Source organism: Acinetobacter sp. 231_lipA (genome assembly GCF_058243005.1).
The window spans coordinates 1556436-1787121 of sequence record NZ_JBZAYU010000001.1 but is presented as its reverse complement, the minus strand read 5'-3'; the positions used below and the strand labels follow the sequence as shown (position 1 = coordinate 1787121).

Below are 230686 nucleotides of genomic sequence, written 5' to 3'. Positions count from 1 at the left end.
AGGCGTAGACTATTTCACCATTCATGCGGGTGTCTTATTACGTTATGTTCCAATGACGGCGAATCGCCTCACCGGTATCGTGTCTCGTGGTGGTTCGATCATGGCGCAGTGGTGTTTGGCCCATCATCAAGAAAACTTCCTCTATACACATTTCGATGAAATCTGCGACATCATGAAAGCCTATGATGTGTCATTCAGCCTCGGCGATGGCCTGCGTCCGGGGTGTATCCAAGATGCCAATGACGAAGCACAGTTCTCTGAATTACGCACTTTAGGGGAGCTGACCCATCGTGCATGGAAACATGATGTACAAGTCATGATCGAAGGGCCGGGGCATGTCCCAATGCATATGATCAAAGAAAATATGGATCTACAACTTGAAGTCTGCCAAGAAGCGCCCTTCTACACTTTAGGGCCATTGACCACCGATATTGCCCCAGGTTATGACCATATTACTTCTGCGATTGGTGCGGCGATGATTGGTTGGTATGGGACTGCCATGCTGTGTTATGTCACCCCTAAAGAACACTTGGGCCTGCCGAACAAGAAAGACGTCAAAGATGGCATCATCACCTATAAAATTGCAGCACATGCAGCAGATTTGGCCAAAGGTCATCCGGGTGCGCAAGTCCGTGATAATGCCCTATCTAAAGCACGTTTTGAATTCCGCTGGGAAGATCAGTTTAATCTCAGTCTTGATCCAGACACGGCGCGTAGCATGCATGATGAAACCATGCCGAAGGAAGCGCACAAATCTGCGCACTTCTGTTCAATGTGTGGTCCCAAGTTTTGCTCGATGAAAATCACCCAAAACGTGCGTGATTATGCACAAAATCAGCAAAACGCTACACTGAATAAAATTCAGCAAGAAGAGGTTGAAAACGGTCTCGATAGCATGAAAAAACAATTCCATGCAACCGGAAAAAACTTGTACCAAAAAGTGTAAGTTGATAAAAAACCTTTTGTAATCATGTGATTCTCAGTTAGGATGAAATGATAAATTTCATCCTTATTGCGCTTTATGAACATAATTAAGCAAGCTACATATCACCGTGAAGATGTCCAAATTGTAGACAGAGCCTTTGTTTTTCAGGGTTTTGTTCAAGTAGAAAAAGTAAATTTACGTCATCGCCTGTTTAATCAAACTGAGTACACCGCTGTGATTTCACGTGAGCTCATTCAGCGCCCTGAAGCTGCAGGTGTCTTGATTTATGATGATGCACAACAAAAATTTGCCTTGATTGAACAATTTCGTATTGGTGCTATGGATGACCAAGATTCAGCTTGGCAGCTGGAGATTATTGCGGGAGTACTCGATGGTGATGAATCACCTGAAAGCTGTATTCGCCGTGAAGCATTAGAAGAATCAGGCTGTCAGATTGAACACTTACAACATCTGTTTAGCTTTTATCCTTCAGCAGGTGCTTGTGCGGAACTGTTTCATCTGTATAGTGCTGCGGCCGATTTACCCGAACAAGGTGGTGTATTTGGTATGCCCGATGAAGGTGAAAATATTTTATTACACCTGATTGATTATGCGCAGATCGATACATTACTTTCCAATGGTCGGCTCAGAAATGCGCCTGTCATAATGGCCTTGCAATGGCTACAACAACAGATTAAAACGACAAGGAATGTCTAAGGGGTCAGGCATGACTTTAAATAATGAGAAAAATTGGACCATTATCCAAATTTCAGATACGCACTTGATGGATCAAGATCATCTGGAGTTTGTACGTATGAATCCAGAACAAAGCTTTCATCATGTAATACAACACATTGTGGAACGTCATCCACAAATTGATGCCTTCGTCCATACGGGCGACTTGGCACAAGTACCTGTGCCTCGAACCTATCAACGCTATTTAGACTTTATGCAGAGTTTAAATACGCCGTTTTATCAGGTTCCGGGCAATCATGACAATGCCGAGCACTTCCCTTTTCCTCAGCAGCAAAACAAAGTTCATGTGATTCACTTTGGCCCTTGGAGCGTGGTTTTACTCAATAGTGCCGTCAAAGGTAAAATCGATGGCTGGGTCGATGAAGCACAATTGAACCAACTGGAACAAATCCTACAAGAATTTGCACAGCAACACATTGTGATTGCCTGTCATCATCATCCTTTTGAAATGCAGTCAAAATGGATTGATCAACATAAACTCAAGAACACCCAAGACCTCACTGCGGTTCTTGCGAAATACCACAATGTCAAAATTGTGCTATCTGGACATGTCCATCAAGAATCATGGCGTGAGTGGCATGGTATTCAGTTTTACTCGACGCCGTCTACCAGTGTCCAATTTAAGCCTTTAAGCGATCATTTCGCCTTAGATGAGCAAGCACCAGGTTATCGTATTTTACAATTAAACGCAGATGGCAGCCATGAAACCCACGTAGAACGTGTCTTACACGCACAGCAAAAAATAAATGTTGAAATTTCAGGTTATTAACTTTTCATTTTTATCGTTTTCAATTACCTTAGTTGCTCTTACGAAAAAGTGATCAATTTAATCCAAACATCAAAGACTATCAAAATACTTAAAAAGTCTATATGATGACGACCCCCGAGGGTGAATCTCCTCGAGGGTGGATAAAAACACTTGCATATCACCATATTTTTTGCGTATTAAAGATACGTATATGATGAGGATTGCCCTAAATGGCGAATGACAACCAAAATACTGTCTTAGACGAACAAACTGATGTTGTAGATGAAAAATCTACAAAACGTGTGCGCAAAACTAAGCCTAAAGCGACTGACGGTGGTTCTACTGCAAGCTTATTTGGTATTGAACCTTATCAGCCGAAAAAAAATGAAGAATACATGTCTGAAGGTCAGCTTGAACACTTCCGCCAAATTTTGTTGGCATGGAAAGCAGAGTTGATGTCAGAAGTTGACCGCACACTCAACACCATGCAAGACGAAAACACCGCTTTGCCTGATGTGAATGACCGCGCGACACAAGAAGAAGAGTTTGCAATTGAACTACGTACACGTGACCGTGAACGTAAACTCATCCGCAAAATCGAACAATCAATTGAAGCGATTAAAAACGATGACTATGGTTTCTGTGAAACCTGTGGCATCGAAATTGGTCTGCGCCGTTTAGAGGCTCGTCCAACTGCGACTTTATGTATTGACTGCAAAACACTGGCAGAAATCAAAGAGAAGCAAAATAACGGTTAACTGTGACTGTTGATAACTCTCCAGCCAAGCATCGCTTGGCTCTTGCGCAGCGGCGAAACGATGTTTCGCTGACTCGCTACTCAGGTCGGTTTGCGCCATCGCCAACCGGCCCTTTGCATTTTGGTTCACTTATCACAGCCGTTGCCAGTTATTGCGAAGCTAAAGCACATCAAGGTACATGGTTGGTTCGTATCGAAGATACCGATATCCCGCGTATTTACCCCGGCAGTGAAAGCCATATCTTGCGTTGTATTGAGGCTTTCGGCTTTCAGCCCGATGCGGAGATCATTTTCCAAAAAGATCGTCTCGACCTATATGAAGACGTGATTCAAAAACTATATCAACTCAAACTGGTCTATGCCTGTCAGTGCACCCGCAAAATGCTCGGTTCTAACCACATTTATGCAGGCACCTGCCGTGACCTTGCTCTGCCTTTTGAGCAACAAGCCATTCGCGTCAAAGTGGAAGATGTCGAGATTTGTTTTGATGATGCCCTACAAGGCAGACACTGCTCACAACTGGCACACGAACTCGGTGACTTTGTACTGAAACGCCGCGATGGCATTATCAACTATCAATTAGCGGTCGTGGTGGATGACTACCTACAAGGCATCACCCATGTGGTTCGTGGTGCAGATCTATTGGATAATACCGAGCGCCAAATTTATTTAGGTCAGCTCTTAGATTACCCGAGCCTTAGCTATATGCACCTGCCTTTGGCCATGAATGATCAAGGGCAAAAGTTATCTAAACAAAATATGGCACAGGCATTGGATCTTAACCAAGCACCCACACTACTCGCTCAAGCGATACACGCTTTAAATCAGCCAGCTGTCGAGCTAGACACCCCTGAACAAATGTTGCAACAAGCCATTGCACAATGGGATGTTTCGCTGATTCCACACCGTACTACCCTGCATGGTACCTATTTATAGCAAAACCATCGCGGCAGAAATTCAACGCGAGGTATAGCGCTCAACATTTGCAATTGAGGCAAATTCAAAAAATTTAGACCATTACAGTCACATTCATCATGAAAGAATGATGGATAGATGTGCTGATAAGAAACACAATTTAGAAAGGACTCAAACGCTATCCGCATAAAACGAAAAGTGAGTTTCGTCTGCGGAAAGCGTGATGAAAGAACAACCTGCTTAGAAGCTGGATTCTTCTTTGGTTGGATTGGCACTTTGTGTTGTTGCATCTATTTTTAAAATCAAACTGATCATCACTGCACACATAATCAGGGATGAACCTCCATAACTAATGAAAGGTAGTGTCAAACCTTTGGTTGGCAGCATCCCCATATTCATACCTGCGTTTACCAAAATTTGCAGTAAGAAAATAATCGACACCCCATAAGCCAAATAACCCGCACGCAAGTACTGATTTTTCAGGGCACGATGACCCACTTTGATACAGCACAGCAACATGGTAAAGGACAGAATTAAGACCGTAGTGATGCCGAAAAAGCCAAACTCTTCACCTAAAATAGCCAACATGAAGTCGGTATGGGCTTCAGGCAAGTAGGCCATTTTCTGTACACTGTGGCCAAGTCCTACACCAAACCATTCACCACGGCCAAAAGCCATCAAGGCATTGGAAAGCTGGTAACCAGTGCCTAGCGGATCTTCCCAAGGGTTTGAGAAAGACATTAGACGTTCAAAACGGTAAGGCTCAAATACAATCAGAAAGACAAATGCCGCAAAAATTGCACCAAAAGCCATACCAAACTGAATCAACGGCGCGCCAGCAAGGAAGAAGATACCAAGCATCATCAAACTAATCACCACGGTTGCACCCAAGTCGGGCTCCGCGATAATCAAACCCACCGTTAACAGCATAATAATACCGAGACGGATCAAACCTTTGATGTTATTTCTTACTTCTTCGGCACGGCGTACCACATAGTCCGCTGTGAAAATCGCCATCATCACTTTGGCGACCTCAGAAGCCTGTAACGTAAAGCCCGCAACACGAATCCAGCGGGTTGAACCATTGACCTCCGTACCGACGACCAACACAGCGGCCAGCAGTAAAATGGTCAAAATCCACAACGGAAAGGTGTTATTGAACCAAACATTGAGCGGAACTCGGTATACCGCATAGGCCAAAACGCCAGCCACCGCAATTGAAATCCCGTGACGAAGGACATAGTGAAATGAATTCTCATGAAGGCGTTCAGCATAAGGCATCGACGCAGATGCGACCATGATCGAACCTAAACACAACAACGAAATGACGCAGAAGATCAACACATTACGTGGTGTCACTTCGCTGGGTACACGCGGCGCCCAACGGCTATAAAACTGATTCATTTTATTGATCGTTGTCTGAGCAAACTCAGCCATCTCAATTTCCTTATTATTTTTAGTGGAGTTCTTGCACACAAGCGACAAACTGATGTCCGCGCTGTGGGTAACCACTGAACATATCAAAACTTGCACATGCAGGTGACAATAACACGACATCATGGGCTTGGGTATTGGCTTGGCAAAGTGCAACCGCCTGCTCTAGCGTCTCAGCATGTAGTAAGGTCGTTGTTCCTGCCACAGCTTTTTCAATTAATACTGCATCTTCACCAATCAATACCGCCACTTTCACGTATTTGCTCAAAGCCTCACGTAAAGCGCTAAAGTCTTGCCCTTTGCCTTGACCACCTAAAATGATCGCGACCTTACCACCTTGGGCTTCAATCGCAGCACCTAAGCCATCAATTGCAGCTAGTGTTGCACCTACGTTGGTGCCCTTAGAGTCATTATAGTAACGGACACCCTCAACTTCTTTCACAAACTCACAGCGATGCTCTAAGCCTTTAAAGCTTTTCAGTGTTTCCAACATCGACTCAAGCGGAAGATTGATTGCCTCACCTAAAGCCAAACAGGCCAACGCATTGGCCACATTGTGTGTGCCTTGAATATACATCTCTGCACTGTTCAATAAACGTGTGCGACCACGGGCCAACCAAATCGTACCATCGTCATCTCTTAATACACCATATTGATTCATATCAGGTGCATTTAAACCAAAGCTTTGCATTGGCGTAGCATCAGGTACTAAAGGACGAGTCAGCGAGTCATCACGGTTATGAACGACTTTTTTCACGCCTTGGAAAATGCGATGCTTCGCGGTGTGATAGCCCATCATATCGCCATGACGGTCAAGATGGTCTTCACTCATATTCAGCACCACCGCAACCTCAGCTTGTAAATTTGAAGTGGTTTCTAACTGAAAGCTGGATAGTTCTAAAATGTATAAATCTGGCTGATCTTTGGTTAAATCCAACGCTGGGCGACCAAGGTTACCGCCTACCGCGACTTTTACACCTGCATGTTCAGCCATTAGCCCAATCAAGGTCGTCACGGTACTTTTTGCATTCGACCCAGTAATGGCCATGATCGGCTTGTCGGTTGCACGGCGTAAAATCTGAATTTCACTCACCACGGGAATACCTTTGGCAATCGCAGCTTGAATTTCAGGTAGTTTCGGATCGAGCCCAGGGCTAATAACGATTTCTTCAGCAGACAACAACAGTTCTGCGTCAAACTGACCAAAACTGGTTTGTACCTCTGCTGGAATTTGGTCATGACCGGGCGGGGTCGACCGAGAGTCCGTTACTGCAACGCGGTAGCCTTGGTTATGTAAAAAATTGACCGCTGCAACACCAGAAATGCCGAGCCCTGCAACGACCTTAAGTCCACCACGTTGTATTAACATTTTCGCCCCATGCTTGGTCTGAGATTTATCTGCGGAAATGTTAGCACTTTGCTGTTTTGAATGCTTTTTCTGTTTTGACTTTCCTGCACTTTTTTTGTGTCAGTGCGTAAAAAAGCCGCCCCTCTTGGACGGCTTTTTTATTTGTGAGCAAAAATCGTTTTTATTTCCACTTCACCGCTTGGACTTCAGGCTTTTTCGCATTGCTGTCTTCCGTTGCTGGACAAGCACAGTTTCCGCCACAACCACCAGCCATTGACGGTTTTAACCACGTTGCTAAACGCGTCCAACCTCGAGCCTCACACAGCGTGGACAAGGACATGAAAACTGAACCCGATGTCTTAGGAAATACTTTCTTAAATACCACCACGGCACTCCAGATCACCAGAGCAGCAACAATTAGAATTTCAATCATCTCAATCTCCTCGCCTATTTACGCCAATTAGCCCAAATAGTGCGTTGCAATTTGATAGGTCAGGAATGACATTAAATAAGCCAAACCAAACAAGTAAATGGTCATAAAACTCACGGTTTTCCATGAACCTGTTTCACGTTTGACCGTCGCCAAAGTCGCCAAACAGTGCGGCGCATAAATAAACCACACCAATAAAGACAGACCAGTCGCCACCGACCAGCCGAGCTCACCGCCACTACTGATCAGTGAAGCCAAACCTTGTGACATTGCATCTTCATCGACAGCGGATAAGGCATATACCGTACCTAAAGCTGCCACTACGACTTCACGAGCGGCCATGGCTGGAATCAAGGCAATACAAATCTGCCAGTTGAAGCCCAGCGGTGCAAAAATCGGTTGTAGTAAATGACCGAGCATACCGGCAAATGAATAATCAATTTCTGGTAAAGTCGCACCTTCAGGGGCTTGCGGGAAAGTACACAAGAACCACAGCAAAATAGACAACGCGAAAATGATGCCACCCACACGACGCAAGAAGATCTTGGCGCGGTCAAGTAAACCAATCCAAATATTCTTTAAGTCAGGGAAACGATAGCTTGGCAACTCCATCATCAACATATGTTGTGACTTATCTTTCTGGAAGAACTTCAGAACGAAAGATACACACAGTGCACTCGCAATCCCGGCCATATATAATGCAAACAACACCAAACCTTGCAGATTGAATAGGCCCCAAACGGTTTGTTCAGGAATAAAAGCGGCAATTAACAAGGCATATACAGGTAAACGTGCAGAACACGTCATCAGCGGTGCAACAAAAATCGTGGTCAAACGGTCACGCGGATCACCAATGGTACGCGATGCCATGATGCCCGGAATTGCGCAGGCAAAGCTTGATAACAATGGAATAAAGGCACGCCCAGAAAGACCTGCTTTAAACATCAGTTTATCCAGCAAAAACGCGGCACGCGGTAAATAACCCGACTCTTCCAACACCAAGATAAAGAAGAACAAAATTAAAATCTGCGGTAAGAACACCACCACACCACCCGCACCCGCAATAACTCCGTCCACCACCAAGCTATTAAGCAAAGGTTGGCTAATCACGCCACCAGCAGTTTCACCGAGCCAACCGAAGAAAGTTTCAATCCCATCCATAAACGGCGCAGCCCAAGCAAAAACGGCTTGGAAGACAATAAACATCATGACGGCAAGGCTAACTAAACCCAAAACTGGATGTAGGAAAATCTTATCTAGAAAATCAGTTCGCTTGTCTTCTTCATCGACGTACTGCACAGCGTCATGTAATAAATTTTCTACTTTCTCATGTGCAGTGTCGCCTTTTAAACCCGTCAGCTCGGTATAAGGCACGGCATATTTGCCCTGCTCTAAAGCGCTAAGCAGGCTTTCAATACCCGAGTTACGCACCGCAACCGTTTCAACGATCGGCACACCCAAGCGCTCAGAAAGCTTTTGGGTATTGATTTGCATGCCACGGCGACGTGCTTCATCCATCATGTTTAAAACGATTAACATTGGACGGCCCAATGCAATCAGTTCAATCACTAAACCAAGGTGAAGTTTGAGGTTGGTTGCATCAACCACACATAAGAAAGCATCTTGCTGATCTTCGTCTGCAATTTTCCCCATCACCACATCGCGGGTAATCATTTCATCAGGGCTGGTCGCATCTAAGCTATACGTCCCTGGCAAATCCAGAACGCGAACCGCTTGACCAGAAGGAAGAGTAAATTGACCAACTTTACGCTCAACCGTTACACCCGCATAGTTACCTACTTTTTGGCGTGTTCCAGTGAGATGGTTAAATAACGAAGTTTTACCGCAGTTTGGATTACCTACAAGGGCAACACGCAAGGCATCACTCATCTAGGTGCTCCTTCGACTTGAATTTCAATTTTTTCAGCTTCAACTTTTCTTAAGGCGAAACGTGTAAAACCCACTTGGATTAAAATTGGATCGCCACCAAAAACACCTTTGGTAATCACCTGTACTTTTGTACCTGCGACAAAGCCTAATGTTTCAAGACGACTAGCCACCAAATCAGTCTGAGCTTCGCCATCCAAAGTATGATTCACTTTGTTAATGATGGCAGTTTGTTTGACTTTTAAATCAGATAAACGCACCGCATCCAACCCTTTAATATTTTGAACAGTATACAAACAAATGAGAATAATTACCAAATCAGATTCGATAATGATTCGCATCTGTTATAACACATCGACAAGCGAGAATGATTACACTACATTGAATAAAACCCCTATTCCTTGTTTTTGTCTTTCCGTGATGATGTGCTTGAGAGTTTTATGTTAAATAAAAAACCGCGTGTGCCTGCGCCTGTTCAAATCCCAACTCAGCTCAGTTTTTTACATGGCTTTAAAGATTATCTCATTGCACAAACCGTCAGCCCGCACACCCGAAATGCTTATCTCTCTGACTTATTGCAGTGCAGCGAGTGTAGTCTGGTGAGCATGCCCGAATGGAGCAGTGACGATGTCGCCGATGTTCTGCTGACCCTCACAAAGCAAGGTAAAAGCCCGCGCTCCATTGCGCGCTGTCTGTCTGCTCTGCGTTCTTTTTTTAAGTTTCTACGGGAACAAAAACTGCGTTCAGACAACCCTGTCGCGCTGCATAAAACACCCAAAATTGGCCGTGCACTGCCTAAAGACTTGTCTGAGCAAGACGTGGATGCCTTAATTCAAGCCCCCGATATTGAAACCGCTCTTGGACTCCGTGATCGTGCCATGTTTGAAGTGTTATATGCCTGTGGTTTACGTGTATCTGAGCTACTGAACCTACGCCTAGACTTAATCAATTTAAAACAAGGCTATTTAAGAATTACGGGTAAGGGCAATAAAGAGAGACTGGTGCCTTTAGGGCAAATAGCCGTGGAATGGGTCGAAAAATACTTAATTGAGTCCCGTCCGCAATTATATAAATCTGCAACTGACTATCTATTTTTAACTCAACATGGCGGCATTATGAGTCGGCAAAACTTTTGGTATGCCATTAAACGCTATGCCTTACAAGCAGGGATTCAGGCTGAACTGTCTCCACACACCTTACGACATGCTTTTGCAACGCATTTACTCAATCACGGTGCGGACTTGCGTGTGGTACAAATGTTATTGGGACATAGTGATCTGTCCACGACGCAAATTTATACCCATGTCGCACAAGTGCGTATGCAACAACTGCATGCCAGCCATCACCCTAGGGCTTAAGGTCTTGATCATCCATAACTTAAGGCTGTTTTTAGCACGAAGACTACGAAGTATTACCGAGTCCTGTACTTTTTTTGCTATGCTTGGCGCTCTGTTTTTATAAAGTCAAAAGAAAAAGGGTTATCTATGTTATTTACCCGTAAACCATTGTTCATTGCCTGTGCCATTGCTTCAAGTGTTCTATTTACAGCATGTTCAAATAACACCGAAGAAAAAAAACAAGACTCTTTAACGGCAAGCGCGCCAGCCACAGGTGAAGCGTCAACTTTGACTGAACGTAATGCAAAGCAACGTTTAATTGACACTCTTCAAAAGCATTTCAAAACAGCCAATATCAATGCCAAAATCATCGATATCAAAACCACTGAAGTGCCAAACTTATTTTGGGTCAATCTTGAAGGGATGAGCTCGGTTTATACCACGGCAGATGGTAAATATATTATCCAAGGTGATGTGATTCGCTTGGGCGATAAAACCCTCCACAACGTCAGCGACAACCTGCAAGCTGAAGCCAACAAAAAACTTCTAGCTGGACTCAAAACTGAAGATCTGCTGGTTTATAAAGCCAAAGGCAAGACCAAACATGTGGTTTATGTCTTTACCGATGCCAGCTGCCCTTACTGCCATAAACTGCACGAACACATCCCTGAAATCACAGCTCAAGGCATTGAAGTGCGTTACATTGCATGGCCGCGTGGCGAACAGTTCATGCCAGCCATGGAAAGTGTGTGGTGTAGCGCAGACCGTCAAGCTGCCTTTGATCAAGCGATTTCAGGTGCTCAACTTCCACCGGCGACCTGTAAAAACCCAGTGCGAGATCAATACCAGTTGGGTCTGAACATGGGCGTAAATGGGACACCTGCGATCTACAATGAAGATGGTGAATATCTCGGTGGCTATTTGGCCCCAAGTGAATTATTAAATCGCCTTAAATAACTAATTTTTATTTGTTATTTAACTAATATTTATAGTTGAACATAAAATGATTTCTTTCCTAGAGTCTCACAGTTTTTTTAGCTATGATCTAGGCTTGGTTCAATATATATAAGTAAATTGGAGTGTGACGTGAAACCAGTTCGTCTGGCAATCCTCGGTCTTGGTACTGTGGGTGGTGGTGCCCTTAAACTACTAAAAGAAAATGCTGCTGAGATTAAACGTCGCACCGGTCGTGAAATTCAAATTACCTATGTCGGCACACGCCGCCCTCGTCCAGACTTAGATTTAGGCGATGAGGTCAAGCAAAGTGCTGACTTACTCGACATTGTGCGTCAGCCTGATGTCGATGTTGTGGTTGAAGTGATGGGTGGCATCCATCCTGCATATGAAGTGATTAAAGAAGCCATTTTGCATGGCAAACAAGTCGTCACCGCGAACAAAGCTTTACTTGCTGAACATGGTAATGAGCTGTTCAAACTGGCGGATGACAATGCCGTGCAAATCGCCTATGAAGCTGCGGTTGCAGGGGGCATTCCCATCATTAAAGTGATGCGCGAAGGTCTAGCGGCAAACAAGATTAATTGGTTAGCGGGTATCATCAATGGTACAGGCAACTTTATTCTGACTGAAATGCGTGAAAAAGGTCGTGCCTTTGCCGACGTATTAAAAGAAGCACAAGAACTGGGTTATGCCGAAGCTGATCCAACTTTTGATGTCGAAGGCATTGATGCTGCACATAAACTCACGATTTTAGCATCGTGTGCTTTTGGTATTCCGCTACAGTTTGACAAAGTCTATACCGAAGGCATCAGTAAAATCACAGCACAAGATGTGAAGTATGCTGAAGAGCTGGGTTTCCGTATTAAGCACTTGGGGATTGCGCGTCGCGCAGCGAATGGCATCGAACTTCGTGTTCACCCAACCTTGATCCCTGCGGAAGAACTGATTGCCAATGTCAACGGTGTTAAAAATGCCGTCTTGGTACAAGCTCATGCTGTCGGCCCAACCTTGTATTACGGTGCGGGTGCAGGCGCAGGTCCAACGGCGTCTGCGGTCGTTGCAGATGTCATTGATATCGTCCGTGATATATCTTATACCGAAGATGGCGCTGGAACAATTCCACAATTGGCCTTCGAAGCACTGACCAATGTGCCAATTTTAAGCCGTGAAGAAATGACCACCGGTTATTACATCCGGATTAATGCAGAAGATCAAACTGGCGTCTTGGCGGATGTGACCACGATTCTCAGTCGTGCAGGCATCAGTATCGATGCCATCATGCAACAACCACGCTTAAAAGACCTTATTCCAATCGTGATTTTGACTGATCCAGTCGTTGAATCAAAAATGGACGAGGCACTTGCTCAAATTCAAGCCTTACCCGTCATTCATGGCGAAATCGTGCGAATTCGTTTAGAATCGCTTGATAATTAATCGGGTTGAGGAAAAGAACGCTCTTCTCTTCCTCACCAAGCTCTACACACAATTGGAACATCATCATGTCGAATGCCAATCGTTATACTGGTTTAGTTGACCGTTATCGCGACCGTTTACCAGTGTCTGCAACTACTCGCGCTATTTCTTTAGGTGAAGGTAATACGCCACTGATTAAACTCGAGAACATTCCACGTTTAATTGGCAAAAATGTTGAAATTTATGTGAAGTACGAGGGCTTAAACCCGACTGGTTCATTTAAAGACCGTGGTATGACCATGGCGGTTACTAAAGCCGTTGAAGAAGGCTCAAAAGCGATTATCTGTGCCTCTACAGGTAATACCTCAGCTGCGGCTGCGGCTTATGCAGCACGCGCAGGCATCAAAGCGTTTGTGTTAATCCCAGAAGGCAAAATTGCCATGGGTAAAATGGCGCAGGCGATGATGTATGGTGCCATCACCATGCAAATCCGCGGTAACTTCGATGACGGTATGCGTCTGGTCAAAGAAATTGCCGACAAAGCCCCTGTAACCATCGTAAACTCAATCAACCCATACCGTTTGCAGGGTCAAAAAACCATTGCTTACGAAATCGTAGATGAGTTAGGCCGTGCACCAGATTACCACTGCTTACCCGTGGGTAACGCAGGGAACATTACTGCACACTGGATGGGTTATACCGAAGCCGTTGCCAACCAACCTGCAGATCAATTTGAGCAAGTGATTTACGACTCTGAAACAGATCAGTTCACAGGTCCAAAGCCTGAAGGTTTACCAACCATGGTTGGTTACCAAGCAGCAGGTGCTGCGCCATTCTTACGTGGTGCACCAGTTGAAAACCCTGAAACAGTTGCAACGGCTATCCGCATTGGTAATCCACAAAGCTGGAACCATGCTAAAGCGGTGGTTCGTGATTCTCAAGGTTGGTTCGATGAGCTAACTGATGCTGAAATTCTAGAAGCACAGCGTTTGCTTTCAATGTATGAAGGTGTCTTTGTAGAACCTGCTTCTGCAGCGTCGATCGGCGGTGCAATCCGTGACATCAAAGCAGGTAAAATTGCGGAAGGTTCTGTGATTGTCTGTACGGTGACAGGTAATGGTCTAAAAGACCCTGATACTGCGATCAAACAGTGTTCTGATGCGGTCATGCTGTCAATCGATGCAACTTTAGAACAAGTTCGCGATTCAATTCTTTCAAACATGTAATTGAGAGAAGACAAAAAAAGCCCTGCATATGCAGGGCTTTTTTATGACTCAATTTTTGTTGTTGAGTGAACAAAAACAAAGTCGGGTTAAATACGTTTTGGTAATTGGCTTGCCCAGTTCATTAGGCGCGTTGCATCATTGGTACGTGCTGCAGAGGAGTCCGCGCCCAATAACACCACTACTGCTGGACGGTTATTTAAAGTGGTATGCATCACCACACAACGACCGGCTTCATTAATGAAACCTGTTTTTGAAATATTAATATTCCAGCCACCGTTACGAACTAAGGCATTGGTATTATTTGATTTTAATACACGATAACCCAAGTTAAAATCATAGCTTGCTGTGGTTGAGAACTGACGAATCAGACCATATTGTGATGCGGCATTGACTAAAATACCCAAGTCACGTGCTGAAGCGATATTACCTGGATGTAAACCTGTAGATTCCATATAATGGGTTGAAGTCATACCCAAGGATTTTGCTTTGGCATTCATCGCCGAAACAAAGGCTGAGCGACCACCCGGATACGTCCGTGCAAGCGCTGATGCTGCTGGGTTTTCTGACTTCATTAATGCAAATAACAATGCTTCTGCACGGTTCATACTGTCCCCTGCACGCAGTGACGAGCTTGAACTTTTACAACCCGAACAGGAAAAGTCCGCTTGCTGTAAAGTAATGTTTTCAGACATATTTAAACGCGCATCTGAAATCACCACCGCCGTCATCAGCTTAGTAATCGAAGCAATTGGCAGCGCGGTATTACTGTTTTTACTGTACAGCACTTCACCTGTATTGCCATCCATCACCAATGCTGCACGAGCATTGACACTGGGTTGGTTTGAATATTTAGAGGTATCGAAAATTTGTACCGTTTTTGAGGTGCTGTTGTTCGTCACCACACCATTGGAACTGCGAATACTGGTGGTGACTTTTGTTGAACCCTGAGGAGCGTACTCTTCAGGATCTTCCATTAGATCATCATTCAGAAGCTGTTCTGCATCTGCAGCAGACCAGCTCATGCTTGCTTGGCTAGGCCCCGAGCTCGGGTTCATCACCAAGTCTGCAAAGCTATGGGTACTGACCGTCATTGCAATCGACCATCCCAATAGATGCATTAAAAATTTATTTGATTTTTTCACTTTTCTTCACTCAACTTCATAACCCATAAGATACATTTGCGTATTCACGCCAATATGCCTTACATTTGTACACAATGCGAACAGCATTGCCGTCGACAGCGTGCATATCTTTTCAAATAAGCCTAAGAATAGGATTGCTAATTTTGTCGTTTCATTGCAAGCTTATTTTGCTTTATGTAACAAAAAATATGGTTTTTATAGTGAGGAAGAGCTAGGTGATCACAGTTTTAGTGGTAGATGACCATGAGTTAGTACGTACAGGGATTTGTCGAATGCTCGAGGACCATGCCGATGTTCAAGTTATTGGCCAAGCTGAATCTGGTGAAGAAGCAATTAATCTCGTCCGTCAACATCACCCAAATGTGGTTCTGTTAGATGTCAACATGCCAGGTATTGGTGGAGTTGAAACCACACGCCGCTTACTGCAAACCGCACCCGAGACCAAAGTACTGGCAGTCAGTGGTCTAGCTGAAGAACCTTATCCTTCCCTGTTACTCAAAGCTGGCGCCAAAGGCTACATTACAAAGGGTGCACCTGTGACCGAAATGGTACGTGCCATTAATAAAGTGATGCAAGGCGGCAAATATTTCAGCGCTGATATTGCTGAACAACTGGCCAGTTCTTATCTATCGGATACACAAACCTCGCCTTTTGATGCTCTGTCTGAACGTGAAATGCAGGTGGCGATGATGGTCGTGAATTGCATTAGTGCACAGGAAATTTCTGACAAGCTTTTTGTGAGCGTAAAAACGGTCAATACTTACCGTTACCGAATTTTTGAAAAGCTCAACATCGACAGTGATGTGAAGCTGACTCACCTTGCTATTCGTTATGGCTTAATCAAACCCTGATGCAAGCTGACTAACACCCGCATGCTGCAATACTCAACCAATATTCAGTTAAATCAATACCGTCTAGGTGTTTGGTATGCGTCTTATCGACTGTTTATTGGCTGTTGTTTGTTGCTGGTTTATCTGCTGACCTATGAGCAGTTGTTTTCAAATTATCAATATCCAGTATTGTATCGTTCTGTCCTGATTGGCTTTATTTTTATCAGTGCCTTTCAGCTATTGAGCCTCAAGCATGTGCGCAAGCGCATATCACTTCAGCTCACCTTGTTGTTTATTGTCGATGTCATTAGTCTCAGTTTACTCACTTTCGCCACCGATGGTCCAAACTTACAGTTAAGCTTATTGTTTGTGATCACGATCTTTGCCGCTTGTGTATTGGTCGATAAACAAAAAGCGCTCATCATTACCTTGATTGCTGTGATTACACTGGTTTATCAACACTTTATTGGAACGCTATTTTCAATTAGTTCATTGAATACCATTGGCAACAGTGCCGTGCTCGCCTTTTTGTTCTTTGTGGTTTATGGGTCTGGACAAATTGCAGTACGACGTTTTCAAGTCCTTGAAAATTTAAACTTCTATCAGTCCCAAGAACTGGACCAACTGCAAAACATTAACCGTTATATTTTAGAGCAAACCGAGCTCGGCTATTTGGTTCTCGATGAAAACTGCCACATGGTGCTGAGTAATCCTGCAGCCTGTGCATTATTGGGTATCTCCCCGATTTATGCTCACGATAAATATCCTTTGTACAAAGCACAGCCTGATTTATTTGAACTCCTCAAATTCGACCAACTGAAGAATGGAGAAAAATTCCAATTTACATCCCAGCTGAGTCGCTTTCAAATTCAGATCGAAATTCAAAAACTACAAGTACCGAATCAGACACTCACCTTATTCGTCCTGCAAGATGCACAAAAAATTAATCAACGTGTACAACAACTCAAACTGGCTGCACTGGGTCAACTTTCTGCCAGCATTGCACATGAAATCCGCAATCCACTGGCAGCCATCACGCAAGCCAATGAATTAATGCAACTTAACGACCCACAACAAGAACTGTTGCATAACATGATTGCCAAACAAGCCTCACGGATTGATAAAATTATTGGCGATACACTGAACATGGCACGCAGTAAAGAAACCTATCCGACCTTGATTGATGTCGCCGCTTTTTTAGAACGTTTTATCGTTGAAGATTTGCCCGATGTCAAAGATCAAATTGATTACCGCATTTCCGATCAAGCTCAGATTCAGTTTGATGAACAACAACTGAGGCAAGTGCTGATCAACCTGATTCGAAACGCCATTCGGCATAATGCAGCTGAAGCTGAGCACATTCAAATTCGTGTCTATAGCTACAAAAACCTCGTCCATATTGAGGTCTGCGATTTTGGTGAAGGGGTCGCCACTCAGGATCAAACCGCCCTGTTTCAACCGTTTTTTAGTACCTCAATCAATGGAACTGGGTTAGGATTATATTTATCCCATAGTTTCTGCGAAGCCAACCAAGCTAAGCTATACTATGTAGAACAAAAAATAGGGGCATGCTTTCGGATTGAATGCCCCCGTATAAACAATGACGTGTAATTTTTGGGGTTAAACGTGGAAAAAAAACCACTTGTTTTATTGGTGGATGACGAACAAGACTTATGTACACTGATGCAAATGTCTTTAAGTCGGATGGGGATTGATACACATATTGCCTATCGCTTACAAGAGGCGGTTCAAGCCCTGAAAACGCATCAATATGATGCCTGTCTAACCGATCTGAATTTACCCGATGGTAATGGTCTGAGCTTGGTCGATTTTATTGCTCAAAATTATCCTAATTTGCCTGTTGCAGTGCTGACTGCTTACGGCAATATGGATATTGCGATTGCAGCACTTAAAGCTGGTGCTTTTGATTTTGTCAGTAAACCAATCAACCAAAAACATTTAGAGCAACTTTTACAAAAAGCCTTTAATCAGCCCATCAGTCAGCTGCATATCCAAGAAGATACGCTTGAACATCGTCTGCTGATTGGTCAGTCCCTTCCTATTCAACAGCTACGCATAACCTTAAAGAAAATTGCACGCTCGCAAGCCCCTGTCTGTATTACGGGTGAATCAGGCACTGGCAAAGAAGTGGTGGCTAATCTGGTACATCGCCTGAGCAATCGCAATGAAGGGCCATTTATTGCCATTAACTGCGGTGCCATACCGACCGAACTGATGGAAAGTGAATTGTTTGGACACCGTAAAGGCAGCTTCACAGGGGCCACTCAAGACAAACAAGGGCTGATTCTCTCTGCACATGGCGGCAGTTTATTTTTAGATGAAATTGCCGAGTTACCGCTCACTATGCAGGTGAAACTGCTGCGCGCGGTACAAGAAAAACGGGTGGTGTTTCAAAAAGTATGCTGGCATTAAACGAATCCATTATTGATATAAAAGAACACTAAATCAAAGGCTTTGAAATGATTTTCAAGCTTTTTGGAGAAGTTGCAGCTTCTCCTAAAGCCTCGCCTGATTCGATGCCGTAATCGACAATTATTGCCTTCTATACCCACAGTGAAAAATTTACCAATCAACTGTTTGCATTCTTTAAAGGTCGTAACAAAGCTATCCCAATGGTCACTTGATATACATGTATAGCTTACACCTAACTGCTTCAATTTTAATTTAAGTCGTTTTGCAGTGGCTAAATCTCGGTTACCCCATACATAAGCAACAATTTCACCTGTTTCTCGATGATAGGCATAAATTAGCCATTGTTTATTTTGCTTATGACCAACAAAAGTCCAAAACTCATCTACTTCAAGGGTTTCATAATGACTTTGCTGTGCTCGAAGTTGATATTTTGATTGGCTAAGTGTCCGTAGAACTTTACCGATACTTACTCTTTCAATTTCTGCTATATCCCTGACACCACTGCCTCGCACCATGAGGTGTAATATTTTGGTTTTGATACCTGAGTGACAGCCTTGATAACTGAGAGCATGATCACCAATAAATTGACGTCTGCATATTTTACATTGGTAATTTTGCTTACCATCTACTTTTGTGCCATTTTTCTTTATACTGTCACTTAGGCAGGCTGGACACTTGATTTCTAGAGTTATTCGCATTTCTCTATTTTATCAAAATCCAACCTGCTTTTTTTCAGCATACTTTTTGAAACACCACCGAAAAACGCATTCGCCCAATTGGGAGTGACACGGAAATTGATGTCGATTTTCGTGTGATTAGTGCCAGCCATCAAGACCTAGAAGCACTGGTACAACAAGGCAAGTTCCGTCAGGATTTGTACTTCCGCATCCATGTCATGGACATTGTGCTGCCAGCCCTACGTGAGCGTGGCAATGACATTATTCTTTTAGCACAACATTTCATTCAGAAAATCTGCCAAGAATGGGACATCCCAGTCAAAGCATTGAGTGAACGTGCACGTGAATTTTTATTGGCCCAATATTATCCAGGCAATGTGCGTGAATTACGCAATATGATGGAACGTGCCATCACTTTAAGTGATGAAAGCAGTATCGACTTACCACACTTGCAAACAGCCCCACTGCGACCAATTGCTCAGACCAACTATGCCAATGCCACGCAACAAGGTACTGTTGGCAATGATCAACTCAGTCATATGCCTTCGCGTAAATTGCCCGAAGAGGGTTTAGAGCTGTATTTAGAAAAAATTGAAAAAGAAATTTTGATGAATGCGCTCAATCTTACCCACTGGAACCGAACACTGGCGGCTAAAAAGCTCGGCATGTCTTTCCGTTCTTTACGTTATCGCTTGAAGAAATTCGGGCTAGATGGCGAAGACGATTCCGTTTAAAGACTTAACGACGGTTAATTAGAATCTCTGCCACATGTTCAACATAGCTTTCGTCTTTGAGTTCATGTGGCATTGGATATACCTGATTTGGCGCAATTCCTACTCCTTCAATCATCCGACCACTTGGGGTGTAATAATGCGATACCGTCATTTGCAAAGCTGCACCATTCGATAACGGAAATAGTTTCTGTACCACGCCCTTACCATAACTTTTTTCACCAATCACCCACGCCCGTCCATGCTCCTTCAGCGCAGCGGTAAACACCTCCGCGGCCGATGCAGAGCGATCATTAATCAGAATCCCCACTTTTAAGTTTTGAAACTCTAGGCTTGGTAAAGCTTGGAACTGTTGATCCCCTTCAGAACGGCTTTGGGTTGAAACAATCACCCCTTGATTTAAGAATAAATCAGCAGATTCAACTGCGGCAGACAACAGCCCCCCGGGATTATTTCTGAGGTCAATCAAGACCGCTTTTAAACGCGAAGACTGATGTTCTTCAATCAGTTGCTGAATTTCATTGGCCGTATCCTGTTGAAACACCCGCACCTTGAGCACCAAAACTTGGTTATTCAACAGTTGCGCCTGAATATCGGTTTCAACCTTTTTGGTTCGGACTAAATTGATCGGCGTTGAATTGGCTTTTAACTGTAGGCTGATGGTACTACCAATTGCCCCACTGAGTAATTCATTGACTTGAGCATGGTTGAGCTTGCGTAGCTCTTGATCATCCACTTTAAAAACGGAGATCCCATTTTTTAAGCCCAGTTTGCTGGAATCTGAGTCAGGTTTTAATCCACGAATCAGCCATTGTTGTAAGCGAGAATCAAACTCTAAACTGAAGTCAACTGAAGCCAAATCCCCTTCGGTATATTGCACCAGTTGTTTATATTCTTGAGGAGATAAATAGCGAGAATAACGGTCTAAGCCACTGACTAAACCTTTAATGGCCTGTTGAAACAATGCTTCATCACTACGTTCAGCCACATAATTGTCTTTGACTAAACCGTAGATTTGCACAAATTGTTGAATTGATTCAATCGGAACCTCAACATAACCTTGTTCCAATTCATCATCAAAAGCGGGTGCTGCCGCAGTTTTTGCAACAGCCCCCATCGGGTGGATCAGACTCAGACCTAAAGCAATCACTACACCTATTGAAGTCCACGATGCTTTTGCCATTTACCCACCCAAATTGATTTATACGTCTAATGTAATTAAGTTACGACCTTGCATGTCTGCTGGAACAGGAAGATGCATCAAGCTTAACAAGGTTGGCGCGACATCGGCCAATACACCACCCTCCGCAATGGTTGCTTGGGTTGGGCCGACATAGATAAAAGGCACCAATTCTGTCGTATGCTGAGTATGCACCTGACCACTGTGATAATCCTGCATTTGTTCAACATTACCATGGTCAGCCGTAATTAACATATGGCCTTTTTGTGCCATCACCGCCTCATAGACACGGCCTAAGCATAAATCAACAGCTTCCACTGCTTTCACTGCAGCATTAAACACGCCCGTATGACCCACCATATCGCCGTTGGCATAGTTCACCACCAATAGATCAAACTCACCAGAGTTAATCGCAGCCACCAATTCATCGGTCACTTCATAGGCGCTCATTTCTGGCTTGAGGTCATAAGTAGCCACATTCGGTGACGGAATCAAAATACGTTTTTCACCTGGATATTCATCTTCACGACCACCACTGAAGAAGAATGTCACATGTGCATATTTCTCAGTTTCAGCAATACGTAATTGGGTTTTACCAAGGTCTGAAAGATATTCACCAATCGAGTTTTTTAATGCTTCAGGCATATACGCCACAGGTGCATCAATACTGGCTTGGTAGCGTGTCAACATCACAAACTTAGATAGGTTTGGTACGACTTTACGCGCAAAGCCTGCAAAATCTTTTTCAACAAACGCTTTGGTAATTTCACGCGCACGATCCGCACGGAAATTCATAAAGACGATGCTGTCACCGTCTTCAACTTTCACAGTATCGCCAATGCGTGTTGCTTTGACAAATTCATCAGATTCATCTGCGGCATAAGCCAATGCTAAACCTTCAACAGCTGTAGCTGCAGTACGTGTTGCTTCAGACTCTGTAAGTAAACGATAGGCTTGTTCCACACGGTCCCAACGGTTATCTCGATCCATCGCAAAATAACGACCAATCAGACTCACAATACGACCTTGATTTGGATATTGAGCAAACAATGCATCTAATTTTTCTAAAGAAGGCTGTGCACTACGTGGCGGGGTATCACGACCATCTAAGAAGGCATGGAGATACACGGTTGCACCGCGTTTTAACGCAAGTTCAGCCATGGCAACAATGTGGTCTTCGTGTGAATGCACCCCACCTTCAGACAATAGCCCCATGATGTGCAACGCACCACCCGCTGCTTTGGCTTTCTCAACAGCATCAACCAAAACTTCATGCTCGAAAAAAGCACCCGTACGAATGTCTTTGGTGATTCGGGTAAAGTCTTGATAGAGCACACGCCCTGCGCCCAAGTTCATATGACCCACTTCAGAGTTGCCCATTTGGCCATCTGGCAGACCCACATCTTCACCAGAACCTGAAATTAAGCTATGCGGATGCTTTGCTTCAATCGCTGTTAAATTCGGTCGATTCGCTGCTAAAAATGCATTGTCTTCGATCGCTTCACGGTGTCCCACACCATCCATAATGACCAGTACGTGAGGGATTTTGCCAGCAGTTGCATCCGCCATAATAAGCACTCTTTTTTTGTCTACAAATTCATCGCTCTATCTTACCGAATTTTCGGTCAAGACTCTATGCAGGCATGATGGTTTAACACCATCATCCGCATTGTTTTCTTCAATATCGTACAGTTATCGCGCACGTTGTAATAAATAACCACCTGCGACAAACATCAGTAAAATCGGCACAAAAACAAACCATGCGGGTGAAGGTGAATAAACCAAACTTGCATAACCCAAGAAGTCTTGCAGGTAAAAGAAACCTAAGCCTGTAAACAGTGCAATGACTAAACGAAAGCCCATCGATTGTTGGCGCAGTGGGCCAAAAATAAAGGAACAAGCAATCAACACCAAAGCAATTAAGGCAAATGGAGACGCCACTTTTTGCCAAAAAGCCAACTGATAAGTTTTAGGCACTTGGCTGTATTCATGCATATAGCTCATGAAACTAACCAATTGACTTGGTGAAAGGTCTTCAGGGTCAATCGTCACCATGTGTACATATTTCGGCTGCAGTGCCAATGCCAAAGGCGTTTCAGCGGCCTTTTGTGCCGTGGCGTTACCTGTCGGTAGTAAATCAACTTGGGCCGTATTTTCTAAGATCCAATGACCATCTTGCACAAACTGACCTTGCTCAGCATTTAAAACGCCTTTTAAACGAGCATTATTGTCAAAGTCGACCACTTGCACATTTTTCAGCTGACCTTGAGAGTTGGCATAATCGACATAAATAAAACGCTGCCCTTCTCGTGTCCAGTAACCACGTACTTCACCGAGCTCAGCCGCTGTTCGATGGCTTTTCACACCTTTGGCTTGCTCATTGGTATATGGAATCACCCATTCACTTAAAGCGAATGACAGTACCACCAAAATTAAAGCCGAACGAATCACCCAACCAACAATCCGCCAGAGACTCACCCCCACCGAGCGCATCACAATCAGCTCACTGTTTGAAGCCAAAGTGCCGAGGCCCAGTACCGAGCCAATTAACGCGGCAATCGGTAGAATCTCATAGAGATATTGCGGTGCTCCCCACAGTACATAACGTAAAGCATCCCAAGCACCATAACCTTCTTTAAGGGAGCCTAGCTCACCCAAATAGGTAAACAAAATTTGTAAGACTGATAAAATAGCGGTAGCACCCAGCATCGCCATCGCGGTGGTTTTGGTCACATGTTTTGCGACTATACGACGTGCGAACATGATTAAGACCCCGCTCGTTGTAATGTTTTCTTAATTTTCGGGGCCAGCTTTTGTTTACGCGAAAACAAAGCCGCTGCTATCGCATAGATCACCAAGATCAATGGATAAGCCCAAATCCCCATTTCTTCTTTACTGACTCGGGTTTTAATGGCCATCAAAGCCACGATTAAACTGGCAAAAATAAGCAATGCAGGGAACAGCTTTAAGTAACGGCCTTGGCGTGGACTCACTTCAGATAACGCCACAGCGAGGAGCAACGCCACTACAATGGCAAACGGTACAAAAATACGCCAGCCCAACTCACTCGCCACAACAGGATCATTACGATTATCCCAAAGTTTCATGGTGGACAATGCTTCAACATCAGCACTTTCAAACTTCGCTTCTTTATCATTTTCTAAACGTAGGCGATAAGACTGAAACTCGGCTTGGCTATAACGTGGCTGTCCCGGATAAATTTCATAACGGCGACCTTGCACCAAATCCACCACATTGGCAGGATCATTTTCAATTTCAACCCGCGTGGCTTCTTTGGCCAAAATCATGACATCGGGCTTACCTTCTGCTTCAGCGCGTTGATAGAAGAAGATGTCTTTGAGGTTCTTACGGTCTTCGGATAAGTCACCCGCATAAATGGTATAAGGCCCCGATGAAATAAACTCTTTGGGTCGAACCAAATCAAAACCAGTACGCACCGCCTGACTGGTGGTGAGCTGCTCAAACTGACGAACACCCCACGGCGCCATCCAAAGCATCAGCACGGCTTGAACGGCAAGAAACACCACGGTCATAGGAATCAGCAGTCGCCCCAATTGGTTACGACTGACGCCACTACCATTGAGTACTGCCATTTCATGATCGACATACAGACGACCAAAAACCAGCATCAGCCCAATAAAAAAGCCTAGAGGAAGAATCAGCGTTAAAAATTCAGGCAAACGATAGCCAATAATGCTAAATAAAATACCTGCATCTAAGCGACCCTGCGCGGCTACGCCAAAATACTTGATCAAACGACCGCCCATCATGATCAAGGTCAATAAGGCGATCACAACCAAGGATGTCGACACCACTTGTTTGACCAGATAACGCCGAATAATCAAATTAATTCTTCCAAAAATAGGTGAATAAAAACTAGCGCTAGTTTACCCGAATAGTGAAAATATAAAACCTGTACTCTTGTTGCACTTTGCAACTCTATTCATGTTAATGTTTCAGTGGTTTAATCATTTTCAAACTTTATAAGGCTTAAATAAAACTTATGAAACTCTCTATTAATACGTCATTCACAGAGAATACGTCTAGCCAATTTTTGTTGATATTAGTAGATTCTGAAAACACGCAACACCTTGCAAATGCTTATCAAATTAATGATTTAAACAACTTAATTGAAGCGACTCAGTTTAAAGCCGCGTTCAATGAAACCTTGAGCCTCATTGGTCAAATTCCAACAAGCCCCAATGCAGCCTTGGTGGGTGTCGGGAAAGCAGCTGAATTACAAGCAGCAAAGCTGGTGAAAATTGCTCAAACCATTATCAAAGCTTCACAAAAAAAATTCAAACACATCAGCCTTGACCTTTCAGCCCTTCCAGCTGAACTCCATTATTTATTTGCCCTCAGTTTGACGCAAGCCGCATATGCTTTTGATGAATTCAAATCGAAAAAAGCAGACAACGTGCTTGAACAGATCAGCCTGATTGCTGCTGAGTCGCCGCTGAATGCTGCGCAACTTAAATTGATTGAAGCCGTGCAATCTGGTCAAAGCTTTGCTCGTGACTTAGGCAACCGTCCAGGCAATATCTGCTTCCCTGAATATTTGGCAGAGCAAGCCTTAGAACTGGCAGCCCAATATCCTGACCTACTCCGTGTTAATGTCCTTGATGAGCAGCAAATGGCTGATCTGGGCATGCATTCCTTCCTTGCGGTGAGCAAAGGTTCAGACCGCCCAGGCCGTATTATTACCCTTGAGTATCAAGCTGAACGTTCTGAAGCCCCAGTGGTCTTGGTCGGTAAAGGAATCACCTTTGATACAGGTGGCATTTCATTGAAACCGGGCGCTGGTATGGATGAAATGAAATATGACATGTGTGGTGCAGCATCGGTTCTAGGGACACTCCGTGCTCTATGTGAATCACGTTTAGCCATTCATGTCGTAGGTACGATTGCTGCAGCTGAAAATATGCCGTCAGGCAAAGCTACACGTCCGGGTGACATCGTGAGCACCATGAGCGGTCAAACCGTTGAAATTTTAAATACCGATGCAGAAGGTCGTTTGGTGCTGTGCGATACATTGACCTATGTAAAACGCTTTAACCCTGAACTGGTCATTGATATTGCAACCTTAACAGGTGCCTGTGTCGTGGCACTCGGTTCAGTCTTAACGGGTATGTTTACCCCAGATGACAAACTGGCGGCCGAACTGTCTGAAGCAGGTCAAAATAGCTTTGACCGCGTCTGGCGCATGCCTGTGATTGATGACTATCAAGAACAGTTAGACTCTCCATTTGCAGATATTGCCAACATTGGCGGGCCTAAAGCTGGTGCCGTAACTGCAGCGTGCTTCTTGCAACGTTTCACCCGTGATTACCGCTGGGCGCATTTGGACATCGCAGGTACAGCATGGAACTCGGGTGCCAATAAAGGGGCAACCGGTCGCCCAGTACCCTTATTGATGCAATTCTTAGCTCATCGTGCGCAGTCTAATGGCTAATATTAGCTTTTATCTGTTTGAACAAAGTCCTGAACGACAAGTCGAAAGTGCTTGTCGTTTATGTCGTAAAATCTTGCGTCAGCCAGAGCGAATCTGGTTGTATGCAAGCGACACTGAACTACAACAGCAACTAGATGAACGTTTGTGGAGTTTTGATGACACGAGCTTTATTCCGCATGGCATTGATCAAATCGATGCGCGTATTTGTATCTCAGCCCAACTGCCTGAGCAATCTGACTGGATTGTGTTCAATTTTAACGATCAAGCTCTTGAACAGTTCGAAAAATTTAGCCACATTATAGAAATTATTGAAAATAACGAATCGGCCAAACAACAAGGTCGTGAAAAATTTAAACAATATAGACGTCTCGGAGTTGAAGCTCGAACCTTCAAGCTTTAAATGATTCCCCGTCTAAATAAGGAGATGCGTAGTGGCATTGAATGTTGGTCCAGATTTTAAACAGCGCTGGTTAAATGTACCTGATGCTGTTCGTCAGGCCTTTATTGATGACCTGAGTCGCGTCTGCGATGTACTCAAACCTGAAACAGGTTTGCACAGTTGGATTGAACAAGATCAACGTGCTCAAGCTGTCTCGACCCAACGAATTGAACAAGCGTATGCTGATCTGAAAGCACAGCTGATTGAAGAAGCGCGGATTCGTAAACAACAAGCATTAGAAAAATCACTGGCAGACAAACGCGCAGCACAGGAAGCTTATGCGGAGAGCCTCAAAAAAGATGAAATCCGTCAGTTCAATGAGCAAACCCAAGCTTTAAATGTGATGCGTCAAAGTGTCGATCAGGAAATTTCGAGTTACACCGCACGCTATGAGAAAACGCCTGAACAAGCTCTGGACTATGCCAAAGGTAAATTTGGTATTGATGACTCACAAATTTTGTCTGAGTTAGAAAGTGTCCGTTTACGTTTAGAGCTTGAAGCGGAAACCTTAATTGAAGAGTCCGTCGCCAGCTACCGCAGTAAGCTGCAAGCCGCGGCTCAAGAAGAAATTGACTATATTTTGAAAAATTCAGACTTTTCTGATGAAGTGGTATCCAACTCTGCCTAACTGGCCTTGGCTTCCACTTAAACTCACTTCGGTGAGTTTTTTTATGCACCCTTGTTTTGCTCGGCTGATGTGGTCTGTGATCTCAAACCAACACATCAACCATAAACGATAAGGTATTGCCCACACCATAACCAATCGCCAACAAACTACCAATCCAAATCAGGCCACCGGTCACGTTGTACCACATAAAAGTCGCCAAGCTCATATGCCCTGCGCCCGCAGCAAAAGGCGCGAAAGAACGTACAAAAGGAATAAAACGTGCCACTAAAATGGTTTTACCACCATGCTTTAAGAAATATTGATTGGTCTTCATCATATATTCGGGTTTCAGCCAACGCGAATGCTGATGGGCAAATTTAAAGCCCAGCTTCTGACCGGTATAATAATTGACGATATAACCCAATACCGCAGCAATCATCATCAAAATACCCATGGTGTGGATATGGATTAAATCCGAGCTAGAACATAGGGCACCAATGGCAATCAGTAAACTGTCACCCGGCAAAAAGAACATAAAAACGAAACCGGTTTCTGCAAAAATAATCAGAAAAAGAATCGCATAAATCCAAAGGCCGTATTCTGCAAGCAGTACGGGCAATAATTGTTCTAGATGGAGAAAAAAATCAATCATTGTCACCGATCCGTGCAATGAACTGCGTACTATCTTTCATCATACTCAATTGCTTACCTATTCATTTCAAAAGAAAAACTCCCTCATTTTGGGCAAATAGGGAGCTCATCTTTTGTCTATTCTTGCTGCAATCTAAACGATTTTTCTATTTCAAGAAACCATTTTGTGCCAAAAAGTCTAAACTAATTTTAGATTGTGGGGGAGTTTCCGCAGCTTTGTCACCCATCATCAGACGTTCAATGTAGCGTGCTAACACATCCACTTCAAGGTTCACTTGACTGCCTGCCTTCCACGTTCCAATGTTGGTTCGTTCAGCCGTATGCGGAATTAAATTGAGGCTTAAAATACGCCCACGCAAATGATTAATGGTTAAACTGATCCCATCGACCGTGATCGAGCCTTTTTCTGCCAAGTAACGTGCAATCTCGGCTGGCGCAGTCACTTCAAAATAAAGCGAGCGTGCATCTTCACGCACAACGGTGATTTCACCCACAGCATCGACATGACCTGACACAATGTGTCCACCAAAACGTGTAGTGGGCAACATCGCCTTTTCCACATTGACACGTTGGCCAACTTTCCAGTGGGTCAGTGTGGTTCGGTTCAAACTTTCACGTGAGACATCGGCAGCATACCAGTGCTCACCCCAGTCAATCACTGTGAGGCAAATGCCATTGGTGGCAATCGAGTCACCCAAATGTACATCTGACATATCAAGATCCGTACCAATGCGCAACCGCACATCGCCACCGACATTTTGTACGCTTTCAACTGTGCCTAGACTTTCAATGATCCCTGTAAACATGTCTTATTTCTACCTCTATATTTTTACCACAGCGCCAACTGTGTCGTGACCCCAGATGTATCGACTCCACCCAATTCGGCATAATGGTACAACTGCCCCAGTAGCTGACGAATTGGCGGACCTGACTTGGCATGGGTATCGGTGATCACAATAAACTCTAACACACGCGCACGCTCAGACTGACGCTGTTTACTCACGCGATAACGCGGTACATCCTGCGTTAATAAAGTCACGCGACCTCGCTCCAAATTGGCTTTGAGCAAGTCCCCTGCTTCAATATTACCATCGGTTGAATAACTGGTCAGAATGTAACGTGCATTGATGGTAGAAAGTAATTTTTCATATGCCTCTTTGGCATACTTTGACGAGTTATAAGGACTCGGACGCTCTTTACGCCACGCACGGTCAATTCCGCTTTTAAAACCTTTGGTGTCTGGTGTCGGCAAATCCACCTGATCCCATAAGGTTAAAGCATTTAAGACATGATAATTACTACTGTAAGCATGCTGGTTATAGGGTGGATCTAGATAGGCTACATCGACCTCAAAACTACTCATTTGGTTTGCCAAATGCTGCGCATCGACACACCACATTTCAGCCATCGGGTTCTTTTGCTTATTATCACCCACTTCACTAAAGCGACTTGGGGTCAACCACAGCAAGGATTCAATCCGTTCTAACGCTGTTTGGGTTTTACCCCCCCAGCCGTGGTGGAAGCTCTTAAAGACGCCGGAAGTATTGCTGACAAAACTGGCTGAATACAGCAGCGGTGCCAATAAAGCAGACATCTCCACATCATCGATTGCCCCTTGTGCCTGCCATGTGGCAATTTGCTGACGAATCGCATCGATACGCATGCCGTTGCGACGTTTGAAGAACAAACGATCTCGGCTTGGATCATAGATCTCATCATTTCGCGGACACAAATTATGTGTCACCCAGCCCTTAACTTCAGGCAAGCGGTTTAAATAATCAATGGCTTTTTGATAACCACCCAACTCTTTAAATGCAGGCGCTTCGGTACAAGCCAAGATGGCATGGTTCAACGCATGGCTATACGGTTCCCAGTCATTGGCAATCACGCGATAACCATTTTGACGCGCCAAACGCGAGACCACGCCCGAACCTGCAAAGAAGTCAGCAAAAATAGGCGCACGACCATCTGCACGGTTTAAAGTCCCTGTACTCTCGAGTGCCTCTAAAATCAGATGCAACAGACGGCGCTTATTCCCCAAATAAGGAACAAGTTGATGAAATAGATATTCATCGGTGGTACGTGCCGCGTGACGACGTTTATGATAAACCGTAGACTCTGAACTCATAATGACTCTTGAGAAGGGATAAGCGTTAAGCGCACATCATCACCCAATTGTGTGACATCCATGAGCTTAAAGCGGAGTTGCTCTGCCATCTGAGAAAACTCAGCATTGAACATTGCACGTGCAGACTGACCCAATAAGGTCGGTGCTACATAACTAATCATTTCATCGACCAACTTCTCTTGTAAAAAAGCCGTCGATAACGTTGCACCTGCTTCAACCATGACATCGTAAATTTGATGCGATTGAACCAACTGCTTTAATAACTGATCTAAAGACTGTACAGCAAACTGTAGCACGCCTAAATCAGCCAATGCTTGACGATAAGGCCCCATCACCATCACGGTGTCAGGCTGCTGTAAAATTTGAGCCGTCAGAGGCAATCGGCCTTGACGGTCTAACACCAGACGTTTTGGTTGTACAACTGTTGTCAGATCCGTAACACGCTGAAGCTGTCTGACATTGAGCTGAGGATCATCGGCCAGTATAGTTTCAATCCCAGTGATCACGACGCCAGAAATGGCACGAAAATGCTGAACATCTAAACGTGCGTCTGAGCCTGTAATCCATTTTGACTCACCCGAAGCCATCGCCGTTCGACCATCTAAACTAGAAGCAACTTTTAAACGCACATAAGGCATACCTGTAGCCATGGCTTTTAAAAAGCCCGCATTCAACTGATGCGCTTCGGCTTGGCAAATACCAACATCGACCTCAATGCCTGCTTCTTTTAAAATTTGTACCCCTTTACCAGCCACCAAGGGGTTGGGGTCTGGACAGGCAATCACAACACGTGCCACACCTGCCTCGACCAAACCTTTGGCACACGGCGGTGTACGCCCATAATGCGCACAAGGTTCTAAAGTGACATAAGCCGTTGCGCCTTGGGTCTGTTCGCCCGCTTCGCGCATCGCAAAAACTTCTGCATGGGGCTGACCCGCTTTAGGGTGATAACCCGTCCCTAGCAACTGCCCATCTTTGACAATGACACAGCCTACATTTGGATTTGGCTTGGTGCTGTATTGACCTTGTAGTGCTAAAGCAATCGCTTGTTTCATCCAAGCTTGGTCGGCGTGTAAAGCACTAGACTGTAATTCAGACATGGATGCCAACTCGCTTAATGTTCACGTTGTTGCATTTGTTCAATTTGGTGGCGAAAGGCATCCACATCCTGAAAGTCTTGATAGACCGATGCAAAACGTACATACGCAACATGATCCAACGAAAATAAAGATTGCATAACAATTTCACCAATGGTGCGTGATTTCACATCACGCTCACCTAAACGGCGGATTTGCAGCTGAATATCGCTCAAGACAGTTTCAATTTGCTCTTGCGTCACGGGACGTTTTTGTAAAGCATGCATCAAGGAACGACGCAATTTTGCTTCATCAAAAGGTTCACTTTTTCCATCCGACTTGATCACACGAGGCATGACCACTTCATAACTTTCAAAGGTTGTGAATCGTTCACCACAACTAATACATTCACGACGACGACGAATTTGACAACCTTCAGCGGCCAAACGTGAGTCGATCACTTTACTGTCTTCAGCGTTGCAAAATGGACAATGCATAGTGGTTAAATTGAACAAATTTGAATGGTTTTAGAGTGTAGCAAAAATTCGGTGTTTTGTAGAGCTTTACGCTAGATATAGAAAAAAAACAGCCCTTTCGGGCTGTTTCACACAATATATTGATTATACTGTTTATTTATTATTCTATTGATTAGTCCACACGTTCGCCATGTTGACTCAAGTCTAGACCCATACGTTCATCATCAGATTCAACGCGAATTCCAATCACTAGATCAATCACTTTTAAGATAATGAAGGTTAATACTGCTGAGTATGCGATCGTTGCCAATACCCCTTCAACTTGAACCCAAAGTTGATGCATCACATCACTTGGCGCTTTGTCGCCCATGATGAAATCGCTGGCAAAGAATGCCGTTAAGATTGCACCGACAATACCACCCACACCATGTAAACCAAACGCATCTAAAGAGTCGTCGGCTTTTAAGGCACGTTTCAATGCACTGATACCCCAGAAGCACACCACACCACCGATTAAACCCATCGCCAGTGCACCGCCGACAGTCACAAAGCCTGCTGCTGGTGTAATCACTACCAGACCAGCAACCGCACCAGATGCAGCACCGAGTACTGAACCTTTACCACGTGCAACTTTTTCAGTAATTAACCAAGAGATTGCCGCTGCTGCTGCTGCTACTTGCGTCACGAGCAATGCATAACCTGCTGAGCCGTTTGCGCCCAATGCAGAACCACCGTTGAAACCAAACCAACCAACCCACAGTAAGCTTGCACCCACAACGGTTAATGCCAAGTTGTGTGGAGCCATTGATTCACGGCCTAAGCCCATACGTTTGCCCAGCATATATGCAGCAACCAAACCTGCCACACCTGAGTTGATGTGTACAACGGTACCGCCAGCAAAGTCGAGTGCACCATCATTTGCTAACCAGCCACCGCCCCATACCCAGTGAGTAATTGGTGCATAAACCACGACTACCCAAATCGAGATGAAAGCGATAAATGCGCCGAATTTCATCCGTTCTGCAATTGAACCACTAATAATGGCAACCGTAATGATGGCAAAGGTCATTTGGAAAATAACGAATAGAACTTCAGGAATCGTCCCTGTGAGTGCATCTGTGGTAATCCCAGTCAGCATAAACTTATCTAAGCCACCGATAAAGGCATTGCCCTCACCAAAGGCCAATGTATAACCAATGATGACCCATGCAATACTCACCACTGCCGCAGCAACAAAGCTATGTGCCATGGTGCTTAAGACATTTTTCTTACGAACCATACCGCCGTAGAATAACGCTAAACCTGGAATGGTCATTAATAAAACCAGTGCTGTGGAGACTAAAATCCACGCCGTATCACCTGTATCTAATGTTGGTTCTTCTTCTGCAGGTGCGGGTGCTTCTACTGGAGCAGCAACGGCTTCAACCGCTTGTACCGCTGGAGCAGCCACATCCGTTGTTTCAACCACTGTGACTTGTTCTGATGGAGTTGGCGCTGTTGCTGCTTCTTCAGCCCAAGCAACAGAACCACCTAAAAGTGCGCCAGATAAGCTCAGCGCGAATAGCATCTTTTTCATTCGTATCCCCCAACCTAATTTGTGCGAGTTATGTGTTACTCAGCAAACTTCATGCCAAATTAAACGGCATCGGCACCTGTTTCACCTGTACGGATACGGATGACTTGCTCTAAATTTGTGACGAAAATTTTACCGTCGCCAATTTTTCCTGTACTAGCCACACGTGTGATTGACTCAATCACCGCGTCGACCATTTCATCACTGATCGCGATTTCGATTTTTACTTTTGGTAAGAAATCAACAACATATTCAGCGCCACGATAAAGTTCAGTATGACCTTTTTGACGACCAAAGCCTTTGACTTCAGTTACCGTGATCCCTTGAACACCAATTTCAGACAGTGCTTCACGCACATCATCCAATTTAAACGGTTTTACAATTGCAGTTACGAGCTTCATGTTTGTTTTCCTTCGGCTTATTTCACCAGTAAGGTTTTATGTTCAAATTTCATGCCAAAAATTCTTAGGTTGGGGGGAAAAGAAAGTCTGACATGAGTTTTCTTTATACCCTATTCTATACATTTAAATGCGTTTTGAGCTTCAAAATTCAGGTTTTTTAGTCGAAGATTTATGATTTTTTTACAATCGATGAAATCATATTTCATCTGAAAGGCTATAGAGTCAGAAGCAGCAATGGTACACTGCTGTCACTTCTCCAACTGTTGGATATAGAAATGATTGAAACTTTATTACAAGCCATACTGGAACAAGTCGAACAACCTAAACAAGACTTAGAACATAATTTACGCGCACTGCTGAATGAAGCGGTGACCAAGATGGATTTGGTTTCCAAAGATGAAATTGAGCGTCAACGTACTGCACTGAATAATGCCAATTTGCGTTTAAATGACTTATTGAAACAAGTGGAAGCTTTAGAGTTACGCATTCAGAACAAAAAATGAGCACCTGTTTGGTGCAACAAAAGACGCATAACGAATTAAAATAATGCACTATAATGGAACAAAAGATGTCTTTTGCCAAAATTTACACTCGAGCTTTGCTCGGTTTACACGCACCTTCGGTTGAAGTTGAAGTTCATCTGAGCCAAGGACTACCCTCTTTAACCATTGTGGGGCTTCCTGAAGCAGCCGTTCGGGAAAGTAAAGATCGGGTACGCTCCGCCATTATCAATAGTGGCTTTCAGTTTCCGACTAAACGCCTCACTATCAACCTTGCGCCCGCAGATCTGCCCAAAGACAGCTCACGACTGGATTTGCCTATTGCACTGGGTATTTTAATTGCCTCTGGTCAGCTCCCTGAGCAAGGGACTGACAATTTTGAATTTATAGGTGAGTTGGCACTTGATGGGCAACTGCGACCAATTTCAGGTACTTTAAGTATTGCGATTGCCTGCCAGCAAGCTGGACATCAACTGATTTTACCTGAGGCCAATGCGCAAGAAGCCTCTCAACTGCCCAATTTTCAAGTATTTGCAGCGCAACATTTAAAACAAGTCTGTGAGCATCTGTCGCAAAACCATCTCATCCAACAGTTTCAACCCACGGCGCTAAAAGCCTCCCAACATTACAAATTTGATTTGGCCGATGTTAAAGGTCAACTACGTCCGAGACGTGCCTTAGAGATTGCGGCAGCAGGTGGTCATTCTTTGCTATTTAAAGGACCGCCAGGAACAGGGAAAACCCTATTGGCTTCACGTTTAGCCAGTATTTTACCGCCCTTGAACACGCAAGAGAATTTGGAAGTGGCGAGTATTTACTCGGTGGCCAATCATCAACATCCTTTTGGACAGCGGCCATTTCGTGCACCGCACCATACAGCTTCTGCAGTTGCCCTAGTCGGTGGCGGGTCACAACCCAAACCCGGTGAAATTACTTTGGCACATAAAGGCGTGCTGTTTTTAGATGAGCCTCAAGTTTCCCTAAATTAGAATTATCATCAAAATATAAAAAAGCTATTTTAATGAAAAACTTAATTACATATCTACACTTTTAATTGAATAAGATATGATCAAAAATAGCAATATGTAAAGATCAATTCGTTGAGGGTAAGAATGTTAAGTCTTAAATTTGATCATTACTCCTTGGAGCATGTCTTATCTGATGAGATAAAACAGATAATTGATCTTAGTTTAGGTACAACATATAAAAGAAAAACATATTACTTTTCAGACCTATTAGCTATTTTTATAGAAATTAAGTATAAAAAGCCTATTAAGGATTTTAACTTTAAGCCATTGAATAATGAAAATTTAGAAAATCACTATAAATCATTTATCTGTTTTATTTATAAAGAATTAGACACGAGTATTCGGGTTAAATACCTATATTCTTTTTTAGCCTATAAATTTTTCTCTAAACTAGCTGAATTGAAAAAACTTGAGCTTAGTAAAGTCAAAGTTAGCAATGATTCGATAAGTTCAGATGTACAAGATCTAATAAAATCCTATTTAGCATATGATCCTAACGAAAGACTCTTATTCTATTCAGGTTGGCCTATTAGAAGTAGTGACCAGGAAATCATCTATTTAAACTTAGCAAACTGCTACACACTTTATGGCGAAGAATTCACAAGAAAAATTCATAATGCCATGATTAATATAGGGTTGAGAAAAAATAAAGTCACTTTAGAAAGGGATGTAGGTAATTTAACATTATTATTAAATAGGCTAACTCTAGCATTCAAAAATTTAGAAGAATTAATGTATTACATGAATAGCCAAAATGCTTTCGAAACCATGTATAGGATATTAAATATATGTATTTTAGAAATTCAACAGAAAAGACTATCACATCAATCCTTTTTAAAAAGATGGAGTGCTGTTGTATGCTTATATAACGATCTAATTGAAGAAAAAATATTTCCTCCTACCTATTACCCAATACTAGCCCCAGTATTTAAAAAATCGAATCTTAGAGACTATACACACTTAAAAAATGAAGCAGAAGAAGTCTTTACTGACAAACTTATTACAAGAGTACCTATTTCTTATTCCACAAAAGAAGCTAAAGAAAAAATTTTCGAAGAAATTGTTAAAGATATTCAGCATGTTGTCTCTTGTTGTGAACAACATATTAAACAAATTATGGATATATATAAAAATTTTAATGAGTTTGCTGACAAAGGAAGAATTAAAAAACCAGAAGAAACAGTAGTTTTAAGAGGTAGAGGAAGTAAAAATCCTACATCAGTTGGACTAAATAATATAGAAAATGTTTGCGCTACTTATAGGGAATACCCTTTTACCTATCCTAATGTATCTCATTATCAGTCATTTTTAGGATTAATTAGAAAAACAAAATTGATAAGAAATTATATACCTGAAATTGATTTTAAAACAATTTATCCATTTTTAATTTTGTTGATTTATGAACATCCTGCAATAACAGAAGCATGGTTAACAGAATGGAAACTTTATGAAAATGGAGTCAGAACAGGATATGAAGAGATCAACGGGCAATGGTGTATTACATCTTATAAAAGCAGAAAAGGTTATAAAAATGCAAGGCAGACTATTATTTTAAATGAGAAATCAAAATATATAGTGGAATGCTTGATTAAAATAACCAAGATAGGGAGAGAGCACTTAAAACAAAACGATGATAAAAATTATGAATATATGCTTTTAACTTCTAGTAGTGTTTTTACTCCACCCTCACGAAGCAAAAAAATTCCAAATCCTACAACCAAACCCAATGGAGAGTATTATAAAGAAATATTTATCAAAAATTCTTATGACCAAGAAAATAATCTTATAAGAAATGAAATACAAGCAAAGAATATTTTAGACAATCTTTCATTGACCCGTTTTAGAGCATCGAATGCTGTAAAAATCTATATCGAAACTGCATCAATATATGCAATGAGCACTGCCTTGGGTCATGAATATTGCCAGCCTAGGCTAATAAAAAAATATCTTCCCCAACCCTTATGGAACTATTTTAGTAATAGGTGGATAAGAATTTTTCAAAATGCAATTGTATATGAAGCCATGAAAACAAGTGAGCATTTATATAAAGCGGTAGATTTTACACCAGAAGAATTAGATTTATTCCTGAAAAATCATAGCTTAGAAAGTATTCCACAATTTTTAGAAAAAGGAAAAATTCGACCATATAGTAAAAATAATATTGATAAAGAAAATACTATTGGTGTTTTTCCCCTCTCTGTTGGCTTACTCCAATGGTTAATAGCAATCATTAATTTCTTTGATAAAAAAGAAAATATAGTTGAGTTAAATACAATAATAAGTAAATGGCATCAAAGTGCACACTTCATAATTTCACAGTTAGAATTTGCTTTAAAAAACAGGAATCAAGCCTTATATATAGATGATGATGTTTTAGCCATTTATCAAGAGGCTAAGAAAAGCCCTCTGCCAGAAAGAACAGTATTTAAGGCAATAGAAGGAGTTAAGTAATGGATGCTAAAACACTTAATTTAATAGACAAAATTGAAAAAAATAAAAAAGATTTAACAAACTTAAACAATGAAGAAATTAATGTTTTAAAAAAAATCATATTGGATAAAGAGCAATATAATCACAAAGTCGAAAAAGCTATTGAAAAAGCATTATCTCCACTGATAAATGCTTATAAATTTAGCCATGAAAAGCCTTATTGGTTTTCAGAAGAGACAACCTATACTGATAATATTTGGATATTAAACCTAACAAAACAACCACAAGTAATTAATTTTGAGAAAATTATAATAAATGATGAATCAAAATTAATTGACCATAAAAATTTATTAAATTTTTTCAAAGACTGGATTATATATTGTGGTAACCCAAAATACTACAATGGCAATAATCCAAGCAAGGTAACAATCAATAGAGCCATAAGACAAGTATATATATTAATTGATAGCATAATATTAAATTCAGAAAAAATTAAGTTAAAACAAAGACAATTAAATGCATTAGATAAACCTTTTTTCATAGACATTTTAGTAAAATTAGGAAAATATGGATGTGAAGAAGGCATATATGAATACTCTAAAAGAGTACAAAACTTTCTTCTAGATAAAATTGAGCATATAGATCTAGAAGAATATAGGGATTTTTTAGAAAAGTATCCTTATTCAGAGCCAGAAAATCAAAATATACATTTAAATCTAGATGAAGATCAAATTAACAAGTGTCGATTTTGGTTATATAAAAATAATGCTTATAAAAAGCATCCTCATAGAAAGGGAATAAGTTTAAGAACAAATTACTTTGATTTTTTATATAAGAACTGTATTTCTATATATGAAATTAAATTTCCAATTATTGAAGAATTTAACCTTGTCGAAGATTGTTGTGATAGCAAGGAATATAAAGCAGTACCAGTAAGAAATGAGGAGTCTGAATCTTTAAGTTTTAAAGCTATGTCTTTTTACCTTAGCAAGATTGCACTAGCCTCACAAATAATAAATAAAAAAAATTATTTAACTAGCTGCAATATAGTATCAAATATAGGAGAAATTAATTTAAAGGATATTAACAATCAAGTTGAACTTACCCCTTTAGGAAGATTCGTAACATTGCCTTCTGATATAGTTTTTGTATCTATAAAGCATGCCTTTGAATTCCTTATTGAGTATATGGATGAAATCCTAACATCAATAGAAAGAGTTTTTATATATATTAAAAATCAAAAATTAATTCAAAAAAATGAAATTAAAAATATTAATATTGATTTATTTTTAACTACTAAATTACGAAATATTGGTGTACAGCAATGGAATATTAAGCCCGAGGCAGAAAATAGAATTAATAAAATCAGGAATAATGAAGGTCTTTTTAACTTATTTGATGTTCTAATTTCGAGCTTACAAGTTCTAATAGGAGCAACAATGGCTCGAAGACAAGCAGAAATCATTGAAATGAAAAATGAATATTGTTTACTACCTAAAAATTTAGATCCACTGGAGAATAATGACATTGATTTTGATATCTTATTTGAAAATAGAAAAAGTGGATTCTCTTTCGAAGATAGGTATAGAGAAATATTATCCAAACCAATTTTAAGATCAATAGCGGGTTTTATATACAAACTTCAAAAATTTAATAATTTTTTAATTAAAAATAATTTTTGTAGCAATGACACTTCCCTCTTAATAGGTATAAGTCCAAAAGATTTAAAAATTTCTAATTTAAATATAGCCAAATATAATAAAAATTTAGATCTTTTCTGTGATTATTTCTCTTCAAAAGTGATTGAGTATAAAAAGAACGACTTTAGAAGATTTTATATTAGACAACATCAATTAAGGCGATTTTTTGCAATGTTGTTTTTTTGGTCTAAAAGTTATGAAGGTTTAGATGCATTAAGGGACTTCTTAGGTCATACCGATACTGAACATTTATATCACTATATTACTGAAAATATTAATGGAGAAACTTTAGCTGGAATAAAAGCAAGATCAATTATAGAAGAATTTCAAAATATTGACAGGGAAAAGCATATAGAAAATATTGAAAAACTATTCCCTTTACTTTTAGAACATTATCAAGTAAGTGAGTTTTCTTTTCTATCAGAAGTAGAAACATTTGAACAATACAAACATATGGAATGTGTTTATTATTTAAAAGATGTAATTGATGCCGAGAATAAAATATCACAACTCATTGAAACTAATATAATTGACTTAAAGCCTGAGTTTTTTACAAAACTAACAGAGGATGGTAGAAAGATTAGAGATTTCAAACTAATTTTAACCATTGCTGGTGAATAACATGTTTAATTCTGAAATTTTAAAAAAATCTTTTGAAAATGAAATTTCGCTATTAAAAGATATTATCGAAAATCCAAATAAATATAATAATGGACATTATAGAAATATCCTTAGGTCAAAAATCAATTTTGCAAAATTTGAAGATCAAAATTTAAATATAGTTTCTCTATCTATTAACACCCATGTAAATAAAGCTAACAAACTAATTAATGGAGGTTATTTAGAGTTAAATAATTATAGACTTAATGCGAAGAGATCAATTGAAAATATCAAAAAAAATAATAATTCTAGAAAAAATGAGCAAACAGTTATTTATAATCTGCAAGTTAAAAACTTACAACTTTCCGAATTAGTAATAATACTAATGTCTAAACTTCATGATTATGCTTACAAAAGTGGAAATTCTGAACTAATTGAAGATTTTAAAATCAAAAATAAAGAAATTGAAATCTTACTTGGTTACACCCAAGGAGATCCGCATGAATAACTCAATACAACTGATTGATAATTTTATACTTTTTAATTATTACTCTATAATTGATGAGGAGCTTAAGTTCTTTAAAAAAGGCTCTATTCCTATGATTTACTATCCTAATGGGATACCTTGTTTTGAGGCTAATTGCTACATGCTCGAACAAGTTAAATTAAGTAAATCGCAAAAGCATCGTGGAGGATCATTAAGAACATATGCTAACAATATATATCATTTAGTTAAATTCTGCTTCTATAATAAAAAGACTATACCTTCTTTCTCTAGCCTTAATGATAATCTATTTAAAGAATTTATTAATTCTTTAATTATTGAAGTTGATCCTAAAACCAATCAAAGAAAGCGGGAAAATAATCAAGTTATAAAGATTGGGAGAGAATGTATAAAATTCCTTTTTTTTATACAAAAAATATATAAACTCCAATACTTTATAGGTACAGATAGCTTTAATGCTATATATGTTTTTGAAAAAAAATCAAATTATGCTAATTTAAGAACTAAACATAAGAACAAGACTTATGACCACCTATCTTTTCCTTATAAAAGTCCCCTAAAGAGAAGATTTCCTATCTCCGATTCAAAAATAGAAACATTAAAAGAATTTATTGGAAATCATAATGATAAAGCATTAAGAATTCGTAACTTATGTTTAATTGAAACCTTAGAACAAACTGGAGCACGCAGATCAGAAGTACTACTATTAAAAGTCAGTGACGTAAAAAATGCTTTAAAAAGCACGGATATCTCACCAAGTCTTAAAATCTTTAATTTGAAGAAGCTATTTGATAATACTTATCGTTATATTCCTGTTCCTAGAATTTTTCTATTAAATTTAAATTCATATATAAGAAAATATAGAACATCTATAATAAAAAAATTAAATATAGAAGATCATGATTATGTTTTCATTAATCATAAAAATGGCAAGCCATTATCACCTGATACATTAACAACTTATATTAATTCCTGGAAAAAAAATTCAGGAGTTACTGGAGATGCTATGGCTCATATGTTTAGACATAGATTTATTACTGAGCAGCTAAAATGCATAATAAATGATTATTCTAATAAAAATCCAGAAGTCCTTAATGAACTACTAACTAATACTGAACTTCTTACTCTAGAACTATTAGAATGGACTGGACATTCATCTATTGAATCAGTTAAACCTTATGTTCATTTAGCCCTTTCAGACTTTATTCGTAAGCATAATATTTCTGACTTATTTACCAAAAAAGCTTCTTTAAAGTTAATTATTGAAAAACTAAAAGCTTTAAGTAAAGAGTCTTCACAACCAGATATTTCGAATGAATTAAATTTAATTATTGAGTTAATTAAAATTTATGAAAATTTAAATGATTAAGCTAATTAATTTTATAGTATATTTACTCGATATTTAGTACCTCTAAGAGTTAAAAGTGATCAACTTAGCAGAAAGAAAAAAGCAGATTCAAGATCTTGTTAATAAATTTGATGGGCTTTGTTGCACAAAGATTTCATAACTATATGATTTTAAAAGTTTTGATTATTTTTTGATCTAAAATTAAATTTATTTAAATCAGATGCTTACATATTTATGCAACAAAGCCCTTATAGGTGTTGTTCAAATTTACGGAGCCATCTCTATACAATATAAAAGGAGTTGCTAACTTATAAATAAATCATTATAAAATTTGACCAAGAGAACCCTTAGCTAAATAACTACCCAAATTCTAAATATAGATAGCTATAGAAATTTAATTGCATACTTTATTAATATTAGTTTCCTCTAAAACTTTTACTAGAAAATCCATAGCCAACTCAATTTCCAAAGCAACCGAGGCATAAGATTTATCAAGAACAGTCTTCGGAAGTGCCCAATCCCACTTTTCGCTTTCAAGGTTTTTAACCTCTTTCAATAATTGAGCAGGCGTTATAATCCCGTTAGAAAGTAATTTCTTGACAGTAGCATGTAGTATAGATTTTTTTGAATTTGAAATGCAGATATGTACACCTTCATTTGAAGCATCTAGCCCTAATGATCCTAGCATCAATACTAGCGTATTATTCACCCTATCCCCTTGCCATGTAAACAGAAGAGTACTTCCACCCATTTCCCTTATAAAGGTATTCTCTAAATTAGATACTCGAAAATATTCCCTAGCTTCTGCCAGCATTTTTTGTGCTGTGGCATCCAAAAATGGAATCTCTTGACTATGTAAGAGTATTTCTTTCATCCTTTGTCGAATTCTACTATGTACCATAGCTGTACCAGTGTTTTCAAAATAAGGAATAGCTCCCCCTTTGTCCGGCATCACCATTATTATTTTGGCTTCTGAATTAATTTCTAGTACACGCCACCTACGTCCTGCAAAAATTAACCCCATATTAGGAGTCAACGGATTTTTAAGTGAAATCGAACCAAGGGACTTTCCGTTGGACTCTATTCGATATTCTTCATTGGAAATAAAAGCACTGTAAAACTCATAGTGATTTACTAACTTTTCTCCTAATTCACCATGCAACAATAGTCCAGAGCTTTCTTGAGTGATCAGCTTTTTTTGACCTAAATATCGAAGCAATATTATAAAATCATGCTTTTCTATATTTGAGAAGGGTCCAGTTTCAACCAAAATACTCCATAAATCATTAGCACTCGCACCACCCTTTTCAGCGATGACTGACAGTATTTGCTGAACTAGTGTTGAAGCGTGAAGCCCTTTAGCTTGAGGAGGCTCAAACCAATTTTCTATCAAAAGAACAATCATCGCTATAGTTTGTAATAACCCTTCATGAATACAATCAGAAAAACCAGACTTATCTGTAATTTCAGGCTCAATACAATAATTTCTTAATATAGCAGCTTCACCTTTTCTTCTACCCGAGCGACCTAGCCGCTGACGAAGACTCGCAACTGAAGGTGGAGAGCCAATTTGAGCAATGCTTTGGACTGCACCAATATCAATACCCAACTCAAGAGTGGTAGTGCAAATCGCTGTTGCTGGACGTGACTTGTCTTTTAAAGCTTTTTCGGTTTCCTCTCTTATTTCCTTTGATAAATTGCCGTGATGAGGCCAAAAAACATTCGGAGTTTTATCTAATTCACACAAATGACGAAGATAATCAGAGTATTTTTCTACTTCTTGACGTGAGTTTGGGAAAATCAAATTACTTGTATTTCTTAATGAGGCATAAAGATGTTTAGCGATAGCTTGTGTAGAACCTATTTGAAATGATGCATCTATTGAGGATTTAGAATCATCTTTTTCATTTACAGACACGGTATTGATATAACCTTTGACAAGAACTTTGAGTGTCTGACCCTGATTTCTTGATACAATAATTTTGACTCTTTCAGGGTTCTTATTCCTAAGAAATTCAGCCGCCAAACTCATGTCACCGAGAGTTGCTGACAACTCTACTCGTGACACAACTTTCTGTGAAGCTAATTCAGCTCTGTGCATTAATGCTTGAAGTTGCTTTCCCCTTTCCACACCTATGAAGGCATGCAATTCATCTACTACTATATATTTTAGATTAGTAAAAAGACCTGCAACAGAAGTTCCACGATTAACAAATAAGGCCTCTAGAGATTCAGGAGTGATCAATAATATTCCATGGGGTTTTTTCAAAAATTTTTGCTTCTTGGATTGCGCGATGTCTCCATGCCAGCCAATAACTGGTATATCCAATGTTTCACAAAGGTCTGAAAGGCGATCCCATTGATCATTAATAAGAGCTTTCAATGGACTGATATACAGTACCACTCCTTTATTATTATCTTCATTCAACAAGTGCGTTAAAATTGGAAAGAAAGCAGCCTCTGTTTTACCAGAGGCTGTAGCAGCAGCAATAATCACATCCTGATTAGCACTAATCAATGCTGGAATTGCTTGGTTTTGAGCATCTCTTAGACTTGACCAACCTTCTGACCAAATCCATTGTTGGATACGTCTATCAAGTAATTCAAATCCAGATTGTTCATAGTTGGAAGCTGGCAAATTCATCATCACCCTCTACAGCATGTTCAAAAACTCCGCCATGGTCTACCTCAATTTGTAACTCACCTATAAGCTCTTTCCAATCAATTCCGGGGTTTTGCTCAAGAACAGACAACAAGTTAATAAAGGCAGTAATGGTTGTCCGAGGAGTGCGGAAATAAGCATCTCCTAGACGAGTGGCACAATGAGCCATAAATGCAGGAATAGCTTCGTCTGGTAAACCATATTTTTGTTGATCACCCAATGCATATACATGACGAATCTTTTGCATCAGCACATATAAATCTTCAGGAGTAAGACTGGATAACCTTAAAACTGGTCCAGAATAATCAACTAAGCCTGAACGTACAAAGGAGTTTTCTGCAAGACGAGATTGCAAAGCAGCATAACTGTAAAGCCCACGACGTGTATCTAATAGGAATTCTGGGGTTCCACCTAAAATAAAGCCTAACCCCTCTACAGTACCTTGTAATGAATCATTGAGGATTCGTAAGATCTGCTCATAATTCGCATTACGTGCCTGTGTATTTGAAAGCTTGTACAAATTAACCAACTCATCAAGACAAACTAGTAAACCACTGTATCCAGCTAAGCGAACAAAACGGGAAAGTAATTTAATTTGATCATATATTGATGCATCATCAACAATTGTTCGTACGCCTAATGCTGCTCTAGCATCAGTTTTAGTGGAAAACTCTCCACGCAACCAACGTATTGCATCAGCTTTGAGTTGTTCATTTCCCTCGTCAAAACCTTTGCAATATGCTGCAATTACTTCTGCAAAATCATAACCATTAACCATTTCTGTTAATTCAACAAGATGTGCATGAATAACTTCTTCATTAGTCCTTCCGGAAGACTTAGCTTCTGATTTAGCCTGAGCAATAAACTTCTCAACAATCCCTTGCAATGCTCCACCATCAGGTTTTGTTCGTGTGGACATATTCTTAGTTAGTTCAGCATATAAAGAGCGTGCTTGACCTCCTGAAGCATAAAGCCTTCTGTCTGGATTTAAATCTGCATGCATAGTGACTAACTTTTTTTCCATGCCTATTGCTCGAATAAGATTTAGAAAAAAGGTTTTCCCTGCACCATATTCACCAATAACAACCTTAAATGTCGCTCCACCCTCAGCAATACGATCAATGTTTTGAATAAGAGCTTCAATTTCCTTCACACGACCAACTTGAATAAGATGTTGCCCTATCCGAGGTACAACTCCTGCACGTAGTGATTGGATAACAGCATCTCTATCTTTTGCTTTTATCGTACTCATATTTCTATTTTCTCTAATAAACTCTGGTTAACTTCTAAAAGATCATCCCCCTCAATAATCTGTTCACCCAGATTATCAAGTGCTGACTCATTAATATTTTCAAGGGCTCCATCTAACATCAAATCAAAATCAGCTGCTAAATTTAATAATTCATCTCGACTCCACTGAGGACGGGTGATCAATCGATGTAGGAATGCTGAATGATCAATATCTAATCCTAATAAACTATGATTATTCTGTTGTTCATCAACTTCTGACTCAATTGCTATCTCTGTCTCTGCTTGTATTGCTTCATCTACAAAAACATTTGCCAACAAATTAGAAACAAGTGCAGTTTCTTTTTGTAGACTAGCAATACGTTCAACATCCAATTTGAATTTGGTTGCATTATCAGATGTAGTAAAAACATTTCTCGTTGGCTGAAGTTGTATGTTCGTAGATGAAACATGCAAATCTTTATAAACTTGTTGTTTCTCTAATTGTAGAACCACATAGATTCGCTCCAAAAGTTTCACTTCAGCAGGTTCAACCACCCCATCCACTTGAGCCAATTGAACCAGAATTTGAGCTATAGATCTTCTATTTTCACCTGATAATAATTCTAATTTTTTCTTTAAACTCATCAAAGAACTAGGTTGTTTAATCTTAAGTTGTAAAAATGCTTTTAAACGCTCGTGTTGCTCAGGACTTAAATGCACCCAAGATTCTATTATACGCTTTAGTAATTCAAGCTCTATTTCAGAAATCTTTCCATCGGCTAAAGCCACAGCACTTGCCAAGTCCAAAGTTACATTCGCCACATGATAAGCTGGTTCAGTCCTAAAATTAACATTGGTATTTCTTATTTTAAACAATACTATCAACTCATCGGGCTTTAGTGCTTTTGACCCAATAAATATATCGGGCTCAATCCCTAATCCTATATTTTCTAGGTTACGTACCAGTTCAACAAATTGATTACGAGATAACAGCACATTACAGCCCAACTTCATCAAAAAGGTTTTCAACTCAATAGCTAATGGATTCTGCGAGGTTTTTTCCTTAAACTCTTCAATCACAGCTATTAACTTTTCAGGCCAAAGATTTATTGGTAAAAACAAAATAACATCAGATGTACTCACAGAATCTGGATTTCGCCCAAGATAACGACTATAAGGTTCTAACTGTTCTGTAGTCTGATCAACTAATGCCTGTAACTTTTTAATATGCTTTGATACTGCAGATACATCAGGAAGATCATCGATATTTTTTGATAAGTTTCTTGAAATAGCAGATGATGCGGGGAAATAGGTAAGCTTAAGCTTAGTGCGATTGGGAGAAAGTACAAAACCATTACCATAAGTAGCCTGATAGTTTTGTTTGAATAAAGCTGCAAAATAATCAGCACAACGTGTTACTGGTGTTCGTTTACTAATATTACGGTCTATTAAAACCCAAGCAAGTGCCCAATCTACCGGTAATGGATATTTATCAACTACCAGTTGTCCTAATGCTATACGATAACTTAATGGAAGTTCATATGGAGTATTCAATATTTCAGAAGGTTGTTTCAAATAGTGAACCGTACCGGGTTTGTCGGAGAGTCAATATTCTGAGAGACTATCCCGATGACAAAATTAAAATATACCCCTGAAATCAGAGAAAGAGCGATTCAATTATTGATTGAATCTGAAAAAGATTATCCTTCTACTTGGGCTGCAATCACAGCAATTGCACCTAAGATTGGCTGTACTCCTGAAACACTACGTTCCTGGCATCAGAAGTATTTGAATCAACAGAATCCAATCAAAGTACAGCAGCTTTCAGACCAAGAACGCATTAAACAACTTGAACGCGAAAATAAAGAACTGCAACGAGCCAATGAAATTCTACGCAAAGCAGCCGCTTTTTTCGCCCAGGCGGAGCTCGACCGCCCACACAAATAATGGTGGATTTTATCCATAATAATAAAGAGCTGTACGGAGTCGAGGCGATTTGTAGAATTTTACCTATCGCACCTTCAACCTATTACCGGACTTTAGATCTCGCGGACAATCCAGAACATCGAGCGAAACGAGATTTACATGACTTGCATCATGCTGAACAAATTAAACGAATTTGGAAGGAAAGTTCAGGTCGATATGGTGTACGTAAAGTTTGGCAAAAACTGAAACGTGAAGGCTATATTATTGCGCGCTGTACAGTTGCTCGATTGATGCAAAAACTAGGTATACAAGGTGTTTGGCGTGGTAAGAATAAACAAACTACCCGTAGCCGAGATGATCAAAAACGAGCAGATGACTTGGTGAAACGCAATTTTAGTGCTGATCATCCAAACCAACTATGGGTGGGTGACTTTACCTATATTCAAACTCATTCAGGCTGGGTATATACCGCATTTGTTATTGATGTGTTCTCACGAGCAATTGTTGGATGGAAAGTATCTACACGGATGAATACAGATATGGTGCTCGATGCATTGGAGCAAGCATTGCACGATCGAGGCATGCCAAAGAATGTGATTCATCATTCCGATAGAGGTGTTCAATATCTTTCTATTCGCTATACCAATCGTTTAGAAGCTGCAAATTTACGAGCATCAGTCGGTACGACTGGTGATTCATACGATAATGCTCTGGCTGAAACGGTGAATGGCTTATACAAAACAGAGGTGATTGAATATTTAAAAGCAGATTGGCAAGGTTTAGCAGATGTACAACTTGCGACACTAAACTGGGTAGATTGGTTCAATAAAAAGCGTGTACACAGTGCACTGGGTTATGTATCGCCTTTTGAGTTTGAAGCAATGTACTATGATAAGATTAACCCGTTAGGTCAGGTGGCCTAACTTAAATAAAAAAGTCTCCGACAAACCCGGTACGGTTCATAGCTTTGTGCAACAACCGTATCAAAAGACACATAATCTATAAATCTTAAAGCATAACCTTTAAATGAACCATTACTTCCATAGATGGATAATAACCTGGTTACTTCCTTAATAATATCGGGTATTTCTTGTTTAGCTTGTAAATCTGTTTGTGCATCTACTAGAGCACGTCGTTCTAACCCATAAAAAAATAGAAAAACATAACCAATATCAGCTATTGGATTAGATCGTCCACCTGCCAACCAATCCAAATATGCACGCCTTGCTTTAGGAGAGATATGAGTATAACTAGGCCAATATCCTATTAAACGTTCGGCTATATCTACTTTACGACTTGAAATTGATAATGATACATCAATAAAAGAAGGTTCAGTGTTGAAAGAAATGTATTGCCTTTTAGTTCCTAGATAAAACATTCCACCATGTATAGTGAATCCATTTATTTCGACATTCTTGTCTGAAGAAACCCATACTGGATCTATTTGCTGATATATCTCTGGTGCAGATGGTATGATTTTTTCATTTATATGATTTTCAGATTCTAATTGGAATGTCACAAAATTTTCTTCATCTCCAATCTGATTTAATTCTGGCTGGCTTACGCTAGCATTTGACTCTAAATTCTTTGAAGATTGCTCAGGCTCATGGGAAGAAAGAATCGAATGAGATACTTTGGGAATAAGTGAGATGATTGTTTCATTGAAATCATTTTTAGGTTCTAATTGGAATGTCACAAAATTTTCTTCATCTCCAATCTGACTTGAGTCTGACTGTGAGATATTTTGTTCTGATTCGAAGTTCTTTTGATATGATTCAACCTCCAAAGAAGTTTTGTGTTCCTTAAGTAAATCTTGAACTGGGGTATTAGTCTGTATTAATTGCAATCTTTGCGTTGCTTCAAATGCTCTCTGCTGTGTTAAACATAATAAAGCTAACTTCAATGTAGAGATTAAACTTTGTTTTTCTTCAAATAATTTCTGCTGTTTTAACAATAACAAATCTATTTTCAATGTAGAGATTAATCTTTGTCTTTCTTCAAATACTTTCCGTTGTTTTAATAATAAAACCGTCTTCAGTGCAGAGATTAATCTTTGTCTTTCTTCAAATGTTTCTCTTTTTTTTAACACTTCCTCTTGTTTAGAGCCCCCTTGGACAGAAGACTCCAACTGTTTTTGTTGAGTAATAAAGATATGTTCATAATCAACAACTTCAGATGTAGAAGACACAATTTTCCATTCGGATTGATTAGCTGTCTGAGCTAGAAGTACTGATGTAGACTCTGTTTCAATAGGAATATCGTTTGGAGAAGTAAGCTTTGTGAATTGTTCTTCACTTCTATTTATTGAACATAGTTCTGAAAGGCTAGATGGATAGATTACTGGTAAGTTTGGCGGTACAACCTTTCTTATAACTTTTATATTATTTTTCTCTTTAGAACTATAAATACATAATAAGATTTGAATTGTCATTCCTAAAAAAAAACCTAATAGGCTGGAACTTGAATCACCTTCTGATTGGAACATGCCTATTAATACAAGCAGTGCAAATAGATAAAGAATCCAATAACCAATAATCTGCAGTCGACCAACTGATTGTCTCTTGAGAGTAAACATGAAGGTAGCTGGTTTGATCAGATAAAAAATTATACTAAAAAAAGCTATTATGAACATCCCCATCACTAAGCTAGCAATAAATACCATCCTCAAATACTCCTTAGTAATTTAACTATCTAAAGAGGTGGTCCCACATGTTTGAACAACTAAAAGCTTATTTATAAGTGATACTCTGCTCTAGTTAAGCTACCTTATTTTGTTGTGGTAGCTGGTCATAGTAAAACTCATCTGGAGTCATTTTGTCCAGACTCGAATGAGGTCGTTTCAAATTATAAAATTCAAAATATGCGTTTAATTGCTTCTTCGCATCCAAAACATTGCTGTAGGCTTTGAGATACACCTCTTCATATTTAACGCTCCGCCATAATCGTTCAACCATCACATTATCAACCCATCGACCTTTACCATCCATGCTGATTTGGATGTCATTTGATTTCAATACATCAATAAATGCATCACTGGTAAACTGACTGCCTTGGTCTGTATTAAATATTTCAGGTCGACCATATTTTTCAATAGCTTCATTTAATGTTTCTATGCAAAATGTAACCTCCATACTAATCGATACTCTATGCGCAAGTACCTTGCGGCTATGCCAATCAATCACAGCACATAAATAAACAAAGCCTTTTGCCATAGGGATATACGTTATATCCGTAGACCACACTTGATTACTGCGCTGAATAGCCAATCCTTTGAGCAGATATGGATATTTGCGGTGAGCTTGATTAGCCTGGCTTAAATTTGGTTTGCAATATAACGCATTAATGCCCATTTTCTTCATTAAAGTACGTGTATGACGTCGTCCTATATGATGTCCTTGACGATTCAACAAATCACGCATCATACGGCTACCTGCAAAAGGGTATTGCATATGTAATTCATCAATACAGCGCATCAGCTTCAGATCTGATGCACTCACAGGTTTTGGGCGATAGTAATAACAACCACGGGAGACTTTCAGCAGCTGAGCTTGCTTAGATACTGAAATCTGAAGTGAGTCATCGATTAACTTTTGTGGTTGAAGCGGCCCAGTTTCTTCAACACACCTTCTAAAAAATCAATTTCTAATGCCTGCTCACCGATTTTTGCATGTAGTTTTTTTAGATCGATGGGTGGTTCTGTTGGAGCTTTTGATTGATCGAAAGCTTGCGAGGAAGCTGAAATCAGTTGATTTTTCCAGTCGATAATTTGGTTTTGATGAACATCAAATTCAGCACTCAATTCAGCAAGTGTTTTTTCTGCTTTAATCGCAGCAAGTGCTACCTTAGCTTTAAAATCATTTGAATGATTTCTTCTTGGTCTACGTGCCATAAAATACTCCATATATTGATGTTTATAACATCATTTGGGGAGCAAAATATCACTTATAAGTGTTGTTCAAATTTCCTGATCCACCTCTCCCCAAGCGAGTTTATCAACATCTTTATCGGCTAAATATGCACGTTTTTCATTTAAAAACCCTTGTAATAAGCCTGTGATATCACCTTTTTTATAAGTATATTTTGTAGTTAACGCTGGAAGTTCAGAAGATCTAGAACTTACATACTCTAAAGCAGTTTTAAGATTATGATGTTTATCTAATTCAAAATTGTATCTAACCTGAGGCAACCGAACCCACGATGTTCCTAAAAGAGCCGTGTAATCTACGCTTTCAGTAGCAGTTTCTAAGTTACCCATTAAGGAAACTGTTTGTCCTAATAACCAATTATCATAATCAATATACGCATGACGTATTCTTAGTTTCCCGTCTCCAGAACTCCCATCCCAAAAATCAACTTCCAACTTAGCATTCAAATTTTTATTATCAATGTGTTTTTTTAAATCAACACCTAATCTAGATGCAGTTAAATTAAATTCAGAACGATTCCCATTTGTACCATCTAAAGGTACTGAATTAAGTTTCCCAAATGTCCCTCCATTTGAAGCGTCGAAATCAATTGCACCATCTAACCGTAATTGTCCATAAAATTTCAGATCATGTCCTGAAACTTGTAATTTCGGCATATCCTGTTTTTGTTGATCTTCTTGTACTAACTGCTGTTGAGTTATAAAATTTTGCTGAACTTTACGATCATCTTCCATTTGTTGCTTTAATAACAAAATCTGATTTTCCAGTTCTACAATCTTCGTTTCAACCTGATTAGCATAGGCTGGGGATACCATAATCCCCAAAAGACAAACAACGAGTTTTTTATTCATTACATATCCCTTAATGTTTTCTATCCATTTTTATGTCTTGCATAGACAAACATAAGATCAGATAAATACCGGTCGACTGTCTAATATTGTTTAGATATCATCTAAATATTAATTTAGTATTTGTTTTTTTAATATGTCAGTATATTTTAATGGATTTAATCAAAATCTCACCTAAGAGGTAATCTAGCAACATCTAATGATTGAATGCTAATGTATTTTAAAAGATGAAATAATCCAGCTTAATAGTCCACATGCTGTGAAAAGGCAGACTCCACTATTAAGAAGAATTGAATATATTGATCGGCAGAGTGGCAATCATTTACGTTTCTGAGCAATAACTTGCTTTTAGGTTTGATGTCGTAACTCAACTGATGGCTCTAGTCCTCCTATTTTTCAAGTCAATTTCTTATCCGTGATTCGGGTTAAGTTATAGAAATTACTAGATGTTTCTTTAATTCTGTTCTTTTCTATTCATTCGACACATAAGATCACGAATTACGTAAACCCTATATAAATTTATTTTTTAAACACTCGGATGTCTTATTTCATACATTAATTTACAGCGATTTCTTGGCGCATAAGGCTATAATAAAAGTGTTTTTTATTTTTGGCAGCCTTGATACGAGTCTGTTTAATGTTGAACTAGAGAGAGGAAATCCGCATGCGTGCTCTTACCTATCATGGTGCTCGGGATGTACGAGTTGAATCCGTTCCAGATCCAGTGATTCAGGAACCAGATGACGTCATTTTAAGGGTGACAGCGACTGCCATCTGTGGCTCAGATCTGCACCTATACCGGGGTAAAATTCCGGCCACTGAAGATGGCGATATTTTCGGCCATGAATTTATGGGAATTGTAGAAGAAGTCGGCCCTGAAGTCACCGAAGTCAAAAAAGGCGACCGGGTCATTATTCCTTTCGTGATTGCATGTGGTCACTGTTTTTTCTGTGAACATGAACTCATGGCTTCCTGTGAAAATACCAATACCGGCCGTGGTGCAATTCTCAATAAAAAACAGATTCCACCAGGGGCAGCTTTATTTGGCTTTAGCCATCTATATGGTGGTATACCGGGTGGTCAAGCTGAATATGTGCGGATCCCCAAGGGCAATGTCGGACCATTTAAAGTGCCAGGCTCCCTGCCTGATGAAAAAGTATTATTCCTGACCGATATTCTACCAACCGCCTGGCAAGCAGTGAACAATGCCCAAGTTGGTCGAGGTTCCAGTGTGGCGATTTATGGTGCTGGCCCAGTTGGTCTGCTGGCTGCTGCCTGTGCGCGGATGCTCGGTGCCGAGCAGATTTTTATGGTCGATCACCATCCTTATCGTCTGAGTTTCGCACATCAAACCTATGGGGTGATTCCGGTCAATTTTGATGAAGTCGATGCCGCTGAATTTATCATTCAAAATACCACGGGTTATCGTGGAGTCGATGCCGTCATTGATGCGGTCGGTTTTGAAGCCAAAGGCAGCATGCTGGAAACCGTAATGACTAACCTGAAATTAGAAGGTTCGAGTGGTTCAGCGTTAAGACAATGTATTGCAGCGGTCCGCCGCGGCGGTGTGGTGAGTGTACCTGGAATTTATGCCGGTCCAATTCACGGCTTCCTGTTTGGTGATGCCTTTGACAAAGGTTTAACCTTTAAAATGGGACAAACTCATGTGCATAATTACTTGCCGCAGTTGCTAGAACATATTGAAAATGGAGATCTGTCTCCAGATCTGATTATTACCCATCGCATGAAACTGGAAGATGCTGCGGAAGGTTACCGTATTTTTGATAAAAAAGAAGAAGACTGTCGTAAAGTGATTCTGACGCCATAAATATGATTAAAGGAAAGCGCCATCAGGCGCTTTTTTATTTTTTATCATCATTTTATCAATCCTCTTTTTCTTGTTTTTAAGGGCTTTGTTGCACAAAGATTTGAAATGCAAAGCGCCCCTAATTGAGCCAAATTTAAGGCGTAACTTGGGTAAGTGGTCGACCTAATTCCGTAAATCTGTTAAGGACTGCTACACGTGCATGGATCTCATTCACTTGGCTATCAAAACTCCTTGCACTGAGTTTATCTCCTAATAATTTAATGCAGTGCATCTTAGTTTCAACCAAACTTCGCCGATGATAGCCTGACCATTTTTTCCATAGTGTCCTGCCTAAACGTTTAACTGTTCGAAGTAATTCATTTCGCTCTAGCGAGCTACTCTTTGTATCTTTCCATGGTTTCGCATTTTTTCTAGGTGGAATCACCGTATGCGCTTGCCGATCTGCAATGACCTGACGGCATTGCTTGGTGTCATAAGCTCCATCGGTATAAACAGAGTCAATCTGCTCATCTTGTGGAATCTGATTAAGTAAATCACCAAGCACCTGTGAATCACTGACATTATTGGTTGTAAGCTGAACTGCTCGTATTTGCAGGGTTTTGGCATCTATACCAATATGTAGTTTACGCCATTGGCGACGATATTCAGGTCCATGTTTCTTGCGTTTCCATTTGCCCTCACCTAGAAACTTCATGCCTGTAGAGTCCATGAGTAGATGCAGCCCATCGCTACTTTTTTGGTAGCTGATTACAATATCAATATGCTTTTGTCTTCTACAAAGCGTGGTGTAATCTGGAGCTATCCAATTTAATCCGCAAAGTTTAATCAGACTTTGCACAAAGCCAGTGACCATACGTAAAGACAGACGGAATAAGGATTTAATCATTAAGCAGCATTGGATGGCTGCGTCGGAGTAGGTTTGATTTCGCCCTTGTTTGCCTTTTGATGGCGCATACCATTGCGTAGCAGGATCAAACCAAATGGCAATATTTCCGCGACTCATGAGTGCTCGGTTATATGCGGGCCAATTGGTTGTGCGGTAGATTTTGTGTGTAGGCTTCTTCATTTGAAAATTATATCGCTGAAAAACCCTTTACAGATAGGTTTGTGCAACAAAGCCCTTAGTTGAAAAAAATTTTAGATTTCATGCTCACACACCACCTAAAACAAAAAAATATCTGATTGATTTTACAGGATTTTAATTTAAGTCTTTATTCTACTCACTCGCAATATCAACGTTTAGTATCACGACTCACTAACTCATTAACTAAATATGGAGCAGTACGGCTATCTTGATTTTCTGTTATTTGTTTTGGTGTTCCTGCCACAACAATATTCCCACCAGCATTTCCAGCACCTGGTCCCACATCAATCACCCAATCTGCTTGTGCAACGGCACGCATATCATGCTCAATCATAACCACGGTATTACCCGCATCGACTAATCGCTGCAATTGAACTAACAATCGATCTACATCTGATGGATGCAAACCTGTAGTTGGCTCATCAAGTATATACAGTGTATTTCCACGCTGATTGCGTTGCAGCTCGGTCGCCAATTTAATACGTTGCGCTTCTCCACCAGATAGTTCAGTCGCTGGTTGCCCTAAACGTAAATAACCAAGGCCAATTTCCTTTAATAATTGTAGTGAACGAGCAATCGAGACCTCTCCATCAAAAAAATCACGTGCTTCATTGACGGTCATTCCTAATACTTCAGCAATATTACGTCCATTCCAGCGAATTTTCAGAGTGTCATCATTATATCGAGCACCATGACATGTCGGACAAGGGGCATATACACTTGGCATAAACAATAATTCTACACTGACAAAGCCTTCACCTTCACAAGTTTCACATCGCCCTTTAGCCACATTAAACGAAAAACGTCCAGCATCATAATGAGCTTGGCGAGCTTCAGGAGTCCCAGCAAATAACTTTCTAACATGATCAAATAAACCCGTATAAGTTGCCAGATTAGAACGTGGAGTACGGCCAATTGGTTTTTGATCAACCTGTACCAGACGCTGTATAGCCTCCACATCACCAGCCAGAGAACCCTGTGTAACCTCGGTAACCAACATTCCTTCATTTAAAGGATTATTTTCATTATTGTTTTCAGTTTCAGATTCATTGCCTAAATATGAAAGTACTAACTCGGGTAAAGCTTGAGAAACGAGACTAGATTTACCTGAACCTGAAATACCTGTAACTGCTGTAAGTACACCAAGAGGTATACGAGCATCAACATTATGCAGGTTATGTCGGTAAATATTGTTAAGTTCAAGCCAACCAGAGGGTGTACGTCCATAACTTTGAGTAACTGGGATTTTATTAAATAAATAACTTGCAGTACGTGAAGCTGAAATCTCACTTAAACCCTGAGGTACTCCACTATATAAAATATTACCACCTTGCTCTCCTGCATCTGGTCCAACATCCACTAACCATTGAGCACGACGCATGAGCTCTAAATCATGCTCTACAACAAATACGGAGTTTCCAGCGTCTCTTAATTTATCGAGAGAATCATATAATGACTGACTATCTGAAGGATGTAATCCAGCAGACGGTTCATCCAGTACATAAACTACACCAAATAGCATAGAACTTAATTGTGTTGCTAAACGCAAACGTTGTAACTCTCCCGCTGAAAGAGTCGGTGTGGCTCTATCTAATGTTAGATAACCAAGACCTAACTGGCGTAATTGATTTAAACGCCCCACCACACCATTTGCTAAACGCTGGGCAGCAATTTTCTTTTCATCTGAAAGTGCTGACGTACGTCTTACATCTGGAGATACAGAATGCACAGCTCTACCTGTTGTTGCTCGTTCAGATCTATCAAGTTGGGTTACTTTATTATTAGTCTTTTCTCCAGCATCATGAGCGTCGAAATTGCCAAGAACAATGGGCTCAAGCAGGCAAGTTAACTTATCCAAAGAAAGTTGCATAAACTCACCAATATCTACTCCAGCAAAGGTAATAGATAAGGCTTCTGGTTTAAGGCGTTTACCATGACAGGAAGGGCATATTTTTCCTTCCATAAAACGTGAAACACGTTTTTTCATCAACGTACTTTGGGTATTAGCAAAAGTATGAAGGACATAGCGACGAGCACCAGTGAAAGTGCCCATATAGCTGGATTCTAGTTTACGTTTAAGTGCAGATTGAGTCTCAGCGGGGCTTAAACCAGCATAGACAGGAACTGTTGGGGTTTCTTCAGTAAATAAAATCCAGTCTCTATCCGATTGCGGTAAATCTTTCCATGGTCGATCAACATCATACCCTAGGGTTACTAGGATATCGCGTAAGTTTTGCCCGTGCCAAGCAGGTGGCCATGATGCGATAGCTCTCTCACGAATACTGAGTGTTGGGTCAGGAACCATTGTCGATTCTGTAACTTCATAAATGTGACCTAAACCATGACAGGTAGGACAAGCACCTTGAGGAGTGTTCGGTGAAAAGTCCTCGGCATATAACATTGGCTGATCGGCAGGATATGCACCCGCACGCGAATAAATCATTCGCACGAGACTTGATAAAGTTGTTACACTTCCAACAGAAGAACGGGTATTACTTGCACCACGTTGTTGTTGCAATGCTACTGCTGGTGGTAGACCATCAATAGCATCAACATCTGGTACTCCTGCCTGATCTATTAAGCGTCTTGCATAAGGTGCAACAGATTCGAAATATCTTCTTTGTGCTTCAGCAAAAATAGTCCCAAAAGCAAGTGATGATTTTCCCGAACCCGATACACCTGAGAAAACAACAAGTGCATTTCTTGGGATAGAAACATCTACATCCTTAAGGTTATGCTCACGCGCACCTCGAACTTCAATACAATTATTAGATAAAGTAATGTTATTGGGTTCACCAAAAGAATGTGTTTTCATGTTTCTACCCTCTATCGCTTAAAAAGTCGTAAGCTAATAATTATTAAAATATTTTCTATTAATTCCTAAAATTAAAGTTAGCTTAATTCTTAGGAATAGATTTACTAATATCTTCTTTTCTTACATTTGTGATAAGTCTTGAACCACGATAACCCACACTATGATTCCACAACCAACTTAAGGCAACGTTTAAACGACTTTGCACACCAATCAAAAAGTAAATATGTATAAGTTTCCAAAACCACCAAGCGAGTACTCCTTGTAGTTGAAATTTACCCATATCAACAACTGCGCGACTACGTCCAATTGTTGCTAGATTACCTTGATGATGATATTTAAATGGCTCTTTTATATCTTTGCCTTTTAATCGATTATCAATGGTTTTCGCAACATATTTTCCTTGTTGTTTGGCGGCTGGTGCTATACCTGGTACTAACTTACCATCTTCCATAGTAACTGCCGCGGTATCACCAATGACGAAAATTTCAGGATGCCCTGTCACAGTTAGATTTGAATCAACCAACACACGCCCTGCACGATCAGATTCAACATTTAACCAACGAGCTGCTGGAGATGCTTGTACGCCAGCAGCCCAAATAATTGTTTTTGCAGGTAGCTGTTTTCCATCATAAACAACACCATCTTCTGAACAACTTGTCACTGGTGTTCCAAGTACAACCTCAACACCAAGTTGTTCAAGTGCCTGACGGGTATAGCTAGACAACTTTTCAGGGAAAACTGATAATAAACGTGGACCGGCTTCAATCAATACCACTCGAGATTCACGAGGATCTATCAAACGAAAATCTCGAGATAACGTATCTTTTGCCAGTTCTGCAATAGTTCCTGATAGCTCAACTCCCGTCGGACCACCTCCAATGATCACAAATGTTTGTAAAGCCTTTCTTAAGATTGGATCTTTGGTACGTTCAGCTTCTTCAAAGGCAGCCAGAATTCGTTCTCGAATATTTGTTGCATCCCCCAAGGTTTTTAAACCTGGTGCAAATCGCTCCCATTCATCATGACCAAAATAAGCATGAGTAGCACCTGTCGCAATAACTAAAGTGTCATAATGCAACTTTTCGCCATCATCAAGAACAACTAGTCGGCTACCCACTTCAATGCCCTGCACCTCTCCCATTAAGGTACGGACTTCAGGACGGTTTCGAAAAATATATCGAATAGGCCAAGCGATTTCAGATGTTGATAAAGATGAGCCTGCGACTTGATACAATAATGGTTGAAATAGATGGTGATTTCTTCTGTCGATAATAGTTATATCGACATTGACACCAGCGAGACTATTTGCAGCCTCTATCCCTCCAAAACCAGCTCCAATAATAACAACACGATGACGTCCTGTAGACTTTACCATGAGTTTATCTCCCTATTTCCTAGCACTTAAGAGCTAAAGCATGATGCACAATATGTGCACGAATAAAGCTCGCAATGAAGTAATAACTATGGTCGTAACCTTCTCTTAGGTTTAAAACTAAAGGGTGATCCATTTCAGTACATACTTTTCGTAGTCTTTCTGGTTGAAGTTGGCTATCAAGAAATTCATCCCCTAAGCCTTGATCAACTAATAATGGAATTTTATGAATTGAATTCTTAACTAATTCAACAGTATCGTATTGTTTCCATGATTCCTGATCAGCTCCTAAATAAGCATTGAAAGCTTTTTGTCCCCAAGGAACTATGGATGGATTAACAATAGGCGAAAAAGCTGATACGCTCAGATATAATTCGGGATTACGTAAGGCAATCGTTAATGCCCCATGTCCTCCCATTGAATGACCACTAATACCGCGTTTTTGTGACGCAGGGAAATGAGCCTCAATTAGCGCTGGAAGTTCATGCACAATATAATCATACATTTGAAAATGTGCAGCCCAAGGATCTTGAGTGGCATTCAGATAAAATCCAGCACCTTGACCGAGATCATATGCAGGATCGTCAGCTACATTTTCTCCACGAGGGCTAGTATCTGGTGCAACAATAATAATTCCATGTTCAGCCGCATATTGTTGCGCTGCAGACTTCGTAATAAAATTTTGTTCTGTGCAGGTAAGACCACTGAGCCAGTACAGTACTGGTAATTTATCTTGATGCACCTGAGGAGGCAGATAAATAGCAAATTTCATCATGCATCCGAGTACTTCAGATTTATGTTGATAAACGTCTTGCCAACCACCAAACATTGCATGATGTTCAACACGATCCATATCGTTTTCCTTATTACAAAAAAGTTGTGATCTCCCTTTATTTTTAGAGAGGTCTTGTTTGTCGTTAAAATGATTATTTTTCTGGTATTACATCACTATGCTTTTGTCTAATCTTTCGCATTGTCCACCAAATAGAAAACATCACTAACGGTACTAATATCGCAATTGTGAATTCAGGCGCTGCTATATCATGAACTGAAGGTATACCTTTCACTAAATATGCAAGTAAACTAACAACATAATAAGAAATCGCAGCAACGGATAAACCTTCTACCGTTTGTTGAAGGTGTAATTGTTGTCTAGCACGATTATTCATTGATGTGAGCAAATCTCGATTTTGACGCTCTAACTCAACATCGATCCATGAACGCAAAAGAGAAATAGCACGTGTTAATTTTTCAGAAAGAGTAGCTTGGCGTTCTTTAACAGATTGACATGTCCTCATCGCTGGAGCGATACGACGCTCAAGAAAGTCGTGCCATGTGCAATATCCAGATATAGACTTTTCTGAAAGTCTATTCAAACGTTCTTCAACGAGTTCATAATAAGCACGACTGGCGCCAAATCGGTAAAGATTCGCTGCCACATTGGCTTCTAGTTCAGTTGCAAGCGTCGTAAGTTCAAATAGCAGTACATCATTATCACGTCTTAATTCTGTTCCTTTATTCATTTCATCAGTGATCGCGGCAAGCCGTAGCTCCATCTGACGTAGTTCAAAGGTCATTGTTCGAATTAATGGCAAAGCAAGTAATGCCAATGTTCGATATGTTTCAATCTCTAATAAACTTTGAGCAAGTGCGCCTGCACGAGCCTCTGTCAAACCACGATCAAGAATAAGAATCCGGGTCAGACCGTCATTATCTTGTCTGAAATCAGTCAAAATAGCTGCTGTTTCATTTTCTACTAGTGAATAGCACAAACTGACTGTATCAAAACGATTTACCAATTTTTCAGATTCAGTAGCCCATGGCAATACTTGCAAGCAGATACCTGAGATAATTTCACCTGGTGGAACAAAGCCATTTTTAAATGGATCTTCACCTTTAGGCAATCCCGTTGGTACATCTAGTTCTGCACACCAAAGATATGTGGAAAATTCTGTGTGTTTTTCACAATGCAAATTTCCTTCATCCCAAGTCAAACCATGAAGTGGTGATTCTTCTTTTTGAGTTTTTTTCAAGCCAAAGCGATCTGATAGTTCATCCAGCGCAATTTGGTCCTTGCTTGGATCTCCCTCTGTCAAGAAAGCTAACTGCAATAAGTTTCGTGGAGCTTGTATTAATAAAGGTGGACGGGCATGTACCTCTCCCACAGCCCTCACTCGATCTGCATGTGCTGGCATACCATATACAAATGCAGTCGAGGAAGTTTGTGGGGTCGTTTTGATAGCGGGTTCTTCTTTCATCACGACCTCAGTTTTTCAAGTTTAATAAAGAGAATTAAGCTTCTTTATACGTTCCTTTCTGCTTAGCTGAATGTGTAGCTAAAGCATCCATTAAGCCCGGTGACAAACAATCATAAGGTTCAAGTTTAAGTTCACGTAAACGATTGCGGATAGCATCCATATTTGATGGAGGAGTTCCACTTTCAATCACAGACGAAACAAAAGCTGCAAAACCAGGAGCAGACCATCCTTCTTGTGGAGAAAGCTCCGTATGAACAAAGTCTAAACCGTAGAATGCATGATCTTTATTTTCGATACGACCAAAAAGGTGCGCTCCACATTCACGACATGCGTGACGTTGAATTGCAGCATTCTCATCAACAATATGAAGCTTTTGTGGATTTGCTACAACGCTTACTTTGTCACGTGGTACAACTGCAATTACAGCGAACGTAGCACCTTCTGGTTTCCAGCATTTAGTACATCCACAAGCATGGTTATGCAATGTTTGAGCACCAACCTCAACTTGAACTTTATCCGTTGAGCATAGACATTCTAAGATTCCACCGTCGAAGTTTTCTTGGCTTGGACGGATCCCATGATCAAGAGAAGGGTGTATATGAATTTCGCTCATTTTACTTTCCTTAAGATGAATTGATCGACATGGTGTGAAATTCACACCATGGATTTTTAATATGAGATTAGTTAATTAGTACTTAATAACCGTACGGATTGACTTGCCTTCATGCATAAGATCAAAGGCTTTATTAATATCATCAAGGCCCATTGTATGGGTAACGAAAGGAGCAAGATCAATCTCACCTTTCATCGCATCTTCCACCATTCCTGGAAGTTGTGTACGACCTTTAACACCACCAAAAGCCGAGCCTTTCCATGTACGACCAGTCACCAACTGGAATGGACGAGTTGAAATTTCCTTGCCTGCACCAGCTACACCGATAATGATCGATTGTCCCCAACCACGATGAGCCGCTTCTAATGCTGAACGCATAACATTCACGTTACCAATACATTCGAATGTATGATCAACACCCCATCCAGTCATTTCAATTAAAACTTCATGAATTGGTTTGTCATAATCTTTTGGATTAAGACATTCAGTTGCACCAAATTGACGTGCCAAGTCAAATTTAGCAGGATTAGTATCAATTGCTATGATACGACCAGCTTTTGCCTGACGTGCACCTTGAAGAGCAGCTAGACCAATACCACCAAGACCAAAGATTGCTACCGAATCACCAGGCTGAACTTTTGCAGTATTATGAACAGCGCCAATGCCAGTAGTTACACCACATCCCAATAAACAAACATGTTCTGGGTTTGCATCTGGATTAATTTTTGCAACAGAAACCTCAGCAACCACGGTATATTCACTGAAAGTTGAACATCCCATGTAATGATAAAGAGGCTGACCATTGTATGAGAAACGTGTTGTCCCATCTGGCATTAACCCTTTACCTTGGGTAGCACGAACAGCAACACAAAGGTTAGTTTTACCAGATTTACAGAATAGGCATTCACCACATTCAGCTGTATAAAGCGGAATAACATGGTCACCTGGCTTAACGCTGGTTACACCCTCCCCAACCTCTATAACAATGCCTGCACCTTCGTGCCCAAGTACAACTGGAAATAATCCTTCTGGATCGTCACCAGATAAAGTAAAGGCATCAGTATGGCAAACACCTGTATCCGTAATTTTAATTAGAACCTCTCCCTTACGAGGCGGTTCAACGTCAATCTCAACAATTTGTAGGGGTTTCCCCGGCTCAAAAGCAACTGCTGCACGTGATTTCATGATGTCGTTTCCTTAGACCAAATGTAGTTTTTGGCACCGAACATCAAGTCGGTGCTGATTAACGAAGATACGATCTAACGATAGAAATAGTTTCGTCAATTGACTTTCTTTGAGAGTTAGTTCTAGTTTCATTATCTGGAAATTCTTCTCGCAAATAACTTTCTAGTACAACCGCCATTAAACCATTTACAGCCCCACGGACTGCGGCTAGCTGATGAAGAATTACACCACACTCAGTACCTTCATCAAGTGCCTGCTCAAGAGCAGCGACTTGTCCTTTGATACGTCTAACACGAGTAAGCGCTTGTTTCTTCTCACGATCATTGTATGGCATATATTCAACCTTCTCTCATTTAGATTTAGTCATCATACTATACTCTCTTATCGTTAAACTCATAATACTATACCCCCCCATCGTATAAAAGGGGTAAATTAAAAATAATTAATATTTTTTGAAGAAAATTATCTTTTAGTTATACTATTGCTTTGCATAATTAATTTAATATTATTAAAAATAAGTAATTTAGTAAAAAAATATTAAAAATATATTTTTTAAAAAAAAGAAAATTTATATTAAATATTCTTATATTAACACTTCTGTATATCAAATTATCTTTTAGCAAAAACACGCTTAAAAAATAAATAAATTAAATCAATAATTTATGTTAAAGTAAAAAAAACCTAGTAATCAAACCGATTGTTAGAAAAGAATATTTCAATTGTTTAAATTAAAATCAATTAAAATAAAACCATGATACAAATTAATCTATCGAATTTACTTAATCATTTTCTTTTTAACTAGTATGCATTCAACTTGAATAATTCTTCATAAACAAATTAAAATCCATGACTTGCTGCTGCTCTAACACTTCTTGCTCAAGAAGAGACTTTTGTGCAACTGATTCAAAAAATTGTTTACGCTCATCCGTCAAAACCTGTTTCGAAAAGTTATTCAAATGTTGCTGGCATTGATGTAAAGCGAAGTCATTAAAACCTATATTATGTTGAAACATATATGTTAAGACCTTAGAGGATGGCGTTAAGAATGAATTCTCAATTTTAGCCTGTTGAGCATATATAGCTTCTTTATGTTTATTAATATCATTTGCATGATCGAGTAAATTAGCTAGAGGTCTAATATTAGCCAACAACTCTTGAGCCCAATCATACATAGCAATTGAACTATCTCCATTTTGGAGTTCTAAATTTGGCTTTCGCCCCTTTTCAGCCACAAGGTGAAAGTTATTATTCGCCTGATTAAGGCTATCTTGACTTAATGATGGGCTTTTATATAAAGCACAAAATAATAAAAATGCATCCAAAAAGTAAGCTTGCTCTAAATCAATTCCTAACGAAGAAAAAGGATTAATGTCCAAACAACGTATCTCGACATACTGTACCCCACGTGCATTTAATGCATGAAGCACACGCTCACCAGAATATGGAACTCGTTTTGGTCTAATATTTGAATAATATTCATTTTCTATTTGCAAAATATTAGTATTAAGTTGCACCCATTCGTTATTTTTATGGGTACCAATATTCGTATACAAGGGGTAAGGTGTTTCTAAAGCCTCTTTTATACTATGAATGTATGAATTGAGACTATCAAAACAAGGAGAGATAGTAGATTGTGCACTACTTTGATAACCAATCTTACTCATTCGAAGACTAGTCGCATAAGGCAAGTAGTAAGTGTCATTATCAAATTTTTTAAATTGATCTAAGTTTTTTTTTAAAAAATTTGAATTAACCGCTGGGGATGCTCCGAATAGATAATGTGGTTCCGTTAATTAGACCACTCAATTCAGTTTTATAAGTGATAAATCCGCTCTAAATATTTAAATTATGCTGCCATTACTTTTAGTAAATGTTGATCATAAAATTCATCCGGTGTTGCCTTATTCAAACTTGAATGAGGACGTATCATGTTATAAAAATCCAAATATTCAGCAATTGATTGTTTCGCTTGTTTAACCGTATCGTAAGCCTTCAAATAGACTTCCTCATGCTTCACGCTGCGCCATAAACGCTCAATCATTACATTATCCATCCATCGTCCTTTCCCATCCATACTGATACGGATATTTCGCAATTTTAACTCATTCAAAAATGCCTCGCTTGTGAATTGACTGCCTTGGTCTGTATTAAACACCTCAGGACAACCATATTTCACAATTGCTTCTTGCAACGCATCTATGCAAAAGTCTGTTTCCATACTGATCGATACTCGATGAGCCAGTACTTTACGACTATGCCAATCTATAATTGCACACAGATAGACAAAGCCTTTAGCCATAGGAATGTACGTTATATCTGTACACCAGACTTGATTAGAGTGATCGATGACCATGTTTTTCAACAGATATGGGAAAATACGGTGTGCAAGATTAGGCTTACTGGTATTGGGTTTTGGATACAAGGCATGTATTCCCATCAAGCGCATTAAACGTCGGACTTTACGCCGACCTATTTGATGTCCTTGACGCTGTAGCATATCTCGTATCATTCGACTGCCCATAAATGGGTAGTCGAGATGAATTTCATCGATTAGACGCATCCAACTCAAATCAGTTGATGAAATCTCTTTGGGCTTGTAATACAACGTACTGCGATTGATTTGAATCAATTGCGATTGTTGTCGTACCGAAAGTTGATGGGTCTTATCGATCATTTTTTGCCGCTCAGCTGCCCTATTTTTCTGAGCGCACCTTCTAAAAAATCAATTTGCAATGCCTGATGTCCTATCTTGGCATGTAGAGCTTTGAGGTCAATCTCTGGTTCTTGTTGTGCTGTTGGTCGTGAAAAAATATTGACTGATTGCTCAAGCAGTTGATTTTTCCAATCGATGATTTGGTTTTGATGTAAATCGAATTGAGTAGAAAGTTCAGCGAGTGTGTGGTCGCCTTTAATTGCTGCGAGAGCAACTTTAACTTTAAACTCTGCTGAATGATTACGACGTTTTCTTCGTGTCATGGTTGACTCCAAAAACAAGCATTTCCCATGCTTATTGGGGAGTAGATTATCACTTATAGGCGTGGTCTAAAATCCTAGAACCACATCACTAAAAAAACCATTTTTCTTATCTAACACAATACCTTAAAAAATATTTAAGTGTATAATTTGATGAAATGAAATCGCTACATTAGTTAAAGTCAACTGGTGGCAGTCCACATTTTAATGCTTCTAATTATGTTCGGCTTTGTATGCGGCTTCTTTACCGGTATTCATAATTCATGCAACCTATTTGACAGAAAGTAATATAGTTCCGTTACTTAGACCACTCAATTCACTTTTATAAGTGATAAATCCGCTCTAAATATTTAAATTATGCTGCCATTACTTTTAGTAAATATTGATCATAAAATTCATTTGGTGTTGCCTTATTCAAACTTGAATGAGGACGTATCATGTTATAAAAATCCAAATATTCAGCAATTGATTGTTTCGCTTGTTTAATCGTATCGTATGCTTTCAAATAGACTTCCTCATGCTTCACGCTGCACCATAAACGCTCAATCATCACATTATCTATCCACCGTCCTTTCCCATCCATACTGATACGGATTTTTCGCAATTTTAACTCATTCAAAAATGCCTCGCTTTTGAATTGACTGCCTTGGTCTGTATTAAACACCTCAGGACAACCATATTTCACAATTGCTTCTTGCAACGCATCTATGCAAAAGTCTGTTTCCATACTGATCGATACTCGATGAGCCAGTACTTTACGACTATGCCAATCTATAATTGCACACAGATAGACAAAGCCTTTAGCCATAGGAATGTACGTGATATCTGTACACCAGACTTGATTAGAGTGATCGATGACCATGTTTTTCAACAGATATGGGAAAATACGGTGTGCAAGATTAGGCTTACTGGTATTGGGTTTTGGATACAAGGCATGTATTCCCATCAAGCGCATTAAACGTCGGACTTTACGCCGACCTATTTGATGTCCTTGACGCTGTAGCATATCTCGTATCATTCGACTGCCCATAAATGGGTAGTCGAGATGAATTTCATCGATTAGACGCATCCAACTCAAATCAGTTGATGAAATCTCTTTGGGCTTGTAATACAACGTACTGCGATTGATTTGAATCAATTGCGATTGTTGTCGTACCGAAAGTTGATGGGTCTTATCGATCATTTTTTGCCGCTCAGCTGCCCTATTTTTCTGAGCGCACCTTCTAAAAAATCAATTTGCAATGCCTGATGTCCTATCTTGGCATGTAGAGCTTTGAGGTCAATCTCTGGTTCTTGTTGTGCTGTTGGTCGTGAAAAAATATTGACTGATTGCTCAAGCAGTTGATTTTTCCAATCGATGATTTGGTTTTGATGTAAATCGAATTGAGTAGAAAGTTCAGCGAGTGTGTGGTCGCCTTTAATTGCTGCGAGAGCAACTTTAACTTTAAACTCTGCTGAATGATTACGACGTTTTCTTCGTGTCATCGTTGACTCCAAAAACAAGCATTTCCCATGCTTGTTTTTGGAGTAGGTTATCACTTATAGGCGTGGTCTAAAATCCTAGACCCACATCAGGTAAACTCAAACCAACCACCCCACACCAACTACAAGATATGTTGGTACTAAAATAGTCAACCAGCTAAGGAAGGTAAAATTAAGATAGTGGTTATAGGCTGCAATAGAACAACACCTTGAAAACTCATTTTCAGAAATTGACACTGGTTGTGTCGTTTTCAGCGAAAAATGACATCTGTCATGTCGTTGAAAGGTGTCATCAAATGTCGTTAAGCTTACTAAAGTATTGATTAATCGTTTATGAAAATGACAACTGATGTGTCGTTCAACGCAAAAGTCTATTCAAAAAACTTCACAGCCATGTTATCTAATCTCTCTTTCACCACCTCCCAATCAGGCATAACTTGATTCAATAGTTGGTAGAAACGCTCACTATGATTATGTTCAACCAAATGACAAAGTTCATGCAGAATCACATAATCAATGCAAATTGTAGGCGCTTTAACTAGATGTGGATTGAGCGTAAGTACACCTGATGGGGAGCAATTTCCCCACTGTGTTCGCATGGTCATCAAACGAATATCAGGGTAATTTTCAACCCATAAAGCTTGTTCTAGAATATGTTGCAAACGTGCTTCGAATATGACTTTTGCTCGGGTTCTATACCATTCATTTAAATAAGATTTAATACTTTCAAGACTCATATCCAAGGTGTTTACTTCCAATCTTCCTCTTAAAAGTTTTACACCTTTTGGCTTGGTATCATCATGAATCACTTTTAATTGATACTGTTTACCCAAATAAAAGTGGCTTTCACCACTTTTATATTGGCGAGGTGTGATAAATCTACTTTGCTCACGGAACTCTCGTAATTGTTTATAGATCCAACGACTACGCTGCTTTACAGCCTCAATGATTATTTTATCATCTGCATTTAACGGTGCCGATACAACTACCCGACAATCAGCATAGACTTTAATCAGTATCTTTTCAGTACGGCTAGGACTTTCAAGCACATCAAAATCAATAACTTCATCACCATAAATGATGCTTAACTTTTTCTCATCTAGCATATTCATCCTAGAGCCCATTTAAACCGACCCGAGTAATTTGTACGATCATTTCCACAATTTTTTTGGCTTGATCCATACCACTACCAATGGATTTACATTCACGGAACATCTGCGGTAATAGTTTTTTACGGATATCTGCTTCAATATTTTGTGGATTAATTGAGTTTTCAGCTACAGAGCTCATGACAGAACGATCAACCTCGAAAGCGAGTTCAATCCACTTATCTTGATTCTGTTGATCTGTTATCGAGAATGCTTCAGGTAATAGTTTCTTGAATACACCATAATAAGCTTGAGCATGCTTATTACCACTGAACACATCAGGAATTTCATCTAAACGACGAGCCTCAACTTGCTCTTCAAACTCTTTAAACAGCATGTGTTGCTTCAATGGATGATCAAATTCTTTCTCTGCTTCTTCAATGACTTGACGTAACAGTTTAGAAAAAGCCTCCTGAGCATAGGGATCATCACGCAATTGCTGTTCAATCATCTTCGTTACACGAGTTTTGATGATATCCGTTTCATTACGTGTTTTCTCTTCACTCCAATCTTCAGGTTGCGCCACTTTGCCCATCTTGCCGACTTCATAGACTCCATCAGGGTCTTTTACCTCAATACCCACAACATGTTTATCAAGAAGTTTTTTGACTTGCTCAGCATACTGATCATAGTCAATAGTCTCTCCAGCATCTCGTTTCACAATCTGACGCAAGCTTGTAAATAGTTTGACTGTTTCTTTGTAGTGCTGACGATCTGCATCAGAAAAGCTTTTATCTTCAAAGAAGGTTGCTGACTGCAACGCAACTTTTAAACAACTGGCAAATTCTGTAAGTGCTTCATAAAAATCATCACGTACTTTCAAGTGAATATCAACCAACTCACCCTCACGTTCTTCAATGCGTGGGACTAAAACTTGGCGCAACTGCTCTGGATCATTTTTATTTTTTACACCATCAAAAATCGCCCATAGCGCTTTATACAAACGAGGTAAACGTTTGTATTCAGAGCTCATTTGTGTATACAAGCCTGTAAGATCATTAATATCATAGCCACCTTGGGTACGGGCAGCGAGATCTTGATAATCAAGAATTGTGGCATCCAATTCTTTTAAAATACCTCGATAATCGATCAATAAACCAAACTTTTTCATTGGATGAAGTCGGTTTACACGCGCAATTGCTTGGATCAGATTGTGCTGTTTTAAATTTTTATCAATATAAAGAACAGCATTTTTAGGTTCATCAAAACCTGTTAAGAGCTTATCCACCACTATCAGCAATTTAAGCGAATCATCTTTTTCAAAACGCTCAATCACTTGTTTGGTATAAGTTTGCTCATCCTGAGTGCCGACATTGTCTTTCCACCATTGGGTCACTTCAGGGGTAGTCGATTCATCAACATCAGTATTTCCTTCACGACTATCAGGTGGGCTCATCACCACAGCAGACTCAAACAAGCCTGCTTCATCCAAGTACTTTTTATACTTAATCGCTGAAGCCTTGCTATCGCAAGCAAGCTGTCCTTTTAAACCATCATCAATATTTTTCACAAAGTGATTGGCAATATCTAACGCAATCAGGCGAATACGATCATCCGCAGTATAAATTTCACCTTTTCTCGCAAATTTACGTTTTAAATCTGCTTTTTGCTGATCATTTAAACCTTCTGTTATCCGTTCAAACCACGTATCAATCGCTCGTTCATTGACATCTAAATCAGGAATTCGTTCTTCATAGAGCAAAGGCGTTACGGTTTTATCTTCTACCGCTCTTTGCATCGTATACGCATGAACAATAGGACCAAACTTGTTAACGGTCTTTTCATCTTTAAGCAATGGTGTACCTGTAAATGCCACGAATGCCGCATTTGGAAGTGCGAGTTTCATACGCACATGGTTTTCACCACCTTGGCTTCGATGCCCTTCATCAATCAAGACAATGAAGTCTGAACTTGTATTGACACATTCAGGAAGTTTGGTTGCTGAGTTAAATTTCTGAATCAAAGAAAACATGATTCGCTCTGTGCCTTTGCCAATTTGTTCAGCCAAGCGTTTACCTGAAGTCGCCATGGCGTTTTGCTTGTCTCTTTTCCCTGACAGTTCGCCACCAGAAACAAAGGTTTTACTGAGTTGATCTTCTAAATCAACACGGTCAGTAACAACCAAGATACGGCATTGTTTTAAAGCCTCATGCAAGATCAAAGCTTTACTAAGAAAGACCATGGTAAAAGATTTACCTGAGCCCGTTGTATGCCAAATCACACCACCTTCACGACCACCCTTGCTATTCTTAGTACTAATACGCTCAATGAGTCGTTTAATACCAAAAATTTGCTGATATCGAGCAACAATTTTTCCTGCTTTCTTATCGAAAAGCGTATAGAGGCGAACCATTTCGAGTAGTCGTTCAGGCTTTAACAGACTAATCAGCAGTTGATCTTGACCTGTAACAGCTAAGTCTCCACCTGCAATTAGGTTTTCATACCAATTTAAGTCATCGACTGGACGATAAGAAAATAGGCTCTGTTTTTGTGAAACAGTTAATTTCTTATTTTTAAGCGCATACATCTCTGCATCAGAAATATCTTCTTCTCGCCACGCTGCCCAAAACTTAGCAGGGGTATTACATGTGCCGTAACGCCCTTCATGTCCATTTATAGAAAGTAGTAGTTGGCTATATGCAAACAGATGTGGAATTTCATCAGGTCGCTGATTACGAAGCGTCTGAGAAATGCCTTCATTAATCGTTGGACCTTTTTTAGCCTGACTATCAGGGCGTTTTGCTTCAATTACCCCTAAAGGAATACCATTTACAAAGCAAATGATATCGGGTCTTCGTGTATCTACACCACCTGAGCGTGTGACAGCAAATTCTTCAGTATATGAAAAGTCGTTGTTATGAATGTTATGCCAATCAATCAATGGAATCGTAGGGCTAACTTTTTTCCCGTTTACAAATTCAGTTACAGGAATGCCGTAGAACAAATGGTCATACATTTTTTCGTTGGCGGTCAGTAGCCCTTCATTCAAAGCAGGGCTACATATTTCAGCAATTAAGTTATCAACTGATTTTGGCGATAGTGGATATTCTTTGCCTGCGAATGGAAAAGTACGCTTAGAGAGCTCTTTACGTAAAATTTGGCGTAATACCACTTGGTCTTGTTTTCCATCACGGGCAGTGAGAGCCTGTGATGGGGATAAGAATGACCACCCCAAATTCATTAACAATGTTAATGCGGGGATCTTAGCACTGTATTCTTCTTGAAACTTAATTGAGAGACCGTTCATACCTAACCAAATTTTTTAAAATAAAACTGCGAAACATGCACTAAGATTTGCTTTATAAATAAAGCAAATAGCCATAACGATTACTACAATCAAGAATACATAACAGCTCAGAGGTACTTTATCCCGAAAAAAATTAAATTTTTTTTGCTCATCAACCCATTCAATTTGATGTTGCCAAAAGAATTTATAGTGTGCACACCAATCACTGAACAACATTTGTTTACCTAAACCAACTGAACAATACCGATTCTCTAGTTGGCGATACTCTTCAATTAAAAATGTTAAATCATCACTATTACTTTTACCTTGGACTGAATAATATAATGTTCTCAACTGATTATAAATTTTTGTCAACTCATCTCCTGCTGTCTTATATTCATTTTTTTTAGCATCATACATTATGACATACAGTCCAATTACGCCAACCAATGTAAATGTTGCCGATAGGAACTTAGTTGAAAGTGCATCAAAGACCAAAGAGTAAATACCAAAAGCGATTGAAACAAAGCTTATCCAGCCAGGTAATTTCTCCACTAAATCATAAGTCGCTAGATTCTTCTTTGCCCCAAAACCTACGTTATAACCAGTTTCCGCAATACATTTAAGTAAATCATCTCGTTTCATATTTATTCCTCAATTGGTACATAAATGCGATCACGAGCTACAACTACACCGTTTTGAACGATGTAACATTCCACTATATGTTCACCATTAAAATCAGCGGTTTCAGTTTTTTGATTCTGCCCTAGATCCGCAACAATTTGCCCTCTAATACAATCTCGACTTTTTGCAGCCTCTCCACGATTCAAAACTTTCCATAAAACAGAATATTTTTGCTCTGGCAAACTGGAGGGCGTCCCATTTTTATCGATATAGAATCTAAGACTTCTTCCGCTATTTAATTTTTTACGATTTCTTTTAAAATGTCTTAAGAAATCTATGAATGCACCATGTTTAGTAATTTCACATTCTATTTTTAACGGATAACGTATATCTATTGGGTATTTATTCTCAATAAACTCTTCAGTATGTCTATAGCGTAACTCACCTAATGTCATTGATTTAACGATAGTAGTTGCTGCTTTAGGGAAAGAGTTTCCATATACTTTTCGCCAATAATCATTAGCCGAACTCTTTCCTGCATTTTCAATAGCTTTAAGCGAATTCTCATATGCTTTTTTAGCTTTTCTTTGAAATTTACTTTTAACTTTGACATCCTGATTACTACCTAAAGCTTGATAGTGATCTTGATCGGGTTGTTCGGATAAATACTTAAAAAAATCTCTACTTAAACAATCATATGAACTATAACTCTTGTCATCATAATTCGTAGTCGATTTCATAAAATTGTAGGCGAGTGTGTCTATTAATAGGCCTCCTATGCCCACTCCATGCTTATTTTTCCAAGCTCTAGCCATCTTACATAAACGACGCAAGTTTTTATTTTTTGCCTCATTCATGCTTTTCATTTCATCAATTTCGGCTTGAGGCTTAGTAATTTTCCAACTGCCACCATTCTTTGTATCTGGATACTTATACGAACCATCCTCTTGCTCAAAAACAGGCTGTACCTCGACATGAAAATTTGTGTATTGGACACATACAACTAATCGATCTACAAATACGGTAGTTCGAGGATAACGTGCAAGAATTGCATCTTTTGTATCCTTTAATAACTTTGATTGACCGCCATTTTTATAATCATCCCATTTTGAAGGTGGCATGATATACAACATGTCTAAATCTGAAATACCTTTAATCGCAGTCCATCTACCATACGAACCAACTTGTAATTGATTTGATGTTTTTGATTCGGTATCACGAAATTTTTTGTTTAATGCACCTGTTATCTCTTGATAACGCAACGTGATTTGTTCTTCATTCGCAACCTTGATATTGCTTAAAAAGTCTTGAAACATTTGGGAAATTGACATTACAGCCCTCAAATTTTAATTGTTGATAAAGTATTAAAAACATCCTTGTTTCTAATGATCCATTTAATATTTAGTGACGCCAAATAAGATTAATCAGCGTCAATTTTTACTCTAGCATTAGCTTTTATTCAGCTTAAAACTCAACTGATAACGATAAAATTTAATATTCTGAGCCACACTCAAAGCACGACGAATTCTTAAGTCATCTTCTAAAGCAATGATTACACCTTTAACCTGCTGATCAGCCTCAGCCAACTCATCTTTGACATAGCCCATATAGCGTTGAATTTGCCCGACAACACGATCACTTGCACGACCACGTTTAAGCTCAACTACAAGCAAAGTCTTTTTATCCTTACTGATCGCTAAAATATCGATTGGACCTGTATCTGAAGGATATTGCTGACCAACTAACTGACCATCTTCGGTATAGATATCATAAGTCATACCCAACTCGGTCTTAGACCAATTTTCAACTAGAAAATGCTCAAGATGTTTTTCCAAAGCAAAAGCCGCTGGGTCTTCTACAATTTCATCTGGTTCTAAACCTTCAACTGGTTCTTTGCCTTGTATTAAGACTTTAAGCTCTTCGGCATATTTAGTGATATTACTCACAGTACCAACTGATCCCGACGAGTTCTTTAACTCTTGAGACATCAATTCTCTTGGCAAAGTTTGTTCAAACCATTCGACTTTTCTTCTATGGGTTAATTCACCTGAAGGCACATAGTAATAGTCTGAAATGACCTCACCCACCAAGTAATTGCCATCTCCACGAGGTGTTAAGATGATATCTCCTCGCTTAATCCCTTTGCAGATGGTATGTAGCATGCCACACGCCAAGCCTGCTGAAATCTTACTTTTTTCAGGTAAGGCTTCAAGATAGACAGGAATAAAACGATGATTAAACTCACGCCAATCGTCAGGCAGATCAGGGGTTAAGTCTTGGTCAATGTTCCAGTTGGCGGCAATAAAGCCGCCCTCTAGAAACTCTTGAGCAAATACAGACTTCGCACCCGCCATAATGCGGTAATAGCTAGGCATCATTTGCATCATTAGGCAGCCACCTTGACACGTTTTTTACCTGTCAAAAGTTGTTGCATGAGTGCTTTTTTCTCTTGCTTTAAGCAATCAAGTTTTTTCTGTATGGTCTCAATTTCTTGATCAGCAACAAACAGAACTTCTGCAATTCTTCGTTGCTCTTCAATTATTGGTAAAGGAATCTGCAACTCTTTTAATGCAGCAATATTTAGAACCTTTTGAGCATTGCCGGTAGCTGTATTTAGTAACCATTCTTGAATCATCGATGAATTTAAGTATTGATAAATAAACCTCGTATCGATTAGCTTACAGTCTGCTCCAATTACTGCAAAAGCACGTGTTATGTTTGCACCATTCAATTCTTTAGGAATAACAAATACTTTTCCTAAAGTTCCAACGATTGATATAATTAAATCATTAGTATTTAAAATAGTACGACGAAACTCATAGTGCAGTTCATCTGTAATCCGAATAACCTTTCGAATATCTATAAATCCTCGATCATCAATGTCTTGTATTCGAATCAAAGGATGACCATCAAGAACATCTTCACCAGGTTTCAATACCCCATAACATAGTGGTCGATAAACCAAGGATTCTAAATTTTTAGTAGCCCATTCATTAGAAAATTTAACCCCATTCTCATCAAGCAAACGCTTTTTACCCGTTAGCAACTGTTGCATCAACGCTTTTTTCTGCTCTTGGCTATTTTCAAGCAGTTTTTCAGTAACCGAAATCGCTTGATCCCAAGTTGAAAGGATTTGGGCGATTTTATTCTGTTCTTTACGCGGTGCTAATGGAATTTTAAGGTCTTTAATGACTTTTAAGCTAACGGTCTTATGTGACGACCCATCTACTGTTTTTTCAACTTGTCGTCTAATCCCTTCACTTTTTAAGACATTAAAGATATATATTGGATTAGCTTGATCATTTGATTCAGCAATTACTGTATTTTGACCTAAGCAAAACTCTTGATCAGTATGAATGAATGAACTAATCCCATAACTGCCCACACGACTAAAAAGAATATCATTTCGTTTAGGTTTATACTTTTTTGTATACTCTAAAAAAACTTCTTTTGAGACACGAACCGCATTAGATAAATCTAAATTTTTACCTTTAATATCTGTAACCCGAACCATACGGTATTCTCCATCCTTCGAAAAAGATGGCGTTTGGTGCAGAGAATCAATGACTCGATATATAGAGTCTAGATTTTTTACTACCCAACCATTAGGCACCATAACCCAACTCCTCTAGATACTTCGCCATTTTCACTTCAAGCTCAGCAAGTTGAGTCTTTAACTGCTCACGCTCAGCACGTACAGCAACCAAATCAATCTCAGCTTCCTCTTCGAACGTATCCACATAACGAGGAATATTTAGGTTGTAATCGTTGTCTTTCACTTCCTGCAAAGTCGCTAAATACGCATACTTATCTACACTTTCACGAGCACGATAGGTTGCAATAATCTTGGCAATATTGTCTTCAGTTAAATTGTTTTGATTTTTACCTGACTTAAACTCACGGCTTGCATCAATAAACAAAACCGAATCATCAGACTTTTGCTTTTTGAAAATTAAAATCGCAGCAGGAATACCCGTACCGTAGAAGAGCTTTTCAGGTAAACCAATCACCGCATCTAACAAGTTTTCGTTTATCAACTTCTCACGAATCTTCCCTTCAGACGAACCACGGAATAACACACCATGTGGAACCACAACACCCATACGACCCGTAACAGGTTTTAGCGTTTCAATCATGTGTGAGATAAACGCATAATCACCTTTGGTCTTTGGTGGTAAACCACGACGGAAACGATCAAACTTATCATTTTCAGCTTGCTCATAACCCCACTTGTCTAATGAGAATGGTGGGTTTGCGGTCACGATATCAAACAGCATCAAGTCGCCATTTTTATCCAATAATTTTGGATTACGAATGGTATCTCCCCACTCAATTTTATGATTATCTTCACCATGCAAGAACATGTTCATCTTCGCCAATGACCAAGTTGAACCAATCGCTTCTTGCCCATAAAGTGCATATTCTTTGCTATCGTGATTCGCTACAACTTTACGACCACATTTCATTAATAGTGAGCCAGAACCACAGGCAGGGTCACAAATGCTGTCGCCTTTTTGTGGGTCAAGTAACTCTGCAATTAAGTCCGATACTTCAGGTGGTGTATAGAATTCACCTGCTTTTTGACCACCACTCGCGGCGAAATTTTTAATCAAAAACTCATAACCGTTGCCAATCACATCAAGTAAACCTACACGGCTTGGTTTGAGATCCAACTCAGGCACAGCAAACACTTCTAAAAGATCTTTTAGAATGGTATTTTTTTGCTTTTCTTCACCCAATTTATCGGTATTAAAAGAGATATCTTGGAAAACACTTTTACCTACATCTTTGAGCTTTGTACCATTTGCTTCTTCAAGTGCATGTAAAGCCATATCAATACGTTCACCATTGCCGGGTTCAAAGCGACGCTCATGCAAAGTATAGAAATTAGATTCACGAGGCAGTACGAAACGCTCGTTTTTCATCATTTCTTCAATCAGTTCAGGTTCATCACCATACTCATTTTTATAATTGTCGTAGTGATCTTGCCATACATCAGAGATGTACTTTAAGAACAACATGGTTAAAATATAGTCTTTGTAGGTATCTGCACTCACTGTGCCACGGAATACATCACATGCCGACCACAATGCTTTATTGACGGTATCTTGATTAATTTGAGTAACCATTATTTGTTTCCTTGGAGCAGTTGTTTAAACATGCCCATCATCATTTGTTCACGATTTTTAAGTAATTGTTGGGTCAAGATCTGCTCTTGCTCCCAAATACGGTTTAATTCGATTATGCGTTGCTGAATATCCAAGCTAGGGACCTCAACTTCGAACTGGCTAACTGTTGATACGCTCAGCATTGGCATCTTAGAACCCTGACTTTCTTTGCGTAGCTCGTATTGCACATGAGGTTGATTCAAGTACCAGCATAAGTATTCAGGTAGTACATTTTTATTTGGCATCAAAATCAAAAATTGACTACTCACAATGAGTGGTAATGCTTTTGATTGATCTTGATGGCCTAAAAAATAATGTGCTTTGAGATACTCTCCACGACAGGGCAACAAGACAGAGTCAGGCGATACGATGGCATTATCTTTACCTTGCCAATCAATTTGCGGTAAATCATCAGCAAAAAGCGTATAACCACAGGTATCCGTTGCAATGTGACGAATATCTTTGATCTGTAATACGTGCGCATTACCAGAATCAACTTCTTCAACCTTTTCACGGAATGTAAAACCTGTGCGAATCTCTGCGAGGTCACTCAGTTTTACGAATCTATTTAACTTTGACATAAATATTTACTCTGAAAGAAAGTGAGTCATCCTTGGCTCAATCCCATTAAGATGCATTACCAATATATTTCTTTAGCCAGTCCGTTGTAACCTTATCTTTATCGTCATCTAATTTTCGCCAAGCCGCTTCTGGATTCAGCCTAGTTACTAACAGACCATCATCATTGTCCATGACTTGACTCAAGTCATCCCGAATCTGTGCTGCCGTTTTTTTTGAAACAATTAGCCAGCAAGATTTTAAAGGTCTTCGCCAAGTTCCATAAGCTTTAATTTTTTTATAAAGCTCTTCATAGTTACGTTGTTTACGCAGGTCATAATTGATCTGATATACTTTCATTTGTTCTTAACTCCTAATGTTTAGTCGCGTTATTGGTTTTGAATTTGATGACAGGCGGCCACCTGTCATCACAAATTTAATACAGTAGGTAGACTATGCAACTCCTGTTACATCAGGATAATGGGGTGCTTTTTATTCAATGTCAATTGTTTTTTTTGCAGTAGCATGTCTACTAAACTAAAAACCCCCTAAACAAATACTGCCATTTTCAATGCAAAATATTGTTTCTAAACATAATTTTTATTAAAACTAAGCTAAATATATTTCTATTCAAAAAAATTAATGATTTGAATATCTAAGGCTTTTGATATTTCATAAAGCTTGAGCACAGTAATGTTAACCTCACCTCTCTCTATCCGCCCCATATAACTACGATCTAAACCACACATAAGGGCTAACTTTTCTTGAGAAAGGCCTTTTTCTTTTCTAGCCTTACGTATTTTTTGACCTAGTAAACTTGCTAATTCTGTCATTTGATTTAAATGCTCAAAAAACAGAACTATCATCATTTACGGATTAAACATCCACGGATTATAATCCTCTTTTTAACAAGTGAAAATTGATCAGTTATGGCAAGAAATACTCATTTACCACTGTATGATGATTTTTTAGACTTATTCATAAATCACGAAGTCAATAATTGGCAAGCTAAAGATTTCTGGGAGAAAATGCTGACATCTAGACCAAACATGCCAAAAACTGCTAAAAGACGTATGTACTCAGGCCTAAAAATCCTTTTAAATTTTGAATATTTGGAAGTCAGTCCCACTACATCTTCAAAAAAATGCTTTCGTTATAAAGAAACACCTAGACTGAATAATTTAAGAAATCAGTATAAAAAACAAAAGCTTCAAGATATTTTTATGTCAAAAAAAAGTGATTTATTGATAGAACTGGAGGAAAAAGAGAATAATATCGAATTCTTAAATACTTTATTATCTAATGATGCGACGCTAGAAAAATATTTCATTACCCATAAACATGAGATTGAGAAAAAAATAAATTCTAATATCAAATTAATGGAAGATATATTAAGTTAGATAAAAAATTGATCATAAAATCATCATTTCAATAAAAATAAAACATGAAGTGACATTACAATAAAGGCATAACTATTATTTACACCCTCCAGATCAGCCTAATCTCTTGTGGGTTGCTGACTTAACATATATTCAAACCAATTCTGGTTGGGTTTATGCAGCAGTGAATCACACAATTTATAACTTGTAGTTCTCCCTCTTTAAAATGATTCAAGTTGATCATTTTCAATATCATTGAAAATATTCACTATAAAACTATTCTTGTCTTCTAATTCCTTTAACTCTTTAGATATAACATTTTCATATTTGTCAAAAAAACTTTGTAGATCTGGGTTTTTAGTAATGATATTTTCAATGAAAACTTTCTCGGTTTTACGTCGTTCGAGTACATTTTCCAAACTCTTTTTTTCCTCAATTAATGCATCTTTGACCTTTTTTACTTTCTCAACATTTCGATAGGATTTTAAATAAGAGGTTTCGCTGTATCTAAAAATATTACGGTTATCCTCGTCTCTCACTGTTAAAAGAAAATTGCATTTTACTAGTATATTTAATCCTCTATAAATACTTTGCTTTTCAGAGGGTTTAACAAATTGTCTATCATTAAAAATAGCCTTTATAAAGTCATTCGCTCGCCATTCGATGATTTCATGATTCAGTAAAATGTGAAAAAAATCACTATAAAAAGGTAGAGTATATTTTGACATGGATAAGCACAATTAAAGCAAAAGAGAGTTGATGACCTTAGTGTTGAACTGTATATAGAATCATAACTGTAACAATTGGTAGAGGATCAAAAATAGGCGCTTGAGATCAATGCAGATCTGGCAAGCTTGTTCAAAAGTTACCATCGAGCAATGCAAGGTAGACTTCTTGATTTCACAATACTAAGGAATCCTTAGTAATAACTCAAGTTGAAACTAAGAAAATCTTAGTTTTAAGGTGGGTGCTTATGTTTAATGCCAACACATAATTTAAATGTTTTTGCCTTACGTCTTCGTATAGCGCGCAAAGCAAAAAAACTTTCACAAGAGCGCTTAGGGATCTTGGCTGGAATTGATGAATCTTCTGCTAGTGCACGTATGAATCAGTATGAACGTGGAAAACATGTTCCTGATTTTTTAATGGCTTCCAAGATTGCAGAAATTTTAGATTTACCAACAGCATATTTTTATGTAGAAAACGATTTATTGGCAGAAATAATACAAGTTAGTCATACTTTAAGTAATGAGCAGAGGTTAGAAGTTCTACGATTTATTAAAGACTTACAAAAGTTTTGAATCTTATATCTTTCTTCTTGGATAAGATGAGTATAGTTCATGATCTAACTTTGACTTCGGTCTGGCGGAGGCAAAATGCTAGCTCATCTTGCCTGCTTCCTACGATTTAATCTCTGTTGTACTTTATTTTTAGATTTAAGTAATCAAAAAAGCAGAATAATATTACTTTAATTTGTTAGCTAAATGGATAACTTCATATATTAAACTTCCGTCATAAATCAAAAAACGTACAATTTATTTGATCTTAAATTAATCAGCAAAATTATTTAATTCAAGAGATAATCCTTGGATGAAATTCAAAGATATTCAAAAATTATCAAACGTTAAGTTTCGTAGGCTTACCGGTGTTAGTTGGGCTACATTTAACCTCATGTTGGCCGAGCTAAATAAGCATTTACCTCGTCATATTGGTAAAGGACGACCGCATAAATTACCGTTGGAAGATCGTTTGCTCTTATGTATAGAATATTGGAGAGAATATCGAACATTTTTCCATCTTGGTATGAGTTACGGTGTATCTGAAACGAGTGCAATTCGTATCACACGTGTTATTGAAGATACCTTAATCCGTTCTGGAAAATTTAACTTGCCAAAACAACTTCCTAATCGAGATGAAGTGGATTGGGAAGTTGTTGTGATTGATGCAACTGAAATATTAGTTCAACGTCCAAAAAAAACAGAAGAAATGGTATAGCGGTAAAAAAAAGCGACATACCTTTAAATTTCAGCTATCTATGCACTATACAACAGGTGAAATACTGAGTGTATGTGGAAGTCATGGAAGCATGCATGATTTTAAAATATTTAAAAAAAGTATGAGGAAATTAAAATTTAAGCCCTTTTTTATCGTTGATAAGGGATATTTAGGGATAAAAAAATTGGGTTTTGGATGCCTCATGCCATCTAAAGCAAAGAAAACTGAAAAATTAGATTCTGAATTAAAAAAGTTAAATAGAGAGATTGGTCGTAGACGAATTTGATATACGCTGAATTATCAGGAGACTTTCCCTTGGGAGATTCTAGGCAGCCAACTTATAAAAGTCTTCGGCCATTTGATTTGGTGTCTTAAAACCCAAACCCTTTTGAATTCTTCGATGATTATAAAATAATTCAATGTATTTTATAATATCTGCTTTGGCTTCTTCTCTGGTTTGATAGTTGTAATGATGCACTAACTCATTTTTCAGTATTCCCCAAAAGCTTTCAATCGGTGCATTATCGTAACAGTCTCCGCGCTTGCTCATTGAACCTTGAAAACCATATTGCTCAAGTATATTTCGATATTCATGGCTGCAATATTGACTTCCTCTGTCTGAATGCACAATCAGTTCTTTGGTTGGTTTTTGATTGTGAATAGCCATATTTAGCGCATTACAAACAAGCTGTGCTGTCATGCGCTCATTTAAGCTATAGCCAACCACTTGCTTCGTGTAAAGGTCTTTTACCGCTGCTAAGTACAGCCATCCTTCAACAGTCCATATGTACGTAATATCACTTGACCATGCTTGATTTGGTCTAGTCATTGAGAATTGTTGCTCCAGCAGGTTTTCATAGATCGCTCGATTATGGTCACTATTCGTAGTCCTTTTAAAACGCTTGTGTCGCTTACAATACAGGTGGTTCAGCGCTTTTATCTGACGTACAGCGTACATACTCATTTTTATGCCCTGAGCTTGTAAGTATTTGGTTAATCGAATATAACCATAGCTCTGCTTTGTCTCCTCATGGGCTATTTTCACCAATATCGTCTGTTGATTTCGTTGAATCGTTCTTTTGCTCACGCCTCTCTTGAACCAATCATAAAAACATGAAACTGAAACATGAAGTAATCGAGCCATTAAGGTAATTGGAAAAGAATATCTTTTTTGTTTCATATAGGCGTACCTTACTGACTTTCTTTGGCAAAGTACGCTGCTGCCTTTTTTAAAAATTCACGTTCCATTTCAGCTATTTTGAGCTGTTGTTTGAGTTTTTTATTTTCTTCGAGTAGAGCGTTTAGATCAGGTGAATACTGTTTTGTACCTGCTAAAGTTCCAGCCTTTGCTTTGGTATTCCAATTTGAAAGAGTTTGCATTGAAATGCTAAGTTGTCTGGCTGTTTCCGAGACATTGCCTTGATTGGCTTCAATTAATTTGATGGCTTCAGCTTTAAATTCTGTGGTGTAAGTCTTGTGTTTCTTGCTCATGGTAAACTCCTGATGAGTGTGTTTAGTTTACCAAGTTAAAACCTCCTGTTTTTTCAGCACACATCAAGTTAATTGGGAGGAAATTTCAAGAAATTATATTTTATGCAGTAGCTTCACAATATTTATCTTGAAAGTTTTGGAAATTCTATGAAGTTCGAAGAGATTTCTTATGAAAACTTATTTGATCTTTTTGATTACATAATTATCAATTTAGGGAAATACCAGAGTTTGACCGCAAGGTGTTGGAGGTTTTAAGACAGCCGATTGAAGCCAAAGAGATTGTGATTTCGCGTGCTTCACGGCAGATCACCTTTCCAGCCAATTTCCAACTGATTGCCGCAATGAACCCGTGTCCCTGTGGTTATGCTTTTAATCAAGATAGCCGTTGCCAGTGCTCAGCCGAGGCGATTAAACGCTACCAAAACCGCATTTCAGGGCCTTTGCTGGATCGGATTGATTTACATATTGATGTACCACCCTTGCATGCTTCTGAATTGCAAGACACACAAGCCGTGGAAGACTCGGCAACTGTACGTGAGCGCGTGATTCAAGCTTATGAATGGCAAATGCAGCGCCAAGCTTGTCTCAATATGGCTTTATCACCCAAACAACTCGAACAATTCGCACCGCTAGATGGACAAGCGGCTTTAATCTTTGAAAAAGCACAACAGCGTTTAAATTTGTCTGCTCGGGGTTATCATCGGATTTTAAGAGTGGCCAGAACCATTGCGGATTTGGCCCAGTCAGAGCACATCCAAACAGGACATTTGACTGAAGCTCTCTCCTACCGACAGCAAAATGCCTAAAATTGCTAAATTCCACATAGAAAAACCCCTCCAGTCCTATGACTAGAGGGGTTTTGAAGATGCTAAAACTTAGAAAGTTTTAGTTAAGGTAAACACAGCACCTGTTTCTACACCACGTGCTGTCACATGATCCAGATTATCAGTATCAATATTGGTTCCTACTGCTGCCAATTCTGCTGTTGCACCAGGAATAGACTGGAATGCATAGGTCACACCTACTTTCCAATCGACATAATTGTCATCATCACCAAATGAATATTTATCTTCATCACTGACCACGGTATAACCCACATTCGCAACGCCACCAAAGCCCGTTGAACCAAATGGAATTGCATAACCAGCATTGATGTTCCAACTGTCTGTATCTGCTGCAACATAGTCATTGGTATAGTTTACATTGGTCAGTAGGCTGTCCCCTTCAGTAAAGACACTCGCAAAGGTTAATTTGCCATAAAACTCTAACCAGTTCAGATCATCTGCACTTGGATAGTTGTAGTACACCATACCCACATCAAGCACTGGCTTGCTGGCAAAGCTTTCTAATGTTGTTGCAAAACCAATCGATGGATCGAGTTCTAAACTCGGTGAACCTTCGCCAAAATCAACATTTGACCCCCAAAGACCCAAATACAAGCCTGAGTCATGTGCCAAAGTAAAGCCCGCTTGTACCGCTGGATCATTTTGGGTTTGAGTTAAACCACGGAAACGATAGTCGGTTGTTACAGCAGCACTTCCGCTAAAAGAGAAACCAAACGGTAATGCTGGCTCGTCATCTGCGAAAGTGAATGTAGAAGCTGAAGCCACCACAGCTAAAGATAATGCTTTAAGTGCAAATTTCATTGTTTGATTCCCCCACATCGTATCCGACGTTTTTTGGTTATTTCGATAAACTCATGTAGGTAGTAGCAATAGCTATGCCACATTCAATTCAAAACCAGACCCGTTTTTCAAAAAGTCATATTAAGAATTTGTTTTTATTCAATTTATATGAAATATAAAAAAATTAACTCGCACTCAACTTGATCGTAAAATATCTTCGCGGTGAATTGAAGCCAAGCTGATCAAGCAAACATAATTGTTTACAATATGCGCTATTTTGAGACTCATCTTTGGAACGTACGTTTTTAAGTGCATAAAAAAAGTGCATCTCCAACCGATCAGGATGCACTCTTCATATTTGTAACATTTAGAAGTTGTAAGTTAAACCCAGCACCAGATGGTCCTCTAAATCCTCTCCCATACGATTATGTACACCATAAATATAATCCGCAGACATCTCGATCCCTGTCTCTGCAAAGGGTCTACTCAGGCCTAAGCGAACTTCATTAACAGTAAAGTTCTTCTCTGTAGTGAGTATGGCATCATCATGCTGACGATAAATCGATGCACCAATTGAACTATTGAGTTGAAAGTTTTGTGGAAGTGCATAATGATGTGCAAGGCTTAAATAGGTATCGCCTGCATTGGCATAGCTTACATCGGCTAAAGCCACCGTGACGCCTACATCAAAGTCTTTATAGCTCAGACTATTTACAAACTCCGCTCCAGTCGTACTTCGGCGTTCTGTGCGATCTTCACTATAGACCGAGCCGCCATCATTATATAAATAAGTCACAATATGTGAGCGGTAGCTTAAATCTGGGCTGAGTGTGCCTGCATACCCCATATAAAAATCATGCTCAACACCGTGATCTTTACTGATATCCGCTGCATCATAATTCAGTGTTGAAGCCCAATAACCAGCATATAGACCAGATGCATGTTCATATTCAAGCCCTGCTTGTAGGGTCGGCTGATCATTTTCAATACCCCCACGATAAATATACTGACTGAGCACAGCAAGGCTTCCACTGAGTCCACCTTCTGAACTTTGTTGCTGTGGCTCACTTGCGTTGACCAACATACTGCCAGTGGAAAAAATTAAAAATAGTGCAATTTTATGTGAATTTTTATGCATTTAAGCTCTCAAAATCTCTTTAGACATGAATCATTTACTGATTCCATACCTATAAATTTTAAAGCTATTTTTTAACAATGGGTCCATTTTATCTAGGCAACTGCTGTGTAATTCATCATTTGCCAATCTGGGTATGGGTTATTCTGAACCGATTCCAGACGACTAGAAATGACTGAACACTTTGATTCATAAGCTAAAATGACCTAACAGTCTATATATTATATTCTGCGATACATAGCAAAAAACAGAATTAAGAAGAGAAAAATAATTCGATGTTTTATAAAGATTTATTTTAGTAAACTGAATATTTTAACTAAAATTAAAATATTTCAAACATATCGCTTACAAAAAAATGCATTACTTTAGTTGAATATGTTAAATAAAAATGACAATTTTTCAGCGATTACTTATACAATTGCTGTTCTCTTTCCATCCAATTTGTATAAGGTTCGCTCCCCAATGCAAAACACAAAAAAATTAGCATTAGCAGTTTTAGTACAAACTGCACTTATATCAACAGCTTTTGCGAGTGAGCAAAGTGAATCTAAAGGTTTCGTTGAGGACGCTGAAGGATCAGTGTTATTTCGTACTGGTTATTTAAGTCGTGACAAGAAAAATGGTGTAGCTGATACAAGTTCAGCAGCTCAAAGCGCAATAGTTAAAATTGAGTCTGGTTATACCAAAGGTATCGTTGGGTTTGGTTTAGGCGTAGTTGGTGATGGTTCGTTCAAATTAGGCGAAAATAACCATGCTGGCAACCAAATGATTCCATTGCACAACAATGGTGCAAAAGATTCAAATGGCCATGTTGATGCTTATGACCACTGGGCTCGTGGTGGCGGTATCGTCAAAGCGCGTATTTCAAATACTGAAGTGCGTTATGGTACTCAAGTACTCGATTTACCTGTTCTTGCAAGTAATACTGGACGTATGGTTCCTGAATATTTTACAGGTACTTTATTAACTAGCCACGAAATCAAGAATCTTGAAATTGTTGCTGGTAAATTTACTAAGAACCAAATGTCTGATCAAATCAAAACCGATGCTGACGTCAATGGCAATGGTCTTGATCGTGCAATTGTTTGGGGAGCTAAGTACAAATTTGATGACAATTTAAATGCATCTTATTATGGCTTAGACAGCAAAAATGCTCTTGAACGTCATTATGTAAATGTGAACTTTAAACAGCCTTTAGCGAATGACAGTTCATTAACTTACGATTTAAGTGCTTATCATACTAAGTTTGATGAAGCAGCAAATACTTATTCACAAACCACTGATAACTTATCAGATCGTAAGAATGATATTTGGGCTCTTTCTACAGCTTATAATACTGGCGCACATAACATCATGGTTGCATACCAACAAAACAGTGGTAATGTTGGTTATGACTATGGTCAAAATGCTGATGGCTTCCAAAGTATATACCTTCCAAACTCATACCTTTCTGACTTTATTGGTAACGATGAAAAATCTGCCCAAATCCAGTACAGTCTTGATTTTGGTAAATTAGGTATATTACCAGGTCTAAACTGGACAACTGCATTTGTATACGGTTGGGATATCAAAGTCAAAGATATGACGAATGATGCGCAAGAGCATGAATTCTTTAACCAAGTGAAATATACAGTTCAATCTGGTTTTGCTAAAGATGCGAGCTTACGTTTACGTCATTCGTACTACCGTGCAAGTGATGAATATCAAACAAATGCATACATTGGTGACACCAACGAATGGCGTGTTTGGTTAGACATTCCTGTGAAATTCTTCTAATTTCTATGGAAAAGCTAATCTAATAAAAAACCTGCACATTGTGCAGGTTTTTTATTGAAGCCTACAATCAAACACAGTTCAATCGAGGCTTCATAGACAGAATTATTTTGCTGCTTCGATTGCTTTAAGCACTTCTTGCTTAGCAACTTCAGAACCTTCCCAACCTGTTAATTTAACCCACTTCCCTGGCTCTAAGTCTTTATAGTGCGCGAAGAAGTGTTCAACTTGTTGAATCAGTAAAGGTGGAAGATCGGTATATTCTTTCACGTCTTTATAAATTGGCGTTAACTTGTCGTGTGGAACTGCGATTAATTTCGCATCGATACCACCGTCATCTTCCATGTTCAATTTACCCACAGGACGGCAACGAATTACTGAGCCTGGTTCAACTGGATGCGGCGTTACAACAAGTACATCTAATGGGTCACCATCTTCAGACAAGGTGTTTGGTACATAACCATAGTTCGCTGGGTAGAACATTGCTGTACCCATGAAACGATCTACAAAAAGCGCATCCGAATCTTTATCAATTTCATATTTGATTGGTGCTGCATTTGCAGGAATTTCGATGATCACGTAGATATCGTTCGGTGCATCTTTACCCGCAGGGATATTGCTGTAGCTCATAACATCACTCTTTAACAAGTTAAATCTTTTAAAAACCGCATCGATTATAACGGTTTTTGAGAAAAAAATATTTCTGCGATTATACATCCACTGGGTGAAAATATGTATGTTTCGCACTTAGCCCATTGTCAGTCGAATGACCAACAATAATAAACAAATTGGGCAAAGCAGTGACAACAGCCAAACGATCGATCGAAGCGTCGACCAGTTAGCCAAATAACAAATGCCATACACCACACGAAAGACAAGATAGGCAATACCAAACGTCATAGTGACCACTTGCGGAATCACCATATATTCAGCCATTAAGATGGCGGCAATAAATAACGGTAAACTCTCAAAACTATTTTGCTGTGCCGCATTGGCACGTGCAGCCAGACCAGTCGTTTTGGCGAGAAATTCACGCGGATGTTGATTATCTTTGGCGCGAAATCCTGCTGTTTTTTTAGCAATGATTGTAAATACGTAAGGCAGTAAACAAGCAATTAAAATGAGATAAATAATCCCGCTAATGCTTTGCATTGGTTTTTTCTCATCAAGATCATTTCGACGGCTATCATAGCATGGCATTCCGAGGATAAATTTGGTTAAATTATAGTGTTTTTATAATTTCCCGATGAGACTCCAGCATGGCTAGCCCTGATCAAAAAGAAATGTTCGACGTGCTCGAAATTCAGCGTCAACATCAACGCCACGTGGATCGTGTTTTAAAGATTGTGCTTCCCGTTACTGCATTTTTATTGGCGGTCATTTGTGCCAATATGAATATTGGTTCGACTCTTGGCACACTGGTCATGCTGATCATTGCATTTTGGATGGTCGGGATTAAACGTCAAAACCTATGGTCTTGGTTGCTTGCAGTGACCGTCTATTGTCTGATCGATAATGTCCTGAGCTTTGGTAGTTTTGCTTTCCCAGCCTTTAGTCGTCAGTGCGGTACGATGCTGACCTTTGTTGGCATCTTGGGCATTGGCCGTCCCTATATCGACCGCTGGTTAATGAAAAATTAAATGCGAACATGAAAAAAAAGCGCCTGATGGCGCTTTTTTTTATTTGAACTTAAGCTGTTTTACGTAAATCTTTACGTAGGATTTTACCTACGTTTGATTTCGGTAACTCATCCAAGAATTCAACATAACGCGGACGTTTGTAACCGGTTAAGTTCTCTTTCGCGAATGCCAATACTTCTTCTGTGGTTAAAGATGGATCTTTCTTCACCACAAACAGTTTTGGTACTTCACCTGATTTTTCATCAGGTACACCAATGGCAGCGACTTCCAATACTTTAGGATGCTTTGAAACCACTTCTTCAATTTCTGAAGGGTAAACGTTAAAGCCTGACACCAAAATCATGTCTTTCTTACGGTCTACAATTTTCACATAGCCGCGAGGGTCCATGACACCAATGTCACCTGTACGGAAGAAACCATCTTCAGTCATCACTTTAGCCGTTTCATCTGGACGGTTCCAATAGCCACGCATCACTTGGGGACCACGGATTGAAATCTCACCTTGTTCACCCAGTGCAACTTCCTTCCCATCATCATCCAAAATTGCAACTTCAGTTAATGGCAATGGAATACCAATTGTGCCGCTAAATTCTTCTGACGCTGGCGGATTTGCCGTTGCCACAGGTGAAGTTTCAGATAGGCCGTAACCTTCAATGATGTTGGTTCCAGTAATTCGCTTCCACGCTTCTGCTGTAGAAGGAAGCACAGCCATACCACCGCCCATCGCCATTTTCAATTTGCTGTGGTCGAGTTGCTTAAACTCTTCATTGTTCACTAAAGCATTGAATAGTGTATTCACTGCTGGGAAGAATGACGGTTGATATTTACGTAATTCTTTCATCACCGCAGGTAAATCACGCGGGTTTGGAATCAAAACGTTGGCTTGGCCTTTGTACATGCCGTACATCGCACACACCATGAACGCAAAAATATGATATAGCGGTAAGGCACAGAAAATGCGGTCATCAGGTTGACCATCTTGTGCACCAAATTTACTTTGGAAAATACCGTCACACTGCAACATGTTCGCCACAAGGTTGCGATGCGTCAGTTCTGCACCTTTTGATACCCCTGTAGTGCCGCCAGTGTACTGAAGCACTGCTGTGTCACTTAACGTTAAGTTCGGGCGCTTATAGTTACTCGCACTAACTTTCGACATTGCCGCATTAAAGCGAATATGGCCAGGAATATTCCATGCTGGAATTTGCTTACGCACTGAACGTAATACAAAGTTCACCAGTGTGCCTTTTAATGCACCCAACATGTCACCTACAGAGGCAATCACAACATGTTTAACTGGGGTTTTACCATTAATCGCTTGATAAACAGAGGCAAAGTTTTCGATGATCACTAAAACTTCTGAACCCGAGTCATTTAACTGATGTTCAAGTTCACGCGCGGTATACAGTGGATTGACGTTAACCAGTACTAAACCTGCACGGAATACACCCAAAGCAACGATAGGATACTGAAGAACGTTCGGCATCATCACAGCGACACGTGAGCCTTTTGCTAGACCCAAACTTTGTAAATACGTTGCAAATTTACGGCTTGCTTCTTCTAACTCACTAAAAGTGAGTACTTTATCCATAAAGATAAAAGCATCACGAGAGCCAAATTTTTGGAAATTTCGTTCAAAAACATCTACTAATGACGTGTTTTCTGGTGGCAATTCTACAGTCTCTGGAATCCCCATTTTTTGGTATTCTGCGAACCAAATTTTTTCCATATCGCCCGATTCTCCTATCAGTAATCCTTAAATTTCAACTATTGTTCTCAATATTAAGCGCTCTTTATTTAACTTCTGTTGCTTAATACTGCATCCATTTCCCGCATACATATCATATATAACGTATTTTGATCAATGGATGCTAGTTTTATCTCTGAACTAACAGTTTATTTGCTTTTTGATAACCACGTGGTAATAACTGCCCTTTTGATGCTCTTTTGCCTATGTATTTTTGCAAGTCATCACCCTTCAATTTTAGTTGCTGCTGTCCTGCAACGACTTGCAGTATTTCATCTAGCGTTAATCTTGTCATGAATACAATTTGATCTTTCTCTTCAAGTTGTATCAATTTATTACCTTTACCTTTATTCAAAATAGGTAACTCTGACAACTCTAAAATCAACAAACGACCCGTTGAGGTCAATAATGCCAAATGGGTGGCCTGATCAACACTGGTTAACGGCATGACTGTGGCTTTTTCAGGTAAAGTTAAGAAGGCTTTCCCTGCTTTTGCATTGGTATCTAACTGTTTTGCCTGTGTTTTAAACCCATATCCTTTACTACTTAGCGCTATGACTTCGGCTTCATCATCAGCAATAAAGACTTGTTTAAAACCAATACCACTGGCTGGGGACAATTTTGAACTCAACGGTTCGCCCAGACCACGCGCGGACGGTAGGCTATTAATGGCTAGGGCATAACTACGTCCTGACTCATCCAGCACATACACGCGCTGATTAGATTTACCTTGCGCATGACTGAGGTATTGATCGCCTGCACGGAAGTTCAAGTTTTCAGCATCAACTTCATGACCTTTGGCTGAACGAATCCATCCTGCCTCAGACAACACCACAGTCACAGGATCAGCAGGCATGAAATCTTGCTCACTCATCGCCGTCGCTTCTGCACGATGCACGATTGGTGAACGACGGTCATCGCCATATTTTTTCGCATCATCTTTGAGTTCATTGATGATTAAAGTCTTTAAAGACTCAGGATTGGCCAACTGTTCACGAATCAGTGCAGCTTTGGCCTCTAACTCTTCTTGCTCACGGCGCATTTCCATTTCTTCAAGTCGGGCCAAATGACGCAACTTGAGTTCTAAAATGGCTTCGGCCTGAATGTCATCAATATTAAAACGTGACATCAACTCCGCTTTGGGCTGTTCTTCTTCACGAATAATACGAATCACTTCATCAATATTTAAATAGGCAATAATCAAACCGCCCAAAATATGTAAACGTTTTTCAATTTTATTCAGGTGATATTGCAGACGACGGGTAACAGTTTCCTTTCGAATTTCAATCCACTCCAGCAAAATACGACGAATCGATTTCACTTGTGGACGGCCATCCGCACCAATCATGTTCATATTGACCCGATAGCTCGACTCAAGATCGGTGGTGGCAAAAAGGTGACTCATCACCGCTTCAGCATCAATCCGATTTGAGCGCAGTACGATTACCAAACGGGTTGGGTTTTGATGATCTGATTCATCTCGAATATCACTGACCAAAGGCAGTTTTTTCGCCTGCATTTGATCTGCAATTTGTGAAATGACCTTCGAGCCTGACACTTGATAAGGCAAGTCCGTGATCACAATTTCATTTTTTTCGATGCGATACACCGAACGCATACGGTAACTGCCCCGACCTGTGCTTTGTATTTTTAACAGCTCTTCAGGTGGCGTAATAATTTCTGCTTTGGTCGGCAAATCGGGTGCAGGAATATATTCTGCAACTTTTTCATCGCTTAAATTTGGATTACGAATTAAGGCAATGGTGCCTTTCACGACTTCACGCAGGTTGTGTGGCGGAATGTCCGTAGCCATACCAACTGCAATGCCTGTGGTGCCATTTAACAATATATTCGGAATACGTGCAGGTAAAGTCACGGGCTCTTTCATCGAACCATCAAAGTTATCCTGCCAGTCACAAGTCCCCTGTCCCAGTTCAGACAAAAGCACTTCACTATACTGAGATAATTTGGCTTCGGTATAACGCATCGCAGCGAATGATTTCGGATCATCGGGAGAACCCCAGTTACCTTGACCTTCAATAAACGGATAACGATAACTAAAAGGCTGCGCCATCAGCACCATCGCTTCATAGCAGGCCGAATCACCATGCGGGTGATACTTACCGAGTACATCGCCAACGGTACGCGCAGATTTTTTGGGTTTACCGCTGTGTTTCAGCCCCAATTCACTCATGGCATACACAATACGGCGTTGTACAGGTTTTAAGCCATCGCTGATATGCGGTAAGGCACGATCCATGATCACGTACATGGCGTAATTGAGATATGCTTGTTCAGTAAATTCTGCTACGGAACGGTTTTCTGTCGCTTGATGCGCAAGGTTCGTCATAACAACCTGTCATCCTAATTAATCGTTTTTTGTTTAAGTTCTTATGCTATGTCGCAGGCTCTGCCTATACAAGTGAAAGCGTACACCACTACGACAAATTGCGTCTTTAGATGTTCCTAGTGTCGTAAAATTATCCATTTTTTTTAAAATGAGCAACTAATTATTTTGAAGTTCAGTTCCTGTGTTCATCTCTGCTCATCAATGAAAATGGTTAAGCAACTTCAGTCTTCTCAACTTGATCGATACGATCGACAAAAAGTTGGGGCATCCTCGCCCAAAATACGACACAACCAATTGGATAGATTGCATCAATCAAGTCGCAGCTATTTAAATAGCCTCATCATGCACGGGGCTAACTTTTATCAAAATGCAGCTTTGAGAAGCCACATTTCAGCCGAGCAGATTGAATTTTTTATTGCTGAGTTGGATCTAGTTCTCGGCTATTTTCAGATCGATCATCTAGATTTTATGTTGAAGTGTATTGAAGACTGAGAGTCTCAGCACATCTGACTCTCAATCTTCAGCGCGGACTAAATTACAGTCCAATTTCTTCCAATGTTTTGCCTTTGGTCTCTTCACCCAAAATCAAAATTACCGCTGCCACCGCAAGCAATACCGCGGTAAACATCATGAAAATCGCACTAAATCCATTGCTCTGTACCATCATATGCGTCACCACCATCGGTGCGACAATGCCGCCCATACGACCAATGGCCGATGCCCAGCCCGAACCAAAAGCCCGGATATTGGTTGGATATTGCTCTGGGGTATAGGTATACAACACGCCCCATGCACCGAGGTTAAAGAATGACATCAAACAACCCCAGAACATGATCATGCTCACAGTATCAGCTTGACCAAAGAAATACGCGGAAACTGCACACATGCCAATAAAACCAGCCAAGGTTGCTTTACGTCCCAGCTTTTCGACCAGCCATGCTGCGGCCACATAGCCTGGCAGCTGTGCCAAAATCATCACCAAGACATATTCAAAAGACTGAACAATGCTATACCCCTGCTTCACCAGCAAACTCGGTAACCATGTAAAAATGCCATAATACGAGTAGACAATACCAAACCAAATCAACCATAACATCAAGGTTCTACGCGCAAATGCCCCCGACCAGAGCTGGGTAAAAGACACGGTCTTTTTCTCTGCCACCGGTTTAACGATGATATGTTCAACGACTTCCACACCGCATTGACGTTCAATCTGCTGCACCAAAGCATGCGCTTCCACAATGCGACCACGGTTGATGAGATAAGGAATTGACTCAGGCACCTTGAACCAAATCACAATGGCGTACAGTGCAGGAATCCCACCGATTAAGAAAGCCATATGCCAGTCAAATTTTGGAATCACAAAATACGCCACCAATGCAGCGCAAAGCCAACCTAGACCCCAAAAACTTTCTAGCAGCACGATAAAACGCCCACGCACCTGCGCAGGAATGTATTCACTGACCAAGGTCACCGCTACTGGCAACTGTCCACCTAAGCCTAAACCCACAATAAAACGAAACGCCAACAACCACGTTAAGTTCGGGGCAAAAGCACAGGCCGCCGTCGCTAAACTGTAAATCACTAGGGTCGCGGCAAAAACTGTTTTACGTCCAATGCGGTCGGCCAAGCCCCCTGAACACACTGCACCAATCGCCATTCCAACAAAGCCAATGGAGACCACCCAACCTTTTTCGGTTGGGCTCATGTGCCAGTCTTCGGCCATTTTTGCCAAAATGAAAGAAATCAGCCCCGTATCCATGGCATCGAACATCCAGCCCAAGCCAATGACCCACAATAAGGTGTAGTGAAATTTACCGATCGGTAAGCGTTGTATGCGAGAAACTAAATCCATAGCTCGGCCTCTAAAGCGGGAAAAGATAGCGGGCTGCTTTCTCAACAGGCTTTATCATTATGTGCTTTTTTTATACAAATAAGGCAGTCAAATCACTGCTATTTTAGCTGGCATCTTTCGAGGAAGCAGATTGCTCATCATCGTCTTGATAAATGAATTTCGGCATTTCTAAGCCAAAGTAAATCGCGATTAGACGTAAGCTAAAACCAAAGATCAAAGTCGAAATCACGGTCAGCTCAAGTGATAAACCGAGCTGAATGCAGCCCCAATAGAAAATCACCGCGACAAAAGAAATACTGGCATACAGTTCACGGCGGAAGACCAAAGGGACGTCATTACACAAAATATCACGTAAGATACCGCCTGATACCCCTGTCAGAACTCCAGCAACCGCAGACACCACAAAACCATGTCCCATTTCTAAGGCAATTTGACAGCCAATGATGGTAAAACCGATCAGGCCAAGAGCATCGAGCACCAAGAAAATGTTGCGTAAATGGCGCATCCACTTAGCAATCAAAATCGTCATAAAAGCGGCAAAACAGGTCAGCATCAAATATTCAGGATGCTTGACCCAAGTCAGCGGATAATGTCCCAACAACACATCGCGGACAGAACCACCACCCAGTGCTGTGACACAGGCAATAATCACCACACCAAACCAATCCATACTACGCCGACCCGCCGACAGTGCACCTGTCATTGCCTCTGCTGTGATCGCTATAATATAAATAATAGTGAGTAACATCGCCTGGATTCCATATAGGCTAATTGATGCGCGCTATTCTAAGCCAAATTTGCTTAAAATTATAAAAATTGTGCACAACATTGTTTAAATTTTTTCCCTGAACCGCAGATGCACGCTTGTTTCATGGTGATATGCATTTCAGTGGTTGGATCTAAAAAATACCATGCCTCTGCATGTTTCACAAAATGTGAAATTTCATGATATATCTGTGGCGATGTACCATCATGATAATAGGCTTTGAACTCGACCATGGCATGGTTTTTATCGAGTTTTTCATTGGCCTGCACGACGTCTAACTTCAACCATTGATTGCTTCGACTCCACTCTGCAATTGCTGCAACATCTAGAGCCTGTTGCTGCCCCAACGCTGTGGTTTGTACAATGTAATCAATTTGTTGTTTAGCAAAAGCACTATAACGTGAGCGCATAAGTTGAGCCACGCTCTGCGCATGACTTTGTCCCAAGTGCAAAGGCTGACAGCACTGCTTATATTCACCCTGTCCACACGGACACTCAACATTACTCATGATTTTTCCATAAAAATAGCTCGACAGTGCGAGCTATTTTAACCTGTTCAAACCAGATTAAGGTTTGTTTTAAGATGATTCCTTGTGCAGATCTGACTTTGGAATCACATGCACTTTTTCAATTTTGTGCCCATCCATCGTCACCACTTCAAAAATACAGCCATCTGCTTCAAGGCTAGAGCCATTTTCGGGTAAACGACCTAAATGAAAGAGGATATAGCCTGACAAGGTTGAGTACTGATCAGACTCATCGACCAAATCACGATCCAACAATAACGACACATGGCGAATATCAGTGGAACCATCGAGCATCAAACTGCCATCTTCCAAACTTTCAGCCACATTGTCTTCAGCATCTTCATCGGGGAACTCCCCTGCAATCGCTTCCAATACGTCAATCGGCGTGGCAATCCCTTCAATCGAGCCATATTCATTCAAGACCAAAGCCATTTGTAACGGCGCTTGACGCAATTGTTCCATCACCATCAGGACTTGCGCATTTTCATGCACAATCACAGGTTCACGTAAATGTTTATCAAAATCGAGTACACCGGTTTCGATATATTCATTCAAAACTTTATGGGTCAGCACCACACCAGCGATGTTGTCTAACTCGCCCCGTGCCACGATTAAACGTGAATGCGTAATACTGAGTAGTTGTGATTTGATTGAAGCTTCTTCATCCTCTAAATCAATCCACTCCAACTCTGGACGTGGGGTCATCACGGACTTCACAGGACGCTCGGACAAACCCAGCACCCCTTGCACCAAGACACTATGATAGACCCCATTTTCAGGATCAAATACTTCATCCGCATAGGCGCGAGTTGCCAGTACATCTTCAGGCTCAGAGGCATGATCACTACTTTTACCGCCCAACATTCGCAGCACCGCAGATGCAGTTTTATAGCGAAGATCTGTGGTGGTGACCATTTTTTCTTGATTACGGCGCATGGTTTGGTTGATGAATTCAACAATCACCGAGAAACCAATCGCGGCATATAAGTAACCTTTTGGAATATGGAAACCAAAGCCTTCTACAATCAATGAGAAACCGATCATCATCAAGAAGCCGAGACACAAAATCACCACGGTTGGATGTTTGTTGACGAACTCCATCAAAGCCTTGGATGCCCACAGCATAATGCCCACGGCGATAACCACCGCAATCATCATCACAGACAGGTGTTTAACCATACCGACTGCGGTAATCACCGAGTCTAAGGAAAATACAGCATCCAACACCACAATCTGAACGATCACCATCCAAAACACAGCATTGGCTGGACTTTCTTCTTTTTGAACCACTTTGGCGTCAATACGCTCATGCAGTTCCATGGTGCCTTTAAACAGTAAAAACACCCCACCAAACAGAAGAATCAAATCCCGTCCTGAGAAAGGATGGTCGAAGATATGGAACAGCGGCTCGGTCAGTGTCACCACCCAAGCAATTGAGGCCAACAGCACCAAACGCATTAAGAGTGCAAGGATCAAACCAACAACACGGGCCGTATTGCGTTGTTCTGGTGGAAGTTTCTCCGCCAAAATCGCAATAAAAACCAAGTTATCAATCCCCAGCACGATTTCCAGCACCACTAAGGTGAGTAACCCCACCCACGCAGAAGGATCAGACATCCATTCAAATATCATGTGATCTGCTCCTGTCGAGGGGAAATATACGGTGCATAACGCAACTTAAGCGGATGAAAAGGAAGATTCAGCCCCAATGGCTGTAATTTTTTTCGGAAAACTGAAGATGTCTTGAGCGACAACTACCACTACCCATGTTCGTTCTTGTGTTGTAAAACAGGAAATAAGTATAGGCAAGATCTACATGAAATTCATCTTTTTTTCAAAAGCGCACTGTTTTAAAGTATTTAACAAATTATTACCCGATTGTTAGATTAAATACAGCTTGCCGTCACATTTCTTGCTTAAACTAAGAGAGAAAAAGTAGATAAAGCAAAAGGTAAAAACATACGCCATGAATAGTGAATTAAAAATATCCTCTCTCAACACTGAAGTAAATGTTCAAACCACTCAACCTCTGATCGCACTTTACTGCGGTTCTCGTTCAGGCAATAAACCGATTTATCAAGAAAAAGCGATTGCACTGGCACAAGGTTTAGCTAAACAGGGTTTTGGTCTGGTTTATGGGGGGGCCAGCATTGGCCTCATGGGACAAGTGGCCGATGCCATGATTAGCCACGGCGGTGAAGCAGTCGGCGTCATTCCAGAATTTATGCTGGATTATGAAATTGCGCATCACCAACTGACCGAATTACATGTTGTACAAACCATGCATGAGCGCAAAGCCTTAATGGCCGAACGTGCAAGCGCCTTTGTCGCACTACCCGGTGGTTTAGGCACTTTTGAAGAAATTTTAGAGGTGGCAACCTGGGGACAACTGAACCAACACCAAAAACCGATGATGATTTATAACGTCAATGGTTTCTATGACGCACTGATTGCCCAGTTGGATCATGCAGTAGAAGAAGGTTTTCTACCGCCACAGCACCGCGCAAAAGTAATTGTATGCAACCACGCTGAACAGATTTATTCAGCCATTGCCAACCTCGGCAGTCCAGCACACTTTGCCATTTAAACCCTGTTCTTAATGCCATAAAAAAGCGAGCCTAGTGCTCGCTTTTTTAACATGTGCGGTTATTGCCCATAATGGGTGACAAAATTATAGAACCACGGCAGTGTGGTCGCCAAAATCACGGACATGGCTAAGCCAAACATCAATTTCATCGCATCTTTACTGACGTTACGCGAAGTGCGGTGTTTGTTCACTTCATCAAAAATCATCGACATTGCAAACTCACGACCTGCAAGTAAACCTAAGAATACCCATGTGGTACTCATTGGAATATTGCTCCACTCTTTGAACACCAACAAAATCAGGGCATACATAAAGTCAATAATAGTCGCTGCACGAATATCAGTAACACCTGTTTTGGTATCGACAATCTTCTGAATCGCACCACCACGTTGGTACAAAATCACCGCCAACAACACCACAAAGACCGTGATGGCAAACAGTAAAAATGAAAACGGCACTTGACGGGGTACATAGACGAAAATATTGGCCAAATCTTGAATCAGCCACTGACTCCACAGAAAAGCCGTAGAGACCCACTGTAGTCCGATCCAAATATGCGACGGTTCTTGATTACGGGTTTTCGCAAAATACTTTGCGACTTGGCGCATCACAAAACGATAGACAATAATCGCAACCACAAAGGCCACCGCATAGCCCATCATCGATTTCACCATCATCGAGCCTAAACTTGCAGGCGAGAAAATGGTTAAAACCAAGAAAGTGGTACTGACGGGAATTCCGTATTTGGTTAAAAATAACAGTAAAATCGGTGGCACAATATAGAGCCACGTGACCCCACCCTCAGGAAAAGGAATCGTTTCTAAACGGCCATATGATGCATCACCCACACCGGATGCATACCAACCATAAATCAACACCACCACCAAAATGCTGCTGATAAAGAGCCAAAGCACCCACCATGGACGATGTGCATTGGATGAAATAAACGTACCTAATGTCTGTGGCACATCATTTCCGACGATAGAATAAGCGGCTAAACAGAAGCCTATCACCATCAAAATTTCGATTGTCATAAAACCAACCTTTTGAATAATTTATTCCAAGACAATGCCCTTGGACGTTTGCCAAAGATTATGACGGTTTTATTTCATTTTCATGACATCCCTGTCATATATTTTTTGTAGCGCCATAAAAAAGAGCACCGTAGTGCTCTTTTTTCAAATTCAAAACTCAGTTTTTTAATTGAGTTTGACTTCATAAACCGCTGTACTACCACTGACTTCATTTCCGACCACCAATAGCGGGTGACCATTGGGTGAATTCTTCGCCGCGATGAAAATCAAACCTTCTGGGCCTAAGTCACCTTGCTTCGTGACTTCTGTTTCATTGGTATTGCGATGGTTCAGATACTGAACAAATTTAGCCTGATTCGGGTTGCTAATGTCATACACCATGATGCCACTGGCACGCTCAAGTCCAATAAAGGCAAAGGTCTTTGCACCAATTTTACCCAACGTCACGCCTTCAGGTTCAGGGCCTTTATTATCACTACGGTCATCAAATTTAAATGCTTCATGATTGCTATTAAATTGATGTGGAAACAACTCCGCAATTTTTCGCTCAAACTCACTCCCCGAGTCCCACACAATCTGCTTGGTTTCAGGGTCGACAATACTCACCGAACGGCCACCATAAGCATATAATTTGTCATAAGTCAGACGACCATTTTCATCTAGCTTCGGTAGACCTGTTAGTGGATCTTTTTGATAACCTTACGTCCAACTAATGGTCAAACGTCCAATTTGTGAATCTTTAATTAAATTATCCGCGCAGACTTCTATTGCGTCAGCCGTTTGACAAGGTTTAAACACCTCGGGGTTTAATTTCGCCCCTTTTACGCCCGGTGCAAGCTGACGTAAATGCGCGGCATAATCGCCTTTGGCATCAAAACCTGCTTTTTTAAACAAATGTTTAATGCGTATCTCTTCTGCATAACCAGCATTTAAGTCCCCGCCTTCAAAGTATTTGGCTTCATCCCTTAGCCATTCACGGGCATCCCCTTCATTGGCTGTGACCAAATAGGTTTTACCGTTGGCTTGGTATGATGCAATGGCATCGGGCATATACATGCCATATAGCCCTGGCCAAGAACTAATATTAATCATGCCTGCATCTTTTGCACATTCTGTAATACTACGTCCCAAAGAGTCTTGACCAATAGCACAGTCACGGTCACTTCCATCCAAGGCATTTTCAGGCAAACTATGGTCCTTGTAGCCCATCGGGAAAAGGTCAACAAATTGATTTTTTGCTAGGTCTAAAACCCCAATGGCATTGTTTTCCTGCAAACTGACCCATGCTTTTTTACCATCAGTACTGACTGCGATGTACTCAGGCTCTAGGTCTTGTGCAACGGTAGTCGTTTGAATACCTGCGGTCGCTACATTTGGGTATTGACTGATGTCTGGGCCAAAAATACGAATGCCTGCATCTAATAAGTCTTGTTTACGGTCATTCCATGCGCGGAAGCCCGCAATGATTGCTGTTGGTTTTTGAATATCTGAAATATCAATAATGCTGACGGAACCTTCGGGATCGACTTGATACCCTTCATTCGGTTCCGCTTCATTCGCTACCAGTACTTTTCGACCATCAGGCGTGAAGGTCAACATATCTGGCAAAGCTCCCACGTTGACTTGGCTGATAAAGGAAAGATCCTGTGCTTTAAAAAAAGCCACAATACCGGTTTGGGTTTTATCCTCAGCCTGAACCGCAAGCGCCACAATGCCATTATGCACCGCGACACTATTCACCTCGGAATTGGCTAAATAAGTTTTGGCATCCAAAGATTGGATATATGTCGGTTGCGCTGGTTGGGAGAAATCTAAAACATCGACCATACCTTTTTGTGCATTCACCACGAACAGACGCTTACTCGCAGCATCATAGGCAGGGATTTCAGCTGCACTTTGTCCAAATATCCCCGATTCATAACTTGCAAGATGAACCAGTTCAATACTATTCGGCGTGGCTTCCTCTACCACAGGCGGTGATGTGATAGTTTGCGCATCATCACTGTCATTACACCCCGCTAAGCCCAACCCCATGCATGCTAAAAAGACAGCACTATATGTTTTATTCATCATGATCTAAATATCGGTTCAAATTTGACCAATGTATGATGCACGCGTTGCAAACACATGACGTAGAGATGTCAATTTAATGGCATGTGATGAATGTACATTCGCAACAACAGTCCAACTTAAATTAAGCTAAACTGTTTAAAAATTTCACTTTGTTGTATCTATGAACCAAACGCCGACCCATCAAGCACTCGCTCCTGAGTACCGTCTTTTGGTACTTCTGGTTTCGATTGGCTTTTTTATGCAAGGCTTAGATACCACCATTGTGAATACCGCTCTACCGGCTATGGCAGCCAGTCTGAATGAAGACCCGCTGCAAATGCATAGCGTGGTAGTGGCCTATGTGCTTGCCGTTGCTGCCTGTATTCCCTTGAGTGGCTGGCTCGCCGACCGTTTTGGAGTGCGCAATACCTATTTCAGTGCCATTATCATTTTTACCCTTGCCTCGCTGGGCTGTGGCTTTTCTGAAAGTTTAAATGAATTATTGTTCTATCGCGTGCTACAAGGCATCGGTGGTGCATTATTGCTCCCTGTTGGCCGTTTAGCCATGCTCAAGGTCATTCCGCGGACGCAGTTCTTATCGGCCATGAGTTTGATGAGTCTCGCGGGACTGATTGGCCCACTGATCGGTCCAACACTCGGGGGCTGGTTGGTCGAAGTCAGTACATGGCATTGGATTTTCCTGATTAACCTCCCCATGGGACTGTTAGGGGTTCTGATTAGCTTTAAAGCCATGCCGAATGTCACCGAGCAGAATGTGCAGCGTTTTGACTTTTGGGGTTTTATCCTGTTGGTGATCACCATGGCAGGACTATCTTTAGGGATTGAAAATTTTGCCAGTCCGCACCTGACTTTATGGTGGAGTATTGGGCTGATTGTACTGAGCTTGGCGACTGCGCTTTGGTATGCCTATCATGCACATACACATCAAAATGCGCTATTTCGCAGTAAACTGTTTCGTAACCGCATTTATGCCGTGGGTATTTTAGGTAACTTCTTTGCTCGCCTCGGTGGCAATGCCATGCCCTTTTTAATGCCACTCATGCTCCAAGTGGCTTTCGGCTTTGAACCTTTTGTGACGGGACTCTTGATGATTCCGACCGTGTTGGGTTCACTGGCCTCCAAACCCATCATTCGTCACTTGATTCAGCGCTTTGGTTATCGCCATGTGCTTTTGGTTAACACCTTATTGGTCGGTGTATGTATCGCCAGTTTTGCCCTCAATACCGCAGACACCCCAACCTGGTTGCGCGCGCTGCATTTCTTTGTTTTTGGTATGCTGAACTCACTGCAATTTGTATCTATGAATACCCTCACGCTGAAAGATCTGCCACAACAAGATGCCAGCAGTGGCAACAGTTTCTTGTCGATGATCATGATGGTGTCGATGAGTATTGGTGTGGCTCTGGCAGGTACTTTGGTTAATGTCTTTACGGCATATTGGGGCACAGATCACATCGTCATGGCATTCCATAACACCTTAATTGTTTTGGGCTGTATTAACCTAATTACCGCAGCCATTTTCTGGTACATCCCTAAAGATACCGTGGATGAATAACAGATACAAAGTACCGCTATTCACTGACCATAATCATCATGGTCAGTTCCGCAAATTCGAGCTATGATGATGAGCTAAAAACCAATACCTGCAAAAGCATGTCCGCAAGAAAAAAAGTTTCCACGCCGTCAAAAACCTCATATCCCTATTACATACTTGCCTGTGTAGTGATGCTATGTGTCGGACTGGGGATCACCTATTTTTTCTTACAGAACAATGTCGCATCTGCCCAAGAGTATCCAGTAAAAGGCTTTGATGTGTCTCATCATCAGGGCGACATCCAATGGCAATCTATTTCTCCCCAAGAGTTTAAATTCGTTTATTTAAAAGCCACTGAAGGGGGCGATTTCAAAGACCGTAAATTTCAGGACAATTGGCTCAAAGCCCGTGAACAAGGCTTTTTGGTCGGAGCCTATCATTTTTATCGTTTATGCCGTGATGGCCAGATTCAGGCCCAGAACTTTATCGAAACTGTACCGAAGAAAACCGATAGTTTGCCGCCTGTGATTGATTTGGAATATGACAGCACCTGTATCAACACCTACACCAGAGAACAGCTACTCAAAGAAATTCAGGTCATGCACGACCAACTGTATCAACACTATGGTTTGCAACCCATTTTTTATACTTCTAAAGCATTTTATAATATTGTTTTAGTCGATGAATTTAAACAAACTCCCCTTTGGATTCGTGAATATCAAGGCCAGCCTGAGCTCAAAGGCAATCCGAAATGGATCTTTTGGCAACACACCAGCCAAGGTCAAATTAAAGGCATACCAACCTTGGTGGATCTCAATGTATTTCAGGGTTCAGAACAAGATTGGATCAGCTTTTTAGAGCGCCAAGGACTTTATCAACTGCCACAAAACTTACCAATCAAGTAAGCAGTTCCAAGCTCATCATTGAAGTTCAAATACAAAAAACACCAAGTCAAACTCTGTCGCTTATGCCACATACAGGACTACGCAATCGATCTGAATAGTGCAATACTGGTTTAGGTTTCAATATTAAAATTCAGCATGCGAAAAATCATTCACATCGACATGGATGCCTTCTATGCCTCGGTGGAGTTACTTGATCGTCCCGACTTAAAGCATTTACCTGTGGTGATTTCTTCACACCACCCTCGTGCCGTCATTGCAGCTGCATCCTACCCTGCACGTCGCTACGGACTCCGCTCTGCCATGTCGATGACTCAAGCCAAAAAACGCTGCCCTCAAGTGGTGGTGATTGAACCTAATTTCTCTAAATATCGTGCGGTCTCAGCGCAAATTCATACAATTTTTCAGCGTTATACCACACTCATTGAACCGCTTTCCTTAGATGAAGCTTATTTAGATGTGACGGAAAATTTACAACAACTGGCCAGCGCCACAGAAGTTGCTGAACGCATCCGTGCTGATATTTTTCAGAGCACAGGACTGACCGCCTCTGCGGGTGTTGCACCGAATAAGTTTTTAGCCAAAGTTGCATCGGACTGGAATAAACCGAATGGTATCTGTGTAATTAAACCCTCACAAGTTCAGCAGTTTATTCAGCACTTGCCGCTTAAAAAAATCCCTGGAGTGGGTAAAGTCATGCAAGAAAAATTACATGCACTCAAACTTGAAACTTTAGGTGATTTACAGCATGTGGATGAAAATATCCTGATTCATCATTTTGGCAAGTATGGCAAACAGCTCTATCTCTATGCACAAGGGATTGATGAGCGTCCTGTACAAGCGGAACGAGAACGTCAGCAAATTTCAAAAGAAACCACTTTTGATGATGATTTAACTATTGAACAGTGTCTCCCATTTTGGCCCAAGTTGATTGCACAAGTCTGGCAAAGCTTAGAGAAAAAGCAACTGTATGCCCGCGGTGTCACTGTCAAATTGAAACTGAAAAGCTTTCAAACCCTACAGCACAGTAAAAGCTTCAAAACACCATTAAAGCATCAAACTGAACTGCAAATGACCTTAGATATCTTACTCAAAGAAATGCAAATCACACCGGATCAACAATTTCGTCTGATCGGTGTTGGGGTCTATGCACTTTCGACTCAAGAGCCTCCACCCCAGCTCTCTTTATGGTCGAACTGAATGCTCAATCAGTCACTTTTTAATCAAAAGAACAAAAATAATGCAATTTAGCATTCACAAACTGTTTTTTTAGAGTAATCTAATGACGCGCTGCATTTATCCATGTAACCGCTGAGATGCTAAAACTTACCTTTACTTTTAGCATACGTCCTGTGATTGGCGTGACGATCAAATCCGAAGATTACAGGACATCTCTGATATTTATATGGTATTCCCGCCTCTATATTACAGAGCAGTGCTCTAGCATCAGAATAATCCAATATTTTTAAATATACTGTTATAAAGCCCGCATAAGATTTACCTATTAATCGCGTTGCTTCATTTTCTGTAATTCCCACGTCAAGATATTGAACCCATCCTCTGTTCACATGTACTTACAGCAAGAGATAGAATCCTTCACGCTGTAAAATTCTGCACCTGATTGAAAGCCAACATCATAGCCATCTGTCATACATGAGTTTGTGGTAGGCTATTGAACTACTTTTTATGTTCTATTTTTATACTCATCACACAGGATGCATACATCATGACGGTTCAACGTTTGCATGTCTCAAATCGTTTTTCTGAAGTTGCGATTGCTGGCAACCTCGTTCATTTGGCAGGTCAACTGGCGTCTGACTTTGATCTCGATATTAAAGGTCAAACCCAACAAACATTCGACATGATTGACCAATTTTTAGCTGATGCAGGCACAGATAAAAGCCATATTTTATCTGTGACGATTTATTTAAAAGACATTGAAAAAGACTATGCCGCTTTCAACGAAGTTTGGGATGCTTGGGTTGCAGACATTGATGCCTTACCCCGTACCTGTGTTGAAGCTAAACTTTATGATCCACGAGTATTGGTAGAGTTAACCGTTGTTGCAGTGAAACCTACATAAAAAATACACGCATCATAAAAAGCATAAATCTTCATGTTTTTTATGATGAACGCTGAGATTCAGTTAGCCGATCAGACGTAATTTTCGAGTTTGTGCTGCATTATAGTAATCATATTTTTTGGTCGCATGCTTATCTTTAGTCAAACGCGATGAGGCATAGAGATCGCCATAAAAATCTTCACGTAACTGATGATAGTCAGGCACTTCTTCATAACGAATCACTTTATAGCCAGCCATATCGAGGATCGCATCCTGAAACTGTGCCTTTTGTGGACGTTTCAGTGAAAGCGGATCTTCTAAAGCAACCACTGCCAAAACTTGTTGTGCACTATCCACAATGACAAAATCAGCCACCAAATTGCGGTATTTATTTCGTGTACGCGAAAATTTTGTAGTGAGTAAGGCATCATAAGATACATGTGCCAGCACAGTATGATGCGGTAAAATTTCTTTCAAACGAGTATAAGTCAGTTGTTCATGCATACTAAAAATAGCACGTTGTCTTAATGCACTATCTTGCTGCTTGGTCTTAGGGATCAACGCTTTACTCGCTAAAATCATGACCAGTATCAACAACACGCTACCAATTACCATATAAGTTGTCATATTTGTATCCTTTTCATCTTTATTATAATTTTCGGTATCACACCGATTTTTATCCGATCAGTATAACCTATTTTATCCGATCAGTATAACCTACTGACCATTTACCCAAACCACGCAATAAAAAAACTAAAGCTAAAATCAAACAAACGCTGATAAAACTAAACAATTTTTTGCAATGTCATCCGTTGTAACACGTTTTGTTTTAATCCGAATGAAATTTTGGCTCTGTAGCCTATCTACACTGTAATAGAGTGATTCATTCACGTGCAATATGATTCTTCGGATTGACCCAATTTTCCCGACGGATGGCAAAAAAGCCAATCTCTAAGCTATTTTTCTAACGCAATAAAAAAGATTGATCCTAAAAAAGGATGCCGTAGCATCCTTTTTTATATTCAATTGCCATTAAGCACGTGACTTAGACTTCGGTTTTGACTTGGAATGTCCAAATGGCTTCTTGGCGTCACCTGTTTCGCGCGGTGGTAAACCTGTATGTTGCGTTAAAATCTGACCACGTTCAGGACGCTTCTTGGTATTTGATGGACGAGATTGATTTTTCGCTTGTTGGTTACGGCTATCACCATTACGTTTTTGCGAATCACCATCCACGGTTGAGTTTTTCTTACGAGCAGACTGATACTGACCTTCTGTCCCTTGCGGTTGATAGGTTGGAATCAAATGCTGTTTCGAGTTACCAATCAAGTCTTGGCGGCCCATCTCCTTTAAAGCTTCACGTAATAATGGCCAGTTGTTTGGATCATGATAACGCAAGAAGGCTTTATGCAGACGACGACGCTTCTCACCTTTCACAATATCAACATCTTCAGTATATCGCGCCACTTTAGCTAATGGGTTTTTACCCGTGTGATACATGGTGGTCGCGGTTGCCATTGGTGATGGATAGAAAGTCTGTACCTGATCGGCACGGAAACCATTTTTCTTCAACCAAATCGCCAAATTCATCATGTCATATTCGGTCGTACCCGGATGCGCTGCGATAAAGTACGGAATTAAATATTGCTCTTTACCTGCTTCCTTACTGAAACGATCAAACATTTGCTTGAAACGATCATAGGTTCCGATGCCCGGTTTCATCATCTTAGACAATGGACCTTTTTCGGTATGTTCAGGCGCAATTTTTAAATAACCACCGACATGATGCTGAACCAATTCTTTGACATATTCAGGGTTTAACACCGCTAAATCATAGCGTAAGCCTGAACCAATCAGGATCTTTTTGATGCCTTTGAGTTCACGTGCTTTACGATATAACTGTGTTAATGGTGCATGATCTGTATGTAAGTTTTGACAAACACCTGGATAAACACAGGATGGTTTACGACAGTTCTTTTCAATCTCAGGGTCTTTACAATGCAAACGGTACATATTTGCAGTTGGTCCACCCAAGTCAGAAATGATGCCGGTAAAACCCGGTGCAGTATCACGAATCTTTTCAACTTCACGTAAAATCGATTCTTCAGAACGGTTTTGAATGATACGACCTTCATGTTCCGTAATAGAACAGAACGTACAACCGCCAAAACAGCCACGCATGATATTTACAGAGAACTTGATCATATCAAATGCAGGAAAACGCGCCTCCCCATAGACAGGATGCGGTAGACGTGCATAAGGTAAATCAAATACATAGTCCATTTCTTCCGTCGTTAACGGAATCGGTGGAGCATTTAACCAGACATCACGCTCGCCATGCTTTTGTACCAATGCACGAGCATTTCCTGGATTGGTTTCAAGGTGCAAAATACGGTTGGCATGTGCATATAAAACGGGATCATCTGCCACTGCTTCAAATGCAGGCAAACGAATCACAGCCAGTTCACGCGGCGGTAATTTATGTTTAATTGCCTTTGAAGACGGCTGTAATTGCACAATTTGTGTATCAGGATCAAGTTGATCCCCTTCACGAACAATTTGATTCGTCACAATTTCTTTTTGGAAATTTTGGTATTGGGTTAAAGAATTACCCTTATCTTTTTCAATTTCACAGCCATCTAAATCTTCAGTCATTACATAAGGATTGATAATCGGATCAACACGGCCAATGGTATCCACATCATTCGATGCGATTTCCACAAACTTGGCTTTAGATGGACGGTTTAATTTATTCACGATAAATGCCGTGCCACGAACATCTGTAATTTCGTGAATCTTTTCGCCTTTGGCTAAGCGATGCATCACTTCAGTAATTGAACGCTCACCATTACCATACATCAAAAGATCGGCTTTTGAGTCCATCAACACTGAACGACGAACTTTGTCTGACCAATAGTCATAATGTGCAATACGACGTAAAGATGCTTCAATTCCACCTAACAATACAGGTACATCTGGAAATGCTTCGCGTACACGTTGGCAATATACGGTTGCTGCACGGTCTGGACGTTTATTGGGTAAATTATCTGGTGAATAGGCATCATCAGAACGAATTTTACGATCAGCCGTATAACGGTTGATCATCGAATCCATGTTCCCAGCAGTCACACCCCAAGCGATATTTGGCTTACCCAAAACGCGGAATGCTTCAACATTAGTCCAATCAGGTTGTGCAATAATCCCGACACGGAAACCTTGTGCTTCTAACGTACGGCCAATAATGCCCGAACAAAATGATGGATGGTCGATATACGCATCACCACAGACCAAAATAAAGTCACAACTATCCCAACCGAGTTGGTCCATTTCCTCGCGCGACATCGGCAAAAATGGCGCAGGTTCAAAACATGACGCCCAATATTTGTCGTAATCAAACAACGCTTTAGGCGCGGTCTGCATAGTATAAGCAGTAGACATGGCTAGCAATTCTCGGCTGGCAGATGAAAGATCTCAAATAAAGATCAAAGATGAAAGCCGATCATTTTACCATGAATTACATTCAGCTTGCTTGGTTAAAAAAGCATCATATACAGCATGTTATCATTTATTTTTTTATGCAAACGTAATTTCGAAGTTTTTATTTAAAAAGAAACAATTCGACAGTGAAGAGACAAAAGCTGACCCTTCATTCCTTAAAGAATAAAGACTAAGGTCCAATCACTTAGGACAGTAGAGACAATGCACCGAAACCCAACAGATTCAGGTGAATTAGGCAGCAAAGAATGAAAAATTAACATCAACTATAGCTATGCCGATCTCTCAGAACATCCCTCACTTGATATAGTTTTTATTTAAGAGCTCATCCATTTTCTTATAAGATTCTAATATTTAGATTAATGAAAGATGCTGCTAAAAATAAACACCATCTCTCATGATGTAAAAACTCAAATCAGTTGAGTTCTTTCATACCAACTTTATTATTTTTGAGCGGTCGATAAATCCATAATCAACTTTGTCGCTAAATATAAACGCGGCACAATACTTTCGACCAGAATATATTCAGCATTATTCGAATGTGCACCATCACCAGATAAGCCCATGCCTTCTAAAATCGCTGCTTTCGAATTTAAGCCAGCAAATGCGGCATCTGTACCACCACCTGTTGCTTCAGCTAAGACCTTCATTGGTAAGTTAAAATCATTTTTGTAAATAAGCTGTGCTTGTTCAGCCAATTTTTTTGCCTGTGGATTTGCCATTAAAGGTGGGCGACGCATTTCAAACTTTAACTTAACTTCACTATCAGCTAACTTTTTACGTTTAATCCTTTCCTGTAATACACGTTCCACTTGCTGAAAATCTTTAACTTGCAAAGCACGAACATCTGCTTGTGCAGTCGCAAGGTCTGGAATCACGTTACGCACTTTACCTGCACTCGCTACAGTCCAGTTTAATTTCAAGCCTGTTTTAGGATTCGATAAGTCTTGTAACTGTAAGATTTGATGTGATAATTCTGTCAGTGCATTTATGCCTGCTTCAGGCTTAACCCCTGCATGTGCAGATTTCCCGTGAACCTCTAAATATGCTGCACCAATCCCACTGGTGGCTAATCGTAAACTACCATCTTTACCACCACCTTCAAATGACAAAACTACATCTTGGTCTTGTGCAGTTTCAGTAATCAGTTTGCGTGAACCTGGCGAACTGATCTCCTCATCGGAGTTAAGTAAGACTGTAATCATGCCATAATCTTGATAATTCAACTTTTTCAAAAGATCAAGCGTATGAATAATCGCAGCAACCCCCTGTTTATCATCTAAAATTCCGAGACCAAAAACTTTATCCCCTTCCATTTTAAAAGGTTGGTCTTTCAACATCCCTGTTAAATACACCGTATCCATATGAGCAATTAGCATAATTTTACTGCTGCCTTTACCCTTTAAAACAGCTTTTACCATTGGACCAGTCTGTTGGGGTGTATCATCCATACGATATATATCTTTAGCTTCTACAATACTGACCTCAGCACCTGTCGTTTTTAATTGTTCGGCGACATATTTAGCGATCTTACTCACGCCGACAAGATCTTTACTCCCCGACTCAATATTGACTAAAGCCTCTAGAGTATTTAAATAATTCTTTTTTTCTGATTCAACCAGTTGTTTGACCTGATCATTAGACACAGCATGTACTTGCCCAAAAGCCAAACAGCTTAACAACGCACATGAGATTAAAGGAAGTTTTTTCAGTTGAAATTGAATTTTATTAGACATACTCATTATTCCATTTAAAGATATTGCTAACAAACTATGAAAATTTGATCGACTATCCAATATTTTTAAAAATCTAAAAATAAAAATGTTAGATAGATTAAATGTCATGATCGATAAATAAGTTAATCAGTATGTAGAAACCAATCCTAAATCTCAATTAGACGATTGATTCCTTTATTATTTAACCTTCCTTGCATAAAAAAATCCCCCTCAGCGATTAGCGGAGGGGGATTTAGAATTAATGAGCTGGCGATGACTTACTCTCACATGGATAACTCCACACTACCATCAGCGCTAAGAGGTTTCACTTCTGAGTTCGGGAAGGGATCAGGTGGTTCACTCTTGCTATTGTCGCCAGCACAACTGTTTATGACTATTCGTTGGGTCTTATTTACACATTGTGTATGCCTAACTTTCATCAAATGAGTTATTAACAGGTATATTTGAGTTGGATATTTTATCTAGCTTTATAACTAAATCAAGTTGTTTGCAGTGATTTGAACCACAACACCAACTGTTTGGGTGTTGTATAGTCAAGCCTCACGAGCAATTAGTATTGGTCAGCTTCACATATCACTATGCTTCCACATCCAACCTATCAACGTCGTAGTCTTCAACGGCTCTTTAGAGGACATAAAGTCCTAGGGAAATCTTATCTTGAGGTAGGCTTCCCGCTTAGATGCTTTCAGCGGTTATCCCTTCCGAACATAGCTACCCGGCGATGCGACTGGCGTCACAACCGGTACACCAGAGGTTCGTCCACTCTGGTCCTCTCGTACTAGGAGCAGATCCTCTCAAATTTCCAACGCCCACGGTAGATAGGGACCGAACTGTCTCACGACGTTCTAAACCCAGCTCGCGTACCTCTTTAAATGGCGAACAGCCATACCCTTGGGACCTGCTTCAGCCCCAGGATGAGATGAGCCGACATCGAGGTGCCAAACACCGCCGTCGATATGAACTCTTGGGCGGTATCAGCCTGTTATCCCCAGAGTACCTTTTATCCGTTGAGCGATGGCCCTTCCATACAGAACCACCGGATCACTAAGACCTACTTTCGTACCTGCTCGACTTGTGGGTCTCGCAGTTAAGCGCGCTTTTGCCTTTATACTCTACGCGTGATTTCCGACCACGCTGAGCGCACCTTCGTACTCCTCCGTTACTCTTTAGGAGGAGACCGCCCCAGTCAAACTACCCACCAGACATGGTCCTCGTCCCGGATAACGGGACAGAGTTAGAACCTCAATATTACCAGGGTGGTATTTCAAGATTGGCTCCACCGAAACTAGCGTCTCGGTTTCAAAGCCTCCCACCTATCCTACACAAGTAAGATCAAAGTTCAATGTCAAGCTGCAGTAAAGGTTCACGGGGTCTTTCCGTCTAGCCGCGGGTACACCGCATCTTCACGGCGAATTCGATTTCACTGAGTCTCTGCTGGAGACAGCGCCCCCATCATTATGCCATTCGTGCAGGTCGGAACTTACCCGACAAGGAATTTCGCTACCTTAGGACCGTTATAGTTACGGCCGCCGTTTACTGGGGCTTCGATCAAGAGCTTCGCTTACGCTAACCCCATCAATTAACCTTCCAGCACCGGGCAGGCATCACACCCTATACGTCCACTTTCGTGTTTGCAGAGTGCTATGTTTTTAATAAACAGTTGCAGGGGCCTGGTTTCTGTGGCTGCCAATAGCTCAAGGAGTAAATCCTATCACCGTCGGCAGCGTACCTTCTCCCGAAGTTACGGTACCATTTTGCCTAGTTCCTTCAGCAGAGTTCTCTCAAGCGCTTTGGTCTACTCGACCTGACCACCTGTGTCGGTTTCGGGTACGATTCCTATGTAACTGAAGCTTAGAGACTTTTCCTGGAAGCATGGTATCAGCCACTTCACTGTACAAGTACAGCTTGCTATCAGTTCTCAGCATACAGTACCCCGGATTTGCCTAAGATACATGCCTACAACCTTCCACCTGGACAACCAACGCCAGGCTGACTTAACCTTCTCCGTCCTCTCATCGCATTACATAGAAGTATTGGAATATTAACCAATTTCCCATCGACTACGCCTCTCGGCCTCGCCTTAGGGGTCGACTCACCCAGCCCCGATTAACGTTGGACTGGAACCCTTGGTCTTTCAGCGTGCGAGTTTTTCACTCGCATTGTCGTTACTCACGTCAGCATTCGCACTTCTGATACCTCCAGCATACTTCTCAATACACCTTCATCGGCTTACAGAACGCTCCCCTACCACTTGCAATAAATTGCAAATCCGCAGCTTCGGCATATAGTTTTAGCCCCGTTACATCTTCCGCGCAGGCCGACTCGACTAGTGAGCTATTACGCTTTCTTTAAAGGGTGGCTGCTTCTAAGCCAACCTCCTAGCTGTCTATGCCTTCCCACATCGTTTCCCACTTAACTATAATTTTGGGGCCTTAGCTGGCGGTCTGGATTGTTTTCCTCTTGACTACGGACGTTAGCACCCGCAGTCTGTCTCCCGGATAGTACTCATTGGTATTCGGAGTTTGCATCGGTTTGGTAAGTCGGGATGACCCCCTAGCCGAAACAGTGCTCTACCCCCAATGGTATTCGTCCGAGGCGCTACCTAAATAGCTTTCGGGGAGAACCAGCTATCACCGAGTTTGATTAGCCTTTCACCCCTATCCACAAGTCATCCCCTGGCTTTTCAACGACAGTGGGTTCGGTCCTCCAGTTAGTGTTACCCAACCTTCAACCTGCTCATGGATAGATCACCCGGTTTCGGGTCTACACCCAGCAACTAAACGCCCTATTAAGACTCGATTTCTCTACGGCTCCCCTATGCGGTTAACCTCGCTACTGAATGTAAGTCGCTGACCCATTATACAAAAGGTACGCAGTCACCGAACAAGTCGGCTCCCACTGCTTGTATGCATGCGGTTTCAGGATCTATTTCACTCCCCTCACAGGGGTTCTTTTCGCCTTTCCCTCACGGTACTGGTTCACTATCGGTCAGTCAGGAGTATTTAGCCTTGGAGGATGGTCCCCCCATATTCAGACAAGGTTTCACGTGCCCCGCCCTACTCGACATCATCATATCAGCCCTTTCGTGTACAGGACTATCACCCACTATGGTTGCACTTCCCAGAGCATTCCACTAAAACTGATATGACTTAATGGGCTTTTCCCCGTTCGCTCGCCGCTACTGAGGGAATCTCAATTGATTTCTTTTCCTAAGGGTACTGAGATGTTTCACTTCCCCTCGTTCGCCTCGTATGACTATGTATTCATCATACGATACCTGCCTTATGACAGGTGGGTTTCCCCATTCAGAAATCTCCGGATCACAGGATATTTGCCGCCTCCCCGGAGCTTATCGCAGGCTATTACGTCTTTCATCGCCTCTGACTGCCAAGGCATCCACCACATGCACTTAATTACTTGACTATACAACCCCAAACAGTCGTTAATCCCTACAAGTAGGATTAAGACAGTCTATGATGATTTCTCATCACTTCCTTACAGTTTGTTGCTCTGTGCACTTAAACACTGTACAGCTTCAATTCAATTCACATACCAAAACGCTTGATTCAGTTAATTTCGCTAGTAACTCATTTCATTCAACGTTAACAATTGCTTGTTAAGTTAACTAAAACGAGTATGAACAAATTATTTCAACTCAAATATATTCTGTTAATGATTTTTCCAGCCTTCGTCAGGTCAGGAAACTGTGATAAATCACAGAAGTTAATAAGCTTCAACTTACTAAATTCTATAATCCAACCTATCTGCGCGAAGCATAGCTTCTTGCTTAAATTTCAAGGAAAAGCCTTAAAGCAGTGCTTTAAGTTTTCTTGTCTTGAAATTTGGTGGAGACTAGGAGAGTCGAACTCCTGACCTCCTGCGTGCAAAGCAGGCGCTCTACCAACTAAGCTAAGTCCCCAGCTTATCAATAAGTCAATGTCTCTGTTTTTCTGTATTCAGCATTTAACAATGCTTGTTAGTCAGATTTGGTGGGTCTGACAAGACTTGAACTTGTGACCCCACGCTTATCAAGCGTGTGCTCTAACCAACTGAGCTACAGACCCTCAGATACATCGTCATGAAGAACAACTTGTTGTGGATTCTTACCAATCGTCAATCTTTCGTTAAGGAGGTGATCCAGCCGCAGGTTCCCCTACGGCTACCTTGTTACGACTTCACCCCAGTCATCGGCCACACCGTGGTAAGCGTCCTCCTTGCGGTTAGACTACCTACTTCTGGTGCAACAAATTCCCATGGTGTGACGGGCGGTGTGTACAAGGCCCGGGAACGTATTCACCGCGGCATTCTGATCCGCGATTACTAGCGATTCCGACTTCATGGAGTCGAGTTGCAGACTCCAATCCGGACTACGATCGGCTTTTTGAGATTAGCATCCTATCGCTAGGTAGCAACCCTTTGTACCGACCATTGTAGCACGTGTGTAGCCCTGGTCGTAAGGGCCATGATGACTTGACGTCGTCCCCGCCTTCCTCCAGTTTGTCACTGGCAGTATCCTTAAAGTTCCCGGCTTAACCCGCTGGCAAATAAGGAAAAGGGTTGCGCTCGTTGCGGGACTTAACCCAACATCTCACGACACGAGCTGACGACAGCCATGCAGCACCTGTATGTAAGTTCCCGAAGGCACCAATCCATCTCTGGAAAGTTCTTACTATGTCAAGACCAGGTAAGGTTCTTCGCGTTGCATCGAATTAAACCACATGCTCCACCGCTTGTGCGGGCCCCCGTCAATTCATTTGAGTTTTAGTCTTGCGACCGTACTCCCCAGGCGGTCTACTTATCGCGTTAGCTGCGCCACTAAAGCCTCAAAGGCCCCAACGGCTAGTAGACATCGTTTACGGCATGGACTACCAGGGTATCTAATCCTGTTTGCTCCCCATGCTTTCGTACCTCAGCGTCAGTATTAGGCCAGATGGCTGCCTTCGCCATCGGTATTCCTCCAGATCTCTACGCATTTCACCGCTACACCTGGAATTCTACCATCCTCTCCCATACTCTAGCTTCCCAGTATCGAATGCAATTCCTAAGTTAAGCTCAGGGATTTCACATCCGACTTAAAAAGCCGCCTACGCACGCTTTACGCCCAGTAAATCCGATTAACGCTCGCACCCTCTGTATTACCGCGGCTGCTGGCACAGAGTTAGCCGGTGCTTATTCTGCGAGTAACGTCCACTATCCTAGAGTATTAATCTAAGTAGCCTCCTCCTCGCTTAAAGTGCTTTACAACCAAAAGGCCTTCTTCACACACGCGGCATGGCTGGATCAGGCTTTCGCCCATTGTCCAATATTCCCCACTGCTGCCTCCCGTAGGAGTCTGGGCCGTGTCTCAGTCCCAGTGTGGCGGATCATCCTCTCAGACCCGCTACAGATCGTCGCCTTGGTAGGCCTTTACCCCACCAACTAGCTAATCTGACTTAGGCTCATCTATTAGCGCAAGGTCCGAAGATCCCCTGCTTTCCCCCGTAGGGCGTATGCGGTATTAGCATTCCTTTCGGAATGTTGTCCCCCACTAATAGGCAGATTCCTAAGCATTACTCACCCGTCCGCCGCTAGGTCAGGTAGCAAGCTACCTTTCCCCGCTCGACTTGCATGTGTTAAGCCTGCCGCCAGCGTTCAATCTGAGCCATGATCAAACTCTTCAGTTAAAAATCATTAGTAGCTTATGGCTACAAATCTTGGCTCATCAATTTTCTGACAAATATTTCTCAAATAAACTTCGAGTAATTTTTACCATCAATCAATGAAATATTTTCGATCGATCAATCAGTAAAAATCCACACAAGTTGTTCTTCATAATCTCTTAATGATCTTCTTACTAATTCGTCATCAGCAAGCTAGGTCGGCTATACTACTCTCTTTCAAGAAGAAGTCAACTGGTTTTGTTAATTATTTTTAAACTTATTCAAGACTTTTAGATTCTACCGCTTGGGCTAAATCCTTGTTTCTCAACAAGTTTTAATCAACATCACCGCCGATGGATGTGCATTCTACAGCATTTCTAATCCCTTGCAACACCTTTTCTCAATAAATATTTTCGCATGTTTATTTTTCAAACTCATAAAAACATAAGTAACTGTTATTTATGTAAAATATTTTTTAATAAATTTATCTACTTCCTAGTTAGCGCCTTAAACCGCACCATCACATTCGCATAAATTAAACTTAATATATTGTTTTTATTAACTTAAATAAAAATAAATAGAAATGATATTTAAATATTTCATTTAAATCGCTGTTTCTTTCTACTTTTTATGGTGAATATCCACTCATAATGCTGTTTTCTCCTTCAATTTATATCTTAGAACCCAAAACAGCCATTCTATTTCTAGAATGGCTGTTTCCGATCATTACAATATATTTAGAACTTCATACTGATACGCGCCCAATAATTACGTCCAATATTATTGAAATGTTCAGTTGCAGCATAACCAAAACCTGAACTTCCAAGTTTATTCAAATGCTCGGCATAGTTTTTATTCAGTATATTATCTATTCCGACTGAAAGGTCTAGATCTTTTTGGATATTATAAGTCCCATTTAAAGACAGAGTCCCAAAACCTTTACTGTCTTCTAAATCATATCCAATGATATTGCCTTCTCGATAGCTGGTACGATCTTGTGCTGCCACCACACGCCATAACAAACCAAGATTATATTTCTCTTGCACATAGCGTAGATTGAAACGTCCTTCTAATGGTGCAATTTGCGGTAACGCGGTGTGATCCGTTGTATTTTCACCCCATGCATACATGGCACTGATGTCCGTTTGAATTTGATCCGTCAACTGGTAAGCCACACCTGCTTCAGCACCTGCAATGGTTGCATCGACATTTCGACTCTGAGCTTCATATTTCGTTTTACCCATAGAAGTCACGGGTACATATTTAACTAAAATATAATCTTGAATCAAACCTGCATAAACTGAAGCCCATGATTTAAATGCACCCTGCTCATATTGATAACCTGCATCAAACTGCGCGGTTTTTTCATTCTCTAGATCAGCAAAGGTCGTACCTGCACTTTGATGATATTTGGTACTAAACAATTCCCAATAATCAGGCACACGCTCTACATAACCTAATCCTGCGTAAGTTTTAACATGTTCCGCAAGTTCACTTTCAATTCGAATAAAACCACTTGGCAAGGTTTCTTTACGCTCTGTATCTATTGCTAAGTTATCGATCTTCGCTTGATCGACGCGTGCACCTGTCACTAGTTTATGCTGATCATTGAATACATAACTCAGTTCACCGAAAGCCCCATAAGACTCAAATTCCATATCTCCGACACGAGCTTTATTTTGATAAGGAGACATTAAGCTGCCACTACGTTTAGTATGCTCATTTTTTTGACTATCAATACCTGAAATAAGTTGCAATTTCCCCCAGTCCTGCGTCATAGCAACCCGTGCATTTAAAGTCCTACGAGCAACATTTGAAGCCATCGGCATTGACATACCATCTGCGGGATTAAATTTTCGCAAACTAAAATTATCCATAACATGATCGTTATAGCTATAGTCAACTTGCGCTTCGACTTTCTTGATCACCTCACTAATGTTTTTCTTTTCAACATGTAAACCTAGACTTTCACGAGCAAACTTAGAGCCATCCATGCTACGTCCAGCATAGACTGCCTCACCATCACTCTTCCCACCTTTCAGCTCTACCCATGTGTCCTCATTCGGAGTCCAACCCAGCGCGAGATCAGTATTCCACTTTTCCCAATCGGACGGAACCGTATTGCCTGCTCCATCTTGATAGCTATCTGCAATCGAACGGTTGGCATTTAAACGTGCGTATTTCGTTTCATCACCAACAGCGGCTTCAACATTCTGATCCAAACGACCGTAAGAACCAAGCATGACAGTGGCTTGCCCGCGATAAGGTTTCGCGGAAGTGAGCTGCTCCGGCTCACGTTCAAAAATAACAGTTGCAGCTGAACCGGTATGCGCATACTGAACAGTTTGTGGCCCTTTTACGACCGTGATTTTGTCGTAGCTTTCAGGAGAAACATAAGAAGCAGGATTATCCATACGGCTTGGGCATGCACCTAAATTTTCCGTACCATCTGTGAGGATTTTAATACGTGAGCCAAACATACCGCGGAAGGTGACGTCACCATTCGCGCCGCCATTTTTGATTTGGTTAAAACCCACAATACTTTGTAGGTAGGCTGCACCATCAACCGCAGGAATTGGCTGCGTGGGTTGTTTAGGGTCGGCATGTACAATCAGACCATGGGCATCATTGCCCTGCTGAGCCGTCACCACGATAGGTGCTAAAATGTGCGCACTGTCTGCGTCAGCGGCAAATACGACACTTGAAAAACAAGCAACAGAGATCGCAGCCGCAAGAGGCTGTAAAAAGAATGTAGGCTGAGCCATTTTATTCTCACTGAATCTATAAATACAACTAGGCTAGAGTCCGTTAAGACCCGAAAAATATATGTCTAGGTTTATACAAACAGTGGCGGTGCTCGCCCTTGAGGTAGTAAAAAGAGTTGTTGCAGTGCAAACCAAACATGCGCAAAGGCTTTTTGGAATGCAATTAAACGGACTTGAATACGGTCCAGTACCGCTTTTAACTCTAAATCAGGCGGTAACACAAGATTGCCATATACCGTACAGTATTGGCATTGATGACTTGCATCATGATGATTGTGTTCGGTAGGTTGTGAACTGAGTTCATGCTGAGCCTGCATTTCATGATGATGTGTGGAATGCTTTTCAGCATGAGAACTGAGATGTTCAACTGGTTTGAGTAAAAGCGCACGCGAAATAGTTTCACAGACCGGCGCAATTTGATATTGCGTAGGGAGTAAAGGCTGTAAAAAAACAGCAATCTGTAAAAACACGGCTACACAAGACAGTAGCAACGCAGCTCTAAAAAACAATCCATTCCATCCGAATTGAGAACGCGGCCAGTATAACAAAGCCCAATTAAAATTGGGCTCACTTTAAAGATGCTTTTTAAGCAAAAAACTTAACCGCGTTTTACAGCCACTTTGTCTTTTTGGCGCTGACGGGTCAATTTTTCCACTTTCTCACGTGCACGTTGGCGCTTTAGTGGTGACAAATAGTCGACGAACAATTTGCCATTTAAGTGATCCATTTCATGTTGAATGCAAACAGCGAGAAGTTCGTCAGCTTCGATCTCAAATGCTTGACCTTCAAGGTTAATTGCTTCGATCTTTACGCGTGACGGGCGCTCAACTTTGTCGTATATTTGGGGAACTGATAGGCAGCCTTCTTCATAGGGCTGCGTTTCTTCAGTCAATGGGGTAACTTTGGGGTTAATGAATACCAAAGGTTGATCTTTATGTTCAGATAAGTCCATGACAATCAACTGAATATGGCGATCAACTTGTGTCGCGGCAAGTCCAATGCCTGGCGCTTCATACATGGTTTCAAACATATCTGCAGCCAGCTGACGAATTTCATCAGTAACTTCTTCGACGGGTTCTGCAATGGTACGAAGACGGGGATCAGGAAAACTTAAAATAGGTAATAAGGCCATACTGCGTCCTCAATTATGCCATTGATCAAAAAACCAAATGAAGGGAATGCTTGATCAAAAAAATGTGTGTAATATCGTTATTATAACGCAACTACATACATAATTTTAGGAATTATGATAATGAAAAAGGTTTTTATGGGCATGCCATCTTTTAGTGCCTTGGGGTTTAAGCAACACATGTTAGCACTTGCGGTTTGCGTAAGTGTTGGCGCAGGCGTCATTTCAACAGCTCAAGCGGCGCCTACACGAAATTACAATCCACCTGCTTTAAAAGCCAATGCACCGAATGTTTATGTGGTGAAAAAAGGCGATACCCTGTGGGATATTTCTAAACGTTTCCTAAACAATCCTGTGCGTTGGCCTGAAATTTGGGCCAGCAATAGACACGTCAAAAATCCGCATTGGATTTTCCCAGGTGACCGTTTATTGATGTGTACCTATGAAGGTCGTCCAATTATTGGTAAAGACGAAGGTGATGGCTGTGAAGGGATCATTCGTCGTTATACAGGCGGCACTAAACTTCAACCTCAAGCACGCGTTGAGTCTTTAAACAATGCCATTCCTGTCATTCCACTGGAATACATTAAAAACTGGCTTGAACACAGCACTATTCTTTCAGAGGAATCTTTGGAAGGTACACCGTATATCGTTGGTGCTGCCGATCAGCGTGTGATTGCAGGTAAAGGTCAAACCGTTTATGCACGTGGCCAAGGCATTGAAGTCGGTCAACGCTACGCGATTTACCGTGAAGGCGAACCATACATTGTGACGGATGCAGAGGGCAAAAAACAAAATCTAGGTCTAGAATTGACTCAGGTTGCTTCAGCCATTGCCATTCGTGGTGAAAATGACATGTCCACTTTAGAAATCACAGATTCGTATAATTCTGAAGTACGTCGTGGTTATCGCGTACTGCCTGAATACGACGCCATGCTTCCAACCTTGTTCTACCCAACACATGCACAAGATGTGACTGGGGGTGGACAAGTGATTCGTGTTCAAGGTTCGATTGGTCTAGCTGCGAAGCATTCAGTTGTAACCATTGACCGTGGCACAGTGGATGGCGTTCAATCGGGTTATGTGTTCTCGGTTAGTCAAAAAGGTCAAGAAATTCGTGATCCGAAAACCAATGAAAAACTTACCCTTCCAACGGAACGTATCGGCAACATCATGGTGTTTAAAACCTTTGACCGTGTCAGCTATGCTTATGTGCTCGACAGCGAACTGCCAATGAACTTGGGCGCGAAACTTTCTCCATCTGTTGTGGATGAATAATCCGTTGTCTTAAGGTGTATACATGCTGAACTCTTTATCACATGAACAGATTGCAACAATCACCCTGTGGTATTTAGTTCAGCATTCTTTATCGAGCTTTCAAAAACTACAACAACATTTTGGCACAAGCACAAAAGCCGTTGCTGCTTCCAATCTTCAGATCTGGCCAAATCTCGGCTTACACAAAAGTCATCTACAACGTGTCGTAGAAATTCAAACACCTGCTGGACAAACCAAATTACAAACTTTATTGCATGACGTCCAAGCCAGTTGTGATTTTATTTTGCTTGATACTGAAAGTCATTATCCTTCGCAACTGCTGCCCTATTCTGACCGGCCACCGATTTTATTTGGTCAGGGTAATCCACAAAGCCTATTACAACCTCAAGTTGCTATCGTTGGCAGTCGAAAACCCAGTCCACACGGCAAACAAGTGGCTTATGACTTTGCCTATTACCTCGCCGAAAAGGGCTTTTATATTTGCAGTGGTTTGGCTGAAGGCATTGATGCAGCGGCACATCAGGGCGGCTTAAAATATCAACGTACCATTGCAGTGATGGGCACGGGCTTAGATCTCACTTACCCGTCCCAACATCAAGCCCTGCGTACGCAAATATTAGAAAATAATGGCTGTATCATTACTGAATTTTTACCACATACACCGCCTTTACAGCATAATTTTCCACGGCGCAACCGCATCGTCAGTGCATTGAGTTTAGGGGTTGTGGTTGCAGAAGCCGCACTCAAAAGTGGCTCTCTTGGCACAGCCAAATCTGCTGCTGAACAAGGGAAAACCATTTTTGCGATCCCCGGTCATATTTACAGTGAACACCATCAAGGCTGTCATCAACTGATCCGAGAAGGGGCGATTTTGGTCGATCATCCTGAGCAAATCATTGAAGACTTGGCACTCCCCACTCAATGGTATAGCCAATCCCAGTCACAAGAAACCACCCCAAGCGCTAGTATTGAGATCCCATCTGATTTACTCGAACTTTATAATCAACTGGATTGGGTGGGACAAAATATGGATCAACTTAATTTCAAACTTAACACCGATATTGCCACACTCACCAGCCAGTTAATGGAACTGGAAATTTTGGGGCTTGCACAACAACAAGCTGGCAATTATCTGCGTTGCCGTTCCAGCCAATAAGGTTCACAATAACCCTTTATGAATCAATAAAAGGTACAAAGTGTAATGATTACCACCTCTGTGACTGAAGCGGCGCAATGTTTAAAACAAGGTCAAGTTTTAGCATATCCAACAGAAGCAGTATGGGGTTTAGGCTGTGATCCGTATAACGAACAGGCCTTTCTAGATATTTTACAGATTAAGCAGCGCCCGATTGAAAAAGGGGTGATTTTACTGGCTGGGCAAATTGCTCAAGTTGAACCGCTTTTAGAACATTTAGATCCTCGCATCCGTCAGCAAGTGATCGACAGCTGGAGCGATCGTAGCCCATCAGAACGCGCAACCACGTGGTTACTACCGGCAAATGAACTCATTCCGACATGGATTAAAGGCAATCATCCTAAAGTTGCTGTACGGGTAACTACGCATCCGATTTGTGTAGCGCTTTGCAATGCTTTTCAAGGCTTTATTGTCTCCACCAGTGCCAACCCCGCTGGATTGCCACCTGCCCGTTCACTACAAGATGCCAACCACTACTTTGCGCAACAGGTCAATTATCTGAATGGTGACCTAGGCTTGAGCCAAGAACCGAGTCGCATACTCGATGCCGAAACTGGCGCAGTGGTTCGTGCCTAAAAGCATGCTCTTTCTCAGGATTTTTACTGAAAAATAGACAAAAAAAAGCTCAGCCATATAGGGATGGCTGAGCATAAAAAAGGATGTGTAATCACATCCAGAGGGTCTGAAAACTGATGAGCAAACACTTAATACCCGTTTTGACATTGGCCTAAGTTTGCAGTGGGCGTATTATGTAGCAAATTGCTTTTCTAAACAAATAGATTTTTTATATTAAAAACAGCGTTAAAACGCTGATTAATGGAGATAATTAAATTATAATTCAAATTATCTACCTATTTTTAATCAGCTTTTGCATACATTAAATACATAAGCCATCTGAAATAGCATTAATAAATTAACTTATTAATGAATTATCCTATTAAAAAAACAACTCAAATGATCGTTTTTTAACCAAAATCAATCCATCGAGTTTGCTAAAGGTGCCGTTTTTAACGCTGTTTTACGCTGTGCCAGTAAAATACCACAGATAATGACCACACCACCGACTGTATGATAAACCGTCCACGCCTCTTTCAACCAGACATAGGCAATCACTGCGGTAAACACAGGCATCAAGTTCATGAAAATACTGGTTCGATTCGGCCCTAAATGGGTAATGGCCAACATCCACAGTAAAGGGGCAACTAAGGAAGGGAAAATGCTGGCATACATGACACTTGCCGCATTTTGACTATTGATTGAATCGAGACCGAAATAGGCAATAAAAGGTAAATGGTAAAGCAGTGCAAAAAAGATCTGCACATAGAGGCTCAACATTAAGGGAATTTGCAATTGCCACTTTTTCAAAAACACCCCATAAAAGGCATAGAAGAATACCGCAACCACCATCAGGACGTCACCCAAATGCCCACCCGATTGAACTAAGCCTGCAAGATTGCCCTGCCCAATGATATAAACCAAACCTGCAAAAGATAAAATACTACCAATCATCGCAAAACGATTTGGAATATCTTTTAAAATCAGCAGTGAAACAAAAATGGTGAAGATCGGAATAAAGGCATTAATCAATCCCATATTGGTCGCAGTCGTATAGTGCGCTGCGGTGTAGGCTAAGCCCTGATACAACACCAGACCAAATGCACTTAGCACTGCCAACTGACCCAAATGCACTCGAATTAATGCCCACTGCCGACATAAAGGTCGCACGACAAAAGGTGTTAACAGAATGAAGGCAAAGAACCACCGATAAAAACTAATACTGACTGGCGAAATGAAATCAGCTACATAACGCGTAACGACAATATTGATCGACCAAATGAGTACGGCAATGATAGGGAGACTCAAAGCCCAATACATACGTTGTGTTGTGGTACTCATTCTTTTTCCCGTTTAGCTTTTGTTTGCAAAATTTAAATGAATGGTAAAACATTTTTATGATTTATTCGAATATCATTTGGGTATCACACATAATTGATACATTTATCTTAAAATATAAAATTCATAAAAAACATAATATTAAGACAATGTAAAACTATACACTTCAATAAATTGATGCATTTCAGCAGCTTCACTCTACAAAAACACCATAGAACAATGTCAACGATCTCTGCATCGTATTGATGCTGTTCTAGCGAACGTATTTTTTAATTGATTGGTCATTGCTCTTATAGACTTTGGCCTACAAAAACATATTTCCCGATAGAAGGATGTCGTTATGAAAAAGTTACTTTTAACCACAGTTTGTATGGCCACACTTACTTTGGCTGCGTGCGAAAAAAAAGGAACTGAGCCAGCCGTTGAACAAACGACGTCTGCATCTGAAGCGACCTCAACCGAAGCAACCACTATCGTTGCTAATCATAGCAATAACAATATTGCCGATATTCAAGCCGATTTGTTAGCCGTACAAACGCTATCGAATGCCAAAGCTCAAGAAGCCGCCGCGTTTCAAAAAGAAGTGAGTGCAACCTTAGAGAAAAAGGATCCCGCTCAAATTAAAGCCATGGTTGAAAAAACAGAAACCTATGTGAAGCAATTTAATGATGAATTAGATGCCTTAACCTTAAAAAGTGCTGAAGTAGATGCTTTACGTGAAAAAATGCAGGACGCCAATGATCTGGGTGTCGAGCTCACCAAAGAAAGTACAAAAACAACGCCAGATAGCGCGAAAATCACCGAACTTCAAAACAAAGCCACTGAATTGCAGAAATCGATCATTGCTGACGTAACGGCTTTGGAAGCGAAAGTCAAAGCGGCTCCAGCATCTTAATGACCTCCCTACCCTTTAAAGCAAGCCTTGGCTTGCTTTTTTGTTGCGATCAATCAGCAAATGGGCGTGACTTTGTCGAACGCTTCCAACACAATAAAATGCACATCGTATAAGGACACGCAAATGAGCACTTCGATTTATAATATTCCTGTCAAAACCATTCAAGGCAATGACACCACCTTGAACTCGTATCAAGGCAAAGTTTTACTGATTGTCAATACCGCTTCAAAATGTGGCCTAACGCCTCAGTACGAAGGTTTAGAGAAACTGTATACTGAAAAAAAAGAGCAAGGTCTTGAAATTTTAGGCTTTCCTGCGAACAATTTTCTAGCGCAGGAACCTGGTTCCGATGATGAAATTCAAGCATTTTGCTCACTTAATTACCAAATCAATTTTCCGCTATTTTCTAAAATTTCCGTTGCGGGTGAAGACAAACATCCACTGTATCAATCTTTAACCCAAGCTATTCCAGTTCGTACTGGCGAAGGTCCATGGTGGAAAGATTTAGTCGATTATGGCTTAACCCCTAACGAGCCACCCGAAGTATTGTGGAATTTCGAAAAATTTTTAGTCAATAAAAATGGTGAAGTGGTTGCTCGTTTTGCACCAGATATTACTGCAGATGATGCACGAATTGTAGATGCAATTAATGCAGAGCTCCTAAAATAAAATTGCGAGGGATGTAAGTCTATAGCATTTTCTGTAACACAAAATGATAGGCTTACATTCGCTTCGTTGAAAAAACAGACCAAAATCCATGTTTCATTTCATTTTTTTGTTATGACTTTGAAATCATCTATTTTAACTCCACATTTAAGCCCCATATTCTTCATATTGCTGATACAAAGTTAGAAAATGTCATGAAAAAGTTCGTCCAAGGTGCTGTCCTTCCTTTCACCCTTTTTGCTTCTTCCTTATTGATCTTGGGCTGTGATTCCACTGCTCAAAATTCAGCGGAAAAGGACATAAATGAATCTCAAACTGTTAGTGTTTCAAATGATGATTCTGCTTCAGAACAACAAACGGCTAAACCCGAGATTGAATTAAAATCTGGGAATGTTTTCTACATTGCACGTGATGTTGCCGATGTTCAACTCAAAGCAGGTGATTACATTGCACAACTACAGCAATCTCAGGAAAATTTACAACAAGCCCTAGAAGCCAAGGATATTCAACAGCTTGAAACTACAGTTACAGCGCTGAAATCTCAATTAACAGGCTTTAACCAAGCACTTGAGCAACTCAATTTAAAAAGTAGTGAAATCGATGACATTCGTCAAAACATTCAAACTGCAAATGAACAAGCACTTAAATCACCACTAATGAATGGAGAGGTTGATTTCAGTCAGGTTAATTTGCAAAAGATTGAACAACAACTTGGTTCTGTACAAAGTGAAATGTTAAAACTTGCAGCAATGTTGATTCCAACATCAAATAGCGAATCAGACAGTAAAAGTTAATTTTATTGAGCTAAAAAGTGAGCCCCACTCAATCGATGGGGCTAACACTGCCTTTATGAATAGACACTTTATAAATAATCACTGTACGAATATAGTGATAAATAATGAGTCTAATTAAAGTCGCATATCAACCACAATACGCCCATCGATTTTGCCATGCTCCATCCGACTAAAAATATCATTAATATTTTCAATTGGTTCAACACTGATATGTGCTTTAACTTTTCCTTTCGCAGCAATATCTAGGGCTTCTTTTAAGTCTAAACGTGTCCCTACAATCGAACCGCGAACAGTAATGCCATCGAGCACCATATCAAAAATTGACAGATCAAATTTACCTGGTGGTAAACCATTCAGGACCATCGTTCCACCACGTCTAACAATCGCCACAGCTTGCTCAAATGCTTTTGGAGACACTGCTGTAACAAGCACGCCATGACAGCCTTCACCTGTAGCAGCAAGTACAGCTTCTTTTACATCCACTTTTAAGGCATTGATACCAACATCAGCACCCAAACTCTTTGCAAGTTCTAACTTAGAATCATCTACATCAATGGCAACGACATTAAAACCCATAGTTTTCGCATATTGAACTGCAACATGGCCTAAACCACCAATGCCTGAAATAGCAACCCAATTGCCTGTTTTCGCTTCAGTCATCTTCAAGCCTTTGTAAACAGTGACACCTGCACAAAGGATTGGCGCAATTGCCAATAAATCTACGCCTTCTGGAATCACACCAACGTATTCACCATCGGCTAAACAATATTCAGCAAAGCTACCATTCACAGAATAGCCTGAATTTTGTTGCAATTTACACAGTGTTTCCCAGCCTGCATAACAATGATCACAATGTCCACAAGCAGAATATAACCAAGGAATACCAACCACATCACCTACTTTTAAGTGATCAATTCCAGCACCTATTTCTACTACTTCGCCCACGCCTTCATGCCCAGGAATAAAAGGAAGTGTCGGTTTGATTGGCCAATCACCTTGCATTGCATGTAAATCAGTATGACAAATACCTGTTGCAATAATTTTGACCAATACCTTCCCCGCAGTCACTTCTGGGATAGGCATTTCTTTAATTTCTAATGGCTTATTAAATGCTGTGACAACTGCCGCTTTCATCATTTTTGGCATTAAACTAACTCCTTATAGTGTTGGCTGAGCTTTTTTAAGAATCATACTCAGTAAATTACACAATAAAAGTTATAAGGTTGGTTTTAGGTAGGTTTAAGCCAATCATAATGACAAAAAAGCTTATATTCTTAAAAATACTATTTATAAAACAATGGATTATATTAAAAATATATTTTAAATTTTATTTTTATCATCTTCCTTTGTAGTATCAGTACTACAAATTGACGATTTTCATTATTATTTTATATTCTAAATTAAGAATGAGCCTGAAGATTACATTGCTTATCATTACCTAGAACTCTTTTTATATCTTGCTTAAAACGCATCTTTGCAAATTTATAATCTTTAGGTAAATATAAGGTAAATCGTGTTTGATTATCACCTATGCTTTCTAGTGTCGCTTTATATAAATACACACCTCCTTTTGAACGAGCAAAAAGCGTTGCCATCGCTAAATTCGGTTCAAACTTGTTATCTGTGTAAACAAAATTCTTTTCACTGGTAAAAGCCATACAGCGACCATAGGCTATTCTCAAATTTTGGTGGTGTATCAAAAAGTATGCTAAAAAAAAGCAGGTTGAATTTTGATAAAATAGAGAAATGCAAATAACTCTAGAAATCAAATGTCCAACCTGCCTCAGTGACAGTATAAAGAAAAATGGCATCAAAGTAGATGGGAAACAAAACTACCAATGCAAAGACTGCAAACGTCAGTTTATTGGTGACCATGCTCTGAGCTATCTAGGATGTAATTCTGGCATTACTCGTAAAATATTACAGTTAATGGTCAGAGGCAGCGGTATACGAGATATCGCTGAAGTTGAGCGCATTAGTATCGGTAAAGTCTTACGGACTTTAACTGAATCGGCCTATCAAATTCAGCCTAAACAAAGTCATTATGAATCTCTCGAAGTAGATGAATTCTGGACTTTTGTTGGAAATAAAAATAATAAACAATGGCTTATTTACGCCTACCATCGAAAAACAGGTGAGATTGTTGCTTATGTTTGGGGTAAGAGAGATTTAGCTACAGTCCAAAGGTTGAAGACAAAGCTTAAACAATTAGGTATTCACTACACCCGAATTGCAAGTGATCATTGGGACAGTTTCATCACTGCTTTTAAAAACTGCAAGCAAAGTATTGGTAAGTTGTTTACTGTAGGAATTGAAGGTAATAATTGCAAAATAAGGCATCGAATAAGGCGTGGTTTTAGAAGAAGTTGCAATTTCTCCAAAAAGCTTGAAAACCATTTTAAAGCCTTCGACTTAACCTTCTTTTACATCAATAATGGCTTCATTTAATGTCAGCATACTTTTTAAAACACCACCAATTTTTCATCTGCCATCTACGATAAGCATTGAGCAGAATTATAGCGCATGTTTAAATGATTCATTCTTTTCAAATCGTATCACCTTTTATGCAATTGATTATTTTCACAGGTGTTCAAGCTTCTGGTAAATCTAGTTTTTATCTTTTAAATTTATACCATAGCCACTTACGTATCAATTTAGATATGCTAAAAACAAGGCATCGTGAAAATATGATTTTTGAAGCCTGTTTAGCCTCCAAAACCAAAACTGTGATTGATAATACCAACCCGACCAAAACAGACCGTGCACGTTATATTCAACGAGCTAAAGATGCTGGCTTTGAAGTGATTTCTTATTATTTTGAAACCGATTTAAACAGTGCTTTAGAACGTAATAGCCATCGCGAAGGCAAAGCCAATATTCCTGAAGTCGGTATTCGTGCGACTTATAAGAAACTTGAAGTGCCAAGTTTGGATGAAGGCTTTGATGAGATATTTAAAGTGAAAATTGTCGGGAATGGGGAGTTTCAAATTCAATCTTCAAATATTGTTTAATGTTTAAAAATATATACATTCAAGCATTTAATACGAGCTTTCTAAAAATTAAAAGCGGGAATAAAATCTTATCTCGAAATTTTAAATTTCCTAAAAAAACGCAATAATGTTTGTAAATTATGCACTTTTAAAAAATATCTAGGGTCTACTATCACTTTATAAGTAAAAAAGAAAAGATGAAAAAATAAAAAAAGGAATTTAAAAGCTTCGAGATTGTTGTTATTTAAATTTTCTGAAAATTGAAAACAACAAAATAAAATACTCATAACTAAAAATATGCATAGCAAAAATTTGCGAAAATTTGTTTTTAAAAGAACTTCATTACGAGCTTTAGTTCTTGTTTTTATTATATTGTCTTTTTCTTTAAGAAAACTAATCATCATCTGTAATTTATAAATTGAAACATTTAACTGATTAAAGCTCAAAAATTAAGTATTTTATATTTTCTTTATGTAAAAATAAAAAAACCACCCTTTCGGGTGGTTTTTCAATCTCGAACCGTGTTTTATTGAGCGCGGTTTTTGATTTTTCGGATCGTTTCTAACTGAGCAACAGTTTCTGCCAACACAGCAAGTGCTGCAGCTGTGTCCAAATCGCTTTTTTGGTTTGCAAGCAAAGCTTCAGCATTTTTACGTGCCTCAAGAATTGCAGCTTCATCCAAGTTTTCAGCACGAACTGCAGTATCTGCAAGAATCGTGATGACATGCGGTTGAACTTCTAGAACACCACCAGATACATAGATCAACTCTTCTGTACCATTTTCCAACAGAACGCGAATTGCACCCGGTTGAAGCAAAGTTACAAGTGGCGCATGACCAGGCATAATACCTAGCTCACCGCCTGCACCTTTTGCAATTAGCATCGTTACAGTGCCTGAGTACAAAGACTCGTTTACACTTACAACATCACACTGCATAGTCGCCATGAGAATCTCCTAAATTAGAGTCGCTAATTAAAGTTTCTCGGCTTTAGCAATCACTTCGTCAATACCACCCACCATGTAGAACGCTTGTTCTGGGATGTGATCGTATTCACCAGCTAAAAGACCTTTAAAGCCACGAATTGTTTCTTTAAGCGGTACAAGTTTACCAGGAGCACCAGTAAACACTTCAGCTACGTGGAACGGTTGAGAGAAGAAACGTTGGATTTTACGCGCACGGTAAACAACCAATTTATCTTCTTCAGCCAATTCGTCCATACCCAAAATTGCGATGATGTCTTTAAGCTCTTTATAACGTTGCAAGATGTTCTGTACAGAACGTGCAATTTCATAATGCTCAGCACCAACAACTAAAGGATCTAGCTGACGTGACGTTGAATCTAGTGGATCGATCGCTGGGTAAATACCAGAAGATGCGATGTCACGGCTCAATACTACAGTTGCATCTAAGTGAGCAAACGTAGTTGCAGGCGATGGATCTGTTAAGTCATCGGCAGGTACGTATACCGCTTGGATTGACGTAATAGAACCAGACTTAGTCGATGTAATACGTTCTTGAAGAACACCCATCTCTTCTGCAAGTGTCGGTTGGTAACCTACTGCAGATGGCATACGACCTAGAAGTGCTGATACTTCAGTACCTGCTAGTGTATAACGGTAGATGTTGTCTACGAACAATAGTACGTCACGGCCTTTGCCGTTTTCGTCTTTCTCGTCACGGAAGTACTCAGCCATGGTCAAACCAGTCAACGCTACGCGTAAACGGTTACCCGGTGGCTCGTTCATCTGACCGTAGACCATTGCTACTTTGTCTAGGACGTTTGAGTCTTTCATCTCGTGATAGAAGTCGTTACCTTCACGAGTACGCTCACCAACACCAGCGAACACAGATAAACCTGAGTGCGCTTTAGCGATGTTGTTGATCAACTCCATCATGTTTACAGTTTTACCAACACCAGCACCACCGAACAGACCAACTTTACCACCTTTAGCAAACGGGCATAGTAAGTCGATGACTTTAATACCAGTTTCTAAAAGGTCAGTAGAAGCTGCTTGTTCAGCATAAGAAGGTGCTTGACGGTGAATCGGCAAACGCGCTTCAGTCGCAACTGGACCAGCTTCGTCGATAGGGCGACCAAGAACGTCCATGATACGACCCAAAGTCGCTGTACCCACTGGTACAGAGATTGGTGCGTTAGTATTCGTTACGTTCAAACCACGCTTAAGGCCTTCAGTAGAACCCATTGCAATAGTACGAACTACGCCATCACCAAGTTGTTGCTGAACTTCTAATGTAGTTTCAGTGCCATCAACGTGGAGAGCGTCATAGATCTTAGGAACGCTGTTACGTTCAAACTCGACGTCGATAACCGCGCCGATGATCTGAATGATACGACCGCTACTCATTGCTGTCTCCTCAATTCAAAATAATGTTAAACGGCAGCGGCACCACCAACGATCTCAGAAATTTCCTGAGTAATCGCGGCTTGACGCAGCTTGTTATAAATAAGTTGTAGGCTCTTGATCAAATCACCTGCGTTGTCCGTTGCAGCTTTCATTGCAACCATACGAGCTGACTGCTCACACGCGATGTTTTCGATCACGCCTTGATATACCACAGACTCGATATAACGAACCAATAAGCCATTTAAAAGCTGTTCAGCTTCAGGCTCATAGATATAATCCCAACCGTATTGACGGTTAAGGGTCTTGTTTTCTTCAGCAGTTGCTAAAGGAACAAGTTGTTCGATTTTTTGATTTTGAGTCATGGCATTGACAAAGCCGTTTGACACGAGATAAATACGATCTAACTCGCCTTTATCAAATGCGTCTAACATCACCTGTACAGAACCAGATAACTGTTCAAGGCTTGGTGTATCACCGACATTTGTCGTAGCACCCAGCACTTTACCGCCGTAGTTTTTAAAAAACGAAACCGCTTTTTGACCAATTAAAGCAAATTGAACTTCAATTGACTGCTCTTGTTGCTGTTGTACGTGTTTAACCACTTTTTTGAACAAGTTAATGTTCAAACCACCAGCAAGGCCGCGATCTGAAGACACAATGATATAGCCAACGCGCTTTACAGGGCGTTCAACCATATAACGGTGTTTGTATTCAGGATTCGCTTGAACCAAGTGAGCAATTACACGGTGCATATTTTCGGCATACGGACGGCCTTGAGCCATGCGCTCTTGCGCACGACGCATCTTAGAAGCTGCTACCATCTGCATCGCGCGAGTAATTTTCTGCGTGCTTTTGATACTAGCTACTTTGGCGCGAATTTCTTTTAAATTTGCCATACGCTTAACCTAGTATTCGAAGGCCCTTTCGAGCCCTCGAAGGTTGATTCCGTGAACCAAACCAAAACTAAATCCAACTGAAGTTGAAATTAGTAAGTTTGAGTCGCTTTAAAGCTTTCAATACCTGCTTTGATTGCAGCTTCGATGTCTTTGTTGTAATCACCAGTTTCATCGATGTTTTGCATTAACGCAGCATTTTCTGAACGGAAGTAAGAGATTAACGCAGCATCAAAGTCTACGATTTTCTTCACTTCAACGTCAGCCATATAGCCTTCGTTAGATGCATAAATTGAAACAGCTTGGTCAGCAATTGAATATGGAGCATATTGTTTTTGCTTCATTAATTCAGTTACACGTTGACCATGTTCAAGTTGCTTACGAGTTGCTTCATCAAGGTCAGAAGCGAACTGAGCAAACGCTGCCAATTCACGGTATTGCGCCAAAGCAGTACGGATACCACCAGACAATTTTTTGATGATCTTAGTCTGCGCTGAACCACCAACACGAGATACAGAGATACCCGCGTTCACAGCAGGACGAATACCTGCGTTGAATAATGATGTTTCAAGGAAGATCTGACCGTCAGTGATCGAAATTACGTTCGTTGGTACGAATGCAGATACGTCACCCGCTTGAGTTTCAATGATTGGTAATGCAGTTAATGAACCAGTTTGGCCTTTAACTTCACCATTCGTGAATTTCTCAACGTAGTCAGCAGAAACGCGCGAAGCACGCTCAAGAAGACGAGAGTGAAGATAGAATACGTCACCTGGATACGCTTCACGACCTGGTGGACGACGTAATAACAATGAAATTTGACGGTAAGCAACAGCTTGCTTAGACAAATCATCATAAATGATTAGTGCATCTTCACCGCGGTCACGGAAGTATTCACCCATTGTACAGCCAGAGTATGGAGCCAAGTACAACATTGCTGCTGGATCGGCTGCAGCTGCTGCTACAACAGTGGTATACGCCATAGCGCCAGTTTCTTCTAGCTTGCGCACAACGTTAGCAATAGTCGATTGTTTTTGACCAATAGCTACGTATACACATTTAATGCCAGAGTTTTTCTGCGCGATGATCGCATCGATCGCCATAGCTGTTTTACCAGTTTGACGGTCACCAATGATCAACTCACGCTGACCACGGCCTACAGGGATCATTGTATCTACTGATTTATAACCAGTTTGTACAGGTTGATCCACTGATTGACGCCAAATTACGCCTGGTGCTACTTTTTCAACAGCATCAGTTAATTTTGCATCAATTGGGCCTTTACCATCAATTGGGTTACCCAAAGCATCTACGACACGGCCTAAAAGTTCTGGACCAACCGGAACTTCTAATACACGACCTGTGCAACGCGCTTTTTGACCTTCTTGAAGGCTTAAGTAGTTACCTAAAACAACGACGCCCACTGAATCCTGTTCTAGGTTCAGTGCCATACCGTATAAGCCGCCGTCGAATTCGATCATTTCACCGTACATTGCATCAGCAAGGCCGTGAATACGCACAATACCGTCGGAAACCATAACAATGGTCCCTTCGTTTTTAGCGGTCGCGCTGGTGTCCAGATCGCCGATACGCTGTTTAATGAGCGCACTGATCTCGGATGGATTCAGTTGTTGCATTGCGCTATACCTCAATCTTTTTAAAGTTCAGTCTTCATATGCAATTAAGCAAGAAGACGAGTCCGCATTTTTTCTAGCTTGTTAAGCGCAGAATCATCTATCACTTGGTCGCCTGCACGAATAACAACACCAGCAATAAGCTCTGGTTTAACTTCTACAGAAACATTTACTGCAGCTTCAAATTTTTTCTCTAAAGCATGTGCAAGTAATTGTTCTTGTACAGAAGTCAATGGGAATGCAGATTCAATCACTACATCCACAGTATTGTTATTCTGTGATTTGAGCTGCTCGTATTCAGCAGAAATTTCAGGAAGAAGCGCCAAACGGTTGTTTTCAGCAAGCAATGTCAAAAAGTTTGACACTGCTGCAGTTTGGTCTTCGCCTAATACTTTTGCAAAAAGACTTACCTGCTCAGCAGGAGTAAGCTCAGGGCGAGTTAAGAAAGCTGAAAATGCTTCGTCTTGCACCGCAGCACTGAGCAAGTTCAATGCAGATGACCAAGAGTCAGTTGCATTTTGCTCAGAAGCGTAAGCAAATGCTGCTTTAGCGTACGGGCGTGCCAACGTCAAGAGTTCAGCCATAATCCGCCTCTCTTAAAGTTTAGCAGCCAGCTGAGTCAGCATGGCATTGTGAGCTTCAGCATCAACTTTTTGGCTAAGAATTTTCTCAGCACCTGTTACTGCAAGATCAGCAACTTGTTGACGTAATTCTTCACGAGCAGAATTGATTTCTGTATCAACAGCTTCTTTTGCTTGTTGACGAATACGCTCACCTTCAGCTGACGCTTGAGTACGAGCTTCTTCTACCAATTGTGCACCGCGACGGTTCGCTTGTTCGATCAATTGAGCCGCTTGCGCTTTCGCTGCATCTAATTCAGCTTTCACTTGAGCTTGCGCATCCGCAAGATCAGCTTTTGCTTTTTCAGCAGCGTTTAAGCCATCAGCGATTTTACGCTGACGCTCACTAATCGCATTGATTAGTGGTGGCCATACAAATTTCATGCAGAATGCGACAAACATCGCAAATGCAATCGCTTGGCCAATCAATGTGAGGTTGATATTCATTGCTATTCCTCAATAGTTTAATTTAGGAATTAAGCTGATTAACCTACAAATGGATTAGCAAAGATGAAGAACAAGCCAATACCAACACCGATCATAGGCACAGCATCAAGAAGACCCGCGATTAAGAACATACGAGTTTGAAGTTGTGGAGCCAATTCTGGTTGACGTGCAACAGCTTCAAGGAAGCGACCGCCTAAAAGACCAAAACCAATCGCAGTACCTAAAGCACCAAAAGCGATCAAGATAGCAGATGCAATTGCAACTAGACCTAAAGTGAGTTCCATGATAATTCCTCAGAGGTTAGGTTTATACCAAATTAAATTAAAAAATTGTGCACCCAACCATCCAGTGATAGTTGGGCATTACCATTAATGCTTTTCGCTTGCCATGCTCAAGTATACGATAGTCAGCATCATAAAGATGAATGCCTGTAGCGTGATAACAAGAATGTGGAAGATCGCCCAAGGCACAGACAACGCCCATTGGATCCAGAACGGTAATAATGCGATAAGGATGAAGATTAACTCACCTGCATACATGTTACCGAAAAGTCGCAGAGCCAATGAAACTGGACGTGCAAGGAATGTTACTAATTCAAGAATTAAGTTCACTGGAATCAATAACGCTTTTGCAACTGGGTTACTTGGGTTAAATGGGTTAAGTGCTAATTCGCCAACGAAACCACCAATCCCCTTTTCGCGAATACTGTAGAACAAGATCAGTACAAATACAGATAAAGACATACCTAGGGTAATGTTTGGATCTGTAGAAGGTACAACCTTGAAGTAAACGTGATGAGGATCCATACCAAATACACTTGCACCAATCAGTTGAGCTGTATATGGAATAAAGTCAACTGGGATTAAGTCCATTGCGTTCATGAGGAAAATCCACACGAAAATGGTCAATGCAAGTGGCGCAATTAAGCGTGATTTGCCATGGAAAGTGTCGCGAACACTTGAGTCCACAAACTCAATGATCATTTCAATTGCAGACTGGAACTTGGTTGGAACACCAGAGTTTGCAGCTTTCGCTACGCACCAGAACAACAAACAGAAAATCACACCAAGAGTGATAGACCAACCCATTGAATCCAAGTGAATAGCAGTGAACCCCATCTGTTGAGCTTCTTCAGCAGTCTCAGCCAACTTCCATGAACCGTCTGGCATTTTGCCATAAGTCATATTCGTCAAGTGATGCTTGATATACTCGGTCGAAGTAAGGGCATGTTCTTCAGCAGCCATAAATCACACCTGGTCAATGTCAAATACAAATAGAGAGAACGAACATCGCGTGCTGCTTGATATCTCGTTCATCTCCTAAAAAACTTTTCAATTTTTTGTAGTGCTTATTAAACTCGTTTTTGTTGACGCGACACCCAAAATGGAGCAACCCACGTCATGGTTTGAACGAGCATAAAACCACAAAACAACGCCACCGCTGACAACGGTTTGACATTGCTTAAAATTAAAATGAAACCAACAATCACAATTGCAAACTTACCCATCATGCCTTTATACATGTTCGCAAGAACTTGTTTAGAAGCGCGAGCTCCTGCTGCTCGAAACGACTGCCATGAAAAATAGCAAGTCGCAAGCCAACACACGAGCGCACCTAATGCTGCACTCAGGGCTGCGGTTGAGTCTTTCACGACCCAGCCGATCAAGGCTGAAACAGGAATCATACATGCTTGTAAGAGGACTAAAGCTTTCGCTAATCGTCGGTCAATCAAGCGACTAGTTCGGCTCATTATTTATTCACTCACAACAATCATGCTTGACAAGTTTAGCTGATGATTATTTTTAATCGCAGGCATTATAGAGTTACACCCCTGAACATGCAATCTTTTCCCGACCTAAGTCGAGTTTTTTTCTATGTTTAAATTGCTTTTAAACTAATCAATTATTGTTTAATTTTTGCGTTACTTTCGCGCATTTAGCACACATTTATGCACATGATCGGCCAATTGCTTCCATGCGCTGACAAAATTCCCTGCCCCAGTCATGCTTTCGTCAACCGCTTGGAAAACCAATGGGTTCAACTTTTGATATTGTGCTTGACTTGCATGCACTTCGGCCAAAAGGCACATCTTTGAATAAGGGCGGCTGTCATTTAAGTATTTGATTTGCGCAACCGTAGGGGCAATATGTGGGTCATCTGTCAATGCACCTGCAAAGCGTAAGTTTAAAGGTCGCTCAATGTATTGATAGGCATCATGAAAAGACCAATACGGGCGAGCTTGGGTACTTTGACTATATATAGCTGAGGCTTGCAACATTTTCTGAGCAAAGATTTTGGCATTGTTCCAGTAGCGCTCCTTATACTCAGGCATCTGCTGTGAACGCAGGCCTGCAATAAAGAAACCGATACGTACCGCATTGTTTGGGTCAAGCCAAACATGGGTATCGATGGTATTTTTTAAGGCATCACCACGGGTATTTCGTAGTGGTAAGGCATTGATAATGCCTGAATCTAAAATAGAAACTGCTTTATCATTGGGGGTCAGGAGTTTATCCAGCGGTGCTTCATGTGCTCGTCCCAGCCAAACAACCAAGCCTGCATCCTGAATGATTTTACGATGCATTGGGGTCAAACTTACATCATGTCCAGATTGATCTGCCAACAATAAGGTTGGTTTTTCAATGCCTTTCGTCACTTCCTGTGCAATCAAGTAAATCGGCTGTGTAGAGACAACCAAGCCTTGCGTCCAAGCAACACTACTAAACAGCGCAAACGCAAAAAAAGCCAAGAAACGGGACATGGGGAGCAATCACTAGAAATACAATTAGTGTTATAATATAACAAATCAACAAAAATACCTATGCCTAATCGAAACTCTCTGCGCTTCATGTTAAGATTTAATGTCGTTTTTCTTTTATAAATTTTGCACTTGAGGTTTGTTATGAGCGCTTGTTCTCACGAACACCACCATGCTTTACATGATGTGCATGGTCATCACAACGTTGAGACGCGTTTGGCTGAAGCAGAAGTCTTGTGCGCAACAACTGGTGCGCGCCTAACCCCCTTAAGAAAAGAAGTCTTGGCATTGATCCTGAATGCGACAGGCCCGATGGGTGCGTATGATTTGTTGGCTAAAATTAAAAGCAATGCCGACCGCCCTGCTGCCCCACCGACGGTGTACCGTACTTTAGAATTTCTATTGGAAAAAGGTTTGATTCACCGACTCACCTCGATTAATGCCTATATTCCGTGTTGCCATCCCCGTGAAGGCCATCAAGCAGCCTTTCTCATTTGCACTGATTGCAAATCAGTGACAGAGGCCTCTGCACAAGGATTATTACAACAACTCGATGCGCTTTCCGCAGCCGATGGCTTTACCGCACAACATAGTATTATCGAAATTTCAGGAATTTGTCAGCAGTGTCGCCACAAGTAAGCCTCGATCCTGTTCTGGTCGAACTCTCCCAAATTAGTGTTCGTATCGATGAACGCGACATTTTAAAGCATGTCGATTTTGTCTTACATGAACGGGAAATTGTGACCCTGATTGGGCCAAATGGTGCGGGTAAATCCACGCTCATTAAAGTGCTATTGGGTATTGTGCACCCTAATATTGGTGAAATTAAAACAACAAAGCCACTCAAGTTTTCTTATGTACCCCAAAAATTTAATCCCTCACATAGCCTACCACTTAGGGTGAAAGACCTCTTAGCTTTGGAAAAATGTGATCCTGTAATTAAGCAAGAAATTATCCACGATACTGGGATCAGCAAACTTGAAAATTCTAAAGTACAGCAGCTTTCAGGTGGAGAGCGTCAACGCGTTTTACTGGCTCGTGCACTGTTACGTCAACCCGATATTTTGGTTCTCGATGAACCGATGCAGGGCTTAGACATTCAGTCTGAGGCTGAGCTGTACGACTATGTGCGCAGTTTACCCGCCAAATATGGTTGTGCTGTGCTCATGGTTTCACATGATTTGCAGTGGGTCATGCAAGGAACTCATCGTGTGGTGTGTTTGAATAAACACATTTGTTGTAGTGGCCTGCCTGAAAGTGTGCAACAACACCCTGAGTATCAAGCCATTTTTGGTACTAACCGCGTGTTCTATCAACATCATCATGATCACTGCGCACATGGTGATAGTGCAACGCCTTGTCAGCATGACGCTCGCCCACACATTCACCCTGAACCGGAAGCTTAACTCATGATGGAATGGTTACAACTGCTGTTGCCTGCATGGATTATGGGCACGCTTCTGGTCTTTTTAACTGCGCCACTGGGCTGTTTGATGCTATGGCGCCGCATGTCTTTCTTTGCCGACACCATGGCACATGGCACGTTACTGGGTGTCGCGATTGCAGGAGCAATGGCGTTGCCCCTGTGGATGGGTGTGGCTTTTATTGCGGGCTTGTTGGTGGCGATCCTTTGGGTGTTGCATGATCCACGGTTACCGAATGACGCCTTACTCGCACTCTGTTCTGCGACCTTGCTCTGCTCGGGTCTGATGTTTATTCAACATATTCCAAGTTTAAGACCTGAGTTACTCAGCTATTTATTTGGTGATTTGCTCACGATCACATGGGTAGACCTGCCCGTTTTTGCCACTGTTATTGTTGTTGGATTGGCAGTGCTTTATAAAAGTTGGCAAGCTCAAATTCAAATCGCGATCGATCCTGATATGGCCGTCAGTGAAGGTGTCAGTGCGAAATGGCAACGTTTGATTTTTATGTTGCTACTGGCTTTATTTACCATTTTGGCGCTTCGTGCAGTGGGTTCTTTACTGATGGGTGCTTTGCTTGTCATTCCAGCACTTACCGCTCGACTGCTTGCCCACTCTCCAAAACAAATGGTGATTTGGGCCTTTGTGATTGCGCAAATTGGGGTGACAGTTGGTTTATGGTCCAGCGCAGGGCTGAATACCTCTACAGGACTCAGCATTGTTTTAACCATGTCGATTCTGTTTGCGTTGATTTTTATCGCGCAGAAGTTTAAAAAACTGACATAACTAAATGATCCATCAACGTTATTTTATCAGCGCATGTCTACTCGGACAAAAAGTCCGTTATGACGGCAAAGACTGCTTAGTCTCTCAGTTAGTTGAAGCCTTGCTCGATAAAAATTATGTCAGCTTATGCCCTGAAGTCAGTGCAGGACTTCCAACCCCGCGTCCCGCAGCAGAAATTCGCCACGGGTCAGGTGCTGATGTTTTATTAGGCCACGCACAGGTTTTTTCCTCAGATGGTCAGCAGATTAGCGATGTCTTTATTCAAGGTGCCTACAAAGCTTTAACATTAGCGCAAGCCAATCACGTCACGCATGCCGTGCTCAAAGCCAATAGCCCATCCTGTGGCAGCGATGGTATTTATGATGGCTCATTTACTGGACAAAAAATTGCAGGGGAAGGAATCACTGCCGCCCTATTTCGTCAGCACGGTATACATGTGGTTACCGAACAACAGTTTTTAGCAGAACTGACGCAGACTAAACTTACTGATGAACCAAACTAAGTAATCCCGCCGCACAACTGAACAACACTGCGAAAGTACGATTGAGATATTTTTGCTGTCGCGGTGATGTTAAGAGTTTTAAAACTTTCGCTGCTAACCCCGTATATCCCGCCATCACAATCAAATCAATCGTGACCATCGTGACGGCCATCACCGCATATTGACTCCACTGTGGTTTAGACAAATCCAAAAATTGCGGTAAAACTGCCAATAAAAATACGATTGCTTTGGGATTACTCATATTGATCAAAAATCCATACATCACCAATTTAGAGCGCGATTTAGTCGGTTGTTCTTGTTGAATTTCAATCGATTGAATGGGTGCTATCCATTGTAAATAAGCCAAATACAATAAATAAGCCACACCAAACCACTTCACGGCCCAAAATGCCCAAAGCGTTGTGGCAAAAAGTACCCCTACCCCAGCGGCTACAATACCGATTTGCACCAATAAGGCGAGTTGTAGGCCCAGTGCATTCCAATAACCATGCCGAAAACCGTAGTTGAGGCCACTCGACATTGACGCAATGGCCCCTGCCCCTGGAGAAATACTAATGATCCAACATGCGAGTACAAAGCCCAGCCAAATTTGAAATGACATAAAAGACATTGAGAGAAAATGACCACTCAATTATATGATCTTTCATGCTTTTAGGGTTTATTATTCATCAATGAATTTATCACTTAAAGCTATGAAGCTGAAACTGCATAAGGCACAATAAGTGCAGCCAATAGAAATAACAATTTTTTTAGGAGCCATGAATGACCGCCCAATCTGTAATTCTACCATTACCTTCAGATCATGCCCGTTTTATTGTTTTACGTTTAAAAGATTTAAGTATTGATGAACTTAAAGAAAAATTAGAAGATTTATTTTCAACTCGTGATCGTCTTATTACCCAGCATCCACATGCGCAGATTAAAACAGCTGTTGCTTTTGGCCCTGAACTTTGGGCACAACTTCATCCTACAGCGCCTGCAGGGTTTAAACAGCTAGAGCCCATTTATGGCTCTTTCAATATGCCTGTTTCACCTGCGGATGTTTTAATTCATATTGCGGCTCAGCGTACCGATATTTGTTTTGCCCTTAGTCAATCGTTCTTTGAAGGTATCCAAGATAAAGTTGATGTTTTAGATGAACGGGTCTGTTTCCGCAATTTTGATGGTCGAGATTTGACTGGTTTTATTGATGGTACTGAAAACCCGCAGTTTCCCGATGATCGTGCTGCAACGACATTATTAAGTGAAGATGCAGGAGTATTCGCAGATGGTTCTTTTATCTTTGCACAGCGCTATTGCCATGATTTGGAAAAGTGGAAAAAGCTAAAGGTTGATGCTCAAGAGCAAGTCTTTGGACGGACAAAACTTGAAAGTATTGAACTAGATGATGACGTTAAGCCTGAAAATTCTCACGTTGCACGTGTCGTGGTTGAAGATGATGAAGGCGAGGAAATGGAAATCCTACGTCACTCTCTTCCTTATGGCGATGGTAAAGGTGAGCAAGGTTTATTTTTTATTGCCTATACGAAAGATTTAAACATTATTGATGCGATGTTACTGCGTATGTTCGGCACCAGTGGTGATGGAATCCATGACCGTATGCTTCATTTTGTGACTCCTGTGGACGGTGCTTATTATTTTGCGCCGAGTGAAGAGTTGTTGGAAGAAGTGTTGGAAGGGTGATTTTTAAAGCCTGTATCTAAAGTTGAAAATTTTTCCTCAAAAACTTAATCTTACTATTACCCACATTTTTACATAATAAGTAAGATTAAGTTTTAGCTACATTACTAAGCACAACCTTCCATTAAAGTTAAGTTGCTATTTCCAACCTTAATACCGACAACAACACCATTTTCAACATCATAACGTGTTCCTAATTTTTTAGCGCTATCATTCCAATGAATAAGCGAATAGTCTTTTTTAGGATCACCATAGGGATTTTTTCTCTTATCTAAATTCTTTCCTGTATATTTTTCCTCTGTACACGACAAATTTCACAGAACCCTTATCCTATCAGGGTTCTGCCTTCTTAAAATTGCCAAAATTTCCTTAAACTCTTCTTTTTTCCCAAAACCAATTAAACGCTGAATCGCCATTTGAACATAGTCTAAACCATAGCGAAATAAACTCATTGAGAGTCGTCCATGCTTCTTTATTTTTATCACTTTTTTTTGATCATGTTGCCATTCACCCGTTAAGTAACACCAACAGAAGCTTATAGCTAACACCGCAATCAATTTTTTCACTCGTCTAGGGTCTGTCAAGCGCGTATTTTCAAGATTAAACCCGCGTCATGAACCGTACCGGGTTTGTCGGAGACTTTTTTATTTAAGTTAGGCCACCTGACCTAACGGGTTAATCTTATCATAGTACATTGCTTCAAACTCAAAAGGCGATACATAACCCAGTGCACTGTGTACACGCTTTTTATTGAACCAATCTACCCAGTTTAGTGTCGCAAGTTGTACATCTGCTAAACCTTGCCAATATGCTTTTAAATATTCAATCACCTCTGTTTTGTATAAGCCATTCACCGTTTCAGCCAAAGCATTATCGTATGAGTCACCCGTTGTACCGACTGAAGCTCGTAAATTTGCTGCTTCTAAACGATTGGTATAGCGAATGGAAAGATACTGTACGCCTCTGTCACTATGATGAATCACGTTCTTTGGCATGCCTCGATCATGCAATGCTTGCTCCAATGCATCCAGGACCATGTCTGTATTCATGCGTGTTGATACTTTCCATCCAACAATTGCTCGTGAGAAGACATCAATAATAAAGGCGGTATAGACCCAACCTGAATTGGTTTGAATATACGGGTGAGTAGACCAAGGGAATTTCACCCTTAGCCCCTCGCAGAACCGGACATGAACCTCTCAGCTCATCCGGCTCCCATTATCCAACCGATGGTAAACATCCCATTTTCCAGTGCACAAAGGCATTTGGAAAATCACGCGCAAGTCGCCCTAAGGCATATCTAGCCCGTCTTTTATGACGGGCCAAGTTTTTATACTTACGCCTCATCCAGCGTATAAGATAAGCATTCATGTGTTGCCAGATCGCTGACATTGCTGAACCATGGAATCGACCATAGTATTGCTGCCAACCTTGAAGAATTGGATTGAATATTGCAGATAAATCACTTAATTCGCGATTACACATCAGATGTAGATGCCATTTCCGAATAGTCTGTCGCATTGCTTTAAGTGCATCACGACTGACTGCAGGAGAGAAATTTACATAAACTCTTTTATACTTGTCCACAGCCTTACGGGGCCTAAACGTGTACCCGAGAAAAGTAAATTGAACATCGGGATATGCTTTACGACGATTAATATCTTGGCAATAAACAATCTTTGTCTTGTCTGGATGCAATTCGAGACCACATTCACGAAATCGTGCATCGATCTTTTGTAAAACAAGTTTGGCTTGAGATAAACTCCGACAATGAATTACGCCATCATCTGCATAACGGCAGAACCGTACACTTTGAAGATGTTTCGTAATCCACATATCAAAAGCATAATGCATAAATAAATTCGCCAATAAAGGACTCACAACACCACCTTGTGGTGTGCCGCGATTCCTTTCTAAAAGATGGCCATTTATGTGTTGCATTGGTGCTTTTAACCAACGTTGCACATATAAAAGAATCCATGGAATTTCACAGTGTTTCTTGAGTGCACGCATGAGTAAATCATGGTCGATGTTATCAAAGAGACCTTTGATATCAAATTCCACAACCCAGTCATAATCCCAACTTCGTCTCCTCACTATCGCAATTGCATCATGGGCAGAACGCCCCGGACGATATCCATATGAGTTTGGATGAAATAATGGATCAATTTTCGGCTCTAATAAGAGCTTAACTGCTGTTTGCGCGACTCGATCTGCAACTGTTGGAATACCTAGTATACGCACGCCACCTGACTTCTTTGGAATCGGAACAGCCTTAACTGGCGGTGGAAAATAACTGCCAGAACAAAGTCGATTCCATAGTTTGTATAGGTTGTTCTTTAAATGCTTTTCGAATTGCTCAATAGATTCATGATCAACGCCTGGAGCGCCACCATTCTCTTTGACTTTTTTAAATGCCTCCCAAATTAACGCTTTAGGAATGTTAAATGGTTTGGTCATAAAGTTTTGCTCCTCCTGCTTGCACAGTTGACAAATCCGTAGACCTGGATAATGCAACCCCTTCGCTCCATTACCATTACAATAACTTCAACACTACTACGAGTTGCTCCGCCCCTTGGTGACGCATTGCTATTATCAGCCTTGCCTTTTGAGCTTGTGCCTTTCGCTTGACATCGCCACCGAAGGTTCCCGCAGTTCAACGTAAGAGCCTGAATTAGGATCGCGCTGCCTCTACGCCGGACACCGAATGGCCCGTAAGCAGGTAACGGCCAAACTAATCGCGGGGTAACTTCCATCCCCGGTTTTGATGTCATTTGAGTACTTTCGACACTTGAACGGCAGTTCACTGTTGTTCGCCTTCCTAATTCTTACCTGACATCTCTACGATGCCTTTTCCATAACGCTCACGACCGGGACTTTTGATCCAAGCCGCTTATGGTGGTTTGCTACCTGCTCCTGCAAGCCGATAGCGAGGGGCCATACCCTCATCTCTTACGCCGCTTGCTGCGGCACACTGAAGTCAGCGACCCACAGGTGGTCAGGTTGATCAGCACTAAAATTCCGTTTCACTAAATCATCTGCTCGTTTTTGATCATCTCTGCTACGGGTAGTTTGTTTATTCTTCCCACGCCAAACACCTTGTATACCTAGCTTTTGCATCAATCGAGCAACTGTACAGCGTGCAATAATATAGCCTTCACGTTTCAGTTTTTGCCAAACTTTACGTACACCATATCGACCTGAACTTTCCTTCCAAATTCGTTTAATTTGTTCAGCATGATGCAAGTCATGTAAATCTCGTTTCGCTCGATGTTCTGGATTGTCCGCGAGATCTAAAGTCCGGTAATAGGTCGAAGGGGCGATCGGTAAAATCCTACAAATCGCCTCAACACCGTATAACGCTTTATTGTTATGGATAAAATCCACCATTATTTGTGTGGGCGGTCGAGCTCCGCCTGGGCGAAAAAAGCGGCTGCTTTGCGTAGAATTTCATTGGCTCGCTGCAGTTCTTTATTTTCGCGTTCAAGTTGTTTAATGCGTTCTTGGTCTGAAAGCTGCTGTACTTTGATTGGATTCTGTTGATTCAAATGCTTCTGATGCCAGGAACGTAGTGTTTCAGGAGTACAGCCAATCTTGGGAGCAATTGCTGTGATTGCAGCCCAAGTAGAAGGATAATCTTTTTCGGATTCAATCAATAATTGAACCGATCTTTCTCTGATTTCAGGGGTATATTTTAATTTTGTCATCGGGATAGTCTCTCAGAATATTGACTCTCCGACAAACCCGGTACGGTTCATCCTTTGAGACAACTGAATAAGGTTTCAATTTCCCAGCGTAATGCATAATCCTGAATAGCATTGGCATTAAACTGAGGAGAAACGACGAGTAAAAGCTCTCCATTTTCTAACTGTAGTGCACTTATATATAGTTTCACCCGACCAACCAAAATCCGTCGTTTACGACATTCAATTTGACCAACTTTAAGATGGCGAAATAAATCACTAATTTTATGATTCTTTCCTAAATGATTGGTGACAATGAAGTTTTTTTAACACGAATGCAGAAGTTGATGTCTTGTTCAATTAACCATGTAAACCACTGCTCACCGATAAACTCTCTGTCTGCGAACACATTCACAATACGGTCTTTACCAAAAATGGCTATAAAGCGTTGAATCAAAGCAATGCGCTCTTTCGTATCTGAATTTCCACGTTTATTAAGCAATGTCCAAAGGATAGGTATCGCTATTCCACGATAAACGATTGCGAGCATCAGGATATTAATATTTCGTTTTCCCCATTTCCAATTGGTTCTATCTAAAGTCAGTTGCACTTGGTCGAATGAAAACATATTGAAAATCAACTGAGAAATTTGACGATAATCAAAATACTGACCTGCAAAGAAGCGCTGCATACGTCGATAAAATGATTGTGGTAAGCACTTGATGGGCAAGGCTTTAGATGCAGAAGAAAGATTACATGTTTGCTTTAAAATAATCACAAGCATGATGAGCGCAAAGCACTTTAAATGTGACTTGTTCCATTTTAGATATTTGTTTAAGATAAGATATAACTCATTGAGATGTGTCATAGTATTCGTCGTTAGAAAACAATTATTATGACATTATTTCAATGAGTTATCTATTTTTGTCGTGTACAGAGATATTTTTCATATATCTCTTTTTCTGGCGCACCTACCTTTATGCCATTATAGGATCTTCTATTACTGTCTATAGAGGAAATAATTGAAATCCTATTATTCATGATTTGAAATTCTATATCCTCGTTCTTATTATCCTTTGCAATAAAACAATCACCTACACGACTACCATCAACCTCTGTCAAATTTTGACCATTATCTCCAATTTTAAAATTCTCAAATCCATCTTCACTAAAACCACTTAAAGAATTTCCATTTTTATCAAAAGTATTACATGCAGATAATAAAAAACAGAAACACACTATTTTTAAAAGTCTATCTTCTTTTATATATCTCATTAAAAACATTATATATCCTCTAAATTTGGATTAAAATTATGCAGGTGAACATGGTTATTATGTCCACTCCAACTCTTGGAATGTGGTAACAATTTATTTTCTTTAATTTTAACAGGATTAGAACCAAATAGTTTATATCCAAATTTATATAATGCATTTAAGAAACCAACATTTTTATCCCAATCAAAATGTTTATGGCTTGTATAAGTTAGTTCATTCATATGTCTATTATTAATAGCAATATACCTAAAGTCTCCATTTTCACCATTTAAGTGAGAGACACTATCTCCCGGTGACCCATCTTTACAGCTAAACCCTGAACCTGTATATTCAGCATACCCAAGGCTACACATAGCACCTAATACTGCAGAAAGAGCAGCTCCAGAAAGATAATATCTTCCATCTCCACTGTCTATTCTCCATAAATAGCCTATATTCCCATTTTTGTACTGTTTATGCTTTCTTTGATCAATCAAATATACCGAGCCTACCCCTTTAACTTTTTTAGAGCTCCATCTATTAGCTACATTAAAATTTGATTTTCCTAAATTATGAATTCCACCATTCTGATCATAATAAATAAATTCAGCAAAGCCTGTTGCTGCTTTATTCTCCCTTTTGATGACTCCACTATAATAAATATGATATCGAGTAGTATCACTTGTTACTGATGATTGACTGCTTACTGCAGTTAATGGCTTTCCTCCATTTTCAGTGTACGTATCGTTTTGCTTTGCTTGATTTTTCTTATCAGGGCAGAGTAAAACTTGAAGTGCGACATAAAACCACCTAATTAATTTAAAGGGTTTATGGAGTATATAAAATTGTCATACCATCATCTTAACTTTGAAGATCGTACTGCATTAATGCTTGAGTCAAGAAAAGAAGGCTTTTCAGCCAGAAAATTTGCTGAACTCATTAAAAGACATCCTAGTACGATCTATCGTGAGCTTAAAAGAAATAGCATCAATGACGTTTATCAAGCTCAATATGCTTCTGATAACACCTTCGCTAGACGTAGACGTGGTCACATAAAACTCAAAATCGATTCAATCCTCTGGAAATTTATTGTTGAAGCGATCCGTTGTTTATGGTCTCCTCAGCAAATAGCAAAGCGTTTAAAGAGATTTCCTGATTTGGATCAAACAATGAATGTAAGCCATACAACGATTTATTCAACGATACGAGCATTACCAAAGGGTGAGCTGAAAAAAGACTTACTATCCTGTCTGCGACATGAAAATAAAAAGCGAAAAGCTAACGGTGAACCTAAAAAAGATTCTATATTACAGGATATTAAAACTATTCATGAGCGCCCAACCGAAGTTCAAGAAAGAAAAATACCGGGTCATTGGGAAGCCGATTTAATTAAAGGTAAAGACAATAAAAGTTCGATAGCAACACTTATTGAACGAAATACACGGCTCTGTATCTTGGCAACATTACCTGATGCAAAGGCAGAATCAGTGCGCAAGGCTTTAACTGAAGCTCTGAAATATTTACCCGCAGAACTGCGTAAAACATTGACCTATGACCGTGGACGTGAGATGTCAGAACATAAAATCCTCGAAGAAGATTTAGGCATAGATGTATATTTCTGTGACCCACATTCGCCATGGCAGAAAGGCACATGCGAAAATATGAATGGTTTAATTAGGCAATATTTACCTAAAGGGATTGATTTAAACCAGGCAGATCAGCATTATTTAAATCAAGTTGCCATGTCACTGAATACTCGTCCTAGAAAAGCGTTAGATTGGCTTACACCATTAGAGAAATTTGCTCAGCTTGTTGATTATCATAAGGCTTTTGAAACTGTCGCACCTCATGTTTGAATTCGCCCAGTCTCACTCTTAGCACTTTCTGCTTTTTCTTTCGCTTTCTTTTCTTGATCTTCTTTTTGTTTTTGCTGGTTTTTTAAATCTTCTACTTGCTTGAATTTTGCATCCGCAATTTCATACATTTTTGATGCTTGTATAGCATCATTATTAACTGTAAAATTTTGTATCTTAATTGATTTTTCAACCCGGCTTAAAACTAGACTTTTCCCTTTGACTCCAAAACCAAAAACAAAACCTGTTAACATTCGAATATTGATAATGCCAAGGCTATTTGTTCGTTTAGGAATTTCACGCCCCCTATAAAAAATACTAAATAGTGTATTTGGAATAGCATTACCATCATGTATAACTGAAACCTTAAAAGTATGTACGGGCAATTTTACTTTAATCGTTTGATTTTTTAATGCAGCACTGACTCTAAAGTGATGTATGACCTGTTTTTTCCCACTTCCTTCGACAGAAACCTCAATATCACGTCCTTCTTCTGCAATAATCCCTTGTTTAACGCCAGTACCATCAGCTGTATGCTTTTTAATATTACCCTTATAAGTAAGATAAAAATTCATATTTGAAATTGGCTTAGCAGAGTCACCTTCGACAATTTGAATATTAAAACTAACATTTTTTTGTATCGAATTTTTATCAGTTTCATCTTTAGAGGTAGAAGACTGTGCTTGTTCATTTCTTACTTCTTGAGGTGTTTTATTAGTCTGAGGCCTTGGGTGAGGGGTATTATTTTCTTCTAGAACAGTAGGGTAACTAGCAACTTTAAAATCATTTAAAATTGCCTTTTGCTTCTCATTTGCTTTTTGAATAATGCTATTTGACTCTTTTCCGTCAGCGACAATTTTTATTGCAGTGTCAGGATTTCTAACAATAACTGGCAAGTTACCATTTTCATCACTATTAACTCTAACTCTTGTTTCCCCCGAAATATATTTACCATTATTTTGAGAGACGATGGTCACTTTTTTATTTTTCAGCTCTAAACCAGAGCTATCTTTTAAAGTAATATAGATTTTTCTTTTGCAACAATTTTCTAAGTCAAAACCTCCAAACATCGATATATATGAGGAAATATGCGTACCATTTGCATCAGATACAGCAGATTTTTGCTTAAATTGAGGTGAACCAAGAAAAGTAGCCAACCCTCCTTCTCCCATCAAGTGTGCACCAGCAATTGCTCCCGACTCTGTTACCTCAACCCCATTAATAATTTGTCCATAATATTGGTTAAAATCTAACATCCTCATACGTTTACACAAATGATTAATCCAATCATTTACTGCCATTAATTGTAATTCAGGTTTTGTAAGAAAATCATTAAGTGAATAGATTCCATTTTTACCAGACCACTCTCCTTTCCAGTCATTTTTACCAAAAGTTGATCTAATAGTATTTATTTTCCCCCGCTCTTTTTCTGGGTTTAACTTTCTAAAATCTACACCTAGATCCCCTAAGTAATATCCTGTTTCAAATAATGCAGATTCACCCATTTGAAAAAATCCACGGTGCCCCCCTGCACTTTTTTTAGCTGAAGCTATTATATTTATCTTATGATTTGGACTTAACTTTAAATCAGCACTAGACTCTTTATAACTAACAGCTTGTATAAAACCATTTCTATTCAAATTAAAATCTTGCACCGTACCATCTTTAAATCTTATTATTTTATTCATCACTTAAACCTATCATACATTTTATATTTTAAAATATTACTAATAGATGTTTCTTTAAATATATAACCATTTAGAACTGATGCAATTTTTATATCATCACCTATTTTTCCGCAAGATAAATTCACATCAACCTGATCTTCTTTTCTAAATCCATTTTTAATATTTTTTTGGTCTATCTTCCTTGAATAAGCAAATGAATTACCCTCATTATAAATCATAATAAGATCAGTTCTATCATCCTTCATATCAGCCCAGTAAATATAGTAATCTTTATTTTTATATTGGATATGATTACATATCCCTGTAGACACCCAATTTTTATCTTTGAGATTAAAACCAATTTTTCTTGCTACTTTTTTATTCTCATTACTAAAACCTTCTTCCCAGATATCGAAACATTGCACATCTGGTAGAACACGTATTTGTACAGCTGGCTCACTCCAATATTTCATACACTCGTTAACGTTTTCCGCATATAAATTCATGCTATTCAATAGAATATATGAACCTAGCACTATCTTTAACGTCTTCATTTTAACTTAATCCTTGAGCCCAAAATTTTCAAAATCTAATTTCAAATCATCATCTTCATTTAACTCTTCAGCAATCTGCCTATTGTTATGATCATGTTCATCATCACCGCCACAACAGGTTTCATCCGGAAACTTACTTTGGTCTTCTGTAATTTTCTCCTCTATAAGCTGTAATTTATCGGAGCTATTATTACTCTTACCAAGTAGAAGAATTTCAACGTTATCCGGATTATCACTAAAGATCCTTTCTGTCCTTGCAAACTGATCAAGAAAACCGATGTATTCTGTTTTCTTTGCATGATTAATAACTTTATATTTGAACCCGTCTTTCAACAGATCATTATTAATCAACTCACTGAAATCAAAGCGTCGACTAAAGATTCCACTCTCAGGCATTTTAGGTAATTCAGCATTTACTATGGCCCCCCCCACAAAACTATGCTGCCCCGCCTTACTTTCAAACTTTCCACCTGTTGTCGTAAAAATCCCATCCCCATTAATTTTGAGCTGTGAACCACCAGCAGTCAGTACAATTTCTTTCGGACTGGTTATTTCTATTTTATCTTCTGTTGAAATTAACTTAATCACCTTACGCGCAATCGCCTCTATCGCATCATCTTGTGCCTGTAATTCAACTTTTCCTTTTGCAGCAAATGCTTTTAGCCCTTTTTGTGCAGCAAATAAGCTCACTTTATCCTGTGCATGCGCAATAATATTCTTCTGAGCACTTAAGTTGATGGACCCCTGTGCACTTTCAGCGATGTCTTGAGAGGCCTGTAAAACAATATCTTCAGGTGTAGTTAAGGCAATACCATTGGGGGAAGCCAGCAGCATTAAAGCCTGACGAAAGATCTTCGCTTGAGCTTGATTCTGAGTATCCTGCGTTTGCTCTGCCTCTTGAGCATATGTCTCCATAAAGCCTTGCATGGAGCCTAATGCCTGCATGGGATTAACATCCAATTTGCTGCCTTTATTAAAGCTTCCGCAAGCACTGGTCAGGTCAAAGTCTCTCATATCAACATTCGCAATCACTTTACCAACATCTTTTAAAGCGCCGAGTGGATCCGCATTCAATTTGTCTTTAACGCCTTGCAACTGACTTTTCAAAGCATCTGTGCCATGTTCTTCGAGGTTATCGATAAAGGCTTTTAAATTGCCTATTGAAGCCTCTGCATCCCGAAAATAGTCTTTAAATTCATTGATCAAATTGTCCGTATCTTGACCAAATTTTTGAATATCCTCAAGAAAACCACCGCACGTTTTTAATGCCGAAATCGGATCCTGACTAACTGCGGTTTTAAATAAACCAACGGTTGCTTGGAGTGCTTGATTAGCGCCTTTTAACTCTACAGACTGAATCAATTTAGGCAGACGATTGACCACATTCAATGCATCAGTCTGTTGTTTAACAGCCAAAGTACTTAGCATGTGCATACTGTCATGACCTTGCTGCAAGATGGACTGGGCTTCTGATGCAGCCAAATGATCCGCAACCGCTTGATCCTGTGCATAGGTACTAATCAAGAGACCTTTGCCTGCGCGCATGGCTCCCCATTGATCCGTTCTTAACTCAAAACCCTCACCACGCCCATCACTGTTCTCAGTTTCTTTTGGATGACTGAGATTGCCAAGGTTGAGCTGACTGGCTCCATGACTGCTGTGTAGCTGCACACTAATTTGCCCTGTCGTATCATCAAAACGCAGTTGGTTAAAGCCTTGCCCTGCAACCTCTTGTGAACGAATCCCACTGAGTTTTTTTGTCGCAGGTAATGCCCCCTTCACATCAAACATGGTTTGATGGCGCTCGGCCTCATGAATACGCCCTACGACAAAGGGTCGATCAACATCTCCCTCAAAGAAGTCTATGACCACAATTTCTCCGACACGCGGATGAAAACGTGCGCCATATCCCTCACCCGCCCATGGAGTCAATACATCGACCCATGCCGAGTCCGTGTCATTATCATTTGCACCCGCGCCACCATCATGGGCATGGTCATCACTACGCGTAAACATGAAACGAACTTTAATTCGCCCCCATGCATCCACATAAATTTCTTCTCCCACAGGTCCGACGACTTTGGCCCGTAAAGGATAAGCTAGTGGACGGTGTATCCACGCTTGATATTCAGGAACAATTTTGACCTCACGGCGCACGACAAAGAGTTCATTGGCTTGTCGTTCCTCGCTCAGACCCTGCCAGCGACTTGCTTTTAGTAACAGATTGATTTGCTGTAGCAACTCTTTGGGTAAATTATTTTGGTTATAAAAGACTTTGCCTAAAATGAGAAATTCACGCTCTGTGGACACATGCTGGTCTATTTCAGGATGATCCACCATTTCAAACCAATAACCCACTTGTGCATCTCGAACGCTACTTTTTGCTGTGAAATATTTGGCCTGAAGCTCGTGATATTGGTTCAGTTGTTGGTTGAGACGATCTAGTTGACTGCTATTGGCAGACGTGACTTGACCTTGTAAATCAGCCGTCCATGCTGGACTGACACACCAGACTTGTTCCAAACCCAAACTTTCATTGTCCTGTTGATCACTGTGCTGATGCGCACTCAATACAGCCTGACTCTGATCTTGAGCTAAATGTTGCGCTTGCCAACGCTGCGTCTGTACTGTGGTGGACTGTAAGTGACGTTCAGCAATAAAACTGGTGATGCTATCAAAAGGCTCAGTAGCATGGCTGCGGTGGAAACGAATCTTTCGGCGGCCCAATGCTGTAAAAGCTTGATTATCATCAATCAAACGAAGTTGCTGTGCCTGAATCGGTTCGGACGAACTGAGCACCATTGGAGCTTGTTCATCGATCAACCAATTGATACCTTCACTCCGCCATAGTCGAGTGAGAAACTCAGCGTCGGTTTCATTAGACTGCATGACAAAGGGGCGTACATCATAATCACGACTCAAACCGTCTAAGTTTAGGCTTAAGCTGGCTGCAAATAATGTACTGTGACTTTGCCACTCGCTAAACAGAGTTTCAGTAATTTCACGAACACTTTTACTCATAAACACGCGACTGTTTCTGCGCTTATGCCACAACGCTGTTGCATCTTCAATCGTGAGTTTATAAACGGTTAGCGCACCATCACTTTGACCCTGACTGGCACTGGTAATCACTCCCGTCAGACGCGACAGCTGCCCCACATCCGTGACCTGATCAACCGCGACACGTCCACCAATGAACTGTTTTAAAGGCAGATAAGCATTGGTCGATAGACATAGAATTTCAGCTTTTAAGCCTTGATTGATTCGGTGTTCGCCCTCAATGCGCTGAATAAACACCTGTGTGTTCAAAGCCAGATTAGAAAAATGAATATGCACAGCACGTTTTTGCGAGCCAAACCCAAAGGATTCCAGCATTTTATAAATAGAATTGAACATGATCATTGTTAAGTTATTGGTTTTTATACTTGTGCGCGGAGTGTACAAAATGTCTTTTTTTTAATCTAGTAAAATAATGTTAATGAAGATGCAGCTCTCAAAAAACAAAGGGTAAGCGGATTAAATGGTTGATCTTACCTTTGCATGAGAGTGAGACAGACCGGCATCTCATCGGATTATCTGGTTGATGCTTCACCTACTGCTGGTGCATGTTTCCTTCGCTAATTCCAGCAAGAACCCCACACGCCTTAACTTCCCGGTCATCGTTGCAACGCGCTCTTAGTGAAACGAGTTGTTTCTCAAGCGCCTGTAGAGCGGTTATCTGCGAGCGCACATGAGAGATGTGATCATCGAGCAAGGCATTGACAGCGGTACAGGACTGATGAGGGTCGTCCTGATAGCGCTTTAGTTCGTGAATTTCTGCCAGTGACAGATCCAGGATGCGGCAGCGACGAATAAAGGCCAGCCGCTCAACGTGTTTCTCGGTATAGACACGGTAACCGTTCTCCTGCCGACCAGGCGGCGGCAACAAGCCCTGCCGTTCGTAGAAGCGGATCGTCTGTGTATCTACCCCTACTGACTGTGCCAACTGACCAATACGCATCGGGTTCCTCCGCAACGGATTCTCTACGCTATTGACATTATAGCTACTATATAGTTTTAAATGAAAACCCGATCACATTCAAGTGGAGTCATATCATGAGTAAAAACTGCGGAGGCCCCTGTGGCGACCATGCAAGGCCTGCGGCGGATACCGATATGCAGGCCTCCTCCGATGCGTCGGGGGAATGGGTCAGTGTTTATGCCGTGCCGAAGATGGACTGTCCATCAGAAGAGCGCATGATTCGCCTAGCCCTGAACGGCGTTGAGGGGATTCGGGCACTGTCCTTCGACTTGTCGAACCGCCGGCTGAAGGTCGTGCATGACGGTGAGGTCGAGCCCGTCACCTCGAAACTGAAGACCTTGGGGCTAGGCGCCTCGCTTCAGGAAACCGTCGCTGCAAATCCGGAGACCATCAAGGCCGCCGAGTTTTCGGCAGCTTCTGCTAAGCAAGAATCCGGGACCCTGCGCTGGTTGCTCGGCATCAATGCACTTCTGTTCGTGGTGGAAATGACTGCCGGTCTGATCGCCCGGTCCACCGGCCTGATTGGAGAATCCCTGGACAATTTTGCCGATGCGGCGGTGTACGGGCTTGCCCTTTATGCGGTTGGACATAGCGTGAAAATGCAGGTACGTGCCGCGCATCTTGCTGGTGTACTGCAACTGATCTTGGCTGTGGGCGTACTCATAGAGGTGGTGAGACGCTTTGTATTCGGTAGTGAGCCTGAATCGCTGGTGATGATGGCTATCGCATTCGTCGCATTGATTGCCAATACCAGTTGTCTGCTGCTCATATCCAAACATCGGGAGGGCGGGGCGCACATGAAGGCAAGCTGGATATTCTCGGCCAACGACGTGGTGATCAACCTGGGGGTCATCACCGCCGGCGCTCTGGTCGCGTGGACCGGGTCCAATTATCCGGATCTGATTATCGGCACCATCGCGGGGGGCATTGTACTTAACGGTGCCAGACGCATTTTGGCGTTGAAGGGTTAAATAATGCTCATTATTGGCAAAAAGCTCTCGCCGTATGCCCTATTGTCCATATCGGGCCTGCTGGCAGCGTCTGATCAGGCTGTAAAGTGGCTGGTGCAGCAATCAATGGCCTATGGCGAGTCTATTTCAGTGACCCCGTTCTTTAACTGGGTGCACCTATGGAACACCGGTGCCGCATTCAGTCTTTTTGCGAATGGTGGAGGCTGGCAGCGCTACTTTTTTATCGGAATCGCGGTAGTGGTCTCGATTTTTCTGATCAAGCTGATCCTTGAAAATCGTCATAAAGGAGAAGCCATCGCTTACAGTCTTATCCTCGGTGGCGCCATGGGCAACCTGATTGACCGGGTCTTTCGCGGCTATGTTGTGGATTCCTTTGATTTCTATTGGCGAGACTGGCATTGGCCGGCCTTCAACCTGGCTGATATTGCAATTGTCCTCGGTGCCTTACTTTTCGTTTCCAGCAGCTTGTTGGGTAAAAAAGCAAACACCAATGCCGAGTCGGATGGATCTGACTGACACCTACGCCTATACAACACCATGACCGAACTTCCCGACAACATCCTTCACCTGCCGCAATACCAAGTACTGGGCTGCAAATCAACCGACGACGAAATGCACTTCCAGGTGGACGTGCCCGATCCCATTGCCTGCGAGGAATGCGGCGTGCAGGGTGAGTTCGTACGGTTCGGCAAGCGTGACGTTCCCTATCGTGATCTGCCCATCCACGGCAAGCGGGTCACTCTCTGGGTGGTCCGCCGCCGATACACCTGCCGGGCCTGCAAGACAACATTCAGGCCCCAGCTACCGGAGATGGTGGACGGATTCCGTATGACACTGCGGCTGCATGAGTACGTGGAGAAGGAATCCTTCAACCACCCCTACACCTTTGTGGCGGCACAGACCGGCCTGGACGAGAAGACGGTGCGCGACATCTTCAACGCCCGCGCCGAGTTCCTGGGGCGCTGGCACCGCTTCGAGACGCCCCGCATCCTGGGCATTGACGAGCTATACCTGAACAAGCGCTACCGCTGCATTCTGACCAACATTGAGGAGCGAACCCTGCTCGACCTGCTGGCCACCCGCCGCCAGGACGTGGTGACCAACTACCTGATGAAGCTGAAAGACCGGCAGAAGGTCGAGATCGTCAGCATGGACATGTGGAACCCCTACCGGGCAGCGGTCAAGGCTGTGCTGCCCCAGGCCCGTATCGTGGTCGATAAGTTCCATGTGGTGCGCATGGCCAACGATGCCCTAGAGAGAGTGCGCAAGGGCCTCAGAAAGGAGCTGAAACCGTCCCAGAGCCGGACTCTCAAGGGAGACCGGAAAATCCTGCTGAAACGCGCTCACGAAGTCTCAGACCGGGAGCGCCTCATCATGGAGACCTGGACAGGCGCGTTCCCGCAACTGCTGGCCGCCTACGAGCACAAGGAGCGCTTCTACGGCATCTGGGACGCCACCACACGGCTCCAGGCAGAAGCCGCCCTGGACGAGTGGATAGCCACCATCCCGAAGGGCCAAAAGGAAGTCTGGAGCGATCTGGTCAGGGCAGTGGGAAACTGGCGCGAAGAGACCATGACCTACTTCGAGACGGACATGCCCGTCACCAACGCTTACACGGAGTCCATCAACCGACTGGCCAAGGACAAGAACCGTGAAGGGCGCGGTTACTCCTTCGAGGTGATGCGGGTACGAATGCTCTACACCACGAAGCACAAGAAGAAGGCACCGACTGCGAAGGTCTCTCCTTTCTACAAGAAAACCATCGGTTACGGACTGCCGGACTTCGCAGAGGAACTCAACTACGGAGTCGATCTATCAACCATCTGAGGGTGGTATCAGATTGATGGTAAGCGTCCGCTGAACACACCTTATGAATTCGTCCTATAAGCCTTAATTTAGTCCTGACTTAAAAACAAGTGGGAACTTAAATTTATGACTACAAATAACCAGACATCCATCGCATCTCTTACGATAAAACGAAGAACATATAGTGCTGAATTTAAACAGCAGATCGTTCAGGCGTGTAAAGCATCGGAGGTTTCAATTGCTTCGGTCGCTTTGCAACATGGATTGAATACAAATCTTGTATCCAAATGGATTCGCTTAATTGATGCTAAGCCAGGGAATGATCGCTCACTACTACCGAATAAACCTGCATTTATTACCTTATCTTGCTCCGCACCATTAGATCCTATCCCTACTGGCATGTTAACGGTTCAAATTACTTTACCCCACTCAAAAGCAGAAATTGGCTTGAAATGGCAAGTATCAGAAATATCTGCTTTAGCAGAATTACTCAAGGCACTTACAACATGATCCGTATCGATGAAATCTGGTTGTCTACTCAGCCCATGGACATGCGTGCAGGTATGGATACGGCCATGGCTCAGGTGGTGAGAGCCTTTGGCTACATCAAACCGCATTGTGCTTACCTGTTCTGTAATAAACGTGGCCATCGCATGAAAGTGCTGGTACATGATGGACTGGGCATCTGGCTGTGTGCCCGGCGGTTGGAACAGGGAAAATTCCACTGGGCTAAAGTTCACCAGGGTGAAAACGTAGCTCTCAGTCCAGAACAGTTACAGGCACTAATTCAGGGTTTGCCTTGGCAGCGCATTGGACGACAGCAAGTGGTAACAATGCTCTAAACTAGGCTGCTACATTCTGCTATTCTCCAAACGTTCTATTTCCTCTGCGTCATGACCTCAGGCATACTGCGGTCATGAAAATGCTGCCTGATTTAAGCCAACTGACCCATGAACAACTGCTGGAATTTACCCGGCAGTTGGCGATGCAGCATCAGTCTCTGGCACAATCAAATCAAGAATTAGAAAAATCAAACCAGCAATTGGATGCCAAAGTTCAACATCTTTCCATTCTCACGCAAAAATACGAGCATGAGCTCGCACTATTTAAACAGCACAAATTTGGCAGTAAAAACGAACATCTCACCGCAAAACAAATCCATCTGTGGGATGAAGCGGTCGAAGAAGATATTGCCGCTGTTGATCTGGAACTGGAACGGCTGAATGCAGATAAAACTGATGCAGCGACACACAAAGCCACAGTCAACAAACCTAAACGTCGACTGCTGCCCGATCATCTACACACCATCCGTATCGAGCATGAACCAACATCAACCCAATGTGCTTGTGGCTGCACCTTGCGTCGTATCGGCGAAGATATCAGTGAAAAACTACATTTCAGACCGGCACAGTTCTATAAGGAACAGCATGTGCGTGGCAAATGGGTCTGTGATCAGTGTGACACCCTGACTCAGCAAGCGATGCCTGCCTATGTGATTGATAAAGGCATTGTTTCACCTGAACTGCTCAGCCATGTGCTGGTATCGAAGTATGCCGATCATTTACCGCTGTACCGTCAACGTCTGATCTATCAGCGGGCGGGAATCGAGCTTTCTAGATCAACGTTATCTGACTGGATAGGTCGCTGCGGTGTGGAACTGGAACCTCTGGCCAATGCCTTAAAACAGGTGGTGCTGCAACAGCGGGTGATCCATGCCGATGAAACGCCGGTCACCATCATGCGGATGGGTGATGATGAGAAAAAACCGAAGAAAGGTTATGTCTGGGCCTATGCCACTACACAGTACAATCCAGTTCAAGCGGTGATCTATGACTTTCAGGATAGCCGTTCAGGTCAGCATGCAGAAGAGTTCCTGAATGGCTGGCAGGGCCATCTGGTCTGTGATGATTACAGTGGTTATAAAGCACGCTTTAAATCAGGCGATGTCATAGAGGTGGGCTGCATGGCGCATGCACGTCGTAAATTCCATGAGCTACATGTGACCGGGAAAAGTCAGATCGCTGAACAGGCATTACTGATGATTCAGAAACTGTATGCGATAGAAGCAGAACTCAGGAAAAAGACCGATGGTACAGCAGAACACCGCCGCGAATACCGACAACAGCACAGCCAACCGGTGATGCAACAACTGTGTGAATGGCTCAACCAACATTATCTGACGGTGCCATCGAGTTCTCCAACCGCCAAGGCCATCAATTACAGTCTGAAGCGTTGGCCAGCCTTAAGCCGCTATCTGGATGATGGCAATCTACCCATTGACAATAACTGGGCAGAGAACTCAATGCGTCCCTGGGCATTGGGCCGTAAGAACTGGTTGTTTGCAGGTTCGCTGCGCAGTGGACAGCGAGCGGCAAATATCATGACTTTAATCCAGTCAGCAAAGCTGAATGGGTTGGATCCGTATGCCTATCTCAGTGATGTGCTGAAAAGGCTGCCGACGCATAAAGCGACCCAAATAGAAGAATTACTACCACATCGCTGGAAATCCAACTCAAATTAAAAAATAGGCATGGGGTTCAGCGGACGCTTACGATTGATGGGGTGAAGGTGCCCCATCAACCATTAAATCCGTATACCCAAAACAAAAAGGAGCAGCATGCTCCTTTTTGTTCGTCTCATTTTCAGCTTTAGAAGGCGACACGTTTATAGTGACGATACTCTGGCTTCCAGAAGTTCTTCTCAATCGCGTGTTGCAATTGCTCATCACTAATAATCGGGGCTACACCTGCATCCATTGCTGCTTTGGCCACTTTAAAGGCTATCAGCTTAGAGACTTTCTGAATTTCATCAATCTCAGGCAATAAATCTGCTGTAGGGTTCACGAGCATCGGTGAGCAATCTGCCAAAGCATTACTCGATGCAATTAACATCGAATCGGTCACACGGGTTGCATTGGCCGCAATCACACCTAACCCGATGCCTGGGAAGATGTATGAGTTATTACATTGCGAAATATTATAAATTTTGCCTTGATAGTTTACAGGAGCAAAAGGACTGCCCGTCGCAATCAAAGCCTTGCCATCCGTCCAGTGAATAATATCTGCTGGCACTGCTTCAACACGCGACGTTGGATTAGACAGTGGCAGCACAATCGGACGATCACAGTTCGAAGCCAAAGTACGAATCACTTCTTCAGTGAATAAGCCAGGCTGACCCGATACCCCAATCAACACGGTAGGTTTGGCATTTTTCACGACATCAAGCAGTGAAATCACCTCTTCAGCATTGCCCCATTGCGCAATCACGTCTGGCTTTTGCGCCAATTTACGTTGGAAATCAAGTAAGTTAGGCTGATTTTCAGTGATTAAACCAAAACGATCGACCATATATACGCGTGCACGCGCTTCGGCATCAGTTAAACCCTCAACTTTCATCTGTGCAACAATTTGCTCAGCAATCCCACAGCCTGCTGAACCTGCACCTAAGAAGGCAACGGTTTGATCTTTGAGCTGTTTACCTGCCGCACGTGATGCAGCAATCAAACTGCCTACAGAAACGGCTGCGGTACCTTGAATATCATCATTAAAACAACAGATTTCATCACGGTACTTATTCAATAACGGCATGGCATTATTTTGTGCGAAGTCTTCAAATTGAATCAACGCTTTCGGCCAACGACGCTTGATCGCAGCAATCACTTCATCAACAAAAGCATAGTACTCATCACCACTGATACGCGGTTGATTCCAACCCATATAAATTGGGTCATTCAGTAACTGCTGATTATTGGTCCCGACATCGAGGGTAATTGGTAACGTATAAGCTGGGCTAATACCCCCACACGCGGTATAGAGCGACAACTTTCCAATCGGAATACCCATACCACCAATGCCTTGGTCGCCCAAGCCTAAAATACGCTCGCCGTCGGTAATCACAATAACTTTGACATTTTTCTTGTTGATGTTATGCAAGATGTCATCAATATGCGCACGGTCTGGATAGGAAATAAATGTACCACGATGGCGACGATAAATATCCGAAAAACGCTGACAGGCCTCACCCACCGTTGGAGTATAGATAATTGGCATCATCTCACTTAAATGGTTTTCAATGAGGTGATAGAACAAGGTTTCGTTGGTGTCTTGAATATTACGCAAGTAAATGTGCTTATTGATCGCATCATTAAAAGCACAGTACTGTTGATAAGAACGCTGACTTTGTTCTTCAATGCTTTCTTCAACATGCGGAATTAAACCATGCAAGTTGAAGCGAGTGCGCTCTTCTTCCGTAAATGCCGATCCTTTATTTAACAGCGGCAACTCAAGCAAGGTATTGCCCGCATAAGGGATGTATAAGGGTTGTTTTGTCTTTAAATATTCTGTCGTCATTACCTATCTCGTTATACATAGATTTAGATGAACCTATGGGGAGAATCTATGCATCTAATTCGGCTACTAGCTTAGCGCCATTTGCTCGTCTTTTGATATTTATAAGCGTGATGCAATTATCAAAGCGATTTAGTCTGAAAATAAAAATCAAACCAACTCAACGTAAAAAGGACGTTTACGACAGTCTTTCGGTCAAATAACGCATGGATAAAATTTGAACTTAAATAAAGCTCAAGCTAAGCTAACGCTTTTATTTCTTCTTTATATTAAAAATGATCATCAAAAAATTGAGGTTGTTGAGCCTCGCATGTCTTTACCTCACACAAATGACAGCATGCCAATCCATTTCTACAGCGCAGACTACAGTGAGTGATAAAATTACAGGACTATTTGGTCATAACGAAAAACTGCCTGAAATCGATCCCAAAGGCATTGTCGATATCAGTAAAGCCACCATCGAGCAATATGAGCAACTCAGTGCAAATTTACCGTTATTTAAAACCTACTTAAACCTACTTACGTGGGTTTAATGTTTAATTCCTACTTCATCATCAAGAACCAATTGCTATTGCGCTTGGGATTACCTCAATTCCATAGGCTGTCACGGTGTAACTCACCGCCATTGGTGGCTTATGTAGCCACCAATTCTTTATCTGCATGTTTTAGAATATTGATGGCAGCATTAATATCCCTGTGATGCAGGGTGTTACATGAACATCGCCACTCACGCATTGCAAGTGTCAGGTTTTGGTTTAATTCACCACAATTCGAACACATCTTGCTGCTTGGAAAGAATCGTCCAACAGAAAGTATTGATTTGCCATGCTGTTTAGCCTTGTAAATCAACTGTCGCTTGAACTCATAAAAGCCCATATCCGATATGGCTCTTGAGAGCTTACGGTTTTGTACCATACCTTTCACATTTAAATCCTCAATCGCAATCAGATCGAATCGCTTAACTAAATCAGATGTGACTTGATGAAGATTGTTTTTTCTCAAGCATGATATTTTGTAGTGCAAACGAGAGAGCTTGGTTTTCGCTTTTTCTCTGTTTTGACTACCTTTCTTTTTACGGCTAAAAGACTTAGCAAGTCGTCTTAACTTGGCAAGCTGTTTCTTTAGTGGCGCACTTGATGGAACAACCTCGCCATTAGATAAAGTGGCAAGACTGGAAACACCTAAATCAATACCAACAGATAAACCTGTTTTGGGGTGAAGTTTCTCAGGCTGATTTAATTCAACAGCAATCGAAGCAAACCACTTACCACCCTGTTTAAATATTTTCGCTGATAATATTTTTCCTTGATAACGCAAATCCTCAGTCATTTTTACCCAACCCAAGTTTGGGATACTAATTTTTCTATCTTTAATGCTGAATTGGTCATTTGATAATGAGAAGCGATCATCTACGCCTTTTTTTCTAGGCTTTGGATATTTGGATTGACCATTAAAAAAACGATCAAATGAACTACCCAATTGCTTAATCGCAAGTTGTGGCGCACATTTGGTCACTTTAAGCATGAAAGGGTATTTCTCACGCTTGAACGAGTTTAAGTGCTTTCTTATTTTAGCTTCGGATGGTTTATTTAGAAGTTTTTTATCCACCTGAACGCCATAATAGTCACACTGATCTCTATATTCCTTATCTGCTTTATATTGACGTTGCCATTCTTTTAAAGCCCAATTATACGACAAACGAGCAACACCACTCGCTTGAGCGAAATGACTTGCTTGCTTATTATTTGGCAGTAATTGGATTACATGCCCTCGTATGAATCGGCTCATAGTGCGTCTTTGACTGCCTGTATTAACTTTTGGTTTTTCTTACTACGACTACCATATAATCTTGCCGAAAACACTGTAATGATTTCCAAAACATCTTGAGCAAGTTCTTCCTCAAAAGACAAATTTTCACCCTTATTAAGAATGACGATCTCCACGCTTTTAGCTTCACATAAGGCAAAAACCAACTCAGCACCAAACCGCAATAAGCGATCTTTATGCGTTAAAACCAAACGTCCGATTTCATCATTCATGATTGCTTCTAGCAGCTTATTTAAGCCTTTTTTTCTATAGTTCATACCCGAACCAAGATCGGAGATTAATTCAAACGTCCAACCTTGATTTGCACAGTACATTTCAAGAACTTGTTGCTGTCGAATTAAATCTTCTTTTTGGTCATGACTCGATACCCTTGCGTATGCAATGGTTTTCCTTTGAAGTTGACTATCGGGCTTGTGTATTTGCTCAGGCGTGATCTTACTCAGATCATATCGTCTATGATTTTTAGGGGTTCGATCTGCAACCAAAGTGCCTTCTTCATCCCAACGCCTTAATGTTTGAATGGAAACACCTAATGTTTTAGCTGCAACGCTAATGCTTACATATTTACTCATGTTGTATATAATAGTATAGAAATAAGTAGATTTCAATTAGCAGTTACAAACCCTTGAACCAATGGGTCTATTTGGAGAATGAAAAACAAGGGATTTATCAGCTACAAAACAAATCGACCGAAAGCTTTGTGCTCTCACTACGTCTGAATTGTAAAATCAGCAGTCATCCGCCTACATTTGAGCTTCAAGATGCGCAAGGCAAACGTATCTTATATGGCTATGATAAAGAAGCAGGACAGATTCAGTTTTTACTCGACAACAAAAACTACGGCAATCCCTTTGATCCATTTCAACGCCAAAGCCTGAGTCGTTTTCAACAACAACTTGCCAGTGCCAAAGTGATTAAGCTCTTTCATGCAGGCAAACTGTATCGTTTTCAAAACCAAAATGCGGAACTCCTAAGCAAACCTGTCTCATGCCGTGAAAATAGCTAAAATGCAGGTTATTTGGGTGGGTTCAAATGTGACATATCAACAAACACACCGGTCAAACGGCGCACAATCGGTAGCACAATGAGCACTACAGGATAGGCCACCACCCAAGACATCATCCATGCGGACAACCAAACCTGTAGGAAATTGTCCACCCAACCCAAATTGCGCCAAAGATTGATCATCGAGATAATGCCACTCATAAAAAATGAGATAAAAAACGGCAAAATAAACATGGCATATTTTGCTGGTAACTTGGGAATATTGCCGATGATCATCGGTCGCTGTTCAGACACGTTTTATCCTTAAAAGTATGCGTTTTGGTTCTCATCATACTGCGCTTTTCATATTTATTGCAGCGCAATCGTTAGCAGTTTTTGAACATTTTTTATTCTATAAAAATGGATTCACCTAAAGACGCGGAAATTTGCTATATTTAGCGTTTTTCTGCGACATTAAATTTTCGACTGAATATGAACACGGCAATCCAAGCAGCTCTCGAGCACGCAGTGCAAAACCTTCAAGCTGAAGGCGTCCTTCCAGCAGACTGGAATAACAGCAGTACTTTGACGCGTACCAAAGACCGAAGCCACGGGGATTTCGCGTCCAATATCGCCATGATTGCCTCTAAAGCTGCGGGGATGAAGCCACGTGATTTAGCCGAAAAAATTCTTGCTGCACTGCCTGAAGTGGCGGACATCAGCAAAGCAGAAATCGCAGGTCCTGGCTTTATTAACTTCTTTTTAAATGCTGACCAACGTTTTGCTGTACTTGATCAAATTCAAGCGCAAGGCAAGCAATTTGGTCGCACTCAAGCCAATGCTGCGAAGAAAATCCAAGTAGAATTCGTTTCTGCCAACCCAACGTCTAGCTTGCACGTTGGTCATGGTCGTGGCGCAGCCTATGGGATGACCGTTGCAACCTTGCTTGAAGCAACAGGTGCAACCGTAGACCGTGAATATTATGTGAATGATGCAGGCCGTCAAATGGACATCCTGGCAACATCTACCTATTTACGCTACCTCGAATTAACAGGCCAAGAACTGGTTTTCCCTAAAAATGCCTATCAAGGCGACTATGTTAAAGAAATCGCGCAAAGTATTATTGATGCTGATGGCGATGCTTACGTTCGCCCTGTAGCAGACGTGTATAAAGATGTTCCTGAAGATGTGCAATATGCAGAAAAACTCGATGCTGAAGGCAATAAAGTTGTCCTTTCAGGCGACAAAGAAAAGCACATCGATGGTTTAATCCATAATTCACAAAGCTTAATCGGTGAAGCTTACCGCGTATTCCACCAAGCAGCGCTGAATGCGATCTTAGATGACATCAAAGATGACTTGGGCGAGTTTGGTGTAACCTTTAACCAATGGTTCAGTGAAGCTTCATTGACAGACAAAATTGATGAAGCTTTAGAAACTTTAGAACAACGTGGTTTCTTATATGAAAAAGACGGCAACATTTGGTTCAAATCGACTGAATTTGGCGATGAAAAAGACCGTGTTGTGAAACGTCGTAATGGGCAAACCACTTACTTTGCTTCTGACATTGCTTATCACCTGAACAAATTACAACGTGGCTATACCGATATCATTGATATCTGGGGCTCAGACCACCATGGCTATATTTCACGGGTCAAAGCCGCGATTGATGCCTTGGGTTATGATTCGAAAAAACTGACTGTGCTTTTAGTTCAGTTCGTCAGCCTATGGCGTGGTGGTGAGATGGTACAAATGTCATCTCGTTCTGGTCAGTTCGTGACTTTACGCGACCTGCGTAAAGAGGTGGGCAACGATGCTGCGCGTTTCTACTACGTGATGCGTAAGTCTGAGCAGCACATTGACTTTGACTTAGACCTTGCAGTTTCACAAAGCAAAGACAATGCGGTGTACTACATCCAATATGCGCATGCACGTGTTAATCGTATGGTCGATGTGAAAGCACCTGAAAAAGGCATTACTTTTGATCGTAGCAAAGCAGCTGATTACGATGCGACCTTATTAACTCTTGATGCTGAAACTGAAATTCTTGCCAAACTTGCGGCCTATCCTGAAATTGTGCTTCGTGCAGCAAATAGCTATGAACCACACCAAGTGGGTAACTATTTGAAAGAACTCGCGGCGTTATTTCATGGTTGGTATAACTTGGATAATACAAGAATTATCGACGAACAGAATATTGCCCTTTCGCAAGCCCGTTTATTACTTTCAATAAACGTACAACAAGTTTTGCGTAATGGTTTAGAGTTACTAGGTGTGTCTGCACCTGAGACGATGTAACCAGCAAAGCAAAGCTTCACACATGGCTGTAAGACCGAAAGCTATGCTTGAGGTACCGATGTAAAAAGCAACGCTTTGCACATCGTCGCAAGATGAAGGGCTTTGCCCGAAGTAGCCATATCAACCCCGATGTATTGCTCGCTTTGTGAAACTTGAATTTTGCAAAGCGATTCTTTATTTTACAATGACGCCTCTTTTAATTGCTTGAGGCCAAGTACTAAAATAAAGCAAAGAATGGGCCAGTCCCTCATATTGATTAGAAGAAAAGAGGTTTCCACGTGTTTGGAAAAACGCAGCGCGGTGTATCTGAAAGACCGAACAAACCCAAAAAGCCACTGATTCCAGCTTGGCTCGGTACACTTGTGGTCATTTTAATCGTGCTCTGTTTTGCTGTAGCACTGTTACTGTGGAAACCTTGGGCACCAGTGAAGCCGAAAGGGCAAATCACTTCGGAACATTATCAAGAAGAAACCAATAAAGACTACCGTTTCTATGACCTACTGCCACAGCAGCAAGTGACGCCGATTCCTGATCAAGCCATTCCTGAAACCAAAGACAATCCAAGCACTGTGGTGATTGTTGAAGCACCTGCTGCCGAAGAAAGCACCCCTGCTGAACCGGGTTTAACCGAAGCAGCACCGACACCGCAAGCGCCAAGTTTTATATTGCAAGTCCGCAGTTACCCTGACCCAGACAGTGCCGATGCACGTCGTGCAGAAATTATCTTAAATGGTCTCTCTGCCGATGTCGTCAAAACCGTTGAAGGTGGCCAAACATGGTATCGCGTGATTTCAGGGCCATATGACTCGCAAGAAGCCGCAGTGATTGCGCAACAAACCCTACAACATAGCGGGATTGATTCGATTGTGGTCAAACGCTAAAACAAAAAAAGGATGCCTCGGCATCCTTTTTTATACTCTGAGTTTGACGAGAAAATTTTGAATCAATTGCGCAACATGCTCTGCATGCACATAAGCCAAATCATGTTGACCCTGTGACACGATATGCAATTCAGCATGTGGTATTTGACGGTGTAAGAACTGTCCCACTGCAACAGGACTAATCGGATCTGCATCGCCCCAAATCAACAAAACTGGACACTGGATACGCTCCAGACTGTCTGTCAAATCAGACTGATGCTGAACAAACCAATCAGGAACCGTAAAGCTCTGTTGATAATCCTCTCTCCAATCCGCCACCTGAAAAGGACTTAAATCAATGCCGCCTGAGGTTGCCACGAGCACCAAGGCCTGCACCTGTTCAGGCTTTTGTAAAGCAGCTTGTACTGCAAAAATACCACCCATCGATTGTGCAACGACCACAGAAGGCTGTTGAATTTGATTCAATACATAATCTTGTAAGTCCTCAAAACTCTGCACTTTCATTTCATCAGGATAGCCACCAAAGCTCGGATAAGCGACGACCATGGTTGAATCGTCCTGTAGGCGTTGGATAACAGGTTGCCAAAATGCCGTATTGCCCGATGCACCGGGCAAAAAAATCAGGTTCAAATCATCACCACCCACTAGAACCCACTGAGCTCCTTGGCTTTTTTAAAGGCTGGGCGCTGCTGAATACGCTGTGCATAAGCAACCATTTGAGGATTATGGGCTTTTACCCGCTCTTGCATTGCCACTACAGGAAAGCTCATTTGAATATCGGCAAAGGAAAAATCACCTGCAAAATATTCATGTTGAGACAAATAATTTTCCAAATATGCACTGTGCTCTTTCAAGCGTGGATTAATAAAGCCGCCTTTCACCCCATCACAAATTTTATTGGCAAGCGGTTTAATTAGAAATGGAACATGCTTGGGTACATTACTCATCACCAAGGTCATAACCAAATATGGCATCAACGAGCCTTCGGCATAATGCATCCAGTAGTTGTATTGCATTAAGTCCTTTGAATTTTTCGGTTTAAACTTGTGTTCTGTATCGTAGGTGGCTTGCAAGTATTCTAAAATCACCGCAGATTCTGCTATGACCAAATCACCATCGGTCAAAACAGGGGCTTTGCCTAAGGGATGAATGTTTTTTAACTCAGGTGGTGCAGCATAGGTCGGTAGGCGTTTATAAAACTTCACTTCATACTCCAGCCCTAACTCTTCCAAAGCCCATAAAATGCGTAAAGACCGTGAATGTTCCAAATGGTGCAGGGTGATCATTGTTTTACCTTTTTTAATTGAAATCTAGCACCCACTTTACGCTAAAATTTGGATTTTGCATCTGTCGATACACATGAATACCCAGTCGCGCAAAATCCTTTACCGCCTATAAAAAACCATCAAGCGAGTTAAACAATTGAGGTTTCAATCTCGACGGAACGTAATAAAGTTTTAGTGACTGGTGTTTTTTGACAGATGTCTAAGATTTTTTGGTGTGCTTCTTCTGTCAATGTTTGCTCAAACGACAAACGACGGCTGATCCATTCTCGGCCTTCTTTATTGGCATTAAAATCTGCTTCGACACTAAAAGTCCCCCACTCAATACCTTTGTGCTGCGCATACATCCGTAGGGTAATCATGGTGCAGGAAATCAAACCTGTACAAATAAAGTCATAAGGTGCAGGGCCTTTATCTTGACCGCCAAAAGACGCTGGTTTATCGGTAATGAATTGATGTCGTCCACTGCTTACTTCACCAGACCATGCTTCGACGCATGTTTTGACTTCCGCATTCGCAATGATTCCCATTTTTTTATTATCCTATTTTTCATTGATATTATTTTGAATAGGTTTCAAGTATTGAAACTGTCCACCTATTCTGTTGTTGAACGACTTGTCGCAGTATTCCCTTTATTTTGAAGCGCGCATTTGGTCTGGAAATGCTGGAGCTTCTAAGCGCGGACCTTCATAGTCAGGAATCGAACCAAAACGTTCATCTTGTGCAATCCACTGATCACGTGCAATTTTCAATTCTTCTTGAGTACGACCAACAAAATTCCACCACAGTAGAATTGGACTTTCAAACGGCTCACCACCTAACAGTAACAAGCGACTGCCAGCATGAATTTCAATTTCAATCGTACTTACACCCTGCTCTAGCACCACCATATTGTCTTCAGTCAGTTCGTGTCCATTAACCGTAGCCGTTCCTTCTAAAGCCATAAACCCATACTCAAAGTTTGGATTGAGTGTTAAACGGGTTTTGGTGCTTTCTGCTGCGCTTAAGTCCACCCCTAATAACTCTGTATAAACGCTCACAGGTGAAGTGGTATTTAAAAACTCTCCGACCAAAACGGTAAATTCCACCCCATCTTTTTCCACCACTGGCAGTTCTGGATAGTGATCGAAACGTGGTTCAACAGCAATTTGTGCATCAGGCAATGCAATCCACAACTGTGCTGCATGCATTTTGGTTTCTGTATCTGGTGCGACTTCCGTATGGGAAATCCCGTGTCCTGCGGTCATTAAATTGACCTGTTTTGGACGAATCAGCTGTTTGCTGCCCAAACTGTCGGTATGCATCATGGTGCCTTCAATCATCCATGTAAAGGTTTGCAAACCGATATGTGGATGTGGGCCAACATCTAAACCGTCCCCTTGAGGGAAGGTTACAGGGCCTGCATGATCTAAGAAACACCATGCACCAATCATTCGTTTATGGCGACTTGGCAGCGCGCGTTTGATGACCGTCCCTTGGCCGATTTCAGCACTTCTCAGTGGAAACTCTTGAATGAATTGATTTACGTATTTTTCACAGTCATCCGAATGTGAAAGTTCAGTATAGTTATTATTCGTCATGTGCTTACTCATTACAGATCCATATGTCCTAGATCATAACAAGCAGATTCCCAACTGCACATCCCTAAAAATAGAATGCTGATTCTTAAACTTGGGACAATATCTTGTGTTTTCAAAACCTAAGTACAAGGCAATGAGTGGATGTAAAGATGTTGTTACATCTTTCTCTCTGTATGCCTTAGAGCCTCCCCAATATTTTCAAATGTTTATATGCGCGTAGACAACCTAAAAAAGCCTCAACTAATAAACACTTATAGAATTTGATTAAATAGCATTCAATTTTTGTAAAAGTTTAGATATTATTTACCAAGCAATAAAAACTTTATTATTCAATAAAAATAGGCTGAAAATTAAGTGAAAATCAAGAGCATTGCAAAAATTGATAATTTTGGGATTTTTCAAAACTTTGATTGGAATACTCATCTATCCTCCAATCTGGCTCAACAGAATCAAACTTATGACTTTAAAGATATCAATATTTTTTATGGTCGAAACTACTCTGGAAAAACTAGCCTTTCTAAAATCATCCGAGCGTTAGAAACTAAAACACTTTCACCTAAATACGAAAATCCAAATTTTAGCATTGAGCTTTCAGATAGTTCTATCATTTCTCAGAATAATCTATCGGCATTTGCTCACCCAATTCACGTATATAACTCTGATTTCATTAGAGAAAACCTAAAATTTATTCATGATGAAAATGCAAATATTGAATCATTCTCAGTAACTTTGGGCGGTGAAAATCAGCAAGTTTTAGATCGTATTCAACAGTTAAAAAATGAACTAGGCTCTAATGAAGAAATCTGTAAATCAGCCCTATATCTTGATATTCACAATAAAGCTAATGAAGTTCAAAATGCCAAAACCAATCATCAAAATAAAGTACGTGACTTAGACAAAAAATTATCAGATAAAGCAACTCGAAACTCTGATTCAATTAAGAATCAACATGAACGTTTTGGGAATATTCGCTATGACAAAAGAAGTTTAGAAGCAGATATTTCTGAAGTACTACACAATAACTATCAACAACTAAACCTGACGCAAATAGAATTATTTGAAAATACTGTTCGACAACGTAAGCTATCTGCTCCCCCTGAGCTCTCACCTTATACTTTAAATTTCTCATCTCTCATCACTTCTACGAATGACATACTAAAATCAGTTGTTGGCAGCTCAGATAAAATTGATGAACTAAAAAATAATCCCTCTCTAAATTCATGGGCGCAAATAGGACATCCCCTACATAATGATCGTACTACTTGTGCATTCTGTAATAATGAAATTAGCGATCAAAGACGCAAAGAATTAGCCAATCATTTTGATGAAGAAACAGATAAGCTCCGCGATAGAATTTCCAAAGGAATAAAATATTTAGATAAGTTACTAAGTAATAGTCCATTAAATATCAGCTTTGATATGACGAACTATTACCAACAGTACCATCCTGAACTTTCTCAACTACAAACCAATCTGCAAAATGCTTTTGCCAAGCAGAAATCATCTATCGAACTGCTAAAAAAATCACTTGAGGATAAAGATAAAAAACTATTTTCAGAGTTATCAATCGAACATCCTCAAGATCATTCTACAGAAATCAAAACTATCCTTGAAAGAATTTCTCAGATTCGAACTGAATGCATTCAGAAAAATGATCAACTTTATTCTTTGCAAAACGAAGCTAAAAATGCATTACGTTTAGATCATATTTATCTCTTCTTACAATCTATTAACTACACTCAGTTAACTTCAGATATAGACCTAGCTTTTGAAGCCATTGCTCCATTAGAAATTGAACTTGCAACACTACAAACTCGAAAAACCACAATTACTACTGAAATAAAAAGTGAAGAAGACAAATTAAAATCTGAGGGTGAAGCTTGTCGACGCATTAAGAATATTCTAAATCATGATTTCGGACATCAAGCCTTAAGCCTAGAACCAATCGAAGCCAATACAACAAATGGGAAAGAGATTAAATTTGAAATCCAACGTAATGGTACTAAAGCCCATAATCTCAGTGAAGGTGAGCAAAGCCTCATCTCATTTTGCTATTTCTTAGCAAAAATCCAAGATGATCTAGATCAAAATAAGAAACCGATTATTTGGATAGATGATCCTATTAGTAGTTTAGATAGTAATCATATTTTCTTTATCTTTTCTCTTATTGAAGAAAAAATTGTAATTAATCAAAAATTTGGGCAACTGTTTATTTCAACACATAATTTAGAGTTTTTAAAATACCTAAAACGACTCAATGGGAAAAAATGGGGCAATATACAATTTTTTATTGTTAAAAGGAATTTTGACTCCTCTGCTATATTCCAAATGCCAATCTATATGAAAAACTACTTTTCAGAACTTAATTTCTTATTTCATCAACTATATCTCTGTGCAAGTGAAGAAAACATTAACGACCAAAACTATAATATATTTTATAATTTCCCCAATAACGCAAGGAAATTTTTAGAACTATATTCTAATTTTCATTATCCAGATGGATTTTCCAACACCGATACCGAAAAACTTCAATTCCTTTGGGGAGAGGTGGATCAGGAAATTTGAACAACACTTATAAGTGATATTTTGCTCCCCAAATGATGTTATAAACATCAATATATGGAGTATTTTATGGCACGTAGACCAAGAAGAAATCATTCAAATGATTTTAAAGCTAAGGTAGCACTTGCTGCGATTAAAGCAGAAAAAACACTTGCTGAATTGAGTGCTGAATTTGATGTTCATCAAAACCAAATTATCGACTGGAAAAATCAACTGATTTCAGCTTCCTCGCAAGCTTTCGATCAATCAAAAGCTCCAACAGAACCACCCATCGATCTAAAAAAACTACATGCAAAAATCGGTGAGCAGGCATTAGAAATTGATTTTTTAGAAGGTGTGTTGAAGAAACTGGGCCGCTTCAACCACAAAAGTTAATCGATGACTCACTTCAGATTTCAGTATCTAAGCAAGCTAAGCTGCTGAAAGTCTCCCGTGGTTGTTATTACTATCGCCCAAAACCTGTGAGTGAATCAGATCTGAAGCTGATGCGCTGTATGGATGAGTTACATATGCAATACCCTTTTGCAGGTAGCCGTATGATGCGTGATTTGTTGAATCGTCAAGGACATCATATAGGACGACGTCATACACGTACTTTAATGAAGAAAATGGGCATTAATGCGTTATATCGTAAACCAAATCTAAGTCAGGCCAATCAAGCTCACCGTAAATATCCATATCTGCTCAAAGGATTGGCTATTCAGCGCAGTAATCAAGTGTGGTCTACGGATATAACGTATATCCCTATGGCAAAAGGCTTTGTTTATTTATGTGCTGTGATTGATTGGCATAGCCGCAAGGTACTTGCGCATAGAGTATCGATTAGTATGGAGGTTACATTTTGCATAGAAACATTAAATGAAGCTATTGAAAAATATGGTCGACCTGAAATATTTAATACAGACCAAGGCAGTCAGTTTACCAGTGATGCATTTATTGATGTATTGAAATCAAATGGCATTCAAATCAGTATGGATGGTAAAGGTCGATGGGTTGATAATGTGATGGTTGAACGATTATGGCGGAGCGTTAAATATGAAGAGGTGTATCTCAAAGCCTACAGCAATGTTTTGGATGCGAAGAAGCAATTAAACGCATATTTTGAATTTTATAATTTGAAACGACCTCATTCGAGTCTGGACAAAATGACTCCAGATGAGTTTTACTATGACCAGCTACCACAACAAAATAAGGTAGCTTAACTAGAGCAGAGTATCACTTATAAATAAGCTTTTAGTTGTTCAAACATGTGGGACCACCTCTGGGCGAACATTTAGTATTTACATTTACTGATAGAATCAATAATGAATACTCTCACTTGGCAGGAATATTTGAAAGATCCTTTACACCTTTAGAACAACCTGAAATGCATAAAGCTTCTTTTGCTATTCTAAAAAAAATTATTGAGTTAAATCCAAGACAATACGAAGGTTTCTTAAAAAGTATTGGAATAGAATCGACTACATTAGACCCTCTTTATATAAAACTAACTACATCAAAAAAGAGCGCTTAAGCGCTCTTTTTTTAAAGATAATTTTCGTCAACTGCCGCGAGCATAGCTCTTGGCGTAATTTAGGCAAGAAGCTTCGCTTCTTGAAAGCCCTAAATTACTCCCATTCAATCGTTGCTGGTGGCTTAGACGATACGTCATAAACAACACGAGAAACATCTTTAATTTCGTTCATGATACGTGTCGAGATTTTATCTACAAGATCATAAGGAAGATGTGCGAAACGTGCTGTCATGAAGTCAACGGTTTCAACTGCACGAAGCGCAATTACCCATGCATAACGACGGCCATCACCTACAACACCAACTGATTTAACCGGTTGGAATACAGCAAAGGCTTGTGCAGTTTTATCATACCAGCCACTGGCACGAAGCTCTTGCATGAAGATGTCATCTGCAAGACGTAAAATGTCTGCATATTCTTTCTTCACTTCACCCAAAATACGCACGCCCAAACCTGGACCTGGGAATGGGTGACGATATAGCATTTCAAATGGTAAACCTAAAGTTGTGCCTAAACGACGCACTTCATCTTTAAACAAATCACGGATTGGCTCAACCAATTCAAAAGCTAAGTCATCTGGTAAACCACCCACATTGTGGTGAGATTTAATCACATGAGCTTTACCATTTTTGGTTGCAGCAGATTCAATCACGTCTGGGTAAATTGTCCCTTGAGCAAGGAAGTTTACGCCATCAAGTTTACGCGCTTCTTCAGCAAAAACTTCAATGAACTCACGACCAATGATTTTACGTTTCTTCTCAGGATCAACTTCACCAGCTAGTGCAGTCAAGAAACGCTCTTCAGCATCGGCACGAATCACACGGATACCCATGTTTTTCGCAAACATGTCCATCACTTGCTCGCCTTCGTTCAAACGAAGTAGGCCATTATCAACGAATACACAAGTCAATTGATCGCCAATCGCACGGTGTAAAAGCGCAGCAACTACTGATGAATCAACACCACCCGACAGACCAAGAAGAACTTTTTGATCGCCAATTTGTTGACGTAATTGTTCAACGCGTAGGTCAATGATGTTTTCAGAGTTCCACAGGCTACGACAGCCACAAATGCTGTGTACAAAGTTCGATAATAACTCTGCACCTTTTGCAGTGTGCGTTACTTCTGGGTGGAACTGAATACCGTAGAAACGACGCGTTTCATCAGAAACCATCGCAACTGGACAGCTTGGTGTGCTTGCAGTGATTTGGAAACCTTCAGGAATCGCTGTCACTTTGTCACCATGGCTCATCCAGACTTTAAGTTGGTCTTTGGTGTCTTCAAGATCACCAATCAACTTGTCACGAACTTGGATGTTTACTTCGGCATAACCGAACTCATGTACAGTACCCGGCTCAACTTTACCGCCAAGCTGTGCAGACATGGTTTGTAAGCCATAGCAAATACCCAAAACTGGTACACCTAAGTTGAACACAACTTCTGGCGCACGTGGGCTGCCTTCTTCGTGTACGCTCTCAGGACCACCTGACAAGATGATACCGTTTGGATTAAATGCACGAATGTCTTCTTCAGACATATCAAAAGCATACATTTCAGAATATACGCCAGCTTCACGTACGCGGCGTGCAATAAGCTGGCTATATTGAGAACCGAAATCCAAAATAAGGATACGATCTTCAGTAATTTGAGTATTGGTAGTCATGACAAACAACTATGAAAGGCAAACGAATATAAGCGCCGTATTCTAGCATTTTTCCGCGCGTAACGCACATAATTCGGACAAGCTTTATACAACGCTTAAAACCCAATGGTTTTTATATCAAAAAGCACGCTTTCGCGTGCCTGATGTTTATTTCAAAACTTTTTCTATTTTAACGACTTCAATATCAGTCGGTTTATAACGATGTGTATCCACCTCACCGACCACCTGTACTTTATCGCCTGCTTTAATATTGGATGCTTTCCATAAATCGTCATCAATATCCAGCAAAATAACCCCTGTACCATCGCTGAACTCGTAGTGGTCTTCATTGAGATGTTTCAGCAGCGTGCCTTTTAAGGTGACCGCAGTTTCATCTTTCAGCTTTGCAATGCCTGACACAGAGACATGGTTCTTTGCAGCTTCTTGTAAAATGATATGATCATCTTTGGCCCATGCGCCAGCGGCAAGACTTAAACTTGTCATACATAACCCTATTTTAAAAAGATTTTTTCATCTTATTTTCCTCATGTTTTATTGATCTTGATCAAAAAAAAGAACGTCCACACCGTACTTTTTTGTAAATAAAAAAGCAGCATCCTGTATGCTGCTTTTCATTTTGAATTATTTTTCAATCAAATGATCTAGACTCATTTTTCCTGCACCATGCAGCATTAGAAAAAATAGACCACCTACCATGGCAAAATTTCTCATAAAATTAATGCTGGCTTGTGCGCCATCGTGAAAAATAAACGCGGTAATAACACTAAATAGGTCTAAGCCAAACGCAGGAAAGTGGGCTTGAAAACCAAATAACAGCGCTAAGCCACCACCAAACTCAACTAAAATGGTTAAAGGTAATAGCACTCCAAGCCCCCATAGACTCCGTATACCCTAAAGTTACGCTATAAGCTGAAATTTTTCCCTAGCCTGCAACAAGGAAAATATAAGCCATCAGTACACGGGCAATTAAAGCTAAAACTACATCGGTATTGGGTTGATTGACAATATTTTTGGCCACAACATTTCGATTAAATATTTTTACACCTTTAAATACGTTTTATTTGAACTTGTAGCTATCTTAATGTTCTCTATTTTTAGAATAAATATCCATTTTCATCACACATACTTTTAAGATAAGAACACTGATAGCTAAATTTATTTACGTTTTAATACTGACTTCTGATAACGAGACTGCTAGGATTTCCGCACTCTTTTGCTTATTTGTGCCCCATGGAACTGATTGATTTTATATTACATGTCGATGACCATCTGCTTGAGTTTATCACCAACTATGGGGTTTGGATTTATGCAATTTTGTTTCTCATCATCTTTGTGGAAACAGGTTTGGTGGTCATGCCGTTCCTGCCCGGCGACAGTTTATTGTTTGCCGCAGGTGCATTAGCTGCATCCACAGGTGCAATGAATCCATGGACTCTTGGTGTTTTACTTTTTATCGCGGCCGTACTGGGCGATACGCTGAATTATCACATTGGTCGTTATATTGGACCGCGCGTTTTTGAAATCGAGTCACGTTTCATCAATAAACAACACCTGATTAATACACAAAAATTCTTTGAAAAACATGGTGGTAAAACTATTATTTTTGCGCGTTTTATTCCTTTTGCGCGGACTTTTGCACCTTTTGTAGCAGGTGCAGGAAAAATGGACTACAAATTTTTCCTGTCTTATAACTTGATTGGCGCATTCTGCTGGATTGGATCATTCATTACTTTAGGCTATATTTTTGGTAATGTGCCTGTGGTCAAAGACAATTTCACGCATCTGATTTTCGGCATTATTATTATTAGTGTCTTGCCGGGGATCATTGGTTTTATTCGGGCCAAATTAAAGAAAAAATCAACCACTGAAGCTTAAGCAAAAAAACGTAGAATCACTGGAAACATACACACCACCAACAACATAGCCGATCCTTTATATAAGAGATCGGCTTTTATTTGTTTGGCCTCACCCGATAAAATGGCACGGCCAAAAGACATCCAGAACAGTGCCGTTGGCAATAACACCAGACTAAACACCGCAAAGACCAAAAAGAAATTGGTGGGATTATCCCAAGCTTCATAGGGAAAAATACCCGCAGCAAATAAGACCGCTTTCGGATTTTTCAAAGTAGAAAAAAATAATTGTTTAGGTCGAATCGAGGTAAAACGTTGATTATGTTTTTCTAAGTGCGAGCTTTTCCACAAATGAAAAGCCAACCAGAACACATAGACTGCGCTCAGTGCATGTAAAAGGTCTATCAGATAAGGCCAAGTCGGGGTGCTAAGATGAATCAGGAGTGCCCATAAATTGATGGCATAGAAATACCCAAACAGTTCTGCGGGTACAAGTAAGCTGGTCTTCGCCAGACCTTGCTGATGTGCAGAGCTTGCGAGTAAAGCATTGGTCGGTCCCGGAATCATCAAGACAGCAATCATTGCCAATACAAACAGCCAACTCTCAATCATAGACATCCAACAACAGGATTAAAGATGCGCAATTTAGCCGAAAAAGAGTGGCTTCCTCAAGTCAAAGCGGAAAAAACACAGAACCCATGAGGTAAAAAAGTGCGTGTTAAAACGATAATTCATTGTTTTATTGAAATTATTTTCGAAACATTTTGCTAAGATTTTAATGACTGCTGAAAGATTAAACCCTTCAGCAGGATGAATAAATGCGACATTAATTAGTCTTATTTTGCACGGTAATCGCACAACCTTTGAATTTTGCAGCTTGTACAATCGCCTCTTGCTGACCCAAAAGTCGTGAAATTTCAGTTTTTTTGGTATTCGATGATTGTCCCATATTCACTGAAACGCTTGGACCAAAGCCCCAACCGCCACCATGACTCCATCCACCACCCAGACCTAGACCTACGCCAACACCCGTGCGTTTCGCAGTAGGTACACCTTCATCTAAATGTTGCTGAATCCGATTATATTCTGCTTGTAACTGTTGGCAGTTCAAAGCTTGATACTGTGTAGGAGAGACATAAGTCGGTTTAACCGTTGTGGCACAGGCGCTCAATAACAGCGTACAGCCCATTAAAAAAGCAATTGTGATCTTTTTCATGCTGAATCTCGCAATTTATTATTCTCAATCTCATTGAACAATGATTGATAGGCCTGCGTCAATTTATGATCGTGTGCCAAATGAATTAAGGGTAAATTTTTGTGGTGCGATTCTTTCATCAGCACTGATGGAGGCAACATACTTTCTAATACAGGAAGACCTTCATCCTTCAGCTGTTGCACCACTTCACGCGGAAGTTTGGCTTGCGCTTGGAACTGATTCACCACAATGCCTTCAATTTCCAAATGATCATTATGATCGTCTTGAGTTTCGAGTACATTTTCGATCAAAGTTTGCAATGCACGTTTAGAAAAGACATCACAATCAAACGGAATCAGGACTTTATTGGCTGCAATCAGTGCCGACAAAGTAAAGAAGTTAAAGGCTGGCGGTGTATCGATATAGACACGATCATATTTTCCAGCAAGCTGTTGTAACGCATCACGCAGTTTATAAATTTTATGTTTTGACTCTAAAGCATAAGCCAATGCCCCAAGGCTTGGGCTGGCTGGAATCACATCCAAATTTTTAAAAGGGGATTGGTGTACATAACTTTCTAAACCTTTAGCTCGCCCTTTGAGGATCGAACCAATGGCACTTCCCAATAGACTTTTATTTTGAGTCGTTCCAAGCACTTCTTCAAAATAGTTTTCAATATTGGGTTCTAAAGCTGGTTTGTCTGCCGAGTACGTTGCGTCATCGCCCAATACATACTGACTCGAATTAGCTTGCGGATCGAGATCAATCAGTAAGGTTTTTAAGCCTTGATGTGCACTTATTGCTGCCAAATTCACTGCAATACTGGATTTGCCGACACCACCTTTTTGATTAAATACCACACGTGTATGCATGAAATCCCCTCCCTCTTGTTATTTTTCCGCTATAGATAGCAGCGTAGCGCAGAACAATCGCTGTGCCGATGATTATGTCTAACAATTAGCCAAAGTTTGGTTTAATCATGACTAAACCTAAAATGGAAATCATCGCAACCACCGCCAAGAATAAACCCGCTCGGCGCTGTGTAAGTAAAATGCTGTCTTCTTTTTTATAAACTTTCGACAAAGAGGACAACATCACTAAAAATAAAACCACTTTGGCATAAAACCATGTTTGTACATCAAAGTTTTTCATCACTAAAAGTGCAATCCCGGTCAGTACAATCACCAGCATGCTTAAGTGCTGAAGGGCTACAAAAGCTGTTCGACCCGCTGGATTGGGCTGATTGCCTTGGACGCCTTTAAATAGCGTCATGGCACGCGCCAAAATCACGACACATGCCAAGCTGACCGCACTCATATGCACGATCTTAATCAATAATTGTGTTTCCATGACTGAATCTCTGCTTAGCTTTTCGGGGCATGTGCACAATTTGGACTAGAAGTGTCTTGTCCTTGCCATTCTGCGGGTAAAAAGGCATGAATCGCCAAAGCATGAATTTTACCTGGACTAAGTAAATCTCCTGCTACTGAATAAATTTTTTGATGGCGCTGAACTAAACGTAATCCCGCAAAACTCTCACTCACCACGATCACTTTAAAATGTGATTCTTTACCTGGAAAATAGCCACCATGACCAGAAGATTCATTCACGACTTCTAAATGCGATGGGGAAAGCTGTTGTAAGCGTTCAATCAGTTGCTGCTCCAAGCTCATACCTGTCTCCAAAAATGATGATTCGTTCAAAGTATACCTGTTCCTTCGGGATGTTGAATACGTAAAACTCTTTTCACTAGTATGAGGCACAACGTTTCGTGAACAAAAGTTAAAAAAGCTCAAGGCATCGCCTAAAACTGGCTTTATTTTATGCAATTAAACTCAGCTTTTTCATAAAGCTATTGACCCTGAACTTACTTGCTGTATCATACAGCGCTATGCGGGAATAGCTCAGTTGGTAGAGCACAACCTTGCCAAGGTTGGGGTCGCGAGTTCGAGTCTCGTTTCCCGCTCCAAATTTTTTTCAGTGTAAGTTTTAGCAAAAACTGCTCAATACGCGGGAATAGCTCAGTTGGTAGAGCACAACCTTGCCAAGGTTGGGGTCGCGAGTTCGAGTCTCGTTTCCCGCTCCAGATTTAAAAAGCCCTGATCGAAAGATTGGGGCTTTTTATTGTTGATTTAATTGATATTTATTCATCTAATTAGAATTATTTACTAAAGCCTACTTATAAATTTTACTGCCCAGCTCTATATTCAGTGCCCAAAATGTGACCATTATGTGCCACACCGTATATAAATCACCTTAAATGACCTCAAACGCTACTCACTTACATACAATTTTAGACTGTTTAGATTTAAAATAGAGGCCTAAAAAATCGAATTTCCCCCCCAAAATTTGAACTTATTTCTTAAGTTTGTGACCAATCACTTTTCTAAAGTGACCATCGGTGACCAAAATTTTTACCTAAAAAAGCTCATTTTTAGATATTCATCTAAGTTTTAAATAAATCAATTCAAATTATCTAGATAAATTTTAACGATCGTTCAAATTTCATATCTACTTTGTGACCAATCAAGATTTCAAAGTGACCATCGGTGACCAAACTACTCTTCACTCGACTGATTATTAATATTTTTTTTAAAAATCAATAAATCTCCAACCTCTACCTCTAGTGCTGTGCAAATCTTATCAATTGTCTCAAAATCAATTCTGACAGACTCATCATTATAAAGTTTATGTAAAGTAGATTTATTAATTCCAGTGCTTCTAACCAGATCAGCAACTTTTAGCTTTCTTTCTGCCAACAAAACTGCCAAGTTTGAAATAATCATAAAATTTCCTAGTTAGATAATAAAAAGTACTTGCAAAGACATAAAAATATGATAATTTACGTTTTAGGGATAATTTTTCCTATTTAACTAGTAAAAAATCAGAGGCTTTTATTATGTCATATACCTATCTTACAGCCCAACAGCTGGCTGAAAAAATTCAGTACGACGCTCGTACTATTCGCAATCAACTTAAAGATAGCGTCTTCATTGAAGGTGTTCACTATATTCGTCCTTTTGGTGGACGCAAGATTCTCTTTGTCTGGGAGCGTATCGAAAAGGAAATGCTGAAATTTACAGGTTTAAGCATGGATGCTCTTCAATAATTGACTATAGAGGAACTATGAATATGGCTAGCATCCGCGAACGAAATGGAAGGCTCATTGCTGACTTCCGTTATATGGGTATTCGATGTAGAGAAACAACGAGCCTTGAAGATAATGCATACAACCGAAGAGTACTAAAGAAGCGTCTAGAACAACTGGAAGCGGAAATCACTTTAGGTACTTTTGAATATGAAAAATATTTTCCTAAAAGTAAAAAAATTGATGATTTCAAAGAAAAACGTAGTCAACAAATTGCAGTACAAACACAAGTGCCACTTTTCAAAGATTTTACAGCTTTGTGGTTTAAACAGAAACAAATTGAATGGAGAGGTTCTTATCAACAGAAAGTAGCGATTGTCATTAAAAATTACTTGTTACCTGCTTTTGGTAATCTTGTTTTAACAAAAATTAAGAAGTCAGACTTGCTGAACTTCCGTGCCTCTCTCGCCAAAGTGACACACGGAAAAAATCAAACAAGTCTGAAAGCATCTAGGATTAATCAAATCATGACGCCTTTACGTATGATACTCAATGATGCGGCTGAACGATACGAGTTTGAGTCGCCTTATAAAAATATTAATAATCTGAAAGAAAGTAAGATTGAAGTCACACCTTTTTCTCTGGAGGATGTACATAAAATTATCACCACGGTACGTGATGACTTCAAACCTTATTACATCATCCGCTTTTTTACGGGCATGCGTACTAGTGAAATTGATGGCCTTCAATGGAAGAATATTGACTTACCACGCCGTGAAATCCATATCAGAGAAGCGTTAGTAAATGGGAAACTTGGTGGAACCAAAACTTATGGTTCTGACCGTACCATCCAAATGAGTGATCGGGTTTATCAGGCCTTTCTGCAACAGAAAAGCTTAAATAATGGTAAATCCAGTTTTGTCTTCTGTAATCGTGATGGTGGGCCTCTCGATTATCGCTTGGTAAACAAGCGTGTCTGGCATCCCCTGCTACGCTTTTTAGGGCTAAAGCCCCGTCGTGCTTATCAAACACGTCATACCGCAGCAACTCTTTGGCTGTCGGCAGGAGAAAATCCGGAATGGATCGCACGCCAGCTGGGACATTCAACCACTGAAATGCTGTTTCGGGTCTATAGCCGCTACATTCCGAATGTTACACGTCGCGATGGTAGCGCTTTTGAAGCCATGCTAGAAAAAATCAATACAGAGGAGCTTGCACATGAATAGTAAGGCTTTCTTTGGCGGCGTAGTCGTTAGTCCAGAAGCAGATATGGTCGCGCGTGAACTCATTCACGAGTTACATATTCCCAAACTGCACAATCTGGCCTTTTTGCTGGAAATCAATAAATGTTTCGATGATCACCAAGCATTAAGACTCTGGCTACAGCGAATGCTAGATGATGGACAAGCCCATTACGATGATTTAGCCCAACAAGCCCGTATCCGGTTAATAAATCTAGCTCCCTGATCTAATAAATATACAAGGTCATCAAATTGATGACCTTAGCCCCTTATACCCATAAAAAGGTAAACCCATGCATAAAGATATTTCAATTTGGATGCCAATTTATATTGGCGACTTACAGGCAAAATTCGCACGAATGACTGTAGAACAAATCGGTGCAACACTGCTGTTAATGATGGATTTCTGGAAAAATGGTGCTATTCCTCATGACCTAGCGACTGTATGTAGTTGTGTCTGTACAATATAGTTGTAAACTAATGACTTAATAAAATCAATGATTTAAAAATTTCACACATTCCAATTTTTACATTAAAGTCTTAAACTTAGTTTAAGACTTTAATTTTCCATTTAACAATATAGTTGTAAACTAAAAATGCCTACTTGATCAGAGACCAATCTTCTTTTCCAACTTTGCTAAAAGCTTTAGTTCTTTAGGCTGTAAAGAATTCTGTTGATCAAGTAGTCTACCCCACATAACAATATCTGATTGTATACTGGCACAGATCCAAGCATTAGGGCTAGTGTCATTTTTCCGAATTACTTTAAAGCCCATATGTAGTGCTGCACAAATAAAGGCTCCATTTGACACATATGCATTATCAAAGTGGTTCAATTGACGGTGATAGTATTCAACGCTATGTTTAAATGTATAACTACCTAGATTGTAGCGAGTAGCTTTTATTTTTTTCAGATGCTGTAGATACATACAGCATCGCTGGCATTCATCAAGCGCTTTTTTTAGACTTTCTCTATTCTTTTTAAAATTTTGAAGATATTCAGCTTTAGAGTCCTGAAACGTATACCGTTTATAAAAAGATTCATGGTATGAGTCAGAGTGGCCAAAGCCGTTATAGTCTAGTAGAGGTTCTTGCTCCAGAATTCTTTCAATATCAGCCAATGTAATTAAATGATTTAAAGAGTCTGATTTTTTTTGAAGTTGCGCCATTGCTAAAGCCCATGGCTTATTCACTTCTTTGAAAGAAATTACATCAAGTGCATCAGTTTGTGTTTTTGCTTGTTCACTTTTGACAAGTTCTTTGGCACGTTTTTTTGCTCTCTGAACAGATAATCCTGATGGGAAAACTAAGTTTTGCATAAGTGCTAACCTTATAGCTCGCCATTTTCATTGTGCAGCCCACATCACCCTTATGGCATACAATAAGGATAGGAATATTCATCTCAAGACAAGAAATATACATTATCGCAAGGGGATATTCGCCAACTCAACTAAAATTGAGCGGTGGACTGACTAGCATAGTATCGATGCTTGATATCAAATTAATGTCCAAATAAGTAAATGTCAAAATATTTTTAGTACGGAATAAAAAAGAGCTCTTTTTAGATATGAAATTTTTTTTAAGTTTTTAATTTTTATTCAACTTTAGGTAGGGCGTGTATAGACTATGAAAGTAGTATCATTGCTTTTACAGCCTAGAGAATAGGTAAAAAAAGCTTGACCTATCCCAGAAGTTGAACAAGATTTCTCACATCTTCATTACGTGGAAATTCTTGAGATAAAATATTTGCAATACTTTTTGGATATTTATGAATTTTACCTTGAGATGCTACATTAATTGCATGAACCCATTGATCGTAAATGGTGCCGTTAGTAACTAGATCACTAGCATTTCCACCAGCTCTTAGCCATATAGTTTTTAATCTGTCAGCAAAAAGCTCCGCACATAGCTCTATAATTATTTCATTAATTTCATGGTGAGAGATAATCGTATTTCTTGTAGGAAAGCTTCTGGCCTCAAATAGTTTTAACTTAAGTCTTTCTGTCTTAGATAATAAGGCCTTAATATGTGGAATAGTTTCCTTAAATGTCTTGTCTCCACTCTTATAAGAAGAATAGATATCTTTTGCAATGTTTTTCCATTTGTTTTGGCTAATTATAATACCAATCATACTTGCCTGAATTTTCCAACTTCCATGGCTAAGTAGATATCTTGCAATTTCCTCATTTATAGAGCGCCATTGGATTAGTTGTATAATCGTATTTAAGGGTAAGGAGCTTTTTTGTTGAGCAAGTTGAATAATTTTTTGACTAAGTAATGATTCTGGTTGGCTAATATTTTTAACTGCTAGTAGAGTCAATATTTTTTCAGCTACAGAATGAAGTATTAAATTTTTTTGAGGGTTTTCAATATGTGACCATATTAAAGCTCTATTATCATAGTTTAAAAAAATATTAGAGATCTCGTCATCTATATGTAAAGTTTGAATTATTTTATTGAAAATTTTTTCTGGATTATTATTGCTAATAATTTTACTTAAAATATAGAGAATATAATATTCTTTTGTTTCTTTAGTTGGAAGAATTCTATTGTCGATGTCAAGACAGTTAAGCCATACTTTAAGCCAAATGTAATCCCCTAGGTCAATATTGTTTAATATTTTTTTATCTAATAAAATTCTATTTGTTACAAATTTTAAAATGCTGGTATTTTTATATTCAATGATAGCGTAAATTATCTCTGAATTAGGATAATTATCTACCAAGGTTTGTAAGCTCTGTGTGTTATTGAAAGTTAATTGATGTGTAAGAGATTCTTTAGCATCATAAAAGTATCCTGTGGCTAATGCATGTGCATGATACCAATTATTTTTCTTGCAAAAATCTAAGAAGTTTTTAGTAATATTTTCTTCTGAAAATTGAGAATTATCACACAACTTAACTTCAAAGGATTTTTTATCAGTAAGAATATTTTCTATAATTTGTGAAATGATAGGATTGGATAATAGTGATAAATATTCTGACGCTAACTCATTGGTTTTATTTATATTGTGACTAAATCCAGCTAAAACTATTTCACTCCACCATTTATAAGACTTTTCTTCACTGGCTGTTTTAAGGATAATTTCAATTTTTTCTAGATTGAAATTATTGCTTATACTTGAGATCATCCAATTGTATATATCAATGTTGTAGTTTAGGGGTAAAGGTATATTGGCAAGAGTAAACAATTGATCAATATCTAAATTATTTATATCTTTATTTATAAAATCTGTAGCTTCCTCTACTAATTTTATGATTAGTGGATTTTCATCCTTACCTGTTGATAAACTAGCTCTTAATAGTTTAATAGAGTTTGGTATGTTCGGATTTTTTTTGTACTCCTGATAATTATTTATTATTTTCTCTACAATTCTTAATTCATTTAAGTTGTTATAGTTACAAATTAGTTCTTTAAAAAATAAAAAACCTTCACTTTGTTTGTTCAGTAGAAATTCTGAAATGTTTTTTCTGTTTGGTATACTATGACTTTTAACTTTACTAAATCTATCTGTCCAAGAAAGCTCATAGTTACCTAATACACAGTATAATATTGGGTTTAACAAAGATGTTGTATCCTGCTCTTTAAATACACAATGCAGAGATAAGTTTTGACGTGCTTTTGGCCATAAAGACTTCCATAAAAAACTCATAATATTGGGCCATTGCTCAAAATTGTTCGTTAAACATACAGAGTTTGAGTCTATTAATGTATTTAAAATAGTTAAACATTCATCATGGGGTAAAGAAAAATTTAAGATATTTTTACCCATTAATTGATTGAGTACCGTATCAATTTCTTCTTGTTCCAGTAGATGAGTGATGGGCCAGATTGCGACGTTACTTTTTACTGAGCCAGATCTTGTTTGCTTTAAATCTGGTGTTGTATACCAAATAGCGAAATAGGTATCTATAGTTCCACAATTAAGGGTATATTCCCAGCTTGAAGGTTGGCTGGGGAGGATATCTGTTAGACTAACTAATTCTATAGGAAATTCAATATCAGTTTCAGATATTAGTTTATGACCTCGAGAAGTATATCCAAATACTAAATACTTAGGCCAAGCCATTTTATCCATTATTATTAACCATAAATCCAAACTATAGGTGAGGTTAAATCAGCACTTCTTTCAGGATTATCTGGAGAAATAATCCATCCCTGATTTTCAGGACCATTATCTACAAAAGTATTTTGTGATCTTTTATCTAAAGCTCTGCCTAGTGAAGATAAACCCCATATAGAGATTCTATCTTGTTCCCAATTAGAATGTAAAAATTGATTTAATAATGGTAATTCTTTTTCAAAAATTTCTTTAGGTGTAGTAGTGCTAGTTGAGTTAGATATCTGATCATAACAAGATAAGACAATTGCAAGTTTAGGTTTTGAAATTCTTTTACTTCTTTTCAAATTACAAACATGAAGTATGATTTGAAATAGTTCAATCCACCAAATGTTAGCATCAACACTATCTGTTTCCTCTTGTTTTGTCTTTCCTTTTTTTATTACATCTCGATTTGTTAATAGATCCTCAATTTTATGTTTATATTTAGTTTCATCATTCAGGCGAATAAATACCATCCAACCATTTGCATTGATTAAAGTTTCGGCCCATTTTTCATTTACTGATCTACTTTCAAAAATATGGGTCAACTGTTCACCAGCATAATCGAACCAAGTAAGATCTACTTCTTTTTCATTTTTTATGACTAAAGGTAATGATACATTCGCAAACTGAGAAGATGTTGTTCTTTGAGGATTATTACCTTCAGCTAATCTTTCTAGAGCTTCTTGAAAGATATCAAGATTTTCTGGAGTATTACGTATAGCAATTTGTTGCTCTACGCCTCGAGTTAATCTTCCATATAGTTGAGCTGAATAAACAGTTTTACCGCTATTTGGCTTTCCTAATACCATAATAGAATTAGTTTTATCCATGGCTTCCTCTAAAAGACTCAAATATAGAATTACCAATAATATGATCAGTGATTTCTGTATGTTCTACTGAAATATTTGAAATTAATTCATTAATTATAGTAAACATTTCATCTGGTTGTGTTATTGAACAAGAATGGTTAGACGTTGAGCAGAAGTTGATTGAGTTAAGATTACGAGTAATTAAATCACGAATAGTTTTCGGGATATTATTGTTTTCTTCAGCTTTAGTCCAAACTAAAGCAATATGTTTTGCATAATGATAGTCTTTTAAACGATCAAAAATACTTGAAATATCATTTCTAGTACTTCCACGGATTCTAGCATCTTTGTGTGAAAGTTTTTCTGAATCAGAAGTTATAATGAGTAAGTCAGAATGAGTTATTACCCAATTAGCACCTTGAGCTAAATTAGGATTAGCTGCCCATTGATTGAACCATTCCCCTGGAGCATCTATAAATATAACATCTCGAATGACATCGTTTTCATTTCTAAAAGATAGATGTAAAAAACCAGGTGTTCTCGCATCCCCCCGTGGTGTGCGAGGAGGAAAGTCTGGTGAGGATAAGGGAGAGGCGAATCTAGAGTTTTTTGCTAGGGCTTCCCATGATTCAAGAGTATAACTTGCCCAAAAATCCCCAAATTTTAATTTTTTACCACTTAAAATCTGTAAATACAGTGAGAGTAGGATTGTAGATTTACCAGCTTCTGCTGGACCTACGATACCAATAATTAAAGGTTTCCTAACATCAGATAATTTTTGTAGACCTTTAAAACCTAGATGTGTTCCACTCCAAAAAACTTTATAAGCAGATTTAGACGTATCCTCCACCAATTGTCCATCGGTCTCATCAGATTTAATAAAATCTTCACAATCAGTCATATGAAGATAGCCTTTTTCACAGCTGATACCATCTGCGATACCACATTCTGGATTATTACATTTATACATTTTTATTCCTAAAATCTATAAACTTGCTCTTGTCTATAAATGGCTTTGGCTAAATCTGGTAAAGAGATTTCTTCAATTTGTATAATGCATTGATTTTTTAAATTTTCTAAATCAATATCAGTTTTAAATGCTGAAATGACAAGATCTCTTATATTCAAGAAATTTTGATTCGAAGAAAGTTCAAGATTATTAAAGATATCTTTAGTCAAAAGCTCCTCTTTACTTTCTCTAATTTTTGTTAGGATATCAATTAATGGATACTTTGTATCATAATTAGCATTTCCTGTTTGATTAATTGATTCAGCTAAAATATAAGTTGAACTAACAGGAGCAGGATATCCTTTAATGAGTTGTAATAAATCGATTGCCATTACTAATGGATTAAGTAAAGGATCGATTTCTCGATAGCTTTTAAAAAAACTTTGTGAATACTTTGCTTCATACCACCAGAGTATATTTAATTGCTCATTTTGATATTCAAAAGGACTTTTTAATGCTGAGGTAACAGAATTTATCTGATCATTCAATTCTTTAAATGTATCTGTAAAATTCTTTGCAACTTTTTCAGCAGAAACTTCAACTTCACCGTCAGCTTGAAAAATTTCAGACTTAAAAGTTTTATTTTTTAATCCTTTAATATCTACACTTTCTGTATAAGTAGAATAAGAATAAATATTAAGTTTTTTGTTCCATTCATCAACTAACTCTTTACTTAGAATTAAATGAGGGTTATGAACAGATAAATATGGCCAAATATCAACTACGTTTAATGCTAACATAGATGCATAGCTATTATTCTTTTCTGCAAGTTTCACACATGCATATAGAACCATTGCTGTAAGTAATCTATGGGGCTTCTCATCAGGATAAATAAAACCAACATTTGTCCAATACTCTTCCAATGTAGAATATGCGGATTGCATTGCCAAGTTTGTCTCAAAAAAAGACTCTTTAATTAAAGAATGAAATCCATCAATTAAGAGATTTGGCTCCATATCATTTGCAAACTTTTCAGCCGCAGCATTTACTTTATCAAAGCGATCATCACTTTCAGTAATTTGTTTATCAATGCAACCAGCTTTATTTAAAGCTTCTAAAAAACTCATACTCATTAGATAATTCCTTTTAATTTATATGTTTGATAAGTGATTGATTTTTAGGAAAATCTATTAAAATGTTTTTAATTAAATTATCAATAGTAACATTTGCCCCATTAGTTGCTTTATGTATCAACTCAAACCAGAGGTCAGAAATATTTGAGATATTAGAAATATCTGAAGGTTTACCGCCTGATTTAACCCAAATACTTCTTATACTATTTACATCATAATATAAAGTTGATAACTCATTAATTAGACCTTTGTTAGATAAGGCAGAAACTTCAGGAATAAGTTCATTTATTTCTTGATTGTCTAGAATTAAATCAGAACAATTTATTAAAAGTTTGATCAAGCATTCAGCTGCGGCTCGCGATGCAAAATGTCTATACGTATCATCTTTAAAAGTATCACCGTAATCTGAAACAGCTTTGGAAATTATGATAGGAATATCTAATATTTCGCCTAAGGCTGCTAATCCACTTGCCTCCATATCTATCCCTAAGACTTTACGCATATCTCGATCAGCTAAGTAATTGAATATATTCTCATCTTCTTTCACAGTACTTCCAGTTGCCATAGGGGCAATATGGAGTGAAAAATCAGGATCATTGGGGAGACCAAAAAGATATTCTTCTTTTAATGTTGCTGCTGCCTTTAAACCTTCATCAGTTAAATTAAATCCCTGTAGTGTAATCCAGTTACGCTTTTTTAAACGTTTAATTACTTCAGAGAAGCTAGGACAATACGTCTTAAATATTTCATTATCAGTTGGTTGGATTCCTTCAAATAGCTGTAAAATAAGCCATCTTTCTTGATAGTCTAATGAGTATAGGGGTCTAAATTTTAACCATTTTTCTTCTTCAAGCTTAAAGCTTTGCATTCTCTGTAAAATTTTAGGATTAGGTCTAAATTGGAGTTGATCTCCTTGAAAACTCTCGACACCTCCAATAACGACTGATTTACCAGCATCATATGACCATAATCTATCGGCAAATATAACGTCACCAAGATGAACTTTTCCTCTTCTTCCTGCACAAATACCCGTCATACAGATGCACTTTATTCTATTTTTTTCTTGTTGTAGTAAAGAGGTGGTTGCAGCAATTGCTTGCTCTCGGCCCATAAAGTTTTGCCAAGTAGCCATTAGAGATAAAGTGCCTGATGCACTTGCTATCTTTGCTTTAGCAACAGTCCATCCATCAACGACCTCTTCTTTCCAAGAGGTTTCACCACCTAATGTTTTTAGTAAGGCATTGTATTCATCGCGTAAGGCACAAATAATAAGTACATCAGTCATATTTAATAATTGTATTGCATGAAATACTAAATCATATAACAAAATCACTTTTCTTAAAACAATATTTATAGTTTTTCTTCGGGAGAAATATGTAACTAACTTTTTGATTATTTTAATAAAAAAATTAAGAATAATATGATTGTCGGACTTCGTTAGTTGATTTGCCGTGCTCTTAAATATTCTTGTTTTTTAAGATAAAGCGGGTTCTAAAGAGATTAAATGTATGGCATAAGTTTAATTAAGAGTGAAAAATCTTTTTAAATTTCTAAAACTGTCAAGGAACCACCAAAGACAGCACCTGTATCAATGAAAAAACAGTTCTGATGCTGAACAGGTTCTTTAACTACGGTATGTCCCAAATAGATCTCGTCGATACCTGTCACAGTTTTATAGGCAGGATTATATTTACTAAATCGAACACGTCCTCGGTGCCACAGCGCAATTTGTATAGCTGACTGTTCACCTTTAATGAAGTAGTTATTTTTGAGAACCTCTCGTTTGAATTCCTCCCAGTCATTGATATGTATATCAGCATGCACAAAGCCATAAATTTTTTGGTTATGCTGGATTTCAAGAATGATTGGTAAATTACGGCATTGCTCAACAATGGTTTGTTGTTGATGAATTGGCAATTCATATAACCAAGCCCCACCATGATAAGAATGCATATCTTTCATTTCTGTATCAATGGTTGCTTCAATACACATTTGCTCATGATTGCCACGGATTGCTTTAAACCAAGGCTCATTAATAAGGTTTAGGCACTCAAGATTTTCTTGGCCACGATCTACCAAATCTCCCACGGAGACCAATAAATCGTGCTGAAAGTTAAATTTTAATTCATCTAATTTGTTCATAAGTAATGTATAACAACCATGCAGATCACCCACTACAAAAAGTCGTCCTTGAATAGGCCGATCATACAGTTCGACTAAATTATTACCTAAGTTGATTTCTTTCATATTTATAAACTGAGTGTAGGCTTCTCTGAAAAACCAAGGTATGAAATCTGAAGAATTGAATCAAAGAAAATCTTACTTATTTGGGATTGTGGTAGGTCTTTAATTCTTGAGTAAGCTGTAAGGTTCCAGTTGTTAGCGATAGCTCTTTCACCTTGACCTTCACATGATGAGATAACCATGTTCTGAGCATGATTTTTTGTAATTTTCCCTGACTGATATTGCTCTGTACTATTTGCAATAGCTCTATAAATAATATTGTAAATTTGTCCTACAGAGAAATTATTGACTAAGTTTTGGAAAACCGTAGTTGTTTTAGGACCAGGAGAAAAGTCATAACGAACACTTTTCATTTTGAACATGAGATATTGCATACTTTCATAAAATGCTATCTTCTTCCAGAACTCATAACAGAAATTTGGATTTTCTAAAAATTCATCTGAGCGAGGGTACATTAGTCGATGTAACATCATTTGGTAATCTCCATCCTTGGGTTGGATGTTGATCTGATAATTTATATAGTAAATATAATAATTTATAGTGCCATCCTCTTCCTCTATAAACTGATCAAGATCATTTATAAGATAAGGAATAATAAGCTTTTGAACCGTACCGGGTTTGTCGGAGACTTTTTTATTTAAGTTAGGCCACCTGACCTAACGGGTTAATCTTATCATAGTACATTGCTTCAAACTCAAAAGGCGATACATAACCCAGTGCACTGTGTACACGCTTTTTATTGAACCAATATACCCAGTTTAGTGTCGCAAGTTGTACATCTGCTAAACCTTGCCAATCTGCTTTTAGATATTCAATCACCTCTGTTTTGTATAAGCCATTCACCGTTTCAGCCAAAGCATTATCGTATGAATCACCAGTCGTACCGACTGATGCTCGTAAATTTGCTGCTTCTAAACGATTGGTATAGCGAATGGAAAGATATTGCACACCTCTGTCGGAATGATGAATCACATTCTTTGGCATGCCTCGATCGTGCAATGCTTGCTCAAGTGCATCGAGCACCATATCTGTATTCATCCGTGTAGATACTTTCCATCCAACAATTGCTCGTGAGAACACATCAATAATAAATGCGGTGTAGACCCAGCCAGAATTGGTTTGAATATACGTAAAGTCACTGACCCATAATTGGTCAGGTCGATCAGCACTAAAATTCCGTTTCACTAAATCACCTGCCCGTTTTTGATCATCTCGGCTGCGGGTAGTTTGTTTGTTCTTACCACGCCAAACACCTTGTATATCTAGCTTTTGCATCAATCGAGCAACTGTACAACGTGCAATAACATAACCCTCACGTTTCAATTGTTGCCAAACTTTACGTACACCATATCGACCTGAACTTTCTTTCCAAATACGTTTGATTTGCTCTGCATGATGTAAATCATGCAGAGCACGTTTCGCTCGATGTTCTGGGTTATCAACGAGATCTAAAGCCCGATAATAGGTCGAAGCTGCAATCGGTAAAATTCTACAAATCGCTTCAACACCATATCGATCTTTATTGTTATGGATAAAATCCACCATTATTTGTGTGGGCGGTCGAGCTCCGCCTGGGCGAAAAAAGCGGCTGCTTTACGTAGAATTTCATTGGCACGTTTTAATTCTTTAATTTCACGTTCCATTTGCTTCATTTTTTCTTGATCAGATATCTGTTGTACTTTAATAGGATTTTGCTGATCTAAATGCTTTTGATGCCAGGCACGAAGTGTTTCAGGAGTACAACCAATCTTAGGCGCAATTGCTGTGATTGCAGCCCAAGTAGAAGGATAATCTTTTTCAGATTCAATCAATAATTGAACCGCTCTTTCTCTGATTTCAGGGGTATATTTTAATTTTGTCATCGGGACACTACGCTTCGCTACGTCTTGCGAAGCAATGCTTCTCATCTCAGAATATTGACTCTCCGACAAACCCGGTACGGTTCAGTTTATAAACTGATTTCTATATTCCTCAGCGGACGCTTACAAACGAATTTAGGCTGAGAAGAATTTAGCTCAAATTTAACCTGACAGACAAAATAAAAAATGGGGAACTATCAGATTAGTTTTGAGCTGGTACAATTAATACGATTATTTTGTTCCAATTATTACCTCTATTGAAATCCCACATAAAATCGCTCAATCAACTGGCGTGTCTTGACCATCAAGTGAGTGAAGACATTCTCCCGTTCAAACAGCTTAACCTTATAGTTAGGCAAGTCCTTCAACTCTTCTTTACGTGGTAGGCGTTTGGTGAACTCATAATGCTCCAGAACCTGCTTCATGGCTTCTGGTTTCAGGTTTTCTTCTTTGCAGAGATGCTGATAGGCCTGTTCTTTTTCAGCATCCCAGAATGCAGCAAAAGCCGTTTGGACGCTCTGCCCATTGATCATCTTCGGCATGTTTTCTTCAATGAATTCTTGAATCAGGTCTTGCTTATCGTGCAAGCTAATATCACTACTGATTAAATCGTAAATTTGCGCTTGGTACTTCTTACGCTTGTCCTCTGAGTCTGTATCCACGACTAGTTGTAGCAGATTAATGATATAACCAACATTAATGCGATCACTGTGCAGTAAATCCAGCTGAAAATCGACATCATCCAATACCGATACTTTTTCTTTCTTGGTGGTCTTTCTAACGGCACGGCATAGGTCAGCATACTTAGAGGCGAAGTTTGCGAAGTGCTGTTTATCTAATGCGGTTTGATCCTGGTCATATTCAATAAAAGTTTGTAATTGCGCGTTGTAGCGCATCACTTCACGGAAAGCTTTAATAAATTCGAGTTGCTGTTCTTCAGTGACAAGATCATCGACTGATTGGTAATTGGGCGTTAAGGCAAACAATTTGCTCACCGCTGCTTGGTAATCCTGTTCGATTTCCGCATAGCTGGGAACAAGTACAATCTTGGTCGTTTCTTTATTGGAAAATAGCGCCAGTGCTTCATCTGTGGCGCGTTTCAGGTTGCGGAAACAGATGATATTGCCAAATGGTTTTTTATCATTGTAGACACGATTGGTACGAGAGAATGCCTGAATTAAGCCATGATATTTTAGATTTTTATCGACATACAAGGTATTTAGCGGCTTAGAGTCAAAGCCCGTGAGGAACATATTGACCACGATTAAAATATCAATCTGTCTGTTTTTTACGCGCTGTGCAATGTCGCGATAGTACGCATAAAATTGATCACCAGAATTGTAGTTAGTTTTGAACTGTCGGTTGTAATTGGCAATGTAGCGATCTAGCTTATCCCGACTGGATGAGTTGACCTGACTTGGAATATCTGCGGCTTCTTCATGAATCAAGCCATTTAAGTCATCAGTCGGTACAGCCTCATTTGCAGCGTAGGAAAAGATGGTGGCAATGGTCAAAGGCTTAAATATCCGACCTTGTGCTTCATCTTCAATTTGCTTTTCGGCCTGCACCTTTTCAAAGAGGTCGTAATATTGGGTCAGTGTTTCGACCGAACTGACACAGAACATTGCGGTGAATTCACGATTACGGGTTTTGGTATCGTGAATATTGACAATGTAGCGGGCAATCATTTCTAGGCGTTGCGGATTGTCATACAGTTCTTTGGTATCGATGCCTTCTACATCTTCCTCATAACTTTCATTCGTCGCCATGCCTTTGGCGGTGTATTTGCCACGATAATCAATCTGGAACTGCAATACGTTACGGTCACGGATGGCATCGACAATCACGTATTTATGCAAACACTCATTAAACAGGTAGTCTGTGGTGAGTTTTAAACCTGCTTTGCTTTGGCTATTCTTTTCAAAAATAGGCGTACCGGTAAAACCAAACATTTGTGGATTGCTGAAGAATTTTTTGATGTTCTGATGGGTCTCACCAAATTGACTGCGATGACATTCATCAAAAATAAAGACCACTTTTTTATTTTTAAGATAATCAATCGATTCTAAATAACGTTCAGTGCTGATGGCCCGATTGAGCTTTTGGATGGTGGTCACAATCAGTTTGTCATGACGTTGATCGAGCTGTTTTACCAAGGTCGATGTGTTATCGGTACTGTCGACGCTGTCGGCTTTAAAAGCATTAAATTCGCGTGAGGTTTGCGTATCGAGGTCGTTACGATCGACCACAAACAGAACTTTTTCCACATCAGGCATTTGCATGATGATCTGACTGGCTTTAAATGAGGTCAGGGTTTTGCCTGAACCTGTAGTGTGCCAGATATAGCCGTTCTGATCGGAGTTTTGCACATGCTCCACAATTTTCTGTACCGCATAAATCTGATAGGGACGCAGCACCATCAGGCTTTTGGTGGTTTCTAGCAGTACCATGTACTGGGTCAGCATTTGGGTTAGATGCTGCTGATTTAAAAAAGCTTCGGCAAAGTCGACAATTTCATTGATATGTTTGTTATGGACATCTGCCCAGGGAAAGGCAAACTCGATGCCTGTGGTGCCGTTGGAGTAATAACGGGTATTGGCACCATTACTAATCACAAACAGCTGAATAAAACCAAACAGCCCTTGCCCTGCCCAATAGGCTTCACGAATATAGCGTTGTGTTTGATTAAAGGCTTCGGCGATTTCCATGCCGCGTTTTTTCAGCTCGATCTGTACCAAAGGCAAACCATTGACCAAGAGCGTGACATCAAAACGGCTGGTTCTGCCATTATAGTCACGGTGGTCGATGGTGATTTGATTGGTCACCTGATAGATGTTTTTGCTTGGATCATCCGAGAGAAAAAAGATGTGCTTGCTTGTACCATCATCAAATTTGACTGGGAACAGATCACGCAGATTTTTAGCTCGCTCAAACACTGTGCCTGTGTTTAAAAAACTGATGACCTGCTTCCACTCTGTATCAGATAGTGGCGCTAGTCCATTGGCACGTTCGACTTGGTTTTTTAGGTTAGACAGTAGTTGGCTTTCGTCCTTGAGCGTCACTGAGGCATAACCCAATTGCTTGAGCTGGCCAATCAGTTCGTTTTCAAGTTGGTATTCGCTTTGTACTGTCATTTCACCCTCTAATTTCTAGATTATTATTCGCTTTATATTCAATATACTGATTTATCTTAAAGTTTTTTCAATCACATCTAACAAACTTGCTTTCTCCAAAATTAAATCTCGAATCGATTCAAAATTATTATCAGGTGCCCGCCAATAGATACATAACCAACGTTCAGTACCACCTTTATATTTTTCAATTTTCCAGTTGAGGTAGCGTGAATCATCATTGCATTTCAAAATAGAAAATGCTTGCTCCTCTAATGCTTCTGGTAAATTCAAAATGTAAGTTGTCACATCAAATACTGTTTCACCTTGATGCTCTTTAATAAATAAAGTGGTATTGGTTAAGTTATTCCACACATCATTATAAAAACGAATCCCTCCCCATGATTCATATTTGTTTCTCGAGATATAACCATCAATCGATTGATTAAGTAGTTGGCTAATATTGTCTACAACTTCTTTAATCGTATTGGTTTTAAGTTTTTGTAACTCTTGAATCTCTTGATAATGATCAAAAATAAATTGGATACGGTTCATATCTAGATTCTGTATACGATAATAACTTTCAAGATGCAGCAAAAACTCACGGGCAAACAAATTCCATTTATTCATGGGATTCGTCATCATTTGTTCTGCAAGATAAGGTCGGACAGCATTGACTAATTGTTGGTAGGAAATACCGAGCCAATTTTGGGCTTCACTTTTACCAGAGATACTGAGTATCAAGCCAAGGATAGCTTTGCCTTTTGAGCGTGTTAGAGCATATTTCACATAGTCATCAAATGGATTGTTTTGATGATGGTAAATTTTAGCTTCCAGTAAAATGAGATGCGTATCGGTATCAATCATTAGGTCGATACGATTGCTGTTATGTGTAACACATTCCCGCTCCAAGTTTTCCACTTGACCTAAACTAGAATTCTCTAGGGTGCTAATTCCCACAACCACATCACTAAAGCCTTTCCAGAACACCTCTCCCAACTCATGGGATTCTTGAGGGTTTAAGAAAAATTCGAGCAATTCAGTGGTGGGATTCTCATAATGGTTACGAATCGCAGTATCAAAAAAAGTTTTTTCTCTCGGTATCGCTTTAAACTTTTTTGCAGAATCTAAAAGTTGTGTGAAATGTTCAAAAGGTGAGGTTGCTAAATTCACTGTAGCTCCCCCCTACACAAACATCTGCTGCAACAAGCCTTTTTTCCAAGTTTTAGCCTGTTCTATTTGCTGAGCGACCACTTCAATTTTTCGATCAATCGCAGAGAGGAAATTTGCGATTTTAGTTTGTTCTTCTAGGCAAGGATATAAAATAGGCATGTCAAAAAAATCTTTATTTGTAATATTCATTCGATCATGTCTAGCGCCTGAATTTGCCACACCTTTGACGTAATCATGCCAAAAATTACTATCAAAGAAATACTCTAAATATTTTAGATTCCCTTGTATGACTGTAAAGACGCTATAAAGAGGAGACATTACACCTAAACACTTTTTATTTCGTTTGATTGGTCCGACAGGCGCATGAACAGATATTCGAGGGTTATATACAAAGTCATCTAAATTTACGATGTAATAACCGTTTAAATTTGATTCGGTAACTATTTCTCTTTCAAAGTAATCACTTTGTTTAATAATTCCCTGAGTAGCAGAGTTTGTTAAAACCTCAGAAATACTTCCATCTTTATTTTTCCCCGATCTGATCCTAGACAGTATCGTGGACAACAAATCCCTCTAAATTCTTAAAATATTTCTGTTCAAAGGCTTCTGGGCTTAACCAGCCGTTTGCGGAATGTCTTCTGACCCGATTGTAATAAATCTCAATATAGTCAAACAAGACTGTATTCGCTTCTTTTCGAGTGGCAAACACACTGCCATGGACCACATGACCTTTCAATGTATGAAAGAAGCTTTCGGTCACTGCATTATCCCAACAGTTTCCCCTGCGTGACATACTTTGAACGCAGTTATTCGTCAATAATAGCGCCCTAAAATCACGACTACAGTACTGTGAGCCTTGGTCCGAATGCACCATGACACCCATTGGATACCCCTGACGAGCCATTGCATAATGAAACGCATCACACACCAATTGACGGTCTATTCGATGGCTGGTTTGCCAACCGACAATACGACGGCTGAATAGATCCAGCATCACACACAAATACAGCCAACCTTGCTTAGTACGGATATAGGTAATATCCGTTGTCCAGATCTTATTGGGTTCATTGACCGTAAATTGACGATCCAACAAGTTAGGCGCTGTAGGCAAACGATGGTTTGAATCAGTCGTATACTTGTATTTACGTGCAATCCTGCTACGTAAACCAAGCTTTTTAAGCATTCTTCCAACGGTTCGTTCGCTCATGCTGTAACCTAAATCATGCATGTCATGTACCAATGAAGGTGCACCCAATCGTGCATGATGCTGCCAATATACGGCTTTTAAATCATTATATTTCTGCGCTGGATTGGCCTGGCGTTTTCGCCAGGCATAATAGCCTGAAGTGCTGACACCCAGGCATTGACAGGCAGAAGATACAGTGACTTCATTCACATCCAGATCTTGAATTACCGTGTACTTTTCTTGGCATGATCTGTCAGAAAGTACACATGCGCTTTTTTTAAGATGTCATTGGCTTCCCTGAGCTGTTTGACTTCTTTCTCTAATTCTAAGATCCGCTGTTGTTCTGGTGAAAGTTGACGTTTGCTTGAACCTACTGGATTGGCTTCACGAATCCATTTGTCTAAAGTTGAATAACCCACACCTAATTTCTGGGCGATTGCAGCTATAGGTTCGTGGGAGTTTGAAAGTGCATAATCAATCGCTTGCTGTTTAAATTCAGGACTAAAACGTTTAGCCATTTCTTGAATCTCCAAAGATTAAAGTTACGTTATCTTTAGAGGGACGTGCTGTCCATTATTTTGGCTAGGATCACTGAAAGTTGCTGTACTTTAATTGGGTTTTGTTTATCTAAATATTTTTGATACCAAACACGTAGAGTTTCAGGAGTACAACCCTTGCGCAGTATACTGCTCAGGGAGCAATAGCGGTGATCGCAGCCCAATTCGATGGATAATCTTTCTCGGATTCAATCAATAATTGAACCGCTCTTTCTCTGATTTCAGGGGTATATTTTACTTTTTTCATCGGGACATTCTCTCAGAAAGCTTGGTCTCCGACAAACCCGGTACGGTTCAGGCGTATGGTTTCAACTTATGCTACTTAAATATGTTTAAAAATCTCACTGCAGATTTAGATATTTCTAATCGCATAAAAGAACTTCGATACCATCCTGTGCCACTTTAGCTGCGAGTGCTTTCAAACGCTTCTTAAAGTTCTCTAAATCATAGCGTAACCAAATAGAGCGAACACCGCTACCTGAAACAAATACACCCTTCTTGCGTAATTCGTTACTAGTACGATGCTGCCCATAAGCTGGATACTGAGTTGCGAAATCAATGACTGCTAGTTCTGTAGCATCATCTACACGATTTTTTAGATTAGGTACTCGACGGGATTTATTGATCAATGCATCCATGTCACCAGACTGTACTAGCTCCTGATAGCGATGAAAAGTATCTCTAGAGACACCCATCACTTTGCATGCTCTAGAAACATTTTGAAGCTCTTCAGCTAAATTGAGTAAGCCTACTTTGTGTTTGATGATTTGATTGTTAGTATGCAACATAAGAAAGTTACCTTTGTTTGATTAAGATTTCGACACCTTTATCAAAATGGGTAACTTTCTCTTTTTCAAGAGTTATGTCCGATCAAGTCTGAACTAATACATCTGATGAGTAAAAAAATTTGCTAGAGGTGCACTATGAAAAATATTGCTTATCATTCTTTTATATGCAGTCTATACTTTTTACTACATGGATGTTCAAATTCACAACCACAACAGCCTTTGCAGCATCAATCAAATAAAACCATTGCAAAATCAACAACGATACCCACTCAAAAAAATCCTCAACAGACTTTAGCCTCTTTTGACAAAATCTCTTGTGATGACATTAAAAATCCACAATATCAGCAAGCCGTTTTAAATGCCATTAACGTGATTCGGCATCAACCGCAACAATGTGGAAAAATAGCTTACTCGGCTACCCACTCGCTAAAATGGAATAATCAATTACAAACAAGTTCAACTGCACATGCGCTGTAAGCGTCCGCTGAACACACCTTATGAATTCGTCCTATAAGCCTTAATTTAGTCCTCACTTAAAAACAAGTGGGAACTTAAATTTATGACTACAAATAACCAGACATCCATCGCATCTCTTACGATAAAACGAAGAACATATAGTGCTGAATTTAAACAGCAGATCGTTCAGGCGTGTAAAGCATCGGAGGTTTCAATTGCTTCGGTCGCTTTGCAACATGGATTGAATACAAATCTTGTATCCAAATGGATTCGCTTAATTGATGCTAAGCTAGGGAATGATCGCTCACCCCTACCGAATAAACCTGCATTTATTGCTTTATCTTGCTCCGCACCATTAGATCCTATCCCTACTGGCATGTTAACTGTTCAGATTACTTTACCCCACTCAAAAGCAGAATCAGAAATATCTGCTTTAGCAGAATTACTCAAGGCACTTACAACATGATCCGTATCGATGAAATCTGGTTGTCTACTCAGCCCATGGACATGCGTGCAGGTATGGATACGGCCATGGCTCAGGTGGTGAGAGCCTTTGGCTACATCAAACCGCATTGTGCTTACCTGTTCTGTAATAAACGTGGCCATCGCATGAAAGTGCTGGTACATGATGGACTGGGCATCTGGCTGTGTGCCCGGCGGTTGGAACAGGGAAAATTTCACTGGGCTAAAGTTCACCAGGGTGAAAGTGTAGCCCTCAGCCCAGAACAGTTACAGGCACTGATCCAGGGTTTGCCTTGGCAGCGCATTGGACGACAGCAGGTGGTGACGATGCTCTAAACTAGCTTGGTCCATTCTGCTATTCTCCAAACGTTCTATTTCCTCTGCGTCATGACCTCAGGCATACTGCGGTCATGAATACGCTGCCTGATTTAAGCCAACTGACCCATGAACAACTGCTGGAATTTACCCGGCAGTTGGCAATGCAGCATCAGTCTTTGGCACAATCAAATCAAGAATTAGAAAAATCAAACCAGCAATTGGATGCCAAAGTTCAACATCTTTCCATTCTCACGCAAAAATACGAGCATGAGCTCGCACTATTTAAACAGCACAAATTTGGCAGTAAAAACGAACATCTCACCGCAAAACAAATCCATCTGTGGGATGAAGCGGTCGAAGAAGATATTGCCGCTGTTGATCTGGAACTGGAACGGCTGAATGCAGATAAAACTGATGCAGCGACACACAAAGCCACAGTCAACAAACCTAAACGTCGACTGCTGCCCGATCATCTACACACCATCCGTATCGAGCATGAACCAACATCAACCCAATGTGCTTGTGGCTGCACCTTGCGTCGTATCGGCGAAGATATCAGTGAAAAACTACATTTCAGACCGGCACAGTTCTATAAGGAACAGCATGTGCGTGGCAAATGGGTCTGTGATCAGTGTGACACACTGACTCAGCAAGCGATGCCCGCCTATGTGATTGATAAAGGCATTGCCAGTCCTGAACTGCTTAGCCATGTGTTGGTCTCGAAATACGCAGATCATTTACCGCTGTACCGTCAACGTCTGATCTATCAGCGGGCGGGAATCGAGCTTTCTAGATCAACTTTATCTGACTGGATAGGTCGCTGCGGTGTAGAACTGGAACCTCTGGCCAATGCTTTAAAAGAGGTGGTGCTGCAACAGCGGGTGATCCATGCCGATGAAACGCCGGTCACCATCATGCGGATGAGTGATGATGAGAAAAAACCGAAGAAAGGTTATGTCTGGGCCTATGCAACAACCCAATATAATCCAATTCAAGCCGTGATTTATGACTTTCAGGATAGTCGTTCAGGCCAGCATGCTGAAGCGTTCCTGAAAGACTGGCAGGGCCATCTGGTCTGTGATGATTACAGTGGTTATAAAGCACGCTTTAAATCAGGCCAAGTCATTGAGGTGGGCTGCATGGCGCATGCTCGTCGTAAATTCCATGAACTGCATGTGACCAAGAAAAGTCAGGTCGCTGAACAGGCCTTAGTGCTGATTCAGAAACTGTATGCCATAGAAGCAGAACTCAGGAGAAAGACCGATGGTACAGCAGAACAGCGCCGCGAATACCGACAACAGCATAGTCAACCGGTGATGCAACAACTGTATGAATGGCTCAACCAGCATCAACTGACGGTGCCATCGAGTTCTCCAACCGCCAAGGCCATCAATTACACTCTGAAGCGTTGGCCAGCTTTAAGCCGCTATCTGGATGATGGCAATCTACCGATTTGCAATAATTGGGTGGAAAACCAGGTGCGGCCTTGGGCGTTGGGACGTAAGAACTGGTTATTTGCAGGTTCGCTGCGTAGTGGTCAGCGAGCGGCAAACATCATGACTTTAATCCAGTCAGCAAAGCTGAATGGGTTGGATCCGTATGCCTATTTAAGTGATGTGCTGAAAAGATTGCCGACCCATAAAGTGACCCAAATAGAAGAATTGCTACCACACCGCTGGAAATCCAACTCAAATTAAAAAATAGACATGGGGTTCAGCGGACGCTTACCATGCGCTGGATATTTCGCAACGTCAGATTTTAAGTCATGTCGGTCGAAGTGGTGAAAATCTGAGAGCTCGTATTAAAAAAACAGGATACAAAGGTGGTGGTGGGGAAAATTTAGCAACAGGTCAAAGCAACCTAAAACAAGTTTTAGAAAATTGGCTGGCGCTCAGTCCCGGACATTGCGGTAACTTAATGAAACCCCAATTTAAAGATTATGCGATTGCCTGCGTTCGAAATGATGTAACTCATCGAACGTATTGGGTGCAACATTTTGGCACTGGAAAAAACTAAAAATGAATTTAGATTTTTTATCTGCTTCAATAAAATGTAAATTTCGCGCGTTTAAAATTTACTTTATAAATCAAAAATCCCTCTTTTCAAAAGAGGGATTTTAAGAGATTTCGGTTTTTATTCGACTTAACGTTCTGTGAAGGCATTATTTTTCGCTTTAAGAATTGGTTTAAGCAGATAAGAAAGAATAGTTTTCTTCCCTGTCATAATATCCAATTGAACGGTCATGCCGGGAATCACGGATAATCCTTTACCAAACGTTGGTTTATCAGTCACTGCACGGACAATATAAAACATATTGCCTTTCTCATCGGTAAATGTGTCTGGGCTAATATGTTTTACTTTCGCATTCATTCCGCCATAGATTGAAAAATCATAGGCGGTAAATTTAATTACCGCAGGCAAGTCTGGTCGTACAAAGGCAATATCTTTCGGCGATACTTTTGCCTCAACGATCAATTGACCATCTAAAGGCACAATTTCCGCCACTTGGTCGCTTGGTTTCACAACCCCACCAATGGTATTAAAGAAAATTTTCTGCACGATACCATTGGTCGGTGAACGAATATCGGTGGTTTTCACTCGGTCTGCTACGCCTGAAATACTTTCTTTTAAACTCACTAGCTGAGCTTGCGCTTCTGCCAGTTCATTGCGCCATTGATTTTTTAAACTCACCGCAGCCTCAGAAGTGCGTGATTGCGCTTCCCCAATAGATGCCTGCGTAGCTCTTAAATTCGCTGCCGCCTGCTTACGTTCACCATCGGCATTCGATACGTCACGTTCAAGGCGCAAAATATCCATTTCCGACACCGCACCAGTCTTTAACAAAGGTCGTGTGGTATTGAGTTCACGCACTGCAAGTTGATAGGCTCTTTCAGCTTGTCCGAGTGCAGCTTGAGCACGTTGCGATTCCTGTTGACGAGTCGAAACCGTACCTTGATTGGTCATCGTTCTTTGGCTCAGTTCGCGCAAACTTTCCGCATAATACTGGCTTTCTTGCGCCATAATGTTTGCAGCTGCATCAGGTGAAACCCCCGCAGGGACACTGCCTGAGGTATAGCCCGAGCCATTTAATTGTGCACTTAAACGTCTAACTTTGGTTTGCAAGGCAAAAATCTTGGCATTAACTTCATTCAAATTTGAGGTGAACCGTGTCGGATCAATACGAATCAATAGATCGCCTTTTTTGACGTGCTCACCTTCCTGCACATACACCTTTTCAACCACGCCACCATCAACCGATTGAATCACTTGCATCTGTTGAGATGGAATCACTTTTCCTTCACCACGAGTAATTTCATCGACTTTAGCAAAACCTGCCCAAATAATTAAACAAATAAACAACACTACAATCACATAAAGGATGACTCTTGCCTGAATTGGCTTTTGTGATTGAGTTACTTCTTGTACCTGACTTTTCCAATCATTTGTATCAGCAGGTTGATATTTTTTAAATAAATTTAAACGCCCTAGCACTGGACTCAGAACTTTTTCTGATTGTTCAATACTTTTACCTACGCCCCCAAACATCTTCTCTCTTTGGGTTTTATTGTGTTCTGTGCTCATGATACAGCTCCTGCAACTTTAGCTTGTTGGGGAAACATGGCTTTCATTACACTTTCCTTATCACCATCAGCAATAATCTTTCCATCTTCTAAAATAATAATTCGATCAACCAATGTGAGTAATGTAGGTTTATGTGTGACCAAAATTAAAGTATGTTGAGCTGTCATATAATGTTTTAGATGATGAATCACATGATTCTCAAGAGGAGTATCCATCGCACTGGTCGGTTCATCAAAAACCAAAATTTTAGCATTCTGGGCAATTGCACGTGCCACGGCAACCGCCTGCCGTTGTCCCCCAGATAATTTATGACCACCCTCACCCACTTGTAATGACAAACCATCTTCATGTGCTTTTAGAATCTGGCTTAAACCAGAAACAACCAAACTTTGTTCCAAAGCAACACGGCTAGCATGTGGATTACCTAAGACAATATTTGATAATACTGTACCGTTCAGCAATTGTATGTCCTGGGGAATATAACCAATCTGGCTACGTAATTCTGCTGGATCAATCTGACTAATGTTGGTTTGATCAATAAATACTGACCCTTCAGTCGGCTTATAGAGCGACAATAGTATCTTTTCAATTGAGCTTTTACCTGAGCCTACTTTTCCTAGAATCGCCACTTTCTCTCCTGCTCGAATAGAGAAAGAGATATTATTTAAAGCAGAATGTGATTCATTTGGATAACATAAGCTGACATTTTTAAATTCGATATGTCCTATAAGATGTGGATGACTCACCCAACCTTTTAGATTCTCTCGTTCCTGTTCAGCGTCAACAGTTTGATTCAGCATATTTAAGGCACTGGATGCCTGATAATATTGGGTTAATAAACCTGCAATTTGTGCAATTGGAGCCAAGGCACGGGTTGATAATAAATAACAGGCAATCAGTGCACCTTGTGTCAACTTTCCATCTACAATAAGATAAACTCCAACCAGGATAATCACAACGCCTGCTGTTTGTTGTACCCATCCAGCAAAATTACCAACAGTGCCACCAATAAAACGTAATTTAGAAGAATACTGTACGGTAAAACGAGTGGCTTTTTCCCATAAAGTTTGCATTCGTCCAGCAGCATTAAAACTTTTAATCGTTTCCTGATTATTTAAGGTTTCTATCAATAATCCCTGACGCTGTTGAGAAGCTTCTGACATCGCATCAGATAATTTTTTTAAACTAATATGAACTGATAATGCATAGAGTAAAATAATGATTGCAGCGATGACTAAAGGAATAACGAAAACCCAGGAAATAATACAGATAACAGCTAAGAACAGAACAAAAAATGGCAAGTCAATCAGTGATACCACAGTCATAGAACTGGTAAAAGAACGAATTGCCTCATAGGACTGAATATTGGAGGCCATCATACCAACAGACATATTATTCTGTTCCATACGCCGACCTAATACTTTTTCCATAATATAGGCAGATAGCTTGTTATCAGCACGGGTTGCAGCCAAATCAACAAAATAACTACGCACCAGTTTTAAAATAAAGTCAGCCGTAATAATAATCATGATTCCAAAGGCGAGTACCCATAGGGTATCTGTAGCATGGTTGGGAACAACACGATCATAAACATTCATTACGAAAAAAGGTGCACACAAAGCAAAGATATTGACGAACAGGGCTGCTAATAAAATATCTTTGTACATGGAACGGTGCTGTCGAATTACGCTCCAGAACCAATGCTGATTTGTCTTTTCCAGCTTAACCTTGTTATCCGCCACAAATTGACGTTGTTGCAAATAAATCACTGAACCCAGATATTTTTCTTGTAACTGTGCAATTGGAACTTCTGTCACGGTATCCGACATTTCAGGAAAATATACTGTTGCAGTCTGTCTTTCTGTATCAAAACGATATAAAACACAAGCTGTATTATTATTCAATATTAAAATGGCAGGAAAAACAAAATGGTTCAGTTGATCCAGATTCTGCTGCACCATATTACTTGTCAAACTTACCCGATCAGCTGCACGTGAAAAAAACTGAGGTATTAGCTTTCCATTGGGTAAAGGCAAACCTGATAATAAACCTTCTTGTGTAATACTAATTTCATAATCTTTAGCCACTCGAATCAGGCATAAAGCTAAAGGATCAAATATTTGTGTTGTCACTTATTCACCATGAATCAAACAAGCATAAAAGGTTCATTATTCCCAAACTCAGAGTTATATCATTGAGTTAATAGAATAATTGTAAATTTACCTTACCCAAAAGAGTTGGAACATCTATAAAAACAGGGTGCAACAGCACCCTATTTTATTTTAACTGATTAACACATTATTCAACTTGTGCATTTGCCGCTGTACATACATTTGCAGCATTAATTTCACGCTGACTCACTTCTGATACAGCAGGTAAATTATCACGTTTAATACCGAGCGCAGGCAATAATTGACCCATGCTATACAGTGTTTGGAATTGTGCAACTTTCAAATCATATTGCGTAGTTACATAAGCACGATTGGCTTGGAATGCTTCATTTTCCGAGTCTAAAACATCAAGTAATGTACGACGACCAATATCAAACTGATCGTTATATGCTTTTACAACTGAAGCAGATTCATCACGATGACGTTGTAACCATTCTAACTGGCTGCTGTAGTTATTCACATTGTTATAAGCCACCGTTGATGTTTGGCGAATATCGACACATGCTTTGTTTTTCAAATCATTAGATAATGAAACACGTGCATTAGCAGCATTCATGGCTGCTCTGTCTGCAAAACCATTAAATAGATTGTAGTTGAGTCTTAATTCAACTGCGCTATCTTGCCCGTATTTATCGTTATCGGGATTGCTACGCTCATCAAAACTATTACGGTTTTGATATAAACCTGTACGCGCCACAAACGAAAGTTTCGGGTACATATTGGCTTTAAATTCTTGAGCACTCGCACGCGCATATTGCATTTCACTTAACGCAGCTTTTAAGCTGTTGTTATTGTTATACGCAGAGGTAATCAATTCTTGTGTGTTGTTTGGCAGTGCCACATTCACACTTACTGGCGCAAGATTACTACTTGGCTCCACCCCAACAATTCGTGCAAAACGTGCAGATACATCATTTAAGTTGGCCTGTTCAGTCATCAAGTTGGTTTGAGCAAGTGATAAACGACCTGTGATTTGTGACAAATCTGCTCTATTACCTACACCCTGATTGGTACGTTGTAATACTTGATTATAAACACGTTGATGATTGGCAAAATTTCCTTCTGCCAAACCAACCAGTTCGCGATAACGCTGTACATCTAAATATGCTTGAGTTGCTTCAAGTGCTTTTTGTTCAATACCTGCATTCAAATCGTAATAACGTTTTAGCGCAGCATAATCGCCTTGTTCAACTTTGCTTTTAATACGAAAACCATCGAACAACACTTGCGTTAATGCAATTTCTGCCTGACCTTGATTGAACCAACCACGATCACCATCGAATTCACGGTTACCTTTGCCGTACGCTGCATTCAAATCTAACGACGGTAAATAGCCAGCACGTGCTTGTTTTTGATTTGCTGTTGCTTCAAGGAAGCTAAACCATTGTGTTTGCACTTCTGGATTATTCTCGATCGCAGTTTTAGTCACAGATGTTAAGTCTGCTGCTGATGTACTCAATGCTACACTTGCTACCGCTACCATGCTTGCAATTTTTGTTAATGCTAATACTTTCACAGGTTTCCCCTTGTTTTAAGGTTTCTTAAATGTTTAACGATGTTGCCATCATATTAATAAATAAATTTGGGATAGAGGGCGAAGTGACTACGCCCTCTACGCTAGGTTTAAGTCTGGAAGTTGGTTTTGCTGATCATGTCTTCAAAGTCGGCAAAGCTCTGACCTGTGACCACAATATTGACACTCTTCGTATTCGCTGTATCGTGAATATTGATGGTTGTACCGCTTGCACTCACGAACTGGCTCAAGGTTGCATCATTGCCATTCCAGCCTAGAGCGGTAAGCAATGCTGTCGCATCAATCTTGTCACCCAGCAGATTAAAGTCGGTGATGGTATCGGTATCTGGTGTAGCAAACAAACCAATATCGTTTGCACCCCAGACAAAGGTATCTGAGCCAGTTCCACCCGTGAGGCTATCACTGCCTGTACCACCTTGCAGAATGTCATTGTCGGCACCGCCATTTAAGGTGTCATTACCTGCACCACCCATGAGCATGTCATTGCCGGCATCACCGTTTAAAATATCATTGTCAATACCACCAATCAGATAGTCATTGCCTGCACCACCATTCAAGGTGTCATCGCCATCACCACCATTCAAGACATCATTGCCATTATTACCATTTAAGATGTCATTGCCTGCAAGTCCATTTAAGATGTCGTTGCCTGCTGTACCATTCATCGTATCATTGCCTGATGTACCATTCACTGGTGCTGTACCTGTCACTTGCAAGTCAAACGCTGATGCAGCAGGTGTCCATGCTGCAGAGGTATGAACTTCCACACCTAACGCATTGACTTCATAGGTTTGTGCAGTCGCAGTAATCGAGATTTTGCCAGCCGTTGGTGAATGTAGAATCTGCAAGTTGTCCAGCTCGGCTTGGGTCAGACCGACAATGGTCAAGGTTGCTCCACTCAAGCTAATACGACTTGGGTCAATCATTGCACCATTGGCAAGGAATACCGTATTCAGACCATTTGGAATACCAGTCAGTTGCAAACGGGTTAATTCAGCATTTTCATCATAGGCCGCGTTATTGACACGTTCCGAATCCCACATACCAATGTTCAGGTTGAGCGTAGTCAGAGGATTCCCTGTCTGATTGAAACTGTATGTCGGTTTAAAGTCTGCGATACCATCCGCTACTGGTGTCACCACGAGGTCAAAATTGACTTCTGTTGCAGTCGCAGGACTGACTTCACCACTCATCAATACCAGTTTTAGATCCTCTAATGTACCACTCCAGTATGCAGGCGGTTTAATCGAAATATACGTTGGCAATACGCCCCCTGGGGTTGGAATCGACCAAATCCCCTCACCTGCGTTATTGGCAAGCACTGCTGTTCCTTCACTTGCACCGACATATACGGTAAAGCCACTTGGCAAGTCTTTGATAAAGGCAGAATAGATCTGCTCGTGTGGATCAACAGCATGCGGATCCAAGTCCAGGGTAATGTTGAGTTGTACACTACCTACTGCATTTGCACCTGTACCGTCATGTTCAGGTTTAGTGGCAACAATAGTAACCTCAGGCGGTGTATTGACCTGATTAATCACGATATTATCTGAACCATTAGAAACTAGCGGTGTACTGCCATTTTCCTGATTAATCACCCAGCCATTAAGCTGGAAGCTGCCATGTTGATACTCTGCTGTACCATTTTGGTCAATCGCATATTGCAGATTAAACGGTGTATTCGGTGCTACGCCTGTTACCACATAGTACGTTCCTGGTGGTAAGCCCGCAGGATCGATGACTTGGGCTAATGGATTACCTAAGCTATCTTGTAACTGACCATCAATCACTGTACCTGCAAGTTGTAGATACAAATTGCCGCCTATAATCGTCCAGTCACCATTTTCATCCGCACCACCTGTACTGGTGACATTAATGCTAATCGGTACAATAGCGCCCTCATCAGTTGCCGTTGCATCAATGTTAAGCGTTGCAGGGTCAGTCACTGGTGCAAGATCTACATTTGAAGTGACACGGTCTTCACTGGTTGCACCACCGCTATAGAACGCCACGGTAATATCCAGTGGGTACATGTGCTGACCACCCTGATTATTGGTATTGCTATTGGCATGGTTATCCGGATCGGTCATAATATTTGCCAATTCTGCATTTAATACAGATTGTGCTGTGGCATTGGTGACTTGAACCGTTTTCGTCCACAGTTTAACTGGTACACCACCTTCCGTAACGATAATGTAGTTCATACCACTAAATACCGTCGTATCGTCGGCAGGCATCCGCACAGTAATGGTCATATCGTAAGGCGCAGAACCATTATTCACACCGGTGAAGTCGATTACAGCACTAACCGCATCAGACAATGGGAAGTTGGTATCTTCGACTTCGTCTGGATGAAGCGGTGTTAATGTGATCGTCGGTAGAATAGTCGCCGGACCGCCCGGACCAAAGTCTGTGGTCAATCGCCATATTTCGCTATCTTCTTTAATCCCTGCTGTGCCATCTTGCGTAATTGCAGTAATGGTAATCGGATGGTTGGTCAAGCTATCGGCATAATGACTGACAGAGAACTGGATACTATCGGACAATGCACCGTTAAATGCGCTTGAGTTGGGGTAAATCCACTGACCATCACCTGTAAGCACACCACCGACCACAGCCACGCCGTCTGGAACATTGGTAATCAACAGATAATTCATATGTTCGCTGCTGTCATGGTCGATTGCATTACCTGCATTGGCATCAGGAAGTTTGGTCATACCCAAATTCACTGTGACACTGCCCGAAGTGGTCAAAGTCGCATGATTACCTGCCACTGTACCTGTTGATGTGATACTTGGAATGGTTAAATCCACATCATCGGTGACAGGACGGAAGTTCAGGGTATGGTTAATGGTTTGATGACCTGTTGGCGATACCCAATCCGCAGATGTTCCACCGCCTGTGTAGATGGTTTGGTTCACACCCAGCGTACCATCATTGGTTGAATCGGCAACGATATAATCAACGCTAATCGGGATATTACCGCTAAAGTTGGCAGGCCCACGTACATAGATACTTTGTACGTTGGTTACGCCTGTCACCGTATAGTAGCCACCAACTTCAACCAATGGGGTTGTACCTGCGGCATCGCTATACAGTGTCACACCTTTAGCATCCAAATCCGCTTTACTAAAGCGTACAGCGTAAATGGTTTCATTAATGGTATCGCCATTAACCGTAGTATTGGCAATCAAATCAATTCGACCCAACTCTCCATTGTGACCATACGTACCGTTATCGACATCTTCCCACACATCAGATGTCAGATGTAAGGTTGCTTCCGGTGATGGTGTAACGTAGAACTCGATATTTTGTTTGGCAAAAATGGTTGCCCGACCGTCGTTTTCTGTGACCACGGGTGCAACATCGAACTTCACTGTACCACTGTAATTGACAGGTAATTTGATTTTTGCCGTCGCAAGGTCAGCTGTGGTCAGTACCCATACTCGACTTGCACCATTACCGCCACCGAGAGTGATAATTGGTCCACCTGCGGCATCAACGAGGTCAAAATCGGCTGGCATATTCGTAATACGCAGGGTAATGGTTTCTGAGCTATCGGTTGGATACGTCGATTCACCATGCACAATACCTGTCACCGGGTTGATAAAGTTACTTAAATCAACTAGATTCGCACCGCCAGCAGATGCGGTGTTCACACCACCATCATGCTCATCAAGATTGTTTTCAATCCATCTCTGCTTATCGGTAATATTCAATATTGGTGCATCAGGTACACCAATGACTGAAATTTTGATGGTTTGGTTAGACGATATAGGAAGTGGTGCAGTATCAATCGGTGGCTGTCCATTGATATAGAGATGATCCACCGATTCCGCATACACGGTAAATGTTGTATCCACACCATTGGTATTGCTATACAACGGTGGCGTATAGATTGGCTCAATCACCCCTTGTGACAAGTTATTCAAACGCAAGGTAAATGTACCATCGCCATTATTAGTCAATGTATGACCACCGGATGCCCATGATCCAGCGTCTGCGGTGTCATAGACATGACCATTAAATTCCAGCTTACCTCCTGTTGGAATACCTCTGATTTCAACATTAAAGGTTTCACTACCATCCTGATCCGAAGTCTGGGTTCTGATATACAGTTTTTGTGAGGTAACTTCATCCATCACAATACGCTGCTTGACCTGCAAAGTCACAGCATCTGGCAGTGGTTCAACAATGACGTTTTTCAACCATGCCACACCAGAGTCTACAGGAGCGGTTGTACCACCGTTTGCATCAGTATCTATGGTGCGTGCCTGTACTTTAATCCACACTTCACCCGAGAAGCCATTGGGTGACTGGAACTCAACTTTATCCAAATTGGCAACTGGTACAGCAATACCATTCGTACCACTCGCTACGACCGTACCGCCTGCATTTTTGTACTGGAAGCTGGCGTTAGTGAGCGGCGTTAAGCCCGTAATCACACCGCCTGCATCACGAACAACAACGTATGCGTTCAAGATAGCAAAGGTTTGTTCTGCATTGCCATTTCCTGCACCCGAGCCTGTACCATCTTCGTTGAACCACGGTGTTTTAAAGTCAAAGCCATTGGTTGCCAAATCAAACCATGTATCCTCAACGGCATGGGTTGTATAGTGGAAATTGCCATTCATCTGTAAGTCGGCAGTACCTGCATAGCTGTCACCATTGGTATTGATCGCAGCAGCATCAGTATTCATGGCTGTCCAGTTGGCAGGGTTATCTGCGGCAGTCGCATAATAATCCGTAGTCGAGACTGTCACGGTGACATTGCCTGTCAATTGCAGTTGCTCTGGTGTTGCAGTCACATTAATTTGCTGTTGCAAGATTCTGGTGGCTGTATCCGAACCTGTTACGTTGGTATCGGTCGTTTGGACTGTCAATTCAATACGATTGCCACCTGTCAAATCCTGACTGCTATGGGCAGGCGGTTGCAGTTGGAACAAATCCAGCACTTCTTCACGCTGTGCTTCGGTAAGCACCGTACCCGCTCCATTATTGAAGTGAATGGTAAATACACCTGTACCTGTTACGACATCCCCAGTCATCCACCAGCCTGTACCTGTATTGCTGGTTTGATAACCACCATGAGGTGTATAGCCCGTTGGGTCAAGCAGTTTCCAGCCTGCCTGTGAAGCACCAATAGTAAAGCCGACCGAGTTAATGACTTCACCATTGCCAAAGGTACTGGTTACCAAGTTTGGTGATGTATCGCTAACGGTGACTTTCGCAAGGAACGCCACAGGTGTATCTTCTGCTGTCGTTGTAGCTGTTAATGCTGCCAAGTCACCCGCACCTGGCCTGATGTTTAGATTCAGTATCACGGTGTTGTTATTGATGGTATCTGCTGGAGTAGGTCTATCCGCTTCTACGATACCGTTTGCACCCACATTCGCCCCAGCCCAACCATCACTATCGACATCCTGTGCATTGATGGTAATGCTAATACCATGCACCGCACCACTGAAATTATTTGGTGTATAGATGCTGAATTTTTCAAAACTATCTGCATCTTGCGGATTGGCAATTGTGAAAATTCTGCTTGCACCGCCTGCAATCGTAACTGCCGTAGCACCATTATAGCTGATATAAATAGTTGCGTTGCCTGCTGGATTGCTAATCGTAATCGAACGCACTTCCGAACCATCCACATCGGCAAAGCCTGCTTGCAGAATATCCGCCAAGTTCAGGATACGATCTTCAAACATGGTCACGGTTGCCGTTGGGTTAAGAACTGCATCAGGGTCATGTGTTGGGTCTAAATTCGCATAGACAACTTGATAGTTTGCTTTGTTTGCATCACCACTATTCTCAATATTGCCTGTTCTTTGCGTAGTTGTACCACTAGTCACGCTACCATCAAAGTTAAGATGCGCATCATCAGTGTCTGCCTGTACATTTACCTGTATCGTTTCGATACGGGTTGCACCTTGACCCAGTACATCATCGCTATTGCTTGGCGAGTTGGTTGTACCAGAACCCCAAACATCAGTACGGATTTGTCCTGCCTGTGCATGACCTGCTGGATAGACCTCATAGCTGGTGTTCTGGATGGCAACAGCAAAGTTTTCATGACGGTGTGCGCCTGGAACAGCGAGAATCGCCTCATACTCTGCTACGGTTACATAGTTGATATTTGCATCGCCTGTGACAATACCTGCATGATGGTAGTTGTAATCGACATTACCCATGCCATCTACAATCACAAAGCTGTACGTCGAACCTACTTTCACCAAGGCACCACCATTACCTTTGGTCAGTACCGCACCAGTGTTGGTATTGGCGAGATTCGCTGCTGCACCTGCACCTGACAGGGTCAGGGTAATTGCCCCTAGACGTTCAGGATTGTCCACATTGGTCACAATACCTGTGATACCTGTAACATCATGGTCAGTATTGTCCTTGATGGTCGGTGCAGTCAGACCCAATGCAATAGTATGATCTTCTACAACTTCGACCGTACCACCAGCAAATACTGGTTTGTCATTGGATACAGGCAAGACATTGACGTTCACATGATAAGTCTTTGGTGTACCGTCATCGGTCGTTGTGGTATAGGTAAAGCTATCCGTACCACTAAAGTCCTCTTTTGGATAGTAAGTAATCGTACCGTTGGCATTGACTTTGGCATAACCATATTCGGTTTCGTAGGCTTTCACCCCAGCCAGAGCCTCTGCTGCACTGACGATGTCAAATGCTGCACCACCGTTTACGCTCACCTGTGTATTATTTGCGACGAGCGGACCATTGATCGCAGTATTGGCAGCCGTTGCATCGGCATTGGTATTAAAGGTATTGCTATATACCGTACCTGATGGCGGAATATACAAGTCTTCATACACAATGACATTGACAGGGATCGATGTGTCTGGTGCGTCGTCAATCACTGTCACCACAATGTTACCCACAGTGGTATCACCATCACCGTCTATAATACTTAAACTGTTAAATGGAATATTAATAGATGACAGACTGTTGTGTTCCAGTGCTTTGCTTAGGGTAAAGGTGTAACCTGCGGTATAGGCCCATGGATTGATGTTGTCCAATACAATGGTAAATACAGTTGCACCACCTGCACCATCGGTTGCGGTAATGGTATGACCATCGACTGAAAGTACAAATACCAGATTTTCATTGTTGGCTGGACCTGTACCGCCATTTGCAACAATGTTGTCCCAGTTGTTTTCCAGATTATCAATGGTTGCTTGGGTAAACTTGACATCGGCAACACTACCTGAATTTTTATCTGCACCAAAGTTCAGGTTTAATGTACCTGTTTTGGTGAGTTCTAATGGGTTCGGGTTACTACCTAGTGGTAAGTATCGCTCATCCAAAATCGCAGTAGTCGAACTGGTGAATGTTGGACCATCGTCCAAGAATTTGAAGCGATCGCCGATGTTGATACTATGCGTTGCTGTATCACCATCCTTATCGGCAATCACACCTTGAAGTCGGATTGCAGCATTCGCAATCGTTGCAGGTGTTGCCAACTCATCTGGATCGGCTGGGTTTGCATGACGAATTGAACGAGATTGCGTCAAGGTCACATCATCGCCACTTAAAGCGATACGGAATGCTTCCGCACCTGCTGAATTTGCACTACTCACATTACCAACACGACCAACCACATCATTAACCACTTTGTAGAGGTAAATAAGATTGCCTGTTTCGGTATCACGCAAACCACTTGAAACACCTGTTGTTGAAACTTGCAGTGTTTTAACAATACTACCTGCACCATCTGCACCATAATTCGTGGTAAACGCATTGGTTGCAAAACCTTGAAGCTTATTGGTTGCTGCGGCATTGAATGGTCCCATTCCATCTGGGTCAGTTGCTGGTAATGCACCTGTGGCTAGGGCTGATTCATCAACAGCAATAATACCTAATGTAGAACCTGCGGTAATGGTTGGCGCATCATCACGGAAGCCAACTTTGTCGCCTAGGTTGATGAACGCACTATGCACGTCACCATCTTTATCCGTCGCTGTTGCTGTCAAGGTCACGGTGTCTGTGGTCAGCGTGATCAGCTCATTCGGTGATGTTGCACCACCTGTTGGGTGAACCAGAGAACGAATCTGATCCAGACCCACTTCTGCGGTTGCACTATCTACACGGATTTCAAACGCTTTCAAACCTGTTGAACTTGCAGATCCGCCTACACCTACACGACCTACAACGATGCCGCCCTCAAGGTATAAATAAACACGCTGACCTGTGGCTGTATCCACTACACCACTGTCTACTCCTGTGGCTTTAACCCCCAGGCTGTACGCTGTGCTACCTGCACCATCTGCACCGTAGTTCACACTAAACGCACTGGCAAAGTTTTCGCTATCATCTGTGGTCAGGAACGTTTCATCTACTTCTAACGCTGTACCTACCGTATTGGTGGTTACCACTGGCGCATCATCACGGAAGCCAACTTTGTCGCCCAGGTTGATGAACGCACTATGCACGTCACCATCTTTATCCGTCGCTGTTGCTGTCAGGGTCACGGTGTCTGTGGTCAGCGTGATCAGCTCATTCGGTGAGGCTGTACCACCTGTTGGGTGAACCAGAGAACGAATCTGATCCAGCGTCACTTCTGCGGTCGCACTATCTACACGGATTTCAAACGCTTTCAAACCTGTTGAACTTGCAGATCCGCCTACACCTACACGACCTACAACGATGCCGCCCTCAAGGTATAAATAAACACGCTGACCTGTGGCTGTATCCACTACACCACTGTCTACTCCTGTGGCTTTAACCCCCAGGCTGTACGCTGTGCTACCTGCACCATCTGCACCGTAGTTCACACTAAACGCACTGGCAAAGTTTTCGCTATCATCTGTGGTCAGGAACGTTTCATCTACTTCTAACGCTGTACCTACCGTATTGGTGGTTACCACTGGCGCATCATCACGGAAGCCAACTTTGTCGCCCAGGTTGATGAACGCACTATGCACGTCACCATCTTTATCCGTCGCTGTTGCTGTCAGGGTCACGGTGTCTGTGGTCAGCGTGATCAGCTCATTCGGTGACGCTGTACCACCTGTTGGGTGAACCAGAGAACGAATCTGATCCAGACCCACTTCTGCGGTTGCACTATCTACACGGATTTCAAACGCTTTCAAACCTGTTGAACTTGCAGATCCGCCTACACCTACACGACCTACAACGATGCCGCCCTCAAGGTATAAATAAACACGCTGACCTGTGGCTGTATCCACTACACCACTGTCTACTCCTGTGGCTTTAACCCCCAGGCTGTACGCTGTGCTACCTGCACCATCTGCACCGTAGTTCACACTAAACGCACTGGCAAAGTTTTCGCTATCATCTGTGGTCAGGAACGTTTCATCTACTTCTAACGCTGTACCTACCGTATTGGTGGTTACCACTGGCGCATCATCACGGAAGCCAACTTTGTCGCCCAGGTTGATGAACGCACTATGCACGTCACCATCTTTATCCGTCGCTGTTGCTGTCAGGGTCACGGTGTCTGTGGTCAGCGTGATCAGCTCATTCGGTGAGGCTGTACCACCTGTTGGGTGAACCAGAGAACGAATCTGATCCAGACCCACTTCTGCGGTTGCACTATCTACACGGATTTCAAACGCTTTCGCACCTGATGCGTCCGCTGAACCTGCATTACCCACACGTCCAACCACTACACCACTTTCAAGATACAGATAGACTTTCTCGCCTGTGGCTGTATCAACTACACCACTGTCTACTCCTGTGGCTTTAACCCCCAGGCTGTACGCTGTGCTACCTGCACCATCTGCACCGTAGTTCACACTAAACGCACTGGCAAAGTTTTCGCTATCATCTGTGGTCAGGAACGTTTCATCTACTTCTAACGCTGTACCTACCGTATTGGTGGTTACCACTGGCGCATCATCACGGAAGCCAACTTTGTCGCCCAGGTTGATGAACGCACTATGCACGTCACCATCTTTATCCGTCGCTGTTGCTGTCAGGGTCACGGTGTCTGTGGTCAGCGTGATCAGCTCATTCGGTGATGTTGCACCACCTGTTGGGTGAACCAGAGAACGAATCTGATCCAGACCCACTTCTGCGGTTGCACTATCTACACGGATTTCAAACGCTTTCAAACCTGTTGAACTTGCAGATCCGCCTACACCTACACGACCTACAACGATGCCGCCCTCAAGGTATAAATAAACACGCTGACCTGTGGCTGTATCCACTACACCACTGTCTACTCCTGTGGCTTTAACCCCCAGGCTGTACGCTGTGCTACCTGCACCATCTGCACCGTAGTTCACACTAAACGCACTGGCAAAGTTTTCGCTATCATCTGTGGTCAGGAACGTTTCATCTACTTCTAACGCTGTACCTACCGTATTGGTGGTTACCACTGGCGCATCATCACGGAAGCCAACTTTGTCGCCCAGGTTGATGAACGCACTATGCACGTCACCATCTTTATCCGTCGCTGTTGCTGTCAGGGTCACGGTGTCTGTGGTCAGCGTGATCAGCTCATTCGGTGAGGCTGTACCACCTGTTGGGTGAACCAGAGAACGAATCTGATCCAGACCCACTTCTGCGGTTGCACTATCTACACGGATTTCAAACGCTTTCAAACCTGTTGAACTTGCAGATCCGCCTACACCTACACGACCTACAACGATGCCGCCCTCAAGGTATAAATAAACACGCTGACCTGTGGCTGTATCCACTACACCACTGTCTACTCCTGTGGCTTTAACCCCCAGGCTGTACGCTGTGCTACCTGCACCATCTGCACCGTAGTTCACACTAAACGCACTGGCAAAGTTTTCGCTATCATCTGTGGTCAGGAACGTTTCATCTACTTCTAACGCTGTACCTACCGTATTGGTGGTTACCACTGGCGCATCATCACGGAAGCCAACTTTGTCGCCCAGGTTGATGAACGCACTATGCACGTCACCATCTTTATCCGTCGCTGTTGCTGTCAGGGTCACGGTGTCTGTGGTCAGCGTGATCAGCTCATTCGGTGATGTTGCACCACCTGTTGGGTGAACCAGAGAACGAATCTGATCCAGACCCACTTCTGCGGTTGCACTATCTACACGGATTTCAAACGCTTTCAAACCTGTTGAACTTGCAGATCCGCCTACACCTACACGACCTACAACGATGCCGCCCTCAAGGTATAAATAAACACGCTGACCTGTGGCTGTATCCACTACACCACTGTCTACTCCTGTGGCTTTAACCCCCAGGCTGTACGCTGTGCTACCTGCACCATCTGCACCGTAGTTCACACTAAACGCACTGGCAAAGTTTTCGCTATCATCTGTGGTCAGGAACGTTTCATCTACTTCTAACGCTGTACCTACCGTATTGGTGGTTACCACTGGCGCATCATCACGGAAGCCAACTTTGTCGCCCAGGTTGATGAACGCACTATGCACGTCACCATCTTTATCCGTCGCTGTTGCTGTCAGGGTCACGGTGTCTGTGGTCAGCGTGATCAGCTCATTCGGTGAGGCTGTACCACCTGTTGGGTGAACCAGAGAACGAATCTGATCCAGACCCACTTCTGCGGTTGCACTATCTACACGGATTTCAAACGCTTTCAAACCTGTTGAACTTGCAGATCCGCCTACACCTACACGACCTACAACGATGCCGCCCTCAAGGTATAAATAAACACGCTGACCTGTGGCTGTATCCACTACACCACTGTCTACTCCTGTGGCTTTAACCCCCAGGCTGTACGCTGTGCTACCTGCACCATCTGCACCGTAGTTCACACTAAACGCACTGGCAAAGTTTTCGCTATCATCTGTGGTCAGGAACGTTTCATCTACTTCTAACGCTGTAATTACCGTATTGGTGGTTACCACTGGCGCATCATCACGGAAGCCAACTTTGTCGCCCAGGTTGATGAACGCACTATGCACGTCACCATCTTTATCCGTCGCTGTTGCTGTCAGGGTCACGGTGTCTGTGGTCAGCGTGATCAGCTCATTCGGTGACGCTGTACCACCTGTTGGGTGAACCAGAGAACGAATCTGATCCAGACCCACTTCTGCGGTCGCACTATCTACACGGATTTCAAACGCTTTCGCACCTGATGCGTCCGCTGAACCTGCATTACCCACACGTCCAACCACTACACCACTTTCAAGATACAGATAGACTTTCTCGCCTGTGGCTGTATCAACTACACCACTGTCTACTCCTGTGGCTTTAACCCCCAGGCTGTACGCTGTGCTACCTGCACCATCTGCACCGTAGTTCACACTAAACGCACTGGCAAAGTTTTCGCTATCATCTGTGGTCAGGAACGTTTCATCTACTTCTAACGCTGTACCTACCGTATTGGTGGTTACCACTGGCGCATCATCACGGAAGCCAACTTTGTCGCCCAGGTTGATGAACGCACTATGCACGTCACCATCTTTATCCGTCGCTGTTGCTGTCAGGGTCACGGTGTCTGTGGTCAGCGTGATCAGCTCATTCGGTGAGGCTGTACCACCTGTTGGGTGAACCAGAGAACGAATCTGATCCAGCGTCACTTCTGCGGTTGCACTATCTACACGGATTTCAAACGCTTTCAAACCTGTTGAACTTGCAGATCCGCCTACACCTACACGACCTACAACGATGCCGCCCTCAAGGTATAAATAAACACGCTGACCTGTGGCTGTATCCACTACACCACTGTCTACTCCTGTGGCTTTAACCCCCAGGCTGTACGCTGTGCTACCTGCACCATCTGCACCGTAGTTCACACTAAACGCACTGGCAAAGTTTTCGCTATCATCTGTGGTCAGGAACGTTTCATCTACTTCTAACGCTGTACCTACCGTATTGGTGGTTACCACTGGCGCATCATCACGGAAGCCAACTTTGTCGCCCAGGTTGATGAACGCACTATGCACGTCACCATCTTTATCCGTCGCTGTTGCTGTCAGGGTCACGGTGTCTGTGGTCAGCGTGATCAGCTCATTCGGTGAGGCTGTACCACCTGTTGGGTGAACCAGAGAACGAATCTGATCCAGCGTCACTTCTGCGGTTGCACTATCTACACGGATTTCAAACGCTTTCAAACCTGTTGAACTTGCAGATCCGCCTACACCTACACGACCTACAACGATGCCGCCCTCAAGGTATAAATAAACACGCTGACCTGTGGCTGTATCCACTACACCACTGTCTACTCCTGTGGCTTTAACCCCCAGGCTGTACGCTGTGCTACCTGCACCATCTGCACCGTAGTTCACACTAAACGCACTGGCAAAGTTTTCGCTATCATCTGTGGTCAGGAACGTTTCATCTACTTCTAACGCTGTACCTACCGTATTGGTGGTTACCACTGGCGCATCATCACGGAAGCCAACTTTGTCGCCCAGGTTGATGAACGCACTATGCACGTCACCATCTTTATCCGTCGCTGTTGCTGTCAGGGTCACGGTGTCTGTGGTCAGCGTGATCAGCTCATTCGGTGAGGCTGTACCACCTGTTGGGTGAACCAGAGAACGAATCTGATCCAGACCCACTTCTGCGGTTGCACTATCTACACGGATTTCAAACGCTTTCGCACCTGATGCGTCCGCTGAACCTGCATTACCCACACGTCCAACCACTACACCACTTTCAAGATACAGATAGACTTTCTCGCCTGTGGCTGTATCAACTACACCACTGTCTACTCCTGTGGCTTTAACCCCCAGGCTGTACACCAGGGCATTGGTTGTCGCTGCTCCATCTGCGCCATAATTAACCGTAAACGCACTGGCAAAGTTTGCGCTATCATCTGTGGTCAATACGGTTTCATCTACCTCTAACGCTGTACTTACCGTATTGGTGGTTACCACTGGCGCATCATCACGGAAGCCGACTTTGTCGCCCAGGTTGATGAACGCACTATGCACGTCACCATCTTTATCCGTCGCTGTTGCTGTCAGGGTCACGGTGTCTGTGGTCAGCGTGATCAGCTCATTCGGTGACGCTGTACCACCTGTTGGGTGAACCAAAGAACGAATCTGATCCAGACCCACTTCTGCGGTCGCACTATCTACACGGATTTCAAACGCTTTCGCACCTGATGCGTCCGCTGAACCTGCATTACCCACACGTCCAACCACTACACCACTTTCAAGATACAGATAGACTTTCTCGCCTGTGGCTGTATCAACTACACCACTGTCTACTCCTGTGGCTTTAACCCCCAGGCTGTACGCTGTGCTACCTGCACCATCTGCACCGTAGTTCACACTAAACGCACTGGCAAAGTTTTCGCTATCATCTGTGGTCAGGAACGTTTCATCTACTTCTAACGCTGTACCTACCGTATTGGTGGTTACCACTGGCGCATCATCACGGAAGCCAACTTTGTCGCCCAGGTTGATGAACGCACTATGCACGTCACCATCTTTATCCGTCGCTGTTGCTGTCAGGGTCACGGTGTCTGTGGTCAGCGTGATCAGCTCATTCGGTGAGGCTGTACCACCTGTTGGGTGAACCAGAGAACGAATCTGATCCAGACCCACTTCTGCGGTTGCACTATCTACACGGATTTCAAACGCTTTCGCACCTGATGCGTCCGCTGAACCTGCATTACCCACACGTCCAACCACTACACCACTTTCAAGATACAGATAGACTTTCTCGCCTGTGGCTGTATCAACTACACCACTGTCTACTCCTGTGGCTTTAACCCCCAGGCTGTACACCAGGGCATTGGTTGTCGCTGCTCCATCTGCGCCATAATTAACCGTAAACGCACTGGCAAAGTTTGCGCTATCATCTGTGGTCAATACGGTTTCATCTACCTCTAACGCTGTACTTACCGTATTGGTGGTTACCACTGGCGCATCATCACGGAAGCCGACTTTGTCGCCCAGGTTGATGAACCCACTATGCACGTCACCATCTTTATCCGTCGCTGTTGCTGTCAGGGTCACGGTGTCTGTGGTCAGCGTGATCAGCTCATTCGGTGACGCTGTACCACCTGTTGGGTGAACCAAAGAACGAATCTGATCCAGACCCACTTCTGCGGTCGCACTATCTACACGGATTTCAAACGCTTTCGCACCTGATGCGTCCGCTGAACCTGCATTACCCACACGTCCAACCACTACACCACTTTCAAGATACAGATAGACTTTCTCGCCTGTGGCTGTATCCACTACACCACTGTCTACTCCTGTGGCTTTAACCCCCAGGCTGTACGCTGTGCTACCTGCACCATCTGCACCGTAGTTCACACTAAACGCACTGGCAAAGTTTTCGCTATCATCTGTGGTCAGGAACGTTTCATCTACTTCTAACGCTGTAATTACCGTATTGGTGGTTACCACTGGCGCATCATCACGGAAGCCAACTTTGTCGCCCAGGTTGATGAACGCACTATGCACGTCACCATCTTTATCCGTCGCTGTTGCTGTCAGGGTCACGGTGTCTGTGGTCAGCGTGATCAGCTCATTCGGTGACGCTGTACCACCTGTTGGGTGAACCAGAGAACGAATCTGATCCAGACCCACTTCTGCGGTCGCACTATCTACACGGATTTCAAACGCTTTCGCACCTGATGCGTCCGCTGAACCTGCATTACCCACACGTCCAACCACTACACCACTTTCAAGATACAGATAGACTTTCTCGCCTGTGGCTGTATCAACTACACCACTGTCTACTCCTGTGGCTTTAACCCCCAGGCTGTACGCTGTGCTACCTGCACCATCTGCACCGTAGTTCACACTAAACGCACTGGCAAAGTTTTCGCTATCATCTGTGGTCAGGAACGTTTCATCTACTTCTAACGCTGTACCTACCGTATTGGTGGTTACCACTGGCGCATCATCACGGAAGCCAACTTTGTCGCCCAGGTTGATGAACGCACTATGCACGTCACCATCTTTATCCGTCGCTGTTGCTGTCAGGGTCACGGTGTCTGTGGTCAGCGTGATCAGCTCATTCGGTGACGCTGTACCACCTGTTGGGTGAACCAAAGAACGAATCTGATCCAGACCCACTTCTGCGGTCGCACTATCTACACGGATTTCAAACGCTTTCAAACCTGTTGAACTTGCAGATCCGCCTACACCTACACGACCTACAACGATGCCGCCCTCAAGGTATAAATAAACACGCTGACCTGTGGCTGTATCCACTACACCACTGTCTACTCCTGTGGCTTTAACCCCCAGGCTGTACGCTGTGCTACCTGCACCATCTGCACCGTAGTTCACACTAAACGCACTGGCAAAGTTTTCGCTATCATCTGTGGTCAGGAACGTTTCATCTACTTCTAACGCTGTACCTACCGTATTGGTGGTTACCACTGGCGCATCATCACGGAAGCCAACTTTGTCGCCCAGGTTGATGAACGCACTATGCACGTCACCATCTTTATCCGTCGCTGTTGCTGTCAGGGTCACGGTGTCTGTGGTCAGCGTGATCAGCTCATTCGGTGAGGCTGTACCACCTGTTGGGTGAACCAGAGAACGAATCTGATCCAGACCCACTTCTGCGGTTGCACTATCTACACGGATTTCAAACGCTTTCGCACCTGATGCGTCCGCTGAACCTGCATTACCCACACGTCCAACCACTACACCACTTTCAAGATACAGATAGACTTTCTCGCCTGTGGCTGTATCAACTACACCACTGTCTACTCCTGTGGCTTTAACCCCCAGGCTGTACGCTGTGCTACCTGCACCATCTGCACCGTAGTTCACACTAAACGCACTGGCAAAGTTTTCGCTATCATCTGTGGTCAGGAACGTTTCATCTACTTCTAACGCTGTACCTACCGTATTGGTGGTTACCACTGGCGCATCATCACGGAAGCCAACTTTGTCGCCCAGGTTGATGAACGCACTATGCACGTCACCATCTTTATCCGTCGCTGTTGCTGTCAGGGTCACGGTGTCTGTGGTCAGCGTGATCAGCTCATTCGGTGAGGCTGTACCACCTGTTGGGTGAACCAGAGAACGAATCTGATCCAGCGTCACTTCTGCGGTCGCACTATCTACACGGATTTCAAACGCTTTCGCACCTGATGCGTCCGCTGAACCTGCATTACCCACACGTCCAACCACTACACCACTTTCAAGATACAGATA

The 230686-nt window shown here is 40.9% G+C and carries 183 protein-coding genes, 4 tRNA genes, 3 rRNA genes, 19 pseudogenes and 3 other annotated features (2 of these 212 only partly in view); of the genes and pseudogenes, 77 read left to right on the top strand and 132 right to left on the bottom strand.

The features are described 5' to 3' along the window. The 5 genes from thiC to gluQRS all read left to right on the top strand — a co-directional run. On the top strand, positions 1–946 hold the end of the coding sequence (gene thiC, locus AC4CUX_RS08770; RefSeq protein WP_490792338.1) for a phosphomethylpyrimidine synthase ThiC. The gene continues 947 nt to the left of window position 1, outside the view; the window shows 946 of its 1893 coding nt (coding positions 948–1893); its start codon lies beyond the left edge, outside the window; its stop codon occupies positions 944–946. A 75-nt stretch (positions 947–1021) separates the two neighbouring features. Further along, positions 1022–1642, top strand: a complete 621-nt coding sequence (locus tag AC4CUX_RS08765; RefSeq protein WP_168159852.1) for an NUDIX domain-containing protein — start codon at positions 1022–1024, stop codon at positions 1640–1642. A 10-nt stretch (positions 1643–1652) separates the two neighbouring features. Continuing rightward, positions 1653–2450: a 3',5'-cyclic-AMP phosphodiesterase gene (gene cpdA / locus AC4CUX_RS08760; protein WP_348958310.1), complete on the top strand. Its 798-nt coding sequence runs from the start codon at positions 1653–1655 to the stop codon at positions 2448–2450. A 209-nt stretch (positions 2451–2659) separates the two neighbouring features. Further along, positions 2660–3187, top strand: coding sequence for an RNA polymerase-binding protein DksA (gene dksA / locus AC4CUX_RS08755; RefSeq protein WP_004692816.1), 528 nt, complete (start codon positions 2660–2662; stop codon positions 3185–3187). A gap of 2 nt (positions 3188–3189) precedes the next feature. Then, complete coding sequence (gene gluQRS / locus AC4CUX_RS08750) at positions 3190–4122, top strand: tRNA glutamyl-Q(34) synthetase GluQRS (protein ID WP_348958311.1); 933 nt, start codon at positions 3190–3192, stop codon at positions 4120–4122. 219 nt (positions 4123–4341) lie between these two features. Here gluQRS and ftsW read toward each other — a convergent pair whose 3' ends face one another. From ftsW to AC4CUX_RS08725, 5 genes are all read right to left on the bottom strand, one after another. Then, positions 4342–5538 (bottom strand): putative lipid II flippase FtsW, encoded by a 1197-nt coding sequence (gene ftsW, locus AC4CUX_RS08745; RefSeq protein ID WP_348958313.1) that lies wholly within the window; start codon positions 5536–5538, stop codon positions 4342–4344. A gap of 19 nt (positions 5539–5557) precedes the next feature. Continuing rightward, on the bottom strand, positions 5558–6904 hold the full coding sequence (murD, locus tag AC4CUX_RS08740) for a UDP-N-acetylmuramoyl-L-alanine--D-glutamate ligase (RefSeq protein WP_348958315.1): 1347 nt from the start codon (positions 6902–6904) through the stop codon (positions 5558–5560). 160 nt (positions 6905–7064) lie between these two features. After that, positions 7065–7316 carry a DUF6587 family protein gene (locus AC4CUX_RS08735; protein WP_104222290.1) on the bottom strand — a complete coding sequence of 84 codons (252 nt, stop codon included), beginning with the start codon at positions 7314–7316 and terminating at the stop codon, positions 7065–7067. Between the two features lie 27 nt (positions 7317–7343). Further along, positions 7344–9203 carry a ferrous iron transporter B gene (feoB, locus tag AC4CUX_RS08730; RefSeq protein WP_348958317.1) on the bottom strand — a complete coding sequence of 620 codons (1860 nt, stop codon included), beginning with the start codon at positions 9201–9203 and terminating at the stop codon, positions 7344–7346. Next, positions 9200–9460 (bottom strand): FeoA family protein, encoded by a 261-nt coding sequence (locus tag AC4CUX_RS08725; RefSeq protein WP_010325703.1) that lies wholly within the window; start codon positions 9458–9460, stop codon positions 9200–9202. The genes feoB and AC4CUX_RS08725 overlap by 4 nt, the downstream gene beginning before the upstream one ends. Positions 9461–9640: 180 nt before the next feature. Here AC4CUX_RS08725 and xerD point away from each other — a divergent pair, with 180 nt between their 5' ends. From xerD to thrC, 4 genes are all read left to right on the top strand, one after another. Next, positions 9641–10558 (top strand): site-specific tyrosine recombinase XerD, encoded by a 918-nt coding sequence (xerD, locus tag AC4CUX_RS08720; protein ID WP_062033281.1) that lies wholly within the window; start codon positions 9641–9643, stop codon positions 10556–10558. 126 nt (positions 10559–10684) lie between these two features. Beyond that, positions 10685–11494: a DsbC family protein gene (locus AC4CUX_RS08715; protein WP_004692830.1), complete on the top strand. Its 810-nt coding sequence runs from the start codon at positions 10685–10687 to the stop codon at positions 11492–11494. A 129-nt stretch (positions 11495–11623) separates the two neighbouring features. Next, positions 11624–12928, top strand: coding sequence for a homoserine dehydrogenase (locus tag AC4CUX_RS08710; RefSeq protein WP_010325700.1), 1305 nt, complete (start codon positions 11624–11626; stop codon positions 12926–12928). A 65-nt stretch (positions 12929–12993) separates the two neighbouring features. Next, entirely contained in the window at positions 12994–14133 is a 1140-nt protein-coding gene (gene thrC, locus AC4CUX_RS08705; protein ID WP_348958318.1) for a threonine synthase, read from the top strand. Between the two features lie 86 nt (positions 14134–14219). On the opposite strand, the gene AC4CUX_RS08700 is transcribed toward thrC, so the two are convergent. After that, positions 14220–15275, bottom strand: a complete 1056-nt coding sequence (locus tag AC4CUX_RS08700) for a serine hydrolase family protein (protein ID WP_348958319.1) — start codon at positions 15273–15275, stop codon at positions 14220–14222. A gap of 215 nt (positions 15276–15490) precedes the next feature. Between AC4CUX_RS08700 and gacA the strand changes: the two genes are divergently transcribed. From gacA to AC4CUX_RS08685, 3 genes and pseudogenes are all read left to right on the top strand, one after another. Beyond that, positions 15491–16126 (top strand): response regulator transcription factor GacA, encoded by a 636-nt coding sequence (gene gacA, locus AC4CUX_RS08695; protein ID WP_004692836.1) that lies wholly within the window; start codon positions 15491–15493, stop codon positions 16124–16126. A 21-nt stretch (positions 16127–16147) separates the two neighbouring features. Beyond that, positions 16148–17716: a sensor histidine kinase gene (locus AC4CUX_RS08690; protein ID WP_287166748.1), complete on the top strand. Its 1569-nt coding sequence runs from the start codon at positions 16148–16150 to the stop codon at positions 17714–17716. 15 nt (positions 17717–17731) lie between these two features. Then, positions 17732–18511 (top strand): annotated as a pseudogene (locus AC4CUX_RS08685) (sigma-54-dependent transcriptional regulator); the annotation flags it as partial. Positions 18512–18534: 23 nt separating this feature from the next. On the opposite strand, the gene AC4CUX_RS08680 reads toward AC4CUX_RS08685, so the two are convergent. Further along, on the bottom strand, positions 18535–19236 hold the full coding sequence (locus AC4CUX_RS08680; RefSeq protein WP_004282341.1) for an IS1 family transposase: 702 nt from the start codon (positions 19234–19236) through the stop codon (positions 18535–18537). Positions 19237–19295: 59 nt separating this feature from the next. Between AC4CUX_RS08680 and AC4CUX_RS08675 the strand changes: the two are divergent. Beyond that, positions 19296–19949, top strand: a pseudogene (locus AC4CUX_RS08675) (AAA-type ATPase lid domain-containing protein); the annotation flags it as partial. Between the two features lie 4 nt (positions 19950–19953). Here the strand turns inward: AC4CUX_RS08675 and AC4CUX_RS08670 are convergent. From AC4CUX_RS08670 to lptF, 4 genes are all read right to left on the bottom strand, one after another. Continuing rightward, positions 19954–21129, bottom strand: coding sequence for a S41 family peptidase (locus AC4CUX_RS08670; protein WP_004692840.1), 1176 nt, complete (start codon positions 21127–21129; stop codon positions 19954–19956). Positions 21130–21147: 18 nt separating this feature from the next. Continuing rightward, positions 21148–22695 carry a 2,3-bisphosphoglycerate-independent phosphoglycerate mutase gene (gene gpmI, locus AC4CUX_RS08665; RefSeq protein WP_287166747.1) on the bottom strand — a complete coding sequence of 516 codons (1548 nt, stop codon included), beginning with the start codon at positions 22693–22695 and terminating at the stop codon, positions 21148–21150. Between the two features lie 123 nt (positions 22696–22818). Continuing rightward, the gene (lptG, locus tag AC4CUX_RS08660; RefSeq protein WP_058868725.1) at positions 22819–23889 is read right to left on the bottom strand and encodes an LPS export ABC transporter permease LptG; all 1071 of its coding nucleotides are present in this window, start codon (positions 23887–23889) and stop codon (positions 22819–22821) included. A 2-nt stretch (positions 23890–23891) separates the two neighbouring features. Beyond that, positions 23892–24992 (bottom strand): LPS export ABC transporter permease LptF, encoded by a 1101-nt coding sequence (gene lptF / locus AC4CUX_RS08655; RefSeq protein ID WP_287166745.1) that lies wholly within the window; start codon positions 24990–24992, stop codon positions 23892–23894. Between the two features lie 158 nt (positions 24993–25150). Here lptF and AC4CUX_RS08650 point away from each other — a divergent pair, with 158 nt between their 5' ends. Genes AC4CUX_RS08650 through blhA form a run of 3 tightly spaced genes read left to right on the top strand, consistent with a single transcriptional unit; the run spans position 25151 to position 27666 of the window. Further along, positions 25151–26599 carry a leucyl aminopeptidase gene (locus AC4CUX_RS08650; protein WP_287166744.1) on the top strand — a complete coding sequence of 483 codons (1449 nt, stop codon included), beginning with the start codon at positions 25151–25153 and terminating at the stop codon, positions 26597–26599. Then, positions 26592–26999, top strand: a complete 408-nt coding sequence (locus tag AC4CUX_RS08645; RefSeq protein ID WP_078425943.1) for a DNA polymerase III subunit chi — start codon at positions 26592–26594, stop codon at positions 26997–26999. Before AC4CUX_RS08650 ends, AC4CUX_RS08645 begins: the two co-directional genes overlap by 8 nt. A 31-nt stretch (positions 27000–27030) precedes the next feature. Next, the gene (gene blhA / locus AC4CUX_RS08640; protein ID WP_004978568.1) at positions 27031–27666 is read left to right on the top strand and encodes a cell division protein BlhA; all 636 of its coding nucleotides are present in this window, start codon (positions 27031–27033) and stop codon (positions 27664–27666) included. An 82-nt stretch (positions 27667–27748) separates the two neighbouring features. Here the strand turns inward: blhA and AC4CUX_RS08635 are convergent, their stop codons facing one another. The 7 genes from AC4CUX_RS08635 to glnK all read right to left on the bottom strand — a co-directional run bounded on the left by AC4CUX_RS08635 (position 27749) and on the right by glnK (position 33950). Further along, positions 27749–28297, bottom strand: coding sequence for a VTT domain-containing protein (locus AC4CUX_RS08635; protein ID WP_004692848.1), 549 nt, complete (start codon positions 28295–28297; stop codon positions 27749–27751). A 145-nt stretch (positions 28298–28442) separates the two neighbouring features. Continuing rightward, positions 28443–29102 carry a riboflavin synthase gene (locus tag AC4CUX_RS08630; RefSeq protein ID WP_176536997.1) on the bottom strand — a complete coding sequence of 220 codons (660 nt, stop codon included), beginning with the start codon at positions 29100–29102 and terminating at the stop codon, positions 28443–28445. A gap of 23 nt (positions 29103–29125) precedes the next feature. Continuing rightward, complete coding sequence (locus AC4CUX_RS08625; RefSeq protein WP_004692850.1) at positions 29126–30424, bottom strand: DNA adenine methylase; 1299 nt, start codon at positions 30422–30424, stop codon at positions 29126–29128. After that, complete coding sequence (ribD, locus tag AC4CUX_RS08620; RefSeq protein ID WP_287166743.1) at positions 30421–31524, bottom strand: bifunctional diaminohydroxyphosphoribosylaminopyrimidine deaminase/5-amino-6-(5-phosphoribosylamino)uracil reductase RibD; 1104 nt, start codon at positions 31522–31524, stop codon at positions 30421–30423. Before ribD ends, AC4CUX_RS08625 begins: the two co-directional genes overlap by 4 nt. A 14-nt stretch (positions 31525–31538) precedes the next feature. Continuing rightward, on the bottom strand, positions 31539–31997 hold the full coding sequence (gene nrdR / locus AC4CUX_RS08615; protein WP_004692852.1) for a transcriptional regulator NrdR: 459 nt from the start codon (positions 31995–31997) through the stop codon (positions 31539–31541). Between the two features lie 151 nt (positions 31998–32148). Next, a complete protein-coding gene (locus AC4CUX_RS08610) occupies positions 32149–33552 on the bottom strand; it encodes an ammonium transporter (protein WP_010325684.1) in 1404 nt (467 codons plus the stop codon). Positions 33553–33611: 59 nt separating this feature from the next. After that, complete coding sequence (gene glnK, locus AC4CUX_RS08605; protein ID WP_004281042.1) at positions 33612–33950, bottom strand: P-II family nitrogen regulator; 339 nt, start codon at positions 33948–33950, stop codon at positions 33612–33614. A gap of 275 nt (positions 33951–34225) precedes the next feature. On the opposite strand from glnK, the gene AC4CUX_RS08600 reads away from it, so the two are divergent. The 6 genes and pseudogenes from AC4CUX_RS08600 to AC4CUX_RS08575 all read left to right on the top strand — a co-directional run bounded on the left by AC4CUX_RS08600 (position 34226) and on the right by AC4CUX_RS08575 (position 42082). Next, complete coding sequence (locus AC4CUX_RS08600; RefSeq protein WP_004692854.1) at positions 34226–34453, top strand: accessory factor UbiK family protein; 228 nt, start codon at positions 34226–34228, stop codon at positions 34451–34453. A gap of 65 nt (positions 34454–34518) precedes the next feature. Further along, positions 34519–35418 (top strand): annotated as a pseudogene (locus AC4CUX_RS08595) (YifB family Mg chelatase-like AAA ATPase); the annotation flags it as partial. Between the two features lie 144 nt (positions 35419–35562). After that, positions 35563–37929 (top strand): hypothetical protein, encoded by a 2367-nt coding sequence (locus AC4CUX_RS08590; protein WP_221260589.1) that lies wholly within the window; start codon positions 35563–35565, stop codon positions 37927–37929. Beyond that, positions 37929–40229 carry a hypothetical protein gene (locus AC4CUX_RS08585; protein ID WP_490792337.1) on the top strand — a complete coding sequence of 767 codons (2301 nt, stop codon included), beginning with the start codon at positions 37929–37931 and terminating at the stop codon, positions 40227–40229. Before AC4CUX_RS08590 ends, AC4CUX_RS08585 begins: the two co-directional genes overlap by 1 nt. A gap of 1 nt (position 40230) precedes the next feature. Next, a complete protein-coding gene (locus AC4CUX_RS08580) occupies positions 40231–40716 on the top strand; it encodes a hypothetical protein (protein WP_178904617.1) in 486 nt (161 codons plus the stop codon). Next, the gene (locus AC4CUX_RS08575; RefSeq protein ID WP_490792336.1) at positions 40709–42082 is read left to right on the top strand and encodes a tyrosine-type recombinase/integrase; all 1374 of its coding nucleotides are present in this window, start codon (positions 40709–40711) and stop codon (positions 42080–42082) included. Before AC4CUX_RS08580 ends, AC4CUX_RS08575 begins: the two co-directional genes overlap by 8 nt. A 373-nt stretch (positions 42083–42455) precedes the next feature. Here AC4CUX_RS08575 and AC4CUX_RS08570 read toward each other — a convergent pair whose 3' ends face one another. From AC4CUX_RS08570 to AC4CUX_RS08560, 3 genes are read right to left on the bottom strand one after another with little or no spacing between them, the layout of a single operon-like run. Beyond that, a complete protein-coding gene (locus tag AC4CUX_RS08570) occupies positions 42456–44705 on the bottom strand; it encodes a DEAD/DEAH box helicase (RefSeq protein WP_490792335.1) in 2250 nt (749 codons plus the stop codon). After that, entirely contained in the window at positions 44680–45975 is a 1296-nt protein-coding gene (locus AC4CUX_RS08565) for an ATP-binding protein (RefSeq protein ID WP_221260596.1), read from the bottom strand. Before AC4CUX_RS08565 ends, AC4CUX_RS08570 begins: the two co-directional genes overlap by 26 nt. Further along, positions 45972–47528, bottom strand: coding sequence for a tellurite resistance TerB family protein (locus tag AC4CUX_RS08560; RefSeq protein WP_490792334.1), 1557 nt, complete (start codon positions 47526–47528; stop codon positions 45972–45974). Before AC4CUX_RS08560 ends, AC4CUX_RS08565 begins: the two co-directional genes overlap by 4 nt. 54 nt (positions 47529–47582) lie before the next feature. Here AC4CUX_RS08560 and AC4CUX_RS08555 point away from each other — a divergent pair. Then, positions 47583–48802 (top strand): IS3 family transposase gene (locus AC4CUX_RS08555; protein WP_490792333.1). Its coding sequence is split into 2 segments (ribosomal slippage): positions 47583–47859 and positions 47859–48802, totalling 1221 coding nucleotides; the frame shifts between segments, so codons are not numbered across the junction. Beyond that, positions 47858–47974: a sequence feature (AL1L pseudoknot), on the top strand. Its footprint overlaps the gene before it by 117 nt. Here AC4CUX_RS08555 and AC4CUX_RS08550 read toward each other — a convergent pair. From AC4CUX_RS08550 to AC4CUX_RS08540, 3 genes are all read right to left on the bottom strand, one after another. Then, positions 48799–50541 (bottom strand): TerB N-terminal domain-containing protein, encoded by a 1743-nt coding sequence (locus AC4CUX_RS08550; RefSeq protein WP_490792332.1) that lies wholly within the window; start codon positions 50539–50541, stop codon positions 48799–48801. The genes AC4CUX_RS08555 and AC4CUX_RS08550 overlap by 4 nt on opposite strands. 94 nt (positions 50542–50635) lie before the next feature. Further along, positions 50636–51768 (bottom strand): IS3 family transposase gene (locus AC4CUX_RS08545; protein WP_227555100.1). Its coding sequence is split into 2 segments (ribosomal slippage): positions 50636–51516 and positions 51516–51768, totalling 1134 coding nucleotides; the frame shifts between segments, so codons are not numbered across the junction. Positions 51769–51834: 66 nt separating this feature from the next. Beyond that, a complete protein-coding gene (locus AC4CUX_RS08540; protein WP_005006200.1) occupies positions 51835–52656 on the bottom strand; it encodes a DcaP family trimeric outer membrane transporter in 822 nt (273 codons plus the stop codon). Between the two features lie 214 nt (positions 52657–52870). Between AC4CUX_RS08540 and AC4CUX_RS08535 the strand changes: the two are divergent. Further along, positions 52871–52984, top strand: a pseudogene (locus AC4CUX_RS08535) (IS4 family transposase); the annotation flags it as partial. A gap of 333 nt (positions 52985–53317) precedes the next feature. Beyond that, a complete protein-coding gene (locus tag AC4CUX_RS08530; RefSeq protein ID WP_005006199.1) occupies positions 53318–54481 on the top strand; it encodes a zinc-dependent alcohol dehydrogenase in 1164 nt (387 codons plus the stop codon). Between the two features lie 133 nt (positions 54482–54614). Here AC4CUX_RS08530 and AC4CUX_RS08525 read toward each other — a convergent pair whose 3' ends face one another. The 21 genes and pseudogenes from AC4CUX_RS08525 to AC4CUX_RS08425 all read right to left on the bottom strand — a co-directional run bounded on the left by AC4CUX_RS08525 (position 54615) and on the right by AC4CUX_RS08425 (position 79820). Beyond that, a complete protein-coding gene (locus tag AC4CUX_RS08525; RefSeq protein WP_490792331.1) occupies positions 54615–55547 on the bottom strand; it encodes an IS5 family transposase in 933 nt (310 codons plus the stop codon). Positions 55548–55713: 166 nt separating this feature from the next. Further along, complete coding sequence (locus AC4CUX_RS08520) at positions 55714–58380, bottom strand: excinuclease ABC subunit UvrA (protein ID WP_005006193.1); 2667 nt, start codon at positions 58378–58380, stop codon at positions 55714–55716. A gap of 82 nt (positions 58381–58462) precedes the next feature. After that, complete coding sequence (locus AC4CUX_RS08515; RefSeq protein WP_005006190.1) at positions 58463–59755, bottom strand: NAD(P)/FAD-dependent oxidoreductase; 1293 nt, start codon at positions 59753–59755, stop codon at positions 58463–58465. A gap of 19 nt (positions 59756–59774) precedes the next feature. Beyond that, positions 59775–60605: an S-formylglutathione hydrolase gene (gene fghA / locus AC4CUX_RS08510; RefSeq protein WP_000376303.1), complete on the bottom strand. Its 831-nt coding sequence runs from the start codon at positions 60603–60605 to the stop codon at positions 59775–59777. A 73-nt stretch (positions 60606–60678) separates the two neighbouring features. Further along, on the bottom strand, positions 60679–62010 hold the full coding sequence (locus AC4CUX_RS08505; protein WP_000657000.1) for a DUF3422 family protein: 1332 nt from the start codon (positions 62008–62010) through the stop codon (positions 60679–60681). 34 nt (positions 62011–62044) lie between these two features. Then, on the bottom strand, positions 62045–62623 hold the full coding sequence (gene gfa, locus AC4CUX_RS08500) for an S-(hydroxymethyl)glutathione synthase (protein ID WP_001289504.1): 579 nt from the start codon (positions 62621–62623) through the stop codon (positions 62045–62047). 75 nt (positions 62624–62698) lie between these two features. After that, positions 62699–63808 carry an S-(hydroxymethyl)glutathione dehydrogenase/class III alcohol dehydrogenase gene (locus AC4CUX_RS08495; RefSeq protein WP_000842133.1) on the bottom strand — a complete coding sequence of 370 codons (1110 nt, stop codon included), beginning with the start codon at positions 63806–63808 and terminating at the stop codon, positions 62699–62701. A 58-nt stretch (positions 63809–63866) separates the two neighbouring features. Continuing rightward, entirely contained in the window at positions 63867–64142 is a 276-nt protein-coding gene (gene frmR / locus AC4CUX_RS08490; RefSeq protein ID WP_001146646.1) for a formaldehyde-responsive transcriptional repressor FrmR, read from the bottom strand. Positions 64143–64617: 475 nt separating this feature from the next. After that, positions 64618–65574, bottom strand: a pseudogene (locus AC4CUX_RS08485) (glutamate--cysteine ligase); the annotation flags it as partial. An 80-nt stretch (positions 65575–65654) separates the two neighbouring features. Beyond that, positions 65655–66784 (bottom strand): IS3-like element ISAcsp5 family transposase gene (locus tag AC4CUX_RS08480; RefSeq protein WP_100607972.1). Its coding sequence is split into 2 segments (ribosomal slippage): positions 65655–66532 and positions 66532–66784, totalling 1131 coding nucleotides; the frame shifts between segments, so codons are not numbered across the junction. Between the two features lie 352 nt (positions 66785–67136). Continuing rightward, positions 67137–68266 (bottom strand): IS3 family transposase gene (locus AC4CUX_RS08475; RefSeq protein WP_490792330.1). Its coding sequence is split into 2 segments (ribosomal slippage): positions 67137–68014 and positions 68014–68266, totalling 1131 coding nucleotides; the frame shifts between segments, so codons are not numbered across the junction. 368 nt (positions 68267–68634) lie between these two features. Beyond that, positions 68635–69375 (bottom strand): M48 family metallopeptidase, encoded by a 741-nt coding sequence (locus tag AC4CUX_RS08470; RefSeq protein WP_178904613.1) that lies wholly within the window; start codon positions 69373–69375, stop codon positions 68635–68637. A gap of 1 nt (position 69376) precedes the next feature. Further along, complete coding sequence (locus tag AC4CUX_RS08465) at positions 69377–72658, bottom strand: type I restriction endonuclease subunit R (RefSeq protein WP_178904612.1); 3282 nt, start codon at positions 72656–72658, stop codon at positions 69377–69379. Between the two features lie 15 nt (positions 72659–72673). Then, positions 72674–73282 (bottom strand): SLATT domain-containing protein, encoded by a 609-nt coding sequence (locus tag AC4CUX_RS08460; protein WP_178904611.1) that lies wholly within the window; start codon positions 73280–73282, stop codon positions 72674–72676. Between the two features lie 2 nt (positions 73283–73284). Next, positions 73285–74592, bottom strand: coding sequence for an SMODS domain-containing nucleotidyltransferase (locus AC4CUX_RS08455; RefSeq protein WP_145755884.1), 1308 nt, complete (start codon positions 74590–74592; stop codon positions 73285–73287). A 117-nt stretch (positions 74593–74709) separates the two neighbouring features. Beyond that, a complete protein-coding gene (locus AC4CUX_RS08450; RefSeq protein WP_490792329.1) occupies positions 74710–75648 on the bottom strand; it encodes an endonuclease NucS domain-containing protein in 939 nt (312 codons plus the stop codon). Then, positions 75648–76877: a restriction endonuclease subunit S gene (locus AC4CUX_RS08445; protein WP_267547501.1), complete on the bottom strand. Its 1230-nt coding sequence runs from the start codon at positions 76875–76877 to the stop codon at positions 75648–75650. Before AC4CUX_RS08445 ends, AC4CUX_RS08450 begins: the two co-directional genes overlap by 1 nt. Then, positions 76867–78390 carry a type I restriction-modification system subunit M gene (locus AC4CUX_RS08440; protein ID WP_267547503.1) on the bottom strand — a complete coding sequence of 508 codons (1524 nt, stop codon included), beginning with the start codon at positions 78388–78390 and terminating at the stop codon, positions 76867–76869. Before AC4CUX_RS08440 ends, AC4CUX_RS08445 begins: the two co-directional genes overlap by 11 nt. After that, positions 78390–79010, bottom strand: coding sequence for a restriction endonuclease subunit S (locus AC4CUX_RS08435; protein ID WP_267547505.1), 621 nt, complete (start codon positions 79008–79010; stop codon positions 78390–78392). The genes AC4CUX_RS08440 and AC4CUX_RS08435 overlap by 1 nt, the downstream gene beginning before the upstream one ends. A gap of 46 nt (positions 79011–79056) precedes the next feature. After that, entirely contained in the window at positions 79057–79347 is a 291-nt protein-coding gene (locus AC4CUX_RS08430) for a hypothetical protein (RefSeq protein WP_267547506.1), read from the bottom strand. Between the two features lie 266 nt (positions 79348–79613). Then, positions 79614–79820 (bottom strand): helix-turn-helix domain-containing protein, encoded by a 207-nt coding sequence (locus AC4CUX_RS08425; protein ID WP_168542752.1) that lies wholly within the window; start codon positions 79818–79820, stop codon positions 79614–79616. Positions 79821–79916: 96 nt separating this feature from the next. Between AC4CUX_RS08425 and AC4CUX_RS08420 the strand changes: the two genes are divergently transcribed. Continuing rightward, positions 79917–80387, top strand: coding sequence for a hypothetical protein (locus AC4CUX_RS08420; protein ID WP_267547522.1), 471 nt, complete (start codon positions 79917–79919; stop codon positions 80385–80387). Between the two features lie 200 nt (positions 80388–80587). Here AC4CUX_RS08420 and AC4CUX_RS08415 read toward each other — a convergent pair whose 3' ends face one another. Then, positions 80588–81094 carry a hypothetical protein gene (locus AC4CUX_RS08415; RefSeq protein ID WP_178905429.1) on the bottom strand — a complete coding sequence of 169 codons (507 nt, stop codon included), beginning with the start codon at positions 81092–81094 and terminating at the stop codon, positions 80588–80590. Positions 81095–81346: 252 nt separating this feature from the next. Here AC4CUX_RS08415 and AC4CUX_RS08410 point away from each other — a divergent pair, with 252 nt between their 5' ends. The 3 genes and pseudogenes from AC4CUX_RS08410 to AC4CUX_RS08400 form a co-directional block, all read left to right on the top strand. Next, the gene (locus AC4CUX_RS08410; protein WP_176538074.1) at positions 81347–81667 is read left to right on the top strand and encodes a helix-turn-helix domain-containing protein; all 321 of its coding nucleotides are present in this window, start codon (positions 81347–81349) and stop codon (positions 81665–81667) included. Positions 81668–81956: 289 nt separating this feature from the next. Then, positions 81957–82361, top strand: a complete 405-nt coding sequence (locus tag AC4CUX_RS08405) for a transposase family protein (protein ID WP_000669095.1) — start codon at positions 81957–81959, stop codon at positions 82359–82361. A 37-nt stretch (positions 82362–82398) separates the two neighbouring features. Then, positions 82399–82647, top strand: a pseudogene (locus AC4CUX_RS08400) (transposase family protein); the annotation flags it as partial. Positions 82648–82686: 39 nt separating this feature from the next. Here the strand turns inward: AC4CUX_RS08400 and AC4CUX_RS08395 are convergent. Further along, positions 82687–83852, bottom strand: a protein-coding gene (locus AC4CUX_RS08395) for an IS3-like element ISAba22 family transposase (RefSeq protein ID WP_267547491.1) whose coding sequence is annotated in 2 segments (ribosomal slippage) — positions 82687–83594 and positions 83594–83852 — 1167 coding nt in all. Because the reading frame shifts where the segments join, the coding sequence is not laid out codon by codon here. Between the two features lie 215 nt (positions 83853–84067). On the opposite strand from AC4CUX_RS08395, the pseudogene AC4CUX_RS08390 reads away from it, so the two are divergent. After that, positions 84068–84658 (top strand): annotated as a pseudogene (locus AC4CUX_RS08390) (ATP-binding protein); the annotation flags it as partial. A 69-nt stretch (positions 84659–84727) separates the two neighbouring features. Here the strand turns inward: AC4CUX_RS08390 and AC4CUX_RS08385 are convergent. Both AC4CUX_RS08385 and AC4CUX_RS08380 read right to left on the bottom strand, forming a co-directional pair. Further along, the gene (locus AC4CUX_RS08385) at positions 84728–85498 is read right to left on the bottom strand and encodes a TorF family putative porin (RefSeq protein WP_058868716.1); all 771 of its coding nucleotides are present in this window, start codon (positions 85496–85498) and stop codon (positions 84728–84730) included. 346 nt (positions 85499–85844) lie between these two features. After that, positions 85845–86615, bottom strand: coding sequence for a TorF family putative porin (locus AC4CUX_RS08380; protein WP_287166742.1), 771 nt, complete (start codon positions 86613–86615; stop codon positions 85845–85847). Between the two features lie 459 nt (positions 86616–87074). Between AC4CUX_RS08380 and AC4CUX_RS08375 the strand changes: the two genes are divergently transcribed. Further along, on the top strand, positions 87075–88388 hold the full coding sequence (locus AC4CUX_RS08375; RefSeq protein ID WP_005401006.1) for an OprD family outer membrane porin: 1314 nt from the start codon (positions 87075–87077) through the stop codon (positions 88386–88388). A gap of 102 nt (positions 88389–88490) precedes the next feature. Here AC4CUX_RS08375 and ppa read toward each other — a convergent pair whose 3' ends face one another. Then, positions 88491–89015 carry an inorganic diphosphatase gene (gene ppa, locus AC4CUX_RS08370; protein WP_004692877.1) on the bottom strand — a complete coding sequence of 175 codons (525 nt, stop codon included), beginning with the start codon at positions 89013–89015 and terminating at the stop codon, positions 88491–88493. A gap of 117 nt (positions 89016–89132) precedes the next feature. Then, positions 89133–89537 (bottom strand): MAPEG family protein, encoded by a 405-nt coding sequence (locus AC4CUX_RS08365; protein ID WP_005401007.1) that lies wholly within the window; start codon positions 89535–89537, stop codon positions 89133–89135. 107 nt (positions 89538–89644) lie between these two features. On the opposite strand from AC4CUX_RS08365, the gene AC4CUX_RS08360 reads away from it, so the two are divergent. Beyond that, the gene (locus tag AC4CUX_RS08360) at positions 89645–90025 is read left to right on the top strand and encodes a hypothetical protein (RefSeq protein ID WP_004692879.1); all 381 of its coding nucleotides are present in this window, start codon (positions 89645–89647) and stop codon (positions 90023–90025) included. Positions 90026–90074: 49 nt separating this feature from the next. Here AC4CUX_RS08360 and AC4CUX_RS08355 read toward each other — a convergent pair whose 3' ends face one another. From AC4CUX_RS08355 to AC4CUX_RS08330, 6 genes are all read right to left on the bottom strand, one after another. Next, on the bottom strand, positions 90075–91754 hold the full coding sequence (locus AC4CUX_RS08355; protein ID WP_078389581.1) for an AMP-binding protein: 1680 nt from the start codon (positions 91752–91754) through the stop codon (positions 90075–90077). Positions 91755–91902: 148 nt separating this feature from the next. Beyond that, complete coding sequence (gene parC / locus AC4CUX_RS08350) at positions 91903–94122, bottom strand: DNA topoisomerase IV subunit A (RefSeq protein WP_279044816.1); 2220 nt, start codon at positions 94120–94122, stop codon at positions 91903–91905. A gap of 535 nt (positions 94123–94657) precedes the next feature. Further along, on the bottom strand, positions 94658–95977 hold the full coding sequence (gene niaP, locus AC4CUX_RS08345) for a niacin transporter NiaP (protein ID WP_078389578.1): 1320 nt from the start codon (positions 95975–95977) through the stop codon (positions 94658–94660). 103 nt (positions 95978–96080) lie between these two features. Beyond that, positions 96081–96725 carry a trimeric intracellular cation channel family protein gene (locus tag AC4CUX_RS08340; RefSeq protein ID WP_004692884.1) on the bottom strand — a complete coding sequence of 215 codons (645 nt, stop codon included), beginning with the start codon at positions 96723–96725 and terminating at the stop codon, positions 96081–96083. A 59-nt stretch (positions 96726–96784) separates the two neighbouring features. After that, positions 96785–97252: a YchJ family protein gene (locus AC4CUX_RS08335; protein WP_279044811.1), complete on the bottom strand. Its 468-nt coding sequence runs from the start codon at positions 97250–97252 to the stop codon at positions 96785–96787. Between the two features lie 69 nt (positions 97253–97321). Continuing rightward, positions 97322–98902, bottom strand: a complete 1581-nt coding sequence (locus AC4CUX_RS08330) for a TerC family protein (RefSeq protein WP_004692886.1) — start codon at positions 98900–98902, stop codon at positions 97322–97324. Positions 98903–99236: 334 nt separating this feature from the next. Here AC4CUX_RS08330 and AC4CUX_RS08325 point away from each other — a divergent pair, with 334 nt between their 5' ends. Next, entirely contained in the window at positions 99237–99857 is a 621-nt protein-coding gene (locus AC4CUX_RS08325) for an LOG family protein (protein WP_279044809.1), read from the top strand. Between the two features lie 59 nt (positions 99858–99916). Here the strand turns inward: AC4CUX_RS08325 and AC4CUX_RS08320 are convergent, their stop codons facing one another. Then, on the bottom strand, positions 99917–100891 hold the full coding sequence (locus AC4CUX_RS08320; protein WP_004978518.1) for a hypothetical protein: 975 nt from the start codon (positions 100889–100891) through the stop codon (positions 99917–99919). A 165-nt stretch (positions 100892–101056) separates the two neighbouring features. Beyond that, positions 101057–102961: pseudogene (locus AC4CUX_RS08315) on the bottom strand (choice-of-anchor I family protein). A gap of 163 nt (positions 102962–103124) precedes the next feature. On the opposite strand from AC4CUX_RS08315, the gene mdtD reads away from it, so the two are divergent. The 4 genes from mdtD to AC4CUX_RS08295 all read left to right on the top strand — a co-directional run bounded on the left by mdtD (position 103125) and on the right by AC4CUX_RS08295 (position 107483). Continuing rightward, complete coding sequence (gene mdtD / locus AC4CUX_RS08310) at positions 103125–104519, top strand: multidrug transporter subunit MdtD (RefSeq protein ID WP_005401015.1); 1395 nt, start codon at positions 103125–103127, stop codon at positions 104517–104519. A gap of 98 nt (positions 104520–104617) precedes the next feature. Then, positions 104618–105403, top strand: coding sequence for a glycoside hydrolase family 25 protein (locus AC4CUX_RS08305; protein ID WP_411692111.1), 786 nt, complete (start codon positions 104618–104620; stop codon positions 105401–105403). A 135-nt stretch (positions 105404–105538) separates the two neighbouring features. After that, positions 105539–106600 (top strand): DNA polymerase IV, encoded by a 1062-nt coding sequence (gene dinB / locus AC4CUX_RS08300; RefSeq protein ID WP_005401017.1) that lies wholly within the window; start codon positions 105539–105541, stop codon positions 106598–106600. Between the two features lie 526 nt (positions 106601–107126). Next, positions 107127–107483 carry a RidA family protein gene (locus AC4CUX_RS08295; RefSeq protein ID WP_005401018.1) on the top strand — a complete coding sequence of 119 codons (357 nt, stop codon included), beginning with the start codon at positions 107127–107129 and terminating at the stop codon, positions 107481–107483. A gap of 63 nt (positions 107484–107546) precedes the next feature. Here the strand turns inward: AC4CUX_RS08295 and AC4CUX_RS08290 are convergent, their stop codons facing one another. Both AC4CUX_RS08290 and AC4CUX_RS08285 read right to left on the bottom strand, forming a co-directional pair. After that, positions 107547–108089 carry a DUF2726 domain-containing protein gene (locus AC4CUX_RS08290; protein WP_005401019.1) on the bottom strand — a complete coding sequence of 181 codons (543 nt, stop codon included), beginning with the start codon at positions 108087–108089 and terminating at the stop codon, positions 107547–107549. Between the two features lie 405 nt (positions 108090–108494). Beyond that, complete coding sequence (locus tag AC4CUX_RS08285) at positions 108495–110900, bottom strand: YgiQ family radical SAM protein (protein WP_039890347.1); 2406 nt, start codon at positions 110898–110900, stop codon at positions 108495–108497. Here AC4CUX_RS08285 and AC4CUX_RS08280 point away from each other — a divergent pair. Beyond that, positions 110899–111126, top strand: a complete 228-nt coding sequence (locus AC4CUX_RS08280) for a hypothetical protein (RefSeq protein WP_228128224.1) — start codon at positions 110899–110901, stop codon at positions 111124–111126. The two genes, AC4CUX_RS08285 and AC4CUX_RS08280, sit on opposite strands and share 2 nt — an antisense overlap. 274 nt (positions 111127–111400) lie before the next feature. On the opposite strand, the gene AC4CUX_RS08275 is transcribed toward AC4CUX_RS08280, so the two are convergent. From AC4CUX_RS08275 to def, 9 genes are all read right to left on the bottom strand, one after another. Then, on the bottom strand, positions 111401–112693 hold the full coding sequence (locus tag AC4CUX_RS08275; RefSeq protein WP_080543918.1) for a M20/M25/M40 family metallo-hydrolase: 1293 nt from the start codon (positions 112691–112693) through the stop codon (positions 111401–111403). A gap of 244 nt (positions 112694–112937) precedes the next feature. Next, positions 112938–113052, bottom strand: a 5S ribosomal RNA gene (gene rrf / locus AC4CUX_RS08270). A gap of 170 nt (positions 113053–113222) precedes the next feature. Beyond that, positions 113223–116116, bottom strand: a 23S ribosomal RNA gene (locus AC4CUX_RS08265). Between the two features lie 420 nt (positions 116117–116536). Beyond that, positions 116537–116612: transfer RNA gene (locus AC4CUX_RS08260), tRNA-Ala, on the bottom strand. A gap of 68 nt (positions 116613–116680) precedes the next feature. Further along, positions 116681–116757: transfer RNA gene (locus tag AC4CUX_RS08255), tRNA-Ile, on the bottom strand. Between the two features lie 61 nt (positions 116758–116818). Further along, a 16S ribosomal RNA gene (locus AC4CUX_RS08250) occupies positions 116819–118356 on the bottom strand. The 16S, 23S and 5S rRNA genes sit together here with 2 tRNA genes alongside, the layout of an rRNA operon. A gap of 713 nt (positions 118357–119069) precedes the next feature. Further along, positions 119070–121097: a TonB-dependent copper receptor gene (locus tag AC4CUX_RS08245; RefSeq protein WP_005401879.1), complete on the bottom strand. Its 2028-nt coding sequence runs from the start codon at positions 121095–121097 to the stop codon at positions 119070–119072. A 71-nt stretch (positions 121098–121168) separates the two neighbouring features. Then, a complete protein-coding gene (locus tag AC4CUX_RS08240; RefSeq protein WP_005401880.1) occupies positions 121169–121606 on the bottom strand; it encodes a DUF2946 family protein in 438 nt (145 codons plus the stop codon). Positions 121607–121695: 89 nt separating this feature from the next. Beyond that, positions 121696–122229 (bottom strand): peptide deformylase, encoded by a 534-nt coding sequence (gene def, locus AC4CUX_RS08235; RefSeq protein ID WP_004684452.1) that lies wholly within the window; start codon positions 122227–122229, stop codon positions 121696–121698. Positions 122230–122349: 120 nt separating this feature from the next. Between def and AC4CUX_RS08230 the strand changes: the two genes are divergently transcribed. The 3 genes from AC4CUX_RS08230 to tsaC are packed head-to-tail and all read left to right on the top strand — an operon-like array spanning position 122350 to position 125275. After that, on the top strand, positions 122350–123504 hold the full coding sequence (locus tag AC4CUX_RS08230) for a LysM peptidoglycan-binding domain-containing protein (RefSeq protein ID WP_005401881.1): 1155 nt from the start codon (positions 122350–122352) through the stop codon (positions 123502–123504). A 22-nt stretch (positions 123505–123526) separates the two neighbouring features. Continuing rightward, positions 123527–124660 carry a DNA-processing protein DprA gene (dprA, locus tag AC4CUX_RS08225; RefSeq protein WP_005401882.1) on the top strand — a complete coding sequence of 378 codons (1134 nt, stop codon included), beginning with the start codon at positions 123527–123529 and terminating at the stop codon, positions 124658–124660. 45 nt (positions 124661–124705) lie between these two features. Continuing rightward, complete coding sequence (tsaC, locus tag AC4CUX_RS08220) at positions 124706–125275, top strand: L-threonylcarbamoyladenylate synthase type 1 TsaC (RefSeq protein WP_005401883.1); 570 nt, start codon at positions 124706–124708, stop codon at positions 125273–125275. Positions 125276–125674: 399 nt separating this feature from the next. On the opposite strand, the gene AC4CUX_RS08215 is transcribed toward tsaC, so the two are convergent. Beyond that, complete coding sequence (locus tag AC4CUX_RS08215; RefSeq protein WP_005401884.1) at positions 125675–126595, bottom strand: DMT family transporter; 921 nt, start codon at positions 126593–126595, stop codon at positions 125675–125677. Positions 126596–126932: 337 nt separating this feature from the next. Here AC4CUX_RS08215 and AC4CUX_RS08210 point away from each other — a divergent pair, with 337 nt between their 5' ends. The 3 genes from AC4CUX_RS08210 to AC4CUX_RS08200 all read left to right on the top strand — a co-directional run bounded on the left by AC4CUX_RS08210 (position 126933) and on the right by AC4CUX_RS08200 (position 128947). After that, positions 126933–127487, top strand: a complete 555-nt coding sequence (locus tag AC4CUX_RS08210) for a PM1805 family lipoprotein (RefSeq protein WP_005401885.1) — start codon at positions 126933–126935, stop codon at positions 127485–127487. A gap of 123 nt (positions 127488–127610) precedes the next feature. Continuing rightward, positions 127611–128156: a glutathione peroxidase gene (locus tag AC4CUX_RS08205; RefSeq protein ID WP_005401886.1), complete on the top strand. Its 546-nt coding sequence runs from the start codon at positions 127611–127613 to the stop codon at positions 128154–128156. A 191-nt stretch (positions 128157–128347) separates the two neighbouring features. Further along, on the top strand, positions 128348–128947 hold the full coding sequence (locus AC4CUX_RS08200) for a PM1805 family lipoprotein (protein ID WP_005401887.1): 600 nt from the start codon (positions 128348–128350) through the stop codon (positions 128945–128947). A gap of 114 nt (positions 128948–129061) precedes the next feature. Here AC4CUX_RS08200 and adhP read toward each other — a convergent pair whose 3' ends face one another. Together adhP and AC4CUX_RS08190 are read right to left on the bottom strand one after the other, a co-directional pair. Further along, complete coding sequence (gene adhP / locus AC4CUX_RS08195) at positions 129062–130093, bottom strand: alcohol dehydrogenase AdhP (protein ID WP_005401888.1); 1032 nt, start codon at positions 130091–130093, stop codon at positions 129062–129064. Between the two features lie 254 nt (positions 130094–130347). Then, positions 130348–130605, bottom strand: a complete 258-nt coding sequence (locus AC4CUX_RS08190) for a hypothetical protein (RefSeq protein ID WP_490792328.1) — start codon at positions 130603–130605, stop codon at positions 130348–130350. An 88-nt stretch (positions 130606–130693) separates the two neighbouring features. Between AC4CUX_RS08190 and AC4CUX_RS08185 the strand changes: the two genes are divergently transcribed. Continuing rightward, positions 130694–131395 carry an IS1 family transposase gene (locus AC4CUX_RS08185; protein WP_490792262.1) on the top strand — a complete coding sequence of 234 codons (702 nt, stop codon included), beginning with the start codon at positions 130694–130696 and terminating at the stop codon, positions 131393–131395. Positions 131396–131511: 116 nt separating this feature from the next. After that, on the top strand, positions 131512–131958 hold the full coding sequence (locus AC4CUX_RS08180; protein ID WP_005401889.1) for an AAA family ATPase: 447 nt from the start codon (positions 131512–131514) through the stop codon (positions 131956–131958). 505 nt (positions 131959–132463) lie between these two features. Here AC4CUX_RS08180 and AC4CUX_RS08175 read toward each other — a convergent pair. The 10 genes from AC4CUX_RS08175 to AC4CUX_RS08130 all read right to left on the bottom strand — a co-directional run bounded on the left by AC4CUX_RS08175 (position 132464) and on the right by AC4CUX_RS08130 (position 140660). Further along, the gene (locus AC4CUX_RS08175) at positions 132464–132883 is read right to left on the bottom strand and encodes a F0F1 ATP synthase subunit epsilon (RefSeq protein ID WP_005401890.1); all 420 of its coding nucleotides are present in this window, start codon (positions 132881–132883) and stop codon (positions 132464–132466) included. A gap of 27 nt (positions 132884–132910) precedes the next feature. Next, positions 132911–134305 (bottom strand): F0F1 ATP synthase subunit beta, encoded by a 1395-nt coding sequence (gene atpD / locus AC4CUX_RS08170; RefSeq protein WP_201953222.1) that lies wholly within the window; start codon positions 134303–134305, stop codon positions 132911–132913. Positions 134306–134331: 26 nt separating this feature from the next. Further along, positions 134332–135201: a F0F1 ATP synthase subunit gamma gene (gene atpG, locus AC4CUX_RS08165; protein WP_004684424.1), complete on the bottom strand. Its 870-nt coding sequence runs from the start codon at positions 135199–135201 to the stop codon at positions 134332–134334. Positions 135202–135290: 89 nt separating this feature from the next. Beyond that, entirely contained in the window at positions 135291–136835 is a 1545-nt protein-coding gene (gene atpA, locus AC4CUX_RS08160; protein WP_004684423.1) for a F0F1 ATP synthase subunit alpha, read from the bottom strand. 44 nt (positions 136836–136879) lie between these two features. Continuing rightward, positions 136880–137416, bottom strand: coding sequence for a F0F1 ATP synthase subunit delta (locus AC4CUX_RS08155; RefSeq protein WP_004984037.1), 537 nt, complete (start codon positions 137414–137416; stop codon positions 136880–136882). Positions 137417–137428: 12 nt separating this feature from the next. Continuing rightward, positions 137429–137899 carry a F0F1 ATP synthase subunit B gene (locus AC4CUX_RS08150; protein WP_004684420.1) on the bottom strand — a complete coding sequence of 157 codons (471 nt, stop codon included), beginning with the start codon at positions 137897–137899 and terminating at the stop codon, positions 137429–137431. Positions 137900–137937: 38 nt separating this feature from the next. Further along, the gene (gene atpE, locus AC4CUX_RS08145; protein ID WP_000424060.1) at positions 137938–138183 is read right to left on the bottom strand and encodes a F0F1 ATP synthase subunit C; all 246 of its coding nucleotides are present in this window, start codon (positions 138181–138183) and stop codon (positions 137938–137940) included. Positions 138184–138267: 84 nt separating this feature from the next. Then, positions 138268–139143 (bottom strand): F0F1 ATP synthase subunit A, encoded by an 876-nt coding sequence (gene atpB / locus AC4CUX_RS08140; RefSeq protein ID WP_004684418.1) that lies wholly within the window; start codon positions 139141–139143, stop codon positions 138268–138270. Between the two features lie 107 nt (positions 139144–139250). Continuing rightward, a complete protein-coding gene (locus AC4CUX_RS08135) occupies positions 139251–139649 on the bottom strand; it encodes an ATP synthase subunit I (protein WP_004684416.1) in 399 nt (132 codons plus the stop codon). Positions 139650–139820: 171 nt separating this feature from the next. Next, positions 139821–140660, bottom strand: a complete 840-nt coding sequence (locus tag AC4CUX_RS08130; protein WP_490792327.1) for a metal ABC transporter solute-binding protein, Zn/Mn family — start codon at positions 140658–140660, stop codon at positions 139821–139823. A 141-nt stretch (positions 140661–140801) separates the two neighbouring features. Here AC4CUX_RS08130 and AC4CUX_RS08125 point away from each other — a divergent pair, with 141 nt between their 5' ends. The 4 genes from AC4CUX_RS08125 to AC4CUX_RS08110 are packed head-to-tail and all read left to right on the top strand — an operon-like array spanning position 140802 to position 143369. Further along, positions 140802–141296, top strand: a complete 495-nt coding sequence (locus AC4CUX_RS08125) for a transcriptional repressor (RefSeq protein ID WP_010325643.1) — start codon at positions 140802–140804, stop codon at positions 141294–141296. Continuing rightward, positions 141281–142063 carry a zinc ABC transporter ATP-binding protein ZnuC gene (gene znuC, locus AC4CUX_RS08120; protein ID WP_490792326.1) on the top strand — a complete coding sequence of 261 codons (783 nt, stop codon included), beginning with the start codon at positions 141281–141283 and terminating at the stop codon, positions 142061–142063. Before AC4CUX_RS08125 ends, znuC begins: the two co-directional genes overlap by 16 nt. Before the next feature lie 3 nt (positions 142064–142066). Further along, a complete protein-coding gene (gene znuB / locus AC4CUX_RS08115; protein WP_490792325.1) occupies positions 142067–142867 on the top strand; it encodes a zinc ABC transporter permease subunit ZnuB in 801 nt (266 codons plus the stop codon). A 4-nt stretch (positions 142868–142871) separates the two neighbouring features. Continuing rightward, positions 142872–143369: a 2-thiouracil desulfurase family protein gene (locus AC4CUX_RS08110; RefSeq protein WP_490792324.1), complete on the top strand. Its 498-nt coding sequence runs from the start codon at positions 142872–142874 to the stop codon at positions 143367–143369. On the opposite strand, the gene AC4CUX_RS08105 is transcribed toward AC4CUX_RS08110, so the two are convergent. Beyond that, positions 143350–143970, bottom strand: coding sequence for a LysE family transporter (locus AC4CUX_RS08105; protein ID WP_490792323.1), 621 nt, complete (start codon positions 143968–143970; stop codon positions 143350–143352). The genes AC4CUX_RS08110 and AC4CUX_RS08105 overlap by 20 nt on opposite strands. Positions 143971–144131: 161 nt before the next feature. Here AC4CUX_RS08105 and AC4CUX_RS08100 point away from each other — a divergent pair, with 161 nt between their 5' ends. After that, a complete protein-coding gene (locus tag AC4CUX_RS08100) occupies positions 144132–145052 on the top strand; it encodes a Dyp-type peroxidase (protein WP_490792322.1) in 921 nt (306 codons plus the stop codon). A 104-nt stretch (positions 145053–145156) separates the two neighbouring features. Here AC4CUX_RS08100 and AC4CUX_RS08095 read toward each other — a convergent pair whose 3' ends face one another. The 8 genes and pseudogenes from AC4CUX_RS08095 to AC4CUX_RS08060 form a co-directional block, all read right to left on the bottom strand. Further along, positions 145157–145360 (bottom strand): hypothetical protein, encoded by a 204-nt coding sequence (locus AC4CUX_RS08095; protein WP_490792321.1) that lies wholly within the window; start codon positions 145358–145360, stop codon positions 145157–145159. A gap of 3 nt (positions 145361–145363) precedes the next feature. Beyond that, positions 145364–145660, bottom strand: a pseudogene (locus AC4CUX_RS08090) (IS4-like element ISAba33 family transposase); the annotation flags it as partial. A gap of 42 nt (positions 145661–145702) precedes the next feature. After that, a pseudogene (locus tag AC4CUX_RS08085) lies at positions 145703–146188 on the bottom strand (IS3 family transposase); the annotation flags it as partial. Positions 146189–146267: 79 nt separating this feature from the next. Then, complete coding sequence (gene ltrA, locus AC4CUX_RS08080) at positions 146268–147509, bottom strand: group II intron reverse transcriptase/maturase (RefSeq protein WP_004826931.1); 1242 nt, start codon at positions 147507–147509, stop codon at positions 146268–146270. Between the two features lie 504 nt (positions 147510–148013). Next, positions 148014–148756 (bottom strand): annotated as a pseudogene (locus AC4CUX_RS08075) (IS3 family transposase); the annotation flags it as partial. Then, positions 148365–148481 (bottom strand) — a sequence feature (AL1L pseudoknot). Its footprint overlaps the pseudogene before it by 117 nt. Before the next feature lie 50 nt (positions 148757–148806). Further along, positions 148807–149600: pseudogene (locus tag AC4CUX_RS08070) on the bottom strand (IS4-like element ISAba1 family transposase); the annotation flags it as partial. A 50-nt stretch (positions 149601–149650) separates the two neighbouring features. Continuing rightward, complete coding sequence (locus tag AC4CUX_RS08065; RefSeq protein ID WP_490792320.1) at positions 149651–150016, bottom strand: hypothetical protein; 366 nt, start codon at positions 150014–150016, stop codon at positions 149651–149653. Then, positions 150016–150483, bottom strand: coding sequence for a hypothetical protein (locus AC4CUX_RS08060; RefSeq protein WP_490792319.1), 468 nt, complete (start codon positions 150481–150483; stop codon positions 150016–150018). Before AC4CUX_RS08060 ends, AC4CUX_RS08065 begins: the two co-directional genes overlap by 1 nt. 333 nt (positions 150484–150816) lie before the next feature. Here AC4CUX_RS08060 and AC4CUX_RS08055 point away from each other — a divergent pair, with 333 nt between their 5' ends. After that, the gene (locus AC4CUX_RS08055; protein WP_490792318.1) at positions 150817–151842 is read left to right on the top strand and encodes an IS30-like element ISAba125 family transposase; all 1026 of its coding nucleotides are present in this window, start codon (positions 150817–150819) and stop codon (positions 151840–151842) included. A gap of 11 nt (positions 151843–151853) precedes the next feature. On the opposite strand, the pseudogene AC4CUX_RS08050 reads toward AC4CUX_RS08055, so the two are convergent. The 4 genes and pseudogenes from AC4CUX_RS08050 to cadR form a co-directional block, all read right to left on the bottom strand. After that, a pseudogene (locus AC4CUX_RS08050) lies at positions 151854–153527 on the bottom strand (hypothetical protein); the annotation flags it as partial. Further along, entirely contained in the window at positions 153527–154060 is a 534-nt protein-coding gene (locus AC4CUX_RS08045; RefSeq protein ID WP_490792317.1) for a hypothetical protein, read from the bottom strand. The pseudogene AC4CUX_RS08050 and the gene AC4CUX_RS08045, both read right to left, overlap by 1 nt. Positions 154061–154066: 6 nt before the next feature. Further along, positions 154067–157456: a type VI secretion system Vgr family protein gene (locus tag AC4CUX_RS08040; protein ID WP_490792316.1), complete on the bottom strand. Its 3390-nt coding sequence runs from the start codon at positions 157454–157456 to the stop codon at positions 154067–154069. Between the two features lie 196 nt (positions 157457–157652). Beyond that, on the bottom strand, positions 157653–158060 hold the full coding sequence (gene cadR, locus AC4CUX_RS08035; protein ID WP_001219640.1) for a Cd(II)/Pb(II)-responsive transcriptional regulator: 408 nt from the start codon (positions 158058–158060) through the stop codon (positions 157653–157655). Between the two features lie 95 nt (positions 158061–158155). Here cadR and AC4CUX_RS08030 point away from each other — a divergent pair, with 95 nt between their 5' ends. From AC4CUX_RS08030 to tnpC (AC4CUX_RS08005), 6 genes are all read left to right on the top strand, one after another. Beyond that, positions 158156–159052 (top strand): cation efflux transmembrane domain-containing protein, encoded by an 897-nt coding sequence (locus AC4CUX_RS08030; RefSeq protein WP_490792315.1) that lies wholly within the window; start codon positions 158156–158158, stop codon positions 159050–159052. A gap of 3 nt (positions 159053–159055) precedes the next feature. After that, on the top strand, positions 159056–159568 hold the full coding sequence (gene lspA / locus AC4CUX_RS08025; RefSeq protein ID WP_490792314.1) for a signal peptidase II: 513 nt from the start codon (positions 159056–159058) through the stop codon (positions 159566–159568). A gap of 21 nt (positions 159569–159589) precedes the next feature. Further along, a complete protein-coding gene (locus tag AC4CUX_RS08020; RefSeq protein WP_282842558.1) occupies positions 159590–160879 on the top strand; it encodes an ISL3-like element ISPpu12 family transposase in 1290 nt (429 codons plus the stop codon). 105 nt (positions 160880–160984) lie between these two features. Then, positions 160985–161368: an IS66-like element accessory protein TnpA gene (gene tnpA, locus AC4CUX_RS08015; RefSeq protein ID WP_004684363.1), complete on the top strand. Its 384-nt coding sequence runs from the start codon at positions 160985–160987 to the stop codon at positions 161366–161368. Continuing rightward, positions 161365–161700, top strand: coding sequence for an IS66 family insertion sequence element accessory protein TnpB (gene tnpB, locus AC4CUX_RS08010; RefSeq protein WP_043974827.1), 336 nt, complete (start codon positions 161365–161367; stop codon positions 161698–161700). Before tnpA ends, tnpB (AC4CUX_RS08010) begins: the two co-directional genes overlap by 4 nt. A gap of 74 nt (positions 161701–161774) precedes the next feature. Continuing rightward, positions 161775–163379 carry an IS66 family transposase gene (tnpC, locus tag AC4CUX_RS08005; RefSeq protein ID WP_490792313.1) on the top strand — a complete coding sequence of 535 codons (1605 nt, stop codon included), beginning with the start codon at positions 161775–161777 and terminating at the stop codon, positions 163377–163379. 127 nt (positions 163380–163506) lie between these two features. Here the strand turns inward: tnpC (AC4CUX_RS08005) and AC4CUX_RS08000 are convergent, their stop codons facing one another. Beyond that, positions 163507–165207 (bottom strand): NAD-dependent malic enzyme, encoded by a 1701-nt coding sequence (locus AC4CUX_RS08000; RefSeq protein ID WP_078426291.1) that lies wholly within the window; start codon positions 165205–165207, stop codon positions 163507–163509. A gap of 326 nt (positions 165208–165533) precedes the next feature. Between AC4CUX_RS08000 and AC4CUX_RS07995 the strand changes: the two genes are divergently transcribed. Continuing rightward, positions 165534–165737, top strand: a complete 204-nt coding sequence (locus tag AC4CUX_RS07995) for a hypothetical protein (RefSeq protein ID WP_490792312.1) — start codon at positions 165534–165536, stop codon at positions 165735–165737. A 100-nt stretch (positions 165738–165837) separates the two neighbouring features. On the opposite strand, the gene AC4CUX_RS07990 is transcribed toward AC4CUX_RS07995, so the two are convergent. Together AC4CUX_RS07990 and AC4CUX_RS07985 are read right to left on the bottom strand one after the other, a co-directional pair. Beyond that, a complete protein-coding gene (locus tag AC4CUX_RS07990; RefSeq protein WP_005402020.1) occupies positions 165838–166992 on the bottom strand; it encodes an RNA-guided endonuclease InsQ/TnpB family protein in 1155 nt (384 codons plus the stop codon). Further along, on the bottom strand, positions 166989–167603 hold the full coding sequence (locus AC4CUX_RS07985; protein WP_005402019.1) for an IS607 family transposase: 615 nt from the start codon (positions 167601–167603) through the stop codon (positions 166989–166991). Before AC4CUX_RS07985 ends, AC4CUX_RS07990 begins: the two co-directional genes overlap by 4 nt. Before the next feature lie 53 nt (positions 167604–167656). Between AC4CUX_RS07985 and AC4CUX_RS07980 the strand changes: the two genes are divergently transcribed. Then, complete coding sequence (locus tag AC4CUX_RS07980) at positions 167657–168037, top strand: YfjT/YkfB family phage-associated protein (RefSeq protein WP_490792311.1); 381 nt, start codon at positions 167657–167659, stop codon at positions 168035–168037. A gap of 8 nt (positions 168038–168045) precedes the next feature. Here the strand turns inward: AC4CUX_RS07980 and AC4CUX_RS07975 are convergent, their stop codons facing one another. Next, a complete protein-coding gene (locus tag AC4CUX_RS07975; protein ID WP_004684392.1) occupies positions 168046–168330 on the bottom strand; it encodes a DUF2798 domain-containing protein in 285 nt (94 codons plus the stop codon). Between the two features lie 177 nt (positions 168331–168507). Between AC4CUX_RS07975 and argS the strand changes: the two genes are divergently transcribed. Continuing rightward, complete coding sequence (gene argS / locus AC4CUX_RS07970; RefSeq protein WP_490792310.1) at positions 168508–170313, top strand: arginine--tRNA ligase; 1806 nt, start codon at positions 168508–168510, stop codon at positions 170311–170313. A gap of 278 nt (positions 170314–170591) precedes the next feature. Then, entirely contained in the window at positions 170592–171194 is a 603-nt protein-coding gene (locus AC4CUX_RS07965; RefSeq protein ID WP_004684390.1) for an SPOR domain-containing protein, read from the top strand. A gap of 30 nt (positions 171195–171224) precedes the next feature. Here AC4CUX_RS07965 and AC4CUX_RS07960 read toward each other — a convergent pair whose 3' ends face one another. The 4 genes from AC4CUX_RS07960 to AC4CUX_RS07945 form a co-directional block, all read right to left on the bottom strand. Then, a complete protein-coding gene (locus AC4CUX_RS07960) occupies positions 171225–171824 on the bottom strand; it encodes an alpha/beta fold hydrolase (RefSeq protein WP_201953189.1) in 600 nt (199 codons plus the stop codon). 14 nt (positions 171825–171838) lie between these two features. Continuing rightward, positions 171839–172480, bottom strand: coding sequence for a glutathione S-transferase family protein (locus AC4CUX_RS07955; protein ID WP_201953187.1), 642 nt, complete (start codon positions 172478–172480; stop codon positions 171839–171841). Between the two features lie 128 nt (positions 172481–172608). After that, entirely contained in the window at positions 172609–173007 is a 399-nt protein-coding gene (locus AC4CUX_RS07950; RefSeq protein WP_201953184.1) for an OsmC family protein, read from the bottom strand. 102 nt (positions 173008–173109) lie between these two features. Continuing rightward, positions 173110–174057: a pirin family protein gene (locus AC4CUX_RS07945; protein ID WP_201953182.1), complete on the bottom strand. Its 948-nt coding sequence runs from the start codon at positions 174055–174057 to the stop codon at positions 173110–173112. A 354-nt stretch (positions 174058–174411) separates the two neighbouring features. On the opposite strand from AC4CUX_RS07945, the gene AC4CUX_RS07940 reads away from it, so the two are divergent. From AC4CUX_RS07940 to AC4CUX_RS07930, 3 genes are all read left to right on the top strand, one after another. Then, complete coding sequence (locus AC4CUX_RS07940; RefSeq protein WP_490792309.1) at positions 174412–176622, top strand: AAA family ATPase; 2211 nt, start codon at positions 174412–174414, stop codon at positions 176620–176622. Positions 176623–176688: 66 nt separating this feature from the next. Continuing rightward, positions 176689–177821 (top strand): IS3 family transposase gene (locus tag AC4CUX_RS07935; RefSeq protein ID WP_228127453.1). Its coding sequence is split into 2 segments (ribosomal slippage): positions 176689–176941 and positions 176941–177821, totalling 1134 coding nucleotides; the frame shifts between segments, so codons are not numbered across the junction. Between the two features lie 47 nt (positions 177822–177868). Then, positions 177869–178132 (top strand): hypothetical protein, encoded by a 264-nt coding sequence (locus AC4CUX_RS07930; protein ID WP_490792308.1) that lies wholly within the window; start codon positions 177869–177871, stop codon positions 178130–178132. Between the two features lie 94 nt (positions 178133–178226). On the opposite strand, the gene guaA is transcribed toward AC4CUX_RS07930, so the two are convergent. From guaA to AC4CUX_RS07915, 3 genes and pseudogenes are all read right to left on the bottom strand, one after another. Continuing rightward, positions 178227–179795, bottom strand: a complete 1569-nt coding sequence (gene guaA, locus AC4CUX_RS07925; protein WP_201953178.1) for a glutamine-hydrolyzing GMP synthase — start codon at positions 179793–179795, stop codon at positions 178227–178229. Between the two features lie 147 nt (positions 179796–179942). After that, positions 179943–180278, bottom strand: coding sequence for a NirD/YgiW/YdeI family stress tolerance protein (locus AC4CUX_RS07920; RefSeq protein WP_201953175.1), 336 nt, complete (start codon positions 180276–180278; stop codon positions 179943–179945). Between the two features lie 138 nt (positions 180279–180416). Then, positions 180417–180831 (bottom strand): annotated as a pseudogene (locus AC4CUX_RS07915) (DoxX family protein). 194 nt (positions 180832–181025) lie between these two features. Here AC4CUX_RS07915 and AC4CUX_RS07910 point away from each other — a divergent pair. Then, positions 181026–181670: a DedA family protein gene (locus AC4CUX_RS07910; protein ID WP_004684377.1), complete on the top strand. Its 645-nt coding sequence runs from the start codon at positions 181026–181028 to the stop codon at positions 181668–181670. On the opposite strand, the gene AC4CUX_RS07905 is transcribed toward AC4CUX_RS07910, so the two are convergent. The 5 genes from AC4CUX_RS07905 to AC4CUX_RS07885 form a co-directional block, all read right to left on the bottom strand. Then, complete coding sequence (locus AC4CUX_RS07905; RefSeq protein WP_201953807.1) at positions 181667–182260, bottom strand: LysE family translocator; 594 nt, start codon at positions 182258–182260, stop codon at positions 181667–181669. The two genes, AC4CUX_RS07910 and AC4CUX_RS07905, sit on opposite strands and share 4 nt — an antisense overlap. A 214-nt stretch (positions 182261–182474) precedes the next feature. Next, the gene (locus AC4CUX_RS07900; protein WP_201953173.1) at positions 182475–182864 is read right to left on the bottom strand and encodes a hypothetical protein; all 390 of its coding nucleotides are present in this window, start codon (positions 182862–182864) and stop codon (positions 182475–182477) included. Then, positions 182861–183715 (bottom strand): ParA family protein, encoded by an 855-nt coding sequence (locus AC4CUX_RS07895; RefSeq protein ID WP_004684373.1) that lies wholly within the window; start codon positions 183713–183715, stop codon positions 182861–182863. The genes AC4CUX_RS07900 and AC4CUX_RS07895 overlap by 4 nt, the downstream gene beginning before the upstream one ends. An 85-nt stretch (positions 183716–183800) precedes the next feature. Beyond that, positions 183801–184193, bottom strand: a complete 393-nt coding sequence (locus tag AC4CUX_RS07890) for a SirB2 family protein (RefSeq protein ID WP_201953170.1) — start codon at positions 184191–184193, stop codon at positions 183801–183803. 14 nt (positions 184194–184207) lie between these two features. Further along, positions 184208–184516 carry a BolA family protein gene (locus AC4CUX_RS07885; protein ID WP_201953167.1) on the bottom strand — a complete coding sequence of 103 codons (309 nt, stop codon included), beginning with the start codon at positions 184514–184516 and terminating at the stop codon, positions 184208–184210. A 220-nt stretch (positions 184517–184736) separates the two neighbouring features. Between AC4CUX_RS07885 and AC4CUX_RS07880 the strand changes: the two genes are divergently transcribed. Together AC4CUX_RS07880 and AC4CUX_RS07875 are read left to right on the top strand one after the other, a co-directional pair. Further along, positions 184737–184812: transfer RNA gene (locus AC4CUX_RS07880), tRNA-Gly, on the top strand. A 41-nt stretch (positions 184813–184853) separates the two neighbouring features. Continuing rightward, a tRNA-Gly gene (locus tag AC4CUX_RS07875) sits at positions 184854–184929 on the top strand. Between the two features lie 472 nt (positions 184930–185401). On the opposite strand, the gene AC4CUX_RS07870 is transcribed toward AC4CUX_RS07875, so the two are convergent. After that, the gene (locus tag AC4CUX_RS07870) at positions 185402–185629 is read right to left on the bottom strand and encodes a helix-turn-helix domain-containing protein (protein ID WP_005401914.1); all 228 of its coding nucleotides are present in this window, start codon (positions 185627–185629) and stop codon (positions 185402–185404) included. Between the two features lie 113 nt (positions 185630–185742). On the opposite strand from AC4CUX_RS07870, the gene AC4CUX_RS07865 reads away from it, so the two are divergent. From AC4CUX_RS07865 to AC4CUX_RS07850, 4 genes and pseudogenes are all read left to right on the top strand, one after another. Continuing rightward, entirely contained in the window at positions 185743–185952 is a 210-nt protein-coding gene (locus AC4CUX_RS07865) for a hypothetical protein (protein WP_005401915.1), read from the top strand. Positions 185953–185975: 23 nt separating this feature from the next. Further along, positions 185976–187157, top strand: a complete 1182-nt coding sequence (locus AC4CUX_RS07860) for an Arm DNA-binding domain-containing protein (protein WP_392453224.1) — start codon at positions 185976–185978, stop codon at positions 187155–187157. Then, positions 187150–187398, top strand: coding sequence for a hypothetical protein (locus AC4CUX_RS07855; protein ID WP_372375755.1), 249 nt, complete (start codon positions 187150–187152; stop codon positions 187396–187398). The genes AC4CUX_RS07860 and AC4CUX_RS07855 overlap by 8 nt, the downstream gene beginning before the upstream one ends. Before the next feature lie 67 nt (positions 187399–187465). Then, positions 187466–187624: pseudogene (locus AC4CUX_RS07850) on the top strand (DUF1376 domain-containing protein); the annotation flags it as partial. A 156-nt stretch (positions 187625–187780) separates the two neighbouring features. Here AC4CUX_RS07850 and AC4CUX_RS07845 read toward each other — a convergent pair. From AC4CUX_RS07845 to AC4CUX_RS07775, 15 genes and pseudogenes are all read right to left on the bottom strand, one after another. After that, on the bottom strand, positions 187781–188491 hold the full coding sequence (locus AC4CUX_RS07845) for a hypothetical protein (protein WP_005265697.1): 711 nt from the start codon (positions 188489–188491) through the stop codon (positions 187781–187783). Positions 188492–188853: 362 nt separating this feature from the next. Next, on the bottom strand, positions 188854–191250 hold the full coding sequence (locus AC4CUX_RS07840; protein WP_490792307.1) for a GAP1-N1 domain-containing protein: 2397 nt from the start codon (positions 191248–191250) through the stop codon (positions 188854–188856). A gap of 5 nt (positions 191251–191255) precedes the next feature. Next, the gene (locus AC4CUX_RS07835) at positions 191256–192107 is read right to left on the bottom strand and encodes a TRAFAC clade GTPase domain-containing protein (RefSeq protein ID WP_005265693.1); all 852 of its coding nucleotides are present in this window, start codon (positions 192105–192107) and stop codon (positions 191256–191258) included. Further along, the gene (locus AC4CUX_RS07830; RefSeq protein WP_005265692.1) at positions 192100–193056 is read right to left on the bottom strand and encodes a TRAFAC clade GTPase domain-containing protein; all 957 of its coding nucleotides are present in this window, start codon (positions 193054–193056) and stop codon (positions 192100–192102) included. Before AC4CUX_RS07830 ends, AC4CUX_RS07835 begins: the two co-directional genes overlap by 8 nt. An 8-nt stretch (positions 193057–193064) precedes the next feature. Next, the gene (locus AC4CUX_RS07825) at positions 193065–194168 is read right to left on the bottom strand and encodes a GTPase-associated system all-helical protein GASH (protein WP_490792306.1); all 1104 of its coding nucleotides are present in this window, start codon (positions 194166–194168) and stop codon (positions 193065–193067) included. 13 nt (positions 194169–194181) lie between these two features. Beyond that, positions 194182–195501 carry an effector-associated domain EAD1-containing protein gene (locus tag AC4CUX_RS07820; protein WP_490792305.1) on the bottom strand — a complete coding sequence of 440 codons (1320 nt, stop codon included), beginning with the start codon at positions 195499–195501 and terminating at the stop codon, positions 194182–194184. Between the two features lie 209 nt (positions 195502–195710). Further along, complete coding sequence (locus AC4CUX_RS07815; protein ID WP_490792304.1) at positions 195711–196415, bottom strand: metallophosphoesterase; 705 nt, start codon at positions 196413–196415, stop codon at positions 195711–195713. Positions 196416–196417: 2 nt separating this feature from the next. Beyond that, positions 196418–197017, bottom strand: a pseudogene (locus AC4CUX_RS07810) (hypothetical protein); the annotation flags it as partial. Positions 197018–197054: 37 nt separating this feature from the next. After that, positions 197055–198274, bottom strand: a protein-coding gene (locus tag AC4CUX_RS07805; RefSeq protein ID WP_490792303.1) for an IS3 family transposase whose coding sequence is annotated in 2 segments (ribosomal slippage) — positions 197055–197998 and positions 197998–198274 — 1221 coding nt in all. Because the reading frame shifts where the segments join, the coding sequence is not laid out codon by codon here. Next, positions 197883–197999: a sequence feature (AL1L pseudoknot), on the bottom strand. (Overlaps the previous gene by 117 nt.) 251 nt (positions 198275–198525) lie before the next feature. Next, complete coding sequence (locus AC4CUX_RS07800) at positions 198526–201405, bottom strand: type I restriction endonuclease subunit R (RefSeq protein ID WP_490792302.1); 2880 nt, start codon at positions 201403–201405, stop codon at positions 198526–198528. A 51-nt stretch (positions 201406–201456) separates the two neighbouring features. Beyond that, the gene (locus AC4CUX_RS07795; RefSeq protein WP_490792301.1) at positions 201457–202554 is read right to left on the bottom strand and encodes a PD-(D/E)XK nuclease family protein; all 1098 of its coding nucleotides are present in this window, start codon (positions 202552–202554) and stop codon (positions 201457–201459) included. 12 nt (positions 202555–202566) lie between these two features. Then, positions 202567–203094: pseudogene (locus AC4CUX_RS07790) on the bottom strand (restriction endonuclease subunit S); the annotation flags it as partial. A gap of 4 nt (positions 203095–203098) precedes the next feature. Continuing rightward, a protein-coding gene (locus AC4CUX_RS07785) for an IS3 family transposase (protein WP_087554624.1) occupies positions 203099–204258 on the bottom strand; the annotation gives its coding sequence in 2 pieces (ribosomal slippage) (positions 203099–204024 and positions 204024–204258; 1161 coding nt in all). Between the two features lie 74 nt (positions 204259–204332). After that, a pseudogene (locus AC4CUX_RS07780) lies at positions 204333–204544 on the bottom strand (IS3 family transposase); the annotation flags it as partial. Between the two features lie 136 nt (positions 204545–204680). Next, a pseudogene (locus AC4CUX_RS07775) lies at positions 204681–205085 on the bottom strand (helix-turn-helix domain-containing protein); the annotation flags it as partial. A 135-nt stretch (positions 205086–205220) separates the two neighbouring features. Between AC4CUX_RS07775 and AC4CUX_RS07770 the strand changes: the two are divergent. From AC4CUX_RS07770 to AC4CUX_RS07750, 5 genes are all read left to right on the top strand, one after another. Continuing rightward, positions 205221–205562, top strand: coding sequence for a hypothetical protein (locus AC4CUX_RS07770; protein ID WP_490792300.1), 342 nt, complete (start codon positions 205221–205223; stop codon positions 205560–205562). 82 nt (positions 205563–205644) lie between these two features. Next, positions 205645–206007 (top strand): transposase, encoded by a 363-nt coding sequence (locus AC4CUX_RS07765; RefSeq protein WP_490792299.1) that lies wholly within the window; start codon positions 205645–205647, stop codon positions 206005–206007. Continuing rightward, positions 206004–206339 (top strand): IS66 family insertion sequence element accessory protein TnpB, encoded by a 336-nt coding sequence (gene tnpB, locus AC4CUX_RS07760; RefSeq protein ID WP_004642106.1) that lies wholly within the window; start codon positions 206004–206006, stop codon positions 206337–206339. Before AC4CUX_RS07765 ends, tnpB (AC4CUX_RS07760) begins: the two co-directional genes overlap by 4 nt. A gap of 74 nt (positions 206340–206413) precedes the next feature. Next, positions 206414–208018: an IS66 family transposase gene (gene tnpC, locus AC4CUX_RS07755; RefSeq protein ID WP_205667426.1), complete on the top strand. Its 1605-nt coding sequence runs from the start codon at positions 206414–206416 to the stop codon at positions 208016–208018. Between the two features lie 37 nt (positions 208019–208055). Beyond that, positions 208056–208337 (top strand): CAP domain-containing protein, encoded by a 282-nt coding sequence (locus AC4CUX_RS07750; protein WP_490792624.1) that lies wholly within the window; start codon positions 208056–208058, stop codon positions 208335–208337. 126 nt (positions 208338–208463) lie between these two features. On the opposite strand, the gene AC4CUX_RS07745 is transcribed toward AC4CUX_RS07750, so the two are convergent. From AC4CUX_RS07745 to AC4CUX_RS07730, 4 genes are all read right to left on the bottom strand, one after another. Further along, positions 208464–209903, bottom strand: a complete 1440-nt coding sequence (locus AC4CUX_RS07745; RefSeq protein WP_178319561.1) for an HlyD family type I secretion periplasmic adaptor subunit — start codon at positions 209901–209903, stop codon at positions 208464–208466. Further along, the gene (locus AC4CUX_RS07740) at positions 209900–212035 is read right to left on the bottom strand and encodes a type I secretion system permease/ATPase (RefSeq protein ID WP_004678121.1); all 2136 of its coding nucleotides are present in this window, start codon (positions 212033–212035) and stop codon (positions 209900–209902) included. Before AC4CUX_RS07740 ends, AC4CUX_RS07745 begins: the two co-directional genes overlap by 4 nt. A 166-nt stretch (positions 212036–212201) precedes the next feature. Beyond that, entirely contained in the window at positions 212202–213590 is a 1389-nt protein-coding gene (locus AC4CUX_RS07735) for a TolC family outer membrane protein (RefSeq protein WP_490792298.1), read from the bottom strand. Positions 213591–213697: 107 nt separating this feature from the next. Beyond that, positions 213698–230686: the 3' portion of a DUF5801 repeats-in-toxin domain-containing protein gene (locus tag AC4CUX_RS07730; RefSeq protein ID WP_490792297.1), read on the bottom strand. 13077 nt of this gene lie beyond the right edge of the window; 16989 of the gene's 30066 nt are visible here — the last part of the coding sequence; the start codon falls outside the window, past its right edge — the gene reads right to left on this strand; it ends in the stop codon at positions 213698–213700.

Bases quoted from the DNA above. Each gene is read 5' to 3' on its own strand.
- AC4CUX_RS08420 (WP_267547522.1), top strand. From the start codon at position 79,917: ATGGCAAGAAATACTCATTTACCACTGTATGATGATTTTTTAGACTTA.
- frmR (WP_001146646.1), bottom strand. From the start codon at position 64,142: ATGCCATACAATGATCGTGAGAAGAAACAAGCGCTTACTCGTGTTAGA.
- AC4CUX_RS08340 (WP_004692884.1), bottom strand. From the start codon at position 96,725: ATGTTACTCACTATTATTTATATTATAGCGATCACAGCAGAGGCAATG.
- AC4CUX_RS08735 (WP_104222290.1), bottom strand. From the start codon at position 7,316: ATGATTGAAATTCTAATTGTTGCTGCTCTGGTGATCTGGAGTGCCGTG.
- AC4CUX_RS07860 (WP_392453224.1), top strand. From the start codon at position 185,976: ATGGCTAGCATCCGCGAACGAAATGGAAGGCTCATTGCTGACTTCCGT.
- AC4CUX_RS08000 (WP_078426291.1), bottom strand. From the start codon at position 165,207: ATGACGACAGAATATTTAAAGACAAAACAACCCTTATACATCCCTTAT.
- AC4CUX_RS07985 (WP_005402019.1), bottom strand. From the start codon at position 167,603: ATGAGTAAATATGTAAGCATTAGCGTTGCAGCTAAAACATTAGGTGTT.
- AC4CUX_RS07815 (WP_490792304.1), bottom strand. From the start codon at position 196,415: ATGAAAGAAATCAACTTAGGTAATAATTTAGTCGAACTGTATGATCGG.
- guaA (WP_201953178.1), bottom strand. From the start codon at position 179,795: ATGACTACCAATACTCAAATTACTGAAGATCGTATCCTTATTTTGGAT.
- AC4CUX_RS07825 (WP_490792306.1), bottom strand. From the start codon at position 194,168: ATGAGTATGAGTTTTTTAGAAGCTTTAAATAAAGCTGGTTGCATTGAT.
- AC4CUX_RS07870 (WP_005401914.1), bottom strand. From the start codon at position 185,629: ATGATTATTTCAAACTTGGCAGTTTTGTTGGCAGAAAGAAAGCTAAAA.
- glnK (WP_004281042.1), bottom strand. From the start codon at position 33,950: ATGAAGCTCGTAACTGCAATTGTAAAACCGTTTAAATTGGATGATGTG.
- AC4CUX_RS08690 (WP_287166748.1), top strand. From the start codon at position 16,148: ATGCTGCAATACTCAACCAATATTCAGTTAAATCAATACCGTCTAGGT.
- AC4CUX_RS08125 (WP_010325643.1), top strand. From the start codon at position 140,802: ATGAGCGCTTGTTCTCACGAACACCACCATGCTTTACATGATGTGCAT.
- AC4CUX_RS08280 (WP_228128224.1), top strand. From the start codon at position 110,899: ATGGCTAGCAATTCTCGGCTGGCAGATGAAAGATCTCAAATAAAGATC.
- AC4CUX_RS08385 (WP_058868716.1), bottom strand. From the start codon at position 85,498: ATGAAATTTGCACTTAAAGCATTATCTTTAGCTGTGGTGGCTTCAGCT.
- AC4CUX_RS08360 (WP_004692879.1), top strand. From the start codon at position 89,645: ATGGCTAGCCCTGATCAAAAAGAAATGTTCGACGTGCTCGAAATTCAG.
- AC4CUX_RS07905 (WP_201953807.1), bottom strand. From the start codon at position 182,260: ATGATTGAGAGTTGGCTGTTTGTATTGGCAATGATTGCTGTCTTGATG.
- AC4CUX_RS08330 (WP_004692886.1), bottom strand. From the start codon at position 98,902: ATGATATTTGAATGGATGTCTGATCCTTCTGCGTGGGTGGGGTTACTC.
- tnpC (WP_490792313.1), top strand. From the start codon at position 161,775: ATGAAAATGCTGCCTGATTTAAGCCAACTGACCCATGAACAACTGCTG.
- AC4CUX_RS08495 (WP_000842133.1), bottom strand. From the start codon at position 63,808: ATGAAATCACGTGCAGCAGTTGCTTTTGAGCCGGGGAAACCCCTACAA.
- atpE (WP_000424060.1), bottom strand. From the start codon at position 138,183: ATGGAACTCACTTTAGGTCTAGTTGCAATTGCATCTGCTATCTTGATC.
- AC4CUX_RS08230 (WP_005401881.1), top strand. From the start codon at position 122,350: ATGAAAAAGGTTTTTATGGGCATGCCATCTTTTAGTGCCTTGGGGTTT.
- AC4CUX_RS07840 (WP_490792307.1), bottom strand. From the start codon at position 191,250: ATGGATAAAATGGCTTGGCCTAAGTATTTAGTATTTGGATATACTTCT.
- AC4CUX_RS07745 (WP_178319561.1), bottom strand. From the start codon at position 209,903: ATGAGCACAGAACACAATAAAACCCAAAGAGAGAAGATGTTTGGGGGC.
- feoB (WP_348958317.1), bottom strand. From the start codon at position 9,203: ATGAGTGATGCCTTGCGTGTTGCCCTTGTAGGTAATCCAAACTGCGGT.
- AC4CUX_RS08465 (WP_178904612.1), bottom strand. From the start codon at position 72,658: ATGAACGGTCTCTCAATTAAGTTTCAAGAAGAATACAGTGCTAAGATC.
- AC4CUX_RS07900 (WP_201953173.1), bottom strand. From the start codon at position 182,864: ATGAAAAAGATCACAATTGCTTTTTTAATGGGCTGTACGCTGTTATTG.
- AC4CUX_RS08610 (WP_010325684.1), bottom strand. From the start codon at position 33,552: ATGAAAAAGATGCTATTCGCGCTGAGCTTATCTGGCGCACTTTTAGGT.
- tnpB (WP_043974827.1), top strand. From the start codon at position 161,365: ATGATCCGTATCGATGAAATCTGGTTGTCTACTCAGCCCATGGACATG.
- AC4CUX_RS07890 (WP_201953170.1), bottom strand. From the start codon at position 184,193: ATGGAAACACAATTATTGATTAAGATCGTGCATATGAGTGCGGTCAGC.
- AC4CUX_RS08515 (WP_005006190.1), bottom strand. From the start codon at position 59,755: ATGGTAAAGTCTACAGGACGTCATCGTGTTGTTATTATTGGAGCTGGT.
- niaP (WP_078389578.1), bottom strand. From the start codon at position 95,977: ATGGATTTAGTTTCTCGCATACAACGCTTACCGATCGGTAAATTTCAC.
- lspA (WP_490792314.1), top strand. From the start codon at position 159,056: ATGCTCATTATTGGCAAAAAGCTCTCGCCGTATGCCCTATTGTCCATA.
- AC4CUX_RS08135 (WP_004684416.1), bottom strand. From the start codon at position 139,649: ATGAGCCGAACTAGTCGCTTGATTGACCGACGATTAGCGAAAGCTTTA.
- gfa (WP_001289504.1), bottom strand. From the start codon at position 62,623: ATGAGCGAAATTCATATACACCCTTCTCTTGATCATGGGATCCGTCCA.
- AC4CUX_RS08440 (WP_267547503.1), bottom strand. From the start codon at position 78,390: ATGGTTACTCAAATTAATCAAGATACCGTCAATAAAGCATTGTGGTCG.
- AC4CUX_RS08215 (WP_005401884.1), bottom strand. From the start codon at position 126,595: ATGAGTACCACAACACAACGTATGTATTGGGCTTTGAGTCTCCCTATC.
- AC4CUX_RS08425 (WP_168542752.1), bottom strand. From the start codon at position 79,820: ATGACAGAATTAGCAAGTTTACTAGGTCAAAAAATACGTAAGGCTAGA.
- atpG (WP_004684424.1), bottom strand. From the start codon at position 135,201: ATGGCAAATTTAAAAGAAATTCGCGCCAAAGTAGCTAGTATCAAAAGC.
- lptG (WP_058868725.1), bottom strand. From the start codon at position 23,889: ATGTTCGCACGTCGTATAGTCGCAAAACATGTGACCAAAACCACCGCG.
- AC4CUX_RS08575 (WP_490792336.1), top strand. From the start codon at position 40,709: ATGAATAACTCAATACAACTGATTGATAATTTTATACTTTTTAATTAT.
- ribD (WP_287166743.1), bottom strand. From the start codon at position 31,524: ATGTCTGAATTACAGTCTAGTGCTTTACACGCCGACCAAGCTTGGATG.
- AC4CUX_RS08380 (WP_287166742.1), bottom strand. From the start codon at position 86,615: ATGCATAAAAATTCACATAAAATTGCACTATTTTTAATTTTTTCCACT.
- AC4CUX_RS07885 (WP_201953167.1), bottom strand. From the start codon at position 184,516: ATGAGCTTGGAGCAGCAACTGATTGAACGCTTACAACAGCTTTCCCCA.
- AC4CUX_RS08670 (WP_004692840.1), bottom strand. From the start codon at position 21,129: ATGGCAAAAGCATCGTGGACTTCAATAGGTGTAGTGATTGCTTTAGGT.
- AC4CUX_RS08520 (WP_005006193.1), bottom strand. From the start codon at position 58,380: ATGAAAACACATTCTTTTGGTGAACCCAATAACATTACTTTATCTAAT.
- AC4CUX_RS07945 (WP_201953182.1), bottom strand. From the start codon at position 174,057: ATGACGAATAATAACTATACTGAACTTTCACATTCGGATGACTGTGAA.
- dksA (WP_004692816.1), top strand. From the start codon at position 2,660: ATGGCGAATGACAACCAAAATACTGTCTTAGACGAACAAACTGATGTT.
- AC4CUX_RS07950 (WP_201953184.1), bottom strand. From the start codon at position 173,007: ATGGGAATCATTGCGAATGCGGAAGTCAAAACATGCGTCGAAGCATGG.
- AC4CUX_RS08155 (WP_004984037.1), bottom strand. From the start codon at position 137,416: ATGGCTGAACTCTTGACGTTGGCACGCCCGTACGCTAAAGCAGCATTT.
- AC4CUX_RS08365 (WP_005401007.1), bottom strand. From the start codon at position 89,537: ATGCAAAGCATTAGCGGGATTATTTATCTCATTTTAATTGCTTGTTTA.
- AC4CUX_RS07830 (WP_005265692.1), bottom strand. From the start codon at position 193,056: ATGTATAAATGTAATAATCCAGAATGTGGTATCGCAGATGGTATCAGC.
- AC4CUX_RS08045 (WP_490792317.1), bottom strand. From the start codon at position 154,060: ATGAAGACGTTAAAGATAGTGCTAGGTTCATATATTCTATTGAATAGC.
- AC4CUX_RS08110 (WP_490792324.1), top strand. From the start codon at position 142,872: ATGATCCATCAACGTTATTTTATCAGCGCATGTCTACTCGGACAAAAA.
- AC4CUX_RS08550 (WP_490792332.1), bottom strand. From the start codon at position 50,541: ATGGTATTTATTGCTAGCTTAGTGATGGGGATGTTCATAATAGCTTTT.
- AC4CUX_RS07920 (WP_201953175.1), bottom strand. From the start codon at position 180,278: ATGACAAGTTTAAGTCTTGCCGCTGGCGCATGGGCCAAAGATGATCAT.
- AC4CUX_RS08580 (WP_178904617.1), top strand. From the start codon at position 40,231: ATGTTTAATTCTGAAATTTTAAAAAAATCTTTTGAAAATGAAATTTCG.
- AC4CUX_RS08355 (WP_078389581.1), bottom strand. From the start codon at position 91,754: ATGGAAAAAATTTGGTTCGCAGAATACCAAAAAATGGGGATTCCAGAG.
- ltrA (WP_004826931.1), bottom strand. From the start codon at position 147,509: ATGACCAAACCATTTAACATTCCTAAAGCGTTAATTTGGGAGGCATTT.
- AC4CUX_RS08295 (WP_005401018.1), top strand. From the start codon at position 107,127: ATGACGGTTCAACGTTTGCATGTCTCAAATCGTTTTTCTGAAGTTGCG.
- AC4CUX_RS08305 (WP_411692111.1), top strand. From the start codon at position 104,618: ATGTCCGCAAGAAAAAAAGTTTCCACGCCGTCAAAAACCTCATATCCC.
- AC4CUX_RS08540 (WP_005006200.1), bottom strand. From the start codon at position 52,656: ATGAATAAAAAACTCGTTGTTTGTCTTTTGGGGATTATGGTATCCCCA.
- AC4CUX_RS08430 (WP_267547506.1), bottom strand. From the start codon at position 79,347: ATGAAAGTATATCAGATCAATTATGACCTGCGTAAACAACGTAACTAT.
- AC4CUX_RS08325 (WP_279044809.1), top strand. From the start codon at position 99,237: ATGAATAGTGAATTAAAAATATCCTCTCTCAACACTGAAGTAAATGTT.
- AC4CUX_RS07770 (WP_490792300.1), top strand. From the start codon at position 205,221: ATGAAAAATATTGCTTATCATTCTTTTATATGCAGTCTATACTTTTTA.
- tnpB (WP_004642106.1), top strand. From the start codon at position 206,004: ATGATCCGTATCGATGAAATCTGGTTGTCTACTCAGCCCATGGACATG.
- AC4CUX_RS08410 (WP_176538074.1), top strand. From the start codon at position 81,347: ATGCCAACACATAATTTAAATGTTTTTGCCTTACGTCTTCGTATAGCG.
- AC4CUX_RS08600 (WP_004692854.1), top strand. From the start codon at position 34,226: ATGATTGAAACTTTATTACAAGCCATACTGGAACAAGTCGAACAACCT.
- AC4CUX_RS07895 (WP_004684373.1), bottom strand. From the start codon at position 183,715: ATGCATACACGTGTGGTATTTAATCAAAAAGGTGGTGTCGGCAAATCC.
- AC4CUX_RS08175 (WP_005401890.1), bottom strand. From the start codon at position 132,883: ATGGCGACTATGCAGTGTGATGTTGTAAGTGTAAACGAGTCTTTGTAC.
- AC4CUX_RS07800 (WP_490792302.1), bottom strand. From the start codon at position 201,405: ATGACAGTACAAAGCGAATACCAACTTGAAAACGAACTGATTGGCCAG.
- atpB (WP_004684418.1), bottom strand. From the start codon at position 139,143: ATGGCTGCTGAAGAACATGCCCTTACTTCGACCGAGTATATCAAGCAT.
- AC4CUX_RS08715 (WP_004692830.1), top strand. From the start codon at position 10,685: ATGTTATTTACCCGTAAACCATTGTTCATTGCCTGTGCCATTGCTTCA.
- AC4CUX_RS08525 (WP_490792331.1), bottom strand. From the start codon at position 55,547: ATGAAGAAGCCTACACACAAAATCTACCGCACAACCAATTGGCCCGCA.
- AC4CUX_RS08105 (WP_490792323.1), bottom strand. From the start codon at position 143,970: ATGTCATTTCAAATTTGGCTGGGCTTTGTACTCGCATGTTGGATCATT.
- AC4CUX_RS08030 (WP_490792315.1), top strand. From the start codon at position 158,156: ATGAGTAAAAACTGCGGAGGCCCCTGTGGCGACCATGCAAGGCCTGCG.
- AC4CUX_RS08590 (WP_221260589.1), top strand. From the start codon at position 35,563: ATGTTAAGTCTTAAATTTGATCATTACTCCTTGGAGCATGTCTTATCT.
- AC4CUX_RS08335 (WP_279044811.1), bottom strand. From the start codon at position 97,252: ATGAGTAATGTTGAGTGTCCGTGTGGACAGGGTGAATATAAGCAGTGC.
- AC4CUX_RS08285 (WP_039890347.1), bottom strand. From the start codon at position 110,900: ATGTCTACTGCTTATACTATGCAGACCGCGCCTAAAGCGTTGTTTGAT.
- znuB (WP_490792325.1), top strand. From the start codon at position 142,067: ATGATGGAATGGTTACAACTGCTGTTGCCTGCATGGATTATGGGCACG.
- AC4CUX_RS08650 (WP_287166744.1), top strand. From the start codon at position 25,151: ATGAAACTCTCTATTAATACGTCATTCACAGAGAATACGTCTAGCCAA.
- AC4CUX_RS08200 (WP_005401887.1), top strand. From the start codon at position 128,348: ATGAAAAAGTTCGTCCAAGGTGCTGTCCTTCCTTTCACCCTTTTTGCT.
- AC4CUX_RS08245 (WP_005401879.1), bottom strand. From the start codon at position 121,097: ATGGCTCAGCCTACATTCTTTTTACAGCCTCTTGCGGCTGCGATCTCT.
- AC4CUX_RS08205 (WP_005401886.1), top strand. From the start codon at position 127,611: ATGAGCACTTCGATTTATAATATTCCTGTCAAAACCATTCAAGGCAAT.
- AC4CUX_RS07765 (WP_490792299.1), top strand. From the start codon at position 205,645: ATGACTACAAATAACCAGACATCCATCGCATCTCTTACGATAAAACGA.
- cpdA (WP_348958310.1), top strand. From the start codon at position 1,653: ATGACTTTAAATAATGAGAAAAATTGGACCATTATCCAAATTTCAGAT.
- parC (WP_279044816.1), bottom strand. From the start codon at position 94,122: ATGACGAACCTTGCGCATCAAGCGACAGAAAACCGTTCCGTAGCAGAA.
- AC4CUX_RS07910 (WP_004684377.1), top strand. From the start codon at position 181,026: ATGGAACTGATTGATTTTATATTACATGTCGATGACCATCTGCTTGAG.
- AC4CUX_RS08020 (WP_282842558.1), top strand. From the start codon at position 159,590: ATGACCGAACTTCCCGACAACATCCTTCACCTGCCGCAATACCAAGTA.
- AC4CUX_RS08055 (WP_490792318.1), top strand. From the start codon at position 150,817: ATGGAGTATATAAAATTGTCATACCATCATCTTAACTTTGAAGATCGT.
- AC4CUX_RS08460 (WP_178904611.1), bottom strand. From the start codon at position 73,282: ATGAAACGAGATGATTTACTTAAATGTATTGCGGAAACTGGTTATAAC.
- AC4CUX_RS07995 (WP_490792312.1), top strand. From the start codon at position 165,534: ATGACAGCATGCCAATCCATTTCTACAGCGCAGACTACAGTGAGTGAT.
- mdtD (WP_005401015.1), top strand. From the start codon at position 103,125: ATGAACCAAACGCCGACCCATCAAGCACTCGCTCCTGAGTACCGTCTT.
- murD (WP_348958315.1), bottom strand. From the start codon at position 6,904: ATGTTAATACAACGTGGTGGACTTAAGGTCGTTGCAGGGCTCGGCATT.
- AC4CUX_RS08680 (WP_004282341.1), bottom strand. From the start codon at position 19,236: ATGCGAATAACTCTAGAAATCAAGTGTCCAGCCTGCCTAAGTGACAGT.
- AC4CUX_RS08765 (WP_168159852.1), top strand. From the start codon at position 1,022: ATGAACATAATTAAGCAAGCTACATATCACCGTGAAGATGTCCAAATT.
- AC4CUX_RS07845 (WP_005265697.1), bottom strand. From the start codon at position 188,491: ATGCAAAACTTAGTTTTCCCATCAGGATTATCTGTTCAGAGAGCAAAA.
- AC4CUX_RS08150 (WP_004684420.1), bottom strand. From the start codon at position 137,899: ATGAATATCAACCTCACATTGATTGGCCAAGCGATTGCATTTGCGATG.
- AC4CUX_RS08530 (WP_005006199.1), top strand. From the start codon at position 53,318: ATGCGTGCTCTTACCTATCATGGTGCTCGGGATGTACGAGTTGAATCC.
- dprA (WP_005401882.1), top strand. From the start codon at position 123,527: ATGCTGAACTCTTTATCACATGAACAGATTGCAACAATCACCCTGTGG.
- AC4CUX_RS08275 (WP_080543918.1), bottom strand. From the start codon at position 112,693: ATGTCTAATAAAATTCAATTTCAACTGAAAAAACTTCCTTTAATCTCA.
- ftsW (WP_348958313.1), bottom strand. From the start codon at position 5,538: ATGGCTGAGTTTGCTCAGACAACGATCAATAAAATGAATCAGTTTTAT.
- argS (WP_490792310.1), top strand. From the start codon at position 168,508: ATGAACACGGCAATCCAAGCAGCTCTCGAGCACGCAGTGCAAAACCTT.
- fghA (WP_000376303.1), bottom strand. From the start codon at position 60,605: ATGGATCGTGTTGAACATCATGCAATGTTTGGTGGTTGGCAAGACGTT.
- AC4CUX_RS08570 (WP_490792335.1), bottom strand. From the start codon at position 44,705: ATGAATTTGCCAGCTTCCAACTATGAACAATCTGGATTTGAATTACTT.
- AC4CUX_RS08585 (WP_490792337.1), top strand. From the start codon at position 37,929: ATGGATGCTAAAACACTTAATTTAATAGACAAAATTGAAAAAAATAAA.
- tnpC (WP_205667426.1), top strand. From the start codon at position 206,414: ATGAATACGCTGCCTGATTTAAGCCAACTGACCCATGAACAACTGCTG.
- AC4CUX_RS08470 (WP_178904613.1), bottom strand. From the start codon at position 69,375: ATGAATATGCTAGATGAGAAAAAGTTAAGCATCATTTATGGTGATGAA.
- atpA (WP_004684423.1), bottom strand. From the start codon at position 136,835: ATGCAACAACTGAATCCATCCGAGATCAGTGCGCTCATTAAACAGCGT.
- AC4CUX_RS08625 (WP_004692850.1), bottom strand. From the start codon at position 30,424: ATGAGTTCAGAGTCTACGGTTTATCATAAACGTCGTCACGCGGCACGT.
- AC4CUX_RS08100 (WP_490792322.1), top strand. From the start codon at position 144,132: ATGACCGCCCAATCTGTAATTCTACCATTACCTTCAGATCATGCCCGT.
- AC4CUX_RS08375 (WP_005401006.1), top strand. From the start codon at position 87,075: ATGCAAAACACAAAAAAATTAGCATTAGCAGTTTTAGTACAAACTGCA.
- AC4CUX_RS08455 (WP_145755884.1), bottom strand. From the start codon at position 74,592: ATGTCAATTTCCCAAATGTTTCAAGACTTTTTAAGCAATATCAAGGTT.
- AC4CUX_RS07955 (WP_201953187.1), bottom strand. From the start codon at position 172,480: ATGATCACCCTGCACCATTTGGAACATTCACGGTCTTTACGCATTTTA.
- AC4CUX_RS07990 (WP_005402020.1), bottom strand. From the start codon at position 166,992: ATGAGCCGATTCATACGAGGGCATGTAATCCAATTACTGCCAAATAAT.
- tsaC (WP_005401883.1), top strand. From the start codon at position 124,706: ATGATTACCACCTCTGTGACTGAAGCGGCGCAATGTTTAAAACAAGGT.
- AC4CUX_RS08405 (WP_000669095.1), top strand. From the start codon at position 81,957: ATGAAATTCAAAGATATTCAAAAATTATCAAACGTTAAGTTTCGTAGG.
- AC4CUX_RS07855 (WP_372375755.1), top strand. From the start codon at position 187,150: ATGAATAGTAAGGCTTTCTTTGGCGGCGTAGTCGTTAGTCCAGAAGCA.
- thrC (WP_348958318.1), top strand. From the start codon at position 12,994: ATGTCGAATGCCAATCGTTATACTGGTTTAGTTGACCGTTATCGCGAC.
- cadR (WP_001219640.1), bottom strand. From the start codon at position 158,060: ATGCGTATTGGTCAGTTGGCACAGTCAGTAGGGGTAGATACACAGACG.
- tnpA (WP_004684363.1), top strand. From the start codon at position 160,985: ATGACTACAAATAACCAGACATCCATCGCATCTCTTACGATAAAACGA.
- ppa (WP_004692877.1), bottom strand. From the start codon at position 89,015: ATGAGCTACAGCAATATCCCTGCGGGTAAAGATGCACCGAACGATATC.
- AC4CUX_RS08635 (WP_004692848.1), bottom strand. From the start codon at position 28,297: ATGATTGATTTTTTTCTCCATCTAGAACAATTATTGCCCGTACTGCTT.
- AC4CUX_RS08210 (WP_005401885.1), top strand. From the start codon at position 126,933: ATGAAAAAGTTACTTTTAACCACAGTTTGTATGGCCACACTTACTTTG.
- AC4CUX_RS08645 (WP_078425943.1), top strand. From the start codon at position 26,592: ATGGCTAATATTAGCTTTTATCTGTTTGAACAAAGTCCTGAACGACAA.
- gpmI (WP_287166747.1), bottom strand. From the start codon at position 22,695: ATGGCGGATGCAACTGCTGGCAAAATCCCTCACGTACTGGTCATTATG.
- AC4CUX_RS08565 (WP_221260596.1), bottom strand. From the start codon at position 45,975: ATGAGTACGATAAAAGCAAAAGATAGAGATGCTGTTATCCAATCACTA.
- AC4CUX_RS08320 (WP_004978518.1), bottom strand. From the start codon at position 100,891: ATGACAATCGAAATTTTGATGGTGATAGGCTTCTGTTTAGCCGCTTAT.
- atpD (WP_201953222.1), bottom strand. From the start codon at position 134,305: ATGAGTAGCGGTCGTATCATTCAGATCATCGGCGCGGTTATCGACGTC.
- AC4CUX_RS08190 (WP_490792328.1), bottom strand. From the start codon at position 130,605: ATGGCTTTTACCAGTGAAAAGAATTTTGTTTACACAGATAACAAGTTT.
- AC4CUX_RS08445 (WP_267547501.1), bottom strand. From the start codon at position 76,877: ATGGTGCCTAATGGTTGGGTAGTAAAAAATCTAGACTCTATATATCGA.
- AC4CUX_RS08180 (WP_005401889.1), top strand. From the start codon at position 131,512: ATGCAATTGATTATTTTCACAGGTGTTCAAGCTTCTGGTAAATCTAGT.
- AC4CUX_RS08065 (WP_490792320.1), bottom strand. From the start codon at position 150,016: ATGTTTTTAATGAGATATATAAAAGAAGATAGACTTTTAAAAATAGTG.
- AC4CUX_RS08505 (WP_000657000.1), bottom strand. From the start codon at position 62,010: ATGAAAGAAGAACCCGCTATCAAAACGACCCCACAAACTTCCTCGACT.
- nrdR (WP_004692852.1), bottom strand. From the start codon at position 31,997: ATGCATTGTCCATTTTGCAACGCTGAAGACAGTAAAGTGATCGACTCA.
- AC4CUX_RS08040 (WP_490792316.1), bottom strand. From the start codon at position 157,456: ATGTTCAATTCTATTTATAAAATGCTGGAATCCTTTGGGTTTGGCTCG.
- AC4CUX_RS08415 (WP_178905429.1), bottom strand. From the start codon at position 81,094: ATGTCAAAATATACTCTACCTTTTTATAGTGATTTTTTTCACATTTTA.
- AC4CUX_RS08450 (WP_490792329.1), bottom strand. From the start codon at position 75,648: ATGATGCAAATGATGCCTAGCTATTACCGCATTATGGCGGGTGCGAAG.
- xerD (WP_062033281.1), top strand. From the start codon at position 9,641: ATGTTAAATAAAAAACCGCGTGTGCCTGCGCCTGTTCAAATCCCAACT.
- AC4CUX_RS08290 (WP_005401019.1), bottom strand. From the start codon at position 108,089: ATGACAACTTATATGGTAATTGGTAGCGTGTTGTTGATACTGGTCATG.
- AC4CUX_RS08130 (WP_490792327.1), bottom strand. From the start codon at position 140,660: ATGTCCCGTTTCTTGGCTTTTTTTGCGTTTGCGCTGTTTAGTAGTGTT.
- AC4CUX_RS08630 (WP_176536997.1), bottom strand. From the start codon at position 29,102: ATGTTTACAGGGATCATTGAAAGTCTAGGCACAGTTGAAAGCGTACAA.
- AC4CUX_RS07865 (WP_005401915.1), top strand. From the start codon at position 185,743: ATGTCATATACCTATCTTACAGCCCAACAGCTGGCTGAAAAAATTCAG.
- AC4CUX_RS08185 (WP_490792262.1), top strand. From the start codon at position 130,694: ATGCAAATAACTCTAGAAATCAAATGTCCAACCTGCCTCAGTGACAGT.
- AC4CUX_RS07835 (WP_005265693.1), bottom strand. From the start codon at position 192,107: ATGGATAAAACTAATTCTATTATGGTATTAGGAAAGCCAAATAGCGGT.
- AC4CUX_RS08435 (WP_267547505.1), bottom strand. From the start codon at position 79,010: ATGTCAAAGTTAAATAGATTCGTAAAACTGAGTGACCTCGCAGAGATT.
- adhP (WP_005401888.1), bottom strand. From the start codon at position 130,093: ATGCCAAAAATGATGAAAGCGGCAGTTGTCACAGCATTTAATAAGCCA.
- def (WP_004684452.1), bottom strand. From the start codon at position 122,229: ATGGCCTTATTACCTATTTTAAGTTTTCCTGATCCCCGTCTTCGTACC.
- dinB (WP_005401017.1), top strand. From the start codon at position 105,539: ATGCGAAAAATCATTCACATCGACATGGATGCCTTCTATGCCTCGGTG.